Origin of the sequence: Bradyrhizobium sp. DN3 (assembly GCF_041357655.1) — a bacterium.
Classification (GTDB): Bacteria; Pseudomonadota; Alphaproteobacteria; order Rhizobiales; family Xanthobacteraceae; genus Bradyrhizobium.
In genome coordinates, this window is the sequence record NZ_JAULLN010000016.1 from 1 (window position 1) to 207874 (window position 207874).

Consider the following 207874-nt stretch of genomic DNA (forward strand, 5'->3'; position numbering starts at 1 on the left):
CTATGGAGGCGAGCCAGCGCAACCGTTGCTCACTTTCGCGAAGTGCATTTTCAAAAGTCGCTTTTTCGCGTCATAGGGATGATCCCCTGGTCCAGAAGCTCTGCGGGCCTTGACGGCAAAATCATAGCACCAATGTTCCGTCCAGCATTGACCCGCCAACGTAGAAATCTGGTGCCAGTCCATGAGGTCGCCTTTGGGTCATTTTCGACGGTTTCAGCGGAGATTGTCGGTTGGCTGATATCCGCTTCTACCCCGTAAGCGTCCAACCGGAGCGTTGCGTCTGGCCAGATCCCTGTGATTCAAGCTTCCAAACTGGGGCTTGAATCATGTCGCTACGAACTCGCCGATTATGAATGGAATGCCATCAAGCCCATCCTGCCGAACAAGCCGCGTGGCGTTCCTCGGGTTAACGACCGTCGTGTTCTCGATGGCATCTTCTGGGTCTTGCGCTCTGGAGCACCTTGGCGTGATCTGCCCGGGAGGTTGGTCCGGATACCACTTGGCTACAACGGCTTCGTCCGTTGGCGGCGGGCTGGTGTCTGGGGCCGCATCATAGACGCACTTGCTGCTGCGCACGAATACTGTCCAAATGATCGACACCTCGATTGTCCGCGTGCATCAGCATGGATGCCTGCATCACTAGGACTCGGCGCCAATCGATGGGAAGGGTACGCGGCGGCTTGACGACTAAAATCCAGGCGGCGGTCGATAGCAATGGTTTGCCAGTACGGCTGGCGTTGAGCTCCGGCGAGGACCACGACATTCGACTTGCCGGAAAACTGCTCTCCCGGGTCAATGACGCCGACTAGATAAGGGAACTGGCTATGAAAAAAGGGGCGTGGGCTGACATCCCGCCGAAGAGCAATCGCAGCGATCCGATCTGCTTCAGCCCGTACCTTTATCGCACTCGCGCGGTGGTCAGCGTCAAGTCTACCCGTACTATCGCGCCTTCTGAGCTTCTGAGCAGAGTAATTGCAGAAGTACGAGGTTGTGCAGCGAGTAGTCACGCCTTTCGGCAGACGCGGCGAGCAATCCACCTTATCCTAAGCCCATCGCCTGTGACCTGGCGGTGGCTAGGCAGGACAGATCTTTCAGGGCAGTCCGACCCAGCGCCCCCGGCGATTATCGTCACCTTCACTCTGACTAGCCGAGCTGCTGAGATCACAGGTCTTTCCCCCGGCGCCCACTCCGAGAAGGCCTGCCCCGTCTCGCCGCCGGCGTAAGTGCGGTGTCTCGCGTTCGCACATAGCATCTATCCATTTAGAAAAAAGCCGTGCGTTTGAACGATTGGTAACAGCTCGTGATAGTTGTGGATGATGTGGTCCGGCTTCGCAGCTCGCAAGCGCGACTCGGAAACAAATCCACCGGTAATGGATATGCTTATCAGTCCAAGGCTTCGTGCAATATTCGTTTCTACTGGCATATCCCCGATGATGAAGGTTGTCTCGGGATTTATATCATTTTGCTCCATATATCGCCGAAGTCTCTCCCCTTTGCTCATCGTTTTATACTGTGTGGCACGGCTTTCAAAGGCCAGAACGCCGTTGAAGTAGCGATCAATTCCGAGCCTTTGCAATTGAGCAACAAGGGGCGCAACTATATGGTTGCTCACTATGATGGACGACGCCGCTTCTTGGCGCACCAATTCCAGCATTGCGCGCGCACCTATGCGTAACTCCGCTTTATCGGCTAGCGGCTCGTACGTATCATGAAAGATTGCGCCCCCATCGTGATCTACGGCTGCGACTTCCTCTTCTGACATTCCGACATTTCGGAAAAGAATGGAGAGTGGGACATCGGAATGATCCCGAAAGGTGTCCAGATCGATCGTCGGGCGTCCGAAGCGCTCCAAGATAGTGTTCGTCGTTTGCAGTAGCGCATTGGCATCGTCAAGCAACGTGCCATTCCAATCAAAAACAAAAACTGGCTTCATGCTTCGGGCCTCAGGCAGCGCTATAGTGGTCAGCCACCAGGTTATGCAAGTCTCTATTTGCGCGCGTTTGCCCTGCAGGAGTTGGCATTTCGAACGTAAAGGGTGACAAATCTATTCCCTCGCTCCCACGCGGCAGCAACGATGTGAGACGCGGGAAGGGTAAGTAAGTCACAGTTGCCGCATTGATCGAGGCCGCAATTCTTCCTTCAATGGTTTTGAGGACATGCGGCTCGATATCTTTAAATAGTAGGCTTTGCTTCCGCTGTTGAGCGGACAGTCCCTTCCATGTCCGCCAGAAGGCCAGCTCATCGATGGTCTCAATATTCACGCCGTAGTAATTTGGAGCCACGATAGGCGGTGAGCCGATTCCCCAATGGACAGCTTTGACACCCGCCGCAAGAAGCATATTCGTTACGGTACGACTGGTATCGCCCCGAATGAGGGCTTCATCGGCGATAAGTATCGTGCGTTTGTCGACGTCAGTCGAAGCCAAACGGTATTTGTGAGCAATACGGCGCTTGCGCTCACTGCTTGGGCCGATGAGAGTTCGTTCAGAGATTTGAGTCTCGATGACTTCACGCCGTTCGGCGCTAACCCCGCGTGCTACGAGAGATGAAAATAAGCCGTCAGCGTAGGGCCCTCCGGTATGAGGCATGGACGCGACGATGATTGGAGTGGCGTCCGGCTGTGTGGGAAGCCGACGCGCAATAAGATCACCCAGCGAGAAACCGATACTGTAACGAGTTTCGAAGTGAGATCGGCCCTGGATCGACGTATCCGGACTTCCGAGGTAAAGAGTTTCGTAGGCGCAAAGCTTGGCGGCGCGTTGAGAATCGCTGACACAACGATCGAGGCAATGCCCCTTTTTGCCATCCACATATTTGATGTAGCCGGGGACGATTTGGTCTGCCTTGCCCCGAAGTCCGACAAAGGCGCAATTTTCCGACGCAAAGAGCAAGAATCCATCGTCCGTCTGCATGAACTCCAAAGGACGCAAACCATATCTATTGCGGAACGCAATCAGATTTCCTTCGATGTCCAGCAAAAGCGCACTGATAGCACCGTCAATGCGCTCATCAATCTCACGAAAGACGTTCTCATAGTTGACCCGCAGGCCTTGGCGCCAATAATCCCTTTCACAAATGTGTTCAACCAGCTTGAGCAACAGTTCGGCATCCGTCCGACCATCGAGGGTGCGACCTTGGGCAACCAGTTCTGCCCTAACCTCACGGGCATTTACTAACGCTCCGTCCAAAGAAATTGTCAGTTGAGGGGAGGTGGCCCTGAGATTTGGAGTCGGTTGATCGTCGCTCTCACCCTCTGTGCAAAGTCGACCGCGAACATGAGCGATCGCCACATGGGGGGTGAACTCCAGATCCTGCTCATCACTCTCGATCGCACGCAGTTCGTGTGATGGCCGAGACGCAGCTTTATATCGAACGCCTTTGTTGTGCATAAAGGCGGCGATGCCGACTCCTGCCTGTCCACGAAGTGAGAGCTTCGGAAGCATGTGCTTGAGCCGATCATAAACCGTCTGCTGGGAACTGCTCCAAGGCAATAGAAAAGCGGCAGCGATACCTGACATGCTGGTAACCCTCATGTAGCGTCCGTGTCGCGAGCCCGTCACAAGCGGACGTAATCCGCCGACCCGAGAAGACATAGTCCTGCCTTTAAGCAAGCTTCGTACCAGCGTTTAGCAATTTGGCCCGGCCATCAAACCCACAGGTGTCGAGATTCAGGCCATCTCAATCTCTATGGCCGGACAACTGAGCTGGCGATTTTGCGACAATCCGTCTGAAGGGCAACAAGCTCGTATGAGAAATAACAAAGCTAAAGCTGCTCTATCATTCGAACGGCAGCGCGCGAAGACATCACTGAGTCGCCTTGATGTATTCTTAAGGCGGCTCTTCATGAACGCGTAACTGAGTGTCACCCACCTCTGCCCACCGATCGGCGAGATCAATGTGTTGTCCTCGTCCATAGCAAGGCCGCATGGCGCAGCTCGCGCTCTTGGATGGTCATCCCAGTTATGAGCCACAACGCTCGGCATTGCTCTCGAACGCATCAAGCCCGGCCATCCGCAGCAGAACGGCCGTCATGAGCGCATGCATCTCACGCTCAAACAGGAAACCACCGGGCCGCCGGGCGCCAATAGCCTGCAGCAGCAAGAGCGCTTCGATGCCTTCCTCCACGAGTTCAATACCGAGCGTTCCCATGAGGCGCTCAACATGAAATGCCCCGCTGAGCTCTACACCGCCTCAACGATTCACTATGCCGGCCTGCCGGAGCTGACTTATGCGTTCCACGATCGCGAGGTGCTCGTCGCCGCCTGGAGACGGCTCTGCCTGCAAAGCAAACCGCGGCCGCTGAAGGCCAGGCCGAACCGTTCGAACAATTCGGGATCCGTCCGTGAACCCCGCACGACCGCCGGAAAACGATCACGACGTTCCTGGAAGACCGCGGACTGGCCGGCGGTGCGAGCGCGATACTTGGCCACAAGCAACCGAACTCGGACTCTAGCCGGGAGGAGCGCGAGAGGCTCGCTCCGGTCACGGAGCAGCACTACAGCAACTCGCAACGCATTCGATTGAAGGCTGACAGCATGCCTCTGTGGGTAAAGGCCCTTCTAAGTGCCCACAATCGAGAGCAGAGGCGTTTCCCCACGGTCCTGCAACGTCGTGCTGCCGCATAGAGCCCGCCATCTCGTCCCTACAGCGCGAGGTAGCTCGCGACAATTTTAAACCGGAGAACCTCTTCGAGCTTGCTTTTCGCTAACGTCTTATCCGCGCCGTAGCTATGCAGAGTATTTGAGACCGCAAGAAGTGCAGTGCTTGCCGTCATTGGATCGTACCGCCAACTCACACCGAACCGCGAAACCTTCATTCAGCGCAAATGCACGCATCCTGGCCGCAAGATCGCGAAAAGTGGCTTGGGCGTCGCCCAATCTCTAGCTCGTCCTCACTTAGGTCAACCGGCTTAGCCGCCGCTGTTTGCACCGCTCTAACGTTGTCGTAGAGTACACTCTTATGGATCACCTCGCGCCGCAGATCGAAGAAACTTCTGAAGGGCTGCCCGACGAACGACAGCCCAGGCGATGTCACCTAGTGCGAACGCGGCAACCGCACCTCCAACGTCAGGCATACTTGGGCTCCTCTCTCATCATCCGGGGGGCGCCGCGAATCATTCGTGGTATCAAGGGCCCTATGCAGACTTTATCCTGTCGGCATGTTCTCGTGTGGCGGGTTTGCACTTAGACTTTCGGCGCACCCTATGCGCGCATCCGCAGGTTGTTATTCTATTGAGACCTTTCTCTCGGAGATTTCACAAATGCGAACGAAATTTGCATTCTTTGTTCTGCTTGTTGCAAGTTTGGTCTTTGACAACGCGCCGCTTCTGGCTGACGATGCCGCGCCCAGCAGGCTGGACGGCATTACGAAGTCCGCCCGTGATATGATGCCTTCGTTTCCGTCCGTCTCGCTGCCCTCGATGCCTGATCTGTCCCTCCCCGATTTGTCCGATCCGACCGGCAGACTAATGACCGAGTTCAACTCGTTCACCCAACAAGTGGGCGACGCTTTGCCTTTCCTTGAACAAATGGGTTATGAGGTCACCACGTTTAAAGTTACGTGGGGCTTTCCACCCAAAGCGCGTTTGCGCCTGAAGTCCAATGCCAATACCGATGCACAGAAGGTCACCGCAATAGCTGCAAAGGCTCCAAGCAGCGGCGTACTGGTGTCGGCCCTGATCTCAAGCGCGGTGACTGCCAAGCGCATTCAGAGCAGCATGAAATTGGGCACAGCCTTTCTTGAAGTGGACTTTGCCGTTCCTCCGCGCGTGAATATGAAATTTGTGAGCGCGAAGGAAGGCAGCAGAGAAGAACCGCGCGACCTCGATGACCTGGAGTTTGCCTGTCGGTAAAAGCTGATGTTTCCGATCCACTCCCTGTGGTCGCTTGAAATGCATTCCAATTATTGTCCAAGAACTTCTTTGACCCGGGCAATGGCCTTGGCAAGGCCGGTCCTGATTTCATCTCCGGGAATACGCACGGAACGGATGCCTAACGCGGCTAGCTTTTCGGTGATCGCCGCGTCCTTCGCCTTTTGCTTTGCGCGCGTATGGTGCCCGCCGTCGCAGAACACGGCGACACGCTCTTTTTCAAAGAAGAGGTCGGCTTCCGTCACAAGACCGTCTGTGTGGCGGAATTCCACGTCGTTCCAGAGATGGTACCAGGACGGAAACGTTGCCCCGTCGCTCATGATTAGCATCTGACAGGCAGGATGCAGGTTTTCCTTCGCAAGGGCCTGAATCACGAACAGCTCAATGGGAGTCTCGGCACCCCAGACGCGCCGCGCTTCGACCTGTTTGAACGGCGTGAAGAACAGCTTCCGCCGGTGCTTTTCGTACCGGACCTTCATCTGATCGGACGGCATCTTGAGGTCCATCGTGAGGACCTCGTCATCTTCAGCCAGCTCTGTCGCCAGGAAGAATTGATCAATGACAAAGCCCATTTCGTCTAGGTACCCCTTCTGTTCGCCGCCCATATAGCCGGGCAGATTTCCGGAGAGGCGCCAATCCCCGGTGAAAGGATCGTAACCTGCATACATTGGTTCGGTCGCGAGCCATGCATCCAGGTCGAGCTTAGCGACCAAGTCTATTGTGGTTTCCTGGACCTTGTCGCGCTTCGATGCAGGAATAAGCGTCATGGCGAATGGCCGGACTTGCAGCACATCGTCCACCCTGCCGGCAGGCACGCAGCTGAGGACGATGGAAATGAGCTGAAAGGTCGTGCCGCGCTTCCGGAAGAGTTCTACCTCTCCCTCACTCGGCTTGTCTTGCAACGTCCCGCCCGCCGCTTCACTCATTGCTTTCGTGACGGGTTGGACCCCTCCAAGATCGAGCGTCGCTACCCGGATCAATTCCGGGACGGATGTCCAATCCACCTTCATGGGCAGCTTCGGCAAAATGCTATAGGCTGGGTCGGCCAGCAGCGAGGCGGGTCTGTTTTCAATCATCCGGAAAGGTTATCCCGTGAATCGCTAAATCTAAATCTGCGCTGCGCAACCGTGCATACCGATAGCGGGCAAAGCGCCTTTTGTCCGGGGTAAACTTGCCAGACTCCGCTGATCGCCTATATTCGACTGATGAACGATTCCCCAGTTTACAGCCTAACCGATTGCGATGTGCCGTCCGAGCGCCGCCCGGCGCTGGAGGCGTACCGCGCCAAGCGGCTCACATGGCTGAACTGGATGGACCACGACGCGGATCATGCAATCTAGACCACGCTTTCGGCGATGGTCTGGAATGACGTCTCGTTCCGGACGCTGGCGCATTTGGGCGCCAACGATCAGAACAGTCCGCTCACAAGCAGCCTTGTCGCTGAGAAGCTGATTAAGGGCCATGTCGCAACGCAAGTGCTCGCGATCCGGCGGCTTATGGACAGGACCAGGAATACGATCTCTCTGCGGAATCTCATCTCGATATCCGCCGCAACTATGCGCTGTTTACGCGCGAGAACTACGTCTGTCATGACGGTTTGCCCTACGACTACGAGCCCGTGATTCACGCAGAATTCGTCCAATACGCGAACAAAGGCCCCTTTTCGGGTACGATAAGTGGTCCCCAGGCATGGGGAACGTCGCAAATGGCGCATCAACAGTTTGACAGCCTCGTCGGCATCGCACCAGCAGCCCGCAAGCGTGAAGACCGGCTGCCGCGGGCGCTTCTTGACCGGATAGAAGGTTGACTCAATGACAGCGGTGCGGACGAACAGGCGAATTGGAGCCATGCCTACCTTGCCCATGCTGGCAGCGCGGAGAGCCGCAAGGCTCTTGCCGAAGCGATCATCACAAATGATCGCATCACCGCAACCGCGCGCGTGCTCGCCCGCGCCACGGAGGCTATCTCTGCGTATCTGCTGTTCGCGGGCGGCCGCTCCCACGCGTTGATGCCGACCGCCCAGTTCGATCAATTTGATCATCTCGACCGAGCGGTTATCCCCGAACCGCAGGGTCTTCATGACTTGTGGGACCGCCGTTTCCGCCCAAAGTCGGAACGCCTGACTTAGCCTGTCGGGTGACGATCTCCGCAGCGCAGAATTATCGCTTCAGGAATCGTAGCCAGCGTGACGATCCTTACGTGACTCGTTCAAAACACCAGCCAGCCGGAGACCCTCAAGGATACCTTCGATCCGCTGTTCCCGAACCGTTGCGGCAACCAGGGCGACGGCCTCGGCCTGGTCAACCGTGAACCGAACGTCACGCGACCTCTGCACCAGCGCATCGAGAAAGGAAGGAGCACTTGCGGCGTGGTGACGAAGTGTCGACACCGTTTCCTCCGCAAGATAGGTCGTCAGATCCGCACCTGGAGTTGAGATTGAACAGGTCTCGACGTCGACGCGCTGATTGATCGCTTCTCGTAGCAACGCGCTCTGCCGCTTCGCGTCCATCGCAAGCATGAACACCGCATCCGCCAGCTGTTCGCGCGGCAGATTTCTCAATGCCACAATGCGGTCCCGAATGTCCTCGCCCAAACTGTTTTCGCTCTGATTTGCTCGCCCAAGATTCTGGCGAGATTTTTTCGTTTGCTTTTGAACCATCGTCTACTCTCCGGCGGAGCGATATATCCCCCAGGAGCTCAGAACGAAAGCGCGAACTCGGCGCGGCTTGGCGGCTCAAAGTTCCGTCCGTTCGCAACGTCAAAACGCGCTTATCTCGTGATCGGATCGTGTCCTGCGCGTCGTAGACCCTGACCTGCAACATGGGAAATCGTCGCTTCGGATCCCGCGCTCCATGTTCGATGCCATCCCTCGTCTCGAACTCGTCTTTACACAACCGTCGACCATGATGGCATAGCCACTCGCCGGCAGATCTCGCGTCGAATTTCGCATCCTTGGACCCCAGATCTTGGAAGTGAGTTTCGTCTGATTGCTTAGGGTGAGTCTGGCCGTAGCGACAAGCAGCGCTGCATCTGGCAACGCACTTGTCAGCCGCAGTTTTGAAGCAATGCGGGTACGCCCCGGAACAGGAGAACCGTCATGCTCGCCAACGTTGAACCTGTGACAACGAAATAGGCGATGAGCCTTCCGCCGACTGAGCACGCCTCGTTGGCATTGCCGCCTGACATTGCGATCGTCCTCGGTTCCAACAGCTGGACGAGACATAACCTGAGTCGCGAAATCGCAAGCGGAGCAAATCTTTCGCCCGATTTACCTCTGGTTAACGACTCGGGAGCGGTGTCCTCGCGGCCTTTCCGAGATCGCCATTCGCAGGCCGATTCGCGCGCTTTCGGCAACCCGTTTGAATCCGGCGCGGCCTCGATGAGGCAATCAAGCCGGTTCGGTTCGGCTTGGATATCGCGTGGCGGTCTCAGTAAATGGTGCCGAGCTTCGCCAGTGTGAGATTGTCCATGGTGCCGGTCCCGGGCAGTCGTTGCAGGATCTGAAACGCCCTAAGCGCGTCCCGCAGCTCCTGGCTAATGCGGCCATCGATCGGCCCCGCATACAGCTTGCGAGCCTTGAGCTCGAGTTGAACTCTCATCACCACGATCTCGGGCTTTTCCGGCCTGGGTCCCAATGCCGACGGCATGGTGGGTGTTGGCGGCGGCGCGATCGCCGGGCTTGTTGCGACATCCGGCACCGGCGGTGCCGCGGGATAGGAGTGCGAGCCGCCGCTGCCCAAATAATGGCTGCTGTGGCTGGAGCGACTGCTGTGGCTCGAATGGCTGCGGTGTCCCGCGTACAGGTTCGGTCCACCGATGTAGTTGCGGCGCTCGAAGGTCAGCGGCTCTCTGTGCCGTCCGGGTTCGGTGACCAGCGGGCCGCCTGCACCGTCGACCGGCACGGCAGTTGCCACGGGTCACACAGTCCGCGGTCGCACCCGCGCGTCACACAATTCCGACCGCCTGCGAATTTCGGTTCAACCAAGTCATCATCCACAGTTCGACCTCGCATCCCAACAACTGCGGCATCGAGGAAATCAGTCCGGCCCTTGCGTGGCAGCAGGTGGGCAGTGGAGGCACTCCTGGCCACCCGCCACATGCGGCTTGCAATCAAACGCTCGGGGATGCGCCTCTACGAAATCGGACAGCTCCGCGTCGGTGATTGCCGCGACAACACGTTCAGCGTCACTCGCAGTAAATCTGCGCCCGGAATTCGGACCATTCCGATTCATTCGGCTTTGCGGCCAATGATTGCAAAACTCATGCGCGAACGTGAGGGGGCGGCTTATCTGCTTCCCGAGACTTTCAGGACACCGGCTGGGACTGCAACCGGACCATGGCCCTCTCCAAGCGGTTTACCTAATACCGCAAGAAACATGGTGTCCATGACAAGAGACCAGGTGCGCGACGGTCCAAAGTCAACTTCCACAGTTTCAGACGTTGGTTTGCGACAAAAGCTGAGACGCCGGACATCGAAAGAACGTCGTGGCGAACATCATGGGCCATGAGAGCGAGGTCGGGATCACCTTCGGCCTCTACTCGAACGCTCAATTAAAGCGACTAAAGAAGGCGTGTGTCGAATCGGTCAAACTTCCCGACTAGCAGTGAATAGCTTGGACGATACCGCTACACTTTCAATGATTTCCTAGTCGCGCTGTACTGGGGACCGACGGTGTACGGCGACGCCTCCAATATGGGATCGGGCATCGATGTGGTGAAGATTATCTGATGCTCGACCTCCGTATCATTGCTCATTTTGAGAATCAGGCGCTGGAACTGATGACTGCGTGCAGGAGTCATGCCCTTGTCCTCGATATTATCGATCAACAGAAACTTCGGATATTTCATTCTCACATCAACGCATGAGGCGAAAAGCATCGCAAGATGAAAAGCATTCTTGATAACCGTACGCGAACTGGCGGAATACCCGCGCTTTTCGTTGACAACGATTTCATTCTCGCGAAAATTGAACCTGACTCCATCAGATTGCACCGGCTCAATATCACTAGGAATGTCTCCCGCAAGAATTTCTGCGGTTATTCTTGAGATCAAATTGTAGATGGAGGACTGACGTTGCTCCTTCGCCTCGGTCCAAGCAGCAATGTTGCGCCTAAGCTCCGACAACTCCTTGTTAAGGCGCTCCTTCTGAGCAGCGAGGTCGACGACCTCCGCAGCAAGCCTCCGGTCCCTGTCGAGATCAATCAGCTCTCGATCAAAGTAGCCTACGGAGCGGGTTAGAACTTCAATTCTCGCGTCCGCCTCTGTCAGGTAGTGCCTGGACCTATCCAACAGCTCATCAGATAAGGCGCTCCTGATACGTTGCAGCCCATCGAGCCTGCGTTGAAGAGCATCCCGGTCTATCGCGCGTGTCTTTTGAAGTTCACGCGATTCCTTTAGCTGCATCTCCAGTTCATTGCGAATTCGTGCGTACCGAGAAAGATCGTGTGCCTCTCCGAGTTCGCTTTTACATAAGTGGCAATGGTGCCCGTCTGCGGCTCCTTCAATTGGAGAGAAACAGCTTGGGCAAAATGAGAACGTGAGTGGCCCAAGGCTTTTCCCGGTTGCCTGCGACTGCCTGATCTGAACTAAATTCTTTCCCAGATCGGAAATCAAAAGATCTGCATCCTCAATTGCGAGGATAAGACGATCGATGTCGCGCTGCAAAACCACGATGTCTCGACTTACCTTGTCCAGATCTCGCCGCAAGGTGCCGAGGACGGCCGACTCACCAGACGGCTTGTGGTCGGATGAGTACCTTGCTCCCCTCAACTGCTCAATTTCGTCCAATGCCTTCCGGCGCGACTCTTCAGTTTGCGCCGTCTTACTCAGAAGGTCAGAGAAATCTAGACTTTCGTCAACGCGGTGCAAAACTCGCATTAAGCCAGAGAATTGGCCTGAAGTCTCGCCGTACTCTTTGTCTAGCTGCCGTAATCTTATCTGGCTTGGATAAATTCGCTCGTCCAACACACCGCAAAGCACATCGCCTACCGCCTGCCTTCTATATGGAGAATCCCGCTCCTCCATTCTGAAGATCGCACTGACGGGCGTCATCTGATCAACATACATAAGCCGCAACAGCTGATGCATCGTGATGTTGGCGTCCTCCGTTGGGACTTCAGGAATGCCCATCGTTCTGAATAGAAGTTGGCTGAAACTCTCCTTTCCGCCGGTTCGCGCGTAAGGCAACCTGGTCCACCCCTCGGCCGCGCTCTCTATCCCATCAGCGAGCGCACCGAAGTATACCCACATAGGGACTTGTCTTGACCCTACCGATATCTCGCGGCGCAACGTCAGTACCGCACCATTGGTGGCAACCTCAGCGAAAGTTTGATCGCAGCTACCTGCCTCAGCCTTCCACTCTGTTAGATCGCCACCCAGCGCGAAGAATATCAGATCGGCAATCGTTGACTTGCCACGACTGTTTCCCTCGCTTCTGATAACGTTTACTCCCGGATGAAACACTTCGTCGTACGCGCTTTTTCCGGATTTGGTGACGACTAGACGCAGCAGCCGTAGCGATGGATCACGCCGGATCATACCGAAACTCCATCAACCTCGAACGCGCCTTCAGCCCATCCTTGCCGAGCAATGGTATCGTCGCGAGGTTCGAACCCAAGTAAGCAGCCAATTCAATGTCTTCGGAAGTCGACTGTCCGAGTAACTCCTCGGAGACAACAGCATCTGTTCTCTCCACGTTCCCACGCTTCAGTGCCTCCCCCTGAATCAGGCCGCGACCGGCAAGTGCCGCCGCAATTAGCATATGAAGGCCCTGCATTTGCGACACAAAGGTCTTTGGAGATGGCAGAGTATTGAAGCGTGACTTGGGCCCTGCTAGCCGTCGGCCCCTTCGGCCGGCCCCTCTTGGAAATTCAAAGTCGGCTAAGAGGTAGGGAAACAGAAAATATAGGTCAACAATACGCAGCGCATCAAAGGGCATCGACTTGTTCGGCACATTCTCCAGCAGCAAGAGCGCTCGGAAGACGCCGTGATAGATGTCGAATGCCGGGTGATATACAAGCATTTAGTCCCACCGAATGTGACAATTGCCAGTGAGGAAGAACGTCATGCCTCGCACATAATCCACTGCCACGTCTTTAAACTGAGGGCAGTCATCGAGCTCTTGGGATATCGGAATTGTAATCTGCTCGGAGAAGACTTTGTCTATATGAGCCCTGTCCAGACCGGCCTCGATTAGCGGACGTATCTCGGTTTCAAATCGCTCATGGATCTTTGACATAAGAGTCGCGACAATAAGCTGATACGTCGAAGAGAACACATTCGTCTTAATGTCGGCATAGACGCTCTCTTTCAGAGCTACAGCCATCGAAACCTGACGCTCGCGGCCTGCCATCTTCAATTTTTTCTCCAGACCAATAACCTTCTCGTCTTCGACACGCCGAGTGTAAATTTCCAGCTGACGTATGTATGTTGTAAGAGTTCTATCAGTGGCGGCCTCATTCTCCAGCTTGTCAAATAGCTTACGAAACACGCTTCTGGAATTGGCGCTTGGTAACTGCTGCGTAATGTGAAGGTCGCCTTCGGGGGCGTATACGTTCACATCCCGGCCACCCATATGGCCATGGACAATGTTTCCAGTTTGACTCGTGGTGAGCGCAGTGCTGGACGGCTGGTGAATCGTAAGCGCAGTACCCGAAGCCGGCCGGGACTCCTCAGTGCCGTTAGCGTTCTCGGTCAATCTCGCACATTCACGTCACGCCCGGACATGTGCCCTCTAACGGTGTTGCCGCTTTGCACGACTTTGCCTTGGCTATCGCCGGCGACGCTGTTGGCAGAGACGGAACGCCGACTTGCATCAAACCTGATTTTGACCACCACACCCGCAGCGAGGCCAGCAATAAAGGTCAATACGTGAGAAATCACATCGCCCACACGTTTCCTCCCCAGCACATCTAACGGCTACCATCAGTTGCATTTTTTGGCAATAGCGGGAGACGGGTTTCACTTCAGAAATCAACATCTTAGCCCTTCGTAGGGGCCGACCGCATCCCTCTCGGCAGCGCCAAATGGACGTACCGATGCCTAGATCTCCTCGAAGCGCTCCGCGCGGTACCCTATCTCCCAAGCGTCTTCACCGCCGACGGCCGGCGTGATTCGAAACCGTTCCGGCGCTTCAGCTGTTCGACCAGGGTGCTTGACTTCGGTAACCGCAACGCCCGGAGGCATTCTCGCCTGAAGAAGGTGTGCGACCAAATCCTCAACGAAACACATCACGCGATCAACGTAGTCGCTTCTAAATCGCGTCGCGCCGAGCCCCAAGATTGTAGGCTCAGCTGCGGAACCGCCCATTGTTGTTTGTATAAACGATCCGCGGGACAATCCATAAATCGTGCTCCAAATCGTTTCGGACGCCAATCAAAGGCTCGGTCCACTTCCGAACCTCTTCCAAATAACTCGCGACAAGAGGATCTGAGTTCTGCAATCGCTCCAATCCGCCGTCGAACGCGACCTTCTTTTTGAACAGGAAACCGATATCTGCGCCGAGGAAGTTTCCAGGGTTCTGCAAACCAGTTTTAATTGAGGGGACGGATGTATTTATGAACGTCTCGACCTCAGTCGCGACCTTTTTATCAATCGATTCGAGGATGTGAACCGTTCCGTGCTCTACTCTCACTATCTCTCCCGGCGCGCGCGCGGCATGCGCCTGCCCTTTTTGCCTCGACGTTCCCTGCGGCAGTACGGGTAGCCATAACCGACGAAAGAACCGCCTGGAAGATCTTATCAAAAGCATCGCGATCGTTCTTGTTCGCGTAGACATTCTCGCGCAATCGAAACAGCCCAAGCCAACAGCGAGCAACAAAGGGAGTGCCAACGCCCTCGTCCATAAATTTCTGTACGACAAAACCGGGGCCATTTTGTTGATCACGAAATTCGACCTCTGCTGCAAGTTGTTTAGCAAAACGTTGAATTGATTCTGTGAAACCAAAAGCACGTACGAGATTTGGAAGCCGGTTCGACGAACTATGCGAAGATGCGCGGGGTTCACATTGGGCAAGAATGTCAGCAATCCTTCGAGAGGAAGCTTTCCAATAAGGATAATCATCGCGCCGTCTTGCCATTTTCGGTAGGCGATCGTCCGCAATACGTTCCCCGCCTGATCTTCAATGCCAATTGGCCGCGCCGGCAAAATGGCCCCATCGAATGGCCGCGCCTCGAGTCCTGCCTCTTCGCTCGTTATCGATGAGTGCCGTAACGGTTGCCAGTTCTCGAATTGACATAAGTCCCGCCACGGTGTGATGAGCCGGATCCGCCCAAATAGCTGCCGCCATGACTGGTAGTGTGATGTCCGCCGCCGTAGCTGACGCGCCCTCCATGTCCTCCGCGTGCGTTTGCTTGTCCGATCACGCCGAGCAGCAACAGACCGGCAACTATTGCAATCAACTTCATATTTCGCCCGCCCCCTTTCGAATGTGGAAGCGCATCCAAGCGCCGCCGATGCGGGATAACAACCTCTGATACGCGCAAAATATGCAGCTTTACGCCGGGAATGGCTGGAGCGGAGCCGTTTTCCAGCGCGAGTAAGGCGCGCGTCCTCGTCCCCGAAACCTCGACCTCCAAATGGAGGTGGTGACCTCGTCTGAATGCCCAAGCCGATCGAGCAGGAATACCGCAGATGAAGGACCCTCTACGCTGATTATCATCATGGTCGCGATGCTAACGTAGGCCTGCTACTTGCTCGGGGCCAACATTGTCATCGCAGGAAATTTCCACCCAGTCGACTGCTGCAGCCGATCGGGATCTAATCTTCGTAGTGATCGAGCGTCATCGCGAGCTGTCGGCGCATTACGATGCGGCCTTGTCCGTGTCGGCGAAGCTCGATGGGGGGGCCGAGTTTGATGCCGCCGACAAAATCAGCAGTCAAAGGAACCATGTTCTCGCGGAGCATGCGAATGTGCTCATCCGTTCAACGCCAACCACGATCGCGGGCGTTATTGCTCTGACCCGTTACGTCGGCAGCCTACGAGAGTGGGAGCTTCCCGATGATGATGCGTGGGTTTTCTTAGAAGGGCTGGCAGACGCGATCGATGGAATCGCCATGGCGCAGCGGCTTGGGCGAGACGGCGATTAACATGGCGATCGGTTCATCTTCCGCGGCATACTTTTCTGGGGGACCATTGCTGCGCTTCTCTATTTCGTGTGGAAGTTGCCCTTCTGAGCCCGACGATTAGGGGCTCGCCCGAGCCAGTGTCGAGGCAATGGGGAGCGGCGGCTTTTCAACCACGGTAATCGCCCGCTCCTCGAACATGGCTGCGATATCAGTTTCGGTCGCCCTGTCCGACGCTGATCCGTCTTGAAATCGTCGACCACGAACGCCTTGCCAGCGGCGCGGCAGGCGCGGCCTGATGGACTGGGCTAAATCAAGCGAACGGCGCCCAACTGAGGCGGCCTTGAGCAACGCGGGTCGGTGTGCCTAGGAGGCCGGGCCCATAGCCTCAGCAACGGCTGCACCGTCGCGGCTATCAGCCCCTTAAGTGCCCAAGAAAACATTCGTTTCTGGAAATGGGGACACTTCCGGACATTACAGAACAAACGACCGCAGGAGCCGCTTTGGACCAGCCCCTGCGGCCGTGCCACGACGTTCCGCACGATCGCCACGGCGCCTGCTGGTTAACACGTAGATCTGCCAGGGTGAACTGGCGTGCCCCCGTTACGGCCTCAGCTGGAACTGCTCGAGTCCATCCTCGATCACTCGGAGGTCCTCAAGTAGAGCATCTCGAGAGGCAGTCGGGTCAACGCCTGATGTGGATTGTAGCTGTTCGAGCAACTGGCGCCGAAGGTCTCGCATATTCTCTAAGGCTTGCCGGTTCTTCAGACGTACATAAGCCGAAACGATCGATTCAATGGTTGTTGCCAATGAGTAGCTCCAAACAAAAAACTCTAAAACAGGTTGCGTCGTAACACTTGCGCGAGATAACCCGCAATGCGCCCTCACATAGGCCTGGTGATCAATCCGGCCCGAGGCTCCTGGGACGGAGTCGCTACACGGCCTTGTGCTGGAGAGAACGCTCGTCATCAGCCGCCCCCTTCACTGAGCTCGACAAGGTTGCCCTGGCAGCCAAAGGCGGCCTCAGCTGGGGGCATTGGAGCTGGATTCAATCGGGATCATCCTTCGAGACGGGTATCGGGAAACTTGGCAATCGCGGACTGTTCCTGTCCAAGATTGTGTCTGGACGACGCGCCGAGAAAGACCGATGTCCGGCTCTGAAGACAAAGGCCGCGAACTGAGGCGGCCTCTGTTGCGTGAGTCGAGGAAAAGCCATCGACCCGCATTTTTTTTGCAGCGCACTCAACAGCATTGATCGCTGGGATGGATGTCAAGAACCGGCGCGCACGCGCCTCGCCATCTATAGCGCACCTGGCCGATCGGTTAGGCACTGGACCCTGTCTCCATCCGGACGGGCTCGATTCTGTGCGCGCAGACCTCACTTCTTCGGCCATGTCGCCTGCGCGAATGTCATCGCGCGGCGGAAGTCGGTCATATCGATCCAGTCCTTCTCTTCCATGTGTCGTTCCCAGGTATATCCAGGAGAATCTTCCTCGTGCACGCGCTCTTTTGCGATGAAATACTTTCGATCAGCAGTATCCCGTTTTTGTAACCATCCATTGTGACTCGACCCAAAGGGCTGGCATGACAATCGCCTCCGTTATCGCTACCAATGTAGCGGCGGACTTTGGAGATTGTGAACCTAAGGGAAAGAAGGGCCGCCGAAAGGATTGTCGCCACCCATATCCCATACAAGCGGACGTCCCCGCACAGAATGGTTTGAGTGCGGTTCGCCTTTATCGGACCAGATCTTGATTGCGGTGGCGAGAGCATAGGTGCTGGGCTGCTCTGACCAATCGACGTAGAGATTGCCCTTGTGATCATGAAGTGCGAGGATGTTCTTCACGCCCTTCTCGAGGATAATATCGCGGACTTCCTCGAGGCGCTCGATGCGCCAGCTTTCTTCGTCCGATCGGTTGGCCGTGATTTTCACCTCTGCCATGTGCCCTCGTAGCTCAGTGGAAAGAGCGGGGGAGTTTCTACGTCTCGTGGCGTCGGTTCAAGTCCTGCCGAGGGCATCATCCACGGTCGCGTAGCTCCCGGTCGCCGATCAGAGCTTTAATCAGCGCGCCGACGAAGCCTCCGAGGGTGAGACCACCCAGGACCAGAAACAGTAGATCGGGATTTGGCATAAACCTTCAGCGTTGATGTAGAAGCGCAACGGGTTGTATTAGCGAGCCCGGAGGAATGACTGCAGATCCTTCCTCGAAGCAGCAGGATTTCCTCAAAATCTGCAGCTTTTCGTTCGTTCCGGGCCGACCCTGCGTTATATTGGCCGCGCCTCGGTTGATCCTTGGAATTTTTGTTCATTTGCCATCGCTACACTCTCCATCGACAGTGCCTGAGTTGGCCACGGGTCGCGCCCTTCAAAATCGTCTTAGCGTCGATGAAGACCCACAGCGGCGCTAGTTGCGGTCTCTAGGTAGGCTTCCTGGCTAGTTGAAGTCGACTTGGTGAGCGGCTTAAGTGGCAGTAGTAGCTTCCCTTGCTCAAGGCCGGCCTGATGCTGGGATCGCGCTAGGTCGCACCCGAGCCGCATCAGGTTACATTGCAGCCAGAGCCTCTGCTGTAAATCATGCTTGCTGCGCCGAAATAGGTTCCCGACATACGAGCCCATACGGAGACGGTACAAATGCTTAGCCATGTTCTGCTCCTGTGCAGCAATAGCCAAACTAGATGTGGCCAATTATTCCCGTTGCCTTCCAGACCGCCGAAATTTCCTTCGTGAGGCATCTCGTTCAGCGCTGAAATTGTAGCGCTCAATGAAAACCGATTAATGCAACAAATCCAGGATCGGCGCCTAAATTCGGCGGTTTGTCGGCTTCTTTCGTGGTTTTTGTTGCACGGATTATCGGTTTGCAGCGGCAGCGGACGTACGGAGTAAGGTCTTGCCCGCGACGATACGTTCGACGTGGGCATTGACGGCCGCCCAATGGTCCAAGGTCCGTTTATCGGCCAAGAACCTGTCCCAAGTCATGACGGTGCGGGGCCTTACCGGCACAAGGCGGTCACGCCAGTTGAGATAATGGATGAGAAGCGAAGGCAGCGGAAAGGAATGCAGTTCTGCGCGCGCCTCCTTTTCCGTGCAGGGAATTTCGTCGGCGAGCCAGTTATGAAATTCCTTAAGACGAGGTCGGCCGAAGTCAATCATGGATGACCGCTTAGAGAATTTTTGTGAGCTTTCGCGATGGCGGCGCAACACAGAACAATGGCTGGCAGTGCCAAGCGGGTTACCGTGCCAGTACCTTTTCGAGATCAGCAACAAGCCGATCGCGTTTTTCCTTCGGAAGCTTGTCGAGATTCTGCTGACGCCATTTTGACGGCCGGCAGATTGGCAGCGCTGGGCAAGCCGAGGAGATTCCAATCCGGTTGTCCCCGTTCAAACGACACCAGGAATTTTCGATGATCGTCTGGCATCTTGCCAACGATCTCCTCGACAAGCGTCTTGCGCGCGGCAATGAGCTCGTCCTTCGAAACGGGCTTTTTCGTCATCCCTTCGAAGCCGTGAAGGAATTCGTCGCTTATATCTTTCTGAGGTGAGCCGAGCACCTCGAACATCGGGCGATCGTGGCTCAAAAGATAAACGATAAAGGCCTTGCGGAGCTCATCCGTAATTCCCTCATTGGCTAACAAATCGCGAATATCGAATAGATCGCGCGGATGCTGGCGATCCAAAGTGGCGACGATTTTTCCGCCATAGAGATCGGCAAATGAGACCGTATGGGCCTCAGCGAACCCGAACTGCTCTTCAACGGCGGGACGCACCGAGGTCACAGCTGGCTCGAAAACGCAACCGCGCAGCACAGGCGTGACTTCAACCTTGATCTGGACACTCAGCGAACGAACTACGAGTTTGACGATCGCAGCCTCTTTCCGAGTCTCATGGACCTGCGAGTCTGGGACCTTCTCTTTGATCCTGGCGACGATATGCTTCATCGCCGAATCGATATCAGCAAGGGATTCGGCTCGCGGCGCGACAGGAACATAGGTTAGATCGATATCGACAGAGAGCCGTGGCAAGTCGCGCACGAAGAGATTGATCGCTGTGCCTCCTTTAAGGGCGAAGCACTTCTCTTCGTTGATAAATGGGAGAATGCGCAGAAGCAGCGCGACTTGCTTTTTGTAATCGTCAGCGAACGCCATCGAGATCTCCCGGCACCGTTATTTGATAGATCGGATCGAGAACACCACCTTTGATGAGCATGCGTTTGCCATGTCCTAGATCGACAGCATTCTTGTTAAGCCGCTTGAGCCAGGCGTGGTTGTGGCGGTCGGCGAAGTAGAAAAAGAGACGCTTGACCTTCACGCTCGCGCAATCTTTCAGGAGCTTTTGCAAGCGATCCGGACGAAGATTGGCAAGGCCACCAAGCAGGGCGTCGACCTGTTCAAAGCTCTCGTTGTTGGGCAATTCGTCAAGCAGCTCGAAAACGGCGCGCTCCGGCGTCGACAGGGTCAGAGGCCAGTCCCATTGCCCCCAATTCAGTTGAGTGACGTCGCCTCCCCGGAAGGCCGTGACGTCCAGCATCTTTCCGGTCTCGACATTCCAGCGGACGCTGCTTACGCCTTTGGCAACGGGATCATTTTTGAAAAGTCGCCGATCATTGTGGTAGATGAATTTGACCGTCAACGGCAGCTTGTCCACCCACGATGGCGGCGCTTTCGGTCCGTAGAGGTGAACGCGGCTCGTCGCTTGCGAAAGGTAATGGGCGTATCCCTGCAATTCGAGCGCCGTCCGTCCTCCCAAGACGAGCGGTGAATAATTCAGGATGCCTTGAAGGGAGATCACCACCTGCTGCCAGCTCAGCTCATAGCGTGGCCGCCGAAAGACCCCTCGAGTTGGCTGTTCGAGCCAGCCTCGTTGCACATAGAGATGTTGGAGCTGAGTTGAGTAGCCGTGTCGCTTGAGCCAAGCGGAATCCACGACCAGCCCCTCCGGAAGGAGCTTATCGAGCTGGTTTAAGAGCTGTCCTCTTTGTCTATCCATAATTGATATAATAGCATATTCTTAAACCGCCTGTCTAGTTCGAAGAATCTTCTGTAAATCAAGTATAGATTTATAAATTAGGCAATATTTAAACCGTAAGACGGCCCTGGATTTGGTCTTTGCGGGCTTACCTGACGAATTCAGGGATCTGTTTCATCGACACCCGCGGAATTCGTCTCAGTTTCATGCTCATCAACCTCGCCTGACGCGCTGCTACCTTCGCCTTTGCGGCCTCAGCAGCGATTTTCGACCGCATTCAAGAAGCGCTCCTGCGCGTCGGATTCAGAGGTTCCAGCAGCGGGCGCGAGTTCCTTAACCGCCTCGTGAAGACTGGAACATCGATCAGCGGCTCGATCGCACTCCAATGGAAAGAGAGTACCTTGCTCGTCACGTCTTGTCCGAATGTCGTAGGTGAGATCGACATCTTCCGAAAAACGGCGGATCGCACTGCAAGCCTTTTGATAGCGAAGTTCCGCCTTTGAAGACGAGATGTTCGCCTAAAGGCGAGGAAAAGAGCGCGTTCAGGCACCAGACGACCCAGACATCCTTTTCGAGAAGATGTGCCGGACGACCTGAGTTGGACGCAGCAACGCCGAGCGCCTCTTGGCGCTCGGCGTCAGACAGCTTTAGAAATCTATCCGACACGGAGTTCGCTTACCGGCTTGGCAAGCCAAGTCGGAAAGGAAGAAGCAGCTGACTTCAGCTCCTTCACTTCGGTCGGGGTCAATTTCTGACTGACGGACCTCAATGCTCGTTCTGCCGTCTCTGGGCCCACCCAGTCAAGCGCACGCACTATCTCACCGGTGCGTCGGTTCGCCAAGGCAAGCTGCCAACGCGGTGCATGCTTGAGCTCCACGACTTGCTTACCAAGGCGGAGCCTGCGGGAAGGACCAGAGGTCAGATAAACCTGGCGAACAGGTACTTGCGTCGTCAAACCAAGATGATTGGCCGCCGCCGCGCCGCTGGAAACAATGGTTTCGCCGCTGCGAACCTTGCTTTCCTCGAGGACTTTCTCGACTGATGGAGCTCTAACTCCGAAACGGCTTTCAACTGGACGCAAATATATCCCTCGTCTCGCGCAGAAGTCTTCCTCGCTCGGCAAGACGCGAAAGAGCCTGATCGACAGCAGCACGCTTTCCAAGATGCAAAAGCGCCTTGGCAGCGATCGGTGCGCCTTCGGGCAATTCTTTGGTTGCTTCCAGAATCCGCGTGCTCAGGTGGGTCACGGCTGACGCTCCAGTGTCAGAAACTAGGAGAACTTCTGACACACTACAAGTGCCTCGAACTCAAGCAATACCGGCTCCCGGTCACAGCTGAATCCTGAGCGTGGTCCATATGGCGATCGGGTGGCCTTCTGCAGCGCGATTCAAGGGCATTGTCTTAATAAGCGACAACGCGAAGATTGTTTGTCGCGCCTCTAAGTCCAAACGGCACTCCAGAGACGATCACAGCCAAGTCGCCCAATCGAATATAGCCCTCGTGGTGCGCGGCCGCCGAGGCGATGCGCGTCATCTCCTCATAGCCAGAAGGATCGCTGGACACTGCACTGTGCACCCCCCACAACAAGCTCATGCGCCGAGCCACTCTCTCATCCGGAGTAAGGGCAAGGATCGGCACCGGCGGCCGGCTTCGCGAGATCCGAGCGACTGTCGTCCCGCCTGCCGTGAAGCCGATGATGACCTTGGCGCCAATTGTAGCCGCAAGATCTGCCCCTGCGGCCGCGACGGCATGCGAAGGGGTACTCTCCACGTCAGCTCGAGAAGCCTCAATCAGCGACCGATAGAGATGATGCCGTTCCGTGCTTTTGATGATGCGATCCATCATGGCAACCGCTTCGACCGGGTAGGCCCCGCTTGCCGATTCAGCAGATAGCATCACTGCATCGGCTCCATCAAAGATCGCGGTCGCAACATCTGAGGTTTCCGCCCGCGTCGGCGTCGGCCCAGCCACCATGGAATCCAACATTTGCGTTGCGATGATGACGGATTTTCCGGCACGCCGACAGGCGCGCACGAGCTCCTTTTGCCGGCCAGGGACGTCCTCGGCCGGGATTTCGACGCCAAGATCACCGCGCGCCACCATAATGCCGTCTGACAAGCCAATGATGTCGTCGATGCGATCGAGCGCCATTGGCGTCTCGATCTTGGCGATCAGACCTGCGGCCTCGCCAATGATGGCGCGCGCCTCGATCAGGTCGGACGGTTTCTGAACAAAGGACAAGGCCACCCAGTCGACCCCAAGATCAATGCCGAAGGCGAGGTCGGCGCGATCTTTCTTGGTGAGCGGAGATAAGGCGAGCATGGCCCCCGGTACGTTGACCCCCTTGTGGTTCGAGATCAGGCCTCCGACCGCCACTTGCGCAACGATTTCTCCGTCTCCTGGCTCGGTGACCCTCAAGCGCACCCTGCCATCGTCAATGAGAAGTTCTTGTCCGGGATGGACGGCTGCAAAAATCTCCGGATGAGGCAAGGGTATCGATTGTTTTGCTCCTTTGGCTCCGTCGATCACAAAGCGGACCGTTTCACCAGCACGCAAAGCCAGCCTGCCTTCTTCAAGGGAGCCGATGCGGAGCTTTGGACCTTGGAGATCCTGCAGGATGCCTATCGGCCGGCCGAATTCCCGCTCGAGTTCACGGATACACACATAACTCTTGGCGTGGTCTTCGTGGGTTCCGTGACTGAAGTTTAGCCGAAAGATATCTACCCCGGAAAGGTAGAGAGCACGTATCTTCTCAGGCTCGGCACTTGCCGGACCGACGGTTGCCACGATCTTGGCGTGACGCGAGCGACGCAACGTATCCCCCATCTGAAAGAATATGATCGATCTAGCCATAAAGTCCAAAGCCGACCCTTACGGACTGCGGTCGACGGCGGTTGAGCAAGCCAATGTCCTCTTCGTCAGTCGCTTAACACTATGCGATGGACGCTATTGGCAAAGTGAATCCTGCTTTGAACCGATCCATGACAACCATTGTTTCAATGCGCTTTATGTCTGAACTTTCCTCTGTAAGTCGCCGGGCAAACCGCTCGTAATCTTCCATATCGTTTACGGTAACTAGCAAGACGACGTCGGCCAGACCTGTAACGTAGAATGCGCTCATCACTTCAGGCATCTTGCGAATTTGCCGCTTTAGACGATCAACGGTGTCGGCACGCGCGCGCTCTAAGGACATGAGCACCACTGCCGTCACATTCCGTCCAATTGCTTTTGGAGAAATGATGGAAACGTCGGCCTCTATGACCCCCTTGGATCGAAGGCGCTTCAGGCGACGTTGAACTCCGGATGCGGATAAGCCGACCTTCCCGCCAAGTTGTTCACTACAGAGGCGATTGTTTCGTTGGACGAGATCAAGAAGACGAAAATCGATCTTGTCGAGTTGCATCACTGCCTCGCGGCCGGCCGATTGCGATCGCGTCGGGGAAGCAGACGCCTGCGCGGCTTGTCCTGACATTTTCGATTCGTCACTAGACAGCCTAGCTGTTGAACGATCGATTTCTCCCGCTGTCATGTGCCTTGGAACACCTATGGGAGCCCAGCTCTTTGCGATACATCGAAGACAGTTGGTGCGGCGATCTCCCCCTCCGCCCGGGCTCACCACACTCGAACCCGGCCGCCATCTCGAGAATGTCGCGGGTCGGGACCCACGTCCGCTGAGAGCTGCTGAAGGCTGTCCGACTCCAGTTCTATCGATGCGCGCCCCGGACCCGAGCACATATTCCCCCGCCACACACGAGTGTGGTAGACGATCAAGCTCCGGAAGCGAGGGCTTTTTGCTCCTGATCAGCGGAAAGCACTATTGCGTTGACGGTTCGATATGCGAATACGATAGCGGGACCGATTGTTATGCCTGCCCCGGGATAAATTCCGCGCATCGGCGACGTCATGTCGTTGCCGCAAGCGTAAAGACCCTGGATTGCGTTGCCTTGTGCATCCAGGACGTTTCCGTAACTGTCGGTCGCCAATCCGGTCGCCGTGCCAAGCGTTGCCGGAACGATCGGCAACGCGACAAATGGTCCATCCTTGATTGGTCCAAGATTTGGATTTTTTCCCACGGTCGGATCGCCGAGCGTGCGATTGAAAGCCGATTCCCCACGCTTAAACAGAGGATCGCGTCCTTGGGCAGCGTGCGCGTTGTGTTCCTCGATGGTCTTTTGAAGCACGGCGGAATCTAGCTCCAGCTGCTTTGCGAGCTCCGAAATCGTTTCACCTGCCTTGATGTAGCCAAGGCGGACATATTTACCGATGCTCAACGTCCAGGGCCATGGCAGCAGGTGTCCCATGCCCCTCAACCGCACGAACTGGTGATCGCAGATGAAGTAGAATCGCTTATTCTCTGGATATCCGTTTTCAAACATTGCCAGGCAAATATCGTGGTACGAATTCGATTCGTTGACGAAACGTCTGGCATTTGGACCGACAGCAATGACCCCAGGACGGCCGCGGTCGAGCCAGCCGTATGGTACGACCTGCGAGCCGCTGCTGCGTTTCAGGATTGAAACCGGGGTCCAGAAGCCGGCGGATGCGACATCTTTGTCGATGGCTGCCCCGAGCGTGGTGGCAAGCCCAATGCCGTCACCGTTAACATCGGCGTGGGCCAGCGTAACGTCATGCTGGTGTGCACCACTGAGGTCCGCCCTCAACTGCGCGTTCCGGGCAAAACCGCCAGTTGCGAGAACAACACCACGCGAGGCGCGCACGCGGATGTCAAGGTTGATTCGCTTGACAACGGCACCCGTGACGCGCCCGCCTTCCTTGATGAGTTCGAGCGCTGGAGAAGATGGCCAAATTTCTACGCCGTACTCGCGCAGGCTCACCAGCAGCCGCGCGATCAAGGCATTCCCGCCGCTGAGCTCAGTACCACGCCTGAAGCTGAGCCGATCCCGCGCATAGCGGCTCAGGCGAGTTAAGACGTGCTTGAGCGACGCAACAGATTGGAGCGGGTTGAGAAAGCTTCTCACCTCACTCGATGAGATCATCATACCCCCGAGCACAAAGCGAATGGGGTCACCAATCAAATCGAAGTCGTTGCCTAGAAGCCGCCCATCATAGGGGGCGGGGCTCAGTGCCCGTCCCGTATCGGCGCCGCCAAGTTGGCTCGAGTGATAATCGGGCGTAGAGGCCAAGGTAAACTTGACACTCGTGCCGTTCTCGAGCGCGGTTAGCGCCGCCGGGCCGTCTTCAAGATAAGCATCAATGAATTGCGCCCGATAATGAACGCCGAGTTCATGCTGCAGGTATGTCCTCGCATTGGCGATGGTGTCATCGATGTTAGCCGCGCGCGCCTGGGCAGAACAAGGAACCCAGATCATGCCATTCGACAGGGCCGTCGTTCCGCCAAGTCGCGGAGATTTCTCGCATACAATGACGCGCAGTCCGGCCTTTGCCGCATACAGCGCCGCCGACAGTCCAGCCGCGCCGCTGCCGATCACGAGGACATCTGTCTCCCAGTCCTGATCAGGCCTGGTGCCTCCTTTTGAGGCGAAAGCGATCGTGTCCGGTTTAGCGCGGTCATTTGGTGTGTTCATGCGGCCTCGCTGCACGTTGCAGTGAACATCAATGAGTTTGCGGAAGCGGGACAGCTTTGAATTCCGCCGCCGCTGTTTTCACTGCCCGCTCAATTGGAATTCTTTCGATCGACGATGCGCCAACAAAGCCGACACACTCGGTCGTTCGATAGACCTCGATCGTATCTTCAGGCTCGGCAATTGCCCCACCATGGCAAAGCGAGAGGACGTCCGACCGGACGGTTCGCGCCGCCGCGTTGATCTCATTGATGCGCTGGATCGCCTCCGTTATGGATTGTCCGTCCTCATGACCGACCAGGCCGCCGCGCGTTGCGCCGACATGTGGGACGATGCAGTCGGCCCCTGCACTTGCCATCGCTTTGGCGTCTTGAGGGCTTGCGACATAGGCGAGCGAAAAGATATTCTTCTTGCGCGCGAGAGCGATCAGCTCGACCTCACGTTCAAAGCCGAGGCCGACGCGGCCGCGGCGGTCACGCCAGTTGTCACCCATGGTGGAGATCGTCGGATAGTTGATGACGCCGGAGAACCCAGCAGCCCAGAACTTGTCCAAAAGAGCATCGAGGTCGAGCCGGAGAGGATCCCAAGCCTCGATACCGCCAACCACCGGCACGGAACACACCACGTTACGAATTTCCGCCGCAAGCTCCAGCGTGCGTGCGTTGGAATCGCCAATCCGGCTCGTGGGAAGCCCCATCAGACGCGACAGGCCGGTCGAGTAGACCACCAGCATGTCGGCACCTCCAAGAACGGCACATTTCGCGACCAGGCCGCAGCTACTTCCTGCCGCGAGAATTGCTTTTCGCTCCGCCACCTGTCCTTGGATCCTGGAAAGAATTTCGGCTCGGTCAAACATCCGCATGGGATGAGCCTTCTTGCGTGAGTTGTTCCAGGATCCATGCCGCGGCAGCCTCGGCGAACTCGCCATCGTTAATGTGACAGTTCAGGTCGCGGACCACGACGTGGGCGGAGAGATGTTCCTTGACCGCATCCAGCCAAGCCTTGTCGGCGTCGGGATCGTAGAAGATGCCGCCTTGGCGGTCGTAATCGGATACGCCTTTCGCCGGCCAAAGGACCATTGTGGGTCCTTTTGCTCGCGATAGCCGTTCTGCCGTGAGCCGGCCAATGCTCGCGTTCTCAGACGCAGTTGTGCGCATGAGCGTCGTGTAAGGCGTATGGGCGTAGAACTGCCGACCGCGAAACCGATCAGGAACGCTCGATGGCAGGCCAAAATTGACCATATCGACCGCACCGGGTGCGATCACTTGCGGAATCTTTTGCCGCGACGCTGCCTTGAGCCGATCCGGACCGGCGCTTGCGGTGCCTCCAACGATTTCGTCTGCGAGCTCCGTTGTGGTCAAATCAATGACGGCGTCGAATTCACCAGCCGCGATCAGCTGCTCCATTTTACGGCCGCCCGCCCCGTTAGCCGGAAAGACGATCGCGTCTACGCCGGCGTCGGCAAGCCGCGCTGCGCACTGATTCGCCGCCGGCGTGGTCACGCCGAAGGCAGTGATCGCAACGATCTTCTTGTCTCGTCCAAGCTTGGCGGGAGCATAGCGCGTGGCCGCAATGGCCCGCCCCGCGTTCTCGAGCACCCTTGTGGTAAAGACATTGATGCCGAAGAGATCGACCAGCGTCGGATAGAGGATGATGTCGCTGTGAGTGGCCAATTCGGCGAGTAGCGCAGGCCTTGCGCTGCTCACCAGAAGTTTCGGAAAGCCATAAGGCAGCTCAGACACAACCTCGCCGAAAACCGCGCTCCCCCTGCCACCCGCAACCCCGACAATCGCGCTGATCGTTCCTGATCCCAGGAGATCACCAACCTTACTGCGCGTCCTTTCAGCAATCTGCTTTAAGAGTTCGGTGGGAGCCTTCGCATCGTCTTGTTTGTTGCCGTCATCCCTCTTAGTGCCGACGTCGATCAGGATGGTCTTGCGGCCGCACGCCTCGATAATGTCGGCAAGGTAAGACGCCTCGCGGCCCTTGGTATCCAGCGTGGCCACGATCGCGACCGCGTCCGTAGTCGCGGCTCCAGTCGCCAGTTCGGACAGGTTACCATCCCGGGCCGACCTCTGGTCGTCCGTACAATGGTGAGACACGATCTTCCTCCCAGAACCATTCCTAACAACAGGTGGTCTAGACCCGGCTCTGCCCGGGTATAAGATCGGTGAGGCGTCCAAATGGGTAACAATGGGTAGAAACGGTGAGAGCGAGAGTTCCCGGCAAACTTGCCACACACATGTCGGACATAGCTAAAGGCGCACAATTGCAAGTCTACGCGCCCTCTTTGCGCAGCCTTCCAGAAGGCTCCCTGCTGGTCATGGCGACCCTGCCAATCCTCGACTGGAATGAGTGTCTTTTGCGAGACTTGCTAACCCTCGACAAGGCAACGTCCGCTCCTCATGTCTATGCGGCGATACTCATGATCGACCCCTTCGCTTGCTGGGAGGATATTGCCGAATCGTTGAAGGATGCCGGCATCACCGGCGTCGCCAATTTCCCGCCTGCATCTATGATCGAGCGGTCGGCGGCGGGCGTACCCGTTGATGCCGGACAGGAGCTCGAACTTCGGCGGATGGAATGGTTCACAAGCCATGGTTTCAAGGCGTTGTTTGCCATCGCGAGCGATTCTGAAATTACCGCAGCGGAGAAGCGACTTGGCTCCCATCTGGACGGACTCATCCATCTACCAGCAGAGGCTCTTACACGGACGATGAGCGAGGAGATGGAGCTGGTAAGCCTTGGCCAGCACGGATCGTCATTACCAATGTTCGCGCTTCTGGATGGGACGACTTCGAAGCGGCCAACTTGAACAAAGTGACTAGCGGGATTGCGTGAGCCGCTACCTTACCCTATTGAATTAAGATTTTTTCAAGCCCTCCGTTGGCTTGTTACACAGCCTTGTGTTTGGGGCTCACGCGCGATCCGTCTCCCAAAATGGGTCTTAGAGCGGCCGTAATGCCAACCGTTGACCCATGTGCCGAGTGACCGGATCAAGTGCTAGGTCTTTGATCCCTGCGTAAGCGCCCGCAGACGAAGCTTACTCATCCGAATGTTCTGCTTCAGACGACGTTCTGAGATTGGCGAACTAAGTCGGTCTACGATATCAGCGTAGCTCGTGAGATTGTGCCTGTTAAAGGCCGCTAATCTCAACAGCTCGCCAGCATAGCCGGCAGGACGGCCTCCAGCGCCCTGAGTTGTTTCGCCGCTTCTGCTTGGTCAGCACCGATGTAGAAGATGGGACTTGCTACACCTGATTCCCATCGCAAGTTAGCCGCAATGAAATCGTTGTTGAAGACACAGACACGCTTTTCCAAGCCGGTGACCGCCTTAGGGTACGCAAACCTCGCCCCATCGGACATCTCGATTCGAAACTGCATCCTTCGGGGAGCCGTTCATGTTTCATGCCGTACTGCCTTTGGCCCGAACATCAGCTTCTCAAGCGGCTGGATGTCGAGTCGGGCAGTCTCCAAATTGTCATCCTTCTCGTGAGCACGCCGGGCATCTTCTTGGCAACGGTCACCCGCATCGAGAAGAACCCTAGGGCGCGGCTAATATTGGAGCGAGCCCGCTACGTCGTGATCTTGGTCGCCGCTGCCCTGTTCGGGGGCCTATCTTCACGCGAACCACAAAGACGATTCGTATGAGAATGCCCTGCGGGATGGCGCTGTGGTGGCCTGTTTGAAGATGGGGGCCTGCAAAGCGGCAGCACCCGGGCCGCCGTGTCGTGCTTGAGGAACGTCACCAGGCGGGCCATCGAATTGCGATAGCTCTCATAGGTGCTCTGCTTGCGGCCTGCCCGCTTGGCTTCCTTCCACCAATCCTCGACCAGCCCGGTGAGGGAATTCTGGAGGCGCTCCGCTTTGGCTTTTCCTTCGGCGCATCTGCCGGGGCCTGCCACTCGGGAAAGCGAGCTGCCTTGGGTTCGAGCGAATAGTCCCCCCTGCATTCCGTTGACGGCTCGCAAAGGCGTCACGCAGCGCCATCCAAAAGGCGGCGAGCAGGAGAGCACGCGATTCGCTATCCACACGGCGGATGCCCTTGGTCAGCAAGAGGCGGTCCGCAATGGGCCCGAGTGCCTTCTCTAATTTGTTGGCCTCACCGTCACCGCCAACCCTCTCCCACATCTCCGTTACGGCTGCCCAGTGAGCTTCTTGCTCGTCGTAGCTCTCCGTGTCGGGCGCCCAGCCAACTCCGGGCGTGTGGACCATGGCGACTCCGGGCGCGGCTCTCGCTGGTCGCCCAAACGCGATAGAGTTCGCCTGCCAAGGCCGTCGCCTGCCGGTGGGTGAGACGCACGGGGGAGTCAGTGCGGAGCGCCGCCCAGACGGTTTCCAGATAAGCCGCCGCGAGCGCCTGACGCGTCTTGACCTCGCTAGGCTCTGTGGTGCGAAGGGAGAACCGTACGGCCTGAGCGCCCTCGCTAGGGCTCACGAAAACGAAGGCGTCACCGAGCGGAATCGCCAGTTCAAAACCGACTGCTTTGCACCGGACATCAGCCGGAATGCGCTGCACGAAAAGAGGAAAACGAGACCGGTCCCGGCGCATCGGCCGAACAACCCTGAACAGCAATGTTACACCCAATTGTTACACAGTTGGGGCCAAAGCAACACTCTGAAAGGGCTTATCTAACTGGATTTGTTTGCGATCCAGAAATGTATGGTGCCCAGGAAAGGATTGCGGCTCGATCCATCAAACCGTAGCAAAAACAGTCACTTACCTCTGCGCCAAGTCCGACCCTTGTACCACTGGACTGTGCGCGTGTCGACCCTGCTCTGGTCGCCATTCGGCACGCATGGCGAGGGCAGCGAGACCGCGGCTGGAAAAGCGGCTTGGGACAGTGTGGCGCTGCATCGATGCATTTCCGTCACCGGCCATGCGATTAGTATTCACTCCCGGCCTGCAGGAAAGGCAGGATTCCCGGCCTGGCCAAGGCGTGCCGACGGCCTGTCGCGGGACGACAATTGGCTAGCGTCACATCAGCCAGATCGAAGAAGCCGCCGTCGCGCACGGCCCAGCAAGTCTGCGCCACCTGCATCGCGGCCGCGGCACCGATTTCGCTCGACCCACTGCGCCAACCGGAGGCCGCCGCCCAGCCATCGAAGGTGCCCCGAGAAGACCAAGACCTGTAGGCACCTTTTTCCCTGAGTCACTTCGTGCGCTCGCGCGTCTGCAAGTCCAGTTGGCGACGGCACAGCGGATCGTTTGGGTAATAGGTCGGGAAGGCCGCTGCCAGAGCCTCCCAGTCGGCGGTATTGATCAGATCTTGTACGCTCGCTCCTCGCGCCCGCAGAGTCGGCCACACTGTCTTCTTTGGGGCGACCTTCTCATCTGCGGCCCAGAGCCTGCGCGTTTTGTCCAATTGCCGAAGCAACAGCTTGGACCGAAGCACTCGCTTGATTCGACCGATGACTTGCAGGCGATGCAACTCTTTCCAAATAGCTTTGTATACGCTTCGTCGTGATGAAGGGAACTCGTCTTCCGGTAAACCGATCGGCACCTGCTGGCCGTCCCGATATTCCTGCGCAGCCCAGCCTGCGAGATCAAGCAAGAGATTCAGTCGGTCATTATCATAGACAGAATTGGTCAACAGCGACGTTCTGCGCACATACGTTTCGATCGTACTGTACCGATTTAGGCTGTAAAACTTGGGAGATGCATGCCGAACGTTCAGCAACTTGCGCAAATAGCGTTGCCTCGCGTGATCTGCTGATCTGAAATCCCCCTCGGCCTCTGCCCGATCAGTTATCATCTCATAGATATCGTGCCAGTCACGCTCAAGATCTCCTTCGAAGGTCACCGTTTGGGGCTGTGGGAGCGATTCAAGAGTGCTGGCAACTTGAAGGAGGATTCTCGGTTCATCCTCCACAATACTAACAGCACGACTTAGTTCGCTGATCGAGGCCGCGACGTGCTCGGATTTCTTCACCTCATCACGCTCCACCGCACTCATGTAGGAGGCGACGCGCGCGCGGCAGACCGAGAGTTTCGCAAGGTCCACTTGGGCAAGTTTCAGCGAATGCTCAATTTGATCGATTAAGCCTAGCGTGGCAACCGAGGCCGCGCCAGGCGCCTCTCGACCGATGCCGCGCCGCTGGAAGTCGCTGATCATAACGCTGACCGCGTTCTCGACTAACGCCAGTGCGTCGCGGGCCGGCTGTTGTTGGACTTCGATCAGCCCCTTCAACAGGTACTCATAAAACTCCCACTTGTAGCGCCGTACAGCGCCTCTTGGTGGTTGTCCGCGGGGCGGTTCTGCTGCGCCGAATATCCACCTGAAGAAGATGTGCGTAATCGATGGATGTCTCAACTCCAATCCGCCGCGCCCTCGGCATCGCACTTCCCCGCTCCACTGCTCCGGTAGCTCTTTGATCCGAGTCCTTATTAAGGCCGCCGATGTAGACGTCTGACTTCGGGCGAGGTGGTCGGCCATGGATTCGAGAAGTGATGTAGATGGCAATCCGAATTGATATCGCGGTTCGAAATGCTGGGTTGTTAAGTGGAGCCTATTGCAGAACGCAAGACACGCCAGCGCATCGAGTTCTGGATCGTCATGGCCAAGACCCTCGATTATTCGGCTATATCTACTCTCCAGCATAACGCCTCGCGTCGCGGCGAACATTGCCGGGAAGAGCCCGCCTCTTTGAGAGCCCTCATTTGATAATGCAGCTAAGAACAACTCCTTTAGGTCCATTTCTGGGTGTTCGGCTGCTCCATATTTCTGAACCGCGGCAACGTACAAATCCGCATCTGCAGCCCTAACAGGAGTAAGCCTCTCCGGAATCCACGGAAGGTTGCCGAGTCGACGCAATCGGCGCGCAGCGTATTCGCGGCACCCCAAGACGACGGTCGCGGCACCACCTCTGTCCGGTGAGTATTCCGATAGCCAGTCCGGCAGATCTTGTAGTTCGTGCGCGTCGTCGATGATCAGGACGTGCGCGCTCCGGGACGGGGGTTCACGTGGCAAAACTCCGTTTGAACACCAATAAAGTTGCGCGTCTCGTTCTGAGAGCAGCGCATCAGCAGTCTGCATAAGAGTTGTCGTGAGACCTTCAGCTACCGGCGCAGAAACCTGAATCGCCGCGGCACCTTCATCAACGAGCCGGACTAGTCGTTCTACGTCGAAGGATCGGGCCACAGCTATGTGCTTAGCAACATGAAATCTCGGAGGGGCTCCGCGCAGGTATCCCCTCGCGAGTAGTTTGAACGACTGATCATGTTTGCATGCGAAAACATCCGCTGTAATCGCGGTAGCGGTGTTGAACTGGTCTGAGCCGGCTTCCTGTAAGCCGACAGTATGTCCAGGCGCGTGCGTTGTCAGGGCTGGGCCCGCGGTTGTCGGGCTGGAAGGCAATGAAGCCGGAGAGACCGGCTGTCCCCATACGCCCACTGCGAAACGACGATATTTGTCGGCACCCGAGTCCGGGGACATATCCAAGTCCGCGAATACACGGCAAACGAGATCAACAAGTGACCTGTACCGTTTCCCACCTTCCCTAAAGTACCGCCGGAAATCGTCGTACCCCCACAGGGAGATATCATCCAAGTCTTCGCGGGGAACGCTAGGATAGCCATCCTCAAGAGCCTTGGTCGCCTTTTGGCTCACCAAATCGAAAAGTTGCGCTCTGGTCTTGATGCCAAGACCAATTCTGAGTGCATCGATCCGATCTCGGCGATCCTTGAGAGCTTCCTTTTCCCGGTCTTTATCCGCTGTGCTCGGCATTCGGCCCCTGGAGTCAAACTCCTACGGATTTCCTACGGATTTCCTACGCTTTCCGCCGGATACAACCAAGCGCGGTTTGTGGTGGTCTCGTTCGCATGCTGGCAGCAGGCCAGCGACCATCAGCAAGGAGATTGAGATGCTCTACCGCGCACCTCCAGCAACCAGAGTGATCGTGGCGCCGTCTGACCAAGAGGTCAAGCGAACGTTCTCGCACTTCCAACCCATCCTCGATGATGGGCCCGTACCTGTCCGCGGCCGCCGAATTGGCTGGAAGACCACCAATGCAGGCTCGCTTGGTGCGATTTTCGTCAACGAGCTAACCGGGCGGCGCACCCTTTGGGTGCTCGACTTTCAGTCGCGCCGCCCGCGTCAATTGGCGGTACTCGCGTAAGCCTGCTGCGAGGCTGCCGCGCTCGGCAGCCTCTCCCCTTATAATCCCAGTCAACCCAACACGAAAGGAAACGCCCATGTTGTTCTTCAATCGCTCAAGCACTGCCCCTGCATCTTCCAACCGGGCGCCCGTCGCCCAGCGGAGGACTCCTCAGCCAGCAATCCGCTGTGCCGATCTCGTTGCATTGGTCGTATTCAACGATCACGGCAAGGTGCTGAATGGCTTCATCTCTGCTTTCGACGGGTCATTCGCGAAGGCTGTGCAGGCATTACCAAATGCGGTCTGCGGCTCATGGACCAACATCGCCGACGGACTAAGCGTCGCAAATGACCTCCTCGGCCGCATGCCCAGGGGCCTGAGGCGCCGAATCTGGCTGCTGTCGGACGGCTGCGCGAATCCTCATAACAACGCAATTTGGGATGAGGTTGCGCGAGCGAGAGCGCAATGGACGAACATTAATACAATCGGATTCGGGAATCCGCATGAGTTCGATCGTGATCTCCTCGCGCGCATCGCTGATGCTACGCACAATGGCCATTACTACGAAGCCACAACCGTAGCTGCTCTTGGGCAGGCGTTCCGCCGCGCGGCCAGTTCGCGCAAGGGTACCAATCACAGGGGCGAGGCCACGGTCTTCTGCATCGACACGAGCGGCTCGATGACCGCTGCTATGGAAGGCCAACGGCGCATCGAGGCCGTCCGAGACGCGCTGAATAGTCTGCTCGTCTACAAGCAGAAGATGTGGAGCTAGTCAGTTAGGGCGGGGATGTCCCCGCCCTCCCACATGAAATTGCAAAGGAGGAAAAAAATGAGTGCAAACGCCTGCGCCGTGATCTCGAAACGCGAACTGGGGATGTGCCGGTTCGGGCCCGTCAAACCTCGCGTGGATATCGCTCCTACCACGGGGCCATTCACCGGCATCGATTTGGCCGCACCGACACTCGTGATGGCGGACGCAGAAAACCTGGTTTTTGGGGCACGCGATCTCGGGAGGAAAATCAATTTTGCTGCTCTGGCAAACTTGCTGCAGGATGCGTTTCCCCGGGTGGACTTGCACGCCTGTTACAGCGCGCCCGCGGTTGGCGGCCACATGTGCTGCGATTTGGTCGGCACAGGCTGGACCGTGCACCGGCGCCTTATCATCGAGAGCGCCTTTATCAAGGGCTCAGGGGCGAACGCGGACGTGTCGCTGGCGTTCCATTCCGCTGCGCTGATCGGGAAATTTCGACCGCAGAACTTTGTGCTCGCGTCGGGTGATGGAATGTTGGTCCTCGACATAGGTCGCGCGATCAAAGCCCAATTTCCGGATTGCCGCGTGGTGGTGACCGCGAGCCTTGCAGGCTCCACCTCGCGCCTGATCGACGCCCGCGTTGAGCACGTGATCACTCAGAACATCGAGATCGGTCTCGACGTGATGCTGCCTCTTTATCGCGGAGCACAACGGAGGACTTAGTGGCTACGAGCAATACCACTGCGTTCAGGCAATGGCCCCCCCGACGCCGCCGACGTTTGCGCCGGTCGCGGCGGTCGCGGCGGCCGGAGCCCTATCGGCTAGGCGAGCTCATCGCAGCATATCTCGTCTGTCTGCTCGTCGTGATCGCGACTTTTCTGCTCCTCGGGCCGCTCGGAATCCTAGCCTACTTCGTTTGCGGCTTCTGGCTGACGCGCTTTCTTTCGCGCCGTGTGGTCTGGTGGGCATTTGCTAGCAACATCGAGAACGTCTATCTCACGAAAGTCTGGACGTTCTTCCAATGGCCAATAGCTGTTGCGGTTTTCCTTTGGAAACTAGCAATCGTCAAAGCGCTTTAGGCCTTAATGCCGCTGAGGCTGTGCGCACAAACAGATCTAGGGATCAGTTTCTGCCAACGAGATGTTGTCCGTATCCTAGCGGCGCGACGTCCGACATCTCGGAAATGCGAGTCAAGCGGCGAGATCCACGAGAATGGGATGGTTGGCAGGAAGCCTTCGCATAAGCGGCCGCGTTCGCCGCAGCGCGCAATTTCGAAATGATCGAGCATCGGATATCGAACGTCACTAAAACTCGCAGCGGCACACACCCTTAGCTTGACGACGGCCTCAGCTCAGGTAGAGTTGTATTGACCCAGTTTTTTCAATCGTTGCCAAAGACACGACTCTTATTGGTTGCAGCGACCAACGTGGCAGATAGCGGGGAGTTAACGTCCTCGCGTGTTGCTTCACGTCGTGGCCGGCGCACGTTCTTAATGGCGAGGCTTATGAGGCCTAGAAGCCAGTCAAAGAGTAGTAATTGTAGGCATAATTTCCGGCAGGCCGCTGCCGCTGTGGTTAGAGGGGCGAACCATGGCAGACCACCACAATCCAGAAAATGGCCCGGAGAGCGCTGGGGCCAATTGCTCTGAAGCGCCCCGAGCCGAGCGAGGAGGGGCTGTAACACGTCGCGAAGTTCTCATAGGCGGTGCATCCTCCTTATTGGCCGGCCCGGCAAGTGCAGCGATCGAGAGTCCGTACCTAGATGTAACCTACGAAGATAGTTCGCGGCGCGGGTTGATAATCGCTTGGATCGAGAGACCCCTTTCCACAGTCCGGCGCACAGATGCACCATCAAAGCCGCGCTACGAGTGGCTTCTGCGTGCATCTACTTTCACCGATCCCAATCTCCCTAATGGGAGGGGCCGTTTCGTGCTACGCCGGGTGCAAAATGGCTGGCGCGCCGAAATTGCAAAATGTGCATTTCCGGGCGGCTATCAGTTCGGGCTGAGGATCGACGTTAGATGGGACCCTAACTTTGATCCAAACGCTAAGCCTGCCAAGGCTTCCGAACCTTCGCTGATCATAACACTCCGGCGGGACGAGGAAGTTAGCATTTCAGTCCCACACCTCATTGAGTTCTTGAAAGGCGACGACAAGGTAGACGAAGTCGCCGGTCAACTGAGCAGGTCGCAGACTATTGCACTCATTAGGGCGCTGTTTGGAGACACTTTCGATATCTATAGGGCAAGCGATATAGCTTTAGCCTTCCACCGCGATTTCTATTGGATCTTGCGCGCAGGTCAAAGGATTGTACCCGGCTCGCTAGAGACGGCCGCCGCCAAACAGAAGCGCTTCCGCGCTCTGCCTGACGAGGGCCCATCCCTCCAATTCCGAGAGGTGTTCTTCACCGTCTTCTCCGGCAGCCAAGGAGGGAAGACGGCCGATGTCTTCATCCTGGACCCGCACGACACGGGCAAAGAAAGGGAAGACGTGCGCGCCTTGTTTGCCGGCGACGGGGCGCCGCCCGCACCGGACAGCAGCCTCTCCCAACCAGCGGCCAAGCAGCCTTCTGCGGAAGTCCCGGCTCGCGCTGCGCCCGGGGCAACGGGACCGGTTCGTCGAGTCGTGCAGCAACCCGACTCCACCTTCGAAGAGACAATTGTTGTCGCCGAGGAGCAACGGCTAGCACCTCGCGTGCTGTATGCATTGGTGCGGCACGACCTGGCGCAATCGAAGTCTAACCCCCCGGACGCCTGGAGCGGGACGCTCGCGCTCGGTCGGCTCCCAACCGGAGAGAGCGCGAGGGTCTCAATTCATGACGGCCCGGAAGCATCCTTCCTCGGTTGGCGCAATTCTGGCGACGGCAATCCCGTTTTCGCTTTGCGGGCTCCCTGGACGACGCTTGCCGTTCGGCGCGAGGACGGCGCTGTCCCGAGCGAGTTCGACGACCTCAACGGCCTGCTGTGGCGCGCCCGAGGAGAGGACGGCGCACTGCGTGTGATCTGCTCGCTCACCGCCACGAAGCGGAAGATGCCCATCGAGACGCGCTTCGGCCGATTCACAACCGCGCCACTTCCCGCAGTCGCACCGCGGCCGGGCGTGTCCGCACGGGTGCCATCGATCCGGATAGGAGGCACAGGTGCGAAGAACGAGCGGACGCTGAACCATTTCGCCGCGCCCCTTGCATTGGAGCATGCGGCGATTCCCCTTCTGAGCGACCGTCTTGTCGGGATCGCGCTCGCGCGCGCCAAGGCGAAGGACGACAGTTGGGCCGAATCGGCTGCGGAGCGCGCCGCCAAATTGTTCAGCCAGCTGACGTTCCACGAATCGGAATGCCTGTTCCGCATCGACAAGCTGCCCTTGCGGCACGTATGGACGGGAACGCCCGCGCCTACCACCGATCCGCCACAGGCCGAAGCCGTAGTACATATCGGCGTAAAGAAACCGGGGGTTCCGGTACGCATCTCGCTGAGCCGCGCGATGCTCGCTGTGCGTCGGCCGTCCGACCTCCTAGCACTCAAGTACCGATTCCAAGATCTGGTCCTGGAGTACGGCGAGCCGGGAGACTATGGCGGGGCGGGATGGTGGGTCACGCCGGACCGCCGCATTGCAGCCTTCGTGCCGAATGGCGAGCCGACGTCCGATCCCGTTGTACCCCTTGTCTGCAAAGATGCGCCTCCCTTCGCCAATGACCCCACGCGCTACCAATCGCGACAGGATCCGCGCCCCTTGTTGGTGGTAGAATTCCCACCCCAACACATCGCCGAGCGCGCGTATTTGCGGCAATTGCAGGCGGATCCAGTGCTGCCCGTCCCGCCGCGGGGCACGGAGGTCAAACCAGACGAGGCGGAGATACTGCGGAACGGGAAGCTGGATGATCGAAAGAAGACACGAAAGAAAATCGGGGATGCGCAGGAGGCGAAAAACGATCCCGACTACAACGAATACCGCAAGCGATTCCGAAAGGCCGTACAGAACGACGCCGACATACCCGCAGACCAACAAGAGTATGTCGGCCCCGCCTACCTTGATCTAGAAGCCGCTCGCTTAGCACGGCGGGTGGCACGCGAGATACAATCTGAGAAAGATGCGAAAGACGAGGCTCTTGAGACCGCCGAGCAACGCGCCCGCTTCTTACGGGGCATGCCGGAAGTACAGCTTCCGGATGTGGTCCTCCAGGAGCTTCGTAGGTCATTTCCTAACATAAAGGACGATTTTAGCGAGGGTTATCCGGAGGCGGTCGACGGCAAAACGCCTCCTCCCGAGGGCCAGGTCAAGGACTATCTCGAAGCGCGGGAGAGGCTGAGGAAACAGCGCGATTCCGATTACACGAAGTTCAGTGATTTTTATGCAAGTCCTGAGTCCAAACGGGAGCAAGTTCGTGGGCTGACGGACAGACAGAAGCAGGATCTCCAGGGGTATGGAAACCTGCCGGGACCTTTTTACGGACGCCGCAGTACTATCGCGCGCGTCGAGGACGTTGCGAAAACAAGCCTCGATGAGGCAAAGAAGGCAACCCGGGCAATCGCGGCGAGCGTCGCCGCCTTTGATCTTCAGAGCGAAGTCGACGAGCACTTCGAAATCCCGACCGAGGCGCGCGTCTCAGGATCCTCGCGCCTAGTTTTTCGTATCCCAGCCGATGATTTCGAGAGCGGGCGGCCAGAGAACCGCGAGGGCGCGCCGGCGGGTGCGTTTCCGTTCACGATCGAAGCGCTCACAAATTGGGGAGCCTTCGACCTTGCGGTCGTTCGGCGCGCCGAGAAGGTTTTTGAGCCTCTCGCGGGCTCGCCCGGCCGAACCGGCAAGGACGGCGCCAGCCTGCAGATCGCCAACGGTCGGCTTCCGCCACGGTGGGCTCGGCAGGAAACGCGCGACGAAGCCGCTAAGCTCCTCTATCAGGGACTAACCCGCGGCGACGGCTGGGCCATACGGCACGACGAACAGCGCGCACTCGACGGTGTCAGCGACTGCCCGAAGCCGCTCGCGCGGCTAGGCGCGGTGACAGGTGCCCAGCGTGTGGCGGAGATTGCCGCGAGCGTGCGGCCTCCGAACCTCTACGAAACCTCGATCGAACTTCCGTTTCGGCTGATGTTGTCGCCCGCCCAAGACGCCGCGTGGCTCACGCCGCTCGGCGTGCCGATGGATGCGGATCTTAAGCGCGTAACGGGCCAAGTTCCCGGCTACAGCGCGCCAGTTCCGCTGTGGTTTGCTCAACTCGACGAGGCGCCGGGCTCGTCGAGCGTGCGCGCGATCTGGTCGCCCGATTTCCGGCCCGAGGCGCTGCTTGATCCCCAGCTTGGCGGTCCGCCCCATGGCCCGTGGGCGCCATGGGCGATGGCGCGGGAGGTCACTACACGCAATCCCTATCAACCCGACGAACCGGTCTATGCTCTGCCCGGACAAACACCCAAACCACCGACATTGCCACCCGAACGGTTCCACACCGGCATGGATGCGGGCGACCGTCATGAGTTAGTCGCGCTCAGCTCGCTGTACGGCCTCCCGGTGCGGGGGCGACGCAAAAAGGATGGTACGCTCACGGATGGCAGCCAGATCAACCCGCCGCCGGGGTTCAAGCTGCGGTACGCGGCAACAGAAGCGCTCGAAGACGGCAAGCCTGAAGACGATTACTCCGCGATCTATCGGCCGCAGCCGCTAGGGGTCGCCGAGCTGACTCTGACTGCGCTCGGCGGAAGCTTCGATGCCGATACAAACTTCGTCCCGCCGGCTTCAGCAAAAGTCGTACCGATTGATGACTGGGTAAAGAGCCATAAGCCCGGTAAGCCGTTGTTCGACGCCTTTTCAATCGAACGCTGGCGGCAGGACACCCGGCTCGGTCGCGATGTTCGTGTGGAGGTTATCTATAAGGGTTTCCTATTCCCTTGCGGACATCGCGCGTCGCTGGTCAAGCTAACAGAACGGCGCTTCATGGTCGGACCCGGTGGCATTGCGGCGGGTCCGGTTGCTTTTCTCGTGCAACGCTTCTTCCTGCGCGTCGGCACACCGATCAAAACCTACCCCGCGCTCGGCCAACCGAATGGGGGTCGGAGCTGGCCGGTCGAACGGCTGGAAATCCTCACACGTGTAACCCCCGACATCCTCGATCCTACCGATGCGACGCCGAGCGGGACAGACAGGTGGTACGAGGCGCCCAACGGCCGCATCTATTTGCGTGTAAACGATGGCGATCCGCAGGTCCTGCCGGGTCTCGTGTTCTGGCCAAGGGTGCGCGCTCGCAATGGCGGGGAAGTGAATTTCGAGCTGGAGATTGACGCGCGCGGCACGCGCACCCGCCTTCCTCTGATTTTCGTCGATAACACGGCGGCCAACGATGAACCCACCATGAGGGCTCTGACGCGGGGCTACAATCAGCGAACAGACGCGATCGATAAAAACCAACCTGACCCGCGTCGCATCCTGCAACTCGGCGGCGGCAAGCGCCGATACGCGCCCGAAAAGGAGCCCGACGCAACCAGCTTCGAGACGCGGCAGTGGGTGATCGAATCGGAAGGCCGAGAAAAAGCGATTCCCAACATCTTGGACGACGACAGGCGTATTCGCTTCGACAACACTAACTTTGATTTCGGCGCGCTGCTGCAGGGCGTGGACCAGCCACCGTTCTATCCCGTCATGGCAGAGGCTGCGGTGCGCATCGCGCAGGTCGATCGAATGGTAGGTCGCGCGACCGGAGAGATCGGAGTTTTCTTCGACTCCGAGTACCGGGCGTTCGGGTTTCCGCAGGATGAGAGACTCGCAAGCAAGCCGCGTGGCGGCAAAAGAGAAACGACGGCGAAGACCGACGTCTACCTAGATTTCATTTCGGAAGTCGCGCTTGATCCCGGTTCGTCGGGCGACCGCACGGGCGGGGCGGTACGTCCCAATACGAAGCTGGTCGCGATGTCGCGCAGCAGGGGGCCGGTCGGCAACAACAACTATCATTCTTCGTTGAAGGCTCTGGCGCGCTCCGACCTGCCGGCATCGACCGGCCTTGACGATCCGAATCCGACCACAATTTTCAGCGACGCGAGTGTGCTTGGGGTCATCAAGCTGAAAGACGCCATCCAATTTATCGGCAATGGTCTGGCGAGTGCGCCGCAGTTCAAGGAGGCGACCCAGTATACGTCGACGCTTCTCGCCGATCTCAAACAAGTCGCCAACGCCGATGCCGGCGCGGCCGTCGCCAAGGTTCGCGACCGATTGCTGATCCCGATGCGGGAAGCGCTGCTGACGCTGGCGAGGCAGTTCTTCTTCGCGATTAAACCGGACGCCAAGGAATCCGACTTCACCGAAAGCGCCGCGCTCGAGCGGATCGAGCGACTCTATCCGGACGTCGGTAAATCCTACCGCGAATTGGCGGACGCGCTCGATGCTGCAATTTCCTCAAGTGCGACGGTGCGCGACGTCGAGGCACTGCTTGCATCCTTCGCCACCATCTACGGTGCGGGGCGTCGCTTCCTCGCCGCGATCGAGCGCGTCGCAAACGACCCGCTCGCACCGGTTCACGAAGCTCTGCGCGATGCATTCAACAAGCTGGTCACCGACATCATTGTCCAGACAGCAGCCCTGCTTGAGTCCGCCGTTCCCGGTCTTCAGGACTTTCAGACCAAGCTGCACGACAATCTCGCATCTCTGTTTTCGCATCCGGATTTCATGGCGTGGCGCCACCTTGTGCTGGCCTTGCCTGGTGCCCATGCTATCGCGTCCACCTTTCCCGGCCAGGTGGATGCAGTCGACAAGAAGGTTCAAGAGATCCTCTCGAAAGCCGCATCGGACTCCAATTTCCTCGGACTGTTGCTGACCAAGAATGGCGACCAAGCAGCGAGCGCAATCGGCAAGGCCTTCGCAGACGAACTCAAGACAGAAATCGCCGGCGCCACCGGAGATTTCCAGAAGGCGCTGCAGGCCGCTGCCGACGACTGGACAGTTGCAGTCGGCAACGAAGCCGACCGGGAAGCCAAACGAATCAAAGGCCTCTTGTACGACGCGGCCTCGAAGCAGGTGCGCGACCTGCTCGCAGCCGGGCAAACTCTCGTTGGCCATACCGAGCTGAGCATCCGAACCGTCATCGGCGATCTCGTATCTACTGCGGCGGCGGCCTTGAAGTTGATCCAACCACTAGTGGACTATGGCTTGACCAACGCCGTCCAACTATGCGGACAACTCGCTGGAATCATCAAATCCGTGGCTGACGCAATCAACCTTCCGGCCCCGGATGGCGTCAACAAAGCGCGCGACGACATGGGCAAGGCTTTTGCCGAAGTCGTGAAGGCGTTCGAGAAGATTAGCCTCGATTCGCAGCCAGTGAAAGATGTAGCCAGGACTCTCGACGAGGGCGCCGCTGCGTTTGTCAAGGTGCGCGATGCGCTCCGGCGAGCCCTGGACCAACTCGTTCAGCTGCAGAACGACGTCTGCAGCGCGACTCCCGGGCGCCTTCCGCTGGACGCTTTTGCGGCGCTGGGGCGAATGCGCAACACTCTGCTGTCTGCGCTGAACAACTTCATAATTGTGCTCGGCAGTCCACAGTTCCTCCCCGCCATAGCCCACGAGAGCGGACGTGCCGCGAGCGATATCAAATCACTGCTGGCAAAGATTACTGGAACGGGCGGCGATTACGACAAAGCGCGCACCGCCGTCGTTGAGGCGGCGAAAGCTGCTGCGACCGTGTCCGTCGCCCTTTGTGGGTTGGCTCGCGATGCAACCGCGTTGCGCGACACTGGCGCTGCCGGGCCGCTGAAGAAGGTAAGGGACGATCTGGCGTCGCTTGGAAACCCTAAGCTCAACGATATCATCGCAATTATCGACGGCGCAAGAAACGATGCGATTTCCCTGAAGGCAGACATAAAGACCGCCATCGACACGCTAAACCAGAAGGTATCGGACGCAGTCACGCCCGACGGTGCCCAGAAATATCTGGACGAGCTACTTACCGTTGTCTTTAACGCATCGGCTACCATAGACTCGATCCAGTCGAAAATCGTCCAGAAGTTGGAGCAACGAGTCCTTGAGGAAGTCGGCGTATTCGTCGTCGCTGGCGAGCCGTACCTCAAACAAATGGTCTTGATCGCTTTCCAAGGCCTTAGTCCTGTCTTCAGCTTTCTAAGCGGTGTGCAGGGAAAACTGGTCGACGCGCGCGACAAAGTCTGGAGTGCCCTTGGCGGGACCAACAGCGACAAGGCCGACGGCAATATTGGCGATGACCTGAGCGGACTTACCTTCGCAAAGGTTCGTGCTCTACTGCTAGTCGCATGTCCTAAGCCTTCACAGGTGCCTCTGCCGCGACCGGGGCTCAATTGTCCGGCGGGACCGAATCCAACCGACGATTTTTTGGCTGCCGAAAAGCTGCAGCTTGACGATCTGGCGGCGAGATTCGCCTCGAATGATCCGACGAAATTTGACCCGGCGACCCTTCAAGCCTTCTCCAAGCTGTTCGAGGCCTGGAGCGCTAATCAGGGATCGACACAGATTCTGGCTCAACAGCTCGCCAATGCGGCAACTGCCGTGCTTAGCGGCGATCTCAAGCGTATCGTGGACCTCGAAGGCGCGAGACGCCGCATCGAGGAGAAGATCAAGGAGTTGGTGCCGGCGAAGGTCGTGCTCAATTATGACATGCAGGCCGATCTCAAGGAGTTTCCGCCGGTCTTCCGGCCGGAGCCAGGTAGTCAGATCACGCTCTCCGCAGGCGCCGTATACGATCTCCTCGACCTCACCGTTCCGCCCCGCTTCACCGCAAGCTGCCGGCTCGATCCGTTCGACATCAACCTGTTCGACGTCGTGACTCTAATTTTCGACGGCGCACAGTTCGTCAACGAAAGCGGCAAGGGCTCGGACTTCAACATCGTATATAAGGATTTCGAGCTCGGCCCCAACGCTGCGTTCCTCAAGCCGCTACAGGCTCTGATGAACCCGGGTGGCAGTGGACCCTACGTGCGGGCGAGCCGCGAAGTTCCCGGAATAGAGGCCGGCTACAGCCTCGACCTTGGCATCATCTCGATCGGCACGGTGTCTTTTGCCAACGTGTCCATCAATGCGGCGTGCGTGCTACCATTCAATGGAGCACGCGCGACGTTCGTCGCTTCGATCGGACGCGAGGACCGCCCTGTTCTTCTCTCGATCGCGCCCTATGTCGGCGGCGGATTCCTTGCTCTGTACGCGGATGCCCAGAGGCTCTTGGGATTTGCTGCCTCCTTCGAGTTCGGAGGTGGTGGCGCCTTCAAATACGGGCCGCTCAGCGGACAAGGTCGCATTTCCACCGGCATCTACCTACGCAAACTCACGCGGTCAGATGACACTGACGATTGCGTGATCGAGGGCTTTTTCTACGCCGGCGGCGAGGCGCAGATCGCTTGCTTCGCGATCAGTGCCTGCCTCGTGGTACGCATATCGCATCGGTCCGGCGGCAGTATGCAGGGCTCCGCGGTCTTCACCTTTGCTTTCTCGATGGGCTTCGCCAAGCTCCGCTACCAGGTCGGCGTGCAAAAGAGCATGGGCCAGGGCTTTTCGGGCAGCAGGGCGGCACGCATCCTAGAAGATCTGCGTATTGCCGGGAAGGAGAGCCCCACGCCCACTCCGATCGTGAGCTGCCACGCACAGGCGCTGCAGGACGATTGGGTGAAGTACCAGACCTACTTCGCCACCGACATCAACGGGTTCGCCGCATGATCGTGAAAGTACCAGTTTCCATCGCGGCGCATGTCGTCGCGGCGGGCATCTACGGCGACCGGGCCCGCCTCACGCTATCGCTTGCACCTGTATTCAATGAGCAGAATACGCAATACGACCTCGCGGACTGGCCTAATTCCGTCGAAAAACTATTGGCCAGCAGTGAGGGTTTCGAGGTCATTGCGCTCGGGAAAGACCAAAGCTGGCGCACCCAAGGCTTATTCGCTGCAGGCAATATCAAAAAGATTGCGAAGAAGGATTTGCACCGGATCGGCTCCGCGGGAGAGGCTGCAGCAATCACCGCTTACTGGCGCTCCGTGATGAGCGACGATGACGGATTCGGTTTCCTGGCTAAGGCCCTCGATCCGAGGTTCGACTCGCAACTAAGAGATCCACTCGATGCGGCACTTCGAGACCCGGAGAAAGCCGGGCCTTACAAGACGCCCGATATTCACGGCACTTCCCGCGACAAGATCGTGAAAGAGCTGACGCTCGAACGCGCTGCCTATTTTGCAGCCGGTCTGAGACGCGAAGCGATCGATACAAGACCGAAGCCCAAGCCCTCGGACTCGCTGAGTTTCCGGATCAAAGACTGGAAAACGAATCGTATTGGACCGTGGCCGAGCGATGTGCCGCTAAGGGACTCGCTTGTGGCCGCCTTGTCCGAAGATGACCAGGCTTATCTGCGGCTCCAGGACAGCCGCACTCGCGCCGATAACTTTGCAGCTGCCCGCAGAATCTATCAGGACACCGGCAAAACTCCGAAAGAGGCGATCGACGCCTTGACCGCGGCGCACCCGTGGTTGTTGGACCGGACGCCGTTAGACGCAACGCTGTATTTCAGTGACCCACGCAACTTCACCGACACCGGCAAGGAGCATACGCGTGCAATCATGACCGAAGCCGCGGCCGCGTACCGCCTGGCGTCGCGAACGCCCACCTTTGACGGCAAGGACGTATCGCCGCCGGCCGACGATCCGCGCATCGAATTCGCAAGGCGACGCCTGTTTACCCTGCAAGGCAATCCATCCCTGGGGCGGCTGTTCCGCTTCGCGGTCGACTTCGATTGTCCGGTAAAGGCGCTGAAGGATGCCACAGACGGTGCCTTCCTCTATCCGGAGAAAGTGCTTGACCGCGATCCCGCGGGTCCGGACGACCTGCCGGGGCCAGCAGAGCAAAATGCCCGTTTCCTGCTTCTCAGACTGGCGACAACGGACGACGGTTCGCGGCTGTGGAGCTCCGCCAAGCTCCGTCTGCCCGGCAAGGAAACGAAGAGCATGGCCGGGCATTTCCTGCCGTGTGCGCGCGAAGAGATCGATGCTCGCGTTGTGAAAAACGACTCTGACGGACGTGAGCTTGCCGTCTTCGGCCAGATAGACGGGATCGTCGATCTCGGACAGCATGTACTTTTTGAGCAGCGCTATCAAATCATCTCGCTCGATCCGATCATGGGAATGGCGGCCGACGACGCGAAAGAAAAGCGCCGCGCAGAAGACAGCAACACTCTGGCCAAATATTCCACAACCTTGCTGCCGCGGGTTCGTGACGAGTTGGCGGACAACAGACAAGGCACGCAACGTGGCGGCGGCCTGGCTCTCGCCGATCGTTGGCGTCAACTGTACGGCATTGAGCGTCACCTCGATTCGCGGGACCAGCGCAGCCAATACGATCCGAACGTGAAGCGCGAAAACTCCAAAGATATCGTGTTGGACGCTTCGGACCTGACGGTCGGGTACAAGCTCGACGTCGGCGTTCGGGGAAAAGGAGGGCGAAATCGCTGGCACACTCTGATGCATCGCAAGGTCGAATATACCCCGACCAAGAGCGTTCCGGCGAAGCTGAGTGAAAAGCTCAACGACTACATCACAAAGCTTTACCCAAATTCCGCCGCGCGCCTCGATGCTGATGACGGCCAGTTGCAGGCACCAGCGGCGCTACGGGACTGGTTGCCGGAGGGAGGTGAACGCAAACACACAAGCGCGTTCATGGAAGAGGTGATCGGCGCATGGCGTGGCGACCCGCTCGGCTTGGCGTGCGGGGTCGAAAGCCACCCGCTCAGCACGAACGATCTGCGTATCGACATCAGCTACGATCTGCCGACGGAGCCGGCAGCCACCCCGCCGCCACTGCGCTTTGGCTGGCGCTACCATTTCGGCCTGCGGGCGTTTTTTGCCGGCGGCGTATCGCTACCGCTCAACCGAGCACTCGGACATTACGAAAAGAGTCGCACGGGCCAACTCGTGCTGCCAGTGGCGGGCGATTACGGAACCGCTTTCCTCAGACACGAGCGCATTGAGGCGCCGGTCATGACGATTCCAGATTGGATGTTCGGGGCGTTGAAACGCGAGACGAACTATACCCGCGTCGCGCTGAAGGGCCGCTTTCCTGTTCCTCAAGCTGGCCGCATGATGGTGCGCAGCCTCAATGATCCCACCAATCGTCGCATTGCGGATATATCTGGTGACCAGAGCAGCTTACCCGGCATCGGCTTCGATCGGCGCGTGCTCATGGCACCGCCCGTTCCCCTCGAATTTGCTGCCTTGCATGACGCGTTCCGCGGCAAAAGCGGCGAGTACATCGAGCGGAAGGTCAAAATGTGTGAGCCCAGAGCGCTGCAGGGCGACAGACCGAATCCGAACGATTATGAGACCAGCACAGTCGACGGAGAGGAGGAGAAGCCAGAGTTCATGCCAGTGCCTGACCCTGCAAACCCGGGCAGAGCCATCTGGAAGAAGGTGCGGGTTGCGTGGCGGCCTCACATAATCGAATCGCGGCCGCGTGGCGGTTTGAAGGGCGTCGATCACCGAGCTGCCTGGGGCGGATTTCCAGTTTATCGGGCAAAAGCCTCGGCAGGTCTCACCAAGCCGAAGGAAAAAGCTCCGGTGATGAGGCCCGCTGCAATTACCGATGAGGGCGAAATCCTTTACCGCGTCAAGGGCGATGGCGAAGTTGTTTTCAAAGGTCAACCGAACGAACGGAAGGTTTTCTGGAGCGCCGTCGGCGTATTCGAGAACGAGGATGGACAGAGCGACCGATCTGGCGTCGCAGTGTTCAGGCCGTTGCCGACTGACAGAGACAAGGAGGTCGAGCGTCAGCCGTACTATCCAGATCCAGCAGCGGTGACGCTTGTCATCGACGTCGCGGTCCGCGGCACCGGTTTCGACGGCGATGGCGCCCAACGGCACGCGGTAAAATCCCTGCCCTTATACACAACAGATGAGCTCAAAGGTCCCGCGCCTCCGGACTATCCTGACGCCGTCCCGGTCGTACTCGACCTTGTGCGCGGCGACGGCAAGGGCGAATTGATCAAATTCAATGGAAAGACTGACTACGGTAATATCCCCAATACGCCGCCATCCGGCCGCCCGATAGCGGCAGCCCACGTGACGGTGACGCTCGCGCCAGGTGAAGAGGCTCGCATCCGCTGTTGGTGCGTCCCGAGCGCAATCTTTCTCACCCACATGTGGGGTGCCAACGAGTCGCTTGTAGCCCTCGCGGTCGCGAGAGGGTTTGTTGAGACTATGACGAGGAAAGCCGTTACCGAGGCGGGCATTACGGCTCTCTCTTACTCCGTTGACGATGTTTTCGAGACCGGGCTGAAACGGCTAACCACAATCGATCTGGGCGCCAAAAAGAATAATGGCAAATCCGACGGCAAGATCACTTTCGCGGGACTACCGATGCCGGCCTCTGAGCGAATGCTTACGCTAGCAGATGAAATCCGCAAGCGTATGCTCCAGGAGCCGATGCCGTTGGTCGCGGCCGTCACCGAGATCGAAGCGGTGCACGCGGTGGACCTGCCGAAGCAAGTACCCAACGCGGTGGCGGGTCGGAAGTGGCAGCTGCTGCGCGTAACGGGCAAGACGAACAATACCGAAAACATCGACCATCTGCTGAAGCCGGAAAAAGAGTGCGAGCCGGTCCTCGGGGCTCTGTGCAAATCCGACCATTGGACGCTAGAAAACCAGATGGCGGATGCGGTGGACGTTCTGATCGACGGGTCGATCACCGTGCACGGCGCAACAACTGGGGCGGTCGAGATTCGCGCGAGCGGCGCGGCCGCCGCTCGCGGGCGCTTCGACGACGTGGAGCGTGGGCGCACGCGCGATGACCGTGCTCGCGGTCTCTGGCCGAAACCGGATGCACAGCAGCCGATGAAGGCCAAGCGGCTCTTCGGGTTCGAGCCAGCCGAGGACGGCTCCGTTAGCTTCGAGCCCGAATCGATCACACTGCTGCGGATTGAAGGATTCGCCCCGGGTCCGAACACGGCTTCGCCTGGCGAGGTTCGGCTCGACCTGCTCGATCTGCAGCGCCAAGCGAAAGCGCTCGAGCCCGGGCCCGGACAAGAGATAAAGGCGCACGATCCTCCGTTGCGGGCCTTCCGCCCAACCGCTTTCCCTGACACGCGGGCGCGCTGGATTGAGCTTTCCGCCGTCGCCATCTCGCGACATGCGGGCGCGCTCCGGACGCGCTACGACGAGCTTCCTGAGGTGCTCACGAAACCCGGGCCCCAGCAACCGGGAGCGACAGAGGCAGAGAAAAAGGAGGTTACGATAGCGGTGATGGACCGGCGCTGGCTGCCGGCGACGCGGCGGCCAGCGCGTGTCGTGTCGCTGAGCCCGATTCCGGCGTTCGCATGGAATGACAACGTGCCGACGCCTGCGAACGCCAAGTTGTCGCCGGTATTTGTGAGCCGCGCAATGCGGGTGCGCGTGCGCGCGAAACGCGCGTGGCTCTCTGCCGGTGAGGGCGAACGGCTTGGCGTAGTGATCTGGCCGCCCAATCTGTTCGCTAAGGACGTGGGTAACTTGCGCCACGACATCGTCAGGCCGCTGCCCGATGATCGCAACGAGATCAACCTGCGGACCTTGCCGGACGATGGAAGCAAGATTGCGGAACTGCAGGACGCGGACCTTGGTCCCGGTGGCGGTTGGGTGACCCGCTGGGGGGCAGATCCCATCCGCTCCTACAGCGGACTCCAGGGCTGGCTGCTGTCCAAGGAGAATTTCCCTGGGGTGAGCGAGGACGCCGTATTCACGGACGCGCCGGAGAAGCACCCGAAGGGGCCGGTCCTAGTCAAAAACGTGCTCATGCCAGTGCCAGCTGACGCTGATGCCGCGGAACTGAGAGCGGCACAACCGCCCGGCGGGTTCATGGCAGTCTCGCTCATCACCTATGCGCCGCGCTTCGATGTCGATCAGGAGACCTGGTACTTCGATCTCGAACTCAATCCTTGCGGTGCGGTGTACCCATTCGTGCGGCTCGGGTTGGTGCGTTTCCAGCCGAACGCACCGCGGGCACTGCAGGTATCCGAGCCGATCGTTGAGTGGGCGCAGATCATGCCTGCGCGCAAGCTCAACGCTACCGCGCGATATGTGGATCCCGAGCGAAAGCGGATCGAGATTACCGCCGTAGTCGAGGGCGTCTCGTCGGGAGCCGATGACAACCAGGGGCATCCGGAATCATCGGCCGCTCAGGCACCGAGGATGTACTTTAGTTTGATCCGCCGTCGCTTGCCGCGAGACGACGAATTGCCTGACTCCGAAGTCGTGTACGACGGACCTCGTGCCACGGACGCTGGCTGCAGTTCGGCGTGTATGACTTGGACAACTGCATTTCAGATCCACACTGACGAATACCAAAACCACAACTGGTCGGTGTTCGCTGAAGAAGTAGACCGACTGCGGCCCGCGACCTACTCCGACGAACCGCGCTACGAGACTTTCAAGGATCGCAATTTCGCGGATACTGGGCCGCGGTTCACCGCTCGCCTTGGTCTGGACAATTTGAAGATCACCTAGGTCAGACAACAAGTGGATCAATACAAAAGCGCCGTGGATAGTGGATAACAGTCGCAAATGTTAGGAGGAGGAAAATGAGTTTCCGTCTACCCGCCTTTATCGCTGCTATCGTTGTTCTAGCGAACCTGCCGCTGAAGGCTAGTGCCGCCGACTGGATGCTTAGGGTGCAGACGACATCACGCGTCTGTCACGTTCAACTCAAGACGGCAGCTCCGCTTGGAGAAGATTTCAAAGGTCCGTTTTCTTCCCGCAAGGAGGCGTGCCAGGAGGCTGCGAACCAATACGACGATAGTGCGTCCGACCAGTCGAAATGCTGGACATACGGTGGTGGGACCGTCAGTGGATGCAGGGCCGATGGCATCACGCTCCCGCCGACGAGATCAAGACGCAAACGTTCAGGCTGAATGCAAATCCGGATCTGCCAACGTAATCGCGGTCCAGATTGCATCTGCACGATCAGGGAGGAGCTGGCCCGGCCGTCGGAAAAGTATCAGCTAGCGCTGACGTATCTACTTGCCAGCTTCAATTACTGAGCAGACGTTACACGGAGAACAGAGATGCGCCCCGATGCCAAAAATGTCGACCGGCTCGCGATGATAGCGGTCGAGGAAGCACTCCATGCATTGAGAAACGCGGTGCCTCTTCGCGAAGGCATGTTCGCCAAATCAGATGCGCTGCTGGAATGGATCGAACGAAATTTGAGCCTATCGAACCGCGCCAAGCTAAGATCGATCGAATTTAAGCCAACCCGACGGCGAATTCGCTTAGGAAGGGATAATTTTCTCGTTGAGTTGAGTGGCATTCAAAGGGAGAGCTACGAGGCGTACGAAACAGTCGGCGAAGTAACCTATGCCGTCGAATTGCACATAGATGGAACGAATGTTCGTGTTGTCTCCTTTGAAGTACATTTCATAAACACGACGCCTGAAGGCGAGATCGGCGACTCGTCAGAACGACCGTTCAGACTTCCGTTTGACGTGAGTTGGACTTGGGATGGTGACAAAGCGGCGAAATATTCTGCCGATTATGCCATGAGTCCAAATAGCGCCTATAGGACCTATGACGTGGATTGCACCAACTTTGCATCCCAATGCTTAACAGCTGGAGGGAAGACAGAAATCGGCAGCGTGATCGATCGGAAGAAGGATGAGGTTTGGTTCTATGGGAGTTTTGAAATCACCACCAGCTACACTTGGGCGGCAGCTCAGAATCTTTTTCAGCATCTTACAAACTATACCGACACAACGACCGAAGCGGATCACCTGAGTCTTCGCCCGGGCGATCTAATTATCATGGAACCAAAGCCCGGCCATGAATGGCACGCTATGATTGTAACGGAAAGAACTGATGACGATGCGTTGATGAGCTACCATACAAACAACACGCTAAGACGTTCGTTTATTCAGATCTTAAACAACAGCATCGCTGCCAAGCAGTTTTGGTACTTGAGAATTGGAACTAGCTACAAAGCTAACGTTGTGTGACCGATTGGTCGAGAAGGCGCTGCGAAACGCGCTGGACGCGACCGTTAGATTCGAGGCGCAGACAGGGCGCTCGACTAAAGGCGCATATTCGCATTGCATCCCTTCCGGTCCATCAAACCGCGTCTTTCCAACGCCGACTGAAGAGCGTCCGTACTAATTTAGGCCAACGCGAACCAGTCTCGTTGCCTGCCCGAGCCGCAGACCGCCAATCTGCGGCGCGCAAGTGCATGTCCCGCTTTGGTCACTTCCCAGGGAATCTCGCCGAGCTCGATGGCTACCTCCTCGGCGCTACGCAATTCGCGTCTGCGGAGAGCTCCAAGAACGCGACGTTCGAGCGCTTCGGCATCATAGCTCGGCTCGACGTTGCCCTCTTCGAAGCGATCGCACCAGAGAACGTGACCGCGCCAGACTATGAAATGGCTTCCGCACCCTCCGTCGCGCGAGACCGATGGATACAGAGTCGCCTTCCCGGCGCGCATGTCGAGCTTCCATGCCTTTCCAGTGCGCGGATCGAGGTTGACGACCAGGGTTTCACCGCAGCCGTCCGGGCAGCGCATCAACACGGATCGGAGGGCGCCGCGACGCACGAGAACCACGTCGCCGGGCTTCTCGAGCAGGCCCTCGCCCTCGTCGCGGTACTCCGCTTCGCCGCGCAATCGTATCCACCTCGCGGGACCTGTCATGTGGTCGCCCTCGTTCTAAGATGCTCAGCAAGCCGCGCGGCAACGACATAACCCTTCGTGCGCCGATAGCGGTCGGCGGCGGGTCCATCGTCCCACTGGCATCGTCGAAGGAGCTGCACGGCGACGGCGACCTGATACTCGGTTGGGCACGATTGCGTTGCCATTCCCAACCGCCTGAGTTGCCGCACGACCGTGGACATCCAACAGTACGGGGCGGTCGGCTCGCAAGGGCCTGGGGCATGGATGAAACTAGACGGCGCATAGAGGCGATCTATTTCGGACCACCAAACCAGATCTTCGTACTGCTCTCGATTGCATTCTGGAGGCAGCTCGAAGGCGAACCACGTCTCAAGAGCCGCGAGGTCTGCGGTGAGCGGAGCCTGCCGCAGCACCGAGGCCAGGTCGATGAGAATCGCCTGTTCGTTCTTCACGCGCACGTTTTCGCCATGCAGGTCGCCGTGGGCCGGGGCCAAGCGATAATGTTGCCGAAGGGCTGTCAGTTGCTTCCATACTTCATCTGGGCCGATGGAAATTCCATATCGCTGGGCGGCTTCGGGGTATAAGGGCCGGATGTCTTGCGGCCGACACATTTCGGCGTCGTACATTGCATCAGCCACCGAGCCCTCGATCAGGCCTCTGGCATAGGCTTGGTCCCGCCAGCATCCGAGCGTCTCGTCGAAGAGCGAGGTGACCGCCCGTGCCGCGAGGTTGCGGCGAGCTAGATCCCACAATGATTCCGATCGATCGACGAAGTTGCCGACCAACAAGCTCCGTTCCGTTCCCCGAATGATCTGGTGAACGTTCGGCCTGAGGCCGAATGGAATGAACCTGTCGGCGAAATCGAGATAGTTCCGGTACTCTCGCTCAATCTTGTCGCGTCTATCCAGTTTCGCGAAGGCCGGCTGCGGCCATAGTCCGGCATTCGACCCCTCCACGATCATGTGCACGGCAAATACACGCGCACCGGAGCGTCCGCCCGTCAGTTCGTCAAGTGTGATGCGGCTGCAGTGCGCGAAGGCGCGTTGCAACAGCGTCGTGTCCGCTTCGCTCACCGGCTCGCGGTTCTTGGCAGGTTCGACAATCAAATTGGCGCGCGGTTTCGGGCCTGCGTTGTGCCGCGCTGTTCCTTCCGCTAGCGCGTGCGCCGGTGGATTGGTCCGGGCGACTATATTTGGAATCTTGAGGATCTCGCCGGCCACTGCCTGCAGCCGCCCCATTGCCGCATCGTTTTCCGTCACGAGATCCACCCTAGCCCCATAGTCCACAAGGGTCCTTACGTGACGCCTGGCCGTCGAGACGACCGCATCGGGGACATCGGCGCCGAACCAGAAAACAGCGGCGCACGCGTTGGAGGCGTCGACGAGTTGCGCACAGCCGCAATGGCGGACGATCAGATTTCGGTTCTCGAACTCACGTTGCATTTCCTCGGTCGGCGGAGCGCCGAACCAGAGCACCTCGCGCCGTACGTCAATCATGAGGCACCGGTGGCCGGACCGGAAGAGGCCACGAATGGCCCCTCGCAAGCGCACCGTTTCGAGAACAAACGATGCACCCCGGCACTATCCGGGCGGTGGTCGGGCGTACGGTGCCGCGGATCCCGTCGTAAAGTTGGAAACGGGCCTGACCGGGCACGGGCGTCACGGCGGCCATGAACATCGTCGCGGCCAAGGACGCCACCGTCGAATTGATTGACATGACCGCGGGCTGCGGTTCATGGGCACCTACTAGATAGGGATCCGAGGCCCGTTGCTCCGAACTCATCATTTCGCGTCGGATCTGATTGGCGTCGAGTGCTGCCGTGCACGTCAGACACGGCAATTCCGGAGCGAGCATCTGTACGCGACCGGTGATGTGGGTGACCACGCCGTCGCGCACCGTGATGCTTGTTCCCATGTCGATAGTCGGCACGAGGTGCTGGTAGGCGAGCTGGCAGACGACGGCTCTGCTCGCATGCGAATCGGTGCACAGAAAGATGAAGTCGAGGCCCGCCAGCTCGGCCGCGCTGCTCTGATCGACCACGTCGGCTTTCACGCCGCGTACCCGGGCCGTGGGCAAGCATGCGCGAATTTCCCTCTCCGCGATATCTATCTTGGCGGCGCCCACGTCGCCCGCGCTCGCGCCCGCCAGGCGGTTCAGGTTCGTGGTTTCGATAGAGTCGGGATCGATCAGGACGTAATTGCGGACTCCAAGCCGTGCCAATTGTTGGACCAGCACCGATCCCGTGCCGCCCAGGCCGATCACACCTACCTCCAGCGAGGAGATCGCGCGCTGCCCGTCGGCGCCGAAGGCACGAACCTGACGGTCGTACCGAACTTGAGCGGGGTCCGCGGCTCCGCCTTGCGACAGCAGGACCAGTCTTTCGCCGACCTCCCAGGTCGGCACCTCCTCGGTCGTGCCGATCCGGCGCGCGCGACAGCCGCCCTGCCCCAGCACCAGCGCCAGGTGATCGCCGGCCGACGCGCGACGCCGCAGGTAGTCGGCGAGCGCCACCTCGCCCTCGTCGTCAACCTCGGAGAAGTGCGGATGCCCCCGCTCGAAGGGATGCGTGTGCATGAGGACGACGCTGCGGCCCCGGGCGCGCGCGCGATTGGCGACGTCTACGATGAATGCAGGCCGCAGCGTGGCCGACGACTCGCCGCGATGCTCGTACGCCGATTCCGGCACGACCTCGACTTGGTCAACCACCCAGGTGCCGGTTCTCAAGTCATGGACCGTATAGGCTACCCCGCAGCTCTCAAGTGGGGCGGCCGCGAGCAGCTCGGCCGACGCCGTTTGATATGCCGGAGCGGAGAATCGCAGTCCGCTCATTGCAGCCGCCTTAGCCGGTCGGCGATGGTGTTCATCCAGCTCGACAGCGTGTCGCGATTCGGATTCCAGCCTTGGAGATGCCACGAGAACCAGAGACCGGATTCGGCCGTTTCTGGGATGGTGTTGTTGTTGCCCGAGTTGGAGGGCATACGCCCGCCCTCTAGCAGCAGGTCATCGTCCGCCCAGAAGCAGTCGGGAGCGGCGAAGGGGTAGCCGGCCGGGACCAGGAAGCGGATCGAGGTGGAGGTCTTGCTCCAGCCGGCGGGCAGCGGCACCGAACGGATGGTCACGAGTGTGGCGCCCCCCGGGAGAGGCTGCGTGCTCACTTCCGCGTAGCGCTGGCGCAGCTCGTCGATCTGCACTTCTGGAACGCCCATATCAGCCGAAGTTCGCTTTCGGCGCCGACGAAAAGCGCAGGGGACCCTTATCTTTGTCTAGCGAGACCAGTTCGTCATCCGCGATGATCCGGTCGGGGTCGTTCCCGTGGCCTTCGAGAACGAGGTCGTGCGATGGGTCCCAGTCCGTGACGCGCGCTTTGATCTGCAGTCCGGTCAACGCCGGCTGATCCGTCTCGTATTTCTTTCCGCCGACGAAGAAGAAATACGTTTCCTGGTGGCCACCGGCGGCGCCTTGTTTCTCGTTCATCTGATCCTTGTCCTTTGAGCCGCCTCCGGGGTCGGAGGACTTCCCTCCGGCCCCGGGATGTGCGAATCTGTGCAAATCACACGATGCAGGTTCCCGGTTCCCGTGTCAATACGTGTCATTCGCACATAGACTATGGATTCCTTCGAAAAACGGCTGGTTGAAGCAGTTAGGCGCAAACGTGAGGCTGAAGGACTCAGCATCCGGGCGCTTTCGTCCCTCGTCGGCGTCAGCTTCTCGACCCTGGCGCGCATCGAGCGCGGCGAGGGGCTTCCCGACAACAATTCCAAGATCAGGTTGCTGGAATGGCTGGGCCCGGACGGCGAGGAGGCTGGGCTCACCTTCGACAGGGTGGCCTTCGTGCACTTCCGCGCGGCTAAGAACGTGCGCTCGCCGACGGTCCACGCGCTCCTCCGCTCGGCGGATCTCATACGACGGAATTCGGGAGTTTCGTTCTCGGGCGAGTCTCCCGCCGCGTCCAACCAGGGCAACGAAGCGGTGACGCTTTCGAAGGAAGAGCTGGAGGAGACCGCGGACCGTTTTAGGAAGGACCTCGGCCTCTCTCAGCGGCAGCCGCTGGACTCCCTGAGGGTCGAAGTGGAAGGAATTCTTCTCTTCAAACTCACGGAGACGAAGTGCCTCGAACGTGCTCTCGTGAAGCATCTTTCGATCGACGCCTGCGACGAATGGTCGGCAATGAGCGTGCCGCTCAATCAAGCTGAGGACACGTGGGCCGTCCTTCTTAACGACTGCCACACCGTTGAGCGACAGCGGGTGACTCTGATGGAGGAGTATTGGCACATCCTGCTCGGGCATAAGCTGACGAAGATCGCGCGAGTGGCCGACGGGTACGGCCGCACGTACGACCAGTCCGAGGAGCACGACGCCTTCTATCTGGCGTCTGCCACGCTGCTTCCCCGGTCCGCCATGATCGAAGCGGTCTCGGATCGTGCGACGTCCGCCGATATCGCGCGGAAGTTCGCCACGTCTGCCGAGCTCGTCGACTATCGGCTGAAGAGGCTGGGGCTGTGGCGAGAGCACGTCGGCAAGAGAATCGCGCTTTCCTCCGACTGAGGAAGCTTCGGCCCTGAGGCGCTATTAGCCTTCGTGCCGTAGCTCGATACTGTTCACCGCCTTGCTGTTTCAGTTGGACGATGACGTCTCGGCAGCGAAGGCACGCGCCTCCAATTCAGCCCGCAAATCCGATCCGAGGATAGGCGAGCTGTTCCGTCACGTGCGCCAGGCAGTGAACATCCTGGAGGACCTCATAACCCACCAGGCCCCTACAGAAGTACCGCCGCCGAGGACTGAGGCGAAGCGGCCTCAAATGGAGCTTCCCGCACCAGCAATTCCGGACAAGCTTGCGTATTCCATCAGGAAGGTCATCAAACTGGCCCACGTGAGTCGGTCTATGTTGTACAGGGAGATCAGCGAGGCCCGGCTCCGCGCCGTGAAACGAGGCAATCGGACCCTTATCTTGGCGGCTGATCTGCTGGACTGGATCGCCAGGTGGCCGAAGTCTCGATAGGAGAATTCGGCTCCGTCGGTTGCGTTCGATGGCGCGGCACACCAACCTGCAGTAGACTTCCGCGCGGAGGAGCGCGTGCCGGGGTTCAATCACTACGCCGACCGCACCTGCGGATTGTGCGTGAACTACGGTCGCATGTCGCGCTCCGATCGGCGCGGTTGGTCTGCGACATGCACCGCCTCGAAGCAATAAATGTCCTGAAGCGCAAGTCGCGCCAGGTCGATCGCTGGGCTGCTGCGTCAATCCGAATGCGAGCTTCTCTGTCTGCCATGCCGCCAGACGGCGGCTGATGCGCTGGGGACGACAATCGCCAGCGCCGCAATCGACGACAGCTTATCGCGCCTCACGCTCGGACCGAAAACCGGTCGAATGCCGTCAGGACCTGCAAGCGCGGCTCCACTTCACCAAGGTAAATCTCGGCCTTGAGAAACGCGATTTCGTCGTCCAGCTTGCTTTCGTCGACGTCGAGGTACCATGATCTCGGTCTGCCATCGCTGCCGTCGCTCCAACGATAGCCGCGCCGCTTGAGCGCCTCTTTGAGCTCGAACGGCGATTGCTCGGCCCACACTCGCATCGTCTTTTTGCGGGCCTGCCCGAGCAAGACGCCAAGCGCCGGCGCGCCGGCGGCCGGCAGTTCGAAGGCGAGGTCCAGGCCGGTCGTCTCCACGTCCAGTAGGATGCCTGTCTTGCTGCTTCCACCGGTGATCGGGGCGGATGTCTCGCGGTGAACCAAGCGCCGAAGGACGCGGTAGTCGGCGGATTTGACCAACCTTTCGGCCATCGCGGCCAAAGTTAAATCAGCTTCGAGCATTCGATTCTTACCGCCCCACGCACACCCGCGCAGCGGGCTTGGCGACCGCCTTGAATCCATTCCGGATCAAAGCTCGAAATCCAGTTGTGGCTCCGTACCATTTCCGACCTGCAAAGAAGACAGTGCCCCCCAAAAGCCGAACCGGCGTCGGAAAAGGCATGTTATCCTGCAGCAGGCCGATGGCCAATTCGGCGAGGCTCGGCAAACTTCACTTTGAGCGTCACCGTTCGCCCACGCGTGCCGGCCGATTCGCAATGTCGCCAGACCTTGTCGATCAGCGGTTCAAGCTCGGTGATCATGGCCTCGGCTTCGGTAAGATCAATCGAGAATGTATTCTCCGCGCCGACGGATTGCCGGGTGCGGTTGGCTCGAACAGGCCGTTCGTCGACGCCGCGCGAAATCCAATAGTAGTAAGCGCCCGACTTACCGAAGTTCGCGTTCATGAACTGCAGCGCCTGGTTGCGTATGCCGAGACCGGTGAATACGCCCAAAGCGTTCATCTTAGCGCTCGTTGCGGGGCCTATCCCGTGGAATTTGCCTACAGGAAGCGTCTCAACAAAGGCCGGCCCCATCTCAGGCGAGATGACGAACTGACCATTGGGCTTGCGGTGATCGGAAGCGAGCTTCGCCAGAATTTTGTTGTAGGAGATGCCTGCCGAGGCATCGAGGCCGGTCTCCGCCTTGATCTTCTCGCGGATGCGCAAGGCGATGTCCCTGGCGAGCGGGATGCCTTGGCGATTTTCGGTGACGTCCAGATAGGCCTCGTCAAGAGACAGAGGTTCGATGATCGTCGTGTGCTCGGCGAAGATCTCGCGTATTTGTCGGCTGATCGCCCTGTAGACCTCGAAGCGCGGCTTGACGAAGATCAGGTCGGGACACTGTCGCTTCGCCGTCACGGACGGCATTGCAGAACGGACCCCAAATTTGCGGGCTTCGTAGCTCGCGGCTGCCACGACACCGCGCTCTGCCGAGCCGCCCACCGCGACCGGCTTTCCGCGCAGGTCCGGATTATCGCGCTGTTCCACGGACGCATAGAACGCATCCATGTCGATATGGATGATCTTGCGGTGAGGCGCGTTCGAGTCGCCTTGCTCTGAATCGGACCGGACCATCGCTAGATTATAGACGTTCGCGGTCGAGTCGTGCAGCGTCAGACGAATCCTTGGGCGGACACTCGGGGCAGGTATCACCGACCGAAACCAAGAGCTCTGTGATTGCATCTGTGGCTTTGTCGGGACCAACGCCTGCCGGCGGATCCCGACGAGCGATATCATAAGCGCGATCGCGGGCGTGCGGATCGGCGCGATCCTGCATCCAGCCGTGCTCCTCGCATTCGTGGATAGCGCCGGCTTCCTGCAGCACGGAGATCGCCCAGCCGTGCAGCGTCCGAATCGCCGGTCGTCTCTCCTTGATCATCAGCATCGAGATCTCTCCCGCCGGGACGAATCCTTGTGGCGCCCGGTTCGTTCCCGGCCGTTACCACAGGGCAGGGATTCGAAATCGCTGGAGCCGCCGCTTGTCCACGTGTTCCGCTGGCCTGTGTACAGCCGCGAACTCCAATTTGGCGGCAGCTTGCTGCGAATGGCCTCGCTCACGCGGCCAGTGCCGGGTCTTCCTTCTCACCGGTGGCGACGATCCGCAGCGCGCCGTCCGGGAGGGACCGCTGCAGCGACTTCGCCTCGTCCCAAGGGACGCGGAGCCAGACCTCGTACTCCTCGGCCCTCGTCAGGATCACGGGCATCGCCTTGGGATGGACGCGCTTGACCTCCGCGTTCGGCTCGCAGGTGAGGAATCCGAAGAGATCGGTGGTGATCTCGCCTTCCTTCGCCTTGCGCACACTGGTCCAATTGGTCCAGAGCCCGGCGAATGCGATCAGGGGCCGCGTCTCGTCCAGCGCGAACCAGACCGGCACTTTCTTTCCGTCGATCGTGTCGTACTCGGAAAACGACGTGAACGGCACCAGGCAGCGATGCTCCGGTCCGAGCCATCGCTTCCAGTGGGCGCTACTGACATTCCTGATGTTCGTCGTGCCGCCGTCCGGCTCCATCCGGAGCAATTCCTTGAAATCGACCGTCTTGCCCTTGGCCTGCAGCTTCTCCGCGCGCTTTTTGGTCGCGTCCATCAGCGCCCGCTGAGAGCTCGGCATGCCCCAGCGTGCCATGACGATCTCGCGTCCCTCGGCGCCGTGGCGCACGATCGGTGCGGGGTAGTCGGGAAAAATGCCTGGCATCGATGGCAGGTTGCCGACATTGCTGTTCAGCGCGCCGAATAGGCGACGGATCGCATCGACGTTTTTTGTCATCGAGTAGAGATTGCACACGATCAAGTCTCCGGAGCGGCCAGGCGGGGGCGCGACATCAGTTGCAGCAGCGTGGCAGACGGCCGACGGCCGGCCTTAGCACATTTGCTGCAGCGGAGCCGGCTGGCCAAATCGTGGATAAATGTGGTCGGCGGATGACGCAGCGCCGTCAGATCGACGTCCCGTTTCGTCTTGCAACGCGAGCATTCGATCTGGAGCGAGGCGAAGCCCCCGTTGATGGCCTGGTCGACCGTCGGCGATGGGTCGATGGGCCCGCCATCCGCCCACATGTGCTCGTTCCAGGATTCGCAGAGCAACTTGTCCGCCTGCCGGATGAGAGCTTCGCCTTTGCCCGGGCTTCGGCGGCCTGTCCTGCGAGGATCGTCGTCATCGCGCGTGCTCGGCCGAGCTCCTTGGTGAGCGCCTTGCGGTCTCCTCCGGAGAGGGCGTCGGATGATGCTTCGGTGCCATGGCAGCATCCATATCCCGCGGCGCCGGCGACTACTCGAAGGTAGGCCAACAGCCGTCTTCCTCATGGCGCCCGGTCCGCTGGGTGCAGGTATTGTCCAACAGCCGCTGTCCGACATCCTTTCCGGAGCTGATAGATGCCAGTTTTGGGATGCTTCCGGCAGAACTACCCCCTTTGCGTCATGAAGAACTGCCCACACCATCGCGATTATGATCTCGGTTGAAGGTTGTTTCCGCCGGTGGCGGGCCGAAGGGAGGCGGAGCCGACCGGAGGGCCGTCACCGGCGGTCGGCGTCTTGATGAGGCCGCTCTTGCGCTTGGCGCGGAGCCGATAGCTGTCGCCTCGGATCGTCAGCACGTGGCTGTGGTGCAGGAGCCGGTCGAGGATCGCGGTGGCGACCACGGGATCGGCGAACACTGTGCCCCATTCGGCAACGCTGCGGTTCGACGTGAGCAGGATGGCGCCGGTTTCGTAGCGCCGGCTGACCAGTTGGAAGAACAGATGCGCCGCGTCAGGTTCAAGCGGCAAGTAGTCGAGTTCGTCGACGATGAGCAGCTTTGGCTTCGACAGCGCGAGCAGTTTCTCGTCCAGGCGTCGCTCGCCGTGCGCATTGGCAAGGCCTGCGACCAGCGTCCTCGCAGTGGTGAACTGCACGGTGTATCCGGCCAGGATCGCCTCTCGCCCGAGAGCGATCGACAAGTGCGTCTTACCTACGCCTGGCGGGCCGAGCAGCAGCACGTTCTCTCCGTTGGCTATCCAACGTGATGCGGCCAGGTCGCGGATTTGCTTTGGGTCGATCGACGGCTGCGCTTCGAAGTCGAAGCCGCAAGCTCCTTCACGGCCGGGAAGTGCGCGAGCTTCAGCGCATCTCGATGCAGCGATGATCCTTGCGCGCGATCTCGCGCTCGCACAGCAGGATCAGCGTCTCATGCGCCGACAGGTTCGCGCGCGCCGCCTCGTCGAGCAGGCTGTCGAGCTGGTCGCGAATGCCGGAGAGCTGCAATCGCGCCAGCATGGCGTCTAGCGGATCGGTTGTTGCTTCAATTACCTTCTTTGCCCTGCCATCAGAAGCTTCCTCCGATCACGGCTTCGTATTCGGCAAGAGGACGCAACAACGAGGGCGGTGGAGACGATCCCGGTACCGTTGCCGCAGCAATCTCCGGCCGGCGGACCGCGCCGTTGCGACCAGCAACACCATCGAGATGGGCAAAGTCGATGATCCGCAGCCGGCGACCCTCCGATAGCTTGTGCACTGTTATCTGGTGCAATCCATGGCGGATCCGCACTTCGCCGGCCGCGATCGTTACCGCCACGCGCTCGCCAATCAGGCGCCACGGTACCGAGTAGCTGTTCGTGTCGATCTCGACGGCGCAATCATTGCCGACGACGCGGGTCAGTTCACGCAAGGATCCGAACGAAGGCTGCCCGCCGAGCGGCTTCAACCGATGTATCTCGTCGCGCGCGAAGCGGATGATCGGCGCCTCTCCGGTCGTGCCGTGGATACGAACGTTTGCAACCTCACGCTCCCACCTGTCGAGGTGCGCCTCGAATGCTTCCCAGCTTGGGAAGGAATGACCGGCGATTGCGTTCTTCTTCACGTAGCCGACGCCGTTCTCGGTCTTGCCTTTCGTGCGCGCCCGATATCAGGCACGACTATCGTTACGCTGTCCGTCCATCGGACTGCTGCAATCACCTCAATATCTCGACTGCAAAGTGGGCATGATGAAGCTCCAAAAAAACCGCTGCCGGATTTCTCCGGCAGCGGCTCAAGTCTTGGGAGAAAGCAGACGAACCGGTCTGCCAGCGGAGCCAAGAGATCAGAACGGAATTCTGGCCGTCGGTCGCTATTATTCAAATGATGTGGGATTGGTCACGGCGCACGACCTCAGCATCCGGGTAATTTTGGGTAAACCGACCGTTAGGCGCAGCTGTCTTCCAGGTCTGACGCGACAGTTACCTTCCCACGGCTCTAGAAACGCGATGTTTGCGGAGTCGCACGGGCACGATTCACTTAACAGGTGGCCGCTGGCACGCTGGCACTACCGGCCCGCGCGGCTGTGAAAGAGCAACCGATACTTCGTCAGCACAATACGCGGGCGAGCTCATTTCCTAATCCAAAGGTTTCTCGCGGCAAATGCGTGCTTCCACAGGAACGGGCGATGTTTCGGAGAGAGATACCAACGGGTCCGACAGCTCAATTCGATTTCCGAAGCCACTCCCGGACTCGCATGCGCGCGCCGCTGCAACATGTGCGCGAGCTCCCTCTCACAGATCGGAATTTTCTGAGACATCGGGCCGGCAACAAGTTGGATAGGCATTCGACTGATGCATCTCGAAACGGAGCTCTCGGCGCGCCATTTCGCTTCTAACCGCCATCAGCAAGCCTAACGGGCGATGTCGACCGACCGCACCTTTTCCCAACAGCTCAAGTGATCCGGCCGACGATCCTGCTCTCGCCACAACACGCGTTTAGATGGCGCGGAGGGAAATTGTCGGTCCATATCGCCACGACAGTGCTCCGCTATTTAATAAACGCTAGCCTCGATCGATCGAGAGTTATTGTAACAGATAGAACTACGATGAGGCCCGTGACCATGATTTGAAAGTATGTATGCACGCCTGCGATATTGAGACCATTTTGCAGCACGGCGATCACCAGAACGCCGGTCAATGTTCGATGGACTCCGCCTGAACCTCCAGATAGCGCGGTTCCGCCCATCACGACCGCGGCGATCGCCTGGAGCAGCAGATCGTCTCCCATGCGCGAAGTTCCCGTTGATGTCCGCGCGACAAGTAGCAAGCCCGCAACTCCGCAAAGCATTCCGGAGACAACAAAAGCGACGGCTTTGGTGCGAAGAACGTCAATCCCCGAAAGTCGAGCAGTGAGGCCACCACCACCGATCGCAAAAAGGGCTCTTCCGAAGTGGCTTCTCGCACCGACAAAGGAAGCGGCCACAAAAATGAGAAGTGCCAAAACTCCCGAATTCGGAATTCGACCGATCACAGAACCGGAAGCAATCCACGTGAGGTTCGGGCTCTGAAAGAACACGTTGCCACCGCCGCTGATCCACGTGGAAACGCCGCCAAGAATAGTCATCGTGCCTAGTGTGGCAACGAAAGAAGGCAGCCGTAGTCGAAGGACGAGCGCAGCATTTGCGAGGCCACACAGCGCTCCAATGCCTGCGGCAGCGACGGCTATTCCGACCGCACCTACATCAAAGTCACGGATCAGAACCGCAGACGAAATTGCCACAAGTGTCACGATGGCTCCAACGGAAAGGTCAAGCGCTCCCATGAGAATCACAAATGTGATGCCCGTCGAGACGATCAGCAGGATCGAGGACTGTCGCATCAGATTGAAAAGATTAATCCAACTTAAAAAGCGCGGATTGATCAGCGCGAACACCGCGACCATTGCCATCAGCAGCAACAATGGCCCTATCGCATTTATGATGGGACGGTGACGGTTATAAAACTGGGCGACCTGCACTTTTACTTCTACACTTGATCTCGACCCAGTCGTCTGCGGCTCATACCATGTGTTGGACAAGTTCCTGCTCCGTTGGCTTGTTATCGGCAGGCGCGTTGCACACGAACTGAATTTCTCCATCTCGCATCACGAGGATGCGGTTTGACATTCCAATAAGCTCAGGCAGATCGTCTGTGACCAGAAGAATAGCTACGCCCTCCTCAGCCAAGTCCCTCAGGACGCCGTAGATCTCTTGTTTAGCGCCGACATCGACGCCGCGCGTGGGATTGTCGAGGACCAGCACCTGAACCTTTCTGGCCAGCCATTTAGCTATCACCACCTTTTGTTGATTACCCCCGGAAAGGAATTGGCAAAGCTGTGTTGGCCCTTTGCATCTCACACGCAAGCGATTGATGTACTTTTCGGCGAGAATCCGTTCTCGGGAGCCCGAAATGAAACCAGACAGGCGCGAGACGAGCGGAAGCGAGGCCAAAGACATATTTGCTTGAACCGACATGTAAGGCACGATGCCTTCGGTCTTGCGTTCTTTGGGGACGAAACCCATCCCGCGCACGATCGCCGCTTTTCCACGTCCACGAAGCGGCAACGCTCCGCCGCCCACTTCGATGGTGCCGTTTGACGGAAAGGGTTCAAATCCGACGATGGCTTTGGCTACAGCCTCCTTGCCGCATCCGACGAGGCCACCAATTCCAAGGATCTCACCTTTGCGAACCTCAAAACTGACATTCTGGACGTTGTGGCCGCTTAGACCCTTGACTGAGATCGCGATGGGCGCTCCCACGAGTTTCAGCTGGCGCTTCTCCATGAAGTATTCGTCGTCTCGCGTTCGGCCAACCATCGCCCGATGAAGGTTTTGTTCGGAGATATGTTCTCCTGCGAACTCGCCAACATTTCGCCCGTCCTTGAACACGTAGATGCGGTCGCAAAGCTCTACGTATTCCGCAAGACGGTGGGTAATGAGGACGAATGACGCGCGACGACGGTACCGCCGAATCGAATCAAAGAGAATTCTGATCTCTCGCTCGCCGATTGCCGCTGTCGGCTCGTCGAGCAAGATGATGGGATGATCAATATGGAAATACTCGGCCAACACGAACGCCTTGGCAATCTCGATCATCTGCCGATCGTGGAAAGCGTAGTCGCCTGTGCGACGGCACGGATCGATGAAGTCAAGACCGAGGTCTTTGAAGTGTCTTTCGCTCACGGCCATCATCGCTCTTCTGTCGACGATGCCTATCGGATTGGCAAAGTTGGCCTCTAAAGAGAGAAATATATTTTCGTAGACAGTTAGGCTTGGAATAAGGGCCTGCTCCTGAAAGACCATCGAAATCCCGGCCTCAACGGCCTTAGTATAGCTTGTCGGCCTGAAGCTCTTGCCGCAGAGTCTCATACTTCCCGCGTCCGGCGTATGGATGCCGGCAATCATTTTGAGGGTCGTTGATTTGCCTGCCCCGTTTTCGCCGGCAATGCCAACTATTTCGTTCGGGAATACATCGAGATCGATTCCTTCGACCACGGAAATGCCATTGAAGCGCTTCGACCCGTTGCGCATCGTGTAGATGGGCGTCGGCACGCCACTCATTTCACGTCCTCCGCACTCGCACGATTGGTGTTCAGAAGAACGGCGAGCAGAATGACGGTCCCTTGAATGATTGTTTGCAGATAGGGCGGCATGGCGAGAATGTTCATGCCGTCTGAAAGGATCGTTATGAAAAGAACCCCGATTATCGTCAGGCGCACGTTGCCAAACCCACCCGTAATCGCAGTTCCGCCAACGACCACTGCGGTGATCGTGTCGAGAGTCATGTAACTGCCCATTGTGACTGTGGCGGATCCCAGACGAGCGGCCAACAGGACTCCGGCAATTCCTGCAAGAAGGCCGGACAATGCAAACGCCTGGATTTTGATCGTATTGACCTTAACTCCGATGAGCGCGGCTACTTGCTCGTCGCTTCCGATCGCGAGCGTCATTCGTCCGAAACGCGTGCGATCACCTACGAGAATCGCAACACCGTAGATCACGGCCGAGACCAGTACCGCATTGGGGACCACATTGGCCAATGCGCCCTGGGCCATGTCGATGACAGCCGCGTTCGATACTGATAAGGACCGGCCATCTGAAATGAAGAGTACCGCTCCTGAAATGGTCGTTGCTGCTCCAAGCGTCACCAGAATCGAGGGAATTCTGAGGTAGACATAGACCAGTCCATTGATCGCACCAAACACCAGGCCGACCAAACACGCGATAGGAACTGACCATAAACCTAGGTCTGGTGCTAGCCGGGCGACCAGCATGCCGCAAAAGCTAGCAACCGCTCCGATCGATAGGTCAATAGAGCCCATCAGGATCACGAAGGTCGCCCCGATGGATGCGATCAAGAGGACCGAACTCGATAGTTCGATTGCCCTGATATTTGCGATGGTAAAGAACGATGGAGCCGCGACGCCAAAAGATATAACCGCGATTGTAAAGACGAAGATAGTTATGGCACGCCGCCATCGCTCGCTATCTCTGCGCCCAACCAACGACACTTCTAGCATTTTTGCGATCCGTCAACGTGAGGTAAACACGATGCCCCTCTCCAGAGAGAGAGCGAGAGGGGCATCCGAAGCGATCACTCGGGAATTCGCTGTTTATAGTGATCGTTATACTCCGCCTTGAGCTGATCCACGCAACCGGAGTCAACGGCATCTTGATAAGCCTTCGGAAAGTTGTATCCGGCCGGCGTGCGAGCTCCCCAGTACGTCTTCACGTCGATCGGCCACACATAGTTTTGAGCATCCCAATCGCTGGGATGAAGAACCCGCGACATTTTCCTCCAATCAAACGGAAGCTTATCGCCGGCGAGAAACGCTTGATACTTGTCCACATTCTGAGCAGTTATCAGCGTGGCTCCCGTGTACATCATGCGTTCGCATGGGCTCGGCTTAAATCCCTTAGCGACATCGTATGCCCGCACAAGCGCAAAACCGGCTTGCCACTGTGGGGTAAAGCCCATTGTCGCAAGAATGCGGCCTTCCTTCACCAGCTTGAGGGTTTCTCGATTGCCGTCGAGGCCGACGATCGGAATGTGCATACCAGCGTCTTCGACGGCTTGCATCGCGCCCAGTGCAATCGAGTCGTTTTGCCCGAAGACAGCATCAATCTTGGGGTGCGCCACCAACAGGTCTTCCATGACCTTGCGAGAGTCAACCTGATTCCATTTTCCTGGTTGGCGCGCGACGAGCTTGATGTTGGGGTATTCGGCTAGAGCTTTATCGAAACCCGCGGTTCTGGAGATGTCTGCATCTACCCCGGGAAAACCAGTAATGTGCGCGACGTTGCCTTTTCCGCCGATCTTGTCAAAAAGCAATTTGGCAATTCTGTAGCTGTTTTCGACATCGTCCGGCGAGAAGAACGTTGCAAAAGCATAATTTTCGGCCCCTGCATCCAAAGGATGGAAGCCAGGCAATGACTCCCAAACAGCAACATGCACCGCACCGACCTTCTTCGCCATCTCAACGATGGGCTTTATGTTCGCCGCAACGAGATTCTCGCCGAACGTGATCCTGACACCTGCACCGAATTGGGCCTCATAGATTTCGATTTGCTTTGCGGCATCACCTTTGCCTGAAAGGATGCGATAGTTTAGACTGAGCGATTTTGCGGCCTGTTCGGCACCCTGCGACCAGTTGTTGAAGTATTCGTTTTCTAATGTGGAAACTTCAGACAGGACATCCTCAGCGCTCGCACCACCCGCAACGCCCAGGAATGCGGCGGTAGCTAAAAGGTAACTCGACAGTCTACGCATTGATTGACCCTCCTCGTACTTGGTTGTAGATGATTTGCCTTTCTTTCACGTCGGTCGGCAGGCCAGTACGTATTCGCGATGGAAGAAATCGGAACACGCAACGGGTTTGCCTATCGTCAGAACGGTCATCCCGGCGAAGCGGAGAGTTCACAACGTACCGCGGACGCAGCGGTGGTCCGTTGTGGCCGGCATCATTGCTCTGGTCACATCTTCTTCCAGTCTCCGATCCGCTCGAAGGCGTGCGCCGCCCTGTAGATGGTTGCTTCGTCGAAGTGGCGACCAACGAGCATCAGGCCCACCGGAAGGCCATCCACCATTCCGCACGGCAGCGACATAGCCGGATGGTGCGTGATATTGAATGGAGCAGTGTTGGTGAACATCTCCGTCGCGCGGGTGATATAATCCTCTCGGCTGACGTCACGTGGAGGGAGTTGCGTCGCCTTCATCGGCGTGGTTGGTAGAAGAAGGAGATCGTAATCCTTGAGGGCCTTGTCGTAAGCTGCGCTTAGGCGGCGAGAGACGTTGACGGCCTTGCCGTAGAATCGCGGCCCGTACGTGTTGTTTACGTAAGTGCCCAGCAACAGGAACAACTTGGCCTGCTCGGACAGGGAGTTCGCCTTCTGGCGCCAGCCCCGATGGAAGTCCATGAGTGACAGTGAAAAGAGGTCTGATCGGCTGGTACCAAAGCCGTCACCAAACATCATGGTTTGTGTGGCGCCCTCGGTGCCGATCGGCGTCCAGATTGCGGCACCTTGGAGATGCATTGGTACAGAGACCGTTTCAACCGAGGCCCCGAGATCCTTGAAGCGCTTGGCCGCTTCACGAACTGCTCGATTGACACCAGCTTCCGCCCCGCGCTGTTCGAAGCCCTCCTTCAGAACGCCGATCTTTAATCCGCTGACGCTTTGGCCGAGTGCTTTCGTGTATTCTTCGACTTTCGGTGCTTTGATGCGTGGATCGTAACCGTCGTCTCCGGCGATTACCTCCAAGAGCAACGCATTGTCCGCGACCGTCGCGGTCATGGGGCCCGTGTGGTCGAGCGTCAGCTCATTGGGCATGATGCCGGTATAGGGGACAAGACCCCAGGTGGGCTTCATGCCGTAGATACCGCAAAACGACGATGGCATGCGTATTGAGCCGCCCTGGTCGCCGCCGATCGCCATATCGACTTCGCCAAGCGCCACGACAACGGCCGAGCCCGAAGACGAGCCGCCCGCAGAGTAGCCCATTTTATGAGGATTGTGCACCGGTCCGAGCGCACCGGTATGGCTACCACCGGATGTGCAAAAGCATTCGCAATGCACTTTACCTGCGATTTCGGCACCCGCATCAAGCATGCGAGAGACGATGGTTGCGTCGATATCTGGTACGAATCCTTCGAGCGTCGCCGAGCCGTTCATCATTGGCACTCCAGCCAACATGACGTTATCTTTTAGCGCAACGGTCTTACCCTTGAGTTTTCCGCTTGGCGCTCCTTCGACCCTCGCCTTGCGGTACCATGCGTTGTGCAGGTTTTCTTCCGCCCGCGGTTGATACCCCGGGGTGCGTGCATATTTCACCGGAGGCAACTCGTCCGGTAGGGCTTCGATGTATCTGTAGGCCTCGAGAGATTCGTTGATAAGTCCGCGGAAGGAAACGACGTCCTCGTCGGTCAGTGAAAGGCCGCATTGTGAGGCGACATCTCGCAACTGGGCGGGTGTGGGCGGGACAACTGACATTGGGCGCTCCTGTAATTTCAAGGGCAGACCCACTCTGCGATGGGCTCAATTCGGCAAGCCTAGTCGACTGCAGGTTGGTCGAACCTGACGTCAGTTGCTCACAGTGGGTAAATCTGGGTAATTTTGCCAAGAAAGTGGCGAAGCAGAGCAGAAGTTTTCGCACGCATGCCATCTAGGCGCTTGTTTGCGCATTAGGGGCCGATGGACCAAATGGAAATGCCACGTCGGATCGTAGATGCGGCGCCATAACTGGCTCGGCAGAAGCAGTTAGTGCCTTTGCCGCTGCCGACGTGAACGCATCAATCAAAAAGAAGAGCAATAGGCGGCCGGTAGGCTCTGTCCGCTGCGTGATGATCTTCAGATCACATAGCGAAAATGAAGAGCCGAAGAACTTGTATAGCCGCCTCTCGTCTTAAAGAGGAAGCGCCTACAACATAGGAAGTTCGTGAAAACCCCTGAGCGCAAGCGGCAACTTTACCGAGACTACCCCTCTAGCTGTATGGGTAGAATCCGGAAAGGGGCTTGAGCTCGTTACTCCAGTCCCAAACTCTGCGATACCGCGTAGCTTGGTTCGACTTTCAATCTGGGCTGGCAGATGAGTGATGATGCACGATCTTCCACGTGCCGTCATGACGGCGGAGTACGAAGGTGAACCGCGCCGGCGTCGATTTCTGATGGCCTTTCGATACCTGTGAAAAGACATAGCTTCCCACGACCAGGACAACGTTGTGCGCCAACGTGACAGAGTGCCATACTTCCATTTTCACGGTAGCGCCGCCACGAAAGTAAGTGCCTATTTCTTTGGCCCCGATGTAGAGCTTAGGACTCGATGTACCCTGCAGCATCGCATCATCTGTGTACAACGAAACCAGGCGATCGGGCGTATGCCTGTTGAAGGCTCGCTGCCAGAGGTCCAGGAACTCGCGGATGTCCTTCATCGAGCGGTCGTCGTTCACTATGAATCTCGATCTAAGAAGTTGATTGCCGGAACGCACGCTCCGGTAACGGCAAGACCGGCTCCTCGCGATAAAGCGCCTGACCTGAGCTTCCTCACTCATGCTGAGGAGAACGTACCGGTTTAGCGGGAGGAGTAAAGCCTGACCATATTGCGTGCGTTGTCGAGGAACAGTGCGGCACACGATGGCATCGAGCTACAGTGCGGCTTCAGGGCAAAAAGCACCTTGGGCATCGCAATGTATGACGAGCGCGCAAGGACACTCTCGGAACAGTGCACAAAGTCCCACGGCGATGCAACTGCGTGCCCCCGGTATGCGGGAGTTCATCGGTGAGCCAATTGGCCGGGCGAAGCCTGATTTCTAATTCAATCGTTGCATACGGTGACCAGATCTCATAGTCGATGTGACATTCTTTAGTCTGGGTACGATTGTCTCAGGCGAGATTGTCGGGAACGCGGCGAAAGGGAATTGCAGTCGGCTCGCGCCGTGTGGACTCCAGGCGCAGAGAGGCTCAGCTCGATCAAATCGACTGAAGGCGAGGTATCGCAGCACAGCGTAAGCGACCACCATCAAGCATGCGTCGATGAAGACGGGTCTGGCCCCGAGGTATTCGCGGCGTTCGAACTTACTCGGCGCGCAGCTCCGTGCGACGCATCAACGTATCCCCGAGCAGTTGCCGTTTCTTAGGACAACCTGCGTACCGTCCCGCTCCCCAGCGCCTATCGGAGATCCCACGCAAGCGCGGGTGTCCTCACTCGTCATCGCCCTCCTTACACGCTGCTTGGCGCCAAACGCGGAAGGCGATTGGCCGGAGAGGCCGCAAACAGCCGATCTCGAATCCACGGCTCTCCATCGCATTAAGTAAAGCGGCTTCGCGCGCTGACAAAAATTGCGATGCGTCAATCGAAGCAAGACGGAGCATCTGCAACGCCACTGTCGGTCTCAGGACATCCCGTTCTCTACGCGACACGCCCTGGATGGGAATAGCAAAGGAAAGCAGCACTGGCTGTTGGCACGCTCTTTGAAACTACGAAGGAATCCCGCCGTATGAAGAGCCATACGAGAATAGGAAATGATGCAAGAATGCACTGATCTGACGAAGCAAGCCAATGCCCTCGGAACTGACAAAGGGAACGGAGCGCTGACGCGCATGCTACACATTATCTTCTCTCCGCGAGCAATTCGGCCCCTTCACGATCGTCGAGGTCAATACAGCGCAGAACGGCGACCTCAATCCTGGAGCACTGCTCGGTCGCGAACGCGAAGCTCGTCCGGGTAGACCCCATAGGGTCCCCCGCATCGGCGCAAATCATGCAACACGCTTGGTACTGCATCTAGTAACCGGATCTCGCTGATGACGAATGGGTCATGGGCATGCGAAATGAGGCGAATGGTCTAGCGCGAGCGGCGCGAGGATGAGGCGGGCCACGACGATTGCTTACTCGCATGCTCTCGGAGTCCAAACTTGATCTTTAACTCATCGAATTGCTGGCATTAAAGTGGAGGCATTATGCGCATCTGCGGTATCAAGCTGACGCATGACGGAGCGATCGCGCTGATCGAGGACGGACGGCTCATCTTTTGCATCGAGCAGGAGAAGCGGAACAACAATCCGCGCTATCAAACGATCGACAATCTCGATGCAATCGTCATGGCTTTGGCGGAGCACGGTCTAGATGTGCAGGACATTGATCAGTTCGTCGTCGACGGCTGGGTGGGGCAAGTGGAGTCTCAGTACCAGGTCCTTAGCGGAACGGCACCTATCACGCTCAAAGGCGCGTCCTATGTTGAACGCCATGCCGAGGGCCTTCTCGCCTCACGCGACGGCTTTGGCCTTAGGCTCGATGGCAGGGATTTCCCGTATAAGAGCTATCCGCACGTCGCCAGCCACGTGGCCGCCGCATACTGCACCAGCCCGTTTGCCAAAGCTGGACAGCCTGCTTTCTGCCTCGTGTGGGATGGCGGCACCTTTCCACGACTCTATCATGTAGAACGCGGGGGGACCCGGTTTATCGAGTGTCTGTTCCCGGTGATCGGGCACGTCTATGCCGCTGCGGGCCTTCACTTTGGGCCGTATAAGCGAGCGAACCGCGCCAATTGGGACCTGGGTGACCCCGGCAAGCTGGATCCGGGAGGTGCCGGCAAGCTCAACCTGGGTGTCGCCGGCAAGCTGATGGCCTATATCGGCCTCGGCTCTGTCAATGAAAACATCGTCACGGTCTTTAAGGAGCTCTATGAGGAGCGCTTTGCCGCTGACACGAAGCGTGCGAGTTACCGTACCGACATCAAGAGCATGGAGTCTGAGCTTGCGACCGTTCACGACTTCTTCGATGCTAGCGCGCGGCGGTTGAAGGCCAAGGCGCCCGAAGATGTGCTCGCATCGTTTCATTGCTTCCTCGAGCGTCTGCTCGTGCGGGAAATGGCGAGTGCTTTGCAGCGCCACTCGGGTTTTGCTGCGCGCAATTTGTGCATAGCGGGCGGCTGCGGTCTCAATATCAAATGGAATAGTGCACTACGGGCGGCAGGCCTGTTCGATGCTGTCTGGGTGCCGCCGTTTCCAAATGACAGCGGCTCTGCAATCGGTGCAGCTTGTTGCGCAATGGGAGCGGACGGAGGTTTCGTGCCGTTGCAATGGTCGGTATACAGTGGTCCGGCGCTGCAACGTAGCGATGTGCCACCTGAATGGGATGGCGCGCCGTGTGGTATGCATGAACTCGCGACTATTCTCGCCAGCGACAAGCCTGTGATTTTTCTTGCCGGCCGCGCCGAGCTTGGACCTCGGGCATTAGGTAGCAGAAGCATTCTCGCAGCCGCAACATCGCCGGGAATGAAGGATTATCTCAATGACATCAAGCATCGCGAACACTTCCGGCCAGTGGCGCCGATCTGCCTGGAAGATCGCGCGCCGGATATTTTCAGTCCAGGAACGCCGGATCCTTATATGATTTTCGATCATCAGACTCGAGCTGAGTGGCGGGACAAAATCCCCGCTGTTGTACATCTCGACGGATCTGCGCGACTGCAGACGATCTGCAGGACCTCTCAACACAAAGTCGCCGAGCTTCTCGTCGAATACGAAGCGCTCACGGGAATTCCGCTGCTTTGCAATACGAGCGCAAATCACCATGGACGAGGGTTCTTCCCGCATCTCGCAGCCGCCTGCAAGTGGGGCCGCGTGGAGCGCGTATGGTGCGACGGGATGCTGTGGACGAAAGCTCCGCAAGCCAGCAATGGCGCTGACCGTGATTCAGCCGAGATCAGCGCAGCTCCACGGCAGCAATCGGCTTAGCGAACGTGAAATCGTATGGTGAGCCTTAGCGCAGCGCACTTGGCGCGCCCGGTCGTCATTACCAATGTTCACGCTTTTGGATGGGACCGCTTCGAGGCGGCTAGCGTGAGCAACGTGAACACCGGGACTGCTACTCCAAGATCCGCAGCTTTTTGATTTTGTTGTAGAGTGTTTTTCTTGAAAGCCCCAGAGAACTGGCTGTTTTTCCGCGATGAAGTCTGTTTCGTTTCAAGCCTTCTATGATCCATTCCCGCTCGGAGAATGCATTTTTCGGCTTAGCCGGTGCCGACGCGTTCAACAGCGGCCTCAGAACGCCCGCGCTGATATGCGCATCTGGGAGCGTCACCAGCTGGTTCACAATCTGGCGCAATTCCCTTAAATTGCCGGGCCAATCATGGCCAGCGAGCGCCAAAAATGCAGAATTTTCGATCGCCAGCGTTTGGGCATTCGAATCCCCCTTCGCCTCGACTGTGAAATGCTGAACCAGCTGAGGGAGGTCCTCCAGTCGGTCTGGCAAGGCAGGTAGTTTGATGTCGAGCCCCGAAAACAAGCCGAGCAGCCGGGGACATAGCACCGTTTGAAGGCCCGCCCCGCGAGCAACCGTGGCAGTTGCGACGATTCGAGCACTGGAGCGCACAATGGATGCGCCGTTCAAGGGCGCAAAACTACCAGTCTCGAGGTAATCTGCAAGCCGTTCCTGCCCATCACGCGAAAGCTGATCGAGATGCAGCAGCAACACGGTCGTATCGTTTGCACTTTCCAGCAGCGACAGTTGGCGTCTCCTGCTCTGATCGCGCTCGGCCCCGAAAAGCGCACCGACCGTATCGATGGGCAAGCCGGGTCGGCATTGAAACAGCGCTGCCTTCGCGTGCTTGCGGTCGCTGAAGGCATGGACCAGGCTGGCTATCCTTCGCTTGCCCGAGCCGGTCTCGCCCCAAACGAGCACAGGACTGGGATGGGAAGCCAGGCGCTTTGCAGTCTCAAGAACGCGTTTCATGATTGAGGACTGTGCGATGACGCCGTGCCTGAAGCCGCTCAATTGGAGTTGGCGCTCAAGGAGATCGACCTTCTCCCGCAACAAGTGAAGAGTCTTGAATCCCGAGGTGACCTCAAGGACAGACATCTCCAGCGGGACGCGATCGAGCGAGGAACCCCCGATGAAGCCCTTAACACCCGTTTCGCCGCAGATATCCAAGAGTTCGTCAGGCTTCGTTATCGGCCCGCCGCCAAGTAGGCAGATCACGTTTCGGTCGACGGATTGAGCCACACGCGCGACTGCGCTCGTGCGCGCGGCAAGCTCCGACAGGCTAATCGATGGGTCGGATGCGCTTTCAACGCCACGATTGAGATTGAAGTTGATGCAGATGGCCTGAGTACCAGCTTCAACCATACGCCTTGCTTCGGATTGGGTTCGAGTATAGGCGATCGTCATCAGGCCACGTTTTGCCGCCTTCACCAGCAGCTCTATTTCGCGGGAGTAACCTAGGCCGCATTTCTCAAGCAACGACCTCCTGTAGTCATCAATGTGGATGACGGAAGGGAAGTTAGTGACCCCCGAAAAACCCCAGCTGCTGATCCGATCGAGCCAACGATCGATATCGAGTTGCGGATCAAAGGTACAAACGCCGAAGAATACCGGCAATTTCGTGCTGGGCAGGATCTCGGTCCGACCGAAGCCGGCCACGAATTCATTGCTATTGCGGATTGGAAGGATTGAGGCAGGTGAAGAACCGCCCATCGCGCGAAATCGGCCGGCATTGAGCGCAAGCACGAAATCTGCCCCTGCTCGTTCGGCCGCTCTCGCAGCCATGCCCGATCCGATCCCCGCCCCTAGCACAAAGGAACGGGAGTTCCGGAAGAACTGCCTGATACCGCCCCCCTTCACCTCATCCGTCCGTGTCTATAGACCGCGTTCGCTCCTGGCGCGGCACTAACCAAAATTAGCTCCAATTTGCGGGCGCATGCAACCGTCGCAGGGCTTTTCCGTTCGCCATGAACAGATGGCAGTCCGCCGGGGAAGCCGCAAGACGAATTTTTCCGGAGCCTTTGAGCTCGGGCTTTGACGCTTTTGCGACGACTGCCTCCTTTCCGGCGTTGCCGTAAACGTAAGTGACGCTACCAAGATGCTCGACGAAATCGAGATCGAGATCGATCGCGATATCCTTCTCTGCGGACGATTGGGAGAAATCATCGGGCCGAATCCCAAGCGTGATCGGCTTGCCGACGAGCGATTTGTCCGGCTCCACGGGGACGCAGACCACCGTACCCGCGTTCAGTCTAACGTCCATGCCCGACTCATGCGCGGCTTCAACCTTGCCGCCTAGGAAGTTCATTTTGGGCGAGCCAATGAATCCCGCGACAAACCGCGACGCCGGATTGTGGTAGAGATCATGTGGGCTACCCACCTGCTCGATAACCCCGTCCCTAAGCACGACGATCTTGTCAGCCATCGTCATCGCTTCGATTTGGTCGTGCGTCACATAAATCATCGTGTTGCCAAACTGCTTGTGAAGCTTGGCAATCTGAACCCGCATTTGGACGCGCAATTCCGTATCCAGGTTGGACAACGGCTCGTCGAACAAAAACACCTTGGGCTCGCGCACAATGGCACGCCCGATCGCCACGCGCTGCCGCTGCCCGCCGGAGAGTTGTCGAGGTTTACGATCCAAGAGATGATCCATTTGCAATAGCGACGCAGTCTGCGCAACCCTGGTATCAATCTCGGCTTTGCTAACTTTCGCCATGCGTAGAGGAAAGGCGAGATTCTCGCGGACAGTCATATGCGGATAGAGAGCGTAGCTCTGAAACACCATGCCAAGGTTACGATCAGCCGCGTCAACATCATTGACGACCTCGTTATCGATCAGCAGCCGCCCACCGCTAATTCGCTCCAGCCCTCCGATCATGCGCAGCAGCGTCGACTTACCCGACCCGGATGGCCCGACGAAGACGACGAATTCGCCATGGTCGATTGTCAGGTTGATATTCCGCAGGACCTGGATGGTCCCGTAGGCCTTGCTGACGCCTTCCAGACGAACATCGGCCATCACGCTCTCCTCTGTCGCGAGCCTCCAACCAAGGCCGGGATCTCAATCTCTGCCAGGCTTGATACGATGAAATCTGGTCGCGCCAGGGCAGGATCCTCTCGGGGCGGAACGCCGGTCGTGACCAGCACGGTTGGAACGCCGGCTCGCTTACCGGCCTGAATATCCGTCGCAATCTGGTCACCGATCATCAGTGTGGCGCTGCGCACCGTCCCTAGGCGGGAAAGCGCCGTTTTGATCATGTGTGGCTCGGGCTTACCAACGATCAGGGGTTTGACCTGGGCGGCAGCAGCCACAGCCGTAATTGTTGCTCCTGCTCCCGGTTCGAAGCCATCGGCGGTCGGCAAGAGAAGATCAGGGTTGGTGCCGATGAGGACGGCTCCGTTCAAGATCGCCTCAACAGCAATCCGCATCTTCTCATGCGTGATGCGGCGATCGAGACCCATCACGACGATCTCCGGCTCTTGGTCAGTAACGTCCAGACCCACCGCGGCGACCGCATTCGCAAGCGAGGGCGCGCCGATGACATATACGCGGCTTGCGTCCGGGTACTTCGCGCGTGCGAGTTCTGCGGCCGCAATCGCGCTGGTAACCACTTCGTTCGGCGCGATTGCAAGGCCAAACGCTCCCAATTTGCGGACGACGTCCTCCGGCGTGTGGGTCGAATTGTTTGTCACGAAGCAGAACGGCAGTCCGGCCGCCTGCCATCGCGCAAACGCTTCTATGGCATCGACAATTGCGGCATCTCCACGATAGAGGACGCCATCGAGGTCCGAAATGATCCCAGCGACTGACGGCCAGTTGAGGTGAGAGCTTGGGCTAGCCATTCATCAGCATCCCGCCGTTCACGTGCACGATCTGGCCTGTCATGTAGGAAGCCGCCGGACTCGCCAGGAAGACGGCTAGCCCTGCGATATCCTCAGGCACTCCAACCCGTCCCAACGGAATCCGGCCACCATGGCGCGCTTCAGTCTCCTCCCGCGGGCGACCGTGCATGGGAGTATCAATGATGCCAGGCGCGATCGCGTTCACGTTGATGCTGAGGGGCGCGCATTCATAGGCAAGTAGCTTGGTTACGTCGTGTACGATTGCCTTCGAAAGACAATAGTCGGCTCCGCCGGCCTGATAGTTGAAAACTGCACCTTGCGAGGACAGCGATGAGCCGACATTGACGATGCGTCCGCCTTTGCCTTTCATGAAGCGCTCGACGACCAGTTTTGAGCAGCGCAGGACAGCGATCGAGTTGATCTGGATCGTACGTTCAATTTTTTCAGCGCTGCCGCTAAGCAACGGCTGGGCAGATTTTATGCCTGCATTATTGACCAGCACGTCCAGCCGGCCAAAGTGTTCGTCGATCTGTTCGAGGACCCTTCCGACGTCCTCCTCGCGCGCGACATCCATAGCCATGGGCACTATGCCGTTGCCATAGGGCAGTCTTGGCAGAGTGTCTCTGAGGTTCTCTAGATTGGCATCGGTGGCAACGACGTTCGCGCCTCCCTGACGAAACGCATTAGCAATGGCAGAGCCAATACCGCCGCCTGCCCCGGTGACGAGCACCGTTCGGTCTGAAACTGAGAACTGTTCGGTCATTCCAACTCCAAGATCGTTTGAGACTGTAGAAACTCGTCAACTGCCTGGGCTGTCGGCATTGAGCTTTGAGCACCGCGCCGTGTCACACATAAGGCTGCAACCGCTAGCGCCTTCCTCACTGCTTCCTTTAGAGGCAGCCGCTGAGCGAGTGATGCTGCGAATGCCCCATTGAAAGCATCTCCTGCGGCCGTGGTATCGACGACCTTGACGGGAAACGCCCGCAGAGCAAAGGAGCGCGTGGCATCAGCATAATAAGCTCCCTGCGCCCCGAGCGTGATCAGCGCGGCACCGGGCCCGAGATCAAGCAGCTTCACCGCCGCACGCGCGGCGCTATCGAAGTCGCATACCTCGATGCCTGTCAGCTCGAAAGCTTCCGTCTGGTTCGGCGTGACGAAATCAACGCTTCTCCACGCAGCCGATGGAAGACCTGGCCTTACCGGGGCCGGGTTGAAAATAAGCTCGAAGCCTTTTTTACGCTTCATCTCGAAGAGTCGATTGAGCGCAGGGATCGGCATACCCATTTCGGCGACGACGATTGTATCGTGCTCTATGAATTTGGTTGCGCTCTCGATCATGTCCGGCGCCACCTTCGAATTGGCGCCCGGGTCTATGACGATCATGTTGGAGCCGTCGTCAGCGACCATAACCAAGGCCGAGCCCGAGACTTCGCCTGCACAGATCGTGATTGCGTCAGTGCAAACGCCAGCTTCCATAAGCGATTTTAAAAGCGCCTGACCGGCATCATCATCACCGAGATGCGTGTAGAAGTGTGGTTTCAGGCCGAGCCGGGCGGCAGCAACGGCTTGGTTCGCGCCCTTTCCTCCAGGGTGACGGGTCACCGTACCCATCAGGCTTTCACCCGGCGTTGGAAGCCGCTCGACATTGAAGCACAGATCGAGATTCGTCGTTCCGAAGAACATCAATGGCCTGACGCTCATTTTACGGCACCGAAGGTTAGGCCGCGTTCAAGATGACGCTGACCGATCACGATCAGAATGACGGGAATGATCATCGTCACGACCAGCCCTGCGGCCATGACCGGGTAGAACTGCACGCCTGGGTTGAGCAGTTTGAGAAGAGCGACCGTTACCGGCGCCTTGGTCGAACTGAGCATCAGACCTAAGGCGAAGTTGTGCCAAGCGAGTAGGAAGATGAGCAACGATGCCCCGATGAGGCCCGGCTTCAAAAGCGGCAGCACGATGTGCACCACGACTCGAACCGGTTTGGCCCCATCCATGGCGGCTGCCTCCTCTATGTCTTTTGGGATGTCTTCGATATAGGAGCGGCTCAGCCAAACAATCATTGGCAATGTAACGACTTGGTAGACCCAGATCATCCCGATAAAGGTGTCATACAATCCGATCGTCTGAAAGACGCTGAAGAGTGGGATGACGACCAAGAGGACCGGGGCAAAGCGGAAGCCCAAAATGAAGAAGGCAATGTCTTCCTTGAAGGGTATGTCTCGCCTGGCTAGGACGTAGCCGGCTGGCACCCCAATGAGCAGAGAGATGATTACTGAGCCCAGCGCAATGACGACGCTGTTCGTGATCGGCGTTAAGAAGTCGACTTTGATGGTGCCATAGCTGGTCGCTCCGGCCTGGGTGACATCAAACAGGACACGGAAATTCTCCAGCGTCGGCACGAACAGGAAGGTTGGCGGCCAGGTCATCACTTCCGCCTGCTGCTTCAGCGACGTCATCGCGATCCAGACGAGAGGAAAGGCCAGGATCAATGCGCAAATGCCGACGAGCAGGTTCAGAAGCAAATTGGTAGAGGTCGAGCGCTTCAATCGCATGGTTGCATCCTCAGCTTACGCGCTGCCGAACGAAGCGCCATAGCTTCACCAGGGCAAACGTTCCGATCAGCACGATCATCCAATTGACGACCATCAGTGCGGCACCACGCCCAAAGGCGAGGTTCTGGAACGCGGTAACGTAAGCTCGCACCGAAAGTACGGAGGTGCTATTTCCAGGCCCACCTTGCGTTGTCCCGAAAATGATGTCGAACTGATTGAGGGATTCGATCAGCCGAAACACTGCGGCGATCAGAATGTATGGCGCAATCAGCGGAAACTCGATGTGCAGGAAGGTTGCCCACCCCTTCGCGCCATTCACACGCGCGGCCTCCTTGATCTCTTCATTGATGCCCTGGAGACCGGCGAAGATGATTAGCGCGAAGAATGGCGTATAGGTCCAGACGTCAATAAGGACGAGCGAGAACATCGCGGTGTTTGGATCTGAAATCCATGCAAATCGGCTTATGCCCGCAAGGGAGAGCAGGTAGTTCATAATCCCGTTTTGCGGGTCCATCATTGTCGTCCACATGAGCGCAACGCTCATCGGAGGCAGGACGAGCGGCAAGAGAATGACGGGCCGCATTACACGCGCAAGGAAGACGTCAGTTGCGAACAGCTTGGCAAGCGCCAGACCGAATACAGCTTCCGCAAGCACCGCCGATCCGGCGTAAACAAGAGTGGCACGAACGCTGTTCCAAAAATCTCCTGTCTTGATCAACGCCACGTAGTTGTTGAGGCCGATGAAGTGGACTAGAGGCCGACCGAACTTGAGATCGGTCAGCGACTGAAAGACGCCATAGAAAAACAGGAAAAGAAAGCCAAGAAGTACGATGATAGCAGGGGTGATTGCGGCAATGCTCCACCAATCAAGGCGCGAATCCTGTGCGCTCCTGACCGCCTTGTCTTTTGGCGAGGCAAGTTGAGTAGTCGAAGACTGCAGCGTCGCGATTCCGTGGGATCCAGGAATATCCATCTCACTTCATCTTTACAATGCAGGAGGCGGCGATGATTCTCGCCGCCCAGGCGCGTTTCACATCGACGAGCGGATCTCGGAGGCAAGGTCGGCCAGCGTGGCCTTCACGTCAGCTCCATTGACCATTTTTTGCATCGCGACGGCCCAGGCATTCATTGCTTCGGCAAAGCCGACACGAGCTGTAAATGCGAGTTTCGCTCTATCCTGCACGGACTTGAACGTGTCCACGAAGTTGTTGAACTCCGGCCTTGCCGCATATTCGAGCCAGGCCTGGTCACTCCAGGTAGAGGCGCGCGGAGAGTTAACGAGCTTGCCGGCGACGGCGCCGTTCAGTCCGACCTGCTTTGACGTTGCCCATTGGATGAACAGCCAGGCTGCGCCCTTTTTCTTTGACGCGGCATTCATCGCAAGAGACCAGATCCAGATGTTGGATTCGAAATCCTTGCTGTTCGGAGCGTGCAGCGGCGGCGCGAATGCGATCTTCCCCGAACCGGGCTTGCCGGCCACGTCATTCCAAAAACCGAACATATTGGAATCGATCGCCATCGCCGTTCGTCCCGAACTGATGCCATCGACCACCTGGTACCAATTGTCGTTGGCGAAGGACGGAGCCGCGCACTTCTTGATCATGTCCACATAGTCCTTGTGGAACGCGATCGACTCCGGCGAGTCGAGGCCGGTGTCCGCCTTGCCATCCTTGAGGACGAAATCGTGCACCCCATAGGACCTGGCAATCGAAATCGCAGCCGTGTGGATGCTGCTCCAAAATCGCACGCCGCGCACGCCCAGAGGTGTGATCGCGGGGTCCGCGGCCTTCAGTTTTTCGCAGGCGGCGGACATCTCCGGCGGAGTGGTCGGGACTTTAATGCCGTACTTGTCGAGGATGTCCTTGCGGTAGAACAGCTGGATGTTCTCAAAGCCATGCGCAATGGCCCAGACCTGTCCGCTTCCCGGCTCGATCTGCCCTTCTTTGACCTTCCAGGTCAGCGCATCCCGAAGTGCAGGGAAGAAATCCTGGTAGTCGTAGCCCGCCGCCGTGAGTTTCGGATCGTTCAGATATCTGTCGAGCGGCTCAAGCAATTGACCTGGCGCAAGATCCCAAGCTGGTTGAATGCCCGTCCCCACGACGTCCCAACTCGGCGACTTGGTACTGAGTTGGATTGTCAACTTATTCCAATAGGCATCGTCCGGATAAAGCTCGGGCGTCACCTTGATGCCCGTGAGCTTCTCGAACTCCGGCAACTGGGCTGCGACCGCGTCGGCATACGGATGAATGTCATAGGCCCAGACGATCGAGGCGCCTTCAAACTGGCGCCAATTGATGTCGTCCGCCTTGGCTTGGGTGAAGACCACGGCCGTTCCAGCCAAAAGCGTGGAACAGATGAGAACGTTTCGGGCAAAACTCATCCAATAACCGCGAGAAGCGGCGAGCTTCCTTGTCATCATTCCCTCCTCTAGGCTCTTTGGCCCGTAAACCCACGCGCCCTCCTCTTCCAGGGCCGCGGTGCAGGGATGCTAATCCGTCATTTTTCCGCCTTGAGGTGGTTTTCAAACTAACGTTGGGTAACATTGGGTAAGATCCAAATTCACGCTTGGTGCCGACGATGCACCTGATGGGTAAGACAGCATCACGGTCGGGTTCGTGAAACACGTCCTTCTCGGCGAAGCATGATCGCTTTCGCTGACTTGGCTATCGACCTGACGAGGGGCCCGGCCTTCGGACCGGACGCGCATTCGCCCGGCACGCTTGACTTCCAAATAGCAGAAAGCAGGGGCGCCAGTCCCGGCCGATTCGACCGCAGCCGATAGCTCGTCAGGATTGAGAAGGTCAGTGGCCGGAATCCGAGGGGCAATGAGCTCGAGAATCCGTCATCATCTCGGGCGTATCGAAGCTGATCCTTGCTTTCTTGATCGGCGTACGATCTTGCGGTGTGCTAGCCATGTTCGGATTATCCACGCTGGCTGTCCAATAATCAGCTAGGTTGCCGCCCAGAAACAGGACCTCGGTCTCCTCGCTCGGTATTCCCCCTAACCAATCTCGCAGCTCCTCATCTCCGGGAGCATGCCCACGCTCTAGAATAGCGTTGATCTTTTTGATCGGCCAGGCGGTGACGCTTGGTACCGTATAAGTGTGCAGCTTCTTAGCGTTCTTTGCAATCGCGTTCGCGCCATTCTCGCTGTGGTCCTTTGAAAGGAGCAGTCGCGAGGGGGTCTGGGACAATGAGACAAAAGCACTCTCTGTAACGCCTTTCGTGTGCCATGCCGCGAGGCGCGCCATATCAATTTCGTCCTCCCTTTCGTCGTCCGAGCAGATAGCAGCCTTATAAACATGCGGGCTAGCCTGAGCACGCAAACCCGCGAGGGAACGCACATGCGCGATGGCACTCACCTCCTCGTCTAGAATGGGCTCACAATCGATGTCCTCGTTCTGAAAACGGTGCAGCGGCAGATACGATGATGCCAGCACATCGTCGAAAATGCGGTCAACGTCGACACTGCCGGCAGAAGATCCGGTGGCTCGTGGCCACTGTGCGGCTCGCTGCGCAGCGAGTTTGATCTCGTTCTTCAGCGCCTTAACACTCGCTCCGGCTAGCGATGCGGCAAGTTCGGCGCGCCCCCTGACGAAGGATGCGGCCGGGCACCGCTCGCTTTCCTGGATGGCGCACGCTCTCAGATTGCCCCTCGTCACGGTCGAGGGTGATCCAATCCGGGAATCCATCGAAGCGGCAGCTGAATCTGATGTTCGGTGTGACCGCAGTTCGCTCAGCTGCTGCTCAAAGTCCGCTTGATCCGGCGACGGGTGTGCTGGTGAGCTGGTTTGTGCGCTTAGGCCGCCCGGCTGTTGCTGCGTCCGCTGCTGCTGGGTCAAGCGTTCTAATGTGTTCGGTGGATCGATGTTCATCTGTTCCCCTCGCGCATGGGACGTTCAGTTTGATCTTGGCAGGTGCGGCTTTCGAGAAGCTGACAAGTGAGGAAAGGAATGCGACCGACCGCCAACTTTTCGGGGGCTTCCCGCTCGGCTACCGACGCTGCGGGAGAGCGTCCCACGAACCTGCGTACCGCCAGGTAATCCCGCGTCTTCGGCGCGCCTGATGGGTTATGGATAACGTTGCGGCTGTGTAGCTCCACTGATAGTTGAACAGCCGCTGGTAGTGTGCCCGCAGCCGTGCTGCCCCACATCCTTTTACGCGGCTGGAAGTCGCGCAGAGCCTCGGAACGAAGCCACACTTAGCAAAGTATCGCGGCAGAGAAGTAAAGGAAGCGAAGAATTCTGCGCACAATCGGCACATCGAATCTGCCGAGCATCTGCTACGGCGCTTTGTGTCCCCCAGCTACTTCCAGCAGGAGCGAGCGTAACCGGCGGGCGCCGGCCTAGCCTAAGCAAGCGGACGGCTCGGTGGCCTGCAACACCATTTAAGAGCTGTGTGAGCGAGAAGGGGCTGTCTGCTCTCCAGTCGCGCCGCCGTCGTGGCAGGCCGCGGCGCCTGCGGCCCAGGCAGCCCGCAACATCTAATGAGTTCAGCCACAGCGCAAATAACGGCCGGACAAGACGCATGATTTTGATTTCGATATCAAGCTGTTTGTTTGCACGCCAGAGGGCGATCCGCCGCCTCGTACTGGCTGCTAGCGGAGCGGCAAACGGCCGTTCCAATTGCTTCGCTTGCCCGGCTCAAAATTCGCTCTTGCTCATAGCAATGTAGGAGATCCAGCACTTTCAGCAAGCCGACGAAACTATGCACCCCAAAGGCCCGTGTTCTCGGGCGCAGTCCACCGGTTGCTGGCCACGGCAAAGAGGAGGCGCTTCTGCGCGAGGCAGCATCCCTCTTTCTATGCGAATATATGCTCTGGTGGTCCGGGTGCGGGTCCTTCGCCGCGCGACGAACCAACCATCACCGGGATCAAGGTTTTCGATGGATGACGCCTTGCGAGTGCAATAATTCAAGCCCCCTCCTGGCGACACCCAACATGTCGCACGTCGGTCCTCCTTCACATCGGTCAGCTGCAAGGATTCCTGCACTGTCCGCACCGCGACACGTGCCAAGATGGCTGGATCCGATTCACCCTCTGCGGCCAGAGTCGACCTTCTCGGCAAGGCATGGCTTCAACGAAGAGGTCCGCCTCAGTTCGGGCACCATCCGGACGGCATCGTTTCAGAACGCTTCCCAGCTCGGTACACACTTTATTTTTGGACGATTTTCTAGGTCCAATGATGCTACTCAAAATAGAATCTGTTCATGCCGGCTCCGACTCACCCAGCCATTGTTTCCGAAAAATAGCAATCCCGGCTCCTTGGCGCGTTCCTCGAGTGAGGGTGGCGGTCGGGGTGGCCAATGGCTCACTTAAGTCTCTAAGTGCGTCAGCTTGTCGACAGCTGATCCTAATAGAGCGTGAACCAGAGAGCGACACGATCGGCTCAGGACTGCGAACCAGCTCAAACCGGGACGGGACATGGACCCATTTAACAGCATCAACCCATTCGACCGAGACTCTGCTTACAACGCCGCGGTGCCACAACCGCAACAGCAGCAAGCGGAGTTTGAGCCGTACTTGGATGCAGTGCCGCAGCTTGATACCCCCGCCGTCGCAGAGGCTCCTGTTTCTCCAGATCGCTACAATCCTCATCTGTCTGACGAAGACCGTGGGCTCACCCAGGCGTTGGAATTTGGGCACCATAGTGCCGGCGGTCCTCATCCCCAAGACGCAGTCACCAGACGCGTCGGGGACGCCGCTGCGCAGCACAGCGCGCCCCGGGAAGCTTTGAGTTGGCCGAAGGAGCTGACTGCGGAAGGTCACGATCAGGATCCGCTGCGAGGGATGATGGGCGAACCCATCCTAGCATCGTCTCTCAAGCCAACCGCGCGCGATCACCAGGCACCGGATCGCGGAGAAGCCGTTCGTCACTTCAACTGGAGCGACGGCTACCAGCCGGCTCCGAACGAGCTCACCGGGAGCACCCCCCTTTCAAGTCACGCGGCCCTCATGGGTAAGGATTACAGCGGGCAGTTGAGGCCTGCGAAGAGGCAGAGGACGCTAAGCCATGCGGAACTGGATGCCATTGAGCGCCAGCTGAGCGAGCCGGGCAATTCAATGGCTCGTGTGCTGATGGAAAGCGCCGGCGCACCGTCGCCTTTCGGGCCAGCGGTCGGTTCGCCATTGGTCCTTCCTGAGGAAGCTTACGATCAGGATCAGCTGTGGGCGATGGTGGAAGACGCCGGCCCATCATCGTCTCTCGAGCCAACCGCGCGCCATCAGCAGCCCCTGAATTTAGGAGCGGTCGTTCTTCCCTTCAACTTCCGGCAGGGCGACCAGCACGCCTCGGCTGCGCTTGACGGTAGCAGCATCTCGCCGAGCCAGGACAGCCGACCCAACAGTGTCGTGGTTCACACTGACCGCTGCACCGCGCTGTTCGTGCCCGCGGCGGCGATGAGCCGAAGCACCCCACTCAATCCACCCGGCGCTGCCATTCGCCCCGGATTTCGACCGGAAAACGTTCCGCAGCCCAGTGCGCGGCCGGCGAATCGGGCCTCGCCAGCGCGGCTTGGACGGTCGACGGAAACAGCCGCTCCGGCGTCCTCCAGGGCTGAGACGACGTCCCCCGCGGTCCGCGAGATTTATGCTGCATCATTCGCCGTTCCCGAGGGCTTTTCGCACGGCACCCAACCCGCCCCGCACACGATGGTCTCCAAGCTCGGCCGCTGGGGCCTCTTGCCGGACGCTGCGCAGCCGGTAAAACAATATGACATTCGCGGCGAGCGCTACACCGCCCTCTTGGGGCCGGGAGGGCCCAACGACGTTCGGCTCATCCATCATCCACGAATGTAGACGCCGAGGAACACTCCCGACGCTAGGAGCCCGTCCAGATAGCTCTGGTATCGGGGTTGTTAATGGACGATAGTTTGCTCCCGCGACTCTTGCGAGTTCGGCGAAGTTCTGGGTGGTGCAGATGAGCGCCACCCGTCCCGATGAACTTGCGTGCATCATCGCTCAGCGACTCCTCTTTGAGCCGAACAGCCATCGGTTCTTTGTTATTTGCGAAGAGCCAGCGGCCAAAGCTGCGAAGAAAGCCAACGGTGTTCTTGCCGGTACGTTTGGCGGCATTGCCCTCGAGAAGGGCCTCCTCAAGCCCCGAAAGTAAGGGAAGCATCCTCGGCGAAAGAGGCTGTTTCCTGCGCTCCATTGCAACCCCGGGTCGACTGAGCTGACTGCGAGGCAGACGATTGGTCGGCGTCCATCAGCCCCAGATGCACATGCTGGTCGTGGCCTTCCGCAGAAAGCTCCTCTGGCCAACGCCGCGCTGCGCAGCGGCGTCGTCGATCCGCCTGGACTCTATCAGTGCCGTATCTTCGGGATCAGCAATGGTCGGGATACCGAGCGCGATCTCCATCGCTTTAGCGCCGACCGATGACTTCCGCAGCTGAGCCAGTGCTGCCCGACGTTGCCGCCGCCGCTCGTGTCCTGGTTATAGCTCTTGACATCTGCATCCAGCGCCTCCGCGGAAAGCCGGCCAGCAATGCCCTTTCTTATTTTTTTGAGGCAGATAGTCGCTGAAACCCCTGAGAGCAGTGCATAGACCTTCCCAACTACGCCACCGACGCTCGCCGATCGAGTTCGCTGAGATCCTGATCCGACAGCAGCAGCGCCGAAAAAAGTGCAGAGATCGAGGAAAAATCGAAATTGTGGCGGAGGCGCGATTAAACGACCCTACCAATTCTTGCAGAAGATTTGCGGGGCTCAGGTCAGTTAACTTGCTGGGTGTTAGTTTGGAGATATCTCAATGTTGATTGTTGAAACCATTTTGAAGCCAGACCAGTTTGGCGGTATTGGACTTTTCTCTGCTACTCTTCTACCTAAAGATACATTAATTTGGATTCATAATCCAATCGTTGATATTGCCGTGACGCCTGAACAGTACGAAACTTTACCTCCAACATTTCAAGCTTTACTTGACAAGCATGCCTATCCAAGAGACCTCGATGTTGATGATGGTGTTGTAGAGTACAATGCTGACAATGCCCGTTTCATGAATCACAGCAGTCAGCCAAACACATATCATGACGATCATTGCCGAATTTTCACAGCCTGTGACGTACAACCGGGTGAAGAACTGACTTGCGATTACTTGTCTTTCGATCCAAGGTGCGACTTATCGTGGGTTAAAGAGCTAGCGCCGAATCTTGGTGCCGGAAGGCGCCAGGCGGCGTTGGATTGAGTTTGCGGTCTGACGACGCTGATTCCGTCGGCAAATTTACACCGGGGAGAGTTTCGGCCGCGGTTGTCCCCTTCGAGACGACGCGAGTTGAAGATCATGCTGAGGGCGATCTTGTTCGACGCCCTTTGGCGCACACGAACGCGCTTTCGATGACGTTGGGAGCCCGCCTACGTGGAGTTCACTACATCTGTTGTGCCAACCTAAGGCTTCGTTACTGACTCGCTGACTGGCTAAAGTCCGCAACGCGTCCTGGCAGCGAAAACACTGGGCTGCTGCTACGATTCCCCTGGGAGTCTGGCGGAGCTGGTCGGGGTTGCGGCAGCCGATCGTCCGTTGCGGAGAGGTAGGCGGCATCGTCCCGATCGGTCTTCACCGGCATAGCTGAAAGCGGTGCCTTGCCTGGCGGCTTCCAAACTAACGGCCGGAAGCCCCGCTCCGAATAGATTCGCGTCAGCCATTCTGAATTCGGTTCTGACTCCAGGCCCACCCGCTCAACTTGACTGGCCCAAGGCTTAAGGTACCCCACAATCGATGGCGCAGAACAACCTTTCCGGTCCCGTCGACCTCCCATATCGCAAGGAGTTTAGGAAAACATCCAGGCCGACGTAGATCATGGCTTTCCCCCTTCGTATGAACGGGTTCATGATCGCCAGGCAAAAGGGGCTACTTGGCAAATAGGCCAGGCGATTGGGACCGAATACCCGACCTCTTCCGAACAGCGGCTGCGCTTCATGTTCTGCTCGTTGTTGTGGGCCCGAGCGAACTTCAACCTGGATTGAGCCTGAGGGTGCGTGAGACCTGCGGTTAACGCCTATTGGAATTTGTAAGACGCGACTGTTGATGAAACCTGGCGATGAAACCTTCCCCTCGGACTAATCCTAGAAGGCTCAGGGTACGTATGATCATAGGTGATTGAATCATCGTCCCTTCGGCCGCTGGCCGCAAACGCGCCATCTAATTGCCTCGTCGCCCAAATCCCGCATCCTCCGCAACGTCAAACTATTTTTCGAATCGGTCGACATCATACTCAAAAAATAAAAGCCCTATTTTATGTCACGATGCTAGCTTCCGCGCGCTGGCAATATGCCGGTCACTCTGGAGAAAGTGGATGAATACAACCGCTATCAATGACACCGCTATCAATGACACGGTGCAGGACCTCGGGGACGCCACCGAGCTCACAAAAGGCTTTGGGGGCTCGTGGCGCGCAGAACACACGACCGGCGATTATTATTACATGGATGATTCCGATTGACGCGGATCGCCTTGATGGGATGGGCTTCGGCCCATCCCATCAGTTTGAGGGCGCGGTGGGCAAGGGATCGCTGCTGTGAGCGACATATTTCATGCGTGGTCTAACGGGCGTTGGATCAGCCTCGACCTGCAATCCAATCGTTACAGCATGGCTACCACATCTGTAGCTTGTCCGGAGGAGCATGAACGGCTAACCGAGACGACGGCAAAGTTGCGCGATTGCCTGAGTTCACCGCCAGCCTTTTTCCCACCCCTCCATCTGGTGTGGCACTATGCGCGTGCGGCTCATGCTGCTCGCGTCGTTCGCGGCCAGACCATCGTTCGTCAACTCGACTTTTTACGTGCCTCGCGTCGCGGTACGGCACCGGTGTCCGTGGGAGTCGAAACAATCCATTACTACGCCAGCGTATTCCAACATCTGCGCAATCTTCGCTTTCGCCGCCCGCGCTGTCTTGAGGATTCCGTGGGTGGGTATCTCTTTTTCTATCCCTACATCGCATCACTCGAGCTCCTCGTGGGTGTGAAGCAGCCACCTTTCAGAGCCCACGCCTGGCTGCAATCTGGCGACCTCATTTTGAACGACGCGAAGCGTGCTGTGGAGGAGTACAGCGTCATCTTGAGATTCGAGAAATGAGACTCAATGCAGATTGGCTCTTGGATTCAGCCAAGCAGCTTGCCACCATCGTTGTAAACGGCCGCGTGGAAATCACGGTGCTCAACGATATTGTTGACGCCGACACCGGCATGCCGACTCAATTGGAACCAACACACTTCAAAGGCACGTCTCTGCCGGAGATTGTGGCTCTGCTGCAGGAGCGGTACGCTGGCGATGCGGCTTTCATTGTTCGCGCGCCAAGTGGCATCGCGATCGTACGCCCCCCTTTCTCGGAAATATCCATCTTCTACCAGGTCAGAAATGATGTGATTGAGTGCTGGGCAGGACTGAAGCTGCCAGATGCCGCCTTGGCGCAACGCCGCGCCTTCAACTTTGGCTATTTGACGGGCTTGATATGCAACGCGTCCTGGTTGACCCCGGAAACAGGGTTGTGTGGGATTTTCGAGCTACTGAGTGGCGCGGCGCTCATCGTCTCAAGTGGCACCTTTCGGCAAGTCGATTTTCTGGCGGGCGCCGTGGCCAGGCTCAACGCGTCAGCGGTCTCTTTTGAGGATGACGCGGCCAGCTTTCGCCAATTGATCTCGGCGAGCGTCGCTCACAAAACGCGCCGCTACGGCGGTGCTTTCAGCATTGAATGTTCCGGGGGCCTTGATTCGTCGGTAGTGGCGTTGGCTGCGGCCGACCTCCATCGAGATAGGTCCCTCTCCCTCCTGAACAGCTACTCAGAGACTGACGTCAATGGTGACGAACGCTTCTTTTTTGCCGCACTAGCCGAGCAGGTGGGCGGCGCGCCAACCTATGTCGAAGCGAATGCTCGCTCGTCGATGACCCACCTATCGTCAGAATTGCTAGCTCCAACGCCGCGACCTTGTAAGCTAGCCGCCACGATCGCCACAACAGCTCAACTTCACGAGGCTGCGCAGGCTGCAGGATCGCGCGTGGTACTCACAGGAGATGGAGGCGACCAACTATTTCTCAGAATGCGCCGCTTGACGATGGCCAGAGAGCTGCTTGCCGAATCCCGATCGCCAGGAGAGGCATTGCGCGAGCTCGCCGGCCTTGCGATTCAGGCTCGAGCGTCTGTCTGGCGTGTTCTTCGCGACGTGATCACCGGTCAGAGCAGCCGGGACTTACGCCGGCATATGTTCGGTGATCTTCGATTTCCGCAGTCGCCTGTCGCATCCGTGCCGCCGGATATCCGTGCAGAGCTCGTACCTGGCGCCAGGTCCCTACGCCACCTGCCGACGACGCGACTGTTTCAGTTCTTCGGCATGCGCAATGCGGAGCTCAATCGCATCGCACTGCGAGACATTGCGGTAGAAGAGCGAAAGGCCTTTGTGTTCTGGCCGCTCATCAAGGCGGGCCTCCTCGCGGCTCGCCGACATCACCACTCAAATGGAATTGATCGTGCACTTGAGCGCGAGGCCTTCCGGGAAGACTTGCCCGACGTGATCTATTATCGTGTTGGCAAAGGTGCCGGGCGCGACATGCTAATGCGGTACGAATATGGTGCTTTGGCGTCACGTGTCGAGCGTAGTGCATTGTATCGGCACGGCTTGATCTCCCGCGATCTCCTCCGTTCTGCTATCGACAATTTGTCTTACGACTCAGCGTTTGCACTCGTTCGTGTCTGCGCTGTTGCCGATTGGATGGACCTTCATGAACTCGGGTAAGCCGCTCTTATCCCCGCTCCAATGGGACATCATCAAGACGAGCTTGCAATCTTCTCGCCTTCTTGTCGTGGGCTTCCTGCTCACGACCATTGCAGCGTCCGCCTGCACGGTCGCCGGGCCGCTCTTGTTCTCACGGGCCGTCGCCCGGCTGGCCAGCGCGCCGCCGCTTTATACGCTCAGTTTGTTGTTGCTGTTTGCCGTTACGGCCGCGCTTGCTCGGTGCTTGCAGGAGGTCAAGGCGGTTCTGTCGAACAGGCTCGAACAGGACGTTCGTAATCTCTCCAGCAAGAAGATCATGGCCGCTCTGGTGAGCGCCGAGGGATCGCTGTTTGCTCAAAACAATCCGAGCAAGATTTCGGCAATGGTAGAGAGTTGGCACCAGTCCAATAAGATCTACATCCAGCTCTATTTGATGGTGCTGATGGGCGGGGTCGCCGATGTTGCGTTCTCGTTCCTTGCCGTCGGTGGAGCCGCCAATTGGTTTGTGGCGCTGTTCGTCGTAGCCTACGGCGCCGTCCTCGTACTGATAACGTGGAAGAGCAATAGCGTTACAAAGGTGTATCAGGCTCAGGCGCAGGCCTCAAGTAACGAGGGTTCGAACGTTTTAGGAAATGCAATCGAAAACATCGTTTCGATCAGGGTGTTTCGCGCTCAACCTTGGATCGCTGAGTTGTATGATCGCCAGACCACCGCCACGCGCCGAGCCTGGCTCAGGTTCTATGGTGTCCGATTGCGCTATGGCGCTTTGCAAGCCACCCTCTTGTTCGTTCAGTATGCCTCGATCTTGGGGCTTTCGCTGTGGCTCTATGAGCGGTCAGGCGAGATAGGTGGGCTCGTCATGGTGAGCATGATCCTGGTTCAACTGAACCGGCCGTTCGAGCTTATCGGCATGTCAATTCGGGACATCATCGTTGCGCGCGGCATGGCCGGACCGCTGCAGGCGCTGCTTGATGCACATGCCCCAGCGGCACGACCCGCTATGCTCAAGCGTAGTATGCCGATATCGGGCTCACTCACCATTTCCATCAGCGCGCTTTCGTTTGGTTATGAGCGAGCCGCCTCGCCGCTTCTCTCTGGGATAACGGGCGAGTTCAAGCCCGGCGTCATCAACTTCATCATCGGACGGTCGGGCGCTGGCAAATCGACGCTTATGCAACTCCTGCTAAAAATGCATCAAGGCTACAGCGGCCTGGTACGCGTTGGCTCCCTGGACCTGACCACGATCGATCCGGAAGATTACTTGGCGCACGTAGGTTACGTGCCCCAAGAACCCATGATGATGAATCTGAGTATCCGCGAAAACGTTCTGCTGGGCCGCCCGTTTTCCGATGCGGACGTGTTCCACGCGCTAGAATGCGTCCATCTGGCTGATAAGGTGACTTCCTTGCGGGACGGTTTGGACTACCGCGTCGGCGAACGGGGCCAATTGCTAAGCGGCGGCGAGAGGCAGCGCCTTGCGATCGCCCGTGCACTCATCGCAAGGCCTCGGCTGTTGCTCCTCGATGAGGCCAGTTCCGGGCTGGACGAGCAGACCGAGCGCGGAATCTTCGACGAACTTCGGCAACTCGCGTCGGACACGACGATCATAGCAATTACGCACCGCCGGGCCGTGATAAGTTCACATGACTCCGTGCTAGATTTGTCGTGGTCGGCATCCGCGAGAGCCTCGCCTGTGCTCGCATAACTTCCGTGACCCGGCGTCTGAAAAAGCCCTGAATGGCACGGGCTGCGGCCTTGTGCTGCCCTTCGACCATCAACGCACTAATACTTTGGCTTTCGACAAGCAAATCGCTGTAGTACGTACGCGTTCCCATGGCGCGTGAAAGGTAGACATAAACGACGTCCGCGACGTGATCCGCAATGTGGCGATGCTGTTTGACCAGCAACGCGCGCCGATAGCACTCGCCTACTTTCAAGAAGAGCTTGGCGGGATCCGCATTGCTTGCGTAAATGGGATTAATTTCACCGCAGAAGCTTGCCGCCACTTCGTCGATCAGCTTCGCCTTGGTGAAATCGCTGATGCTATCGACATACATTTGCGACAGCATATTGCAGAACAGGATGGCTTGGTGTGGGTCGATCGGCCTGGCGTTGAATCCCTTGTGGTCGACATTTTGCACCACATCGCGCTCAGTCAGCCGTATCAAAGCCTCTCGTACGGGCGAAATGCCGACGCGAAGCTCATCGGCAATATCGGCAGGCTTCAAGGCTGTGCCGGGTAGCCAATGGCCCAATAATAGACGCTCGCGCAAGGCCTCGAATACTGGATGCTGTGTCTCAAAAGCCATGATTACTCGCCCGTTCAACCGTCCTGACTGAGGCGGCCAAGGGGGCCTCACCTCTTGGCATAGCTCATGCCGCCCCGGAAGCCCATGAGCGGTCCGGTCCGTGGCGAAATGGCTGCTGGGGTAGGCCGCCATGGCAGGGCTTCCGCCAGGGCCACGAAGCTCTGCCGCAGAGTACGACCTGGGTATGTCCAAAGCGGAATCGGCGGTCGGAACGGGTAGAGGCGATGATCGAGCGGCATTTCTTCTGTGCAACTCGCCCAAGAAGCAGCATCGCTGCCACGAATGCAGATGTCGGCGCCAACATGTTGGTTTCGCTGTTCACGATGTTGCGTCGGCACTCGCGGTCCTCCTTGATCATGACCAACGAGCCGGGCGGCATGGAGAGATTGAGTTCCGCCGTTCCTCTTCGTGGTCCGCTCGTTATCAGAATTGAACGGCATCCGCACCACCTAATCCGCTGGTCGAAAATCAGGAGTCCAGTTCAGTTCCTCGCTCGCCGAAGATGCTGAAGATATTCCAAATGGCTCGGCAATGTGCGGACTAACTCGGCTGTCCGATCCCGCACTGCTTGGAATGCCGCAACGGCAGCGCTTACGTTAGAGTGCCGCAGAGTAAGCAAGCTATTGACGGGTCGATAATGCAACCCGAGCAGCATCACAGAATACGAGTAGAATTCGAAGCCGTGATAACACGAGTTGATACTCCTTTCGTTCGGAAGCCGCTTTTTCCAAAGTGCAAGACGTTGATCCACCGAGGAAGGTACAGAGATCTCCTTTGTCGCCTTCCAAAACGGCGTGTCAGCCCTATCAGAAGCGCGATAATGAAGGACAAGAAAGTCGCGCACCCCATCGATGCAATCGGCAATGATCCTATTGTAGTCGGCCACTACGTCCGGGTCCGTCGTGGAACCTGAATAATGACGTAGGAGCTCCTCAATGCCGAACTGAATGAAGAAAATCCCGGTCGACTCTAGTGGCTCTACGAAACCGGAGGACAAACCGATTGCGACGCAGTTTTTGACCCAAGAATTGCGGCAACGGCCGATTCGCATCTTGATGTGATTTGCGATGCAATCTGTCGCGCGCGGACCTAAATGTGCGCGAAGGTCAGATTCAGCTTGCTCGGAAGAGATGAACTGACTGCAATAGACGTAGCCGGTCCCCACGCGATTATAGAGAGGAATATTCCACACCCAGCCGGACGGTAAAGCAGTGGCTGAGGTAAAGGGCTCGATATTTGATGTGTCGGCTTGGTAGGGGACCTGCAGCGCTATCGCGCGGTCGTTCAGCAAGACGTCTTGGAACGAAACGAACGGTTCCTTGAGTGCCTGGTTGATGAGGAGACCGCGAAAACCGGTACAATCTACATAAAGCGATCCTTTCACTGCCCCATTTCTGCGCGTCCTGAGACAATCGATCGAACCATCACTCGAGAGCAGCACGTCTTCGACATCGTCTTTGATGCACCGAACGCCAAGCGCCGTCGCATAATTCTTAAGAAAGCTCGCGAGCAGACTGGCTTCAAAATGATACCCATAAGGGTACTGCAACCGGTGATCAGACAGGAATGTATTTGGCGGCGCCTCGCTAGCAAAATTGAAGGTGGTTTTGACCTTGTGATCGAAGACTTCACCGTTCAAGTATCTTGGAGATCTGTTGTTCTCGCATAGAGAGGGGGTGGTAAAGCAGGCGGAATCGAATGGTGTCTCATTAGGCTTTAGGTGTAACCACCATTCGCCAAGATTGTTTCCGTCTATGACCTCATAGCGTTGAAACGGATGATAGAAATGACCGCCCCCAGCGGTCCAATTGGTGAATTTGATCGCGAGCTTATAGGTAGCATTACAAGGTGGCATCCATTCCGATTCATCAAGGCCAAGATAATCAAAAAATAATTTCATTGTGCTGAAGCTGGCTTCACCAACCCCAATGGTGCCAACGTTAGCAGACTCGATAAGCGCGATATCGACACCCCTCAACGCTTTTTTGAGATAGGCGGCAGTCATCCATCCTGCCGACCCGCCGCCCAAAATCACGATAGATTCGCTGGTCATCATGGCTGCCGTTTCGTTCATCAAATGTTAGTCGTTTGTTAAAGTTGTTCAATCGGTGCAGAGCTCCAGCTTCGCTCGATCGATAAGAGCATCGCTTGGCACGCTCGCGTCGAGGTCAGGGGAGGATTTCACCGCTTGTGAGATTGAAGCTATCCCGCCTTAAAGGCGATGGCTCATAACCGCGTTTGAAGGCGCAGCCGCGTTCGTAACGAGAGATCAGCATCGGCAATTCGCAAGCCTCCACTTGCGTAATGGCGTCGTGTTGGTGCTCCCAGGTGCATTCGAAGGCGGAAGGGGCTTGCATCGGGTGAACAACACCGCCACCATTGCTAATGAAGAGCGTTGAGACCGTCCAAACCGCCCTGCTTTTCGCTGATGACGGGATTCCCGCGGCGTGAGCCTAAGAGTTGAGACATTCGCAATCCGTGTCGGTCGTTGGAGAGCCTTCGCGTGGTCGGGGACCGTCCCACCTATCTGAGATACAACCTGACGCTGCGTGCGATTCAAGTGATCTGAGGCCGGCAAACTGGACATTTTTGGCTAGAGCTTTCGCCGCCGAATCCTCTCGGCTGGGAGGAGCGACAGATGATGAAGGCCTCAAAATTTTCCAAGAAGGCGTTCATTCTCAAGCGGTTGCGGTTGCGGAGATCTGCCGCAGGGCCGGAGTCAGCTAGGCGACCTATTTCGACTGGAAAAGGAAGTACCACGGATTGCTGCCGACCGAGATGCGACGGTTGAAGCAACTCGAGCTTGTCCGATCGCACCTTTGGTGCGGAGTCGTCGCCGATTGCTACCTGACGGCTGCGATCGCAAGATCAGAGCAGGCGCCACCTGTTCGGCGCCCGCCAATTTTGTCGCAAACCCGCCACTGCACAGCAGCGCAATGTCTGGGGCCGCGCGACAACTGCGGCGGGTTCTCTTATTTGTCTTTGCTGGCAAGTGCGCGATCAGTTCAAGGCTTCAATGGGGTCGCAAGAGGCCGGCATTTTTATTGCACAATTATCATGAGCTTCGTCCTGACAACGCTTCAGTCTACATGTGGACTGGCGCACTAGCCGTGCCAGATCATCAAGGTAGAGACGTGTGCGGCAAGTGGAGTGCAACGTGCGCGCCCTGACTGGTCGAAATGCTCAGGCCAGCGATCGCGCTTCACACGGATCGAGGATGGCCAAGCAATTTACTCAGGAGAAGCCGGACTCGGTCCTCGATGCCGCAGACCAACGCTTGACCCGCCGCGCCGTTTTGGGTGCAACGATCGGCAATATTCTCGAATTCTACGACTTCGGGACCTATAGCTTTTTCGCAATCCAGATCGGCCAAGCGTTCTTCCCGGCAAGCGACCCGTTCGCCAGCCTCATGCTGTCGCTCGCAACCTTCGGCGCGGGTTTTGTGACCAGACCGATCGGGGCCATCGTGCTCGGCTCGTATTCGGATCGGGCCGGCCGCCGGCCCGCGATGACCGCCAGCTTTGCCATGATGAGCGCCGCGATCCTGTTGTTGGCTGTTACGCCCTCGTACGAGACAATAGGAATTGCCGCTCCGCTGCTGGTCATTTTCGCACGTTTAGTGCAGGGCTTCGCGCTGGGCGGTGAGGTTGGTCCGACGACCGCGTATTTGATGGAAGCGGCCCCGACCGAAGGACGCGGTCTTGCTGTCTCGTTTCAACCCGCCAGCCAACAGATCGCTGCGACGGCCGGAGCGCTCGTTGGAGTAATACTCTCCCTCACCATGACGAGCGAGGCACTCAATGCGTACGGATGGCGGATCGCGCTGTTGCTCGGCGCCGTCACATTACCGTTCGGACTTTGGTTGCGGAGCGCCCTGCCCGAAACGTTGCACCGCCCCGAGGCGCCGGCTCTCGTCATGCAACCTGTAGGGAGGTCGCCTGCCGCTCGCCGCATCATGAGCTTGGGATTTGTCATCTTGGCCAGCTGCACGATCATTACTTATGTCACGGGATATATGACCACCTATGCGCTGAACACCCTGCACGTTTCCGCGCCTCTCGCCTTTGGTACCACGCTCATCAGCAATACGGTAGGAATTGCTGCCGCACTGCTGGGCGGCTGGCTCGCAGACCGCGCAGGCCGTCGGCACATCATGATATGGCCGCAGGTCACTGCATTGCTGATGACCTATCCGGTATTCTTGTGGATTGCAGAGAGCCGTAGTGCCCTCGCACTTCTCGGAGGTCTCGGCGCGCTTACCCTGATCGGAACGATTCCGTATAGCGCCTTCTATGTGAGCATGGCCGAAGGTTTGCCCAAGAACATTCGTGGTGGCGCCTTCGCGACGATCTACGCTTTTGCGATAGCGATTTTCGGAGGCACAGCTCAACCAGTCGTCACCTGGCTGATCCACCTTACCGGGAGCGCGCTCGCGCCCGCCTGGTACATGCTTGTCGCTAGCGCGGTCGGACTCTTTGCCATGCTCATGATGCCGGAGACGGCACCACTTAGAGCTCTGCGCACAAGTAAAAACCCGTCATAGCGCCGGACAATGTGATCACGGGTCACCTGCGGATGATATCGCGCGCTGCCTCGCGCTGGCCAACAAGAATGTACGTCGCCGCCTTTGATGCGGTCGGTCGCGGCCATCGAGAGCACCGACAGCACGGACGGCTCCGACAGCACTCAGGAGTCTTGTCGACTGTTGCCAGCGCCATCAGACTGTCGGGCGCTCGCGGCACTTAACACGACCCGATCGACGAAGCGCCTGCCGCCCACGAGGCGCGGATGGCCGCTTGTCCGAAATGCCAAGCCCCGGGGTCGGGGCGAATATTGGCAATCGGCGTCCTAGAATATTTCGCGTCCACCGGAGCAGGGGTCGCAAACTCCGTCATAGATGCCGAGGATCGTCTCTACGACGTGGGTAGCTCCTTGAGCTGCCAAGACATCTCGTCCAGCAATGCAACCTCCATTGCAGACAGTCAACGCGCCGGGCTGATCATTCCCTTCGCCTATGTCACTGACAAGCCGCAGTCGGTCAGGTCGATCACGACGTCGGTTGTAGAAACGACGCCTCTGCGATGAGTGATCGCCAACACCGTCACATCTTTGGCTAGAGTGCGGATATGGTCCATAATGTCCCGCTCGGTTTGTTCGTCGAGCGCGGAGCTGGCCTCATCGAGAAGAAGGATCGCCGGCTCGCCATAAAGCGCGCGGGCAATAGCAATACGCTGGCGCTCCCCGCCGGAAATTTTCAAACCGCGTTCTCCAACGGCTGTGTCAAATCCTGCCGGCAAAGCCTCGATAAAGGGGAGAATAGCGGCTTTTTCCGAGGCAGCGCGAAGGCGCACCTCGTTGCGGGGCCGTCCTAGTAGGATGTTGTCGGCTAGCGACTCATTGAGCAACATCACGTCCTGCGGCACGACAGCAACTGCGGCATACCAATCCGCGCGATCGATGCCCGCTATATCGGTTCCATCTAGCAGAATACGACCACAGTCTGGTTCAATCGATTTTAAGACGAGCTTAAAAATTGTCGACTTTCCCGATCCGGATTCACCGACAAGGAAGGTGATCCCGCCGCGCCCAGCCATAAACGAGACGTTCGTGACGCCACGACCGTTGTCGTAGGTATAACCAATGCCCTCGAAAGATAGCTGGCCAGCGGAGGGGGTAAAATCTTGAGCGTGAAATGCTTGCCGCTCTTCTGGTGCGGCCCACAGCCTAGTTAGAGGGATGAGGTCGGCTCGCGACCGCGCCACGTCAGAGATCGCTCGCGCAACCATCTCGAATGGCATATTGAGCTGGAGTAAAAGCGTGTTGAATAGCACCATATCCCCGATGGTGACCGCGCCAACCTGGTATTCAGGTATAAGAAGGAAAAGCGTGACCGCAAATTGTAGCGCGACGGCTGGGCCGAGCACGGCGATGTAGGCAAGGCGTTGCAACACATAGGCTCGCCAGTTGTCACGCACCTCCCGCGCCTTCATCGTAAAGCGCTGGCTCATCCATGTATGACTGCCGAAATAGCGCAAAGTGTCCATGGCGTTCATGACGTTGCCAACGAAACGCTCATTCTCCTGTCGGGCCTCGCTGGCCCGATTCAGGAACACGTACGCCCGACGCGTGGAACTCCACGTCAATGTAATCGCGACTACCCCATAGACGACAACGATTGCAGCGATCTGGATATTGAGGCGCGCACCGAGAGTAGCGAGCGTAAGTAGAAGTTGTGTTGCAGCAGGGATGAAGACGATGGTCCCAAGCTGGAGCAACGCCGTCAGCGCGCTACGCCCGCGCGCGGCCGCACTCTGTATCTCCACGGGATTGTGCTCAAGAAAAAAAGCCGCGGTTTTCCTCAGGATGCGATCGAAGAAGCCTGTTGCAGCGATGAAGCCCAGGTTCTCGGCTGTCATAAAGGAGAGATACTGGAGCATGCGCTGCAATGCGGAGGCTACACCGAGTAGGACCGCATAGCCAGCGAACCCCCACGCAAGCGCCGACATGTCTCGCCCGCGCGGGAGACGGTCAATGAGATACGAAAATACATAGGGCGCTGCGACGCTGGTCGCGCTGGAGATCAGCGCCACTGCGACAACGACGAGAAGCAACCACCGATCAGACCGCCAGTACGCATGCAAAATTTCGGAAATCGGTGACAACGTGCTGTCGTTCGACATGACCTGCGGCGGATCGAGTAAATGGGCTTTGCTTAGGCTGAAAGAGCCGACATAGCCTTGTTCGCACGATTTCGATTCCATGCGAGCTCACATGCAAGCTCACCGGAATTTACTTTTGTGTACCATTGCTTGGCTTCAAATCAATCGGTCCAGCACCGCCATCAACTCACCAACCCTGGTAGGTTGCCGTGCGTCTTCTCACATGAGAGATCATATTTTGTGGCTTCAAAACCGCTGCCGCGCCACCCTCCGTCATTTTCTGGAGCCTAGCTCACAGCACGAGAAGTACGGGTCGGAACAGCCGTTACGGGCGGAGAAGGGATGAAATTGGACGTTCACGTTAGTCGACCCGATGGAAAGAGATATCAAGGAACATTTTCAGCGGAGGGGCACTCGCGGGCGGAGCCGCGACGCTATAAGCTACCTCTTCACCCGATCGTTCATCTAGCTTTGGGCACTTTGCGGTCAACGAGCGCGAGCGACCCGGCGACGCATCTGAAACACTTTCGCCGCCCACGATTGCTCGCGGTTCACGGCCCCGCGATGCACCGCCGTGGACCGTGGACCATACGGGACGCTCGGTTCCGACGCGTCCGCACGATCTTGCGAGAATTTCTTGCCCCCGCGCCCGTTCGCCTGAAGAAAAAAGCAAAGCACGACATCCATGACGTCCGAAAACCGAAACATCGAGCCGATGGATGCTTTCGGGCGTAGTATCGAAAAGCATCTATCCCGAGAATTCGACCAGTTGCACATCGTGCAAGGGCTCGCGTCGGAATGCAGCGTCGCTGCTCAAAAACGACTTTTCCGTTCACTCAACCTACGCCGATTGAGCATTTGCGCGATTGGCGATCGTCACCCGACTGGATGTTTAGTGAGCAATCGCTCAGATCCTCTTACAGAAGAAGATGGCGTGGCTTGCACCATCTGGCAGCGTACCCGTACGAGATGAGAATGCGGCCGCTGTCGGAGCAAGCGGCCGTACGAGGCTCTATCCTCATTCTCTGCTTAATTTGTTTTCCGTTGTCAGTGTCGTACGCACGACGGATCGGTCAAACAAAAAAACAGGTCGCAGATACCATCCAACGGGTCATCCGCGCACTGAGGATATGACGTATCGGCTACCTGCACCTTGGTGGTGACCGGTTGCGCGGCAACCTTTGCAACAAAAGTCGGCACCGCCGCCGTTGCAAGCGCGAGGGCGCTCGCAGTCACAAACACGAACTTTTTCATTCGAGAAATCGCTTCCCTAGGTTGGCCCCAGCCGTCCTCGACGTCTATATGACGAAGCTGCAAGTGGTAAAATTGATTTTCTTGATTGGGTCTATCTACGGAATGGATAAGTTCGGACATCACCAAATGGCTTTATCTTAAGCCGCTCGGAACCTGCAAAGGCCGTTATGGTCGAGACTTCAAATCGTCAACGAGATCGCCCGGGAGATCAAAAGCGAGGTGATGCGCCGGCTGCTTGGGGCGCGCGGCATCGAGCTGTAAAGATCGCTCAGGCCCATGATACGGATTGCTGTCGTGAGCTCGCGCCATGACCCAATGGACAGCCCTCGCCAAGCTGATCGGGCTGCGGAGGCATCGCCTACTCTTCCGGCGATGCCACCGTTGGTCGGTCGTGATGGCGGCTGAAAAAACCAGGGGCATGACCGACCATAGGCCCATGTACGGAATTGTCTCGGCGGCGCTCCGGCGCCATTGTCATTTGAAGAGAAGCAGCTCCGACGTCACTCGGCTTGAGGCGCTCAACGAAGAACGACAAGCCCCAGCATCCTCCGGGGGTCTGGAGGCGGGATGCTGGGGCCGTCGTAGCCTTATGCAAGAGTAGCAATCAGGCAGCGTTGTTGTGCATCGCCCGATTCGATTCGTCAAAGCGGCCCGGGATACTCAGCTCCCGTGCATCCGGACCATCCGCAGGCCGTTCAAGCTCCGCCTCGGGTTTGCGCGCCAGTTCGCGGCGGTCAGACAGACGAAAGCACTGTTACATCCGAGCGGATCGCCGCCGGCATCAGGCACATGTTTCTCCGCCTGCCGCACTCGGTGGCCTAGCTTCTCGCCCGAGCGCCGATCTTCGCCACGCCTCGTAATGGCAGCTTGCTTGTCCGGCGATCGACAATTGTCCGGATCGCCGGCTGACAAGCATCCCGTGGCGCGTGTTTTCTTCCCCAGGCTCCATCCTTTTGCGAGATGGAGCCCGATGGGGCTCGGTGCAGCTCAGGCAATCCGCCGAGCCGATCCGGAGGCATGAAAGCTGCCACCAAACGGCACACTGCCGCAAGACAACCAGCTCACTAGATTCCCAGTCGAGCCATCTGCGCCGACACGTGCTCCGGATCGGGAAGGGGGTGCCACGCATGGCCGCCAGCGGCGGTGCTCAACAACGACCTACAGAACGCAGGGGTGAGCTTGCCGCGGTGGATCACGACATTCTCGTGCCCCTCGGCGGCTCGAGCGCTCTGCCAGTGCTGATTGTAGCCGCGCTGTTCGTCGGACTTCACGTGGCAAGCGGCGAATTCGCGATCGCCCAGCGTTGCCAATTGCCAGGCATGTACCGGCCGCTTAGTATGGATGTGCACCCACATCGGGCTTGGCTTCGCACCGTTGCGCAGCGCCTTGGGCTGCAGCTTGATCTCGAACAGCGTCCCTGGCTCTTCCCTCAAGGCGCGCGGTGGATCCACTGACGCCAGTTCCCCCGCCGCGCGCAACTGCTCAAGGTACTTTTGCGATGGAAACGCATAGGTTTTCATGCAATCGCTCGTGATTGCTGCCTTTCGCGCGTTCAGTGAGTTTGCCTGTCCCTGCACCTCGGACCACATCCCTTTGAGCCGGACTATTTTTTCGTGCACTTCGGGCACTTGCGCAGCCGTGAGCAGGCCACGTCGGCGAGGCTCCTCCAGCGCGGCTACACAGGCCTCAATCTCGGCGGCCTGCGTCTGCAAGCGCTTAATGACGAGATCCAAGACGTGGTCGGCGTCCTCGGGCTTCATCTGGCGCGCTTGCGAGACGGCGCTTTGCTGAGCCGGCAGATCGAACTGCAGCAGCTCGTCCAATCGCTCGAGCAATCCCGCCAGTGCTTTCCTGGACGGCGGAGCCTGCCACATCTGGAGGTGCTCGGTGGCAGAGGTTGACGCCCTCGCCCGCGCCTCCTCCGCGGTCGCGAGTTTCTTTGTACCGAGATCCGAGAGCACGATAACCTTGCCTGTCGGGGCTGTGGCGGCATCGGGCCTTGCGAGTTGCGGCTCGGCCGGGCGGGCCGTCGAACTCCCCTCGCCTGCGGCCGCTGCGCGCCTTCCTTTGCCCTTTCTGCGCGCTAAACTGCCTTCGCCCACCACGGCGGTATTTTCCGGCAGCGCAGCCCAAACCGGCGGTTCAATCGTGGCTGGCGTCTGTGGCTGCACTGCCAGCAGCCGCATGACTTCGTTCGCCGTAAGCCACGCACCTTCCACGATCTCGTCCAGCAACTGCAACGGAAGGTCAGCTCCCGTTCCGGCCTCCCTCAGCGTGGCGACCATGGAGCTCACCCCCGATGCGAATTCCGAAAGCCGCTCCATGACTCCTTCCAGAACGACGCGGTGCTCAACGTCGAGCGCCGCTCCATCGCTCTTCAGAACGGCGGCGGCGGTCGATACGAACGCCGGAAAAACATCTTCGATGAAGGTCCCGAGCAGACGCACCCGCCCGCTCTCGTCCATGAGGGCGCCGCGCACGTCTGGTTCCAGCGTGCTCGCTTGCGAGTTAATCAAGAGCTGAGCAAGAGCGATCCGCGATTGCAGATACATGCACTTCGTATTGAGCGCCCAGCCGGTATGCAGCCTTAATGCGGCCTCTTCGGCCTTGCGCATCTCGGCCGTAGCGCTTGCCAAGTCGGCAGTAGCCGCGCAGACTGACTGCATCCGCTCCGAGCGCAATGCCTTCTTTCCCCACCACTCCATGCAGGCCGCATAGTGTTCCGCCACGCTTGCAACCATGCGGCTCAGCTGGTCGGGCGTAGCGGTGCCTCTGATTTTCTCGAGCCAGCCTGTTGCTGTTTTTCTGCTCTCCTCCAGCTTGTCGACAATCTGCTTGGCCAAGCGGTTACATTCGTCGCCCGCGTCCAGCGTGTCATCGCGGAGCCGACGAGCCCGATCGTCGGGCAGAATGCGACGCGCCAGATCGGGGGGCAGATCGGCGTAGTGGTCCAGAACTGCTGAGCCTGCCCTGACGACTTGGTCGATCAGCTCTTGCGCCTCGGGCAAGTCCCGGGCGTGCCTGGCCGCTCGACGACAAGTTTCAAGCTCCTCAAGCAGGCTGTCCAATTTTCGCTTTGCTGCCTTAATCTCGTTCCGCGTTGGCGCCGCCACATCCGAAGTTGGTGGCGGGTTCGCGAGCGCCGCAGTTCTATCTTGAGGCCCGGAGCGCATCCGCTGCAGGACGGCGTCGAAGGATTGACTGCGTTCCCCCGGGAAGAGGCCGGGGTCCTGGCTCGAACTGCTTAATTGCCCGGTGCTGTCGGCTCCTGCAGCCCCAACCTGCGATGTGCCAGCTCGGCCAATGCCCGTCATATTTTATCTCCGATAAAAGTCGAGAATGCGCAGCCTGTCTGGATAGACCGCCTGGCTGACGACTAGCTGACCAAGAGCGTTCTTCCGGATGCACAAGAAAGCCGATGTCGCCTAGGGTTCCATTTTCCATCGCACCTCCTGTGTTGCTGAAGACAGCGATGCGGGATAACTGTTGCGGGATAATCAGCTGAGACGTGACCGCGGCCTGACGTGCCCCGGTTAAGATCTGCTGTGGACTGCGACAATACCGGCCGCGAGGCGATCCGGAAGAGTCCCGCCCCTATGCCGGTGGCTCTTTTCACAAGAACGGGCCAAGCCATCCCAAACGCTAGAGAGCAGCCAGGAGAACGCCCGCTTCCTGAACGGCGAATTGTGGTCAAGCAGAAATGGCCAGCGTACATCGATCGGCAGACCTACGGCCACCGCACGCGTCCCGCTATCGGTAAGACGACTTCGAGCGAAGAGCTTACCAAGCCAACGGCCATAGACCGAGTGTGACGAGACGCTGAAGGCCGATTCGTAACAACATTTCCCCGTCGAGCAGACTCGACGTTGCGCAAGTCCTTTTCAAACTACATCTCGCCGAGCCGGCGCCATCAAGCCCCGGTCAGATCACTCTCATAGAAATATGGCAGCGAGCGTACCAAGCGCACCGAGCATCAGCCCAATCAGCGAACCCGCCGTCGGCACGTCTCGAAATAGCAGAAGCGTCAGAATCGGCTCCACTACCAGAATAGCTCCCACCGATATCGCGACAACGATCCAGATATTCTTCAGATGCATGTAGCCCAGTGCGTATCCGCAAACGAGGAGGATGCCACCGAAGGATACCAGGAGAAACATCGGCAACAGCATTGCCAGATGACCGCCGGCCTTTCCAAATTGCCTTGAGGCAATCAACTCGGCGAATATCGAAAGCGCTTCTCCAAGGAAAATCGCTGCCACCGCTACACTCTTCAATATCAAGTTCATCGGCCTCTACGGTTCCGGCGATCCAAGGCAGCACGGAGACGGGGCATCGGAGTTACCGTGGCGGTTGCATTTTCGGCCTGTCAGGCGCTTGCAAGCGGTCCGCACGCTATCGCTCCTCATGGGGCACTTCAAACGTCTTCCGGTTGATGACGAGATCCCGACATTCAGCAATTGTTTCGCGTCGATCAAACCATCTTCGCTGCTTGCAGACGCGAAGATGGTTCAGGACGAGCCCATCCCCACCGCGTGCCGGCTGCCAGACCGGAGCGATCAGGCCCTAGGCTGCAATCTGCACGGGGAGAGCGGAATAGCCGTGCACGAAGTTGGACGCAATTCGCTCAGGTTCGCCGACAACCTTGACCTTCAGTCCCGCATCCAAAATCTCTTCCCAGAGGATTCTCAACTGCAGCTCCGCAAGATGTCGACCAAGACAACGATGGATGCCGAATCCGAACGAGAGATGCTGCCGCACATTCTTGCGGTCGATGACGAAACTGTTGGCGTTCTCAATGATCTCTTCATCCCGGTTGCCGGAGATGTACCACATGATAACCTTGTCGCCCTTCCTGATCTGTTTCCCGCCTACGATGCTATCGGTCGCGGCGGTACGGCGCATATGTGCGATCGGCGTCTGGTATCGAATAATCTCGGACACGGCGCTCGAGACCAGCTTGGGATTGTCGGTTAGTTTTCGCAGTTCGGAGGGGTACTGACTCATGAACAAGACGCCGCCGGTAATCGAGTTGCGCGTGGTGTCATTCCCCCCGACGATCAGCAGAATCAGATTTCCGAGAAACTCACTCGGCTTCATATGGCGTGTGGCGGGCGAGTGCGCCATCAAGGAAATCAGGTCGAGGCGCGGCTCGGCATTGATGCGCTCGTTCCAAAGTCGGGTGAAATAGTCCAGGCACTCGGACAAAATTGTGCTTCGCTTGTCCCAGCTGTCGATCGCGTGGCCTGCTTTTGGAGTTGTAACAGCTACGTCTGACCAATAGGTCAGGAGTCGCCGATCCTCGAATGGAAAGTCGAACAGCGTGGCGAGCATCTGCGTCGTCAACTCGATGGAGACCATATCCACCCAATTGAAAGCATTATTGCGCGGCAAGCCGTCCAGAATTGTTCTAACCCGAGAGCGGATGAGGCTTTCGAGCTTCGTCAGGCTTTCCGGTGCAACGATCGGACTTACGGTATTGCGCTGCTCGGCGTGTTTCGGAGGTCCCATCTTGATGAAACTCGGGGTCCAGTGCTCGTCAGGCACGTCGACGATCGCGACACCCTGCTCCGACGAGAATACGTTGTGATTCGTATCTACCGATACGATATCCCGGTATTTCGTCAGTGACCAATATGGACCATGAGGGCTGTCTTGACAGTAATGAACGGGATCTTCCCTTCGCAACCGCTCGAAGCAAGCCCAGATGCTGTCGTCTTGAAAGCGCTTGGCGTCGCTTACATCCAGATTGCTCAGCGGGATAATACACCCGTCGTCAGCTCTATGATCTTCCAATCGCCTTTTCATGATCATCTCCTCAGACTTTGCTCTCGAGAGCTTACGGATCCAAGGCCGCGATTCACCGTTTCGAGCTCCCGTGGCGTTTGGCTGCGACGAGCCGCTCGAACAGACTATCTCAAGGTCCAGCTAGCCCGCCCCTACCACATCGAGCAGTAAGGATCGCCTTGACTTTCCAAGTCGATCTACTCAGTGGATCAGTGAGATCTATCACCGCTGGTTGGACGACTGCTGTGCGCTGGAGGCAACATCAAGCCGAATGCACTGTCATAAGGTAGCCCCTGCGTTCAGGCACGGCCGGAGTAGCTACCTTTGTCAAAATCACGCTTTGCATAATCGTCTGGCTAGAAATGTTCAGGCAGATCGATCCAGACATCCGGAGGACCATTCAGGAGTGTATCCTGATCTGGAACGTAGATACTATCGAAGACTCTGAGACCATGAGCCATTGCCGCTCCAACAATTATGAAAGGCAGCTTGACCTGCTCCAGGTCTTCGAAGCTATCAGCGCCAACAATCCGAACAAAATCGAGTTTAAACTGTCGGAACGCTATTTTAGATGTAGCCGACGCTACCAGATCCTTGACGCTCGACGCGCCGTGGGCGATCTCTTTCCTCGAATGGTTGAGTGCCGTGAAGAGACACGACAGCTCATCAAGCTCGGAGCGGCTAAATCGCCTCAAGCGCGAGGAAATGGGCACTCCGTTCTTGTATCGCACGGTCGGCACAAATCGTATCTCACAATCAAGAAGCAAGTCTGCGACGGCGCGCTTCACCAGAAGCGCCTGACCGATATCTTTCAGGCCGAAGTAGCTGCGAGTCGGGCGCGCGTAGCAGATCCAGCGAATCGCACCGGTAACGGCTTCCTTCAGGTGTTCCTGGGGACCATCCAGACGCAAATCATAGTCATCTTGCGACACAAGCGTTCGATAGCCTGCCGGGAACATCTCGGCATCGTCAGACGAAAGCACGGCGGTCGCTCCTGCACGTAGCGCAAGCCGAATATCATCGTCCAAATTGAAATCGTAACTAACACCTGGCTCAAACTGGCTCTTGTTCGGATAGACTGTGACAATCGCGACGTCATTCTCGATTGCTGCTCTTCTGATCAGTTCTGCATGCCCAAGATGCAGGGCGCCTAGAGTGTGTACCGTCCCAATCGTCTGACCTGTTCTCGCCACCTCCCGGATGAACGCTTTGCCTGCGGAAAGACATGCCAGATGCATTTTCTTACTCCAGTTTCTTTGAGCGCCAAAAGAGTGCTCTGATCGCTCGGATCGCAGAAGGTTCGCCCCTTCGTGTCGTATTGGCCGCGCACAGCCCCAAAGAGCTTTAACGCCCGTTCACAGCTCGGATCGCCGCATCAACCTGTTCTAAGCTCACGGACACTGTAGTCCCTTCGATTTTGCGGTTTCCAAAGCAGTCAGGTTGACCCCTCTCGACCATGTCTGATCAACGATGAGAATTCAGCCAAATAGCTTGATGGCTCGCGCGGCTGATCACCCTTCAAAGCGGCCTGCAGTCCCGGACATCGGTCGGCAAAAAACGGTGGCTCGAATGTGGTTATCTTAGCGCCCGAAAAGTCGACCTTTACGAAGCTGGCTTGGAACGGCGATATCCCACTCAAGTTCGCGTCGCGCAAGGAAGATTGGTTCATGCGAACGTATGCGACGCGCGTGGCCTCCAGGTTGCTGTCGGTCATTCCCGTGGCGAGATATGCCTGAACGAGATTGGATCCTTCGAGATTTGCGTGATTCAATGCCATTGATTGCGGGGGATCACCGGTAATCATCGACCTGTAGAGGTAAGCCTGGGATAAGTCTGCATGTTCAAGATCGCAGTCGCGCACAAAGGCACAGCGGCCACGAAAGCCCGTGAATTTGGCGGCCCGCATTGTGCTCTCTGTTATCGAAATGCTCTCGCCTGATGCCCGAGACAGGTCCGCTCCATCGAGCTGACAGGAATGAATAGATGCGCCGTTCAACACAGCACCGACGAGGTTCGCGTCGGACAAGCTTACGGACAGAAGCCGCGCCTCGGTCAAGTCTGCCTGCTCAAGCTCCGCACTTGAAAGATTTGACAGGTGAAGATCAGCGAATGGAGCGCTCAGGGCTCTCCCCGTAATGCGGCCGCTCACCTTTGAGAGTCTCAGATACGGAAGATGAGCGCCTTCCAGGACAAGACCATCGACCGAGGTGGGACGCACGATCGATAAACAGTCCCCCTTTGACTGGAAGAACGAGCAAGCCGCCAGATGCGCCTTCGTGATCGTGACTTGGCTCAGCTTGGCAAAGCGGAAGGAAGCGGAAGGAAGGAAGCATTCATTGATGGTCGAACCCTGTAATTCCGCGCCATCAAATACTGCATCACTCGCGTCGCACTGGTAAACGAGAAGTCCGCTGAGCATCGCATTGTCAAAGCGTGTCCTTTTCATGCTGCAACCGTGAAACAGACTGCCGGTTGCATCAATGACATTGCGCAGACTGGCATCATCGAAGTTGCAGACCTGCGCTGCAATCGCGTGCATATACGCAAAATCGAGCTTGGCCCCGAGAAAACTGGCCCTCTCGAGCCCCGGACAGATAAGGTTCGCCCCAGAAAGGTCTGCCCGATCCAACTTTGCTCCGTAGAGCTGCGCACGATTGAGGGTACAGCGTCGCAACGGGAAATCTGACAGGTCGTGACCATTAGAGTTCTCGGACGATAGCTGCAAACCAATCCCAGTCCTTCTGATCGCCTCCTCGGTTCGCTTCCCGACAGCGGCCACCGCGCGCAGCCGATCGGCAGCTCGGCTCCAGTACCGAACAAACTCGCCATCTGATGAAACGTTGTTTTTCGACTCTGACCAGTGCTGCGCCCCTTCATTCGCGCTGCACTCGCTATCAGCACCGATCGTTTGCGACATGTCGACCATTCCGTATTGCCGGGATTACGAGGGGCCTGTTATTGACCTCTTTTTGCTCGGCCTTGGAGGTACGCTATGCGACTTGTGGCGAACTCGTCGGCGAAGGGCGACACGATGCGTCGATGAGGCACCTATTGTGTCGGCGGCCTCCGCAGCCGGCACGCTTGAGCACGTCAGCCGAATTCTAGTCATGCGCCCCCCACTGCCGCTCGCTGCGATTGTTCACCGAGCCTGGCAACGCTTTCAACGCATCGGTCATTTGACAGGGCCGACATGTCCAGAAGTTGCGATTTGTCTCGTCGGCTCTTGTAGGCAAATCCACATCGCTCTCCATCAAACCGAACGCGAAAATTTCGAGGCCTTGCTTCTTTTTCAGAATGGACCCACGGCTTGCGGGCGGAAAAGTGGTCGTTCTTCTAGCGCCGCACTCAGCAATTACTCGGCGTTACCTCATTTCGATAGCAATGACCGTGCCAGCTGCATCAGTCGCAATTAAGGGCAGAATAGGCGTCATGAAATCGAAATTGACGCCGAATGTTTTGAACCTGACAAACACGGTCTCTTTGTCAGGGACCGCACCATGATCGCGAAGGCTATCGTGAAAGCGAAAATTCCGAGCTCGTTTGCAGGAGAGCAAGAGCCGCCAGTCCTTGCGGGCACGCAATCGATGACTTGCAATTCGACACGTGCGGATCGCCGACCTCACGGTTAGCGAGTGTTCGAACTCGGCTAGCCCTGCTCCGCGTGCCGGCCGGTCCACCTAGTGGGGACCCGTGATCCACAGACTGCTATGGCCGAGCGATGAGCGAGCGCGCAATCGTGACCAAATCGGCGCGCAAAGGCCAATGCCCCCGCGATCGGAGATAGACAATCTTATGATAAAGGAAGTCGAATTCGAAGGCATTCATGCGATGCCTTCTTCGAGGATCGTAGCCGAATGAACTATCAGTTGGTCGCCCACAAGACGCGGCATGGCGGCGATAAGGCTCTTGGTATATTCAGACTGTGGATTACGAAATATCTCTTCAGTGGCGCCGCTATCGACGATTCTGCCCCGGCGCATAACTATGACGCGATCGCTGATATGACGAACAACACTGAGATCATGCGAGATGAAGAGATAACTTACGCCGAGGTGGTCCTTCAGATAGCCGAGCAGGTCCAAGACCTGGGCCTGGATCGAGACGTCGAGCGCCGAAACCGGTTCATCGCAGACGATTACGGCAGGATCTGGTGCGATCGCGCGGGCGATCGCAACGCGCTGGCGCTGACCGCCCGAGAGCTCGAGCGGTCGTCGGTCCAGTAAGGCCTGGGATAGTCCGACCATATCGAGCAGCTCGATAACGCGCTCCTGCCGCTTGCGCCGTGTCCCAACTTCGCTCGAAAGGCTATCGGATATGATGCGTCCGACCGTCCAACGCGGATCAAACGAGCCAAGAGGATCCTGGTAAATGATCGATATCGACCGCCGCCGGGCCCGCCGTTCGCGTTCGGCGAGCATGGTCCAAGGCCGGCCTGCAAACTGAACGGCTCCCTCGTCAGGCTCCTCGAGCGCCAGGACCATGCGCGCCATCGTTGACTTTCCTGATCCGGACTCACCCACGATGCCCAAAGTCTCGCCGGATCGCAGTTCGAAGGAGACGCCGTCCACAGCCGCCCGTAAAGTGCCATCCGGGCCCTTGAAACGCTTCACCAGACTTGTCGCTTCGAGCAGGATGGGACGAGATTTCGGCAGCGATTGCACGGATGGCTGCGTTTGCCGGTCAGGCGAACGCACAATAGTCGATGGTGAGAGGCGCGAGCCACGCGGCCGGCCCGATGGCACGGCGTCCAGCAGCTGACGAGTATAGGGGTGTCGCGGATCTTTGAATATCTGGGCGGCGGTGCCGCGTTCGACGACCTCGCCTCCTCGCATGACGAGGATCTCATCGGCCACGTGGGAGACCACTGCCAGATCGTGACTGATCAGGATCAGAGCCTTGCCCCTCGTTTTGGTCTCCTCGAGCAGTGCCAGCACATGAGCTTGCGCCGTCACGTCGAGAGCGGTAGTCGGCTCGTCGGCGATAAGGATGCGTGGATCGAGCGCAAGTGCTGCGGCGATGAGAGCCCGTTGACGCTGGCCGCCGGATAATTGATGCGGCAGCTGCTGGGCCTTGGTCTCGGGCTCAGGGACACCGACGAGCTCAAGGAGAGCAATGACGCGCCGCGCGAGCTCCTCGCGTGATGATGCGGCACCATGGAGGAGCAAGCCTTCACCAATCTCTTTGCCGATCCGGCGAAGCGGGTCAAGCGAGACGAGTGCATCCTGTAATACGAAGCCAATCTCATTGCCGCGGATGCGCCGCCAGGCACGATCGTTAAGGCCGATCAGGTCCGTCCCGTCGAAGCTCAGCTGGCGTGCATGGACATCGGCGTGGCGACCAGCGAGGCCTATGAGAGCCCGCGCAGTCACGCTCTTGCCTGAGCCAGATTCACCGACGATCGCAAGGCACCGTCCCGGTCGGAGGGAGAAGGACATACTGCGCACAACCGCTTTCTCGGCGTTGTCGCGCCCGAACGAAACACGCAGCGAATCGACCGTGAGGAGGTCTGCCTGCTGCGAGACAGGCTTGGGACGAACCTGCAACATTCACCTTTTTCCTTCCAGACGGTCCTGTAGATGGCGCCCGACGATGGTGACGCTGAGGGCAAACGCCGTCACTGCCAGACCGGGTATGATCTCCAGCCACCAGGCGTAGATCACATAATTGCGCCCGGCATTGAGCAGCGCGCCCCATTCAGGTGCCGGGGGAGCGACGCCAAGACCCAAAAAGGCAAGACCGGAGGCCCAGATAATCGCCTGACCCACGCCGATCGTCATCATTGCTGTCAGCGGGTTCAAGGCGTTGGGAAGAATATGCCTCCAGACGATACGGGGAAATGGATGGCCCAGCACCTTGGCGGCCTCCACATACCCTGTCCCTTTGATGGAAAGGATCTGGCCCCTGATCATGCGCGCATACCCTGGCGCTGTGCCGATTCCGACAGCTATGACTTCAGTCGATACCGACGGCCCAAAAACGGTCACGAACACAAGGGCGAGCAAGAGCGTGGGAATTGCGAAGAGCACGTCGACAATCCGGCTGAGGATGCTGTCGAGTACGCCACCAGAAAGTGCGGCGGCGGCGCCAAAAACGATCGCAATGGACATGCTCAGTGCCGTCGCGCCAAGTCCGATGGCCAGGGATTGGCCTGCCCCCTCGACTACTCGAGAGTAAAGATCTCGGCCCAATTGATCTGTCCCCAACCAATGGGCGATCGACGGAGACTGCAATGACGATCTCAAATCAATAGCGAGGGGATCGTGCGTCTGCAGCACCTTTGGCGCCATAGCCGCGAGGGCAAAGAGGCCAATGATGATGAGACAGACGGCAACTCGGAAGGGAACATGGCGGACGATTGCCAGGACTTCTTTGAGCGGCCGAGACACGGTGACTTCGGCGAACATGCTCATGTCAACTTGATCCTCGGATCGACAACCCGATAAGTCAGATCGACAATCACACTGGCAACAACGAATAGGCCCGCAGAGATCAAAACAGCTCCCGAGACAATCGGAACGTCTCGCGAGGACGTTGCAGCGACAAGGACTCCACCTAGGCCTTGACGGGCGAAAACCACCTCGATCAAAATCGCGCCCGAAAGAAGTTTGCCGAGCGCCCAACCTGATAAAGTAATGCCGGGCAATGCGGCGTGGCGGAGGACATGGCGAAGCCTGACGCCGAAATCACTCATACCTCGGGCGCGCGCGGACGCAACGAACGGCTGCTCGAGCACGCGCGTGAACTCGTTCTGAACGACTTGTCCGAAAAAGCCCGACAGTTCAAGAGCCAACGCAAGTGTCGGCAGAACGAGCCCGATCGGCGAATTTCCACCGATGACCGGAAAAATGCGCAGCTTTACCGCAAAGACAACCAGCAGAATTGTGGCTAGCCAGTAAGGCGGCACGGTTGCCAAAAAGACTTGCGTGTCATTGAGCAGCTTCGACCATATGTTGTCTCTGCCGGCGATGAACAAGGTTGTCAGGATTGCGATAATCCATGCGATCAGCAGCGCGGCGATCGCCAGAATAATCGTGGGGCCAATCTGTTCCGCGATGATCCCTGCGACGGGCCGATGCTGCTGGTACGATTCGCCAAGGTCTCCATGCAGGATTTGCAATATGTACTTGCCGTACTGAACCGCGAGCGGTTGATCAAAGCCGTATTTCGCATTGATCGCTGCAAGCTCTGCGGACGACGCCGGCCCGACGTTGCCACTCGTCACATTGATGATGATCTGGGCGCGATCGCCAGGCAGCACACACTGAATTACGAACGCAAACGTTGCGGCAGCCCACACCACGACCACGCCGGACAATATCCGGCGCGCGAACCAAACAATGGGATGATTGGCTACTGTCTTCACGGCGTCATTTCTTGTCGTCAAAATGAGCGTCATAGAAGACAGGTTCGCCAACTGACCCGCGGTCCAGCCAAACGTCTTTCAGGTTCGGCTTGGTCGCCAACGTTACGTCCAGCACCGTGAGGCCAATCACAGCAGCGTCATCCACGATCTTCCGTTCCGCCTGTTGATAGAGGGCGGTACGTTCAACGCTATTGAAATCCTGCTCCGCTTTTTGAATGACGTCCCAAAGCGTCAGATCCTGGTAGCGTGAGGGATTGAAGCGATTGGACTCGCCATTCTGATCGGGCTTCCACGAGATCCGGAATATCTCAGCGCCGGGGGCAACCCAATAGAGGAGAACGACCTCATAATCATCGGGTCCGAGGTTTTTTCCGGCGAAGAAATCAGCCGGATTGGTGGGTTGAAGACGTACGTCAAAACCGGCCGCCCTTGCCTGCTGCTGGATAACTTGCAAGGCTTGCTCGCCATCTGGCTTCAGAAAAGCGTTCGAATAGGAAATGCGCACGATGAGCGGATTGCCATTCTTGACACGAACGCCGTTAGGATCACGCTCAGTCCAACCCGCCTGATCAAGCAGCTGATTGGCTTTCCGAATATCGTACGCATAGGAGTGCCCAAGCTCACGCAGGTATTCCGGCGAGCTCTGACTTAGCGCGCCGTTGCCTTCAAATGGCAAAGAGCCAAGGAAGGATGTGTCGACCGCGGCCTTTCGGTCAGTAGAATAGGCAAAGGCTTTGCGGACGAGCACGTCGTCAAATGGGGACCGGGCCGTATACAACGCCAGGCGCAGAGGGGTGCCGCCGGTAAGGTGCCGCAATACTGGAAAGCGGGAATTCGCGTCCTTCCATGCGATAGCCGGGATATCGTATATGGCATCGGTCTCCCCCGTGATCAGCGAGCCGTATCGGACAGTCTGATCTGGCAGAAACTTCCAGCTGATCCCGTCAACGTAAGCCGGTCCTTGATGTTTCGCGGTGGCCGGCGCCGAATTGTAGTCGGGATTGCGGCGGAAGGTGACTTCCCGCCCATGGCGCCACTTGTCGACAATGAATGGACCTGAGCCGACAGGGTTCTCGCAATTCACCGCAAGTCCACGTTTGAGCGCGGATGGCGAGAGAATGCCTTGTGAGGATTGGGCGAACACGTTCAGCAAGGGGTGGAATGGCACCTTCAAGGTTACCTGCAACCTCAGAGGAGCAATTGCCCTTGCCGATTCGAAGCTATCGCTAAGATAAGGAGCGGCAGTCGGATTACGAAGATCGGGGTCGTTGCTGAGCCATCCGTTGATATTGTCAGCGATGGCCTGCGCATCGAGAGCAGTCCCATCCGTGAACTTCACATTCGGCTTTATCTCGAATGTGTATACCTTTTTGTCATCCGAGATTGTCCATGACTCGGCCAGCCATGGCACAATCTTGCCATTCTCGCTGCGGGCAACCAGATTATCGCTGTACTGGCGTTGCAGATACCATTGCTGCACCCATCCTCCGAACAGGCAAGCCGGCTCTTGAAAATGCCCGTAACGAATAACGCCTCCTCGCTTGACGTTGCCGGCCGACGCCTCTTGGGCATGGCCGCTGGGCGCGAACTGTGACAGGCTTTGGAGCACGAACAGGCTAGCCGCCACTTTTCTTCCGCGATGGTTCGACTGGCGGGTGAAACGCCTCGATGATTGCGAATTCGATACAGACATGTCCAAGCTCCAGGGCAATGAATGCGGACGAGAGAATGCAGCGTCAGACCGCTGACGTGCTCGCCGTGCTTGCCGGTTCGATGTGGAGGGGAATCCCCAAATGCTCGCGCAATGTCTCTCCCCGATATTCTGTGCGAAACAGACCGCGCTTCTGGAGGAGGGGCACGACATGATCGACAAAGGCCGCAGTGCCGTCGGCCAGCACGTCCGGAATGATGTTGAAACCATCGACCGCGCCAGCGCGGAACCAGGCCTCAATCGAATCAGCGATCTGCTCGGGCGCGCCGACGAGCAAGCGGTGGCCAAAAGCTTGAACGCTGCTGATGATCTCGCGAACCGTCCGGCCTTGACGCGCCAGAGTTTCGATCGTGCGATGGTGACCGACAGAAAACGGAACGTTATCTGCATCGGGCAAAATTTCTTCGGGGATGGGCCTTTCTAGGCTGAGCTTCTCGACCGCCACGCCCATGCTTCGTGCAAGAGCGGCGATGGCGCGCTCCAGATCGAGCAACTCGTCAAGTTGCTCTTTGCGACGAGCCGCCTCTGCTTCGGTTCCGCCGATGCAGGTGACGAGACCTGGGAGGATGAGCGGAGCCGCAGGGCGGCCGAATTGACGAGAGAGAGCACGTAGGCGCTCGGCCTCCTGCAGCGCCGTTGTCAAGTCCCCGGCTGCCGCAAACACGACTTCTGCACTGCGGGCACCAAGCCGTAATCCGGGATCCGAACCGCCCGCTTGAACGATGACTGGATGACCTTGAGGCGAAGCGGGATGTGTAAGTGGGCCTCGGATACCAAAACTATTCGTATCAGGGTCGAGCAGCCGGAATTTACTCTGATCTGCGTAAACTCCCGCAGCCTGGTCGGCGATGATCATCTCCCCACTCCAGCTCAGCCAGAGAGCACGGACGGTTTCAACAAAGTCCTCGGCGCGTCGGTAGCGATCTGCTCGTGCGACCTCTTGACCGCCAAAGTTCGCAACTGTCGCGGGGCTCGACGTCGTGACCGCGTTCCACGCGGCACGACCACCGCTGATGACATCGAGCGATTGGAAACGCCGGGCGAGATTGTATGGCTCATTGTAGGTTGTCGATGCGGTGGCGATCAGCCCAATCCGCTCCGTTTCGCGGGCAATCACAGTGAGAACCAGCGTAGGTTCGAGCCCATTGAGCGGCGGCTGGTGCGTAATGTCGGAATTTATCGCGGGGGTATCGGCGAGGAATACGGCATCCAGCAGACCGTGCTCCGCAAGCTTCGCAGCCCGGACGTAGTGCTCGATATCAAAAAACGCGCTTGGATTTGTGCCCGGCCAGCGCCACGCGGCAGAGTGACCGCCAGCACCATGGAGATTTAAGCCGATATGGAGCATAGGGCCGACCGAAGACATTACACCCCCGAATGCAGCGGCCTCTTAGCCGCTCGATACGTCTTGAAAATCCGACCTTCGCCAGCGGTCTCGGCGACCATCCTGCCCTTTCTCGAAGGTCCGCCCTGAATGCCTGCGAACAGCCATGTTGAGGAGGCTAACAACAAGCCACTCATTGGTGTGAGAGGGATATCACCAAAGACATCCTGGCTACCTCTTGGCACCTTCTCGCAGCGGTCGAGGCGCAGGAGGCCTTCGACCACGACGCATGCCCACTGGCGCACAGGTGCGTTCAACTCGATTCCAACGCTGAGCTGTTTCAAAACGGGTGCCTTCATATTGGCTCTGCACAGCTCATCAAGATGCCCCGCCACTTTCTCTGGAAGGCGTTTTGGACGCCTCTTCACGATCACAAACGCCTGGACTCCGCCGCCGATGCGAGCGCGGGTCACGAAAGGATGTGTAGAGGTTGAAAGCAGCCAAACGCAATAGTTGAGTATTCCAATCTACTCTCCTCAATTGGCATCCTCTTCTCTCGCGATGTCTCTATCCTCTTCGTTCAGATGTCTCTATCCTCTTCGTTCAAGAGGCTGGAGATCAGGCTCACGGATGACAACCGATGTCTACGATCGCACCGGCTTCAATTTGCAGGACGGGCTAGAAAACCGAGCGACATTGATGCGTTGGAGAACACATCAGACATTCGGCGCGACAACGTTGGTCAGCAACTTAGCTGCCGACTTTGGCAAATAAACGCAGCCGGCAAGCTTGCGCTCGGAAACTATCTAATAATGCGATGAAACACTCGAAATTCGCGATGCTCATTGTAAGACAAAGTCTGGCTGATTGGAAAAGGGCTCGGCCAGCATTTGCGACGCGACTATGTAGGTCGTAGCACGGAGCAGTTGCCCGGATCTCTGCGTGCACATCAAGGATGTGCCAACTTCGAGGAGGTGGTGACGAGACTTCATAGTCAAGGAACGGAAGCGGTAGTGATATTAGCCGGGGCCGCGGCGCCAGTGATACACCGATGAAACGCGAAAGCGTGACCTGCCTCGCAATACGGTCAGTGGATTGGTCTGCGCCTGCAAACGAGAACCGCTGGGCACGACGCATGTAGCCGCGGGTACCCCAATGTCCGCGATCGTGCCCCCAGCCGCCTTAAACGGATTGCCGATGCGGTCCCAGGATCGAATGCTTGGCGCAAGCCGAACCCCGCCTCTTCAACAGAGCAACTTGGCAAGAGCCATCGAGCCCGGCATCTGGCGTGTGTCGAGACGTAACGAGAATGTTTGTGGCGGCCATGGCACCAAGCGGCGATCAACGTGTAGAAAGCGAGCCGACAGAGCAGCCCCCCTTCGGTAGCGGATTGTCGAACTCGGCGCATTGTTGGCGATGAGATACGAGCTTCGTCTAGCGTATTTTGGCAAATAGCCGATGCTGGACTTGCAATCCCCCAAGCAGCAAGGCAATCCGCGGCGCACCGAATGCTGCGCTCCCTCTCTAGGAATTACCTGCTCCGGCATCTGAAAGGAGCAGATAGAATGACGGCATACTCAATGGTGTTACAAGGCTTACAGGCAGACAATCCTGGGCGGCCGGATATTGGAGATAACCACGACCGCGGGATGCATTGTCCGATGCTCTTATGCCCTCTAGGACAAATTCGCCGATCGAAGGATGCAGCACGCTCGAAGAAGGCACTAGCCCCGACCTAGTTCGTGTCACGTCAGGTTTTGGAAAGCTAATGTTCGTAGCGATGGAACTAGAGAGCGATGTCAACGGACGGGATCATGGACCGACTCACCAATATCAACCCAGCCGATAAAAATTTCGCTGCATCCGATGCCACCGTGCAACAGCCGCAACAGCAGCAAGCGGAATTTGAGCAGCATCTGGGAGAGGCGCGACAGGTCGGCCCGATATATCCCCATAGGGACCTCTATGATGTCACTGAGGAAGACGATCGCCTCATCCAAGCAGCGTCCGGCGCCGCCCTCGAGCGCGGGCCACCGCCGGGTCCTACCAGCGTCAGTATATATGATCGTCGACTTCGCAAATTGGCCGAAGCGCTGAAGCAGTCGGGCAAATCAATTGCTGACCTCGATAACGACACGTTGCTGGGTTATGCCAAGAAGCTGCTGCCAAACGACAAAATCATCGCCCCAGCATTGCTAATGGTCGAAACATACCGCGAGCCCAATGCGGCCCCTCGGCCCGCCCCCACACACTACCGCCCTTCCAAGGAAGATGACCGTCTGATCAGGGAGGCGGCGGGCGCAGGGTTTGGTCGAGAAATGGACGCGAAAACCATCGGAAATTATTCGAGCTCTCTTCGGAAGCTCGCGGCAGCGCTCCGACCGTTGTCCATTGCCAAGCTCAGTGATGATGCACTGCTCGGCCATGCCAACACTTTGTTTCCGAATGACAAGAAAGTCATCTTCGCCCTGAATAGGCTACGTGAATATCGTAAGATCATCGGACACATCACTTCTCTTGAAGAAGGAGACAACTCACGCGATCCAATAATTCAGCCGGCCGCCGGTTCGCTGGCACGGGTTTTCGATGAGCAGCCATTGTACGCCGCTGCGGACCGGGATTGGGCATTGCCGGCTGGCGGTTTCGATGCTCCGCAGTGGCAAGGGGGGGTGTTAGCCGCTCATTCTCCGACACAAAGTGTGGCCCAGGATGTGCTTTTCGACGCGGCGGAGGGCAACCTTCCAGCTCACAACTTCGAAGCTCCAGTTCTTTGGCAGGGAATGCGTTCATCCGCTCTCTCGCCCGTCCAAAGTTTCGCTCAAGAAGAGCTTTTCGATGCCGCGGATGGCGAGGGCCTGCCGCCAGTCACAACCTTCGGTGCACCGGCGCTTTGGACGGCGGCGAGTTCAAGCGCGCACTCGCCGATGCCACGTCTCACCCAGGAAGAGCTCTTCGATGCCGCTGACCGGGAAGGTCCGCGGCCGGCGATGACCTTCGATGCACCGGTGCTGGGGCAGCCAATGAGTTCAGCCGTTCGCTTACCTGTACAAAGTGTAGTGCAGGAAGACTCTTTGAATGCTGCGGGACCGGACAATTGCGTGCCTGCTGACCGTTTTGATGCCCAGGAGTTTTGGTGGTCCATGTGGTCAGCCTCCCCCCCGCCCATTCCAAGTGTCGGTCGGGAAGAGCTTTTCGATGCCGCAATTTGGCATCCCAGCCCTCAGCCGCAGAATCCCGCGCCACTTGAAAATTCTCGACGGATGACGAGCGAAGCCGGTGCGGCCCCGGCCGTGCTTGAGCAGGCCTCTCCCACTGCCACCGATAGCTTCGATGCTTCTTTGACAGTTCCCGAGGACTTCTCCCACGGCACCCAGCCCGCGCCGGACATGATGCGTTCCAAACTGGGCCGCTGGGGTCTGTTGCCGGATGCAGCACAGCGGGTGAAGAGCTACGACATTCGCGGCGAACGCTATACGGCCGTGTTAGGCCCGGAAGGACCGAATGACATTCAGCTTATCCACCTTCGTTCTCCCGCTGTGGGCGATACATTTGACGTGTCGTTCGCAGTTCCCACGGAGTTTTCCCATCGTACCCAGGCGGCTCCTGACATGCTGCTTTCGACCCTGGGTAAGTGGGACTTCTTGCCTGATGCGGAACAGCGGATCATGAACTACGAGATTGGCGGTGAACGCTACACGGCCGTGTTGGGACCGGAAGGACCTAATGACGTCCAGCTCATTTATCACCCTCGCCTCACTTTGCCAGGTGACGCTCCACCTATGAGGCCAGCGGCTGCTTCAGCTATCCCCGGCACTCTTGCACCAGGATTTGATCCGCCCGCGTCATTCGGATTGCGCGAGAGCGCTCATATGGGGCTGGCGCAGAACCCTTCGTTGCCGTCTGCGCCAATAGCTGCGGGTCATCAGCAACCCCCGCAGCTGCCTGAACTCGGAGAGCTGTTCGGCGACGACTGGAGGCACGGCCCACAAGAGGCATCGCCTATCGTGATCGACATGCTTCAAAATCTTAATCTCCTGCCGAACGAGCATGTCCCGATGACCGTTTTCCTGATCTACGGCCAGTTGTACACGGCCGAAAGCCTACCCGGAGGCCGCGTTCTTCTGTTCCATCGGCCACAATTTGGCTAACCTCGGGCACGCCGTGATAAAGCTCCGCAAGCGAACACGAGGCATGCCGGATGTTTCGTTCTCCTGAACCAGCGGAGCGACGGCCGGGCTTCGAATACAACGCCAGGACGGCCTCTCGAGCGTGATCTCAACAGCAATGCGCGCTGATCACCTCCTTTGCAGCAGCTCGCCAGCCCCCGCTTCAGGCAACGAAGCCGGTGCGCGTGCTCACATGCAGCTTGGGCGAGCATCGCGCCGCATCATATGAGCATAGCTGCGCCGAGCGATCTTCCCGTTGAGTATCGACGGCTCCTCGTCAGCACCTTGAGGCGAACTGACGCAAGGTCTTACAGCTCGTCCCTCGATGGAAGACGGCCAGAGACTATCTGGCCGTCGTGTCACGATCAAAGCTATCGTGCCACGGCTGGTGAAGCCGTCCACCAGCAATAAGCTACCCAGCCCATCCCCAGCCCTGTGCCGTACTTGTTTGCTTACCAGATGAACTTTGCGCCATCAGGTAGTTCGCAGATGAATTCGCCCTGGTTCACGAGTTCGGTGGTCCCGACGACAAGCTTGGAGGCCCGCACGGTAAGCTTGCCTTCGCGGCTGAGGCTGTGGCGAATGTATTCGGTCACGGCATGTCCAGAGCTATCCACCGTTTGGTGCGCATTGGCAAAGCTGATGCCGTTCTGGGCGGTCACCCTGAAGGCATTGATGACCAGACCGGCTTGCGTCGCAGGCCCGGACTTGCCGCCCTCGGCGGTAGTACAGCGGTTCATATCCAATATGAGTTTCACGCTCTTGCCCGTCTGCAGGGCATTGAGCACCTCGGCGTATTTCGGCGAGGTCTCATCGGCTCTGGCCACCGTGCTCACGGTTATCCCAGAAAGCACGGACAACACGATCAACAGAGCTCTGCCAGTTAAGTTCATATGCTCTTCTCCCTCCATAGGAACTACAGGTCGCGTAAGCGAAACGTCACAAGATGCGGTTGTCGCAAGCCGCTTGCCGGATCACAGACATCAAGCGTCGTCGCACTTCGAACAAGACAATCGGTTGCAATCAGACGCAAGTGGTTGTGACGGCTATTCGGACGTCACAACATCGTAGGTCAGGTTTGCTGAAGTCGCCTCCTCGCGAGCGTCATCGTGCGAAATGATTCATCGATCGGAGCCATTAGAAACCACAAACGGCGCCGGTATCTGCCGCCTGAACGACTAGGTCCGGACTTAGGCTGGCACGAACCTCGCGCCGCGGTAACAAGTCCGTGCAGTCAAGGCAGCTGAGCTTAACTCCTCGAAACACTGTTAAATGGCGCAATGCAGCGCCAACTTGCGGCTTTGAGTCCGGCTGCGCGCGCCTCAGTATATCCGCCAATCCTCATCTAAAACAAACAGCCTCATTTTCGCTCCCGTCAGCTTCTCGAAAGCTGCCTTTGCAAAGAAATGGTCACCAACAACTACTTTGCGAGGGGAAACGGATGAACATCGATCGACGGAATGCCGTATGCGCGGTAAGACAACAGCATCTCCATTCGTGTCGTTGGTCGAAGACCCCTCAAAACTCGCCGTTTCGCGTGACCACTGGGCGAGAGCGATTGCTAACAATGCGAACACGCTGCACACCTACGCCGTACCGAATTCCGCGGTCTGGACGCCCGACGACGTACTGAGCAGTATTGGCCTTGGAATGAATGTGGAGGATCAGGACAAAATCGATGCGGATGTGGATTTGATGTGCTCGCTGGGCAGAACGCCCACCCGTGAGACCGAGCGCTTGTTCCTAGGCGGCAATTTGGAGACCTACCGAACCGCCAGCGAAACAAATCCCTACAAGCGGGGGACTGGAGAGTAATGATTAGACAACTGGCGACCGCGCCATTCTCGAAGGTTCCTTGATGTTCACCAAGACAACCACCTAAGGAACACTCGTCCCAGCGGCGCCGCCTCACGATAATCGCTTCGTGATTAATGTTCCGATCAACCCATCCCTTGACCTGCGCAAGGGACGAAGGCGCGCGCACATCCCCAAGAGGTACCCGACGCTCTGGAGGACACACTCGCACCATCATTCGCTCTTCCACCGCTCGTCGCACAATGGCCTATTCGCTACTTGGATGCGTTCCATCAAAACAATCGATTTTGCCGATCTTGCCTAAAGGCCGCATAGTCGATCGTGATCTATGGAGGCAGCATTCAAGAATGTCGTGTGGCAATCGATTCTTTTTTCAGTCCCTTGCCGGTCAAATCGGCTTGCGCGCTCGGGCGTCTGCATCACAGAAGTTAGCTCCCGCGCCTCACATAGAAGCATCACGCGGCTCGCCGCCGTCTCCTTGCTAAATTGGCACGTATGAGGTCGGTCGGACCACCGTGACCGTCACTGTCATCGGCTTTGACTCAAAGCTACGCCTTAATTGGACCGACGAAATGCTCATGACTGGCGAGAGGGACGAGCGTTACGCGCAGGTCGATAGTCTGGTCCGGACTGTGTCGTCATCGCTTCAGAATGCTTGCGAGTTCGAGAGCACTGCTACAACCAGCAGTCAAAGGCACTTGAATCTCACCTAGCGTCAGATTGTAGGATTTCCGACAGTCCCGCGACACAGAACCCGCTCGCGTGAACTCTTCCTGACAGGTAGCAAGAATTGCGAACGTCTCAAAAGCACAATGCTCCGCCGCTCCGCCCCGTCACGCTGCTGGACTGCTCCTCTCCAGGGCCAGCGTCCATCGCCTATGTGCAGATCGGAGGACGTAGCGCCGATCCCCTCGCAAGTGAATCAAGATGCGGCGCGCGAGCAGAACGCTGGCGGTCGCTATCTCGCCCTTGCCGGGCACACGCCAACTCCAAATTCGAGAACCGATCATTCTGGCGCCGTGCACCCCGTGAGACGAAATGGTGCTGGTGTAGCCACCTGGATCTATGCGCGATGGCAGCACTGTGCAGCTCGATTCGGCCATCGTTCGCAGCTTTCGCTGGGCTGCGGCGTACGAGGGGAGCTCGGGCGCGACGGAGCTTCAGGACGGTCGACACCTTGCGTGCGAACAATTGGGTAGCGGGAGGGTGTTCTTCAAGCCGAGAGGGGCATTGATCGTTTTCTGTCGTGCATCTCGGCCTGTGAAGCCACTGGCCAGATGCCTCGCGTGAAGTGTCTTCGAATGCGGAAAGACTTGCATTGTCGTGACTTCACGACACGACGGGCTCAACAGCCCAGCAAGACTGCCCGCGGACGAAGACGAATTGGGGAAGTTTCCAAATGTCGGTTTCGCTCATCTGTTCGGTCACAAAGCCGATCGTCTCCCGTGCTTTGGCTTCGATTGCGCGGCTTGGCGCTTTTCGCACCGCAGGCGTCGGCTCAGTGCATTCAAGAACGGCTGTGATCGGCCTACAGACGCGTCAGCGGGCTGCCGCGGCCTTCAGCCTTTTAAACAAAATCAGATCCCTTGCTGGCATGAGGGACATGTTGAGCGGCGCCGACGCCGTAAGCAGGCCGCAGCGATCTGTAGTCCATCCGATGACAATGGACCCGCAGATATTGATCGCCTGTCAACATGTTCCGCCCTCTCGTTTGGGGCTGTTCCAATTCACACCAATGCAACCGCCTCTCAGTTTCATCGAGCCCCATGGTCAATCGTGACGCGCTCAGGTCTTGGCGTGGATGGACGAGAGGCGATGAAATGCGAATTCTCCTGGTTGATGATCATGCGGACTTTGCCCGCGACGTGAAGGAAGCGCTCTTAAGTTGCGGCTTCGCCGTCGACGTGACACGCACGCTGGATGAGGCGGCGGCCGCGCTCGATTGCGCGAACTACCACATGGTCCTGCTCGAATCGGCTTTGCCCGATGGAGACGGATTGGACTGGCTGAAGCAGTTGCGGCGCGAGGGACGGTCAATGCCGGCCATGATGATGAGCAGTCTCAATGATCTTAGCCGGCGGATTGCGATTTTCAATGCAGGCGCGGATGATTTTCTGCCCAAGCCCGTGTCTATCGACGAACTCATTGCTCGCATGCGAGCTATTCTGCGACGGTCAACGCAAATGACGGCGCCGGTGGTGACATTCGGGAATCTGCATTTCGATCCTATCGCGAGACAAGTCTCGGTCGGTGGTCGAATACTGAGAATTGCGCGTCGCGAAGTGTGCATTCTTGAACATCTGCTCAACCGCGCGGGCCGTACCGTGCCGCGCGCATCGCTCGAAGATAGCTTGTATGCATTTGACGACGAGGTCTCGACCAATGCGCTGGAAGTCGGGATTTATCGCTTACGCACGCATTTGAGCCAGGCGGGTGCAACGCTCAGGATCAAGACCGCGCGCGGTGTCGGTTACACCCTTGAACTCATTGGCGCAGCATCGGCTGCCTAGCCGATCGAACTTGAAAGCAACTCTCCCTTGAACGTCATTAACAATGCCGCCGGCGCTGATGAGCCGTGGATGGTCGCCAGCGGCTCGCACTATGCCGCTTTTCCCCGCCTCTGCTACGTCCTGTGCGCACTCGCTCTGCTATTTCCGCTTGCTGTCACAGCTCAGACAAAGCGGGATGGCAAAGGAGAACCGCCACGTGCGGCGCCTGGCAGCACCACCGGCACGCTCAACCTTACCTCCTCACAGGGCAAGACAGTTCATCTGACCGGGCCGGCTGCGAGCATTTTTATTGCCGACCCGGCGATTGCGGATTATCAGGCGCCGTCGAACACCACGATTTTCGTGTTTGGCAAAAAGTCCGGACGGACGAGCCTGTTCGCCCTGAATGACAACGGAGAGGCCCTCGCCGAGCTGCGTGTTGTCGTCACCCAACCGATCGAGGATCTGCGGGCCGCGCTGAAGGCTGAGGTCGGCGATTATCCGATTCAGGTCAGCTATACCCCGCGCGGCGCGATCCTTAGCGGTACGGCGCCCAATGCCGATGTCGTCGAGACCGCCAGGAAGGTCACTGAGCAGTTTCTTGGCGCGGGCGCGCTGGTTGTCAACAAGATCCAGGTCGCTGGCTCATTGCAGGTGAATCTCAGCGTACGGGTGGCAGAAGTCTCCCGCAGCGCGGTCAAGGATCTCAACATCAACTTCACGGCCTCGAGCCCAAACGGCGCTTTCCTTGTGACCGGCAAAGGGGGCGGTTCCGGCGCGGCCGGCGGCGGCACGATCGGGATTGGGTTTAGTGCCGGCAATACCAACCTGAGCGCTGTTCTCGACGCTCTCGCGAGCGAGCACCTCGCCTCAATCCTGGCTGAGCCGAATCTAACGGCGATGTCCGGCGAAGCCGCAAGCTTTCTCGCCGGAGGCGAATTCCCCATTCCGGTGATGCAGGACAACCGGCAGGTTTCGGTCCAATTTCGTCAGTTCGGCGTGAGCCTCGAGTTCGTTCCGACGGTTCTCAACAATAATCAGATCAATGTCCGTGTGAAGCCCGAAGTCAGCGAACTGTCGAGCGAAGGCGAGGTCAAAATCAATGGCATGGCGGTCCCTGCCCTCTCGACTCGGCGGGCGAGCACCGTGGTCGAGCTCGCCAGCGGTCAGAGCTTTGCAATCGGCGGCCTCATCAGACGCAACTTCAACACTGATATAGGCGAGTTTCCCTGGCTTGGCGATGTGCCGATCCTGGGCGCGCTTTTTCGCTCCTCATCGTTTCAAAAACGTGAAACCGAGCTGGTCATTATTGTCACGCCCTACATCGTGCGGCCGGGACCGAATCCCAACCGGATGAGTGCGCCGAGCGACCGCATCTCACCGCCCTCAGACGCGGGGCGGATTTTGACGAACACGGTGGCCCGGCCGCCGCGAGAGCGCGATGCGCCTCGCGCCAGCGCACCAGGATTGACCGGCAGCGCCGGCTTTATTATCGAATGAGGATCGCCAAATGACTTTGCGACATCTGTGCTATCCGATCGTTATTGGAGCAACATTGGGCGGCTGCGCAAATACTGCTTCGATCCAGCCCGCGCCGGCTGACCAAGAGATCCAGGTCGAGCAGAAGAGTAGCGTGCTGTTCCTGCAGAGCCTTCGTGGCCCCGAACGGCATCGGCTGCGAAGCTTTATTGCAGCGACCAGTCGCGGCCGGCGGGATGCCCTCCATGTGGGTGTCATCGGCCCACCCAGACTCATTGCACAGGTGGCCCACGAGGTTCGCGCCATGGGCGTTGCCACCTACAACATCCGTCTGTCTGCTTCTCGTGTGGATTTGCCGGCTCGTTCCGGGGTGAGGATCGAAGCGATCACTTTCGAAGCTCATCCTCCGGTCTGCCCCTCGCTCTCCATCGTCGGTCCTACAGTGAACGACAATTCGTTCAATCCAACCCTTGGCTGCTCAGTCCGGAATAACCTTGCGGTCATGGTCAATGAACCTGGCGACTTGTTAGGAAATGGCGCTGTCATGCCGACCAGTGGTGATCGTGCAGTGCTTCCCATCACCGCTCGAGGGGCCACGTCGGCGGGCAACAGGAGCAATTTGGAGGATGAAACGCATAACAGGGTTGCGCCAGAAACCCAATAAGCGGCTCGTAAGACCCGAGCAGCATGACGCCGGTTGGCATTCTTGTCCATATCAGTCTTGGAATCGGCCGACGAGCCTCCTGGAATCCAATCTTTGGTCGGTCCTTTTCTTGGGATCGTGCAGCTTGCAGACCAGGTTCTGGGACAGTTGGATCGTTGACCAGAGATTTGAGCGCATCGCTGTTTTGCGCGACGCTAAACTAGGCCGGCGGCAAAGACTGCCTTTGCAACCCTCTCGAAACACTCCATCGGAACGGCCTTGCCCATCGCACCTTTTTGGATCAGCTGGCGCGCCAAGACATGATCCTCGACAATGCTCAGACGTTGGGCGCGCGCCTGCGCTAGTAACTGTGAAGCCGTTTCGCCCTCACCGCGGCACACCAGTACCGGGACGCCGGTCTCGCCCCGAACGTAGCGCAGCCCAATCAATGTCGCTCGCCCCGTCAGTATCACTGTCGCCCGATGGATGCCGAGCGGAGACTCGTTCGCCGACTCCCGGCGGAGCCGCCGGTGTTCACCCTTGATCTGCGGATTACCGTCCTGTTCCTTGGACTCGCGCTTGGCTTCGCTCTGCGTCATGCGCATGTCGCGCAAGAACAACCAACGCTGAATGAGCAGATCGGCCAAGCCGCCAATCAGAAGAGCGCCGGCAGCAATCGCGATCAGCACCTTGAGCTCTTTAAAGACAAAACCAAAGCAGCTCAAATCGCAGACGGGCAAGTATACCAGTGCCCTCCAACTTGCGAGCACAGTGAAAACGAACGTAGCGCCAAGAACCAAAACTTTGACGATAGACTTTCCAAGCTCGACAACCGACCGCTGGGAGAAAATCCGCTTCAGCCCTTTGACGGGGTCCAATTTCTCAAAGCTGGGTTTAAGCGGCTCACCTGAAATCGTCAGCCCGCCGCCGGCCAAGACACCGGCCAGAATCGCCGCAACCACCGCCGCACCTAGGATGGGAGCCGCGGCCGTTATAGAAAGGTCCATCAATTCGACCAACGCCTGCCGAGCCGCACTGTTGAAGGGCTGTTCCTGCAGCTTGTCGATGAGCAGCACGGCTTCGCGCCATCCGTCTTCGATCGAGCCCGCCCTGAAGCACAGGCAACCGAAACCAGCGCAAAGGCTTGCCGCGGTCACAAAGTCGGCGCTGCGCGGGCTCTGCCCTTTCTTACGCGCGTCTCTCAGCTTCTTGTGACTTGGTGGAAGGTTTTTCTCTTCGCTCGTGTCGTTCATTTCAAGAACTTCCCGAGCCACTCCAGCACGCCGTTGAACTGAATGATCTCTGCTCCCATATATTCGATCAGGAAGACGGCGTAGCTGACCATAATGATGCCAAAGGCGGCATTCTTGATGGTCGGAGAGAGATCGTTCAGCTTGATTTGCGGCGCAAAGCGCCCGAGCAGCATGAGGGATACGTCGATCAGAAGCAGCAGAGCCAGCACGGGCCCGGCGACCACGAGGGCCGTATGCATGATATGGTCAAGAAGCCCGATAAACTCCATTGCCCCTTGGTGGGTCAGGGGCGGTAGCAGCCGATACACGGGCCAGATCAGATAACTTCCATAGAGGCATCTGACCATGGTCTGCAGACCTCCTGATACAACGAAGATCGTAGCCGCGGCAGTCCCGAGAAAGAGCCCCATCGGGGCGGCTTGACTACGTGTCGCAGGATCGTCCACCTGGCTCGAGATCCCGCGCTGGGTATCAATGATGTCACCAACGGCCTGGATGCTCCAAAGTGGTATACTAAGGAGAAAACCGAACAGCAGGCCGATAAATATCTCCTTCAAACCGAGGAGCGAGACCGCAATCAAACGGGTGCCCGGATCTAGTGTCTGCAAGCCGTTCCTGATCTGCATCAAGCAAGGCAATCCAATCACAACCGTCGCGCTTGCGCGGATAATCCCGCTAATGTGCGGTCGTGTGAATACCGGAAGAACCAGCATAATGCCGAGGGCCCGGGCCGCGCCAAGTCCGGCCGCAACGACGAACTCGACAGCAGTCTGAATCAGAGTTTGCGTCTCGGCGGGTGACAAGGCATCCATTTGAGCTCAGCTCGTCGTTCCTTCAGCGATGCAACCGTCGCACTCGCGTCGCCATGATGTGAGACGTCGAGAAGTCTGCAGATCTCGTGTTCCAGCGGTTGCAGAGCGACAGGCCTCCCACAGGGCAGATGACTTCGGCTTCAACCATCCATATGACCACAGCCATCCAGCGCAGAGGTATGACCATTCGATGAGAGCACCGGCGAATCGTGCCGCTGCGCGGCATACAAGCCAAGCTTCTTCCGCTCTCACCGGCCGCAGCGCGGTTTGGAGATCTGAGGGCCTCGAAGCTTGTATCAATTTCGCAGTCTATGGAGATCGGTCTCGAGCGGCACCTTCATTCGCAGGCTCATTCACCAAAACGCCAGAATCGTTGGGCCGCTTGCAATCAAAGCGGCTCGCCCGTTCACTGCATCGACAACTCGCCAGGCAATGCATCGAGGACCAGGTCTCAGCAGGTAATTTCATCACGTCGTGAGCAAAACCTAAATCGAATGGATAGAACTTCCAAATGGGGTCATTCTCCCTCCGAATACGGCAGGCTCACGGAGCCGAACAGGACAGTTCGGATATCTATCCGTCTCATGCTAGTGAGGCGAGCTTTCGATAAGCTGACGAACTCGCCTTTTGTGGCTCACAATGAAGGCCGACAAACGCGCGCTATAGCTAAAACTTAGACAGCCTTGCGTTCCGCGCACTAATATCTCGCTGTGAGCGCGGGGAACTCAGTGAAGATATGCTGCGCTTGCTCGATCAGCGGCGCGCTCAGCACCGGAGCAAACAGAACGAGCACGGCGACGACGACGAGGAGCTTCACGGTAAGCGGCAAGGTTTGATCCTGGAGCTGGGTTGCTGCCTGCACGATGCCGATACCCAATCCGGCCACGAGGGCTGCCAGGAGCGGCGGTAGAACCCAGATCATGAACAGGACCAGTGATCGGCTCAGGTGGGTGAGGATGCTGGCCTCGTCCATCTCAACTCCCCGGAGATGCGTAGCTTAAGACCAATCCGTGCATGAGCCGCGACCAGCCGTCGATTGTGACGAACAGAAAAAGCTTGAAAGGAACGGATATCATTGTTGGTGACACCATTGACATGCCCATGGCCATCAGAATTGTCGTCACAATCAGGTCGATTGTGATGAACGGAAGATAGAGAAGAAAACCGATTTCAAACGCACGCTTAAGCTCCGAGATCAAAAAGGACGGCACGAGGATCGCAAAATCATCGGCTGTTGCGTTGCCGCGCATCTCCTCCGACCAGATATGCTCCGTCGACGAGAGGAAGAACGTGCGCTGCTCCTCAGTGGTGAACTTTTTGAGATGGGCGCGCAGCGGCTCGCTGCCCTCCTTGGCGGCGGTCAACCAGTCGTCGGCGGTTTGGTAACGAAGTTGCATATCGGTCACGCGGTTGTATGTTTGCTCAAATACCGGGGCGTCTATGAACACGGTAAGGATCAATGCAGCGCCATACAGAACGATGTTCGGTGGTATGGACTGAGTGCCGAGCGCGTTGCGGATCAGGAAGAGAACGACGGAAACCTTGATGAACGCCGTCGTTGTGACGACTGCGAACGTCAACAGGCCAAGGCCGACGGTCGCCGCAACAAGCGCAAGGATGCTCGGTTGAATGTCAACCATTGACCGCCAACCTGCTACGTAACCGGATGCCCAACGCTTCACCGACACGTACGATGTCGCCGCGGCCGATCAATTGTCCGTTGGCGACAATGTCGACCGGACCGTCCAGCTGCCGGCCAAGCTCGAACACGTGCCCCTCGTTGATGCTTCGCAACGTACCCAGCGGGATGGGCCAGCGGCCGCATTCGAACACAAGCGTGATCTCAATACTGTCGATGTCGGCTTCTGAGGGCGGGATTGCTTGCTCCGCTTGGGGGCGAATCGTCATATTTGCATACCTTAGAGGATGGGACTGCAGGCGGAATGGTCCCCGAAGGATAAGTCTGTCGCCCGCGATCTGCGCCGGCGCCCACAACTTGTCCGCAGCGAGGATGAGCTGGCCATGGGCAAATGGAATGACGTCGGGCAGCAGTGCGTCGCCGGGCTGTGCCTGACGAAGAAGGCTGACGGGCGCCCGCAGCGAGCCGATCTCTCTCGCAATCAGGACCGGCAATTCCGAAGAAATCTTGCCTAAATCTCGCGGTAACTGGCCGATCAACTCGCCTAACACACGAAACGCAGACGGAACCAGACCGTCAAGAGGCGCGAACAAGAACAGGCGGGCCTTGGCCGCCACTGGTCCGAAAGTAACGTCGAGCTCCAAATAGGGGTCTTTGGCCGTTGCGTCTTCGATGCGGATCAGCTGCAAATTCCGCGCGAGCATGATCTCTAATCGAGCGAGCCAAGCTTCCAGAGCAAGTTCGAGAAGCAGCGAGCGGGTTGGGTCGGAAGGTAAAGTAAGGCCATACTGGACCGTTGAAATCAGCGCCTCGACGAGAACGCGGGGCAAGGACAAGACGGCGGTCTCGCCTCCGGCGCAAAATACGCAGTCGAGCATCGACATGGCATATGGCTCGGCCTGCCAAACAAGCCGGTTTATACGGATCGATACCGGCTTATCGCCAAGGCGGCTCTGCAGAACCGTGCGCGGGGCGGCGACCTCGTTGATCCACGAGACCACGCGATGCGACAACTTTACCGCTGGCTGAAATAGTGCGGGTTCACCCATGGCATTTACCGACAGGTTCCACGGGCGCAGCTCGCGACGTCATAAGAGAACGAGCCATCAGTTCGAGCCACCGACCGCTTGGCTGCGCGAACCACCTTGATATCGGAGCAAAAGCTCGTCGTCGGCATCGATTTCGGCTGCACACTCCGAACGGACAGCGGTAGTGCGCTGGACATCGCCCTCAATCTCCTGCCATTTCTGGCTCGCCGCCGAGCGCTTGGCCCATATGGTCCGCGCCTCATTCACTGACCGCTGAGCCTGCTCATGCGCGACGCGCGCCTGCTCACGCGCCTGGCGTGCCGATTCGATCTGTGCTGCCAGTCGCCCAAGGACGAGTTGACAGCGACGATCGAGCTCGGTCACGGACATCGTCTTGAGCGACGCCAGCTCCTGATAAAGTTCAGCTTCGACCTTGGCGCGACGATTCTCCGCGCCTTCAAGATTCTCAGACGCTCGCTGCAGCGCTTCGACCGCAATTCGGCGCCTGGCTTCCGTGTTCGACAATTCACGAAGCGCGCTTTGCTCTCTCATGTCTTTCACCAGCCGCAATTTCGACGCTTGCACGAGATTCAGGCCGTCAGACGCGACATCCATGAAACGGTCTCCTCAAAGCTAGACGGCTCGTCCTGTCCCTGGCGCAAGAATGCGCGCAGCTCCTCGATTGAATCGATTGCCCGATCAGTCAGTGGATCGCTGCCCGGCTTGTATTCACCGACCTTGATCAGGAACTCAGCCTCATTGTAGCGCGAGAGCAGATCGCGGAAGACGGATGCCGCCTTGCGATGTGGATCAGAGGCGACCGCATCCATGACACGACTTCGGCTCGACAGCACGTCGATGGCGGGAAAATGCTCTCGCGAGGCCAGCGCGCGTGAAAGAATGATATGACCATCGAGAATGCCGCGCGACTCTTCGGCGATCGGATCGCCCGTGCCGTCACCTTCGACAAGCACGGTATAGAATGCCGTAATCGAGCCCCGCTCGCCCATACCGGCACGCTCCAACAGACCAGGCAGCAGCGCAAAGACGGAGGGAGGAAAGCCGCGCCGGGTAGGAGGTTCTCCTGCGGCAAGGCCGATTTCGCGCATCGCACGGCTAAAGCGCGTCAGCGAATCCATCATCAGAACGACCTGCAGCCCTTGATCACGAAAATACTCGGCGAGTGCGGTCGCCATATGAGCGCATTGCGCCCGCTCCATTGCCGATCGATCGGACGTCTCAACGACAACGATCGTGCGAGCGAGGGCATCTCCAATATGACGTTCGATGAATTCACGCACCTCGCGTCCACGCTCTCCTATGAGCGCAACCACGGTGACATCGGCGGCCGCGCCTTTTACAATTTGCGACATCAGCGTCGACTTACCGCAACCGGCATCTCCATAGATTCCGATCCGCTGACCTTCGCCACACGTCAGAAGTCCATCCAGCACGCGAACGCCGAGCGGAAACGGCTGCTCTATGCCACGCCGCCTCATCGGGTTGGGCGCCTTGCCGCGGAGCGGACACGTGTGGACCGTCTTTATCGGCCCCTTGCCATCGAGTGGACGGCCGAAGCTATCGATCACGCGGCCGAGCAGGTCGGGTCCGACTGACACCTCCTGCATGCGCCCGGTCGGGAGCACTTCCGCGCGGTGGGACAAGCCTACCAGATCGCCAATGGGCGTCAGCAACACCCCGTCCGGCAGCAAACCGATGACTTCCGCTTCAAGTGACCATCCGGAAGCGTGATCCTGCAACAGGCAAAGTTCTCCAACACGGGCCCCTGGCAACACGGCATGGAGCAAGGTGCCGATCGCGCGCGTGATCCGTCCCCGCACGGCACGCGTATCGACATCCTTTGCTGCGAACCTCAGAGATGCTATCGCCGCATGCACATCTCCTTCTCCGGCCGCTTGGTCATGGCCTGATCGTTGCGTCGTCACGGATCGCTTTCCTGAGAAGATGGATTAAGGCTGAGACGCAATGTGCGGAGCTGCGCGGCAAGTCCCAAATCGACACTGCCGAACTCACTCCACAGAACGCACTGGTCGGGCCCCACGGCCGGGTCCGGATCAATTCTGACTTTCGGCCGACCATCCGTTCCATCGAACGCCACGAATTCATGCCTTAGTGCATCAGCATTCACAGGAGACACGTGAAGGCATACTTCTGCGCTGCCATATCTTTGCTCGACGGCGTGACGAACGGTCCTTACCAACATCTCACCCGGATCAAAGGAGCCCAACAAATCGGTCAATATCTCAATCACGAGCTGTGGCAACTCCTGTTGCAGAACGGCTTTTCGCCGGGCCACATCGTAAGCAGCTCGGGCGATCAGCTGTGCCATTTCGTCCGAGCCTGACCTAAGACCTTCGCGATGGCCGCGCTCCCGCTCCTGCTGATAGGCTTTCCTTGCCCAACTGCGAACCTGCCGCAGATATCGCTCGGCTAGCGCGTGCGTCTGCACCGCATCGTACCAGATACCAAGTTCCGCGGCTGGTATGAGCGGACCAAGCGGCCGTATCCGCGGGCTATCTGGCAAGACTGTTTCATCGGTCGTCATGCCGCTGGCTCCTCCGTGGCCAAATGGGCCACCACCAAAGACAGTAACTGACCTGCTGAATTGTGGTGTTCGGCTGCTGGGGATTCGGCGGTGGTTCCCACAGGTAAACGGAAAAGAACGCGCACACGGTCAAGCTCTGATGCGTCCTTGAGCCAAGCACCCAGGCAGGCACATCCGTCATGTTCAATCTGGCTCGCCAACTTCTGCGGATCGCCAATCGATGTGGTTGCGACCGCGCTGGATACGTGTCGGATTGCGAAAGCATGAGCTTCCGCACCAATATTTTTGATCAGAATCGCTACATCATGCTTTGACACAAGCTTGAGCACCGAACGGGCATGCCAGATACTGCCGGCGAGCAGGGCCGCCCGACGCGGATCATGCCCGAGCAGAACGTCCCTACCCCAGTCGGTTCCGTTCGAGACCAGCTCACTGCCCAGCAGCAATTCGACCAGTCTTTGCTGCAGTCTCGGAGTCTTCTGCAACTGCAGCACTGTGGCGGCCGACAGGAGCCCATCAAGATGGCTGGCAAACCGGTCGGGATGAATCAAAGCGGCAAGCTCGCGCAGGCGATCGGAATGCGGGTTGAGTGAATGATTTGGGTCAGTGGATGCCATCGATACGGACCTGCTTGCCGCCTATTTCGGATCGGAGGACAGTTTTTTGCCGGCGGACTGGACCGCTGGCTTGCTGGCACCTCTGCCGAGATTTGTCACTTTGCGCCAGGATTGACGAAGCTGTCGCCCACGTGTGCTCAGCAGCACGTAAGATAGAATGCCCAACGCGGCGAGCGCACCTCCTGCACCAATCGCAATGTGGGTTGCGATGAACTTGGTTGGTTCGGCGGAAGCTGCCGCTGGCACAACGGAGACCTCATGCTGAGCCCGCTCAACCGGCACGAACACGACGGCCACCTTGTCGTACGATAGACCTTCGATGCTGTTGGCGACGAGCATCTTGATCTGCGGCAGCAAGGCTGAGAGCTTCGCGTTGGAGGCGTGTCGAATGAAAACCGACGCCGAGGACGGGGTTGCATCCTGTCGCAAAAGATCATTCTTCGGCAGAACGACATGAACACGGGCGGAGAGAACCCCATCGATATCGTTGATCGTGCGCGACAATTCTTCACTGAGAGCATAGACGTAGCGGGCTCGCTCCTCAACCGGAGAGGCAACGAGGCCCGCCCCCTTGAACACCTCACCAAGGCTCTTGAAGGATTGGCGCGGCAAGCCCTGGTCATTCAGCAGCTCGATTGAGTAGGCGAGCTGCTTTTCTTCCACCTGAATTGTGCTGGTCCCATCCTTACCGACGACACGGATGGCATCGACGCCCTTGCTCAGGAGCAGCCCAAGCATCTCGTTGGCTTCACGCTCCTGAACTTTGGTATACAGATCAGCTTTGCAACCGGCGAGGGTCAGCAAAAGCAGCAACAGGAAGAGAGCATGAAGCCGCTTTCTTGCGGGCCGGCCATTACCGATCTTGTCTTTCGTCAAGACAGCCAACGGCCCGCTCAGCCCGCCGATAGAAGCTTGTTCAGAGATGAACTGACAGCACCTGTCCCCTTGGAGAGGAGCGAAACCTGGATGACGCCGTTGTAAACATCCCGCAGATTCGCCAGCGCCGAGTCGAAATGATCCGCATCTTCAGGTTTGCCCGCTGGATGTACCTCGACTTGCTGCACACGCAAGACCGGTTGCGCGGCCGGCCCAAGCTGGAGACTCTTGGTAGGATCAGGCTCGCCGACGAGCGTCGGCGAAACTGCGCCCGACGGAAGTGGTTTGCCCTGGTGAATAGCAGAAATGCTCTGAAGGACGCGATCGCCGAGCGGGCTCGCCGGCGTGACTGCGCGCTGCGCTTCCGGCAGCGATGGAGCTGGCGCGCGCTCAGGCACAGAAGAGGCGACACCTTGGTTCGAGGCCGCCTGCGCAAGACTCTCGTCAAACTTGGCGAGTGCCGGCGAACAGCCGTTGGAGGCACACTCGACGGAGTTGGCAGAGATCGACGTAACGCCAAACAACATGGAGGAAATCATTTCAGTCACGTGGTGAGATGAGCCGTTCGTTCACACGAATGGGCCGCACCTTAGAGAAGCAAGCTGACCAAAAACTGACGAGCATCTGTCATCTAATGATCACGGTTAGCTTCCAATTTGGGACGAAGTATCGGCTTCCAAATTGGGACGAATTTCGGTGCTTGTTCTCAAGTGTAAAAAAGCAGGAATGCTCATTTCATCCACAAGGCTGCACATCTTGAAGAAAGTTCTCTATGCTGGTGCTTTCATTTGCTTGGGCGTCGTCGAGGCGCTCGGCGCTACCCTGGCGCTGCCATCGACGCCTTATAGTTACACAGTTCTGGATCAGGACCTCGCGGCCGCACTGCAGGAATTCGGCAACAACCTAAATATCAGAGTCAATGTCAGCACCGGCGTGAAGGGGCGGATTCGCGGGCGAATGCCGGATCTCCCACCGCGAGAGTTCCTCGAACGGTTGATCAATCTCTATAATCTTCAATGGTACTACGATGGGCTGGTGCTCTACGTATCCGATGCGCATGAGGCGCAAAGCCGTCTTTTGGTCTTGAGTCCAATCAGCTTTGATGCGTTCAAGGCGGCACTCGATGCGCTCAACATCTCCGATGAGCGTTACATCGTGAGACCCGTACCGGGAGATGGCCTCGTCTTCGCCTCTGGTCCACCCCGCTTTGTCGCGCTTGTGGAGCAAACAATAAAAGGACTCGCGGCGGAGGCACAGGCACGGCGAAACTCGAGCGGTGCCGAAAAGCCGCCGCACGAGTCGGTTTTGATGCTATTTCGGGGATCCTCCAGCGTGGTCATTCGCGAAGGACGACCGAATGACGCTCCTTCGCCGGAGGCACCACATCAAGACGGCGTGGTCCACACACCCGATGCAGGTAAGAAATGACGTGATGACAACAGATGGCCTAGGAAGAGATGCAATGCGTCTGCTTATGCCCTCTGTGAGCTTTTCGAAAGCTACTGCTGCCATTGTCAGAGCGCGGATGTGTGGATGGCCGATGCCGCAGGGTGGCGTAATCAACGTCCAGGCCGGAGCCACGGATGCGACTCAGAATTCTGGCCAGCAGCATCGGTGAGTGCTTTGCCACTTTAGCGCCTCATGCGAGCTTTTGAACAACACCACGAAGTCCGTCATGCAAATGAGCTTCGTCGCACGAGAATGAAAGCCACTCCGTTGTCCAAAAGGAGGAGCAGGATGGACTTCAACGCGCTAAGCCCGGCGGACAACAGCCCAGCGTCCCACTCGTGCTCGTCGCCCGCCGGTCTAAGGGAGTTTGAGCGTGAACTAATGGCATTGCATGAAATACCCGAATACAGCCAGGACCTAATTTGGCAGGAACTCGGAGCCAGATCATCGCGTGTCGAGCCATCATTGAGCGGCGGCGAGCGGTCCAATTCCCAACAGCCGATCGCTCAACACCGCGCGGACGCCTCCGATTTCGGCAACGACCTTGTTTGGCAAGATCTTGAGCCTTGGCTCATGCGGGCCGGGTCACCTCACGCTGGACCGTCTCAAGCTGGGCCCACGTTGCCCGCAGGGGTTGCTCCGCCGGAAATTGGAGATTTCGCCATGGCGAGCGGTCGTCGCGCCAAGGACGACTGGGTCTTCACTGGCCAAACAGCTACGCCCGCTCAGATCGAAATGCTGAGAAGCCGCGATCTCATACCTACCAGGGGTGTCCGGACAACAACGTTCACCATCCTGGGTGTGCCTCACACGGCGGAATGGCGAGAAGAAGGTTTTATTCGTCTCACACCGTCGCTGGACCCTTCCCTTTGGCCTGTAGGTTCGAGCGAACACTCGCCAAGCGGCTAAGCATGATGACATGAAGAATGCCAAGCGCAGCTGAGCTTCGATCTGCTCGGGGCAATACGGTCCGCAGCATCTACGCAAGCGCCAACATTCTCGTTGGGCGCAGGCGCGAGGTCGCTACGCGTGGGTGATTTCACCATAAGATGCTGCGGAGACCTGCGACGTTGTTGCACGAATCAGCGCACGTGACCATCCGCAGAGCGGCAGACTCGGCTTCGTTAATTCGGCCTAGTTGGCCCGGAGGCGAGCGATCGAGCATAACAAGCAAGCCGATTCCGATATCGAGAACCCATCACCGCCTCTCACACCATCATTGCGCGTCCCGTTGTGAAACCTCTGAGCGCCGTCAGCTTTTGGAAAGCTAATCGAACCTACCATATGGCGTGAATATCTAGACGGCGATGTGCCTATAGATTGTAGCGGAACTGAGCGCTGGGGGCGCACTGAGCAATCGGAAGCAAGTGGTAGGAGCCATCGAAGCCTATCGACATTTCTTGCTCGTTGTTCGTCGCGATTCTCGGGCTGCGCCACATGACCGGCTTGTGGTGCGATCTCAAATCAGAGGACGTATAATGTCAGTCAACAACCTATCGCTAACCGCCAGCTCGACTTTGTCCGGCCTGGCCCCCGGACCCTCATCGGCGCGGGATCTTTCAAACTTCGAGGCGATGCTGGCTAGTTTCTCGTTGAAAGACAATGCCGATGACCATTCCACACCACAGGATCCGGCGGCTGCAGACTCAGCCAAGCAGCTGACGGAGGAACTCACGCAGGAGGTGCGGAACATCCTCCCGCCGGAGATCAAGGCCGCACTGGACGCATGTCAGCAGGCCCCAGAGCCATCCTCCGCGGAGTCCTCCTCCGCTGCGAGCGCCCCGAAGATTGCAGAGGCACCCGTACAAAGCTCCAGGATCACGTGGAACAGCGGCACGCTGACTGATGCCGAGCTGCAGATTGTGTCGGTGCTGAACCGACACAAAGATAAATGCCCGCTGGATTGGAAATCTCTTGGAGATTTGGCCAACGATCCCTCCACACCGCCGGATCTAAAGGCGGCGATCGAGGCCTTGCAACGGGACCCAGAGCTCTTCTATGCGATAGGCTCGCAAGGTGACGGCCGCTGCGGCGGGAAGATCAAAGCAGGTGATCTCTCCGGCTTCTCCGATCACCACCCTCAGGTTGCTGCTTTCCAGGAGCAGCGGGCAAAGAGCTATACGCAAAACTATATCCCTTCCGACGGCACCCGGAATGGCGGTCCATCGGTTATGACCCAGACCGATGCATTGCGCGAGCTCTATCGCTATGCCGACAACCTGCCTAAGAACCTGAGCCTTGCGGATTTCAAGCGGATCGTCGACGGCGAAGCTAAAACCGGCAAATGCCCGCCACAGGTCCTCGCGGCCGCTCAATACTTCCTCGACCACCCGGATGAATGGAAGCAGTTGTACGGTGGCTCGATAGACAAGGTCCACAAAGAGGACTTCCTGCAGGTTGCTTCATCATCGATGAATCTCACGCAAGCCGAGCTCGATACGCTCAATACGATCAGTAAGAACCAAAACGCTTTCTTCGGGAAGGGTGACCTGACCCGGGAAAAGCTGGCGAGCATGGTCGACGATAAGAGCCTCGCGCCCGAGGTGCGAAAGGCGGCCTCCCAGCTGCTCTCCGATCCTGTGTTGTTTGGGTTGATGAACAACGCGATTACGGGCTACAAAACCCACCACAAGTTCTTCGACTTCGGCGGCGGCCATACGGTCGATTCCGGCAACATCAGCAACAGCGACTTCAACCAGTTCTTCAACAACATGTCGGGTGCGAACCGCACCGTTCACCAAGTGAAGACGCATGCCGTCCGAACGCCTGCCGAGCAGGACGCGGTCGCGGACATGACGATGGGCATGGCAGACCAGCCCGACATCAAGTCTCCCAAAAAGAACGGTGGTGCCTTCATGCACGCACTTGATGACGTGCTCAAAGTTGGCTCTAAGGTAATCGACTGGGCCGCGACAGCAGTCGGTGTACTTGGCTTCATTCCAGGCTTGGGTGAATTGGCCGATCTGGCGTCAATGGTGCTCGAAGCCGAGGCGCAAGCTGCAAATCTTCTTCACACTGCCATCAGTGGCGGCAACATAAAGCAAGCGCTGGAAGAAGCCGGGCTGAGCCTTGCGGCACAGGCGGTGGGCTGCATCGCCGGACCTGAGGTCAAATTAGCAATGCGAGAAGGCTTGGTGAAGCAGGCAATTCAAGAAGCCGCGACGGCCGGCATCAACCTGCCGGTTTCGGTGGCCCAGTCCTACGCGGAGGATTATCTGAATAACCTGAAGGCTCGCATCGAGTCCGAGCGCTTGCAAGCTGCAGGCGCTAACGCCTAGTCGGAGCGACGCTATCTTCTCAGGATCACGCTGGAAACGCTAATCGAGCTAGCGCGGCCTCCGCGCGGTTGGGCCTCTCTGCCGAGCAGTAGGTCGCGCAAGCTCTACCAGCATACTTGAGACCGCCCCGACTCCGAGGAACTTATTTCGGCTCTTCACTGCGTACAAACTATGTTGGCCGCACTCGATTGCCCGAATCCGACCTCAAGCCCAGTCTGCCGCTGTGAAGTTCCATCGACTGCATACCCCGCCTGTCAAGAGCGCGATGCATTAACACTACGCGACAGACCGGCAGCCGCGGAGCCTGCCTGTTGCGCGAGATCGAGAGCACATTGGTCCAGAGCGGTAGAAGTCGAAGGGCTCTTTTGGGTCGCGATTGACGGATCTGCTATGGGCCCGCCAGGACCGAGGGACCGCTCTTGGCCGCTGAATCGGCCGTCACTCTGGTTTTCCGCCTCGCTCCCGGCCAGGTCAAGCTCCATGCCGCTTCGCCTGACCGCAAGCAAATTGTCGAAAGAGCTCGGAGGCATCGCAAGGGACGTGAGCCCGAGATTGCAGCACGTCGGCCTCAAAACGTTTTTATTAGTGGCGGCTTTGATATTTCGCCTATTGAAGCTTTCGAAACGATGAGCAACGTGCTCACCCGATCAAGCTCCACAAACGATTGTTTGTCTTAACGATCTGATCTCCAGCTTTCGCGAGTAACTTGTTCAAATACGGTCGGCTGGTGAAGACGTTTAATGATGATCGACCAGCGGCTCATTGCATTTTCTACGACTCGTCAGCTTGTCGAAAGCTAATACTTGCATAGTGGAGGGCGGAAACTGCCTCCATTGGCACGATTGAATTGACATAGGAGAACCCGATGCGCGTTACGAGTTCTAGCGCCGCTGGGCACGTTGATGCTGACCTGCATGCGGCTGGCGGCAAAAACGGCGGCAAAAAAGAATCTCACAAGCCTGGCGAGCGCGACGATCATGCCCGATCGCCTGATGCAAACATTCCCGTAAACGGCGGCGCGTCCACTCCGGGCGACAACTCGCAAGAAGCCGCTATGCAGCAAGCGTTCAGCGTCGCCCTGGGAGCCGTTGCTCTCCAATTTGCGAATAGTGCAATGAGCCATTTCGACGACGTCATGGCCGAGACAGAGGAGGATTCCTGACGCCGCATGTTGCGACGTTAGGAAATAGGAGCCGCAGGTCGCGGCGCAATTCGAGCACACAGGAGAATAGTATGACTAAAAATGTTGGGGCGTCTCATACCTCGACTGCAGGTGGGGCAGCCGGCACCGCTACTGCTGCAGCCGCTTCCACGGCTGCTGAAGCTGCTGGAGAGGCGGCATTCCAACGGCAAATCGCCGCTCTGACTTTGACCAGCACAAAAGCTGCTGAGAGGGATGTGGAACTTCGCGTCGTCTCGACCGAGCTCTCGACCGTCAAGAAAGCGGCCGATGAGCGGGTGCAGTAAGGGATGAGATGGGGCGACGTCGCCGCCCCACTTTCCCCGGCTGCTTAGTCTGTGAAGTCGCAACGGGCCGTACGGTTTTGCCGTACGGTTCCGTTCGCTGTTCAGGAAACCGACCGTGAACGAACCAAATTGCCCGCATTTCGAAGTGTTGTCGGGCTGTTACTCCGGGCTGACAAGTAAAGTGGGGGTCGGATCGTGTCTGATTGGCAGCAGCCTCGATGCTGACTTAATCTTCGTCGAACAAGGCCTCGAACCGCACCATCTTCGTGTCACCCCCCATTCCAATTCAATCGAGATCGAGGCCCTTGCGAGGGACGTTAGGATCGAGGGGCACGAGACTGTTTTACCGAACGAGTCCATTGTTGTCCCTCTTCCTGTCGTTTTGCATGCCGGGGCGATGTCCATTCGCTGGACGATCGAGGACTACAAACAAGCTGGCTCCATCGACCGCCGGCCTATATCGCTCGCCTTTCTCGCTTTGGTCCTGATTAGCTCTGCCGCGGCTGGCGCAGTCTCATCCAGTTTTGTCCAGACCGACACCACTGTGGCGTCAAGTCCGTCGTCCCCTGCTACGGACATTGCACCCAAGCTGGCGCTCACCGCTCCTGATGCTCTGGCCACCGATGCAGCTGCCGAGCGGCTGCAAGAGGAAATTGACAGAGCGGGCCTTGTCGGCATCAAGGTCGGTTCTGGGGCGGGCGTTGTCACCGCCGACGGCACCGTGACGCCCGCCTCGCTCGCCACATGGCGAGACGTCCAGCAGCGGTTTGATCACAATAGCAATGGCGCTTATACGCTCGTCAATGCGGTGGCTATCAAGAATGAGAAGACGCCTCCCGCAATTGGGGTCCAAGCTGTTTGGCGCGGGAGCGCCCCCTATATTGTCATTGCTGGTCAAAAGTATTTCGTCGGCGCGCTCTTGAGCAATGGATGGACCGTCTACGGGATCGAGGAAGGGCGTGTTCTGCTGAGCCGGGATGGCCGGCTTGCCACTCTATCCTATTAGCGTTTTAGGCCGTAGGTAAGGAAGCAAAGTGCCATGACTAGGCTGCCCCCGAATCCCGTCGAGCCCGGCACCTCTTTTCAGGAGCCAAACGTTGATCATCATGCATCTGCCATTACGCCGGTCAATTCTCGAACCAAGTCCATCGGGATTGACCGGACGCGCGGCAATGATGACAAGAGCCACACCTCGATTTCTCGTCATAGTGACGTGCTGGATCGGTTGGTGGACGCCACGATCGAGAGCGCGCTCGAGCTCAGTTCGATCGATGCAGTTTCGCGCATCAATTTCGACGAGGCGCGCGCCCCGCCAGGTCAGATCGAGCCAGGCTCGGATCTCGCTTGGCTTAATGAGCCAAATCTCGCGCACAGTCTGCTCTCCTTCGTGACGCCGCGCTTACGTCATTCGCATGTTCTGCGTCCTGAGCAACACGGCCTTCTTCTGGAGCGTTTGGCTGATACGCTATCAGCCGCGCCAGAGGATTTGGTGCCACGTGAAGGAGCCGCCCTTCTGCAACTGGAACTGCAACGTTTAATCCTGCTCCGGCAGAGTCACAACGGCTTGATCAAAGGCTAGCGATGGTCGGGCCAGACAAAGTGCAACACTTCACATCTACACAGCCGCCAATCGTTTCCGAAGCCGGCGCTGTCGACCTGATCTCCGGGCCGGAGCGAGATTTGCTCTGCGTGCTTTCTTATGTCTACCTTGCGTGCGGACAGAGCGCCAAGAGCCTGGCACTGTTGCGGCTGGTCGCTCACGAACAGTCTCAAGACATCGGCCTGCTCCGCATCCTGGCCTACGCTCTCATCTCGGAGCGTCGCGGTGACGAAGCACTGTCGGTATTGGACAGGCTGGACAAACTGGATGACGAGCCGTCTTCGTGTCCGCCCTTGATGCTGATGCGCAGCCACGCCCTGCGTCACGCTGGCCGCATCACCGAAGCGCAAGCCGTCTTCAAACGCTATGTTTTGTTGCGGGGCAGCACAGCTGCAATCAAACAACAATAAGGCTTCTCATGGCCAACCTTCTACGAAATCTCATCACGCGCGCGCCGGCTCACCCGGATTTGATGGTCGCGTTGATGCTTCTTCTGGCGATCGGAATGATGATCATGCCGATCCCGATCGTCGTGATCGACATGCTGATCGGCTTCAATCTGGGGTTTGCCATATTGCTGTTGATGGTAGCCCTGTATCTCAACACGCCGCTCGACTTTTCGTCCCTGCCGGGCGTCATCCTGATCTCCACCGTCTTTCGTCTCGCTCTTACCGTTGCAACGACGCGACTGATCCTAGCCGAGGGCGATGCCGGCAGCATCATCCATACGTTCGGCGATTTCGTCATATCCGGCAACATCGCCGTCGGCATTGTCATATTCCTGATCGTGACCATGGTGCAGTTCATGGTTCTCGCCAAGGGCGCCGAACGGGTGGCGGAGGTATCGGCGCGCTTCACGCTCGATGCGCTGCCGGGCAAGCAGATGGCTATCGACGCGGAGCTGCGCAACGGCCATATCGATCAGCACGAAGCCCGCAGCCGGCGCGGCGCGCTGGAGCGAGAAAGCCAACTGCACGGCGCGATGGACGGCGCCATGAAATTCGTGAAGGGCGATGCCATAGCCGGACTAATAGTCATCTGCATCAACATGCTGGGTGGCATCACGATCGGATCGCTCTCCAAGGGCATGTCCCTCGAGGAGGCGATGCATCAATACACCATCCTGACGATCGGTGATGCGCTCATTTCGCAAATTCCGGCCCTGCTGCTGTCAATTACAGCCGCAACCATTGTCACTCGTGTCAACGGTCCTTCCAGACTCAATCTCGGCGCCGATATCGTCAACCAACTTACGGCCAGCACACAAGCGCTACGCTTGGCCTCCTGTGTCTTGCTTGTGATGGGATTCGTTCCTGGCTTCCCTTTGCCCCCCTTTGTCATACTGGCCGCGCTGTTCTCCGCCGCCAGCTTTCTCAAGGTTGGCGTGCAAGAGGGCAAGACCGCTCCCAAGAGCAGCGCCGGTCCCACCGGTTCGGCTCCCGCTTCCGCACAAGGTCAGAAGCAAACCGTGCCCGCGGAGGCACTCCCGATTACGCTGTTGCTGGCGCCGAGCCTGATGCAGGCAATCGACGTAGGGGAACTCGAGCAGTGCGTCGCACGGGTTTCGGCACTGGTTTCAGCTGATCTTGGCATCACAATTCCACGCATTCCCGCCCAAAGCGCACAGCACCTGGCCCAATCGCAATTCCGGGTGGATGTCGAAGGAGTGCCGGTGGAAGAGGGCGCCATTGACCCGACACAACTCTTACTTAACGACGACGTGGCGAACATTGAATTGAGCGGGATCCCCTTTTGGCGGGACCCAGACACGAATCGGATCTGGATCGAACAAGGCCATGCGCCTGCTCTCAAAGCTGCCGGAATAGGGCACCACCGTCCGAGCGAAATCATCGCCTTGCGCGTCCAGTCGACGTTGACACGCTATGCACAGCGCCTGGTGGGCATTCAGGAAACGCGTCAGTTGCTTAGCCGGATGGAGCAGGAATATGCCGATCTGGTGAAGGAGGTGCTGCGCACGACACCGATCCCTCGCATCGCGGATGTCCTACGTCGCTTGCTGGACGAGGGCATCCCGATCCGGAACACCCGTTTGGTTCTGGAGGCGCTTGCAGAATGGAGCGAACGGGAGCAAAATGCCGTACTGCTCACCGAATATGTGCGCTCCGTTCTGAAGCGGCAGATCTGTCACCGCTATGCCAACGCCCATCGTGTTGTGGCGGCCTTTATCGTCGAGCGTGAGACCGAGGATATCGTGCGAGGTGCGGTGCGCGAGACCGCTGTCGGTCCCTACCTCGTTTTGGAGGATCGGCAAAGCGAGATGCTACTTTCACAATTTCGCCAGATCCATTCGAGCATCGCGCGCAGTCAGAACCAGCCAGTTATCCTGGGCTCGATGGATATCCGGCGCTTCGTCCGCGGCTTTCTCACCCGCAATGGAATAGACCTACCTGTTCTCTCGTATCAGGATCTCGCCTCGGATTTCACCGTCCAGCCGATTGGCTCCGTCAAACTTGCGCCTGGCAAGGACAAGACTCCTACAGGCGGGCATCGTGACCTCCTCCCTGCGGCTGGCTGACGAGCACAGGTGTGTGGTCGTGAGGTCGCTTATGAATTCATGTAAGATTAATGTTCTGCGGCGCTGGCGTAACTTTCGTCGCCATTCGTGCTCGGCCTTTCTCCCCATGCTTGTCATCGTGCTGCTCGCGGGTTGCGCTAACTCGCACAAGTCGGGTCTTTCACAGCAGCCGGCGTCCACGGCAGAGCTGGTTGGGGCCAAGGAGGTCGATCCAGCTATGCGCGAGCGCATCTCTCACGCCCTCGGTCAGGATGCTGACGAGAAGGCTTTGCGCGATGCGCTGAAGCAACGACCGGATAATGTCGATGCAGCGATTCCTCTTGCGCGGGGCCTGCTGATGCGTGAAAGCCCTGATGAGGCGCTTGAGGTGCTCGACAACATCTTGCTTGCAGCACCCGGCGACCTGCGCGCACTGAATGCCAAAGGTGTTGTGCTCGATCACGAGGGCCGCCATCACGAGGCGCAAACGCTATACCGCCAAGCGCTCGCAATTGACCCAGCAAATCCGATGTTGAGCAACAATCTCAAGCTGTCGCTCGCCCTTGAAGGGACGACGCAGAACGGCAATCCGGGCCCACAACTGCAAGCGGATGGCCGGCACGCACCGTACCGTTAGACGTAGCCAACGAACAAGAGCGGATCGCAGTTGCTCGGTGCCTCTCTGTCAGCTTACCGACAGCTAGCCGATTATCAGCCGCCGTGGAGGCTCAAGAGTTAAATTCCCGGCGAAGCGACAGTTCGTACAATGAAATCGGCATGTATAAACAGATCAGTAGACCAACCACACGCCAAGTGTATCCGCGACCGACCCACGAACAATGGGTCGTACTGAACCGATAGTCAAACGTTTCCAGGACATAGTCTCTACTAAGAATTCGGCGCCATCGAATTCTTCCTCCGGTCGATCTTGGATGGCAACCCTGCCGTACTCGCTTGTTTCCGAGCCGCCAGCGGTCGATATCTCAAAGTGTTCCGTCGAGCGCGATAAGTTTCCTGGACGAGATGACAGCACCTCGACGATAGATCTCAGGGTCACTCATCCGCTGGCCAACAACCCAGGCGATATCCTCCTGAAACGACAGCTCCGGCTCGATGGCGACGAACCGCTCGTCCTCTCTACACATTCAATCGCCCAGCGAAAGCTCGCGCAGCAGCGTTGGGTTTTGCTGAGGTAAGTGACTCGATGATCGCGCTTGATCTCGCCAAGCGGGGCAACAAGTGGAACAAGAACAAAGATGCCAAATGCGCGAGCAGGCAGCTTATATCTTTGCCGCAGCTGAAGACAGTAGCGCCAACGCCGGCATGATTTCACCAGGGCTGGCTTGCGCAACCGGATCACCTGGCCACCGTTCTCCCTCGTGAACCTTTCTTATTGTTCGATCGTAGATCTGCGAAGCGCCCGCTGCCGTCAACGAAAACATGCGGCCGAGGAACTAAAGTATCTCTCGAGCTCCGCGATCGCGCGTTCCTCCCACTCTGCAGCTTGCGCTAGTAATGAGTCCCGTTGGATTGGCCGAAATGCGGCGGACTGACGGCACAACGAAGCTATCGCGCGATAGCGGCGCACGTTTTCCATAACGGCCAGTCCGGTCATGTGTGGATCTCCTCCCCTGCTATCCCGGGCAAGAACTTGCTCGAAAACCGTTTTCGATCCGTTAGCGATCGGAGTGGAAGGCGTGAATGGTTGGCAGAATCTTGCCGGCATGAGAGGGCCGATAATGAACGTCTTCCACAAGGAGCACATCCACATAAAAGCCGGCTCGGCAGTGCTCCATCCGGGCGCTTCTGCACCCGTTGTCTCAGTTTATTGGTTGGATAGCGGAATGTAGAAATAGCTAACGGGAACGAGGCACGTCTCGGCTTGCAATCTCAATCAGATGACTGCGATCTGGCCTGTCTTTCGAATCCTCAAGAGTAATGAGCAATCCGTTTATTGGTGATTTGAAGGACGGAGAGGGCCGGTGCTTTGTCGGCATCCCCTTGCCTCCATAAACAGCAAACGGCACACAACTGTGACTTCCTCCGTCTCATCGAAACTAGCGAGACTGAGCAGTTGTTACCTCGCCGGTCGACAACCGAAGCGCTGCTTAGTGACAAATCCTCTTAATCTCGCAACCCTAGGCGATCTACGAGGTCGTGTAGGTAATCGCATAACCTTCCGTGGCTCGGTAGCGATGCGCTTGCGCGGCGGGAGTGCACAGGGATTCGCCGAGAATTAAGCGGAATCGAAGAAGGCCAGAGATACTCATCGATGCTCATCTCAAATAGTATCGCCGCAAGTGCCGAAAAGTAAAAGGCTATGGGAACGAGGCTAACGGCCGGGATCTCGCAGACTAACCACCCCTTGGTGCACATCCGATTGGGGCCCGGGCCTCCCATCCGATGCCACGTGTGACGCTAACTGTGCTTCAAAACGTGCCGCAGTCCTACCCCTCAACAGGCGGTGTCGTGGATCTGCTGAAACTATGGTGCCTTTCAGCATGGCGGCCCCGCCGGAGTCAGGTGAGGCCGTGTTGGACGGGCGACTAGGAATGACGAGTGTCCCTGGTTCTGCGGTCGTGTGTATCATGAAAGGCTACTGCGCCATTCAAGGGGAGGCGTCAGCCAGCCGAAAGGCCTTTGGGCATCAGCCTACCAAAACAAGGAGACGACGGCATCCTTTGTTTGTTTGTAGCATATGCTGTGCGACCGTACGGCTGACAACAGATGACAACAATGTTGCGCCGGAGCGCTTGCACCGTACGCGATTAGGGGCACTCGGATGATCACGCCGTTTCGACGGAACTGGAGTCCAAAAGAATTATTCGATGCTCTTACGCCAGCGATGTTCGCCGCCGAGCCGTCGGCTGTCCGTGCACGTTGGGACAAATTGTGGCCTGATCTGTACACGGAATATGACGCCCGTTATCTGAAACAAGAATTAGTGGCGCGACATCTTATTGCTTCCGATGAAGCCGCGGCGTTCTTCAACGCTTGGGCGATTGACGAAGAGCGCCACACCGACGGATTCATCCGAATCATTGAACTTGTGGCTGACGGATCGGAAAAGGATCTTCGGGCGAGATTGGAGGCGCGAACGCATGATTTTGGTCCGATCGTTGAACACCTGAAGGACGAATTCTCCCTAATGGTTATAATCGCGTTTGATGAGATGTGCACTTGCCGCGCCTATGCAGCAGAAAAGCCATTTTATGACGCCCTTGGGAACGACACGTTCCATCATTGGCTGCGGGAGGTTATTGCCGACGAGGCGGTCCACTCGATGAACGCCGTCAACGTTATCCGCGCACGCTATCGCGACCGCATCGACCAAGCCGCCACAATTCTCGATAACCTAATCCGTGCGGCCGATAATCTACGTTATTCAGGCACCTTCGTCCTCGACTACTTCGGCGCAGTGTACTCCAAGGAGCTGCTCGCCGATTCCCGCCTCGCGACCATGAGGAATATTGCCAAGCCACTCATCGTGTAGAGCGAGATGTGTAACAGCGAGCCTGCCGAAAGTTGCACCGCCGTCATATCGCCGCTCAATCCAACTTTCCTGCAAGTTTTCCATTCTATCAGTTGACGCCAAGTTGTCCTGACGCGTTGTGCGCAATGTCGTGTTCACGACATGTCGACGGTTCACCTCTGGCCAGAATAGTACGCGCCGGTTCTGTTTTGTGTCCAGTTGGCGTGTGCGCGGCCGTGAGTACGCCATTCGGCAATTGGTCCGGCCTTTGCTTTGCTGTTTGGCGACCACGTGCGGCTCCCCGCTTTGTCGGATTTGTCCGCCACAAACGTGGATCAGTATGGAACGAAAGGCGATGCCATGAAGAACCGGATTTCGGTCACCGCCAAGGCGGGAGGTACCGCCGCTAATGCCTCCGACTCGACGACGCCCACCGCGCCGGCGGTCAAGCACAGAACGGATGATAGCACTGACTTATACCTTCCTGAAGAGGGTAGCGTCTTTCCCGACACGATCAGATCAGATCGACCAGCTAGCTTCACGCTTCAGAACGGTTTGGAGGTGGTCGTGATCCCGGATCATCGCACACCCGTTGTGACTCAGATGATCTGGTATAAGGTCGGTTCCGCCGACGAGCCGCCTGGCAAATCGGGGCTTGCGCATTTCCTCGAACACCTGATGTTCAAGGGCACCTCCAAACATCCGGCGAATGAATTCTCCAAGGCCGTGCTCCGCGCCGGCGGCAATCAGAACGCCTTCACCGGATTCGACTACACCAGCTACTTCCAGAACGTGCCGCGCGAGCACCTCGGCAAGATGATGGAATTTGAATCCGACCGCATGACCGGTCTCATTCTCAAAGATGAGAGCGTGCTGTCCGAGCGCGACGTCGTGCTGGAGGAATTCAATAAGAGCGTCGCTAACCGTCCAGGTGAACGGCTCGCTGAGCAGATGATGGCGGCGCTTTACCTCAACCACCCCTACGGTCGCCCCATTATCGGGTGGCGCCAGGAAATCGAAAAGCTTACCCGAGAGGACGCGCTTATCTTCTACAAGCGCTTCTATGCACCGAACAACGCGATCCTGATTGTCGCTGGAGACGTCGCCCCCAAGGAAGTCCGCTCGATGGTGAAGGAGACGTTTGGCGCGATCCCCACGCAACCATCGATTCCCCTGGAACGCCTGCGGCCGCAGGAGCCGACGCCGGCGGCGCCGCGCACAGTGACGTTGGCCGATTCCCGCGTCGAGCAGCCAGCCCTGCACCGCTATTATCTCGTACCGTCGGCTCGCACCGCAGCCGCCGGCGAGGGTCCAGTGCTTGACGTGCTACAGCAGTTGATGGGCGGCGGCGTCAACTCATATCTCTATCGCTCGCTGGTGGTCGAAAAGCAGCTCGCGGTCACTGCCAGAGCGAGCTACCACTCTGCCGCGCTCGATCCCTCGCAATTCGCGATCTCTGCCATACCAAAACCTGGCGTCAAACTCAGCCAGATCGAGCGCTCCATCGACGAGGTAATCGCCGACGTTACGCGTAATCCCGCGAGCACCGAAGATCTCGATCGGGTCAAGACGCGGCTGATCGCGCAGATAACCTACGCCCAGGACAATCAGGAAATGCTCGCGCGCTGGTATGGCCGCGGCCTGACAACGGGACTATGCATCGACGATATTCGCGGCTGGCCGGACGGCATCCGCTCGGTCAGTGCACAGCAGGTGCACGAGGCCGTGCGGAAATGGCTCGACAAAAAACGATCGGTGACCGGCTATCTCATCAAAGAGTCTACGCCAAACTACGGGGAGACGCTCTAGTGATCTATCCTTGCACACGACGTGGGATCCTCCTCGGGGGAGCCTCGCTCCCAATCGCGATGCTCGCTTCGCCAAATTCGCTTGCGGCCACGAGGACGCTTGCGCGGACCGGGATCAAGCGCCTGGTTTCGTCTTGCGGCATAGAAGCCTGGTTCGTGCAGGATTCCACTGTCCCGTTGATCGCGATGGAATTTGCCTTCACCGGCGGCGCGACTCAGGACCCCCCTCAAAAACCTGGCGTAGGCCACATGGTTGCTGGCCTGCTCAAGGAAGGTTCCGGCGACCTAGACTTCAAGACCTTTCATGAGCGGCTCGACCGTCGCGCCATCGAGCTGGGTTTTCGCTCGACCCATGATCACTTCCGCGGTGCCTTGCGCACGCTCGAGGACAACGCGGACGAGGCCTTCGGACTTTTACGGATGGCGCTAACCTCGCCGCGTTTCGACGCGGCCGATGTCGAACGGATCCGTGCCACTGTGCTTGCGCGCCTTCGGCACAACTCGACCGATCCTTCGTCTCTGGCCCATCGCAAGTTCCTCGAAGTCGCCTTTAGCGATCATCCTTATGCTCGCCCAGCCGGAGGTTCGCTGGAAAGCGTGCCGAAGATCGAGGTAGCGGATCTCAAGGGCTATGTCCGACGCGTGATCGCAAAAGACACGCTCAAGATCGCGGTGGTCGGCGACGTCGATCCAGGGGTCCTCTGCAAACTGATCGACAAGTCCTTTGGCAGCCTGCCGACCAAAGCGGAAGTGACGCCCGTTCCCGAAGTCGTCGCAGCAAAGCCGCCGCAGCGGGTCTTTATTCCGCTCGACGTGCCGCAGACAGTTGTGACTTTTGGCGGTCCAGCCGTCCGTCGCAGCGAGCCCGATTTCATGGCCGCCTATGTCGTCAACCACATCCTCGGCGGTGCCGGCCTGACGTCGCGCCTGTTCCGCGAAATCCGCGAGAAGCGCGGACTGGCCTATTCGGTCCGTGAGAACCTGGTCTGGTTGGATCATTCAGCCATGTTTCTCGGCAATAGCGGCACCTACGTCGATCGTGCCGGCGAAACGGTCGAAGAAATCGAGAAGCAGGTCCGCCACATCGCCGAGGAAGGACCGACTCAGCAGGAACTCGATGATGCAAAGTCCTACCTGAAGGGCTCGCAAGTACTGGCTCTCAACACATCATCAAAGCTTGCGCGAACGCTGTTGCAGCATCAGCTTGACAAGCTGCCCATCGACTATTTCGAAAAGCACAACGCCGTGGTCGATGGGGTGACGTTGGAGGACGCCAAGAGAGCAGCGCAGCGGCTGTGGGGCGCGGGTCTGCTCACAATTATCATCGGCCGCTCCCCAAAGGACGCAGCGCAGCCGACCACCATGCCATCGGGGACCACACCCCCGCCAGGCGCCGAGCAGCTAGGCGCCGCCCCGACGGCGCCACCGAATTGACTTTCTAGCAGCCCAGGCGCTTAGCAAGCGCCTCCCTGTTGCGCGCAGAGTGCGTCTAGCCACCCGCCTTTAGCTCGCGGAGATATTCGATCATCGGGCAGTTACCACGCGGCCGCTCGAGTGCCGCTTTTGCTCAATCGCTTTGCCAAACAAGGCGGTAGTCCGGCTTGAAGTCTTCAGGTAGCGAATTGCAAAAATAGAGCTATCACCAAGAAAAACGGCCTCAGAGGGCGATACGCTGAGGCAGAGCTTCCACTGTGGTCGTGCCATTGGGGGAATGGCACAGACGTGGAAATAACCGCTTACCAAATGGCTTGTTCTTAATTCTTTTCATTTCCGGCCTGACCAGCAATCGCCGGATCGGAGCTCTTCGCGGCGGAAGGGGATCGCTACTTTCGGCGGCCTTCGGCGGCAGCAATGAGGTCGACACTTCCTGTTCTCCACGCCTGCCTCGATTGTTGCAGTAAGTATCCGCCTTAGTCGCATTCAGTTGTGCTCGAGTTGCTTTACCCTGGTCGGCTGGCGTTCGTACCGTGGCGCCAGCGGGATCGATGCCCCCTAGAGCGCAGCTCTAGGGGATGCCTAACAAGCTTCGGTAGTTGTCCCATGAAGGATATGAAGGTGAGCATGATGTAGCTTTACGCCGAGGCCGAGTATGCAGACCAATTATCTAAAGCGCGACCGACCAGAAGAAACGAGAACTGGACGCGCACCTCGCACCCCATTTCAGGCGGGCTTGCCTCAAATCGAAAGAGTGGTCAGAGTGGGCGCTTTAAAACGGTAATGTACACCGTCTGCCGCACCCAAGGAAGCGGCCCAGCGAGAGCGCACAGGCGCCAGACCATCGTTCATTCCCTGCAGATTCTTCTCGACCTGCACCACGTCGCCTCATCGGCGAACTCTGTGCCCAAGACAAAGATCGTCCCGATCGCTCGACGCCGACTTCTTTTGACGGAGCGTCCTCGATATCGCTTCGCCACCGCCGTCGGCCGGCGCGCCTCGCTCACCCTTCGATCTTGTTCTCCATGACACGATAGTCTCGCCTCGGCGCGAACAGATGTATGCTTGCTATTTGCGTCAGCATCAGCGCTCGCATATCTCGATATTCTTCGGCAGAGTGAGAGTTCGGTCGTTCAGGGTCATGTCTCAGTAATTGAGCAGCCACTTCGCTGTCTGCCGAAAAGACGACGATCTGATCCGGCAGACCTTTGATGATCTGCCAAACCATAGTCGGACCGCGTAGCACCGCCTCGATTGCGCTTCCACCGAGCTCGCAATCTGACGCTACGTAAGATTCGCTCGCTTCATGCCAATCTAGATAGCGGCAGCAATAGATGACCTCTGGCAATCGCCGATCACCACAGGCAGACCGTTGGTTCTTGGCGGCGCGCATTCCAGCCGCCCACAAACCTCACGTAGATCACCAGTACGAGTGATTTACTCCCCATTCTCGGCCTGCATCGTCGTTGCGATCCAAGGACGTCACTCGCTTGATGTTGAAAACATTCATCGGTTGCAGAGCTCTCGCATCGAAGATTCATTGCCCCTTCTTTCTGCCATGTTCGCACCCAAAGCAGAGACGCGCCGGTTGCGCACTTTGCGCGCGGCAATAGCGAGTGTCTCAGGAGATTTCCATGGTGAAGCCAGTTGTAATTGTGGTCGGTGCGGACAAGGGAGGAGTCGGCAAGACGACCGTATCACGAACGCTACTGGACTACTTCAGCGTCAACAATGTGCAAACACGCGCATTCGACACGGAGTCGCCGAGGGGAACGCTGAAGCGCTTTTATCCCGAGATCACCGAGATCGTTGACATGACGACGACGGCGGATCAGATGAAGATCTTCGATACCCTGAACTCAGGGCTGTCCGTCACTGTCATCGATGCTCGAGCAGGCTTACTGTCCTCTGCGCTGGCTTCCTTGCGCGACATCGGATTTCTGGACTCGGCGCGGTCTGGCCAGATTACGTTTGCCGTGTTCCATATCCTGGGATCATCCATCGCTTCGCTAGACGAGATCGCGGAAACCGCGACCTTCATGAGCGGCGCAAAGTACTACCTGGTCAAGAACTTCATCAACGACACTCAATTCTTCCAGTGGGATCAAGCGACATACAATTCCTATTTTCACCGCATCAAACATGCGACTGAGTTGGTCATACCGAAGCTTAACGAGATGGCCTATGAGCAGGTGGAAGTCGCATCCGTCCCATTCATAGACTTCGTCGCAAACAAGGGTCGCAACGATGAGCCCGCGAACAACTCCTTCGTGCTGCGCGGCTATGTCCGGCACTGGCTGGCAAATGTCTGGAGCGAATTTGATCGCATCAACTTGACGGAACTGGCCGGCGCCAAGTCCGCCACCCGGGCCGGCGAGAAGTAGTCGCATATTCGGCGAGCTCAGGTCGGGCCCACGTACGAAACGAAATTGATCTGCTGGCTATGTTAGCGACCCCCATCTACATCATCTGCTCTCCTAGCCCGCAGGTCGGTAAAACTCTCATCGCTCGGGCCATGAGCGAGTTCTTGCTGCTGAAAAACGGCACAGTTCTGTCATTTGATGTCAACTTGAAAGAGCCATCATTGCTCGACTACCTCCCCAACATCACGGAGACCGCGGATGTGATCGATACTTACGGCAAGATGCAGCTGATGGACCCTCTTGTCATCCACGATCGGGTACCCAAGGTAATCGATCTCGGCTTTCACGCCTTCGACGAATTCTTCAAGATGTGCGAGGAGATCGGCTTCATGAAGGAGACGGCGCGCTGCTATGTCGCCCCTATCATCCTCTTCGTTGCGGGCGCTGACCGCATCTCCTTTCGTGGTTACGAAATGCTGCGGCGGCGAATTCCGCCGGGGTCGCTGGTCACCGTCCACAATGAATTCGTGCTGCGCGGCGGATTACCTGAAGCGATGGATGGCGAGCGGGTGCTTCGGATTCCCGCGCTTCCGCTGTTCCTCAAGAGATATATAGACCGAATTAGCTTTTCCTTCACCGGATATCTGCGCAACGAGAAGGACTGGTCCACCGAGCTGCATCAATGGATCCGACGGAATTACAGCATGTTTCGCGATCTGGATTCGAGTGTGATGCTGCGAAAGTCCTATCGATCTCGGGGGACGGATATCGACAGCCTACGTTGCACAAGGGCTACTTGAGATTCCGATCTGCTCGCCATCTATTCGTCCGGCTTATGAGTAGTCTTCAATGGCGCTCTCAACGGGACGCGAACGCATGAATTGCGGTATACGAATCTTCAGGTGGATTGCGCATCTTTACCGTGATCGTCCGCACGGACCACGCGACCGGCAATTGACGGCAGCTCATTCGCCGAATGGCTCATGTAGACACGCTCGTCCTCGAAATGATCGAGGACTGTCTTCACCTTGGCGGCTAGGCGGATCGACGGGCCCTTCCATCACAGGAGGCTCATAGATCAAGGCCGAGTTTCCCGAGCACCTGGTGCATGACCGCGCTTTTGATCTCGCGGGCGATCTCGTTTCGGATCTGGGCTCCGAGCACCCGCTCGGCATCGGCATCGCCTGTCAAACCTTCCTCGGCCAGTCGGCGATTCAGACGGGTTTGAAACTCTTCGCCCATCGCGTCGACGAGCCGCTCCTGCATGGCAGCATAATCTTCGGGCGCGATGCGCCTCATCACGCTTTCCCACGGTTGCCAGCGCGTTGCCAGATAGTCCGGAAATTCCGCCGCTTCCTGATTCCGCACCGATGCCTCGGCGCTGGCCACATCGTCCTCGGTCACGTGAGAGACGTTCATGAAGCGCATGTCGGGAGCGATGTGCCGCAGCTCGAGCGGGTCGCGCAGCTGGGTCTGGTAGGCAAGGTAGACCTCGATTTCATCGACGTCCGCGTCGGGATCGGCACGACGAAGCGAGTTGACCCTCTCGCGCGCGATTCCGTCCAGCGCTTCCAAGCGAAACATGACGCGGCCGTGTTGGAGCAGTTCGCCCAGTCGCCCGTCATAGACGCCGTCCTCGACATCAGCGTTCAGGCGTGCGGTCTGCATGCCGTTCCAGGCCAAAGTAATGCGATCTTCGCAGCTCTCGTTCGCTCCCGAAGCCAACTCGAAATATTGCTTGCGCAAACGCGGCCTGACGGCTGCCTGCCGCAAATCTTCGGCGACGGCCTGGCGGAACGTCTCGTTGCCATAGCTCACGGTGCCCCGGAGCCTGTCGAGGAAGCGTGCATAGTCCGCGGCCCCCGCTTCATGGGCGAAGTGCTGCCAAGTCGCCATTGCCGTGGGCTCGCCCTCGAGCCAGTCCGCGGCAACCTCTTGCAGGGACCGCGGCTGAACTTCCACCGCTCCATCCGCGGTCGAGAAGAAAACCTGCGGGCCGGCATAGTTTCCGGCATGCATCGCTGTTGCGAGGTCGGCCTGCACCCAATCGGCGAGCGGATTATTCTCCAGATCAACGCTCGAGTCACGGCTTAGCTGCGTCAGCAGGGTCTCGGGCACGCTGGTCAGCTGGTTGTTGCTGGCGCCGAGCCACAGCAGCTCGGGCGGGACCGTCTCAGGTAGGCTGGTCAGCCGGTTGTGGCTGGCGCTGAGCCATTCGAGCTCGGCCGGAAGAGGCTCGGGCAGGTTCGTCAGCTGATTGTAGTCGACGTTCAGACGCTGGAGCCCGGCTGGAAGCTCGGGCAGGTGGGTCAGGCGGTTACCGCTAGCGTCCAACTCCTGAAGCGTTGCTGGAAGGGGTTCGGGCAGGCTGGTCAGCTGATTGTTGTCGACATTCAGCCGCCGCAATCCCGGCGGCAGCTCTGCGGGCAGGCGCGTCAGCCCATTGCTGATGGCATAGAGCCGCCGCAGGCCAGGTGGAAGCTCGGGTAGGCTGGTCAGCCGATTGTTGCTGGCGTAGAGCCGTCGGAGGCTCGCCGGAAGGGTCTCGGGCAGGCTGTCGAGCTGATTGTCGTCGACATTCAGGCGGCGCAACCTGGCCAGAATGGACGCCGACAAGGCGGTCAGGGACAGAGACGACAGATCTAGCGGCTCATTGAGATCACCCGTGCCCCGCCAAGCCCTCGTTCGACTTACCGCCTGTTGCCGATCCTCATGTTGCCCCTGCCCGTCTTCGGCAGCCCAGTCCGCCAACACCTCGTCCTGCGAGGCAGCCGCCTCGGCGGCGGACGCCTGCACGTCCGTCAAGGCCTCTCCCCACTGCGATGCGGCCGGAGAGCCCGGTTCGGAGCTTTCCGAATCGGAAGTTGCGGAAGGAGTACCAGCACCAAGCTGTTCTGCATTCATCGATATCGTCTCTTCGGTAGCAAAATGAAGCGAACGCGCCGGGGCGGCGCATCTTAGAACCGGTAACCCCCGCCATGGATGACGCTCCACCGGCTAACTGCAATGAGGTCTCACGCACTGCTGGCGCGAATACGCTGCTGCGAGTGCTACCGAGTAACTTCAGAAGGTGTAGCGAACCCAGGCGAAGTCTCGCTCGTGGATCGGTTGATATTGGAGTCTATCCTGGTGTCCCCTGCCAGATCGCCGCCCGTTGAGCCGGACCTGCCAGCGCGCAGCGACGTTCATGATACGAGAGCCAGCTGTCGATAAGCTGACGGACCGCGGAGCGAGGAAACTGACGGCCCCCATCAATTTCTCAAGCTTAGGCTCAGCGCTCCGCAGACGAATCACTTCGAGCTGGGCCGACTGGTGCCGGGTGCCGGCACGCCGGCAGCGGGACGCTTAGGCTGGCAACTTTGCTGTCGCTTGCGGCGAGGCGGTCCCACTTCCCCCTGCGTTCAAACGCTTACGCTAAATAGCTGAGCTAAATAGCTTGCAGCCCATCGCGCCTAACGCCGCTCGGCCTTGGCTACGAGACGTGGCGCGCACCCGATGTTAACAAAACGGGCTCGCTAAAATTTCTCCGATGACGAGTTCCCAGCCATTTTGACATCGGCCACGAAGACCGGACCTCCCGCCTCGGCTCACCGTCGCACATCTCGACGGGCAAGCGCTGATGAGGCGGTACTTGACCCTTACGCGTTCGACTGAATGATCGAACAGCTGCATCTGCACTGGTGCGACACAGAGTTTCTGTATGTCGAGCTCAATGTAGTCGATCCGCGCCGCGACCAATGAACTCGAGCATCGACTGTGCCTCGTTGATCTCGCGTGAAACACGTCTCAAGATCCGTATTGCTATCTCCTCCGTCGCGATCAGTCCCGCTCTCTCGCAGGCTAACCCAAAATGATGCATCACCTGCTCGTCAGAGGGCGCGATACGATTCTGCAACAAGCTGGTCGTCAATGACGAGAGCATGTGCTCGACGACGTCGTTCTCCGCCTGGCTCAAGACCTAGTCCTTCTGATTTTTTGTTCAGTTCTGTAATCTTTGGCCACCACATCGCGAGAGTGTCGCTGCGAAGGATAGTGATCTTTCGACACTGCCGCTTCATGCCCGTTGAACGCTGCAATCGAGATTTATTTGGTCGGTTACCTCACTGCTCGGACCGCTTCTCCTCAGGGCGTACGGCTTAGCCGTGAGTTGCACGATTCTGATAGCTCCACAGCGGCATTCCGCTCTTTTGGAGTGCCGACCGAATGATGCTGCAAATATGGAAAGCGTCCCTAATTCCGACCTTCCCAATCAGAACGTCGTCAAGTTGCGATACACGAGAAACTATTCTCTCGCAAACGTCCCGGCCGGCCTGACCTCCGGCCTTTCGGCTCAACGCGTTGCAAGTCGTGGCGTCGCCCCACGATCTTCCGGCGCGGACGCTTTCCTCGAAACTCGGCAGAAATCTAGATTGAAACTCAACCGTCGCCTTTTGCTGGAACACCGAATGGTCGACGCATTTGCTTGTCGTGCGTGAACACCACTGTTGAGAATTCAACGATGTCGCTGGCGCGATCGATTTCGCCTAGCGCCCTCGTGAGGCTGGTTTGAAAAGGACATAAGACCTTCCGAGCTTTCACCGCAGGGCTCTGTGCGGCCATCAGTGCTGCCGGTCATCGCCTCTGGCCGGATATGAACCGTCTATTCCGTTGGAGTACTTGCTTGCGAGCGCGGGCGGTTCACCCAGCGCGCTTTCGCTGGACCGCTAAGAACGCGATTACGGCTGGGGTCAGCCATATTCTGCTGCCTGTATCATTCCATCATCCATGCCATTTCGCGACTCCAACTAGTCAGTGTACTTGACAATGGCTGGCCCGGCGCCCCGTGCCGACGGTGCAAATGGCTTTCCTGGCCATCGTCCAAAAGCTGGCAATCAGCAGGCCGCCCCCTCGATCTCCATTTTGCGATGCGCCATCAACGCCTGCCAAGCGGGCCTTTATCTTTTACATCTTTTACGCATCAGCAAGCCTACAACCTGTCGCAGCGTGAGATTCAAGCTATTAAATCGGTCTTCTGAGGCCGACTGTGCACAGCCGGATGTCGATAGCAATGATTGTCCGTGGAATGCTCATTTGGCTCGACAGTGCGTCTAGCCGACATTTGCCTCGGATTGCCAAGATCCCAACCCCGGCGCGTGCGTTTCTTTGATTGGGTGCCGCGTGCCGGGGATCGCAGTCAGGCTGGCTCGCCTTCCTCAACAATCGCCCCCATGGCTTTCCCATGTTGTTGATGAGGTCCACCTCGCCCATAAATTATTTATCGGGTAAGCGATTGCGAATGCCCGGTAGCACCGCGGGACTGGCCAGCATCAGAGAGGAGGCGATCGCAATGAAGCCGCCACCGCTTTACGCGGCTTGGGCCGCTAGAGCTCGACATCGCTACGTTCCGAGGCGCGAGCTGTGTCCCAAGTCAGGTCGCGCCCAGCCTGAACAGGCAACAAAGCCGTCAAACGCTTGCAAATTCCGCTGCCATCGACCATGGGGACATGCGTTGTGCGTTAATAGCTCCTGCTTGAGCCGTCCGCGTGTCGGACATGGATTTGACTGCTCTCCGGTTCTCGGTTTTTCTTCGCGCACCAATCAATCCTGTGGAGCGCAGGAATTGTGCAAGGCACACGATCGCAGGTGAAAACGCGAGGATCTGCCGCGATTTCTCGTCACACGCGCGGTGTAGGGTGATATTGATTGATAAGAGTTGCATACATCGAACTGCTCGCCGAAAGAACGGGCGGAAGTCGCAAGTCCCCGGATGCAATTATTCGGCAGGAATGCGGAGCCAAGGAATGGCCGCTCGATGACGATCGCCATGCTTGATACTCCAGGGACGAAGTGATCTACATCTGTGATGACTTCAATTGATGATACATTAAGTGAGATCAGATGGCTGCGGAACGAAATCTGGCGCTGCCGTCGATTCCTTAAAAGGGACCTACCTGGCGCGGAGCGCAAGGCCGTTGAGAAGCGTCTGCTTGAACAGCTTTCTGCCTTTGAACGGCTCTTGTCGACGGCGTTTCCTTTGACCTTGAGCCCTAAGGTGTATTCGGCCAAGAGCATCACGATCGGGCGAAGCGACTCGCCTGAAGCGCCCATCGAGAACGCCGCAATGGCATCAAGCGGTTCCTTCGGGAAGTCGATGGGCGGCTAACAAAAGAGGTTTCCTAGCTCTATCTGTACCTTGAGCCCGGCAGTCGAGACCAAGCTAATCCCCAGCTGAGAAATCTGAGGAAGACGCGATCGAACAAACCTCCAACGCTAACATTCCGGCGATCTTTGCCAGTTATAGGCGATTTAGCCACCTGCCGGAAAATGCTTGGTTGTCGACCACAACGCCATAGATTGATGGGCAGCACGGATTCCTGCAGATGTCCGGCCGTAACCGCCACAGTCTACGCAGATTGTCCTTCCGACCAGTTACAGCGAGCCGATGGCAATCTCACGATGGCCTCAAAGTCGGCGAATGGCTGCAGCGCTGAATAAAGCGCAACTGCTGCAGTACGAAATCGAAGTTCAGAGCGCATTACAACCTCGTAACACGCGTGGGCGCACTATCGATCGCTGATCGAGGCCAATCGATTCACAGAGCTCAGTCCCCCTGATAGATGAACTGCGGCTCGGCAGGCTGATGCTTCAGCCCGATCGACTTTCGGCCACCAAGCTGGCCAAACTCCGGCGCCCGTCAGTCTGAACCTCACCGTCGCTCGATTTCTGCAACTACCACTCGGACGCCTCACTCTCGATGGAGGACGACCGGAAGCCTGTTGAGACGCCGTCTCGGTCCGTCGTTTCTCTCCGCCGCGGTTGGCATCATGCGGCGGCATTCGCCGCGCAAGTTCTTGAAATTGTCCCTAAGACAAAACATGGCCACGTCCACATCGCTACGCCCTGTAAAGCGGTCACAGAAGCGGATCACGTCTGGTCTGCACGACATCAAGACTTGCTCGGCCCGCCGATCTCGCGCGCGAGCGTGTCCTGTGCACCACGTGGCTGCGATCGCGATCGCGACGAGGGCGGCTGCACAGCGATGCGCATTGCAAGTCCAGCCCATTCGTCGCTCTTGATTCACCAAACCTGTCTTCAGCCGCATATCCATCACTATTATTCTTTGCCCCGCGAGCGTAATCTGTGTACCGGATTGGGCGCCTCGGCAGCCGCGGTCGCGCTGTTGCAGGGCAGCCGCAATGATTACGGCCTCCTGAATCATCGTCCCGCCATGCGCAACACGCTCATTGCGAAGACCGAGATACAAGAGAGATCGGCCGTTTAGCGCTTGTGTGGCGATGCTGGCTCCCAATATGGCGTTCTGCTTCGCAATGCCTACAACCTGACGCTACGGTCGATTCAAGCACTTTGAGCGTCCGGCATGTGTGAATACGTTCTGAGCCGGGCATAGCCACATTGGGGGCAGTAGGACGAACTCCCGACAACTGCACGCCTGACCGGCCGCCCCCGGGGAGGAACGTCACCGATGTTGGTGGATGACGCTCAGCCTAGTGTGGGGTTGAAGGCTCAAAGGGCATCGAGACGATCAGCGACAAGCTGCGTCGGCGCAGCTCGCTTTGTTCGCGGTCCTAACCAGCTGACCTGCAGAGTCAAAGAGTTCGGTACGATGGATTTCCGAGAAGCACAGAGATTTGGACCGACAGGCCAGGATACCGTGGCTGGATGGTGATTGTCGCAGCTGTCACGTACCGTCGATTCGACAGCCTCAAGCCGCCTGCTGCTATTCACGGTGCGCAATTGCTTGAAACCAGCTCAGCAGCTTCGACCTTGAGCCCCGCTGGCACGCCCGTTGCTACTAACACCGGCAGCGCGTCAGCCTGGCTGCAGCCTAGCCGGAAACACGGAAGACACCATTCGTCGTTGACTGCTGCAGGTCTTTCTGCGGACGGACGCGGACCGCGCGTTATGTTCGCGATTCCACGATCTAGAACAAAAGCGAGACTTCACATGAGCAAATTAGCGGTACGCGAGCTTTCCTTGGCCGGCAGGTTAAGTGTTGTGGCCGCAGCCATTCTGGTTTCGCCAGCAGCAGGCGCCAATGAGGATTTGATGAGGGCCGCCAAGCGGATTTTCAAGCCGATTCCCTCAATCGTTCCAGCGGTGAAGGGCAATCCTATCACCCATGAAAAGGTTACACTTGGCAAATCCTTGTTCTTCGATCCGAGGCTATCGGCGAGCGGGGTTATTAGCTGCAACACGTGTCATAACCTTGGGACGGGCGGGGTAGATGCAGGCCCGACGTCGATTGGTCATCGCTGGCAGCTCGGTTCACGTCGTGCGCCAACAGTCTATAACGCGGTCTTCAACGTGGCGCAGTTCTGGGATGGGCGCGCGGCGGATCTTAAGGCGCAGGCCGCAGGCCCCGTCCAGGCCAGCGTCGAAATGAATGCGACGCCCGATCACGTGCTCAAAACATTGAATTCAATGACCGATTATGTCGTTATGTTCAGTAAGGCTTTTCCCAACGATGCGGCGCCCGTTACGTTTGAAAATTTCGCCAAGGCCATCGAGGCTTTCGAGGCGACCTTGATTACTCCCGCCGCCCCCTTCGATCAGTACCTCGAGGGCGATGAATATGCTCTCAGCGATCAGCAGAAAGCCGGGCTAAAGCTATTCATCGAAAAGGGATGCTCCTCTTGCCACAACGGAATCAACGTCGGTGGACAGGATTACTTCCCGTTCGGCGTCATTGAAAGGCCAGCCGAAAGCCTGCTTCCGAGGGAGGACAAGGGTCGTTTTGCCGTCACCAAGGATCTCGGCGATGAGTATGTTTTCCGTTCGGCGCCATTGCGCAACGTCGCATTGCGCCCGCCCTACTTTCATTCTGGTCAGGTTTGGAATCTTAAGCAAGCGGTTGGCGTGATGAGTGAGGTTCAGCTTGGCGCAAAGCTCAGCGATGAAGAAACTGACGAGATTGTCGCCTTTCTGAATTCGCTCACCGGGCAGCTGCCAAAGATCGATTACCCGATACTGCCCACGCGCACCACTGCAACCCCAAAGCCCTCCTTAGACAAATAGGCCTTCACGATAGCGACAAGCTACGTTGTGATTAGCGAGGAAGATAGCGCTGCCGCAGCGAAATCAGGCGATGTCGCGGTCCAAGCTGGAGCATTCAGCAGGCCCAAATTGCGAGCCTCGAGTCCCAACCCGTTCGTCGCTGACGCAAGAATTCCTTAGGGGCCTGTCAAATTATCTATCCTGGGCAGCTCATTCCTGGGTCACCTCGCGTTGCAACGAAAGGCCCGCGCGCCCTGAAATGCGCCCGCAACCGGTGCTGCGAGGAAGACGCTCTCCCGTAGCTCGAGGGCGCAGCATATCATCTCACATCAGCCCTTTTTTCAAGCGCCCGGCAGCCGACCTTCTCCTCCGCGCACATCGGAAGGTTCGCCAAATCGGATGGCATGGACTTGTGCATCATTGACGAGTTTTACGGCCGCATGTTTGCCAAAGGACCATCTCCAATGCGAGAGGCGATGGGTCATCGTCGGCTTCCATCTCGTAGCTCCCGCATGTGCGGTTGGTGACGCGAGCGTCCAAAGCCCTACAATAAGATGCGGCGATTTAAGACGCCGGGTGGAGCCCGATACAAAGCCTCCCCTTGCCGCTAGCCGCGCAGATATTCCTTGAAACGGCACGCGGATTGCTGGGTAGGGATCAATCAGTTGCCGCGAAGGAAGCGGTCGCGGCGGAGCCGGAGTTCCAATGAGGCTTATCCGATTCATCCTGATCGATCTGGCTTTGATGCTGCTCGCACCCGAGAATGCAGAGGCCATGACTATGGCGACCGGCGCAAACTTCAAATCGGCTATGAAAGCTGTGGGATCCTTGATGCGGATTTCCGGCCCCGAGCCAGTATTCAGTTCTGGCGTGAGCCGACATCTTTACCGTCAAACCTCTCAAGCCGCGCCATTTGAACATTCAGCAGAAGCCCTCGGCCCGGCCAACCAGGCTGAGACCCTCGCGCTGCTGGAAAGGCGCTTTGCCTCTCATTGGCAAGCGCACCGCGCAGCGTCCGATTGTCACGATGCTCGCGGCGCGGAGATGCTCAACAAGCCTCTGGTCTTAACTCCGATCTGCAGTCCGCCGCCGCACCTTATGCCCTCACGTGAGCAGAGACGCCGTGCTGGAGCGGCACAGACTGGATTGTCGCAAGTATGGCCATCATCTCCATTGCAGCGATTGTGCTCGTGACTTGGACTGGAAGATACAGCACAGGCGCAGGTTCATGAAAGAAGCAAAAACGGACTATATTGAGGTTGCGTTCAAGGGCTCTCTCGCAAACATTCCGCTACATGCGCAATTCAGCCTACCAGCCAAAGGCGTCACAGCGATTTTTGGTCCGCCCGGGTGCGGCAAGACCACACTCGCGCGCTGCATCGCTGGCGTGCAGCGTCTGCCGAACGGATTTTGTGCGGTCGATGGAGAGATTTGGCAGGATGAGACCACGTTTCGACCGCATCATCTGCGTCCCGTCGCATATGTATTCCAGCCACCAATTCTTCTTTCTCATTGGTCTGTACGGCGCACCCTTCTATACAACGCGTCAAAATCGACACCGACACTGATCGATTTTGATGGTGTGGTCGAATTGCTCGCCTTGGCGCCACTGCTCGAGCGTTCGCCATCACATCTTTCCGCGGCCGAGCGACAGCGACTTGCCATTGGCAACGCGCTGTTAGGCCAGCCTCGGCTGCTTTTGCTGGACGATCCACTCATTGTGCTCGATCGCTCCGCAAAATGCGAGATCCTGCCATTTCTCGAGCGCATGCGGGAAAAGCTCCCATTGCCGATGGTCTACATCAGCCATGACATCGCGGATATCGAGCGTTTTGCCGATCATCTTGTCATGATGAAAGATGGCGTCGTGACTGCGGCCGGGCCCCTCAATGTCGTTCAGAGCGGCCCGGCGCTTGCCAGGCGCGGCGAAGCGGCAGTCTGTCTTGATACCGTGGTCGGCGGCTATGACGGACGCTATGGGCTAATCATGCTCCGCCTCAAGGGGGCGCGCCTTCTGATACCTGGAGCGCCGCTTAGACCGGGCGCGCAGCTGCGGCTGCGCATCGCAGCCGGCGACGTCAGCATTGCGTGCGAGTCCCCGCGCGCAAGCTCTATCCTCAATGTATTTCCGGCACGCATCAAAGCCTCTTTGCCGTTCGACGAGGCTGAGGTCACCTTGATTCTGACTCTTGAAACTGGCCGTTCTGGCGTGCCGCTTTTGGCGCGCATCACGCGCCGCTCCTTTGATGCGCTACGGCTCAGCAATGGAGCGGACGTATTCGCGGAGGTCGCGCGCGCCGTTCCGCTCGGGCTGCCGAGCGGTTGCTTGCAACGCCCGCCACATCCGCATGAGAACGTTCGACAGCTATGCCCCGATACGAGAAACACATCAACAGGATCCCGGCCGTGATCGATAATGTGGATGAGATAGATCCGTATAGTGTGGGGGCAATTCTCTACCGTCCAAAAGACGATGTCGATAGGCTACTGGCCGATTTCGCTCAGGATATCGCGCAGCAAGGCGTACGCATCGGCGGCATCGTGCAGCGACACTCGAGGCGCGCAAATGGCACGCACGTCATGCTCGCAATCGACGTTGCGACGGGACAAGAGATCTCGATTTCTCAGCCACTCGGCAGCGGAGCTATGTCCTGTAATCTCGATACAAATGGGCTTGCCGAGGCCGCAGCTGTCCTTTCCCAGGCACTTCGCAACAAGATCGATCTCCTCGTGATCAGCAAATTCGCCAAACAAGAAGCAGCTGGCCGGGGCCTGCGCGCCGAATTCGTTGACGCGATCACCCGAGGCGTACCAGTCCTGACAGCCGTTCCGAAGAAACGCCTTGCCGACTGGCGAACCTTCACCGCGGGCGTTGGCACGCTGCTGCCTTGTGATCGTCAATTCTTGGAGCAGTGGTGGTGCGATATCTCAACGCGCGTGGCGCGCAGCGGGGCCTTCAGCCCCAGCTGCGGTTATTTGGGGACGACGATACCGGACGGCTTGATGACGACAGTGAGACTGTCGAGCACGTCGACTCCGAAATCGCCCATCAGATTCCTTCCCCGCCTCCGAAAACAGCCTTAGCTCTGGCGGCCGCTCCCACGCTCTGTGCCACCGTGATGCCTTGCGAACGTGCCGATTGCGGACGTTCAATGGCGAGACGTCGCAGTTCAACCAGCTCGCGCGCTAACCAGTTCAAGCCGACATCAACCCCTCAGTCGGTTCTGCAGTGCCTGCCGGTCGCCGACGAGATTGCTAAGGTTCAGGTCTGGCTGCCGTCTTCCCGCCAACCGCCTGGCCAGCGCCCGCGTACCGTCGAGCACAAAGACACCGCAATCGTAGCCGTTCCTCTGTTGGCGTATGGGGGCGTTTTGCAGGTTGGCCCCCACGCGTTGTGCGAGCATTGCTGCAGGGCTATCATTGTGCCCCCTGGAGGAGTCGTAGTGGTAAGCAACGGGATTGTTGCGATCGCGGCGGTCCACCAGCAGCAGCGACCAATGGGAGCCGCGGTGATTGAGGTCCGTAGCGCTGGCATCGTTCATCGGCAAGAACAGGAAGTCGGCTGTATCATTCCCATTCCGATCATCGACAATGCGATGGAATGCGCGGAGCGCGTCGGCCTCAGTACCCTGGCCCACCCGAAAGGCCATGAGAGGATCTACAAACCGTATCCGGGCGGCGAGGTTGGGATTGCTTCCCTGCAACTCCTGCGACAGGAGCTCGTAGTCCCGCTGGATATTGCTCGTCGCCCAGCCAGGCCCTGGCTCCGAGCACCCGCCCGCTGGCGGTCGCACAAAGGTCGAGTGTTCTCATGACTTTTTGTGTGTGCTCGAGACGACTGTCAACTTAGTGCTGATCGACGCTCCAAGCGCGCGAGCATGCCTGTACCAAGCCGCTGGGCTGGCTTCGTTGCGACAACGGATGGCATATAGTTTGCTTCACCAGTGAGGTCACGATCTACAAAAAGCAAATTTGTGAGGACAGCATGCTCGGAATTGGAAGTCAGTTGCCGCCGTTCGAAATCACAGGCGTGAAGCCCGGCTTTCAAGCGCAGGAAGAAGAAGGACAGAGTGCATTCGAGACGCTGACCGAAACGAGCTTTCCAGAAAAGTGGAAGATCATCTTCTTCTATCCCAAGGATTTTACCTTCGTCTGCCCAACCGAGATTGCTGAATTTGCTCGGCTTTCCAAGGAATTCGCCGACCGCGATGCGGTTGTGCTGGGTGGTTCGACTGACAACGAGTTCTGCAAGCTCGCTTGGCGGCGCTCACATGTCGACCTGCACAATCTACCAATCTGGCAGTTTGCCGACACAAAGGGAACGCTCGTCGATGGTCTTGGCGTGCGTTCACCCGAAGGGGTTGCCTATCGTTACACCTTTATTGTTGACCCCCAAAACACGATCCAGCACGTCTATGCGACCAATCTCAATGTCGGGCGCAGTCCTAAGGACACGCTCCGCGTTCTGGACGCGCTGCAAACAGACGAGCTCTGTCCATGCAACCGCGAAATCGGCGGCGAAACCCTGAAGGTTGCTTGAGGCGCAGCATGTCGTCGATTGAACAGCTGAGCAAAACGATTCCCGATTTCGCCAAGGACGTCAGGCTCAATCTGACGTCCTTGGTGGCCGATGAGACGCTCTCGCCGCAGCGACAATATGGGCTGCTGCTGGCGAGCGCGATCGCCACCCGCAATGCAGCCGTAATTGCCGCAATCGAATCGGCTGCGGTCGCCGTGATGACGCCTGTGGCGATTGCTGCGGCGAAATCCGCTGCCTCGGTGATGGCGATGAACAACGTCTACTACCGATTCGTTCACCTCGCCTCTAACCCGGACTACAAGACGATGCCACCACGGTTGCGTATGAACGTGATCGGAAGCCCTGGTGTTGATAGGTCAGATTTCGAGCTGTGGTCGCTTGCGGTTTCCGCCATAAACGGCTGCGGTGCTTGTATCGATGCCCACGAGAAGACGCTGCGAGCCGCGGGCGTTAGCTCCGAAGTGATACAGACCGCCGTGCGCACTGCTGCAATCGTGCAATCAGTGGCGACCGCAATCGAGGCCACCGGGCCGAGCCCCACCCAGGCGACGGCCTAGTTCCTCCTCCGCCATCCGGCCGATCGTTGTGGCGCCACGCAGCGGCGCCACACCAGTGCTTTTCGGGTCCCTGACGGGCGTCATACCCGCAAGGCACCTCTTGCGTGACATCACCTTTGAAGCGTGCCTAGCTCAAATTTTCACGCACCGCGCCAGAGGCGAAAGTGCGCGAACGATGCGGTGAGATTCTAAGGTCGGTTAGCGCCTTCCGCTGCACATTCACCTCATCCTCACCCAAACTTGAACAGCACCCCATATCCGCCACGCGGATAACTCCACTGGATATCGCCGGTTGGCTCGGCGATCACGCGGCAGGTGCCGCACTCGATGCACCCGTCGACAGTTATCTCAACCTGGCCATCGTCGTTGAGCTCGTAGCATCGCGCGGGACAGGCTTTCAAAAGTGCAAGTAGCTGCGGCGACGGCGTCGTGTGCGCGCGGACCTTGACGTGAGGGTGACCGACGTCGACAAGATAGCGGTTATAATACAGCTTATCTTCGACGCGCATTGAGGGTTCGACATTCATGCTTTGGCCTTCCATTGTTGGACTTCACACTTTTGCGGTCAGCGCCAGGCCCGGGCAAAACGACAAGCATCGCCGAACAAACCTGCCCATGACCGCGCCTTGACAAAGGATTTCAGGGTCGCCTTCTCCTTCTCAGCCTTGGGCGTACCATCGACGCGCACAAAGTTTTGCATCGCCTTGGAGATGAGCTGCGGATAGGTGAGAAAGAAGTTTTGTGAGTGGGTATGCATCAGGGGCGGCAAATCCCTGTACTTCTTTAGATCTTTGATCACGAAGGAGTCGTCCAGCATCTTCTTGTAGATCGACAGATTTGTTGCACTCATCGGCTCGCCGCGCGATTTCACCAAACCTATCGCTTCGGCGGCGATGCGGCCGGAAGTCATCGCGAGATTGGAGCCCTCACGATGAATGGCATTGTTGAGTTGGGCCGCATCGCCGACTACGACCCAGCCTTCCCCATAAAGCTGCGGGATCGACTTGTACCCGCCTTCAGGAATGAGATGCGCCGAATATTCCTTGACTTCGGACCCTGCTATCAGGGGCGCCACAGAGGGATGCCTCTTGAATTGATCGAGCAAGCCGTAGGGCGTCTGACCCGTGCGCTGGAAGTCGGCGACGAGACAACCGATGCCGAGCGAAATGCACTCTTTGTTGGCGTAGATGAAACCCATTCCGGTCATGCCGCGGGAAATGGTACCGGCCGCCTCGATCACGACGCCTTCATCGCCCTTGAGATTGAAGCGCGCCTCGATAGTCTCGCGAGGCAAGAAGTGCATCTCCTTCACCGCGAGCGCAACGTTATCGGGCGTCGGGCGCGCGCGCAGGCCCGCGCGCGTCCCGAGCAGGCCATTGACCCCTTCGGCCAGCACGACGACATCGGCATGTATTTCGCCGTCTCGGCGATCTGTACGAACACCGACGATCCTTTCACGCTCGTCCCGTGCGAGCTCGGTGACCGTCGTCTCGCACAGCACAGTCGCACCAGCCTCCCGCACCTTGGAAGAGAACCATTTGTCAAACTGGGCGCGTATAATCGTGTAGCGGTTCGGCCGTTCCTCGTTGAAGTCGTCTGAACGGTAATGCATGCCGACATGGGAGCGATCGTCCATCATCCAGAACCGCTGTTCGATCACGTGACGTTCGAGCGGCGCCTCATCTCGAAACTCGGGGACCAGCTTTTCCATCATGTCGGCATAGAGGATGGCGCCCTGCACATTCTTCGATCCGGGATATTCGCCGCGCTCGAGCTGCAGCACCTTCATGCCGCGTTTGGCCATGGTCAATGCTGCCGCGTTGCCGGCCATACCGGCTCCGACCACGATCGCATCGAATCTCTCTTCAATCATCATCATCTCCTCTAGACGGCGATCCGGGCGCGCGAATTCGGCAAAAGCCGGGCACGAAATGCGGCCGTCAGCGCCGGTAGCAATTGCATGGCGTCACTGACGATCGCGAGATGGGCGAAGTCGAAGATCGGAGCGTTCTTGTCAGTATTGACGGCGACGATCAGATCCGCGCCCTCCACGCCAACCCGGTGCTGGATCGCGCCGGAAATGCCGGCGGCAATATAGAGCTTTGGCCGGATGGTTTTGCCCGTTTGGCCGATTTGCCGGTCAGACGTAACCCACCCCTTTTGCACCAGAGGACGCGAGCAGCCATATTCGGCGCCAAGCAGAGTTGCGAGCTCGCGCACCAACCGAAAGTTCTCAGGCGATCCCAGCCCCAGGCCGCCCGCGACCACGACATCGGCATAGGCCAGATTGGACGTTTCTGCATCGCGGTCGGGTAGGAACGACAATACTTTTGTGACAATATCGTCTTCGACAAGGCCGAGCGGATGGACGATGATACGAGCGGCATCGCGTACGACGCGCTCAGGCATCGGCATGACCCGCGGGCGGACGGTTGCCATCTGCGGACGATAATTCAAGGTATAGATCGTGCAGAGCAGCGAGCCGCCAAAAGTCGGACGCGTCGCCGCAAGCGAACCATCGGCGTCGACGTCCAGCGCGGTGCAGTCGGCAGTGAGCCCCGTCGACAGTGTCGTCGCCACGGAACCTGCGAGATCGCGACCGAGCGTCGTCGCCCCCAACAGAAGGATCTCGGGCTTGTAGGTGTTGACGAGTTCGGTTAGCGCTTTGGTATAGGATTCGTTGCGGTAATCCGACAAAACATTGTCGCTCACAAGATAGGCCAGATCGGCGCCATAGCAAAAGGCTTCAAGCGCGGCGTTACGTGTGTGCTGCCCCTCCGGACCGATAACGACAGCGGCAAGATTCACCTTTAGCCTGTCGGCAAGCCTGCGCCCCGCACCCATGAGCTCCCAGGAAACCGGATGCACCTGGCCGCGCTCCAGCTCGACGAAGACCCAGACGTGCTTATACGCCTTAAAGTGCTCCGGCAGTTCTTTTTTGGCTGCTGCGCGGCCGGCCGCCGCCGGCATGGCCGTTTTGGTGACATTGCTCATACTCTAAATTCCCCTCAAAGATAGGCGCGCCCGCGCCACAGGTTTTGCTTTTTAGCTTCGTTAACTGAAGATCACTTTTGGTCAGCAAGTGGCCGGCTGCTTTGCCCCGTCTGCTTGGTCCGACCGGCCGCACAACAAGACGCGTCGTCGCGATAGACGTACCGGTCCGGCCGGATTTGGAGAGGTCTTCCACACTGGACCCCTGCGCGCCGGGTTCGACGAGCGCCACCGCGGCGGCCAGGGCGCCGCGGTGATTCTGACCGGTCGCTTTCATGCCTGAGTTGGCGAGTCCGTTCGCTGCGCAATACCTGCGCGTCACTTTCGGCACAGCGGCGCCACATTGACTGTGACGACGAGGGCGATCCTGGCAACGCACCTGTCACGCCATCCATGCCGAGCCTCCAGCGCCGACAACCCGTATGGGCCGACGTTGCCCCTCTTCCTGACGCATGTTGCTATCCGCCATGAGATGGATACAAACCTGCGCGGAATCGGGGACCGGTTTGATGCGGGCGCTGTACATACCCTCTCCAGGTGTAGCGCGAACGGGCGACTTATCCATTGACCACCATCTCACCGTCGATACGGAACTTCGATCGCGTCAAAGACCATTTCGAACGGACCTGGCGCGATCGTAGGCCACGAGATGATGCCGCAGCGCTCGGCAGGCAGTAAAAGCAGCATCATGGGTCTTCCTTCAATCTCATCTCGGACGACTACCATCTGTCGGCATCGATGATCGGATCGGCAGGACAACAGCAAGTGTCGTACCAGTTGCAAAAACCATTGAAAGTCAGTCGAAAGTAATGGTTTGGCAGACACTTGAAATAGCCGCTGATACCGTGGACACGACCAGTCCAGACATGGGTCGGGAATACGACAGGCGTCGCTCGGGTCTTCGCTGCAGAGAGTTGACCCGGATAAAGACGAAGGCTGCACATCGGGTTGCCACGGCGCCCCGTCGGGCAAACCTTGCTTGCAGTGGAGCGCGAGATCACTTCAGCTCGCTCAGCGGGACAAAGGCCGCGGCCTTCTTAGGGTCTGCGACGGCATCCTTCAAAACCTTGAACACTCGCTGGTCGATCGGTGACGATGCCACGAAATCGGCATAGGCCTGCTCCAGCATCGCCTTGCACCGAGCTCTGATTTCCGGCTCTGCGGCACCAGCAAATTGCTCTTTGGCAAAATATTGTCCCATGCGCTTTAAGATGTGAAGGCGCGCGACATTCACGATTTTAGGGTCGTAATCGACGCCAAGCAGCGAAAAAAAATCCTCTGCCGACGAGGCCTTGCTGAGCCGATCCAGGATACCGGCTGCCGGGGATGAGTTGATCATCGAAAATCCTCCTTCGGATTAGCTCTGGACGTTTAAGGAGATGGGGCGGCTCCTGTTGACTGCTGCCGTCCTGCCTCGCACAGCTGTCCGCATGGCCAAAGCCTGACTCCGGAAAGCGGTGCCCTCAACTTCGCTGCTCCAGATCGGCGGGTCCGCCGGTGACGACGTCAGTTCCGATGAAGATCCGGGATCAATCGCCAAACCACGATCGAGGTTGACGCTCGTCAGGACGGTCGCCGGACCGGAAATCAGCCGCGCGAGAAGACGCCGATTGGCAGTCCGGGGACGGCTCGCCATTGGGTAGGAGATCACAGCATGTATGGCGGAACGGCAAGTAAGATCTGGAGGTGAGATCGCGCCAGGGGATCTGACGTGCGAAAGCTGGACGCCGCTTGTGCCCATCAGCGCTATCGGACACCGTCCTTGCGGCCCGTCGGTTTGCGAATGGTCGACGCAAATGCTGTTGGACACGGCTTTTCACGCGGGGTGGGTTGCCAGGCATCCGCACACGTCGCGCCAGATCGCCGCCACGGTTTCGCGCTCGACCGGCCGCTTGTGCTCGATGGCATATTTGCGGACTTGCGACAGGATCTGTCTGGCTTGATCGGCGCTGGCGACGAGCTGCAGTTCATCGAGTAACGCGGTGATCGCCCCAAGTCCGGAATGCTTGCCGATCACAAAGCGGTTGCAGCGGCCAAGCAAAACGGGATCAAGCGATTGATAGGTGCGTTGATCCTTCAAAAGGCCATCGACATGAATGCCGGATTCGTGCGTAAATACATGCTCTCCGACGATGGCCTTGTTCATAGGAATCGCACGTGCGGCCGCGGCTGCAACCACCGCGGCGACGTTCTCGAGCTCCGGGAGTATGATGCCGGTCTCGCGCCCGTAGAGCTGCTTGAGTGCGACCGCGACTTCCTCGAGCGGGGCATTTCCGGCCCGCTCGCCCAGCCCGATGACGGTCACTGAGGCGTGGCTCACGCCAGCCTTGATAGCGGAGAGCGTGTTGGCGGTTGCGAGTCCGAGATCATCGTGACCGTGAAATTCGAGTTCGAGATCGGTGGTCGCACGCAAATTCCTGACCAGCGCGTAGGTTGCGTCCGGATCGAGCACACTGAGCGTATCTGCAATACGAAAGCGACGCGCGCCCGCGGCTTTTGCAGTTGCCATCAGTCTGATGAGAAAATCGATGTCGGCGCGGGAGGAGTCCTCACCACCGACGGCGACCTCAAGTCCGCGCGCACAGGCATAGCCTACCACTCGCTTCACCCGTTCCAGCGCCAGGTCGCGATGACCACCTAGCTTGGCCGCGATCTGGACATCGGAGGTCGGGATCGACATATTGATCATGGACACCTTTGCTTCGATCGCCGCGTCGACATCCGATTTCCGCATCCGGCACCAAGCTATGGTGGTCAGCGGAAGATCTGCTTCGACAATGGCGCGAATGGCGGCGATCTCCTCGTTGCCCATCGCCGGCGTTCCCGCCTCGATCTCCGTGACTCCGGCCCGCGCCAGCGCCTGCGCGATCGCCAGCTTTTCCTCTGTGGTGAACGCAACGCCAGGTGCCTGCTCGCCGTCGCGTAATGTCGTGTCGTTGAGCACGGTGGGCTTGGCGCGCACCTGGTCGGACCAAGACGATTTGGCGGCGGTGCTGGCGGAAATCACGCGAGAGCTCCTCATTGTTTGATCTACCTAAGCTTCAGCAACCAGCATGCCAGCCCGCCGTCCCAGGCAACCCACTGACGAAGCTAACGCTTCGGTCCTGGACCTTCTTCAGCAAATGGATTGTCGCAAATGCGACAGGCCCATGAAGCGGACGCCTTGCCTGTTGCCACGCCGAGTTCGAACGCTAATGCAATTGCGGCGCGCCGGGATATCGAGAATTGTCGCGGAGCACTTTGGGCCCGCCGCCGCTTTGGACACATGGTCACTCGCTCGCCTCGAAACGGCGTCAGCCGCGCCCTCAACCTCCCGCGCGGCTTACCAAATCCGGCGAGGCCTTCGCGGATGACGGGGCGATCGCCGACCCTTGTGGCAGTTCAGATGGCCAGTCGCCGGCAACTACCGGCCGAGCCGCCTGCAACAGAAAATCGCGCCGGCGCTCGGCCATCCGGCTCTCACCGCTTTCTTCGCCGAAGCAGAGGTTGAAGTCGACACATTGCGTGCACACGGGTGTTGTGCACATCACGAGGCCTTCATCCTCGCAAAGCATGCGGTAGAAGAAGCGCTTCCAGCGCATATTGTTGACATTGCGCACGGCGAGCGGCGCGAAATGGCGGCTCAGCAGCCGAGAGAGTTCGCCACGATTGCGCAAGCCGAGAGCTTCCCACAGATGGTTTGGCTCAATGGCGCGGCGCGCGATCATCGCAGCCAGCCAGCGGCCGATATCCCCTTCCGTCGAGCGTTGCTTGAGCAAGAAATCGCGCAGCATTGCGATCTCGTCGTCGTCTTCGCACTTGAAAGCCGAGAGCTGCTCCGCGAGCTTGATCTCAAGGGAGGGAAAGTACTGCTCCAGCAAGGCCGCCAGTTCAAGGCCAGACAGGCCGGCCTTCTCGGGAAGGGAACCACCATCCATTGTGGCAGCCGCCAGGATGGACGCCAGGACATGGCGATCGAGATTGCTGTCAATGGCAATATCGGCATCTGCAGGAGGCACACCGGTGAGCAGGCTGTAGGTTGCAATTCCCCTGTGCATCTGGCTGTTGGCACCAACGGCACAAGCAGCCGTCAACGGAAGGAAGTGCGCTTCGGACATAATTTTGTGGGTTTCCACAGTGGTCAGGTTTGCCCCGCCGAATCCTGGTTCTGGTCAGGGTCGATCGTCAGAATGCCGGCCTCCCGGGATGGGCGGTTTGGGAGACCGGCATCCGTCGCGCGCCTTTGCAAGGCCGCGACTCGCGACCTTTACGAGGCCGCGAGCTCGGCGGCGGTCTTGCCGATGATGGATTCGTCCACGGGCTTCATAATGCCATGCTCCATCAGCATGTCCTCGAGCTCGTCCATGGAGATCGGGGTCGGGATGATGCCTTTGCCGCCATTGTTGTGAACCTTGGTCGCAAGATTGCGATAGTGATCGGCCTGCTTGGACTCGGGTGCATACTCGAGCACCGTCATGCGGCGTAACTCGGCATGCTGCACCACGTTGTCGCGCGGCACGAAGTAGATCAGCTGAGTGCCTAGCTTCTTGGCCAACGCTTCCGCCAGTTCCAGCTCCTTGTCGGTCTGCCGCTCGTTGCAGATCAGACCGCCCAGCCGCACGCCACCAGAGTTCGCGTATTTCAGGATGCCCTTGGAAATGTTGTTTGCGGCATACATCGCCATCATTTCACCGGACATCACGATATAGATTTCCTGCGCCTTGTTCTCGCGGATTGGCATCGCAAAGCCACCGCAAACGACGTCGCCGAGCACGTCGTATGAGACATAGTCAATGTTCTCGTAGGCGCCGTTCTCCTCCAGGAAATTGATCGAGGTGATGACGCCGCGGCCGGCGCAGCCGACACCCGGCTCAGGACCACCAGACTCCACGCAGCGAATGTCCTTGTAGCCGACCTTCATTACGTCCTCGAGCTCGAGGTCTTCCACGCTGCCGGCGCTCGCTGCAAGACTCAAAATCGTGTCTTGCGCCTTGGCGTGCAGAATCAAGCGGGTCGAGTCCGCTTTCGGATCGCACCCCACAATCAGGATTTTCTGACCCATCTCGGCCAGCGCCGCCAGCGTGTTCTGCGAAGTGGTCGACTTGCCGATGCCGCCCTTCCCGTAGAACGCGATTTGTCTCAGTGAAGACATGTTGCTCTCCATCAACCGATTTGCCAAAAGTTGCGCGCTTCTTGCGCGCGAGCTTGTTTCTCTCTCAGAAACGGGGGCACACGGGTTCAAGGGAAGGAGCGCATCGCTCGTCTTACGCGTCGGCGTGCACTCAGCCCTCACTCAGTGTTGCTGCCGCTTATTAGCAACCGCCGTGCCAACGCTTGACCGCGCTCCTTAAGCTTCTGATTACGTTTCTAAAAACCAACCAGCCGGTGAGTGATCCTGGCTGTTTTGGATCTGACAGGATCTGCGCGGCTGTCAGAAAACGAACAACGACCACAACCATCAACGCGAAAAGCCGATTTGGCGGGACCTGTTCCCGATCCCTTGTGTGGAACGGAACTTGCTGCGCTTCTCGCAAGGCGGGCGATTTGAGGAGAGTGAATATGCCGGTCGGGCTCGAAACCTGGCGGACTAGCGGCAGTGTTGCATATACGGTACGGCGCTTGGTGCGCTGACATTGGAGATGATCGGCAAGAAATTCGAATGGGCTCCCGGAAGCAGCAGCGCCGTGCCAATCGTTCAGCTCGGCGCGCCTAAATAGGTATATCGTGGCGACAATCATCTTTTATCAGAAGCCCGGCTGCGCCACTAACGCGCGTCAGATTCAAGCGCTGAAGTCCGCCGGCCACAACGTGATCGCCCAAGATATCTTGAAGAAGCCATGGGATGCGGAGGAATTGCGCGGCTTCTTCGGCAATATGCCCGTCGGCTCCTGGTTCAACCGAGCTGCGCCTCGTATCAAGTCAGGCGAAGTCAATCCCGATACCATCGACGCGGCAAGCGCACTCGCATTGATGGTGGGCGATCCGCTCTTGATACGACGACCGCTGATCGACGTAGACGGGGCACGATGTGCCGGACTCGATCATGAGCCCGTGCTTTCGCTGCTTGGCCGCAAGACGCAAGATGATCTCGAGGGATGCTTGCACGAAGCAAACCGCGCGCGTTGTCCGCAGGCGTGAGGAAACGGCGGAGCGTACCCCCAAGGCCATCAAACGAGGCAAGGAATGACGTTTCCCACTTCCGGCTTCCTTCATGGGTCGTAGGCGACGGGACCTTCGCTGAGACGCCCGCGCGAGTGGCTGCTCCGTAAGTCGGCGTCGCCCATATTGCGCTCGAATGCCGCGCTTCTCGCCTTTGCAGTGTGTGAGAGAAGTCGCCGCAGTTGCCGCCTTTATCACGCATGACCTCCGCGGCCTGGATTGGATCAGAGCACCAAGCCGAGAGGCAGTTTCTTGAAGAGATTCGGCTGTCTTGAATTGAATAACGATCAGAACAGACCACCACGCTTCGCGGCCGTGATCCTTATGCAACTTAGCGGCATAATTGCGCTACGGCCGCTCCCATTTTGATCGGCATCAAATCCTCCGCCATTCCCCATGTGTGACAGAGATCTCGCGCGGCTCTTCGCGCGAATTTTTGGAATGGAGAATTCGATGAGAACAAGGACAGTTCTGACGACGGCATCGCTCCTCGCGCTAGCGACCTCGTTGGCCAGCATCTCGGTACGGGCTGCGGATCTGGGTCCCGCGCCGGTCTACTATAAAGCGCCTCCGATCGAACCGTTCAATCCATGGATGATCCGCCTGCGCGTGCTTGGTGTTTTGCCGGATACCGCAGGCAGCTCGGTCAGTGTCGCCGGGGCGCCCTCGCTGTCCTCACCAAGCTCTGGGCTTTCGATCAGCGATCGAGCCATACCCGAGCTCGACATCACCTATTTTTTCACAAAGAACGTTGCCGCCGAACTCATTCTCGGCGTGACCAGCCATCACATCAGCGGCAATGGCGCGCTCACTGGCCTCGATATCGGTAAAGCCTGGCTGTTACCGCCAACACTGACCCTGCAATATCACTTCACCGATTTCGGCCAGCTCAAGCCCTATATCGGCGCGGGCATCAACTACACCGCATTCTTCAACCAATCGGCAGCCAATACTTTGCTCCCCGGTCTTGCCGTGACGGATTTTCGCATCAGCAACCAATTCGGCGCGGCGGTCCAATTCGGCTTCGATTACATGCTTGATCGTCACTGGGGCCTCAACTTTGACGTTAAGAAGCTGTGGCTGCGGCCGGAGTACTCCGCGACCGTAAACAATGCGATTGCCGTCACCGGGCGCGCCAATATCGACCCATGGCTTGTCAGCGGCGGCGTCACTTACAAATTCTGACGCTAGAACAGGACCAGAAAGGGGAATCCGTTTGATCAACCCGGACGCGCGGCAAGCTGATCGAGCGCGTCCCCTAACCTCACCGCAGTGCAAGCACGGAGCGAGATGACGCGTCAGGGACGCGTCATCTCGCGAGACGCGGGGAGCCATTCGCAGCATTGCTCTCGCTGTGAGCTGCGGATCGCGCGGCATGGAGTGACGGTACACCAACAGATCGACCCAGATATGATCATATTCTTGTTTCGTCGCGCGTTGCAAAGGCGCCATTTGCCTATTGGGCCCGAGAAAAAAGGCGGCACGCCGCGCCAAGATCAATGACCTGCTGTTCGCAGACCCGGAGCGGGAGGCCTCCGCTCAACCTTAGACGATCCGAGCTCTGAGCGGCCAGCTCATGGACGGACAAGCCGTCCATGCTTGCTAGCCCGGGCAAGTGGCCGCTAAGCGAAGCCTCTAGCTTCGCTTTAGCACCATCACAAGACGGTCGACACGTTTGCCCTGCTTGAGGTGGGAGTTTACGATTTCGTCAACGTCCTCGGGCGTGGTCGCGCGATACCACACTCCGTCGGGATAGACGACCATCAAGGGACCAGAGTTACAAAAGCCAAGGCAGCCTGCCATCGTGAAACCAATATCGTTGAGGCCTTGCGCTTCGATCGCCTTGCCCATTCGATCCCACAGGGCTTGCGCGCCGGAGGCGCCACAGCTGCCGTGCGGATGAGTTGGCGGACGCTGCGTGTTGCAGGCAAAGACATGATGCCTATAGAGTTGAGGAAGCTCGAATTCGGTTTCTGAGTTCATTCGCCTATCCTGTGATCAATGGGTTTCATCTGAAAGAGACAAGGTGCGAGCACATCGCCCCCCATAATCTCTTAAGGTTTAACGCCGCATCGACCAATTGATTCAACTGATTCCCACTCGCGCTTGCGAAAGCAGGCGAAATGAGCGGGCGCCATCGTGATTGTCGTCGCTGAAGATCAGCGATAGATACCTTCGCGTCCGGAGCAGCCTCCTTGATCAATTCCAACGTCTTCGGCCGTCATCGCGATCTTTCTACTCCCGCATCACTTGCTCACCATCCAACTTCTCCAAAGCAAGTTGCACACCAGATGCGTAACGTTCGTTTCTGCAACGATCGCTTGCTTTGCCCGGCGCGACTCACAATTATTGCCGAGGTTGCGACAATGTCGTTCGCTTCTGTTTCGGACACGACAAACCTCGCATAGCGTTTGACCTCCCGCTTCAACCTTCTGCAGTTCGTACGCAGAATAACCGAGACTCTCGATTATTTTGCCCAGCTCTTGCGCTATCATATCTTGGAATGAGCAGCGATCTTCATGACCCTCGTGCCGCCTATCGAGGAGCCTTTATTCTCGACGATCGCCCGGTGAATCGAGTGCTCTGTTCTGCCGTGGCGTGATCGGCTGGCCGCATCGTCCGGCGCGAGCCTACAGCATCTTTTTCGCCCTGAAGCTGGACGCTGCGTTCCGCCGCTGCCGATCTATCGTTTGCCTCAACAGATAGCGCCTGTCGGGAGAGCCAAACGAGGCAGGGATGATCGCCGAGCCACCTTTGAGGCCGCAGACCAAGCCGGCCGCAATCCCCATCGGCAGCAACGGCAAACCGGCAACACAGCGGTCCCAGATTGGGCGCACGCTTCGCACGATACACGTCAAGACGCGCTTGCAGCGGCGAATGCGGAGCAAGGAGCACGTGCTCATTAATGCATTTGCTCCTACCCGAGCTGACGATGGTGACGCCATTCGCTAAGGGCGTCGCACGAACGGAGGTTTGGCATGGCAGTTGCAACGAAGACAATAACGCCAGCTACGCCGGCCGGCCAAAGACTTCTGACACAGGATCGTCATTCCTCCTCCCCAAACGGTCCTGTCAGTCTGGGTCCCGCCATTGTCCCAGCCCAGACGATGCCCTCGGCGAACTTCCAGCCGCCGGGGGCATTTCCCGCTCGAACATATCGCCGGCAGTAAGAAGCATGTCCTGACTGCCGGCTTGATTTGGCGAGCTACCGCAAAAGCAGCTTCTTGGTGCGGCGGAGGTCGCAGAGTGCAAGGCCGCAATCCGGCGGGTTTCCCGTTTTGTCTCACAAGTCAAAAGCCGTGACACGCATCTGCCAACGCTCACGAGTACGTCGGCCTCATCCGACGGCAAAGCGCCTCAGGCAGCTTGAGCACAACAAAGCGATAGGCCCATTAGCCCGGATGGATCGTGATATCCATGGTTTCGTCGCTGTCCCCGAACGGGTCGGCAAACCGATCGTCTTCCAGCAGCTTGACGCCGCACAGGCAGACGTCACCTTCGATCACGGCGAGCGCTACCGGCTCAAGCGATTGTCCATCGCAGGGGCCGTCGATGCAAATCCCAGTGTCGATCTCAAATCTTGCACCGTGCCGGCCGCACCTGAGAAAGGAGCGGTCCGCCGAGAAAAACGCACCGGAGCCGATGTTGAGCCAGACGCTCTCATGCGGACAACGATTGACGTAACCAAAATAGTCGTTGCCGAAGGTGCGCACCACAATAATTGGAAAGGGCCGGCTCTCGCCCCTATCATCGATCCGCGACAGGCTAAAGCCCATGGCCCCACTCCGCTCGATGGCATCGGCCGGACAGACGGCAAAAACCTCGATCTGATCGCTCATCAGGTTGTCGATTATCGGTTCGCTCATCCCGGCTTCGCAGTTTCCTGCTTGAAGGCATCGATCGCAGTCCGGCTCAGCCGAAAAATCCCACGGCCACGAGCGAGCTGCCGATAAGCCGAGCTGGCACGGGCGTTGAGGACATCAAACCATTGGTCCGGCGTGAGCTTCGCCGGACGCTCGCTGATTTGGATCACCCTCCCGTTCGGACCGAAGCGGACGTGGATGATGACTTGTTGCGAGTTCATACCGATCCCCTGTTTTGGTAACTCTAAAGATCCCGAGCGGGCACCGAGGATCTCGACGGTGATGTGCTTGGTTTGGGCGCCTCAAGCCGCGCCTTGGATGTGCCTTTTCTACTATCGAGCAGGTCTTCTTCGCGCTCGCTTGGAACATTTCTCTTGCGGCCTTCCCAGACGAGTACATGCCTCCGCGCATCCGGCTCGCTCCCGCCATGTGGATCACGATGTGCGCCCGGCAACGCTGCCACAAACGATTATCCTCCGTCCCCTTGCTCATCTCTCGCGACGACAAAAACTACGATCATCGCAATTCACTCCTCGTTCTTCCGTGTCGTGGATGACGAGCATCTCAGTAAATCGCTGCACCCGCTCCCACGTTGATCGATGCATCTTTCATGGTCTCGACGATAAACTCGATGTGCTTGCTCGTGAGATGGGTGTGAAACGGAAGCGCCAGAGCGCGATCGGCTATTTTTTCCGTAACCAGGAAATCGCCACGCCGATAGCCGAAGTCAAAGTAGTGGCGTTGCAAGTGCAGCGGCTGGCTATAGGCAGCGGATTCAACCCGTGCGCCTCGCAGATCATCGATAATGGCGTCGCGCCCCGATCGCGTGAAGCGTGTCCCCAGATGAACGAGATAAAGCAACCAGTTCACCTCGGTCACATCGGGGCCAACATAAGGCGGCTTGATGCCCTCAAATGACTGCATATGCGCGTTGTAGAGCTGCTCGACCAAGCGACGCCGCTCTAGGATTTCATCGAGTCGCTTGAGCTGCGCCAGGCCCAAGGCAGCCGTGAGATCGCTCATGCCGGCCTGGTAAGGTGCCGTGCTACCGACAACAACGGAGGAGCGTTCATCCAGGCGATGGGCGCGATGGCGACGTAAGCCGACCGCGATGTCGATATCGTCGGTCACCACCATTGCGCCTTCGCCACAGGTTAGGGCCGCCGGCTGGGCAAAGTCGAACACCGCGAGGTCGCCAAACGGCCGACGAGCTCACCCTTGTAGCTCGATCCGATCGCCTCGGTGGAATCCTCCAAAAGCAGCAGCTGATGGCGCTGCGCGACCGCGCGCAGTTCAGACCACGGCGCGGGATGACCGTTGGGATTGCCGGCGACAATCGCCCGCGTGTTGGCCGTGATGCGCTCTTCGGCCTTCGCTGGGATCAATGCTCCCGACCAATAGTCGATATCGGCAAATACCGCTCGTGCGCCTGCGAGGCTGATGGCATGCGCGGTCTCACGAAAGGAGTAGGGCGAGGCGATAACCTCCTGCCCCGGGCCGATGCCGAGCGCCTTCAGCGCAAGCAGGAGCCCGATGGTACCACTGGAGACCGCAACAGCATATTTGCGGCCAAGATACGCCGCGAAAGCCTGCTCAAACGCCTCAGTGATCTGCCCGTTGGAGATTTGCGGCGAACAGAGCAGCGTTTCCACGGCAGAGAGCTCGGCGAAGGTGATATCGGGATCGGACAGTGGAATGAAAAATGTATTTTCCTCCACAGTGTGCGCGCCATCAAGCCGACACTCTGCTAGTTCAGTGCTCACCGTCCAACATTCCTTTTGGCCAATACGATGCCGGTCGCCCGCGTTGGATCGGCCGTAATCTGCACGCAGTGATCCGATCGATCGAGCAGATGAAGGTCGAAACGAGGAAACTTCCGGAACGGCTGATCCGCCACATCCGACGCATCACAGCGCACCCAAGCAAGCTGCGGAAAGCGGCGCCGCAGCTCGACAAACGGACCCATCTCGGCGCCATCGGCTGCAAGCAGCCGCTCGATTTCGATCAATTCCTCCGCGGTGAGCGCCATCGTGGCTCCTCTATGACTCGTCAAAGGCGGTTCGTCATTGCCAGAACAGACGCTCCGGATCCGCGTTCAATTCGTCGATTGCAGAAGTCAAGCGATGGTAAAGGCTGTAAAATTCCCAAATTCCTCGCGCGTGGTTCTTGCGAAACAGCTTCCAGATCCCGCTCACGGCATCATAAAGAATCAGCGCGACGTCGATGAGAGCGCCATCCTTGTCGATGTTGCGCGAGCAACAGGGGCTCTCAACGAGGTAGCCGCCCCTCACCTGCGTCACGTTCGGCGAGACGTAGAGATAGCGCTTGCGCGAGCTCAAGCCGCGCTCGATCCGTTTGCGATCGAGCTCGTTGGGGTGAGGCACCAGCCCGGCCTTTACCTTTCTCATCAGCGCGGCATTCATGGCGAAAGCCTCCCTTCAAAGCACCGTGATTTCTTCTTCAAGACAGCCGATGAGCAGCTGCTCACCAAAATCGACAATATAGATCGGCACGTTCGCTTCGGTATGGATAGCGACGTTGATGATCTCGCCGGTCGCTCCGGCGGCGAGCAAGACTCCCTCGGGCTCCGTATTGGGAAATGAGCGGTCGTTGATGAGGTCGACTGCGGTTTTGACCCGCTGGCCCCGCCGATATTTCGGAAAGCCGGGCTGGGTCATGACTCCTCCGGCAATGGCAGATCATCGATCTCCGCGCAGGCGTCCACCGGCTCTAGTTCCTTGCGCTTCATGCCAACACGGTAGCCGCTTTCCAGAAACTCGACGCCGTAGATGTAGAATTGCTGCAGGAACGTGCCGATCGAGACGACGTAACCCACCTCTCCCTTCTTGACCAAAACGTCGCCAATCTCCTTGCCGCGATAGGTGCCATCATTGCGGATGGTGCGATTGGCTCGCAGCTTTTGGCCAAAGCTGAAGACAGGCGGACCGCTGAGCTCGACGACGTCGCTGTCGCGAACAATGCTGGTCATGTACCGTTCCTGATGCATCGCTCTCTCGTAGAGGTGCAGGGACGCCGCCTGGCCCACCGCAGGCGAGATCCTCTATCATTTCGTGCTCGCGCGGCATCGTCAGTCACATCGACGATGGCAGCGCCGCCTGAAAGGCCGCTCTCGACGTCGCGAAGCGCCTTTGGACCGCCACGCGGAATGAAATGCTCGCCAGGGCCGTGCTGCCGACCAGCAACAGCACGATCGCAGGGCAATCCAGCGCAGTCGTCGTCCGTGATGGAGGACCGAACGTCGGCGCCTGCGCCTCCGCCAACGCGCAGCACGAAGCTTGCGACGTTTTCAGCACCAGCTCTCGGCATGCCGTTCATGGGGGTTCACGCTTTAGGCTGGCGCCTGGTAGCGAGGCAAGGACGTGTCAACCACGCAGGTATTGTCGACCGGACAGGCGGCGACACATTGCGGCTCGTCGAAATAGCCAACACATTCAGTGCATTTTGCCGCTTCAATGACAAAGCTGCCCCCCTTCTCCGAGATGGCAACGTTCGGGCATAAGGGTTCACAGGCTGAGCAGCTCGTACACTGCGAGGCGATGATCTTGAATGGCACATATTCCCCCTTACGCTGCAGAGATCAGAGATCCTTGCCGGATCGCGGCGTCGCCGCGCTGCGCGTGCTGGATCTCCCCGCGTTTCACCTTGTCCAGATAGGATCTGAACCAGGCAATCGCCGACTTCTCAATGAACTCATGGGCGTATTGATCGACCGGCTCGATCCCCGCCTTGATCAGATTGCTTTTCGGGCAGCCGCCGATCTTGGACACGAAGACCGCATGACAGTCACGGATGCCATGCATGATGGCGGAAAGCCTATCCTCCTCGCCATAACCGCTCTGGCAGTAAACGTCCACGCGGCGGTGGCCGACGAATTTGGCGCCGGATGTAGAAAGTTCGTACACCTGGAACTCCTTTGCATGCCCAAAGTGCTCGTTGATCAATCCCGAGCCCTTGGTTGCGACGGCCACCAGAAGAGTGATCGCGCTCATCTCTCCGGCAAATTCCGCAAGCTCCTTTTGGCCGGCCGCGATTTTGGCGGCACGCTCATCCTCTACCCTGTCCTGATACGCCTTGCGCATCTCTAAGTCATATTGGACGTCCATTTTCATGACCTGATCGGTGGTGAACTCTGCGCTGCGATCCTCCCCGAGTAGACCGACCGCATCGGCGCGGCACTGGCGGCAATGCCGCATCATTTTTATCTCCCCTTCACAAGCATCTTGCAGCGACTTCAATTCCTGCGCCGTCGGTCCGCGCTGACCGTTGAGGCCAAATACTGTGCCGTGCTCGGGCGCGGAGATCAGCGGCATGATATTGTGAAGGAAGGCACCACGCGACTTTACCGCCCTGTTGACCTCGACCAGGTGGTCGTCGTTGATGTTTGGGATCATCACCGAGTTGACCTTGCACAGGATACCCCGTTCGCTAAGCATCTCGAGGCCTTGCAGCTGGCGATCGGTGAGTATCCTTGCCGCGTCGATGCCGGTGTAGCGCTTGTGGTTGAAGAAGATCCACGGATAGATCTTGGCGCCGATTTCGGGATCGACCATGTTGATGGTGATGGTGACGTGGTCAATTTTGGACCTGGCGATGGTATCAATATAGTCCGGCAGAGCCAGTCCGTTGGTTGACAGACACAGCTTGATGTCGGGAGCCGCCTTGGCGACCAGCTCGAACGTCTTGAACGTCTTTGCTGGATTGGCCAGGGGATCGCCGGGACCAGCGATGCCAAGCACCGTCATCTGGGGAATGGTGGTCGCTACCGCGATAACTTTTCTTACCGCCTGCTCAGGCGTGAGCTTCTCGCTCACCACGCCCGGACGCGATTCATTGGCGCAGTCGTATTTTCGGTTGCAGTAATTGCACTGGATGTTGCAGGCAGGCGCGACCGCGACATGCATGCGGGCGTAATGATGATGCGCTTCTTCGCTGTAGCATGGATGGTTCTTGACCTTTTCCCAGATTTCGGTCGGCAGATCGCCTTGGCCTGCCTGCGAGCCGCAGCTCGCCTGCCCGGTCTTGGCCAAAGCGCGGCAGCCCTTATGCTCGGCGGCGGGCTGCATCATCTTGCCGCTATCCACTGCAGCTTTGGCATATTTTCCGCGTTCGACGACCGCGTTCATTTTCATCTTTCCCTGCAGGCATCATCGGCCACCCAGGACCATCCGTGAGCGAACCTCAAGAAGCCGGGTAGCAACTTGCATGCCATGGCGGAGACGATGAAATTGCAGCCATACGCCAACGCGTTAGCGGAAACGATCGTCTCTGGCGCATCTGAGAACAGCAATGATGCTCTTGTTGACGATGCGACAGATACGTCGTCATTCTCACGCAGAGCTCCATGGCTTGCGCATTCATTCTCGCACTAAGCTCGCCGGAACCCGGCTCCATCTGAACGGGTTTTCTCGCGTTGCGGCTCTCGCAATATGCCGATACGAGCTGGGGGATCCGGGCTTCACAAGGCCACTAATGGGTCAGCAGTATCTCAATCGCCCAAGGGAGCCCAATCGCAAGCGGTGTCAGGCCTTGCTCGAGTAGGAAGCGGAGCTCGTTGTGAGAGAGCGCGTCCGGATCAACGATCGCATAGTGGGTGTCGGCCGAGCGCTTGATGATCTGCCGCGCATAGCTACGCAACAGCTGGTCGTTGAAGCGACAGCCGATGAAGAGAAAGGTCTGTCCGGTTCGCCTTTCCTTGACGATGTCCGGAATTGGCGTCTGAATGTCGATTTCGGTCAACGCCTCGACATAGTCAGCGTCGGAGATAAGGAAGTTGTTGGCCGGCTGCACGCTGCCATGCGGCTTGTACAGCACCGTCGTCCAGCTGCCGGCCACGGCATTGTCGACCTCTTGGCCAACAGAATCGTAAAAGCGATACCAGCGGTTCTCCCCAATGCCGACGCGGGTGATACCCTGCACTTCGCCCCATCCATCGCGCTTACCCAGCGCCGCGCGCATGGCGGCATCATACCAGGCGTCTACTATGACGGGCAGCGACAAGGACGCAAGATGATGGTGCAACCGCGTCGGCTCGACTGGCCGAGCGAAGGCCTGCGTCATCAATGCCGTCACGGCGGACCGATGTTTGCTGATCTCGATATGCTGCGCCGACGCCCACGCATTGCCCCTAGCCCGCCGCGGCAGCGCAACCTTGCTGGCGAAGAAGCCGGCCAACGCCTCTGGTGTGGTCGGAACATCGGATCTGCACAATTCGGCGAGGCCAGGACCGAGATAGGGAACAATGCTCGCGGCCCTCAGGCCGGCAGCGATGTCCACGAGCGTGGCCTTTGCATCGGCCGCATCGACAAAGTCGATCTGCGGGGGCGCCTTCACGGATCGTCCCCGTTCTCGCCCCGTTTTTTAGCGTTGATTGTGATCGGTAACCGTGTGTCGCTCGCCATCTCGGGCAAATCGAGCACCCAGCCATTAGCTACTTTGATCCAGCCGCCCCATAGCGTCTCGTACTCGGATTCCACGATTGGCTCTTCGAGATCCTTTTTTGGCACGTAGATCGACAGGCCCGCGTCCGGAGACCGGCGGATCATGATTTTCACGAGGTCAACTCCCTGACTGTGACGCGGGAGGTGGCGCGCAGGCGAGCCACGATGTCGGACACTGCGCACACGACCTCATCGACCTCCGCGAAGGAGGTTTCACGCGACAGAGAAAAGCGCACCGCGCCGCGTATCCGCCACGCCGGCACCTGCATGGCACGCAGAACATGCGATGGCTGCATTGAGCCGGAGTTGCAGGCTGATCCGATCGACACGGCGATGCCCGCCCGATTGAGATGGTGAGCGATGGCTTCGGCTTCGAGATGATCGAAGGCAATATTGGCCGTGTTCGCTAATCGATTGCTGATATCGCCGAGCGCAACGCACTCGCCATTGTGCAAAATTCCCTGCTCAAGGCGGTCGCGCAACGCGCTAATGCGAACGCGCTCCGGTTCGAGCCGCTCCGCCGCAAGCTCGGCAGCCTTTCCGAGGCCGACGATGCCGGGAATATTCTCAGTCCCACCGCGGCGCCCTCGTTCCTGTGATCCGCCGCAGATCAGCGACCGGAATTTTGTCCCTTTGCGCAAATATAGCGCGCCGATCCCCTTGGGGCCGTGCAGTTTGTGCGCGGATAGCGACAGCATGTCGATCGCACTGTCCTTTAGGTTCACGCGCTCCTTACCGATGGCCTGGACCGCATCTGTGTGAAACAGCGCGCCCGCCTCACGGGTCAACCCGGCCAGAAACTCCACAGGAAACATCGTTCCGGTCTCGTTGTTGGCCCACATAACCGAGGCAATCGCTGTGCGTGGCCCGAGCGCGCAGCGAAACGCCTCGATGTCGAGCCGTCCGCGGGAATCTACGGGTACGATGTGCGTCTTGACTCCTCTTGCCGCCAATTGCTCGGTTAGCGCAAGAACGGCGGAGTGCTCTACCGAGGTGGTGACGATCTCGTCGCGGTCTTCCTGCGTCGCAAGCGCAGAGAGGACCGCGGCATTATTGGCCTCGGTCCCTCCCGATGTGAAAACGATTTCATGATCGTATGCGTTCCCTAGCAGGCCCCGCAAGCTGCGCCGGGCCTGCCTCAGAGCGACTGCGACCTCGCTGCCAAAGGCATGCGTGGACGAGGCATTGCCGAATTGCTCGGTGAAGAACGGCAACATGGCTTGCACGACGGATGGATCGGTCCGTGTCGTTGCATTGTTATCGAGGTAAATCGGCACTCGATTTTCGCTCAATCCACTGCCTCGCCTGCAGCAGCTACGGGGATCAGGCGAACCAATTCGCCGAGTTTATCGACCAGCCGCGCCTGAATGCCTTCCAGCGTCACCCTCGAAAGCTTACACAACGTGCAGGCACTGGTCAGCCTGACGATGACCCTGCTGCCATCAATTCCGATCAGGTGACAGTCGCCACCGTCGCGTTGCAGATTGGGTCGGATCTCTTCGATTGCGCCGCGAATGCGACGCTCTCGGTCTGTCGCAGTGGACGACGATTGCCTTAGCTGTTCTGGTTCGGCCGGCATGCTTCGATGTCTGCTCCTCATCAGCTCGAACGATTTTTTTCATCAGCTGAACGATTTTCCGCAGGAGCAGTTCGCGGTGGCGTTCGGGTTATGAAAGGTAAAGCCAGAGCTCTCCAGTGCCATCACGAAATCGATGGTCGTACCGACCAGATGCTCACGGCTCTTGTTATCGACGAACACCTTCAGCCCGTCGCATTCGATCACGGTGTCGTCAGGCTTCGCTTCCTCGGCCAGACCCATGTTGTATTTGAATCCATTGCAGCCGCCTGCTTCGATCATGACGCGCACCCCGCCGGTCGGGTGCGCCGACGATGAAATCGCGCTCTTGATTGCATTCACTGCGCTATCTGTCAGGTTGATCACGGCTTTCCCTCATCAGCTTGGATTTAGCTACCAAGGGCAAGTCACGTGCCAGCGCGCAGACGCTTGATGATGCTCACTTTTTCGGATCGCGGCTGTTGGCTTTGGGACCGGTGTCGGGTTCCTGACAAGGCTACTTGAGGCGATCGCAGCCCATTGACGCGTTTTCTTTCTAAGCTACGACGAAGGCCGCGACGCATGCAACGGCAAGCAATTTGCATCGCATCTGGCACCGGCCAAGGCGTCGGTTAAGAGCTTAGATCGAGGAAGAATTTAATGACTGCAATCGAGAACACCGCACTCGGCAGACTTGAGAAGGAGGGCCGCCTGCTCAATGCCGTACTCAAAGGCGGGACTACCAAGCCGGGCCGGTTCGGCTTTCGCGGCGACGTCGCACTAAAATTCCAGACTCAAGTCGCGGACGAGAAACGGCCGCCGGACTATTCGATCGAACAGGTGTTGACGATCGCGCAGGACGGAGAACGCACTATTCCGGTGCTGGCCGGCTACCTGCATTCCTTCGCCTATCTTGCTGACGTCGCGACCGTCCTTGACGGTGCCTTAAGCCAAAACGGCAGCTACTTCATCTTCTGCAACAACATAGATTTGCTCGCGAAATATCGAATCAAGCTCGGTGATATTAATTTCCACGTCCTACCGTGCGATGAATCCACCGTTTGGAAGGAGATGATGGACCTGGTCGGGCTCAACAAGGACGACATCAAGAAGCTCGATCCGGGCGGCAAGCTTGATTACCTCCTCGATGCCGCAAAGGATCTCGATTTGTCCTATGAGGAGATCTCGTACCACGACGGGCTAAAGAGGATGGAGCCCGTGAAAAACCGCAACGAAAACCGGCCGGTCTGAGCGCGGTCTTCAGTTGTTGGGAGATGCATCGTCTTCGACAAGACGCACACCGAGGACACAGATATCACCATCCAGAACCGCCAACGCGATCGGTGTGAGCGCTCTACCCTGACATGGACCTTCGACGCACCGCCCGGTGCCGAGTTCGAAGGTCGAACCGTGCTTGCCGCACATCAGCCGGATACCGTATGGATCGAGGAATTCGTTCCGCTCCCAGTCCAAATTGACGCTGTTGTGCGGGCATTTATTGACATAGCCAAGCACCTTTTTGCCCCAGCGCACCACAATGATGGACCACGGCCGGTGATTGCCGTCATCTTCGACGACCATAAGATGGAATCCCATGGCCTGGCGGCTCGGAATCTCGTTAAAGCCGCAAATCGCATAGATGGGATTTGGCTGCATTCATCGCTCGTTTATTGCAAGACGTTCTTCATTGTCGCTGTGCAATCAGCCCCTGCAAGAACCCTACAAGTGCCGGAACGGATCGTGTTTCTGGCAATCCAACGCGCAAGCTTCGCCATTGCGGCACACTTCATTGGCCCGGGCGCATAATTCAGACCAATTCGCACGAGCATTGAGCCTTGCTGCCCTTTCCATGCTGGCTGCGCAGCTGCAGCTTTCGCGCTTCAACCTTTCTGGACCATTTGCCGGAGAGCTAACGCGGTGGCTGGTAGCCGCCTTCGCTCACGCAGCTTCGACTGCGCCTGAAACGTGGGTCTGGCAGTTGGCCGGGCAAACCCTGGCGCATGCACCACAGCCGATGCAAGCGCCCTGATCGTTCAGAATCATGACCTTCTTTTCGATTTCATCGTCCTCGTCATTGTCGAGGTCGACAAGTTCGCCCTCCTCGTTGATACCTTTCAAGGTCATGACATCTCGACCGCACACCTTGAAACAGCGGCCACAGCCGATGCACTTCTTGCTATTGATCGAGATCAGATATTCTGGTGTCCAGTTGCGTCCATCGCGCGTTGCAAATGACATGGGTCGGGCCCCCTTTAAGTATTTTCCAGCGCCTTCAAATCATGGCTCTTGCGCTCGAGTTCGGCATAGGCATTGTGCGCCTTCTGCGCCACCACCATGATTGAGGTCCAGTTGACGGGCAATTCTTCCGAAAGATCGTGCAGATCCATCTTGGCTTGTGTCGCCTTGACAGACAGCTTCTTTAGTTCTGCCTTCAGTGTTTCACGATCGCTCATGAGTATCCCCAATAGTTCGCCACGTCCGGAAATTTCCGAATCAGGTCGATTCCGTCGCTGACATATTTGTCGCCCTCCTGCGCGAGCTTTACGAAATTAGGAAATCCGAAGCGATGCACATCGCGCAGCTGCTTGTTCACGGCGATCAGCCGGCCTGAGATGAGCACCATGCGGCCGAAGCCTTCATGATGCAGATCCAGGATCGGCTGGATCATCACACCGGTTTCCCTCTCGATCGAGAGCGCGACCGCATCGAAGAACAGCTTAAGCCGCCACAGCGTATCGGGATCAGGATCACCGATAATCGGCAATGCGCGCCGTTTCTCCTTGTCCAGGATATAGGGTTCGAGCAGGTCAAGATCGCTCTTCGCCTCCCAGGCTCCGTTGGTATCCTGAGCACGCCAAATCTTGATCAACTCCTTGAGGAACGGCGCGTCGACGGCGCTGCCCTGCTGCTCTATTTTTGCGGTCATATCACCTCATTCATCGAACTCGAACGTACACCGTCGGTCCTTTGCCATGGCCTTGCGTAGCCAGGGAGGTGGCGTGCCCTTCAGTATGCGCTCGAGTTTTTCGAGCAACACCAGAATGCTTTCTGGCTTATTCACCTTGATAGGATGGATCTTGTTGGCCACCACTCGCGCAGCCCCGGCACCGCCAATGGCGGCGACGTAAAGGATTGCGCAATCCTTGATCGCCTCGATCTTCGGCGCCAACTTGTCGTCGTTGCCGTCTTCCTTAAGATCGCCCTCAAACTCAATCGCTTTGAGAAACACGTGCCCGCCAGGCGTGACATCGTAGATTGCGATATTCTTTGCCCAACCAAAATGGGCATCGACGCGTCTCAGGTCCTGAGTGGCAAATGCGACCTTCATGCAATCGACCTCTCAGCTGCGCCGGTGGAGCTGCGATACCCCGAGCATCGTGGTAGTCCGGCCGCAGTCCGCCATCTATCGGGCGTAGGCTGATCGTTCTCCTCGCGGTGCGCGATCACGAGATTGGCGATTTCGAAGATCAGATTGCGGGTACCACGATAGCCCACGGATAGTTGGTGTCCCGCGCCAAGTCGATCGAACATCGGAAACCCCATACGATAGAACGGCACTTTCAGCCGGGCCGCCGCTTGCCTGCCATGCGAATGCGTGATCAGCAGGTCGCAATGCTTTGTTTTGGCAAGCCCTTCCAGATCCTCGAGATCGCCAATGAGTACCTCCTTGGTCTTGATCCGCTCGATCACCTCCGACTGAGTGGTCGTCACGGCCGCGGTCACGTGCGCGCCCATGTCGTGCAGCATGCCGGACAGATCGAACAGAAGGTCTGGCTCAGCGCCGATCGCAACTTTGCGACCGCCAATATGGAAGTGCGCGTCCAGCATTGCATCGGCGAGCTGACCGCGCTGGCGCCGATATTTCAATGGTATGGGGCGGCCGCTGATCTCGCTCAAGAACGTCATGAATTCGTCGTTCGGACAGAGACCACACAGCCGCTCGAAGACACGAAAAGGCACGTCGGTCTTGACCTGCATGACCTCTGCCGCTCGCCGCATCTGCGCGCCGATTGCAATCGTCCACCCGGCGCGGCCCATGCTCGCAATTTCGTCGACGCCGATGCCGCCGATGGTCGTTGGCGTAAACTCATCGGGGATATGCCCATCGAGCGATCCCGCGAGGTCAGGGAGGAAGGACGGGCACAACCCGAAATCCTCCAATATGACACGGAGTTCATCCAGGTCGCCGGGCGTGAGGTGACATCCCGGCAGAACATTCACCTTCGATGGATCCCGCAGGCCATTGGCGCTGGGCCCTTCCACCAGCACCTCCACAATGCGCGCCACAGCCTTCTCCCAGCCGTCCTGGAACGCGCCCTTGAAATCAGGCGTCGAGACATACACCAGTGGCAACTTTGCAAGTTGCGGATGCTTGCTCCGGATGAGCTTGAGGTAGGCATCCACATCGTCGCCGTTGGTCTCAGTGACACCGGTCGAGCAGATTCCGATGATCTTTGGCTTGGTACGGTTGTAGATGTTCAGTATCGCCTGCTCGAGATTCTCATAGCCGCCGAGTACGGTCGCGACTTCGCTCATCGCGGTGGTCTGCAGCGGTACTGCCTCTTTGAAATGCCGGACAAAGAGCGTGAGCCCGAAGGATGTGCACCCCTGGGATCCGTGCAGAAGCGGCATCGCCCCGCGCAGCCCCATGAAGGCGAATGCGCCGCCGATCGGCTGGCTCATCTTCAGCGGGTTGACAGCGCAGGCCTTTGTCGGCGCCGTGACGATGGCCATGACGCCTCCCCTATTCTGCGGCCTGTCGCATGGCAGATGGCTCGGACACCAAGATACCTTCGATGCGTCTTTGGCAGCAGCCACCGACCGCATTGGTATGCTCTCTGACCGCTGCGACGCTCCTCAGGCCGTGCGCGTAGATTGCATCCTCGATCGTGCCCAGATCGACCGTGTTACACACGCAGATCTTCTTGGCGCGGCGCGCGGTTTCGGCGAGCGTCGGATCACAGTCGATCGCGGCCACCGGCGATTGCATCTGCTCCATCGCCTTGGCCAATGCGTCCCATGGTGCCGGTCGACGTAGCTGCTCCCACATCGGACTGGAGAGCGACTTATCGATCTCCTCCACCAGCTTGACCATTCCGACATAGCCCATATAGGCGTGGCAGCGCTCCTGGTTGATATCGAGCCAGGGCATCGCCGCTTTCAGCGCGACGAACTGCGACTTGCCGCCCGATAGCATGATGTCCGCTTTTGCGTCCTTCAACATCTTGTACATTTCGCGCGGCGTCATGTCCTCGATCATGTGGGCATCCTGCCCCATGAGCTCCTTGATGCGCTCCTTGTCTTCCCTGGTTGATTTCTTCACGCTGGTTCCGACTAACTCAAGCCCGGCTTCCTGGAGTGCCGCAACGACCGACCATGACTTGACGCCGCCGGTAATCAACAAGGCCTTCTTGCCTTCGAATCGTGGCTTGTACGGCTCGATCGCAGCCCAGGCCCACGCCTCCTCGCGCGCGATCACCGCTTCGGTGCGGCGGAGCAGATCTGTCGGCGCGCCGCGTTCAACCAATAAGCGGGCAAGCTGACGCAGCGATTCGCTCGAATCTTGAATACCGTAGAACGACCCCTCGAAGAACGGGATCCCGTAGCGTTCCTCCATCTTGCGTGCGACGTTGATCATGGACTTTGAGCACACCAACATCGCCGCCCGCGCGCGATGAGATGAAGCGACTTCGCGATATTTGCCATCGCCGGAGATGCAGGAGAGAATCCGTATTCCAAGCTCGTCTAGCAATGGCTTCACTTGCCAGAGCTCTCCCGAAAGGTTGTATTCCCCGATCAGGTTGATATCGTACGGCGTGGTGTAGTCCGGTTCTTGCGTCCCGATTACATAGTCGAGCAAAGCCTCGCCGGCGAGCTTATTACCGAGGTTCTTCGAGCCGACGAAGCCCGGGGAATTGATCGGGATCACCGGCTTTGCGAACCTTTGAGATGCTGCCTTACAGACTGCGTTGATGTCGTCGCCGATCATCGCCGGGATGCAGGTTTGATAGACGAAGATGGCGGGCGGGTCGCACTTGTCGATGATCTCCTTGATCGCTTTGCAGAGCCGCCTCTCGCCTCCGAATACAATATCGGTTTCGCTCAAATCGGTTGTGAATGCGGTGCGCCACAGATTCGAGCCGGACGACGCCGCGCCGCGATTGTCCCAGGAATTACCTTCGCACGCGATCGGACCATGCACCAAGTGAGCGACGTCAGTGAACGGCTGCAGCGCAACCTTGGCGCCATCGAAAGCACAGCCGCCGGCGGCGCTACCCGGCTGCAGCTGTTTGGTGCAGCCCTTCTTCCGTTCAGCCTCCGACTTACTGCCATTCTTGGCGCAGCCCGGCTCGTCGAAAATATTTTGGACCGTGGCCGCTAGTGAACTCATCCCTTTTTCCTCTCAGCGCAAACTAATTGCATGGTCAACCGTCGTGTGCTTGTGCCATCGTCGAGTGCTTGGGCGATGGCACGCGCACGGTCGCTCATCAACGAATGATGTCGAAGCTGTAGTCAGTTTTGCCAAGAACGTTTGTCTTCTTGTCGATCTCGTCGAAGATCTTGTCCAGGATCTTCACCAGCACATTCAGGCCGCCCTGATAGCCCCATAGGGGGGAGCGGTGATGGTGATGCCGATCAAAAACCGGAAAGCCGATGCGGATCAGTGGCGTTCCGGTATCACGCTCCAGATACTTGCCATAGGTGTTGCCAATCAGAAAATCGACCGGCTCGGTGAACAGGAGTGAACGCATGTGCCAGAGGTCTCGGCCCGGATAGGCTTGGCACCCCTGCCCAAATGGCGAGCTAGCAAGCAGCGCCTGCATTTTTTCGTGCCACGCCTTGTTGCCGTTGGTGGACAGCACATGGGTCGGTTCGGCGCCGAGTTCGAGCAGAAACGCAGCCAACCCATAGCAAAGATCCGGATCGCCATAGATCGCGAACTTCTTGCCATGGATATGCGAGCTGGAGTCAGCGATGGCATCGACCAGGCGGCCACGTTCTCGCGCGAGTTGCTCGGGAATTTCCTTGCCGCTGATGCGTGACAGCGCCACGAGAAAGTCATCCGTTGCGGATAAGCCCACCGGGTAGTTGAAGGATACGACGTCCTGCCCATGCTCAGCCACGAATGGCAGCGTTTTTTCGGTGCACCACTGCTGCATGGAGATTGTCGCCTTGGCGTGAACCGCGTTGGCCGCATCTTCCAGCGTCGTGCCGCCGTCATACATCCGGAATTCGCCGTCTGTCGGAGTATCGAAGACTTCAGAATTATCGGCGAGAATCGTGTGCTGGATGCCCATCAACGCCAAGATGCGCTTGATCTCGCGAAGGTTTCCGACGGTATAGCCATCGAACCCACCAATGATGTTGATCGCCCCGTTCGGCTTGCGCTCCAGCTTCGGCGCTGTTCCGGCCTTGCCGTCCCAAAAATGCTCCAGAATGCCCTTGAGCGCATTGTCATAACCGGTGACGTGGCTGCCGACGAACGCCGGCGTGTGGGCGAACGGCACGTCGAAGTCCGCCGGAACCGAGCCTTTCTCTTTTGACGTCTTGATGAAAGCGTTGAGGTCATCGCCGATCACCTCGGCCATGCAGGTCGTGGAGACCGCAATCATCTTGGGTTTGTACATGTTGTAGCTGTTCGCGAGCCCGTCGATCATGTTGTTCAGGCCGCCGAATACTGCAGCGTCTTCCGTCATCGACGAAGAAACGCAGGAGCTAGGCTCCTTGAAGTGCCGCGACAGATGGCTGCGGTAATAAGCCACGCAGCCTTGCGAGCCGTGGACGAAGGGCAGCGTGCCCTCAAAGCCAACAGAGGCGAATACGGCGCCAAGCGGCTGGCAGGCCTTGGCCGGATTTACCGCTAGCGCCTCCCGCGCAAAGTTCTTTTCGCGATATTCGGCCGTTTTCGTCCATTCCTTGATACGTTCGACCTCGGCGGGATCGCGAGGATTCTCGAATATCTTTTTCTTGGCCAGCATCTGCTGGTATTCTGGACCGCGGAACAGTTCGAGATGATCGACCACGTGTTCGGCACTCTGCGCCATTGTTGAAGTCCTTCACTATCGAGATTGGTATCGCCCCGGCTTTCCCAGAGAGCGAGATGAGTTGCTTTATTCTGCAGCCAGGAGCTTGGCCCTCGAAGCTTCCTTCCAAGGGGCCTTCGTTTTCTTCCAGACCGGCGAGTTGACGGCCATGTCCATGTCGCGCGCAAAGATCGCAAAGCCGTCATAGCCGTGATATGGACCCGAATAGTCCCAGGAGTGCATCTGCCGGAACGGCACACCCATCTTTTGGAAAACGTATTTTTCCTTGATGCCCGAGCCGACAAGGTCAGGCTGGAGCTTTTCGACGAAGCGCTCGAACTCATAGCCATTGACGTCATCGTAGATGAGCGTGCTGTCCTTTACGTAGTGCTGAGCTGTGCGCTGATAGTCGTCGTTGTGACCGAACTCGTATCCGGTGCCAATGACTTCCATCCCGAGGTCCTCGTATGCGCCAATCACATGACGCGGACGGAGCCCGCCGACGTACAGCATCACCGTCCTGCCCTCCAGGCGCGGGCGATATTTCGCGATCACGGCGTTCACCAGCGGTTGGTACTTTTCAATCACCCGCTCGGCGCCTTCCTTAATCTTGTCGTCGAAATAACCCGCAATCTTGCGCAGCGACTCTGCGATCTTTGACGGTCCGAAGAAGTTGTACTCGCACCACGGAATACCGAACTTCTCTTCCATGTGGCGAGAGATGTAGTTCATGGAACGGTAGCAATGCAGAATGTTGAGCTTTGCCTTCGGCGTTGCCTCGAGCTCAGCCAGTGAACCGTCGCCGGACCACTGCGCGATCACCCGCAGGCCCATCTCCTCCAGCAGAATTCGTGATGACCAGGCGTCGCCGCCAATATTGTAGTCTCCGATGATCGCAACATCGTACGGCGTCGGCTCGAACTTTGGCTTGCCGTCGGGCTCGAGCTGGTCGAAAATCCAATCCCGCACCGCGTCGTTGGCAATGTGGTGGCCTAGTGACTGCGACACGCCCCGAAAGCCCTCACAACGGACCGGCACGATGGTCTTGCCGCCATATTCCTTGGATTTCGCTCTTGATACGGCCTCGATGTCGTCACCGATCAAGCCGATCGGGCATTCCGATTGGATCGTGATGCCGTTGTTGAGTGGAAACAGCTCCTGGATTTCGTCAAGGATCTTCACCAGCTTTTTGTCGCCACCGAATACGATATCCTTTTCTTGGAAGTCGGAGGTGAACTGCAGGGTCACGAAGCTATCGATGCCCGTCGTGCCAACGTAATAGTTGCGTCGCGAGCCCCACGAATACTGACCGCAGCCAACCGGGCCATGGCTGATATGGACCATGTCCTTGATCGGTCCCCAGACCACCCCCTTTGACCCTGCATAGGCGCAGCCTCTGATCGTCATCACGCCAGGTATGGATTTGATGTTGGACTTCACCCCGCAGTCAGACTTGCCGGCTTGGTGAACGTTGAGGTGCTTGGCACGCCGTTTCGCGGTTTTCTCCGGATAGACCTTCAGCACCTCCTCGATCAGCTCTTTGTTGCGAGCCCTGATTTCTGCGATGCTCTGGGTCGTGGCGAGACTCATCTGATGTCCTTCAAAGGTTAGCTGTTGCGAGGGCGGCTTCTTGACCAAGACTTTTGCAACCAGCATGCCAGCGTCGCGTGAGCACAAAAAACACAGCAATCAAAATCGCTTAGCGCGCCTCGTGCGGTGAAAGGGGGTGTTGTTGCGAACCCGACATCACGCTTTGGGCAGAGAACTCTTGGTTTGGCCCTGTTCGAAAAGGAACAAGGGCTGGCTATGCGTGAATTGCCCGCCCAATTCTCGAGCGTGTCCGCGATCGCAGTACTCTGCGATCGCGCTCACCGAAGGCGGCCGTGCAGGAAGACCGGCTGCAAGGCCGGCTGGCCGACACAGGCTTGCCAATGCTATCTATGCTTGCTGAGACCTACAGGTGCTTACCTGCTGCGATGACGATGAGGTGCATGACCTCATCCTCCAGACTTCAATGCGAGCTGCCTCGCCACAGGACGTCGTAGGCTCGCCGAATCACGAGAACAGCTGCCGCGCCTTGATAAGCGCACGCACGAGCACATCAATCTCTTCACGTGTATTGTAAAGTCCGAGCGACGCACGGCACGTCGCCAGCATGCCGAAGCGCTTGAGCAGCGGCATCGCACAGTGGGCCCCCGCCCGCATCGCTACACCGGCGCGGTCGACGACGGTGGCAATATCATGCGCGTGCGCACCCTTCATATCAAAACAAATGATCGGTCCCTTCTCGGCCGGGGTCGCGATCATGCGCACGAAGTTGATATCCGCCAGCCTCTCCTGCGCGTAAGCGAGCAGTACGCTCTCGTGCCTGCGGATCTGCACCTTGCCTATTGAATTGATGTAATCGATAGCCGCGCCTAAACCGATGGCTTCGACGATCGGCGGCGTACCCGCTTCGAACCGGTGTGGCGGATCACCATAAATGACTCCGGAACGCGAGACCTCGCGAATCATCTCCCCGCCGCCATTGAAGGGCGGCATCGATGCCAGATGCTCAGACTTGCCGTAAAGCACACCGATCCCAGTCGGACCATAGAGTTTGTGGCCCGTCATGACGTAGAAATCGCAATCAATGTCGCGGACGTCGGCGCTCAGATGGACGCATCCTTGCGAGCCGTCGACGAGCACCGGGATACCACGAGCATGCGCGATCCTCACCACCTCTTTCACCGGCAACACCGTGCCGAGCACGTTCGACATTTGTGTGATTGCAACCATCTTGGTGCGCGGGGTCAGCAGTCGCTCAAAATCATCGAGCAAAAAGTTTCCGTCATCATCCACTGGCGCCCATTTGATCACTGCACCGAGTCGTTCCCTGAGAAGGTGCCATGGCACAATGTTGGAGTGGTGTTCCATAATCGAGAGAACGATCTCATCACCGGGGGTAATGCGTTCACGGCCAAAAGTCTGGGCGACCAGATTGATCGCCTCCGTGGCGCTCCGGGTGAAGATGATCTCTTCGTTTAAATGCGCGTTCACAAACTGCGCCACCTTGGTACGGGCGCCTTCATACGCCTCGGTCGCCGCGTTAGCGAGGTAGTGCAAGCCGCGATGAACGTTGGCGTATTCGCTGGAGTACACCTGCATCATACGGTCAAGCACCGCGTTGGGCTTTTGCGCGGATGCAGCGTTATCGAGGTAAACAAGCGGCTTGCCGTACACCGTCATGGCCAGCGCAGGAAAGTCAGAACGCAGACGGTTGACCTCGTAACTACCATTGCTCACGGCGGGATGTGCGCTCATCGCCCCGCCTGCAGCCAGTGTTCAGCTTGCGCTGCCACAAAATCGCGTAGATTCTCGGAAGTGATCTCCTCAATCGACTCGCCAAGGAACGCTTTAATCAGCAACATCTGCGCATCCTTCTCGGGTAGCCCCCGAGCGCGCAGATAGAATACGAGAGTGTCGTCGAGCGCACCGGAAGTCGCTCCGTGGCCGCAGGTCACGTCGTCAGCCAAGATTTCAAGTTCGGGCTTATTGTCGGCCTCGGCCTGGTCCGATAGGAGCAACGCTCGCGTCGTCAGGGTGGCGTCCGTCTTGCGGGCGGCGGGACGAACGACGATTCTGCCCTGAAACACCGAGCGGCCGCAATCGTCGACGACCGCGCGGAACTTCTCCCGACTGGTGCAATGTGGTACGGCGTGGTCGACCACGATCGTTGTGTCGGCGTGCAGCTTGTCCCTGATGAGATTAACCCCATTCGCCGAAAGCTTGGTTCCCTCGCCGGCCAGCGTGATGAATCCCTGATAGCGACTGATGGAGCCGCTGCAGGTCATGCTGAAGAGGTCGAGCTTAGCCTTGGCGCCGACTGCGATGATCGCCGAGGAGATGTTCACGGCGTCGGAGGCATCGGCTGCCACGCGGATATGCGAAAGGCTCGCCTCGTCACCAACCAGGGCGATTATCGCATCGTTGGCTTGATAGCCGCTCGCGCCTTCAGCCGGGACGAAACTTTCGACGATGGCCGCATGCGCTCCTTTACCGAGCTGCAGATAGGAGCGTGTAAAGGTGGACACCGACAGTCCGGTTGCGACGTGAATGATTTGAATTGGACGCTTCACCGCATTGCCATCGGCGACCGTAATCACCAGGCCATCTGTCGCCATTGCGGCATTGAGCGAGATTGCCGGATCGCTCGTCGTCGACAGCACCAGACCGGCCATGGCCGCAGTGGCCGAATTCTCCAGAACCTCTCGCAGCGACCGCACAACGACTTCATTTTCAAGCCCGCCGAAATCGGACAGCTCCGGCGCGAATATGCCATCCACCAAAACGAGCTTGACCGCCTGATCGGCAGCCACTTGCTTGGCCGACACCTTTGCGCGCACCAGCGCCTCCGCATCCGGTCGCGGAGCGAGTGGCAGCACCTCGCCGATCAGGGCGCGTAGATCAGTGTATTTCCAATCCTCCATGCGCCGATGCGGGAGGCCGGTACGCTCGTAGAGCTCGAATGCCCTCGCCCGGATTTGGGGGAAAGGGCCTGCACCAGGCAGCCGTCCACGCGCCGCAGCGAAAACATTGTGCATTGCGCGTTCGGCGTCGGCTTTGGCAAAAACCTGCTTCATCGGGGAATCCCTAGAGCCGTCAGGCCGCGTCTTCGAATTGGGCGTAGCCACAAGCCTCGAGCTCCAGCGCGAGTTCTTTTCCGCCGCTCTTCATGACCCGCCCTTTCGACATCACGTGCACAATGTCCGGCACGATATGGTCGAGAAGCCGCCGATAGTGGGTGATCACGAGCATCGCTCGTTCCGGCGAACGCAAGGCGTTGATGCCGCTGGCGACGATACGCAGCGCGTCGATATCGAGGCCGGAATCGATCTCGTCCAGGATGCACAGTCTCGGCTCGAACAGCGCCATCTGCAAAATTTCATTGCGCTTCTTCTCGCCGCCGGAGAAGCCGACATTGACGCTGCGCTTGATCATGTCCTGGGGAATGTTGAGCGAACCGGCCGCCTCGCGGACTCTTTTCAGAAATTCGGGGGTGGAGAATTCCCGTTGGTCGCGCGCCTTGCGCTGGGCGTTCAGTGCCGCCCGAAGGAAGTTCATGTTGGTCACGCCGGGGATCTCGACCGGATACTGGAATGCCAGGAACACGCCCTTGGCGGCGCGTTCATTTGGCTGCATCCGCAACAGGTTCTCGCCCCTGAACAGGATTTGTCCGCCGTTGATCTCATAGCCGGGCTTGCCGGCGATGACATGAGAGAGCGTCGATTTGCCGGAGCCGTTCGGCCCCATGATCGCGTGCACCTCACCCGCATTGACGTCAAGATCGAGGCCGCGAATAATTTCGCGGTCTTCGACACCAACCTGCAAATCTCGGATTTCGAGTAGCGCCATTCTGATCCGATCCCTGAAATGCGTCATCTGGCGAGCCGCATTCGAGAGGGCTCGCGGGAGGTTTGGTTATCCGACAGATCCGTCGAGCGAGATCGAGATCAGCTTCTGCGCCTCCACTGCGAACTCCATCGGCAGTTTTTGCAGAACGTCCTTGACGAAGCCGTTGACGACGAGGCCGACGGCCTCTTCTTGGCTGACGCCGCGCTGGATGCAGTAGAACAGCACGTCCTCGGAGATCTTCGAGGTCGTCGCCTCGTGCTCGAACGTCGCCGACGAATTTTTGGCTTCGATGTACGGCACGGTGTGCGCGCCGCATTTGTCGCCGATCAACAAGGAATCGC

At 58.1% G+C, this 207874-nt stretch carries 155 protein-coding genes, 1 tRNA gene and 11 pseudogenes; 52 read left to right on the plus strand and 115 right to left on the minus strand.

All coding sequences use genetic code 11. The features are described 5' to 3' along the window. Together AAE027_RS22910 and AAE027_RS22915 are read left to right on the plus strand one after the other, a co-directional pair. Positions 1-258 (plus strand): hypothetical protein (locus AAE027_RS22910; RefSeq protein ID WP_370988808.1); only part of this gene is annotated, 258 nt, incomplete at its 5' end. A 54-nt stretch (positions 259-312) separates the two neighbouring features. Continuing rightward, a pseudogene (locus tag AAE027_RS22915) lies at positions 313-947 on the plus strand (IS5 family transposase); the annotation flags it as partial. Between the two features lie 305 nt (positions 948-1252). Here the strand turns inward: AAE027_RS22915 and AAE027_RS22920 are convergent. Together AAE027_RS22920 and AAE027_RS22925 are read right to left on the minus strand one after the other, a co-directional pair. Continuing rightward, the gene (locus tag AAE027_RS22920; RefSeq protein WP_370988807.1) at positions 1253-1933 is read right to left on the minus strand and encodes an HAD family hydrolase; all 681 of its coding nucleotides are present in this window, start codon (positions 1931-1933) and stop codon (positions 1253-1255) included. A gap of 10 nt (positions 1934-1943) precedes the next feature. Further along, entirely contained in the window at positions 1944-3518 is a 1575-nt protein-coding gene (locus tag AAE027_RS22925) for an amidophosphoribosyltransferase (protein WP_370988806.1), read from the minus strand. 457 nt (positions 3519-3975) lie between these two features. Between AAE027_RS22925 and AAE027_RS22930 the strand changes: the two are divergent. After that, positions 3976-4524: pseudogene (locus AAE027_RS22930) on the plus strand (integrase core domain-containing protein); the annotation flags it as partial. Between the two features lie 736 nt (positions 4525-5260). After that, positions 5261-5851: a hypothetical protein gene (locus AAE027_RS22935; RefSeq protein ID WP_370988805.1), complete on the plus strand. Its 591-nt coding sequence runs from the start codon at positions 5261-5263 to the stop codon at positions 5849-5851. 50 nt (positions 5852-5901) lie between these two features. Here AAE027_RS22935 and AAE027_RS22940 read toward each other — a convergent pair whose 3' ends face one another. From AAE027_RS22940 to AAE027_RS22980, 9 genes are all read right to left on the minus strand, one after another. Then, positions 5902-6945 (minus strand): hypothetical protein, encoded by a 1044-nt coding sequence (locus tag AAE027_RS22940; RefSeq protein ID WP_370988804.1) that lies wholly within the window; start codon positions 6943-6945, stop codon positions 5902-5904. A gap of 332 nt (positions 6946-7277) precedes the next feature. Further along, entirely contained in the window at positions 7278-7949 is a 672-nt protein-coding gene (locus tag AAE027_RS22945; RefSeq protein WP_370988803.1) for a hypothetical protein, read from the minus strand. A gap of 87 nt (positions 7950-8036) precedes the next feature. Further along, complete coding sequence (locus AAE027_RS22950; protein ID WP_370988802.1) at positions 8037-8528, minus strand: hypothetical protein; 492 nt, start codon at positions 8526-8528, stop codon at positions 8037-8039. Positions 8529-9297: 769 nt separating this feature from the next. Then, positions 9298-9783, minus strand: coding sequence for a peptidoglycan-binding protein (locus AAE027_RS22955; protein WP_479714242.1), 486 nt, complete (start codon positions 9781-9783; stop codon positions 9298-9300). Positions 9784-10495: 712 nt separating this feature from the next. Beyond that, positions 10496-12406 carry a hypothetical protein gene (locus AAE027_RS22960; protein WP_370988800.1) on the minus strand — a complete coding sequence of 637 codons (1911 nt, stop codon included), beginning with the start codon at positions 12404-12406 and terminating at the stop codon, positions 10496-10498. Beyond that, positions 12393-12890 (minus strand): ABC-three component system middle component 5, encoded by a 498-nt coding sequence (locus AAE027_RS22965; RefSeq protein ID WP_370988799.1) that lies wholly within the window; start codon positions 12888-12890, stop codon positions 12393-12395. The genes AAE027_RS22960 and AAE027_RS22965 overlap by 14 nt, the downstream gene beginning before the upstream one ends. Further along, a complete protein-coding gene (locus tag AAE027_RS22970) occupies positions 12891-13565 on the minus strand; it encodes an ABC-three component system protein (protein WP_370988798.1) in 675 nt (224 codons plus the stop codon). Beyond that, positions 13562-13759 (minus strand): hypothetical protein, encoded by a 198-nt coding sequence (locus AAE027_RS22975; protein ID WP_370988797.1) that lies wholly within the window; start codon positions 13757-13759, stop codon positions 13562-13564. Before AAE027_RS22975 ends, AAE027_RS22970 begins: the two co-directional genes overlap by 4 nt. 397 nt (positions 13760-14156) lie before the next feature. After that, complete coding sequence (locus AAE027_RS22980; protein WP_370988796.1) at positions 14157-14969, minus strand: hypothetical protein; 813 nt, start codon at positions 14967-14969, stop codon at positions 14157-14159. 606 nt (positions 14970-15575) lie between these two features. Here AAE027_RS22980 and AAE027_RS22985 point away from each other — a divergent pair. After that, positions 15576-15956 carry a hypothetical protein gene (locus tag AAE027_RS22985; protein ID WP_370988795.1) on the plus strand — a complete coding sequence of 127 codons (381 nt, stop codon included), beginning with the start codon at positions 15576-15578 and terminating at the stop codon, positions 15954-15956. Positions 15957-17574: 1618 nt separating this feature from the next. Here the strand turns inward: AAE027_RS22985 and AAE027_RS22990 are convergent. Further along, positions 17575-17874: a hypothetical protein gene (locus AAE027_RS22990; RefSeq protein WP_370988794.1), complete on the minus strand. Its 300-nt coding sequence runs from the start codon at positions 17872-17874 to the stop codon at positions 17575-17577. A gap of 2 nt (positions 17875-17876) precedes the next feature. Between AAE027_RS22990 and AAE027_RS22995 the strand changes: the two genes are divergently transcribed. Further along, positions 17877-17950 (plus strand) — tRNA-OTHER (locus AAE027_RS22995). An 830-nt stretch (positions 17951-18780) separates the two neighbouring features. Here AAE027_RS22995 and AAE027_RS23000 read toward each other — a convergent pair. The 10 genes and pseudogenes from AAE027_RS23000 to AAE027_RS23045 form a co-directional block, all read right to left on the minus strand. After that, on the minus strand, positions 18781-19083 hold the full coding sequence (locus AAE027_RS23000) for a hypothetical protein (RefSeq protein WP_370988793.1): 303 nt from the start codon (positions 19081-19083) through the stop codon (positions 18781-18783). Between the two features lie 79 nt (positions 19084-19162). After that, positions 19163-20075, minus strand: a pseudogene (locus AAE027_RS23005) (nucleotidyl transferase AbiEii/AbiGii toxin family protein). Continuing rightward, positions 20062-20916, minus strand: a complete 855-nt coding sequence (locus AAE027_RS23010) for a type IV toxin-antitoxin system AbiEi family antitoxin domain-containing protein (protein ID WP_370988792.1) — start codon at positions 20914-20916, stop codon at positions 20062-20064. The pseudogene AAE027_RS23005 and the gene AAE027_RS23010 overlap by 14 nt, the downstream one beginning before the upstream one ends. Before the next feature lie 398 nt (positions 20917-21314). Next, positions 21315-21561, minus strand: a pseudogene (locus AAE027_RS23015) (nucleotidyl transferase AbiEii/AbiGii toxin family protein); the annotation flags it as partial. Further along, positions 21551-22142 (minus strand): annotated as a pseudogene (locus AAE027_RS23020) (DUF6088 family protein). The pseudogenes AAE027_RS23020 and AAE027_RS23015, both read right to left, overlap by 11 nt. 154 nt (positions 22143-22296) lie before the next feature. Continuing rightward, the gene (pyk, locus tag AAE027_RS23025; RefSeq protein ID WP_370988815.1) at positions 22297-23709 is read right to left on the minus strand and encodes a pyruvate kinase; all 1413 of its coding nucleotides are present in this window, start codon (positions 23707-23709) and stop codon (positions 22297-22299) included. A 118-nt stretch (positions 23710-23827) separates the two neighbouring features. Beyond that, on the minus strand, positions 23828-24298 hold the full coding sequence (locus tag AAE027_RS23030; RefSeq protein WP_370988814.1) for an Lrp/AsnC family transcriptional regulator: 471 nt from the start codon (positions 24296-24298) through the stop codon (positions 23828-23830). A gap of 364 nt (positions 24299-24662) precedes the next feature. Continuing rightward, positions 24663-26441, minus strand: coding sequence for an FAD-dependent oxidoreductase (locus tag AAE027_RS23035; protein ID WP_370988791.1), 1779 nt, complete (start codon positions 26439-26441; stop codon positions 24663-24665). 28 nt (positions 26442-26469) lie between these two features. Beyond that, a complete protein-coding gene (locus AAE027_RS23040; RefSeq protein ID WP_479714243.1) occupies positions 26470-27300 on the minus strand; it encodes a phosphoenolpyruvate hydrolase family protein in 831 nt (276 codons plus the stop codon). Further along, positions 27287-28540, minus strand: coding sequence for a Tm-1-like ATP-binding domain-containing protein (locus AAE027_RS23045; RefSeq protein ID WP_370988790.1), 1254 nt, complete (start codon positions 28538-28540; stop codon positions 27287-27289). Before AAE027_RS23045 ends, AAE027_RS23040 begins: the two co-directional genes overlap by 14 nt. Positions 28541-28680: 140 nt before the next feature. On the opposite strand from AAE027_RS23045, the gene AAE027_RS23050 reads away from it, so the two are divergent. After that, on the plus strand, positions 28681-29253 hold the full coding sequence (locus tag AAE027_RS23050; protein ID WP_370988789.1) for a hypothetical protein: 573 nt from the start codon (positions 28681-28683) through the stop codon (positions 29251-29253). Between the two features lie 2337 nt (positions 29254-31590). Here AAE027_RS23050 and AAE027_RS23055 read toward each other — a convergent pair. Further along, positions 31591-32628 carry a hypothetical protein gene (locus AAE027_RS23055; RefSeq protein ID WP_370988788.1) on the minus strand — a complete coding sequence of 346 codons (1038 nt, stop codon included), beginning with the start codon at positions 32626-32628 and terminating at the stop codon, positions 31591-31593. Positions 32629-34300: 1672 nt separating this feature from the next. Between AAE027_RS23055 and AAE027_RS23060 the strand changes: the two genes are divergently transcribed. The 6 genes from AAE027_RS23060 (at position 34301) to AAE027_RS23085 (ending at position 53228) form a co-directional block, all read left to right on the plus strand. Next, the gene (locus AAE027_RS23060) at positions 34301-34555 is read left to right on the plus strand and encodes a hypothetical protein (protein ID WP_370988787.1); all 255 of its coding nucleotides are present in this window, start codon (positions 34301-34303) and stop codon (positions 34553-34555) included. A 76-nt stretch (positions 34556-34631) separates the two neighbouring features. Then, positions 34632-35306 (plus strand): VWA domain-containing protein, encoded by a 675-nt coding sequence (locus AAE027_RS23065; RefSeq protein WP_370988786.1) that lies wholly within the window; start codon positions 34632-34634, stop codon positions 35304-35306. Positions 35307-35363: 57 nt separating this feature from the next. After that, entirely contained in the window at positions 35364-36008 is a 645-nt protein-coding gene (locus AAE027_RS23070) for a PIN domain-containing protein (RefSeq protein WP_370988785.1), read from the plus strand. Positions 36009-37213: 1205 nt separating this feature from the next. Beyond that, entirely contained in the window at positions 37214-45943 is an 8730-nt protein-coding gene (locus AAE027_RS23075; protein WP_370988784.1) for a phage tail family protein, read from the plus strand. Then, positions 45940-51744 carry a hypothetical protein gene (locus AAE027_RS23080; RefSeq protein WP_370988783.1) on the plus strand — a complete coding sequence of 1935 codons (5805 nt, stop codon included), beginning with the start codon at positions 45940-45942 and terminating at the stop codon, positions 51742-51744. The genes AAE027_RS23075 and AAE027_RS23080 overlap by 4 nt, the downstream gene beginning before the upstream one ends. Before the next feature lie 557 nt (positions 51745-52301). Beyond that, complete coding sequence (locus tag AAE027_RS23085) at positions 52302-53228, plus strand: amidase domain-containing protein (protein WP_370988782.1); 927 nt, start codon at positions 52302-52304, stop codon at positions 53226-53228. 158 nt (positions 53229-53386) lie between these two features. Here the strand turns inward: AAE027_RS23085 and AAE027_RS23090 are convergent, their stop codons facing one another. From AAE027_RS23090 to AAE027_RS23110, 5 genes are read right to left on the minus strand one after another with little or no spacing between them, the layout of a single operon-like run. Continuing rightward, complete coding sequence (locus tag AAE027_RS23090; RefSeq protein ID WP_370988781.1) at positions 53387-53884, minus strand: ubiquitination-like system serine protease family protein; 498 nt, start codon at positions 53882-53884, stop codon at positions 53387-53389. Between the two features lie 23 nt (positions 53885-53907). Beyond that, positions 53908-55386, minus strand: a complete 1479-nt coding sequence (locus AAE027_RS23095) for a hypothetical protein (protein ID WP_370988780.1) — start codon at positions 55384-55386, stop codon at positions 53908-53910. Continuing rightward, positions 55379-56719, minus strand: coding sequence for a ThiF family adenylyltransferase (locus tag AAE027_RS23100; RefSeq protein WP_370988779.1), 1341 nt, complete (start codon positions 56717-56719; stop codon positions 55379-55381). Before AAE027_RS23100 ends, AAE027_RS23095 begins: the two co-directional genes overlap by 8 nt. Continuing rightward, a complete protein-coding gene (locus tag AAE027_RS23105) occupies positions 56716-57081 on the minus strand; it encodes an E2/UBC family protein (protein ID WP_370988778.1) in 366 nt (121 codons plus the stop codon). The genes AAE027_RS23100 and AAE027_RS23105 overlap by 4 nt, the downstream gene beginning before the upstream one ends. A 16-nt stretch (positions 57082-57097) precedes the next feature. Then, positions 57098-57364, minus strand: coding sequence for a multiubiquitin domain-containing protein (locus AAE027_RS23110; RefSeq protein ID WP_370988777.1), 267 nt, complete (start codon positions 57362-57364; stop codon positions 57098-57100). A gap of 132 nt (positions 57365-57496) precedes the next feature. Here AAE027_RS23110 and AAE027_RS23115 point away from each other — a divergent pair, with 132 nt between their 5' ends. Then, positions 57497-58435, plus strand: coding sequence for a helix-turn-helix domain-containing protein (locus AAE027_RS23115; RefSeq protein WP_370988776.1), 939 nt, complete (start codon positions 57497-57499; stop codon positions 58433-58435). Positions 58436-58688: 253 nt separating this feature from the next. Beyond that, positions 58689-58889 (plus strand): helix-turn-helix domain-containing protein, encoded by a 201-nt coding sequence (locus AAE027_RS23120; protein ID WP_370988811.1) that lies wholly within the window; start codon positions 58689-58691, stop codon positions 58887-58889. A gap of 343 nt (positions 58890-59232) precedes the next feature. Here the strand turns inward: AAE027_RS23120 and AAE027_RS23125 are convergent. From AAE027_RS23125 to AAE027_RS23185, 13 genes and pseudogenes are all read right to left on the minus strand, one after another. After that, positions 59233-59535: pseudogene (locus AAE027_RS23125) on the minus strand (3'-5' exonuclease); the annotation flags it as partial. Positions 59536-59766: 231 nt separating this feature from the next. Next, positions 59767-60812, minus strand: a pseudogene (gene dinB, locus AAE027_RS23130) (DNA polymerase IV). A gap of 7 nt (positions 60813-60819) precedes the next feature. Next, positions 60820-61122 (minus strand): hypothetical protein, encoded by a 303-nt coding sequence (locus AAE027_RS23135; protein WP_370988775.1) that lies wholly within the window; start codon positions 61120-61122, stop codon positions 60820-60822. Positions 61123-61291: 169 nt separating this feature from the next. Then, a complete protein-coding gene (locus AAE027_RS23140; RefSeq protein WP_370988774.1) occupies positions 61292-62020 on the minus strand; it encodes an SOS response-associated peptidase in 729 nt (242 codons plus the stop codon). Positions 62021-62022: 2 nt separating this feature from the next. Then, a pseudogene (locus tag AAE027_RS23145) lies at positions 62023-62470 on the minus strand (hypothetical protein). 205 nt (positions 62471-62675) lie between these two features. Next, positions 62676-63483 (minus strand): annotated as a pseudogene (istB, locus tag AAE027_RS23150) (IS21-like element helper ATPase IstB). Positions 63484-63532: 49 nt separating this feature from the next. Then, positions 63533-63991 (minus strand): annotated as a pseudogene (locus tag AAE027_RS23155) (Mu transposase domain-containing protein); the annotation flags it as partial. Between the two features lie 998 nt (positions 63992-64989). Next, entirely contained in the window at positions 64990-66018 is a 1029-nt protein-coding gene (locus AAE027_RS23160) for an ABC transporter permease (RefSeq protein WP_370988773.1), read from the minus strand. Then, positions 65999-67540 carry a sugar ABC transporter ATP-binding protein gene (locus AAE027_RS23165; protein WP_370988772.1) on the minus strand — a complete coding sequence of 514 codons (1542 nt, stop codon included), beginning with the start codon at positions 67538-67540 and terminating at the stop codon, positions 65999-66001. Before AAE027_RS23165 ends, AAE027_RS23160 begins: the two co-directional genes overlap by 20 nt. Continuing rightward, entirely contained in the window at positions 67537-68499 is a 963-nt protein-coding gene (locus tag AAE027_RS23170; protein ID WP_370988771.1) for an ABC transporter permease, read from the minus strand. The genes AAE027_RS23165 and AAE027_RS23170 overlap by 4 nt, the downstream gene beginning before the upstream one ends. A gap of 74 nt (positions 68500-68573) precedes the next feature. Next, positions 68574-69749 (minus strand): sugar ABC transporter substrate-binding protein, encoded by a 1176-nt coding sequence (locus AAE027_RS23175; RefSeq protein WP_370988770.1) that lies wholly within the window; start codon positions 69747-69749, stop codon positions 68574-68576. Between the two features lie 203 nt (positions 69750-69952). Continuing rightward, positions 69953-71467, minus strand: a complete 1515-nt coding sequence (locus AAE027_RS23180) for an amidase (protein ID WP_370988769.1) — start codon at positions 71465-71467, stop codon at positions 69953-69955. A 578-nt stretch (positions 71468-72045) separates the two neighbouring features. Then, the gene (locus AAE027_RS23185) at positions 72046-72423 is read right to left on the minus strand and encodes an SgcJ/EcaC family oxidoreductase (protein WP_370988768.1); all 378 of its coding nucleotides are present in this window, start codon (positions 72421-72423) and stop codon (positions 72046-72048) included. 1510 nt (positions 72424-73933) lie between these two features. On the opposite strand from AAE027_RS23185, the gene nodU reads away from it, so the two are divergent. Then, positions 73934-75712, plus strand: a complete 1779-nt coding sequence (gene nodU, locus AAE027_RS23190; RefSeq protein WP_370988767.1) for a nodulation protein NodU — start codon at positions 73934-73936, stop codon at positions 75710-75712. 130 nt (positions 75713-75842) lie between these two features. On the opposite strand, the gene AAE027_RS23195 is transcribed toward nodU, so the two are convergent. The 9 genes from AAE027_RS23195 to AAE027_RS23235 form a co-directional block, all read right to left on the minus strand. Continuing rightward, positions 75843-77597 carry a phosphoenolpyruvate hydrolase family protein gene (locus tag AAE027_RS23195; protein ID WP_370988766.1) on the minus strand — a complete coding sequence of 585 codons (1755 nt, stop codon included), beginning with the start codon at positions 77595-77597 and terminating at the stop codon, positions 75843-75845. 55 nt (positions 77598-77652) lie between these two features. Continuing rightward, entirely contained in the window at positions 77653-78759 is a 1107-nt protein-coding gene (locus AAE027_RS23200) for an ABC transporter ATP-binding protein (protein ID WP_370988765.1), read from the minus strand. Continuing rightward, positions 78759-79583, minus strand: coding sequence for an HAD-IIA family hydrolase (locus AAE027_RS23205; RefSeq protein WP_370988764.1), 825 nt, complete (start codon positions 79581-79583; stop codon positions 78759-78761). The genes AAE027_RS23200 and AAE027_RS23205 overlap by 1 nt, the downstream gene beginning before the upstream one ends. After that, positions 79576-80346 carry an SDR family NAD(P)-dependent oxidoreductase gene (locus tag AAE027_RS23210; RefSeq protein ID WP_091881888.1) on the minus strand — a complete coding sequence of 257 codons (771 nt, stop codon included), beginning with the start codon at positions 80344-80346 and terminating at the stop codon, positions 79576-79578. The genes AAE027_RS23205 and AAE027_RS23210 overlap by 8 nt, the downstream gene beginning before the upstream one ends. After that, complete coding sequence (locus AAE027_RS23215; RefSeq protein ID WP_370988763.1) at positions 80343-81284, minus strand: ribokinase; 942 nt, start codon at positions 81282-81284, stop codon at positions 80343-80345. Before AAE027_RS23215 ends, AAE027_RS23210 begins: the two co-directional genes overlap by 4 nt. Then, the gene (locus AAE027_RS23220) at positions 81281-82141 is read right to left on the minus strand and encodes a carbohydrate ABC transporter permease (protein WP_370988762.1); all 861 of its coding nucleotides are present in this window, start codon (positions 82139-82141) and stop codon (positions 81281-81283) included. The genes AAE027_RS23215 and AAE027_RS23220 overlap by 4 nt, the downstream gene beginning before the upstream one ends. 10 nt (positions 82142-82151) lie before the next feature. After that, positions 82152-83114, minus strand: coding sequence for a carbohydrate ABC transporter permease (locus AAE027_RS23225; RefSeq protein WP_370988761.1), 963 nt, complete (start codon positions 83112-83114; stop codon positions 82152-82154). 57 nt (positions 83115-83171) lie between these two features. After that, positions 83172-84560 (minus strand): ABC transporter substrate-binding protein, encoded by a 1389-nt coding sequence (locus AAE027_RS23230; protein ID WP_370988760.1) that lies wholly within the window; start codon positions 84558-84560, stop codon positions 83172-83174. 382 nt (positions 84561-84942) lie between these two features. Further along, positions 84943-86016 carry a hypothetical protein gene (locus AAE027_RS23235; protein WP_370988759.1) on the minus strand — a complete coding sequence of 358 codons (1074 nt, stop codon included), beginning with the start codon at positions 86014-86016 and terminating at the stop codon, positions 84943-84945. 1547 nt (positions 86017-87563) lie between these two features. On the opposite strand from AAE027_RS23235, the gene AAE027_RS23240 reads away from it, so the two are divergent. The 7 genes from AAE027_RS23240 (at position 87564) to AAE027_RS23270 (ending at position 95551) form a co-directional block, all read left to right on the plus strand. Continuing rightward, a complete protein-coding gene (locus AAE027_RS23240) occupies positions 87564-88937 on the plus strand; it encodes a hypothetical protein (RefSeq protein WP_370988758.1) in 1374 nt (457 codons plus the stop codon). A 121-nt stretch (positions 88938-89058) separates the two neighbouring features. Next, positions 89059-89250 carry a hypothetical protein gene (locus AAE027_RS23245; RefSeq protein WP_130216568.1) on the plus strand — a complete coding sequence of 64 codons (192 nt, stop codon included), beginning with the start codon at positions 89059-89061 and terminating at the stop codon, positions 89248-89250. A 639-nt stretch (positions 89251-89889) separates the two neighbouring features. Further along, positions 89890-90324: an SET domain-containing protein gene (locus tag AAE027_RS23250; protein WP_370988756.1), complete on the plus strand. Its 435-nt coding sequence runs from the start codon at positions 89890-89892 to the stop codon at positions 90322-90324. 1108 nt (positions 90325-91432) lie between these two features. Further along, the gene (locus AAE027_RS23255) at positions 91433-91579 is read left to right on the plus strand and encodes a hypothetical protein (RefSeq protein WP_370988755.1); all 147 of its coding nucleotides are present in this window, start codon (positions 91433-91435) and stop codon (positions 91577-91579) included. A gap of 75 nt (positions 91580-91654) precedes the next feature. Then, positions 91655-92212: a lasso peptide biosynthesis B2 protein gene (locus tag AAE027_RS23260; RefSeq protein ID WP_370988754.1), complete on the plus strand. Its 558-nt coding sequence runs from the start codon at positions 91655-91657 to the stop codon at positions 92210-92212. Then, positions 92209-93867, plus strand: coding sequence for an asparagine synthase-related protein (locus AAE027_RS23265; protein ID WP_370988753.1), 1659 nt, complete (start codon positions 92209-92211; stop codon positions 93865-93867). Before AAE027_RS23260 ends, AAE027_RS23265 begins: the two co-directional genes overlap by 4 nt. Next, positions 93854-95551 carry an ABC transporter ATP-binding protein gene (locus AAE027_RS23270; protein WP_370988752.1) on the plus strand — a complete coding sequence of 566 codons (1698 nt, stop codon included), beginning with the start codon at positions 93854-93856 and terminating at the stop codon, positions 95549-95551. The genes AAE027_RS23265 and AAE027_RS23270 overlap by 14 nt, the downstream gene beginning before the upstream one ends. On the opposite strand, the gene AAE027_RS23275 is transcribed toward AAE027_RS23270, so the two are convergent. Together AAE027_RS23275 and AAE027_RS23280 are read right to left on the minus strand one after the other, a co-directional pair. Next, positions 95460-96155, minus strand: coding sequence for a GntR family transcriptional regulator (locus AAE027_RS23275; RefSeq protein ID WP_370988751.1), 696 nt, complete (start codon positions 96153-96155; stop codon positions 95460-95462). The two genes, AAE027_RS23270 and AAE027_RS23275, sit on opposite strands and share 92 nt — an antisense overlap. A 481-nt stretch (positions 96156-96636) precedes the next feature. Beyond that, on the minus strand, positions 96637-98229 hold the full coding sequence (locus AAE027_RS23280; protein WP_370988750.1) for a tryptophan halogenase family protein: 1593 nt from the start codon (positions 98227-98229) through the stop codon (positions 96637-96639). Between the two features lie 1143 nt (positions 98230-99372). Here AAE027_RS23280 and AAE027_RS23285 point away from each other — a divergent pair. Further along, positions 99373-100698 carry an MFS transporter gene (locus AAE027_RS23285; RefSeq protein WP_370988749.1) on the plus strand — a complete coding sequence of 442 codons (1326 nt, stop codon included), beginning with the start codon at positions 99373-99375 and terminating at the stop codon, positions 100696-100698. 469 nt (positions 100699-101167) lie between these two features. On the opposite strand, the gene AAE027_RS23290 is transcribed toward AAE027_RS23285, so the two are convergent. From AAE027_RS23290 to AAE027_RS23345, 12 genes are all read right to left on the minus strand, one after another. Further along, entirely contained in the window at positions 101168-102916 is a 1749-nt protein-coding gene (locus AAE027_RS23290; RefSeq protein ID WP_370988748.1) for an ABC transporter ATP-binding protein, read from the minus strand. Between the two features lie 945 nt (positions 102917-103861). Continuing rightward, positions 103862-104188, minus strand: coding sequence for a hypothetical protein (locus AAE027_RS23295; protein WP_479714244.1), 327 nt, complete (start codon positions 104186-104188; stop codon positions 103862-103864). A 944-nt stretch (positions 104189-105132) separates the two neighbouring features. Continuing rightward, complete coding sequence (locus AAE027_RS23300) at positions 105133-107382, minus strand: hypothetical protein (protein WP_370988746.1); 2250 nt, start codon at positions 107380-107382, stop codon at positions 105133-105135. Positions 107383-108000: 618 nt separating this feature from the next. Next, positions 108001-108327: a hypothetical protein gene (locus AAE027_RS23305; protein WP_245471339.1), complete on the minus strand. Its 327-nt coding sequence runs from the start codon at positions 108325-108327 to the stop codon at positions 108001-108003. 304 nt (positions 108328-108631) lie between these two features. Next, on the minus strand, positions 108632-109873 hold the full coding sequence (locus tag AAE027_RS23310) for a cytochrome P450 (protein WP_370988745.1): 1242 nt from the start codon (positions 109871-109873) through the stop codon (positions 108632-108634). Positions 109874-110208: 335 nt separating this feature from the next. Further along, the gene (locus AAE027_RS23315) at positions 110209-111090 is read right to left on the minus strand and encodes a pantoate--beta-alanine ligase (RefSeq protein ID WP_370988744.1); all 882 of its coding nucleotides are present in this window, start codon (positions 111088-111090) and stop codon (positions 110209-110211) included. 197 nt (positions 111091-111287) lie between these two features. Continuing rightward, a complete protein-coding gene (locus tag AAE027_RS23320; RefSeq protein WP_370988743.1) occupies positions 111288-112769 on the minus strand; it encodes a pentapeptide repeat-containing protein in 1482 nt (493 codons plus the stop codon). A 904-nt stretch (positions 112770-113673) separates the two neighbouring features. Then, entirely contained in the window at positions 113674-115398 is a 1725-nt protein-coding gene (locus AAE027_RS23325) for a dipeptide ABC transporter ATP-binding protein (protein ID WP_370988742.1), read from the minus strand. Then, positions 115399-116262 (minus strand): ABC transporter permease, encoded by an 864-nt coding sequence (locus AAE027_RS23330; protein ID WP_130216542.1) that lies wholly within the window; start codon positions 116260-116262, stop codon positions 115399-115401. It abuts the gene before it with no gap. Continuing rightward, complete coding sequence (locus AAE027_RS23335; protein WP_370988741.1) at positions 116259-117215, minus strand: ABC transporter permease; 957 nt, start codon at positions 117213-117215, stop codon at positions 116259-116261. Before AAE027_RS23335 ends, AAE027_RS23330 begins: the two co-directional genes overlap by 4 nt. A 4-nt stretch (positions 117216-117219) precedes the next feature. Then, positions 117220-118908 (minus strand): ABC transporter substrate-binding protein, encoded by a 1689-nt coding sequence (locus AAE027_RS23340; RefSeq protein ID WP_370988740.1) that lies wholly within the window; start codon positions 118906-118908, stop codon positions 117220-117222. Between the two features lie 43 nt (positions 118909-118951). Next, the gene (locus AAE027_RS23345) at positions 118952-120292 is read right to left on the minus strand and encodes an NtaA/DmoA family FMN-dependent monooxygenase (RefSeq protein WP_370988739.1); all 1341 of its coding nucleotides are present in this window, start codon (positions 120290-120292) and stop codon (positions 118952-118954) included. Positions 120293-122064: 1772 nt separating this feature from the next. Here AAE027_RS23345 and AAE027_RS23350 point away from each other — a divergent pair. Further along, entirely contained in the window at positions 122065-124398 is a 2334-nt protein-coding gene (locus tag AAE027_RS23350; RefSeq protein ID WP_370988738.1) for a hypothetical protein, read from the plus strand. Between the two features lie 470 nt (positions 124399-124868). On the opposite strand, the gene AAE027_RS23355 is transcribed toward AAE027_RS23350, so the two are convergent. Then, the gene (locus tag AAE027_RS23355; protein ID WP_091882132.1) at positions 124869-125309 is read right to left on the minus strand and encodes a VirK family protein; all 441 of its coding nucleotides are present in this window, start codon (positions 125307-125309) and stop codon (positions 124869-124871) included. Between the two features lie 574 nt (positions 125310-125883). On the opposite strand from AAE027_RS23355, the gene AAE027_RS23360 reads away from it, so the two are divergent. From AAE027_RS23360 to AAE027_RS23375, 4 genes are all read left to right on the plus strand, one after another. Beyond that, positions 125884-126231, plus strand: a complete 348-nt coding sequence (locus AAE027_RS23360) for a hypothetical protein (RefSeq protein ID WP_370988737.1) — start codon at positions 125884-125886, stop codon at positions 126229-126231. Positions 126232-128051: 1820 nt separating this feature from the next. Beyond that, a complete protein-coding gene (locus tag AAE027_RS23365) occupies positions 128052-128741 on the plus strand; it encodes a response regulator (RefSeq protein WP_091881823.1) in 690 nt (229 codons plus the stop codon). A 27-nt stretch (positions 128742-128768) separates the two neighbouring features. Further along, positions 128769-130220: a type II and III secretion system protein family protein gene (locus tag AAE027_RS23370; protein WP_370988736.1), complete on the plus strand. Its 1452-nt coding sequence runs from the start codon at positions 128769-128771 to the stop codon at positions 130218-130220. Between the two features lie 10 nt (positions 130221-130230). Then, the gene (locus tag AAE027_RS23375; protein ID WP_370988735.1) at positions 130231-130863 is read left to right on the plus strand and encodes a CpaD family pilus assembly lipoprotein; all 633 of its coding nucleotides are present in this window, start codon (positions 130231-130233) and stop codon (positions 130861-130863) included. A 194-nt stretch (positions 130864-131057) separates the two neighbouring features. On the opposite strand, the gene AAE027_RS23380 is transcribed toward AAE027_RS23375, so the two are convergent. The 11 genes from AAE027_RS23380 to AAE027_RS23430 form a co-directional block, all read right to left on the minus strand. Next, the gene (locus AAE027_RS23380) at positions 131058-132095 is read right to left on the minus strand and encodes an EscU/YscU/HrcU family type III secretion system export apparatus switch protein (RefSeq protein WP_370988734.1); all 1038 of its coding nucleotides are present in this window, start codon (positions 132093-132095) and stop codon (positions 131058-131060) included. Further along, positions 132092-132907, minus strand: coding sequence for a type III secretion system export apparatus subunit SctT (gene sctT / locus AAE027_RS23385; protein WP_370988733.1), 816 nt, complete (start codon positions 132905-132907; stop codon positions 132092-132094). Before sctT ends, AAE027_RS23380 begins: the two co-directional genes overlap by 4 nt. 697 nt (positions 132908-133604) lie before the next feature. Continuing rightward, positions 133605-133880 carry an EscS/YscS/HrcS family type III secretion system export apparatus protein gene (locus tag AAE027_RS23390; protein ID WP_025038819.1) on the minus strand — a complete coding sequence of 92 codons (276 nt, stop codon included), beginning with the start codon at positions 133878-133880 and terminating at the stop codon, positions 133605-133607. Position 133881: 1 nt separating this feature from the next. Beyond that, a complete protein-coding gene (gene sctR / locus AAE027_RS23395) occupies positions 133882-134547 on the minus strand; it encodes a type III secretion system export apparatus subunit SctR (RefSeq protein WP_128931829.1) in 666 nt (221 codons plus the stop codon). Continuing rightward, positions 134540-135595 (minus strand): type III secretion system cytoplasmic ring protein SctQ, encoded by a 1056-nt coding sequence (gene sctQ / locus AAE027_RS23400; protein WP_370988732.1) that lies wholly within the window; start codon positions 135593-135595, stop codon positions 134540-134542. The genes sctR and sctQ overlap by 8 nt, the downstream gene beginning before the upstream one ends. A 57-nt stretch (positions 135596-135652) precedes the next feature. After that, on the minus strand, positions 135653-136189 hold the full coding sequence (locus AAE027_RS23405; protein WP_370988731.1) for a hypothetical protein: 537 nt from the start codon (positions 136187-136189) through the stop codon (positions 135653-135655). Then, on the minus strand, positions 136165-137520 hold the full coding sequence (sctN, locus tag AAE027_RS23410) for a type III secretion system ATPase SctN (RefSeq protein WP_370988730.1): 1356 nt from the start codon (positions 137518-137520) through the stop codon (positions 136165-136167). Before sctN ends, AAE027_RS23405 begins: the two co-directional genes overlap by 25 nt. Continuing rightward, positions 137517-138140, minus strand: coding sequence for a type III secretion system stator protein SctL (sctL, locus tag AAE027_RS23415; protein ID WP_370988729.1), 624 nt, complete (start codon positions 138138-138140; stop codon positions 137517-137519). Before sctL ends, sctN begins: the two co-directional genes overlap by 4 nt. Continuing rightward, positions 138137-138757 carry a nodulation protein NolU gene (locus AAE027_RS23420; RefSeq protein ID WP_091881794.1) on the minus strand — a complete coding sequence of 207 codons (621 nt, stop codon included), beginning with the start codon at positions 138755-138757 and terminating at the stop codon, positions 138137-138139. Before AAE027_RS23420 ends, sctL begins: the two co-directional genes overlap by 4 nt. Before the next feature lie 21 nt (positions 138758-138778). Beyond that, positions 138779-139633: a type III secretion system inner membrane ring lipoprotein SctJ gene (gene sctJ, locus AAE027_RS23425; protein WP_245471109.1), complete on the minus strand. Its 855-nt coding sequence runs from the start codon at positions 139631-139633 to the stop codon at positions 138779-138781. A gap of 17 nt (positions 139634-139650) precedes the next feature. Beyond that, positions 139651-140172 carry a nodulation protein NolB gene (locus AAE027_RS23430; RefSeq protein WP_130212202.1) on the minus strand — a complete coding sequence of 174 codons (522 nt, stop codon included), beginning with the start codon at positions 140170-140172 and terminating at the stop codon, positions 139651-139653. A 187-nt stretch (positions 140173-140359) separates the two neighbouring features. On the opposite strand from AAE027_RS23430, the gene AAE027_RS23435 reads away from it, so the two are divergent. From AAE027_RS23435 to AAE027_RS23475, 9 genes are all read left to right on the plus strand, one after another. Beyond that, positions 140360-141061 (plus strand): secretin N-terminal domain-containing protein, encoded by a 702-nt coding sequence (locus tag AAE027_RS23435; protein ID WP_370988810.1) that lies wholly within the window; start codon positions 140360-140362, stop codon positions 141059-141061. 1499 nt (positions 141062-142560) lie between these two features. Next, positions 142561-144360 carry an HrpF/NolX family T3SS translocon protein gene (locus AAE027_RS23440; RefSeq protein WP_370988728.1) on the plus strand — a complete coding sequence of 600 codons (1800 nt, stop codon included), beginning with the start codon at positions 142561-142563 and terminating at the stop codon, positions 144358-144360. A gap of 865 nt (positions 144361-145225) precedes the next feature. After that, positions 145226-145522, plus strand: a complete 297-nt coding sequence (locus AAE027_RS23445; protein WP_370988727.1) for a hypothetical protein — start codon at positions 145226-145228, stop codon at positions 145520-145522. A 71-nt stretch (positions 145523-145593) separates the two neighbouring features. Further along, positions 145594-145827: a nodulation protein NopA gene (locus AAE027_RS23450; RefSeq protein WP_084674877.1), complete on the plus strand. Its 234-nt coding sequence runs from the start codon at positions 145594-145596 to the stop codon at positions 145825-145827. A gap of 115 nt (positions 145828-145942) precedes the next feature. Continuing rightward, positions 145943-146833: a SctD/MshK family protein gene (locus AAE027_RS23455; protein WP_370988726.1), complete on the plus strand. Its 891-nt coding sequence runs from the start codon at positions 145943-145945 to the stop codon at positions 146831-146833. A gap of 33 nt (positions 146834-146866) precedes the next feature. Then, positions 146867-147406, plus strand: a complete 540-nt coding sequence (locus AAE027_RS23460; RefSeq protein WP_370988725.1) for a hypothetical protein — start codon at positions 146867-146869, stop codon at positions 147404-147406. A gap of 2 nt (positions 147407-147408) precedes the next feature. Continuing rightward, positions 147409-147837 carry a type III secretion apparatus assembly chaperone SctY gene (sctY, locus tag AAE027_RS23465; RefSeq protein WP_479714245.1) on the plus strand — a complete coding sequence of 143 codons (429 nt, stop codon included), beginning with the start codon at positions 147409-147411 and terminating at the stop codon, positions 147835-147837. A gap of 8 nt (positions 147838-147845) precedes the next feature. After that, complete coding sequence (gene sctV / locus AAE027_RS23470) at positions 147846-149963, plus strand: type III secretion system export apparatus subunit SctV (RefSeq protein ID WP_370988723.1); 2118 nt, start codon at positions 147846-147848, stop codon at positions 149961-149963. A gap of 106 nt (positions 149964-150069) precedes the next feature. Beyond that, positions 150070-150579 carry a tetratricopeptide repeat protein gene (locus tag AAE027_RS23475; protein ID WP_370988722.1) on the plus strand — a complete coding sequence of 170 codons (510 nt, stop codon included), beginning with the start codon at positions 150070-150072 and terminating at the stop codon, positions 150577-150579. Between the two features lie 792 nt (positions 150580-151371). Here AAE027_RS23475 and AAE027_RS23480 read toward each other — a convergent pair. Continuing rightward, the gene (locus AAE027_RS23480; RefSeq protein ID WP_370988721.1) at positions 151372-151557 is read right to left on the minus strand and encodes a hypothetical protein; all 186 of its coding nucleotides are present in this window, start codon (positions 151555-151557) and stop codon (positions 151372-151374) included. A 1167-nt stretch (positions 151558-152724) separates the two neighbouring features. Here AAE027_RS23480 and AAE027_RS23485 point away from each other — a divergent pair. The 3 genes from AAE027_RS23485 (at position 152725) to AAE027_RS23495 (ending at position 156656) form a co-directional block, all read left to right on the plus strand. Then, positions 152725-153435 carry a hypothetical protein gene (locus AAE027_RS23485; RefSeq protein ID WP_370988720.1) on the plus strand — a complete coding sequence of 237 codons (711 nt, stop codon included), beginning with the start codon at positions 152725-152727 and terminating at the stop codon, positions 153433-153435. Positions 153436-153774: 339 nt separating this feature from the next. Continuing rightward, positions 153775-155223 (plus strand): M16 family metallopeptidase, encoded by a 1449-nt coding sequence (locus AAE027_RS23490; protein ID WP_370988719.1) that lies wholly within the window; start codon positions 153775-153777, stop codon positions 155221-155223. Between the two features lie 59 nt (positions 155224-155282). Then, positions 155283-156656, plus strand: coding sequence for a M16 family metallopeptidase (locus tag AAE027_RS23495; protein WP_370988718.1), 1374 nt, complete (start codon positions 155283-155285; stop codon positions 156654-156656). Positions 156657-157659: 1003 nt separating this feature from the next. On the opposite strand, the gene AAE027_RS23500 is transcribed toward AAE027_RS23495, so the two are convergent. Further along, complete coding sequence (locus AAE027_RS23500; RefSeq protein ID WP_370988717.1) at positions 157660-158049, minus strand: hypothetical protein; 390 nt, start codon at positions 158047-158049, stop codon at positions 157660-157662. A gap of 241 nt (positions 158050-158290) precedes the next feature. Between AAE027_RS23500 and AAE027_RS23505 the strand changes: the two genes are divergently transcribed. Together AAE027_RS23505 and AAE027_RS23510 are read left to right on the plus strand one after the other, a co-directional pair. After that, complete coding sequence (locus tag AAE027_RS23505) at positions 158291-159040, plus strand: P-loop NTPase family protein (protein WP_092302639.1); 750 nt, start codon at positions 158291-158293, stop codon at positions 159038-159040. A gap of 59 nt (positions 159041-159099) precedes the next feature. Continuing rightward, positions 159100-159819, plus strand: coding sequence for a hypothetical protein (locus AAE027_RS23510; protein ID WP_130212193.1), 720 nt, complete (start codon positions 159100-159102; stop codon positions 159817-159819). Positions 159820-160090: 271 nt separating this feature from the next. On the opposite strand, the gene AAE027_RS23515 is transcribed toward AAE027_RS23510, so the two are convergent. Beyond that, a complete protein-coding gene (locus tag AAE027_RS23515) occupies positions 160091-161923 on the minus strand; it encodes an NEL-type E3 ubiquitin ligase domain-containing protein (RefSeq protein WP_370988716.1) in 1833 nt (610 codons plus the stop codon). 805 nt (positions 161924-162728) lie between these two features. Continuing rightward, positions 162729-162974, minus strand: coding sequence for a hypothetical protein (locus AAE027_RS23520; protein ID WP_244550995.1), 246 nt, complete (start codon positions 162972-162974; stop codon positions 162729-162731). A gap of 3989 nt (positions 162975-166963) precedes the next feature. On the opposite strand from AAE027_RS23520, the gene AAE027_RS23525 reads away from it, so the two are divergent. From AAE027_RS23525 to AAE027_RS23540, 4 genes are all read left to right on the plus strand, one after another. Then, positions 166964-168034: a cytochrome-c peroxidase gene (locus AAE027_RS23525; RefSeq protein WP_370988715.1), complete on the plus strand. Its 1071-nt coding sequence runs from the start codon at positions 166964-166966 to the stop codon at positions 168032-168034. Positions 168035-168718: 684 nt separating this feature from the next. Continuing rightward, positions 168719-169207 carry a hypothetical protein gene (locus AAE027_RS23530; protein WP_370988714.1) on the plus strand — a complete coding sequence of 163 codons (489 nt, stop codon included), beginning with the start codon at positions 168719-168721 and terminating at the stop codon, positions 169205-169207. 34 nt (positions 169208-169241) lie between these two features. Next, positions 169242-170423: a molybdenum ABC transporter ATP-binding protein gene (modC, locus tag AAE027_RS23535; RefSeq protein ID WP_370988713.1), complete on the plus strand. Its 1182-nt coding sequence runs from the start codon at positions 169242-169244 to the stop codon at positions 170421-170423. Next, positions 170420-171097 carry a DUF2478 domain-containing protein gene (locus AAE027_RS23540; RefSeq protein WP_244550994.1) on the plus strand — a complete coding sequence of 226 codons (678 nt, stop codon included), beginning with the start codon at positions 170420-170422 and terminating at the stop codon, positions 171095-171097. The genes modC and AAE027_RS23540 overlap by 4 nt, the downstream gene beginning before the upstream one ends. Positions 171098-171219: 122 nt before the next feature. Here the strand turns inward: AAE027_RS23540 and AAE027_RS23545 are convergent, their stop codons facing one another. Then, positions 171220-171663 (minus strand): Ulp1 family isopeptidase, encoded by a 444-nt coding sequence (locus tag AAE027_RS23545; protein WP_370988712.1) that lies wholly within the window; start codon positions 171661-171663, stop codon positions 171220-171222. A 335-nt stretch (positions 171664-171998) separates the two neighbouring features. Here AAE027_RS23545 and AAE027_RS23550 point away from each other — a divergent pair, with 335 nt between their 5' ends. After that, positions 171999-172553, plus strand: a complete 555-nt coding sequence (locus AAE027_RS23550; protein WP_091881736.1) for a peroxiredoxin — start codon at positions 171999-172001, stop codon at positions 172551-172553. Between the two features lie 8 nt (positions 172554-172561). Continuing rightward, positions 172562-173110 (plus strand): alkylhydroperoxidase, AhpD family, encoded by a 549-nt coding sequence (ahpD, locus tag AAE027_RS23555; RefSeq protein ID WP_091881733.1) that lies wholly within the window; start codon positions 172562-172564, stop codon positions 173108-173110. Positions 173111-173340: 230 nt separating this feature from the next. On the opposite strand, the gene AAE027_RS23560 is transcribed toward ahpD, so the two are convergent. The 7 genes from AAE027_RS23560 to nifH all read right to left on the minus strand — a co-directional run bounded on the left by AAE027_RS23560 (position 173341) and on the right by nifH (position 181232). Then, positions 173341-173637: a ferredoxin family protein gene (locus tag AAE027_RS23560; protein ID WP_091881730.1), complete on the minus strand. Its 297-nt coding sequence runs from the start codon at positions 173635-173637 to the stop codon at positions 173341-173343. 38 nt (positions 173638-173675) lie between these two features. Further along, a complete protein-coding gene (locus AAE027_RS23565; protein WP_370988809.1) occupies positions 173676-174983 on the minus strand; it encodes an FAD-dependent oxidoreductase in 1308 nt (435 codons plus the stop codon). An 11-nt stretch (positions 174984-174994) separates the two neighbouring features. Further along, positions 174995-176104 (minus strand): electron transfer flavoprotein subunit alpha/FixB family protein, encoded by a 1110-nt coding sequence (locus AAE027_RS23570; RefSeq protein WP_091881727.1) that lies wholly within the window; start codon positions 176102-176104, stop codon positions 174995-174997. Positions 176105-177098: 994 nt separating this feature from the next. Continuing rightward, the gene (nifW, locus tag AAE027_RS23575) at positions 177099-177440 is read right to left on the minus strand and encodes a nitrogenase stabilizing/protective protein NifW (RefSeq protein ID WP_091881723.1); all 342 of its coding nucleotides are present in this window, start codon (positions 177438-177440) and stop codon (positions 177099-177101) included. Between the two features lie 477 nt (positions 177441-177917). Then, positions 177918-179108: a homocitrate synthase gene (nifV, locus tag AAE027_RS23580; RefSeq protein ID WP_370988711.1), complete on the minus strand. Its 1191-nt coding sequence runs from the start codon at positions 179106-179108 to the stop codon at positions 177918-177920. A gap of 298 nt (positions 179109-179406) precedes the next feature. Further along, positions 179407-180198 carry a nitrogen fixation protein NifQ gene (locus tag AAE027_RS23585; RefSeq protein ID WP_370988710.1) on the minus strand — a complete coding sequence of 264 codons (792 nt, stop codon included), beginning with the start codon at positions 180196-180198 and terminating at the stop codon, positions 179407-179409. Positions 180199-180347: 149 nt separating this feature from the next. Then, positions 180348-181232, minus strand: a complete 885-nt coding sequence (gene nifH / locus AAE027_RS23590) for a nitrogenase iron protein (RefSeq protein WP_091882104.1) — start codon at positions 181230-181232, stop codon at positions 180348-180350. 572 nt (positions 181233-181804) lie between these two features. On the opposite strand from nifH, the gene AAE027_RS23595 reads away from it, so the two are divergent. Then, the gene (locus tag AAE027_RS23595; RefSeq protein WP_370988709.1) at positions 181805-182218 is read left to right on the plus strand and encodes an ArsC/Spx/MgsR family protein; all 414 of its coding nucleotides are present in this window, start codon (positions 181805-181807) and stop codon (positions 182216-182218) included. 462 nt (positions 182219-182680) lie between these two features. After that, positions 182681-183424, plus strand: coding sequence for an OmpW/AlkL family protein (locus AAE027_RS23600; protein ID WP_176945384.1), 744 nt, complete (start codon positions 182681-182683; stop codon positions 183422-183424). A gap of 450 nt (positions 183425-183874) precedes the next feature. On the opposite strand, the gene AAE027_RS23605 is transcribed toward AAE027_RS23600, so the two are convergent. From AAE027_RS23605 to AAE027_RS23670, 14 genes and pseudogenes are all read right to left on the minus strand, one after another. Then, a complete protein-coding gene (locus AAE027_RS23605) occupies positions 183875-184222 on the minus strand; it encodes a (2Fe-2S) ferredoxin domain-containing protein (protein ID WP_018319601.1) in 348 nt (115 codons plus the stop codon). Positions 184223-185631: 1409 nt separating this feature from the next. Then, positions 185632-186105, minus strand: a complete 474-nt coding sequence (locus tag AAE027_RS23610; protein WP_370988708.1) for a Rieske (2Fe-2S) protein — start codon at positions 186103-186105, stop codon at positions 185632-185634. A 561-nt stretch (positions 186106-186666) separates the two neighbouring features. Beyond that, positions 186667-187820, minus strand: a pseudogene (locus AAE027_RS23615) (DegT/DnrJ/EryC1/StrS family aminotransferase). Between the two features lie 41 nt (positions 187821-187861). Continuing rightward, complete coding sequence (locus tag AAE027_RS23620) at positions 187862-188131, minus strand: hypothetical protein (RefSeq protein WP_370988707.1); 270 nt, start codon at positions 188129-188131, stop codon at positions 187862-187864. Between the two features lie 34 nt (positions 188132-188165). Further along, positions 188166-188525 (minus strand): DUF3024 domain-containing protein, encoded by a 360-nt coding sequence (locus AAE027_RS23625; protein WP_130212184.1) that lies wholly within the window; start codon positions 188523-188525, stop codon positions 188166-188168. A gap of 15 nt (positions 188526-188540) precedes the next feature. Then, a complete protein-coding gene (locus AAE027_RS23630; protein WP_091881703.1) occupies positions 188541-188780 on the minus strand; it encodes a nitrogen fixation protein NifZ in 240 nt (79 codons plus the stop codon). Next, the gene (locus AAE027_RS23635) at positions 188777-189091 is read right to left on the minus strand and encodes a nitrogen fixation protein NifZ (RefSeq protein WP_130212183.1); all 315 of its coding nucleotides are present in this window, start codon (positions 189089-189091) and stop codon (positions 188777-188779) included. Before AAE027_RS23635 ends, AAE027_RS23630 begins: the two co-directional genes overlap by 4 nt. Positions 189092-189451: 360 nt before the next feature. After that, positions 189452-189676, minus strand: coding sequence for a 4Fe-4S binding protein (locus AAE027_RS23640; protein WP_091881697.1), 225 nt, complete (start codon positions 189674-189676; stop codon positions 189452-189454). Positions 189677-189686: 10 nt separating this feature from the next. Then, positions 189687-191246: a nitrogenase cofactor biosynthesis protein NifB gene (gene nifB, locus AAE027_RS23645; protein ID WP_370988706.1), complete on the minus strand. Its 1560-nt coding sequence runs from the start codon at positions 191244-191246 to the stop codon at positions 189687-189689. Between the two features lie 343 nt (positions 191247-191589). After that, on the minus strand, positions 191590-192453 hold the full coding sequence (locus tag AAE027_RS23650) for an SIR2 family NAD-dependent protein deacylase (RefSeq protein WP_370988705.1): 864 nt from the start codon (positions 192451-192453) through the stop codon (positions 191590-191592). Beyond that, positions 192450-192674, minus strand: a complete 225-nt coding sequence (nifT, locus tag AAE027_RS23655; RefSeq protein WP_018319613.1) for a putative nitrogen fixation protein NifT — start codon at positions 192672-192674, stop codon at positions 192450-192452. Before nifT ends, AAE027_RS23650 begins: the two co-directional genes overlap by 4 nt. Then, a complete protein-coding gene (gene nifS / locus AAE027_RS23660; protein WP_130212181.1) occupies positions 192671-193852 on the minus strand; it encodes a cysteine desulfurase NifS in 1182 nt (393 codons plus the stop codon). The genes nifT and nifS overlap by 4 nt, the downstream gene beginning before the upstream one ends. After that, a complete protein-coding gene (locus AAE027_RS23665) occupies positions 193849-194139 on the minus strand; it encodes a NifU family protein (protein ID WP_130212180.1) in 291 nt (96 codons plus the stop codon). Before AAE027_RS23665 ends, nifS begins: the two co-directional genes overlap by 4 nt. A gap of 42 nt (positions 194140-194181) precedes the next feature. Further along, positions 194182-194502 carry a HesB/IscA family protein gene (locus tag AAE027_RS23670; protein WP_370988704.1) on the minus strand — a complete coding sequence of 107 codons (321 nt, stop codon included), beginning with the start codon at positions 194500-194502 and terminating at the stop codon, positions 194182-194184. 273 nt (positions 194503-194775) lie between these two features. Here AAE027_RS23670 and AAE027_RS23675 point away from each other — a divergent pair, with 273 nt between their 5' ends. Next, on the plus strand, positions 194776-195366 hold the full coding sequence (locus AAE027_RS23675; protein WP_370988703.1) for a hypothetical protein: 591 nt from the start codon (positions 194776-194778) through the stop codon (positions 195364-195366). A gap of 9 nt (positions 195367-195375) precedes the next feature. Here AAE027_RS23675 and AAE027_RS23680 read toward each other — a convergent pair whose 3' ends face one another. From AAE027_RS23680 to AAE027_RS23740, 13 genes are all read right to left on the minus strand, one after another. Further along, the gene (locus tag AAE027_RS23680; RefSeq protein WP_018319617.1) at positions 195376-195771 is read right to left on the minus strand and encodes a Rieske (2Fe-2S) protein; all 396 of its coding nucleotides are present in this window, start codon (positions 195769-195771) and stop codon (positions 195376-195378) included. A 282-nt stretch (positions 195772-196053) separates the two neighbouring features. Further along, positions 196054-196353, minus strand: coding sequence for a ferredoxin III, nif-specific (gene fdxB, locus AAE027_RS23685; RefSeq protein ID WP_018319618.1), 300 nt, complete (start codon positions 196351-196353; stop codon positions 196054-196056). Positions 196354-196367: 14 nt separating this feature from the next. Next, a complete protein-coding gene (locus AAE027_RS23690) occupies positions 196368-196568 on the minus strand; it encodes a CCE_0567 family metalloprotein (RefSeq protein ID WP_018319619.1) in 201 nt (66 codons plus the stop codon). Then, a complete protein-coding gene (locus tag AAE027_RS23695) occupies positions 196565-197041 on the minus strand; it encodes a NifX-associated nitrogen fixation protein (protein WP_091881680.1) in 477 nt (158 codons plus the stop codon). The genes AAE027_RS23690 and AAE027_RS23695 overlap by 4 nt, the downstream gene beginning before the upstream one ends. Before the next feature lie 6 nt (positions 197042-197047). Then, complete coding sequence (gene nifX, locus AAE027_RS23700; RefSeq protein ID WP_370988702.1) at positions 197048-197443, minus strand: nitrogen fixation protein NifX; 396 nt, start codon at positions 197441-197443, stop codon at positions 197048-197050. Further along, the gene (gene nifN, locus AAE027_RS23705; RefSeq protein ID WP_091881673.1) at positions 197440-198849 is read right to left on the minus strand and encodes a nitrogenase iron-molybdenum cofactor biosynthesis protein NifN; all 1410 of its coding nucleotides are present in this window, start codon (positions 198847-198849) and stop codon (positions 197440-197442) included. Before nifN ends, nifX begins: the two co-directional genes overlap by 4 nt. Before the next feature lie 10 nt (positions 198850-198859). Beyond that, a complete protein-coding gene (nifE, locus tag AAE027_RS23710; protein ID WP_370988701.1) occupies positions 198860-200506 on the minus strand; it encodes a nitrogenase iron-molybdenum cofactor biosynthesis protein NifE in 1647 nt (548 codons plus the stop codon). Between the two features lie 97 nt (positions 200507-200603). Beyond that, complete coding sequence (nifK, locus tag AAE027_RS23715) at positions 200604-202160, minus strand: nitrogenase molybdenum-iron protein subunit beta (protein ID WP_370988700.1); 1557 nt, start codon at positions 202158-202160, stop codon at positions 200604-200606. Between the two features lie 66 nt (positions 202161-202226). Continuing rightward, positions 202227-203729: a nitrogenase molybdenum-iron protein alpha chain gene (gene nifD, locus AAE027_RS23720; protein ID WP_130212209.1), complete on the minus strand. Its 1503-nt coding sequence runs from the start codon at positions 203727-203729 to the stop codon at positions 202227-202229. A 465-nt stretch (positions 203730-204194) separates the two neighbouring features. Beyond that, on the minus strand, positions 204195-205442 hold the full coding sequence (locus tag AAE027_RS23725; protein ID WP_018319626.1) for a cysteine desulfurase: 1248 nt from the start codon (positions 205440-205442) through the stop codon (positions 204195-204197). Then, positions 205439-206761, minus strand: coding sequence for a Fe-S cluster assembly protein SufD (gene sufD, locus AAE027_RS23730; RefSeq protein WP_370988699.1), 1323 nt, complete (start codon positions 206759-206761; stop codon positions 205439-205441). The genes AAE027_RS23725 and sufD overlap by 4 nt, the downstream gene beginning before the upstream one ends. A 19-nt stretch (positions 206762-206780) precedes the next feature. Continuing rightward, a complete protein-coding gene (gene sufC / locus AAE027_RS23735) occupies positions 206781-207533 on the minus strand; it encodes a Fe-S cluster assembly ATPase SufC (protein WP_370988698.1) in 753 nt (250 codons plus the stop codon). Between the two features lie 66 nt (positions 207534-207599). Continuing rightward, positions 207600-207874 (minus strand): SufD family Fe-S cluster assembly protein (locus AAE027_RS23740; RefSeq protein WP_370988697.1); only part of this gene is annotated, 275 nt, incomplete at its 5' end.

Excerpts from the sequence above, each read along its gene's own strand:
- AAE027_RS22920 (WP_370988807.1), bottom strand. The coding sequence starts at position 1,933 with ATGAAGCCAGTTTTTGTTTTTGATTGGAATGGCACGTTGCTTGACGAT.
- AAE027_RS22925 (WP_370988806.1), bottom strand. The coding sequence starts at position 3,518 with ATGTCAGGTATCGCTGCCGCTTTTCTATTGCCTTGGAGCAGTTCCCAG.
- AAE027_RS22935 (WP_370988805.1), top strand. The coding sequence starts at position 5,261 with ATGCGAACGAAATTTGCATTCTTTGTTCTGCTTGTTGCAAGTTTGGTC.
- AAE027_RS22940 (WP_370988804.1), bottom strand. The coding sequence starts at position 6,945 with ATGATTGAAAACAGACCCGCCTCGCTGCTGGCCGACCCAGCCTATAGC.
- AAE027_RS22945 (WP_370988803.1), bottom strand. The coding sequence starts at position 7,949 with ATGAAGACCCTGCGGTTCGGGGATAACCGCTCGGTCGAGATGATCAAA.
- AAE027_RS22950 (WP_370988802.1), bottom strand. The coding sequence starts at position 8,528 with ATGGTTCAAAAGCAAACGAAAAAATCTCGCCAGAATCTTGGGCGAGCA.
- AAE027_RS22960 (WP_370988800.1), bottom strand. The coding sequence starts at position 12,406 with ATGATCCGGCGTGATCCATCGCTACGGCTGCTGCGTCTAGTCGTCACC.
- AAE027_RS22965 (WP_370988799.1), bottom strand. The coding sequence starts at position 12,890 with ATGCTTGTATATCACCCGGCATTCGACATCTATCACGGCGTCTTCCGA.
- AAE027_RS22990 (WP_370988794.1), bottom strand. The coding sequence starts at position 17,874 with ATGGCAGAGGTGAAAATCACGGCCAACCGATCGGACGAAGAAAGCTGG.
- AAE027_RS23000 (WP_370988793.1), bottom strand. The coding sequence starts at position 19,083 with ATGATTGACTTCGGCCGACCTCGTCTTAAGGAATTTCATAACTGGCTC.
- AAE027_RS23010 (WP_370988792.1), bottom strand. The coding sequence starts at position 20,916 with ATGGATAGACAAAGAGGACAGCTCTTAAACCAGCTCGATAAGCTCCTT.
- AAE027_RS23030 (WP_370988814.1), bottom strand. The coding sequence starts at position 24,298 with ATGCAACTCGACAAGATCGATTTTCGTCTTCTTGATCTCGTCCAACGA.
- AAE027_RS23035 (WP_370988791.1), bottom strand. The coding sequence starts at position 26,441 with ATGAACACACCAAATGACCGCGCTAAACCGGACACGATCGCTTTCGCC.
- AAE027_RS23040 (WP_479714243.1), bottom strand. The coding sequence starts at position 27,300 with ATGCGGATGTTTGACCGAGCCGAAATTCTTTCCAGGATCCAAGGACAG.
- AAE027_RS23050 (WP_370988789.1), top strand. The coding sequence starts at position 28,681 with ATGTCGGACATAGCTAAAGGCGCACAATTGCAAGTCTACGCGCCCTCT.
- AAE027_RS23060 (WP_370988787.1), top strand. The coding sequence starts at position 34,301 with ATGCTCTACCGCGCACCTCCAGCAACCAGAGTGATCGTGGCGCCGTCT.
- AAE027_RS23065 (WP_370988786.1), top strand. The coding sequence starts at position 34,632 with ATGTTGTTCTTCAATCGCTCAAGCACTGCCCCTGCATCTTCCAACCGG.
- AAE027_RS23070 (WP_370988785.1), top strand. The coding sequence starts at position 35,364 with ATGAGTGCAAACGCCTGCGCCGTGATCTCGAAACGCGAACTGGGGATG.
- AAE027_RS23080 (WP_370988783.1), top strand. The coding sequence starts at position 45,940 with ATGATCGTGAAAGTACCAGTTTCCATCGCGGCGCATGTCGTCGCGGCG.
- AAE027_RS23085 (WP_370988782.1), top strand. The coding sequence starts at position 52,302 with ATGCGCCCCGATGCCAAAAATGTCGACCGGCTCGCGATGATAGCGGTC.
- AAE027_RS23095 (WP_370988780.1), bottom strand. The coding sequence starts at position 55,386 with ATGATTGACGTACGGCGCGAGGTGCTCTGGTTCGGCGCTCCGCCGACC.
- AAE027_RS23100 (WP_370988779.1), bottom strand. The coding sequence starts at position 56,719 with ATGAGCGGACTGCGATTCTCCGCTCCGGCATATCAAACGGCGTCGGCC.
- AAE027_RS23110 (WP_370988777.1), bottom strand. The coding sequence starts at position 57,364 with ATGAACGAGAAACAAGGCGCCGCCGGTGGCCACCAGGAAACGTATTTC.
- AAE027_RS23115 (WP_370988776.1), top strand. The coding sequence starts at position 57,497 with ATGGATTCCTTCGAAAAACGGCTGGTTGAAGCAGTTAGGCGCAAACGT.
- AAE027_RS23120 (WP_370988811.1), top strand. The coding sequence starts at position 58,689 with ATGGAGCTTCCCGCACCAGCAATTCCGGACAAGCTTGCGTATTCCATC.
- AAE027_RS23135 (WP_370988775.1), bottom strand. The coding sequence starts at position 61,122 with ATGCTGATGATCAAGGAGAGACGACCGGCGATTCGGACGCTGCACGGC.
- AAE027_RS23165 (WP_370988772.1), bottom strand. The coding sequence starts at position 67,540 with ATGAGTGGCGTGCCGACGCCCATCTACACGATGCGCAACGGGTCGAAG.
- AAE027_RS23170 (WP_370988771.1), bottom strand. The coding sequence starts at position 68,499 with ATGCTAGAAGTGTCGTTGGTTGGGCGCAGAGATAGCGAGCGATGGCGG.
- AAE027_RS23175 (WP_370988770.1), bottom strand. The coding sequence starts at position 69,749 with ATGCGTAGACTGTCGAGTTACCTTTTAGCTACCGCCGCATTCCTGGGC.
- AAE027_RS23180 (WP_370988769.1), bottom strand. The coding sequence starts at position 71,467 with ATGTCAGTTGTCCCGCCCACACCCGCCCAGTTGCGAGATGTCGCCTCA.
- nodU (WP_370988767.1), top strand. The coding sequence starts at position 73,934 with ATGCGCATCTGCGGTATCAAGCTGACGCATGACGGAGCGATCGCGCTG.
- AAE027_RS23200 (WP_370988765.1), bottom strand. The coding sequence starts at position 78,759 with ATGGCCGATGTTCGTCTGGAAGGCGTCAGCAAGGCCTACGGGACCATC.
- AAE027_RS23205 (WP_370988764.1), bottom strand. The coding sequence starts at position 79,583 with ATGGCTAGCCCAAGCTCTCACCTCAACTGGCCGTCAGTCGCTGGGATC.
- AAE027_RS23210 (WP_091881888.1), bottom strand. The coding sequence starts at position 80,346 with ATGACCGAACAGTTCTCAGTTTCAGACCGAACGGTGCTCGTCACCGGG.
- AAE027_RS23215 (WP_370988763.1), bottom strand. The coding sequence starts at position 81,284 with ATGAGCGTCAGGCCATTGATGTTCTTCGGAACGACGAATCTCGATCTG.
- AAE027_RS23220 (WP_370988762.1), bottom strand. The coding sequence starts at position 82,141 with ATGCGATTGAAGCGCTCGACCTCTACCAATTTGCTTCTGAACCTGCTC.
- AAE027_RS23225 (WP_370988761.1), bottom strand. The coding sequence starts at position 83,114 with ATGGATATTCCTGGATCCCACGGAATCGCGACGCTGCAGTCTTCGACT.
- AAE027_RS23230 (WP_370988760.1), bottom strand. The coding sequence starts at position 84,560 with ATGATGACAAGGAAGCTCGCCGCTTCTCGCGGTTATTGGATGAGTTTT.
- AAE027_RS23235 (WP_370988759.1), bottom strand. The coding sequence starts at position 86,016 with ATGAACATCGATCCACCGAACACATTAGAACGCTTGACCCAGCAGCAG.
- AAE027_RS23240 (WP_370988758.1), top strand. The coding sequence starts at position 87,564 with ATGGACCCATTTAACAGCATCAACCCATTCGACCGAGACTCTGCTTAC.
- AAE027_RS23245 (WP_130216568.1), top strand. The coding sequence starts at position 89,059 with ATGAGCGCCACCCGTCCCGATGAACTTGCGTGCATCATCGCTCAGCGA.
- AAE027_RS23250 (WP_370988756.1), top strand. The coding sequence starts at position 89,890 with ATGTTGATTGTTGAAACCATTTTGAAGCCAGACCAGTTTGGCGGTATT.
- AAE027_RS23255 (WP_370988755.1), top strand. The coding sequence starts at position 91,433 with ATGAATACAACCGCTATCAATGACACCGCTATCAATGACACGGTGCAG.
- AAE027_RS23265 (WP_370988753.1), top strand. The coding sequence starts at position 92,209 with ATGAGACTCAATGCAGATTGGCTCTTGGATTCAGCCAAGCAGCTTGCC.
- AAE027_RS23270 (WP_370988752.1), top strand. The coding sequence starts at position 93,854 with ATGAACTCGGGTAAGCCGCTCTTATCCCCGCTCCAATGGGACATCATC.
- AAE027_RS23275 (WP_370988751.1), bottom strand. The coding sequence starts at position 96,155 with ATGGCTTTTGAGACACAGCATCCAGTATTCGAGGCCTTGCGCGAGCGT.
- AAE027_RS23280 (WP_370988750.1), bottom strand. The coding sequence starts at position 98,229 with ATGAACGAAACGGCAGCCATGATGACCAGCGAATCTATCGTGATTTTG.
- AAE027_RS23285 (WP_370988749.1), top strand. The coding sequence starts at position 99,373 with ATGGCCAAGCAATTTACTCAGGAGAAGCCGGACTCGGTCCTCGATGCC.
- AAE027_RS23290 (WP_370988748.1), bottom strand. The coding sequence starts at position 102,916 with ATGGAATCGAAATCGTGCGAACAAGGCTATGTCGGCTCTTTCAGCCTA.
- AAE027_RS23295 (WP_479714244.1), bottom strand. The coding sequence starts at position 104,188 with ATGTCCGAACTTATCCATTCCGTAGATAGACCCAATCAAGAAAATCAA.
- AAE027_RS23300 (WP_370988746.1), bottom strand. The coding sequence starts at position 107,382 with ATGACGGGCATTGGCCGAGCTGGCACATCGCAGGTTGGGGCTGCAGGA.
- AAE027_RS23310 (WP_370988745.1), bottom strand. The coding sequence starts at position 109,873 with ATGAAAAGGCGATTGGAAGATCATAGAGCTGACGACGGGTGTATTATC.
- AAE027_RS23315 (WP_370988744.1), bottom strand. The coding sequence starts at position 111,090 with ATGCATCTGGCATGTCTTTCCGCAGGCAAAGCGTTCATCCGGGAGGTG.
- AAE027_RS23320 (WP_370988743.1), bottom strand. The coding sequence starts at position 112,769 with ATGTCGCAAACGATCGGTGCTGATAGCGAGTGCAGCGCGAATGAAGGG.
- AAE027_RS23325 (WP_370988742.1), bottom strand. The coding sequence starts at position 115,398 with ATGTTGCAGGTTCGTCCCAAGCCTGTCTCGCAGCAGGCAGACCTCCTC.
- AAE027_RS23330 (WP_130216542.1), bottom strand. The coding sequence starts at position 116,262 with ATGAGCATGTTCGCCGAAGTCACCGTGTCTCGGCCGCTCAAAGAAGTC.
- AAE027_RS23340 (WP_370988740.1), bottom strand. The coding sequence starts at position 118,908 with ATGTCTGTATCGAATTCGCAATCATCGAGGCGTTTCACCCGCCAGTCG.
- AAE027_RS23345 (WP_370988739.1), bottom strand. The coding sequence starts at position 120,292 with ATGTCTTCGGTCGGCCCTATGCTCCATATCGGCTTAAATCTCCATGGT.
- AAE027_RS23350 (WP_370988738.1), top strand. The coding sequence starts at position 122,065 with ATGGACCGACTCACCAATATCAACCCAGCCGATAAAAATTTCGCTGCA.
- AAE027_RS23355 (WP_091882132.1), bottom strand. The coding sequence starts at position 125,309 with ATGAACTTAACTGGCAGAGCTCTGTTGATCGTGTTGTCCGTGCTTTCT.
- AAE027_RS23360 (WP_370988737.1), top strand. The coding sequence starts at position 125,884 with ATGCGCGGTAAGACAACAGCATCTCCATTCGTGTCGTTGGTCGAAGAC.
- AAE027_RS23365 (WP_091881823.1), top strand. The coding sequence starts at position 128,052 with ATGCGAATTCTCCTGGTTGATGATCATGCGGACTTTGCCCGCGACGTG.
- AAE027_RS23375 (WP_370988735.1), top strand. The coding sequence starts at position 130,231 with ATGACTTTGCGACATCTGTGCTATCCGATCGTTATTGGAGCAACATTG.
- AAE027_RS23380 (WP_370988734.1), bottom strand. The coding sequence starts at position 132,095 with ATGAACGACACGAGCGAAGAGAAAAACCTTCCACCAAGTCACAAGAAG.
- sctT (WP_370988733.1), bottom strand. The coding sequence starts at position 132,907 with ATGGATGCCTTGTCACCCGCCGAGACGCAAACTCTGATTCAGACTGCT.
- AAE027_RS23390 (WP_025038819.1), bottom strand. The coding sequence starts at position 133,880 with ATGGACGAGGCCAGCATCCTCACCCACCTGAGCCGATCACTGGTCCTG.
- sctR (WP_128931829.1), bottom strand. The coding sequence starts at position 134,547 with ATGGTTGACATTCAACCGAGCATCCTTGCGCTTGTTGCGGCGACCGTC.
- sctQ (WP_370988732.1), bottom strand. The coding sequence starts at position 135,595 with ATGGGTGAACCCGCACTATTTCAGCCAGCGGTAAAGTTGTCGCATCGC.
- AAE027_RS23405 (WP_370988731.1), bottom strand. The coding sequence starts at position 136,189 with ATGGATGTCGCGTCTGACGGCCTGAATCTCGTGCAAGCGTCGAAATTG.
- sctL (WP_370988729.1), bottom strand. The coding sequence starts at position 138,140 with ATGACGACCGATGAAACAGTCTTGCCAGATAGCCCGCGGATACGGCCG.
- AAE027_RS23420 (WP_091881794.1), bottom strand. The coding sequence starts at position 138,757 with ATGGCATCCACTGACCCAAATCATTCACTCAACCCGCATTCCGATCGC.
- AAE027_RS23430 (WP_130212202.1), bottom strand. The coding sequence starts at position 140,172 with ATGATTTCCTCCATGTTGTTTGGCGTTACGTCGATCTCTGCCAACTCC.
- AAE027_RS23435 (WP_370988810.1), top strand. The coding sequence starts at position 140,360 with ATGCTCATTTCATCCACAAGGCTGCACATCTTGAAGAAAGTTCTCTAT.
- AAE027_RS23440 (WP_370988728.1), top strand. The coding sequence starts at position 142,561 with ATGTCAGTCAACAACCTATCGCTAACCGCCAGCTCGACTTTGTCCGGC.
- AAE027_RS23445 (WP_370988727.1), top strand. The coding sequence starts at position 145,226 with ATGCGCGTTACGAGTTCTAGCGCCGCTGGGCACGTTGATGCTGACCTG.
- AAE027_RS23450 (WP_084674877.1), top strand. The coding sequence starts at position 145,594 with ATGACTAAAAATGTTGGGGCGTCTCATACCTCGACTGCAGGTGGGGCA.
- AAE027_RS23460 (WP_370988725.1), top strand. The coding sequence starts at position 146,867 with ATGACTAGGCTGCCCCCGAATCCCGTCGAGCCCGGCACCTCTTTTCAG.
- sctY (WP_479714245.1), top strand. The coding sequence starts at position 147,409 with ATGGTCGGGCCAGACAAAGTGCAACACTTCACATCTACACAGCCGCCA.
- sctV (WP_370988723.1), top strand. The coding sequence starts at position 147,846 with ATGGCCAACCTTCTACGAAATCTCATCACGCGCGCGCCGGCTCACCCG.
- AAE027_RS23475 (WP_370988722.1), top strand. The coding sequence starts at position 150,070 with ATGCTTGTCATCGTGCTGCTCGCGGGTTGCGCTAACTCGCACAAGTCG.
- AAE027_RS23480 (WP_370988721.1), bottom strand. The coding sequence starts at position 151,557 with ATGACCGGACTGGCCGTTATGGAAAACGTGCGCCGCTATCGCGCGATA.
- AAE027_RS23485 (WP_370988720.1), top strand. The coding sequence starts at position 152,725 with ATGATCACGCCGTTTCGACGGAACTGGAGTCCAAAAGAATTATTCGAT.
- AAE027_RS23490 (WP_370988719.1), top strand. The coding sequence starts at position 153,775 with ATGAAGAACCGGATTTCGGTCACCGCCAAGGCGGGAGGTACCGCCGCT.
- AAE027_RS23495 (WP_370988718.1), top strand. The coding sequence starts at position 155,283 with ATGCTCGCTTCGCCAAATTCGCTTGCGGCCACGAGGACGCTTGCGCGG.
- AAE027_RS23500 (WP_370988717.1), bottom strand. The coding sequence starts at position 158,049 with ATGCGCGCCGCCAAGAACCAACGGTCTGCCTGTGGTGATCGGCGATTG.
- AAE027_RS23505 (WP_092302639.1), top strand. The coding sequence starts at position 158,291 with ATGGTGAAGCCAGTTGTAATTGTGGTCGGTGCGGACAAGGGAGGAGTC.
- AAE027_RS23510 (WP_130212193.1), top strand. The coding sequence starts at position 159,100 with ATGTTAGCGACCCCCATCTACATCATCTGCTCTCCTAGCCCGCAGGTC.
- AAE027_RS23515 (WP_370988716.1), bottom strand. The coding sequence starts at position 161,923 with ATGAATGCAGAACAGCTTGGTGCTGGTACTCCTTCCGCAACTTCCGAT.
- AAE027_RS23525 (WP_370988715.1), top strand. The coding sequence starts at position 166,964 with ATGAGCAAATTAGCGGTACGCGAGCTTTCCTTGGCCGGCAGGTTAAGT.
- AAE027_RS23530 (WP_370988714.1), top strand. The coding sequence starts at position 168,719 with ATGAGGCTTATCCGATTCATCCTGATCGATCTGGCTTTGATGCTGCTC.
- modC (WP_370988713.1), top strand. The coding sequence starts at position 169,242 with ATGAAAGAAGCAAAAACGGACTATATTGAGGTTGCGTTCAAGGGCTCT.
- AAE027_RS23545 (WP_370988712.1), bottom strand. The coding sequence starts at position 171,663 with ATGGCCTTTCGGGTGGGCCAGGGTACTGAGGCCGACGCGCTCCGCGCA.
- AAE027_RS23550 (WP_091881736.1), top strand. The coding sequence starts at position 171,999 with ATGCTCGGAATTGGAAGTCAGTTGCCGCCGTTCGAAATCACAGGCGTG.
- ahpD (WP_091881733.1), top strand. The coding sequence starts at position 172,562 with ATGTCGTCGATTGAACAGCTGAGCAAAACGATTCCCGATTTCGCCAAG.
- AAE027_RS23560 (WP_091881730.1), bottom strand. The coding sequence starts at position 173,637 with ATGAATGTCGAACCCTCAATGCGCGTCGAAGATAAGCTGTATTATAAC.
- AAE027_RS23565 (WP_370988809.1), bottom strand. The coding sequence starts at position 174,983 with ATGATTGAAGAGAGATTCGATGCGATCGTGGTCGGAGCCGGTATGGCC.
- AAE027_RS23570 (WP_091881727.1), bottom strand. The coding sequence starts at position 176,104 with ATGAGCAATGTCACCAAAACGGCCATGCCGGCGGCGGCCGGCCGCGCA.
- nifW (WP_091881723.1), bottom strand. The coding sequence starts at position 177,440 with ATGATCAACTCATCCCCGGCAGCCGGTATCCTGGATCGGCTCAGCAAG.
- AAE027_RS23585 (WP_370988710.1), bottom strand. The coding sequence starts at position 180,198 with ATGTCCGAAGCGCACTTCCTTCCGTTGACGGCTGCTTGTGCCGTTGGT.
- nifH (WP_091882104.1), bottom strand. The coding sequence starts at position 181,232 with ATGTCTTCACTGAGACAAATCGCGTTCTACGGGAAGGGCGGCATCGGC.
- AAE027_RS23600 (WP_176945384.1), top strand. The coding sequence starts at position 182,681 with ATGGAGAATTCGATGAGAACAAGGACAGTTCTGACGACGGCATCGCTC.
- AAE027_RS23605 (WP_018319601.1), bottom strand. The coding sequence starts at position 184,222 with ATGAACTCAGAAACCGAATTCGAGCTTCCTCAACTCTATAGGCATCAT.
- AAE027_RS23610 (WP_370988708.1), bottom strand. The coding sequence starts at position 186,105 with ATGAGCGAACCGATAATCGACAACCTGATGAGCGATCAGATCGAGGTT.
- AAE027_RS23620 (WP_370988707.1), bottom strand. The coding sequence starts at position 188,131 with ATGGCGCTCACCGCGGAGGAATTGATCGAAATCGAGCGGCTGCTTGCA.
- AAE027_RS23625 (WP_130212184.1), bottom strand. The coding sequence starts at position 188,525 with ATGAATGCCGCGCTGATGAGAAAGGTAAAGGCCGGGCTGGTGCCTCAC.
- AAE027_RS23630 (WP_091881703.1), bottom strand. The coding sequence starts at position 188,780 with ATGACCCAGCCCGGCTTTCCGAAATATCGGCGGGGCCAGCGGGTCAAA.
- AAE027_RS23635 (WP_130212183.1), bottom strand. The coding sequence starts at position 189,091 with ATGACCAGCATTGTTCGCGACAGCGACGTCGTCGAGCTCAGCGGTCCG.
- nifB (WP_370988706.1), bottom strand. The coding sequence starts at position 191,246 with ATGAACGCGGTCGTCGAACGCGGAAAATATGCCAAAGCTGCAGTGGAT.
- AAE027_RS23665 (WP_130212180.1), bottom strand. The coding sequence starts at position 194,139 with ATGCCGGCCGAACCAGAACAGCTAAGGCAATCGTCGTCCACTGCGACA.
- AAE027_RS23675 (WP_370988703.1), top strand. The coding sequence starts at position 194,776 with ATGACTGCAATCGAGAACACCGCACTCGGCAGACTTGAGAAGGAGGGC.
- AAE027_RS23680 (WP_018319617.1), bottom strand. The coding sequence starts at position 195,771 with ATGCAGCCAAATCCCATCTATGCGATTTGCGGCTTTAACGAGATTCCG.
- fdxB (WP_018319618.1), bottom strand. The coding sequence starts at position 196,353 with ATGTCATTTGCAACGCGCGATGGACGCAACTGGACACCAGAATATCTG.
- AAE027_RS23690 (WP_018319619.1), bottom strand. The coding sequence starts at position 196,568 with ATGAGCGATCGTGAAACACTGAAGGCAGAACTAAAGAAGCTGTCTGTC.
- AAE027_RS23695 (WP_091881680.1), bottom strand. The coding sequence starts at position 197,041 with ATGACCGCAAAAATAGAGCAGCAGGGCAGCGCCGTCGACGCGCCGTTC.
- nifX (WP_370988702.1), bottom strand. The coding sequence starts at position 197,443 with ATGAAGGTCGCATTTGCCACTCAGGACCTGAGACGCGTCGATGCCCAT.
- nifN (WP_091881673.1), bottom strand. The coding sequence starts at position 198,849 with ATGGCCATCGTCACGGCGCCGACAAAGGCCTGCGCTGTCAACCCGCTG.
- nifE (WP_370988701.1), bottom strand. The coding sequence starts at position 200,506 with ATGAGTTCACTAGCGGCCACGGTCCAAAATATTTTCGACGAGCCGGGC.
- nifK (WP_370988700.1), bottom strand. The coding sequence starts at position 202,160 with ATGGCGCAGAGTGCCGAACACGTGGTCGATCATCTCGAACTGTTCCGC.
- nifD (WP_130212209.1), bottom strand. The coding sequence starts at position 203,729 with ATGAGTCTCGCCACGACCCAGAGCATCGCAGAAATCAGGGCTCGCAAC.
- AAE027_RS23725 (WP_018319626.1), bottom strand. The coding sequence starts at position 205,442 with ATGAGCGCACATCCCGCCGTGAGCAATGGTAGTTACGAGGTCAACCGT.
- sufD (WP_370988699.1), bottom strand. The coding sequence starts at position 206,761 with ATGAAGCAGGTTTTTGCCAAAGCCGACGCCGAACGCGCAATGCACAAT.
- sufC (WP_370988698.1), bottom strand. The coding sequence starts at position 207,533 with ATGGCGCTACTCGAAATCCGAGATTTGCAGGTTGGTGTCGAAGACCGC.